We start from the raw sequence: 230,686 nt of genomic DNA on the forward strand, positions 1-230,686 counted from the left end.
CCTCCTGATCAGGCTCAGCGCTGGTACGCCAGCGCCGATGTTTCACTCGCATCGATTCGCCCGGGTGGTTATGACTATGCGTATCCCACCAAGATCCTTGTCTCTCTTGCTCAGGGAACACCTGTTGTCTATATCGGACAGGGACCTCCTGCCAACGATATTCGCAAATCCAATTTGGGGCGTACCGCAGGCTTCAGCCCGGACGAAGTAGCTGACGCGATGATTCAGGCAGGAAATATGGCAATGCACCGCGAGGCAGGCGAGCGCGAGAGGCTGCGCCAGTGGGTCATCTCGCATCGTTCGCTGCCAGCGACATCCAGGCGCGCTGCACAGGTCGTTGCGCAAGCCTTTTAGGTTCACGGTATTTATACAGAGCACCATGCCTTGTCAAAGGCAGAAAGAAGCGAGCACATGAGTCAGAAGCCACGTATTTTGTGTCTTTCGTTTTCTCCTCTTGCACGCGACGCACGCGTACTTCGCCAGCTGAGCGTACTTCAGGAATTCGGTGACGTCACAACCGTTGGATACGGGCCGACAACCCCGTATTCAACCGAGCACCTTGAGGTTCCTCAATCTGCTGCCTCTTTGCCTCAGACACCATCCGGTGTCGCCAAGCTTGCGCTTCACCGTCACTCTTCGGTCGACCTAGATGCTCCGGCCACGAAGGAAGCGTTGCGTCTTCTGGAAGGACATTCATTTGATGTTGTCGTGGCCAACGATGCACGGGCACTGCCTGCCGCGCTGACAGCGGCTCACGGCGCGCCGGTGTGGGCAGACTTGCATGAATGGGCACCGGAGGAACGCACTCAGATTCTCTCGTGGCGCCTGCTCGTTGCTCCCTGGATTGATCACATCTGCCGCACATGGCTTCCACAGGTGAGCGCAGCGACAACTGTCGGGGGGAGAATTGCCTCGTTGTACGAGCAGCACTATGGTATCCGGCCTCGTCTTATGAGGAATGCGGCGCCATGGGTCGATCTTTCCCCTAGCCCGGTTAACGACTCCGGTCCTATCAGACTGGTTCACTCAGGCGGCGCAGTTGCAGGCCGCGCGCTGGACACTGCAATTGACGCCGTGATTGAAGCCGGTGACAAATTCACGCTTGACCTGTATTTGGTGCCAGCGAATGATAAAGGTAAGTATTTACGGGAACTACAAGCCAAAGCCAGTGGATGCGATCGAATTACCTTTCATGACCCTGTTTCCCCTTCTGATTTGCCTTTTGTCTTGAACCAGTTCGATGTTGGTGTCTACTGGATCAAACCGATTACAACGAATGCCCGCCTAGCTTTGCCAAACAAATTCTTCGACTTCATTCAGGCGCGGCTTGCCTTGGCCGTCGGCCCTTCTGTAGAAATGACGGACGTAGTCAATAAATACGGTTTAGGAGTGTTATCTGGCGGCTTCGATATTCCGCAAATCGTAGAGTCTTTGCATTCACTTAATTCACAGCAGATACAAGCATTCAAACAGGCTAGCCACAAAGCTTCACATGCCTTGAGCTTTGAGAATGAAGCTGCGGTTGCTCGGACTATTATGGAAGAACTATTGGGCTCCTAGCTATCGGAGTCCCGAAGGAAAAGCTTTAGGCGGATATCCAATTTTCATATAGCGCACGCGCGCTCAGTTCACCATCGTGGACAAGCGCAAGATAGCGCTTATTTTCTTCGAGGATTGATTCACGCCTGTGCTTATCGCGAGCAAGAGTTGCAATGGTTTCTTCCAACGTGTCCGCTTGCGCCTCGACAATGGGGCATTTGATTCCGGTAGTTTTCTCGATATATGTGCGAAAGCGGGTATCAATATGCGCTATCGGAATGCATCCCGCTCCGATCGCTTCGAGCGACGTTGTTCCATAAATACCCATCGTGATTTGTTCAACCAGAAGATCTGCATTTCCCAAGGCTACGGGCATCTCATTCCGAGGCACTGATTCGAGAAATCTACTCTCCACGATTCCTTTCGCATCAAGGCGCTCGAGCACGGGAACTATTTGTTCAGAGCCCTTCAACCAAGAGCGACTTGGAATATGTGCTACCTGCAGGAGGCTTCGTCTTTCGCTCGACGTTTTGTCTCCCATTCCGCTACTCTTTGATCCCCACTCGTCAGGGTTAATCGCGAGTGGGCACCAATGAGCCTGCGGAACATCGTCAAGCAGATCTGGCGTCGAAACGAAAACTGGTACTCCTAAACGCTCGATCAGCTGCCGGTTACGATCTGAACGTCGTTGGAGTAGTTGCGTCTTAGGGTCGTTTTCATCGAAAGGAGAGGAGTGGATTCGCCGCGCATGCGCGCGAGGATTTCGCGTATCAGAACCATGGGACAACACGGCGACAGAAACTCCCCGCGACTGTAAAGCTCGCACTTCTTTTTCAACGCTGAAGTTAAATAGTGGCCCGAAAAGAGGCTCCTCCGCCTCGACCAGCACATGCGTAAACTGTGAGACCTGTTCGAAATACTTGCGTGCCCAATCCTTTGAGAGCGTGAAAACGCCGTAGGGAATAACTCGATCGGATCGGAATGGTAACGCTCCAGGAAAGTCGACCATCACATTTTGTGCATTTATGTTCGGATAAGAACGTTCTAGAGCATGTGCCCACTGCCACGCCTGTTCCGCAAAGTTTACGGGCGCAATCAGTACTCGAATAGGCGCGTCGGGAATCGCAAGCGGGGATGGAAGCGGGTAGGGCTTGTATCCTTGAGCTCTGCGAATTACCGGATATAGGGGGCTACCCGGCCCTGCAAGCTTCATGACAGTGTCAGCCACAGGCGCAGGTAGGGAAAATGCGGCGTCGTGGAGAAAATCAAGCAGGCGGGCACGAAATGATTGATTCATCTTTGTCACTTGCTTTCTGTCAAGACTTCGGCAACAGAGCGAGCACGGTCTCTCCACGTATTAGTCTGAGCCGCTATGCGAGCATTCCTCGCTTTCTGCTTAACGTCCTCAGGGTGAGCTTTCAAGAAAGTCAAGATCTGGGCAATATCAGCAATTCCGTAATTGACCTGCCAGCCTGCATCCAGTTTGTTGACGATCCGTGCGGCCTCGGTTCCAGCTGTCACGAGAACTGGTCGCCCTCGCGAAATATACTCGAACAGTTTCGCCGGCGCAGCAAACTTCCGGTAGTCACTCGGCTCAACAGCAAGAATGCCGATGTGAGTATCCGCATACAGCGGATCAAGTTCACTTGAATTCAAGTGATGCACATGAATCTGGTCGCTGCCCAATGAAGAGTCCTGAGCAAGGGCTGCCTTCCATTGTTCAGGCCTCGTCACTAGCTCCAGTTCAATACTTGGTTCTTGTTTAAGGGCTGCGAAGAGCGCATCAAGACGATAATGCCCGCCGAGCCCACCGACATAAAACAATCTCAGCGGACCTGTTGGAAGCGGCATTGTGCGTCCACTATCCCCTGCGGGTGGAAGAGCAGAAAACGTTGCGTCGTTCGGCAGGTTGAGATAGGTTGCCATGCCTTCAGAGGGCAGGAAAAAATGCACATTATTGCGGAGGTATCCACGCATATCGAGTCGGTGAAAAAAAGGCGACAGCTTGCCAATGACAGTTTTTGCTGGGGCATGTGCAAATTTCCAGTAGATATCCCGGTAGAAAACACCCGATGGGATGCCGTGCCTGCGCACAAGACTCAAGATCGCATTATCAAGCATCGGCGCAAATCCTGACTTCACGCTCGTAGCGAATACATTGGGTTGCGTGGAGTTTTCGCTGTAGAAAAACTCCGGCTTCATTCCTTGCCGCAGGTTCTTTTTGAGCGCAGCCATTTTTCTGCGACGTTCGGGCGTCGTCCCCGACATATCGATCACGTGATAGCCGATATCCGCGAAAGCCTGCCGCATCCGCAAAGGGCGCAAACGTGATGCTGCCGTCGGATTCTTCTCCATCGGATAGGGCGCGTGGAAAATCATTGTGGGTGTGGACTGCACGTAGGCCTCGCATTCGTCAACTGGACCATGCTCCAGTGTACTCGAGCTGTGCCCAATCCTCCTTGAGCCCGTATGCTCGTAGTATGAGTACCTCTTCTTTTCCGACGTCATCTGGTCTTCGGCACGTCCTCATGATACCGTCCTGGTACCCAAGTCCCCAATATCCTTTGAATGGATCGTTTTTCGCTGAACAGGTGCTCATGCTGCAAAATGCAGGATTCACGGTCGGAGTTCTTGCCCTCGATGCAACGAAGCCCTGGCAAAAAAAGGCGCCTGTGAGCATGAGCAAGGAAAATGGGATCTCAACGATTCGAGGTTCTATCGTCTCTGTCCCTCACGAGAAGCTTCCAGCTGAATACCCATTCATCCGCATGCAGGCGCGCCGCTTCTTTGAGTTGTATGAGGTCACATGCGGCAAACCTGATCTTGTGCATGCGCATTCTGTGTATCCGGGTGTGTTGATCGCCCAGGCGGCCTCAGCTTACTGGGATGTTCCCTACTGCCTGACTGAACACCGCCCATCGTCTTTGGAACGTCCTCCACGTTCCTTCCGCGGAAAGCAGATCATCTACGCTGTACGGTCGGCACAGGGGCGTGCGACAGTGTCATCTGTCTTTGCTGAAAAGCTCGAACGCTTTTACTCAACGACCCCGTGGACTGTGATCGCTCTGCCGGTTTCGAATGCGGCGGCGCAAGTTCGCTTGCCTTCCTACACCAAAGGTGACGATATCGTTTTCTGTCATGTCTCTCATTTGGGAGAAAATAAGCGTCCGCGCCTGACTCTGCGGGCGTTCGCAAGAATGAGAGCGACGGTCGGACATGCGCGCCTGCGCGTGATAGGCGGCGGCGTTTCAGGCGAAGTTGATTCGCTCAGGAACTATTGCGTTGAGCTCGGCATCTCAAATGACGTCGATTTTCTTGGAGCGCAACCTCGTGATCAGATTTTTGAGCTTCTGTCTGGGGCAAACGCTTTTGTCTTGGCAAGTGCAGTCGAAGCAGGTGGAACTGTCTTTGCCGAGGCGCAAATGGTGGGGCTGCCATGCGTCGGGACGGACACGTGGGCCGGCCAATTCATGATCGAACAGCAAAGTGGCATCGTTTCGCCAGTTGATGATGAGGACGCTCTGACAGAAGCTATGACACAGATTGCACGAGACTTGGTCAATGGTTCGCCACGTTTTTCTCCTCTTCGAATTCGTCAGAGAGCCATCGAGCGATTCAGCGAAACGACGTTTGCCACTTCATCAGGCAAATTCTACCGTGACAGTCTCGACTGCTTCCGCAGGCATATGTCTTAGACCTACGAGATAGAAGATTCACAAGCAGGCGGCTTCCTGTCAAAATCCACGGCGCATTTCCACGCTAGCAACAGCATCACACCCAGCATTAGTGCCATAAGCCCGCCAAGAGCAAATACGGTCGGGAGCAAAGCCAGCGGCGAGAACCACAACCACAATAAAGGAACAACACAGTACAAAACAGCAAAAATCAGCATTCGACGTTGATTTTCGGTAACGACAAATATGTTCGATATGGGAGAAGTCAGGACCGTCATATACAGCCATGGTGTAAGTGCTTGAGCAAAATAGCCAGCCTGATCCCACTGGGCGCCAAAAACGAATGGAAATAGCCATGGTGCCAGAACGAATAGCAAAGCAAATGGCCCAATTGCAGCAAACGCTGCTCGAATCAAAGTAAAACGTACAAGACCTGACATCTTCCCATGTTCAACAACTGCAAGCTTCTTGAGAAATACCTGCGAAACTGAGCCTGCGATAAGTCCAACGGGAACTTGCATAATGGCCCACGCTAGTTGAAATTGGCCAAGAGCGGCGACGGCCACTGAACCAATCAACAAATTAATCCCCATATTGCGAACCGAGTCTACAAGTACGTTTGGACCGTTTAACAAGGGCATCTTTCTATAGCGCCTCATTAGCGAAAGCATCGAAGGCGCATTATCCGGTATGGGTCCACGGAGCTCTGGAGTGCGGATCTTTATTGCGACAAACCCGACCAACTGACCCATGATCGTTCCCGTTATAAGACCGACCAGACCTCCCTTCCACAACAGTCCCATTATAAGTTGAAAGAAGACAATACTTGTCGACTGAAGAACCTGGTTGGAAGCAAGAGCTCCGAATCTCTCTTTTCGCGTCAACCAGTACTGAATATTCGTTATCTCTGCCACCAAGAAGACAGTCAAACCGGAAATCATTAGCCATTTCGATAATTCCTGGGATTGATGATACCTATCTTCAAGAAACTTCGAAAATATAATACAAAATAGTGAAGTCAAAAAAGAGGAGACCACTATCGAACGAGTTGCAATCTTTTTCAAAACACGAGCAACAGTATCTGATTTGGGCAACATCTGGGTAACATCAAATCTCAACGCTGCTACGGCGATAACGAAGGAGGTAATGGTTCCATATATTCCGAAAAGCCCTTTTTCGTAGTCAGTATAAATTCGATTGATAAAAATTTGAAATATAAAAATGACGATCTGGGAGATCATGGTTCCCGTCATCAGAGTCAAGATCGCAGATACCACTGGACTACGATTCTTCTCGCGCAGCAGCTTTTCATGTAGTCGATGCCAGATCCCCCGCAATTCTTTCACCTCCTCAGATAGAAGATTCTCTCGTTTTCACCGGCATTTCACCGTCCTAAGTTCTTCTAACGTGAGTGTCTTGAAACGTACCAACCGTACCCATAACAACTGAGATAGAATATTGGCCAATTGAGCCTCACTATTCTCTTGATATTAGACTCGGGTGTGAAGCCGAAAGAAAGAAGCTTCGGGTCTAGCTGCTGGAAGAGCGATTTATGGAGCTCCTTGCGGACGCGTTGCTTTCGCGGGATCTTGATCCATTCCAAGATAAGTTCTCGACAGTTTGACAGTGTAAGCATGTTCACACCACACATGCCATAGGTAATATCACTTTGAGTACCCCATCTACAGCAGTCCTGTTCCCAGGCTAAAACATCAAACACATCATTTCCACAATTTTGCCTCACGTCCCTAAGATAGAGTCCGAGTATCTGCAAGGCTGGTTTGCCGCTATTGTAAATACGGGAACGAACAAAGGATGGCGAAGCGAGTCTATCGGGAACGTTATTACCCGTAACACTTTTACCTATTTGGTCGATTATATTCCCGTTGAGAATCGCTCTATTACCGAATGTTTTTCTAATGGTAAGCGCTAGATTAAGCGAATAATCAGTTGCATCTCTACCGACGAGTCTTTTATAATAGCTCTTTTCAGATTCCTCCATACGGGAGTCCATAACTATAGAGTGCGGCACGCCATAATATTCAGATATTACATGAGAAATCTTCAAATCCGGCGTTTCATCCGTGAATGAAGGATGGCGGAAGGTGAATGTTGCCGGGTTATCACCCAGTTCCTTCATAAAGGCAAAATTAATCCTACTGTCATATCCAGCAGTTAACGGACACAGCAAGTCATAATACCTATTATATTCTCGATATATATTCTTCATAAGAAGAAGCGTTTTCACTACGACCTCATCGAGAGCTGTCCGTCTGACCAGACCCGGGGTCCTCCACACACGTTCGGCATATTGTTGACGAACATAAAGTATATGATTCGGGAGAAGAATTCTGACATGGTCAAAGCTGGTCACATTGTTCGGAAGGGGCTGACCATCAGGAGCATTCGTTGTAATCTTCACCATCTGAGAATCCGAACGGTTGCTCACATAAGCACCTACCAGATTCTCTGACACACCACAGGCCACCACGGGATCCTCGTGAGTATAGAAGACGGACATACTGCATGTCGCGTCCCCCCAGACTACCTCTACGCCATCAACACTTAAGTAGACGACGTATTTGCCTGCGAGACGGTTACACAGCTCATATGCGTACTTGATTCCCGACTCGGCTGCAGCCTCGAGAATCATCTGCGGTATTTCGTCACGGGATCGCTCACCATGCGCATCAACACAAAAACCAATAACAACAGCCTGTGAGGACCCTTCCGCATTTGTGAATTCTCTGCTCTCAGTCTTCTCGGTTGTATTGAGAAATAGAGAACCAGCGAGCTCTTCCGACTGGGCAAAAGCTTCATCAGGCTCCTGGGTAATTGAGTAAGCAAAAACTGCGTCGCCTGGTATCTCCAGCATGAACTGTCCTCCTGCATATCTCACTGGCAAGTCCGCGAGTCTAGCAAGACAATACTCTATATTGTCTAACCAGTTTAGGTCCCGTCACACAGAACTGAAGCAGTACTTGTGGTTCTCTTCTGTATGATGTTGACTGCGATTCCTGCTCTTCCACATTCGCTCGTCGAAGGGAGCGTTTAATGAAGTTTTTCGATCTCAAACTGACATCCCCCCGGTGGGTCACAGACTCTTCAGGCAGGCTCCACGTCTGGTCAATGTCCAGCGATACGCAGCTCATCATGCAGATGTTATCCAGTGGCGTAAATGAAGACATTTTGGCGAAACTTCCTGGCCACTGGACCATCGTCGATGAGCGAGAGGAAAACCCGATTATAGCCAGTGACCGGATTCGTTCCCATCCGCTTGCCTATGCATTTGTTAACGGAACGTGGTTAGTTACCGACGACTTCGAGGCTACTCGCACATTGAAATCACTTGAGCGGAATGACCAACAGGCTCGGATATTTGAGAGTACAGGCTTTTGTATCGGCCCTTACACTCTCGCAGAAAGCATTTGTTCAACTGAGGCCGCCCACTACGTCATCCTTAAGAAAGATGGGGAGAAAGAGTCTCGCCTTTACACGCGATATGCCTTCTCTCCAGACAGTGTTACCGATGCTGAAGAATTTAGTGACTTATTCAAGCATGCGCTCGATAGCAGCATAGGGCGCCTCCTCGACGTCGTCGGGGAAAGGCAACTTGTCATTCCTCTATCCGGAGGGCTCGACTCACGGCTTCTCGCATCCTACCTACGGTTGAAACATGTCGAAAATGTGATCGCATTTACGTACGGAAAAGATGACAGCGATGAAGTCAACATCTCGCATCTGGTTGCAAATGAATTAGGAATTGACTGGTTTGTGGTCCCCCTTGATACTTCAAAAGTCCACAAAGCTGTGACAGGATCTGATTTCGAGCACTTTCTCAGAAAAACCTGGAAAGGAACATCACTCCCACACATTCAAGATTGGTATCCACTTAGTGTTATTAAAGAAAACAAGCTCGTCGAGGACGATGCTGTTTTCCTGCCTGGCCATACGATTGTCGGCAATATGCACGACGAAAATCTTTGCGAAAAAGGGCATTCGTACAAAGAGATCTTGGCCGCAATAACTAAACACCACGCTAATCTTCAAGGCTGCTATCATGCCATTGGCCGCGATCCGGTTTGGCAAGCAGAACTTCAACGAGCAGCTTTAGAAATTGGTTCCAGAAATAATCCCCGAGCGACACAAGAGCTTATCGAATGGTTCAACCTCAGGGAAAGACAGGCTAAATATATCAATAATTCAATGTCGACGTACGAGTTCTTTGGCTATTCGTGGGCACTGCCGATGCTGGACCATGAATTTTGGATGCTATGGCTAAAGGGCGGATCGCACCTGACTCTTACCCGCGAATGGTATTCAAGATTTACCTCCCATCTTTATCAGGAAGCAACCGGCCGTGACGCACGGCTATTTCATCAGGCACCCATCCGACTGACACCCGCCATAAAGCGCCCCCTACAAGCCGTAGCAAAAGCTACGCGTGCCGACAACTTTATTGCCAAGTATCGTTCAGTCCGCATTATGATGAACCATCCTATGGCTTTCGAAGCTTATTCAAGTCTTTCACGCCTACAGCAGCTCCACGCATATCTGTGCGGGAAAAAGCAAGTCGGGCTATGGGCAAAGGAATTCGTGGAAAAAGGGTGGTGTGGGCATGAGAATCTACTTCCGCCAGCCGACCAATAGATCTCGCTTCCTATTCTCAGTCATAAGGAATTGCCGATGCATAAACGCCTTGATTCCCTGACCGGCTTACGATGGTGGGCAGCATTTGGCGTCTTCGCATACCATATGGCGAATCTGGCACCCCTTCGGCATCAGTCGCTCCTGAACGTGGGATATACGGGTGTTTCATTTTTCTTCGTTCTTTCCGGTTTCGTCCTCACTTGGTCAGCCACGCCGTCAACGGGCATTCGACAATTCTGGTGGAGAAGATTCGCCAGGATATGGCCGGCCCATCTCGTGGCACTGATACCCTGTCTTTTCGTTTTCTATTCTTTTTTCACACCGCCTGATGATCAGTCCTGGGTCAAGCAGTTCTCACTTCCAGTCATTGCACTGTCAATCATCTTGCTCCAGGGGTTTTCCACCCAGCCTGCGGTACTGTTTTCAGGAAATCCCGCGGCTTGGACTCTTTCGTGTGAAGCATTCTTCTATTTCCTTCACCCCTTGGTGAATCCGAGCAGAACGATGAAAAAGAAAGCTTCCTCTGCCCTGTTGACGAGTGCCGTTGGGGTAGGCGTTGTCATGTGCCTGCTTCGTGCTTCAGGAGTTATGATTTCTCCTCCGTTGGAAAGACTCTGGGAATTCTTTCTCGGGATGGCGCTCGCTCATCTTTTGCGCGCCGGCGTACGCTTTCATCTTCCTGCGTGGTCTACCTACGTCATGATTTCTGGCGTCATCGCCTTTTACTGGCTCCTGAATTCGCGATATCACGACCAATCAGGCCCTTTCATCAGCTCCTTAAGGACTTTCACTCCCGTCATCCTGGCACTCGCCTACACCGTAATGATTGGTATCTGCGCATCGGCGGACATCGAAGGGCACTATTCACCCCTGAGGCACCGGTTCCTCGTGACAGGCGGTGAATGGTCGTATGCTTTTTACCTCGTCCACGCTACTGTCCTCTATTCCTTCAAGAACTTCACTGGACTCATTCCGTGGGGAGTGTGGACTATCCCTGTGTGGTGCGTCGTATTCATCATCGCGCTTGCTGCGGCCGGCGGACTCCACTTATTGATCGAAAAACCTCTGGAAAGGAGGCTTCGTAGGTGGGGCGATTCTCACCTTTCACCTAAGGCATTCTGAGCCGAGGCCGTTTGAAAACGGAAGTGCTTTCAGCAACCGACCATTCAGTCAATGGGCTTTTCAAGAGCCCATTGGACTAGCGGCGCGCCCGATTCTTTTCCAAATGAAGGAATCGCTGTCATCAAATGGCCTCCGCTGAAGGGAACAGAAAATCCCTCGTTAGCGCCCAGGGCGGTAATACTATCGGTCATCAGGTCCCATCGATACATTTCAGAGCCGACATTTCCTGACCCATTGCCCCATACTGCGACTGAATCGTTCAACGATAACGCAATTCCATCGGACTTTTGATAGACCCACCCCGTGAAAGCATCCTTTTCACGATCGAAGCGCCCCAGCCAAGAACGCGCGGAGCATTGATCCTGGAAAACTATCACAATAAAGTGTTCGTCGCCCGCAAGCCACTGTACTTTGAAAAAGTCACCTGTCTGAATTTCAATATCGTGTCGGCTCGGCTTCGCCCAGTGAAGGGTGAATACGTCAGATTCTGACTCTGGTCCGTTCCCGGTCGTGTCACGAATCCATCCCACGTCTGTACCAATGGCAGCGGGCAAACGCCCCTGTTCGCGCGAGATGACAGTTCCAGGATTGTTCAAAGCGACCTGGAGGATTTGTTCCTCATATGCATTGTCCTGTCCATCGGCCGGGAGCACAGCTGGTACATACGCATATGTGCCATCGAAAGCAGGTGGAACCCATCCGGAGGCGACGGGAAGACTGCTCTGACCAGTCAGCGCCCATGATGAGAGCAATTCGGTCGCCATCTTCTGACCCGTCAGCGGCGCTCCCATCACACGCCACGCCATGGACCACGCGTTGGACGGCGTCCCGTCGAAAAGCTGTTCGGTCCATATCGCGTGGCCATGTGCGATTGTCCCTGCAAGAGGAGCCGGCGTGAGCGCGGTAGGCGGTTGCTCCGGCAGCAGTTTCGTCGACACAAATGGATAAAACTTCTTGCCTTCAATGATTCCTACATGAGTCGGACTGGAATGTTCAGCACGCGGCAGTTCCTGCGCAACCGCCAGAGCTTCGCCCCTTTCGCCCATGCCGATCATTTGCAGTGGAGATCCGCTGTCAATAGTCGACCCGACAGTCGTGCTTCGGAAGGGGGCAACTGCTTGCGAGGTCGTATCAATAATGACAGATTCCGTCGAGATCGGTTCGCCTAAGACAGCCAGCACTGCACGAGAAATATCAGCGGGTTCACGCGCCTGTCGTTCACACGTGCTGGGATCCCGCAGACCTCCTGCTGCGGGCAGGGATTGCGGCTCGCTTTGCTGAGCCACACCGGTATTCTCCTCAGGCGCGCCCGATTGGCCATGGTCGCTCTGGATACTCCCTGTAAAGGAACTTGTACATGCGCACAGCCCCGACATCGCAGCACACGTTAGTGCTCCAGCTACAAACTGCAGACGGGTACGGCGCATCAATACACCATTCCATGGCCGCCGCCGCCATAATTGCCGAGGAAATTCTCCGCAAAACGGTTAGCGTCAAAGTAATCAAAGTAACGCTGCGCGCTATATCCGGTAATGGCAGATCCAGGCCCTCCCGGATCAACAAACCCCACTGTCGCATTTGATTTGTGGTAGCGATACGCAACAATGATGTGCGAACTGGTCCCAGTGTGACCGTTATAGTGGGGGCCTCCATAACTCTCAATCGTGTCCACCAGAACCGGGCGCCCTGTCTGAAAACTGTCGAGAACCTTGCTTCTGAAATCCCACCCACTGGGGAATGTTGTCTGTCGGTAGGACTGAGTTCCCATCCATCGGTTCAGGCCGACAGATAACCGGTGGTGTTCCCACGATGTTCCACCTGAGGCACCACTTCCTACTGCCGCGTAGCTTGACGATGCGAGATTCCAAATCGATAAGCTGTGCGTCGCATAGCGAGATTGCTGGTAACCCAGGTAATTGAGAACCATGTACATCGACGTCGGCCCGCACGTTGATCCGTCAGGTTGTCCCTGCCACGAAATGGGATGCGTGAGCCACTGATCGGTTTCCTGTACCCGATGAGCATACGTCGGTTTCGGTAAGGGAATACTCCTGAAGGAGCGGTTAGTTCCTCTGTAGGTGAAAGAGTACAGGTGCAGGATCCCTCGCGTGTCCACAGCAACAAGCTCCTTGGAAGAATGCGAGGTATTTCCAACAAGAAGTGGCGACATACTCTGCCATCCCCACCCTATGAGTCGTGGTGGTTCGAAGCGCCCGCTCTGGCTCTGCTGAAGAACGTACAGGTGACCATTGTCATCACGGGAGATGAGATCTGAACGACCCGAGCTATTCCAGTCATCTGCAGAAAAAGCATGAGAGAGCAGGTCATCGACTTTTCCGAGGTTGCGTGGCGGCAGGAACGTTCCTTGGCCATTTGTCGAATAGAGCATGAGACTTTGATCAGAGTCCAATGCGTAGATAGCCGGGTGGTGATTCGGCCCATTGCGTAGCAACCAAACTTTCGCGAAGCTGCCCCACCCCTGACCAACGTAGTACGGCGCAAGGAATCCACCGCGTGCATCGCCAGGATACAGTCGCAGCCTTCCATCTGGCATGCGGGCTAATATATCGCTGCGATTGTCCCCATTAAAGTCAATTCCTGTGTAAATGTCTCGAACTGCATTCCACCCCTGACCAATAACGCGCGGACTGCCAAAGCGAGTAGATGAGTTCATGGGATAGAAAGTCAGCTGACCATTCGAATTAACCAAAGCGAAATCTGCATGGCCATTCCCATCAAAATCGCCCATCGAATACACCCTTGACTGCGGCCAGCCCACTCCGATCATTTCGTGGGTCGACAAGCTAATGTCGTACCACACGTCGTCAGGTCCAGGAGGTTCAGGTGCTGGATGCGACGGCTCCGAATCACTTGATCCACTCAAGCCTGCAACCTTCACAGAATAAAGAAGGCCGCGAGCATCGGCAATATCGATACTCCCCTCACCACCGCCCGCATAACCGTTGGACTGGGCGAAAACAGGTGCCTCGAAAGAGGTTTTCAACGAAGCGTACGACGAATAAGCCAGTCCATCGGTCGTCGCATGCAAATTAACATCACCATCTGATGACAGGCAAATAATCGATGAATGACCCGTGTCGAAAAGATCGCTCGCCGGGAATGGCGTGCAATGATGATTCGGGAAACTCCCGGGACGAGGCGCTTTCCACTTTCCTTTACCATCTGTTCCGTATACGCTCATCTGGTTATCTCTGAAAGCGAGAATTGCTGCATTGCCACCTGGACCACGCTGAATCGCAATCAACCGATCAAAAATAGCCCAACCCTGTCCAACCTGTCTGGATGCCTTGAAGGATCCTGATCCCGACCCCGGGTACAAAACAAGCGCCCCATTGGGGTGAACGCCCAGGACATCTGTGTGGCCATCACCGTCAAAGTCGATGCCAGCCATCACATGCGGCAGTGTTGCCCATCCTTGGCCGACACGTTGACGTGGTTGAAAGGTTGTGGGAGAGGAACGCGGATACAGCCACAGCGTTCCGTCACCCGTGACAAGAAACAGGTCGCCGCTTCCGCTGGCGTCAAAATTCCCGGCGTTGTATATGTCCCCGACAGTCCAGCCGTTGCCGATGACTTCTGTTGACTGGACGGACACGATGCCGCCGTCATGTGATCTCACAGAAGTCTGGGGCGAAAAGTCGTCAGGTGGATCTTGCGGTTGAGAGGAATCTTCTTCGCGAGCACTGGTCTCTTCTTCAAGCCCGCTGCCTTCAGGATCTTTCCACTCATCAGCTTGGCCAGTATTCCCAGCCTCCTCAGGAGCTCCTTCTACCGCACCAGTATGTGCTGGATCCTCAGAAGAAGATGTCGACCTGTCTTCTTCGGTCGATGTTCCTTGGCTTCCTGCCGTCTGGTCGTCTTCCACGTAGTCGCTATCCGTTGCGAGAGCGGCGACGGGCATACTCGCAGCCGCAAGAGAAAGGAAAACAGCGGCACTGAAATAACGAGCGATTTTTATCATTCCACCTCATATCATCAACGTGCTCATAGCATTCTAATATGCACATATTGGCGGTTCTTCAGGTCACTCAGGGCAAGTCCCCCACATAAAGGACAGCCAAATGTCACATCACTTTCGCGCTTTCCAAGCCGCATGACGATACGCTTTCTGATCTACCCCGTGATAGCTTCGATAATTGTCAATGTTGAAGCACACCCGCGTTCGACATTGAGCCGCGAGCGCCCACAAGGCCCTTCAACGCCTCCTCTTGTAGCCGCGCAGCCCATCAAAGCGTCTCCCCGTCGCTTCGATATCCAGGGTCTGCGGGCGATCTGCATGGTGCAGGTGCTTCTCTACCACGCATGGCGCATCGGCTCCCCATCGGTGTTGACGCATTCATCATGATTTCCGCTTACCTGATGACGTCGTCATTCGTGCGTCGTTCAGAAGCCGGACGCATGCCGTTTTTCCTGGAGCGCTGGGCCAACACATTCAAGCGCCTTCTTCCGCCCCTCGTCGTCACTGTCTTCGCCACCGTTATTGCCTCCTTCATCATTCTTCCGCGCTCACGGTGGGTCGAACAGACCATCCAGGGATTCGCGTCAGTGACCTACTGGCAGAACTGGCGCCTGGTGTCGGTTGCCGCCGACTACTACGCCAATGACTCCGGGCTTGCCAGCCCCCTGCAGCACCTGTGGTCCATGTCAATGCAGGGCCAGGTGTTCCTGCTCTGGCCATTCCTCATGACGTTGTGTGTTCTGCTGGCACGCAGGAAGCGGCACCTGATTCGCCCTGTCGTCTGCGCTGCATTCACGCTGCTGACCGTTGCGTCACTGATGTGGCTCCTGACAGCGGCCCCAGATGACGCGAGCATTTATTTCGATACACGTGCACGAATCTGGGAGTTCTCCCTCGGCTCAGCAATCGCAGCCGCAGCGCCATGGCTCCGTCACCTGCGCCCCTGGGGCCGCCTGATGTCATGGGTGGGTCTGGTCGTCCTGCTGATCTACAGCCTGGTGAGCATCGGCACCTATCCAGGTCCCATGGCCGCAGTCCCCATGCTCGCGGTTTCCACAATCCTTCTCTTCCCCAGCAAATCGCCTCGCTCAGCCGCAGCATTTCTGTCCACGCGGCCGCTGCCGAATCTGGGCGACATTTCCTACGCCGTATATCTGGTTCACTGGCCCATTTTCACGCTCACCCTGGCTGCCCTCGGCCAGCACCGACTCACGGTGGTCGAGGGACTGCTTGCCATCGCAGTGTCCATCGTTGTCGCAGTAGTTCTGACCCGTGCGGTCGATGATCCGGCGCGTAAGGGTCGCTGGGTCAATGCACGTACCCGCAACAAGGCGATCGTGGCGTTGGCAAGCGTTCTGGCTGGAGCTGTGCCTCTGGCCGCCACGTACTGGACTCTGCATGTCAAAGCTCAGGACGACCTGATGAACCTCACGGATCTGCAGAATAACGTGGTCTCCGAAACTCACCCCGGTGCCACGATTTTCGACACGAGCAGTGAGAGCACATACTCCGCATCTGACAGCGATGCGACCACTGACGGCAACATGCAGCCGGTTGTTTTTGACGAGGATCCGCTGCCCAGCCCGTTTGCCTTGGACAAGCAGTGGGCCTCGTATTCCAATCCGTGTGACGCGGATGGACAACGCCTGTTCAACACTGACGACGGGTCGTGCCGAACCTATGCGGCAGATGACCAGCACTCCGAAGGCCACATTCTGATTGCCGGAGATTCTCACGCTGAACAGATGATTCTGACGCAGGTCAGCATGTTCCTGGACGCGGCACAATGGAATGCGACTGCCGTCCTGCAGGGCGGGTGCTCGTGGGGAATGCCGGACAGCTACGAGGGGACCTGTCAGGAACGCAACCAGAATCTGCTGGACTACATGGACATGCACGACTTCGATGCGGTGATGCTGGTCAGTACGGCCGCTTCTCCTGATTCCCCTGATGAAAGCCTGGTCAGCGGTCTGGAAGACCTCGTCACCTACCTGAATGAGCGTGGGATCCCGGTGGTCGGTGTGCGCGACAATCTGCGCTCAGAGCAGAACCTGTTTGACTGCTCTGATTCCAATCCAACCGACGGGACGTACGGCGGATGCCTGTTGGAGCGCGCTGCGTATTTCCCTGACGCTGATCCGACCGACCAGCTCAGCTCCAGCCTTGACTTCACGCAGATTGACATGACGGATCAGGCTTTCTGTTTCGATCAGGTGTGCCCGACCCTCATTGGAAACATTTCCGTCTACCTTGACGACAATCACGTCACGCTCGACTATGCGAAGACAATGGCTCCCGCATTCAGCAGGAAAGTTGGTGAGGTTCTGGGCGCATGAACGCCCTCGCCAATCCGTATGGAATGAACGAGGGCGTCCGGCGGTCACCTTGATGAGGGGCGACCTGACAAGTGCGTCAGTATTCAGTTATCGAAGTGCACGACCTCATTGGATGAAGCGGACTTCAGGATTGCTTCGACTACGCGCAGCGCAGCAAGGCCGTCATTCATCGTGACGTGCTCATCGCCAACGCCCCAGATGGCGTCGCGGAAGTGCTCCTGCTCCACGGCGATCGGCTCACGCTTGGTCAAGGCGTAGCGCGTCATGGTGCCTTCGGACACTCCGCGGAATGCGGCGATCTGATCCCACTGGACAGGCATCTGGCCGTTTTCGAAGAAGGTCAGATCCCCCATCACGGTGTTGGCGACCAGCGCGCCATGCTCGCCGGTGACGATCGTGGTGCGGTCCTTGTACGGAGTGAGCCAGTTGACCAGGTGGTTGACCAGCACTCCGTTGGCGAAACGACCCGACACCGTGACCATGTCCTCGTGTTCACGCCCCGACCGGTACGCGGTCTGTGCGAATAGTTCGGCATAGGTGGAGCCGGCGACCCATGCGGCCAGATCCACGTCGTGAGTGGCCAGATCCTTGACCACGCCGACATCGGAAATACGAGCCGGGAATGGGGACTGACGACGCGTGACGATCTGGTAGACCTGACCGAGCTGCCCGTCCTGAACGCGGCGACGCATCTCCATAATCGCCGGGTTGCAGCGCTCCACGTAGCCAACAGCGCCGACAAGTCCTGCTGCGTTGAACGCATCAGCCAGACGCTGCCCGGCCTCAACACTTGCGGCAAGCGGTTTCTCAACCAGTGTGTGAACCCCAGCTTCAGCCAGTTTGAGAGCCGCTTCCTCGTGGAAAATGGTGGGGACAGCAACAATGGCGGCGTCAATCCCGGTTTCGATCAGAGCATCAACGTCTGGAAGAACAGGCATGTCACCGGCAACGCCGAAACGGTCACCACTGGGATCGGCAATGCCGACCAGATCGAACCCTTCGGTTGAGCGTGCGTTGCGCACGTGGTGACGTCCCATCGAACCGATGCCGAGGACACCCACGCGAATAGGCTGTCCTTTCTCAATGCGATGCTGCTCGGGTGCTGATGATGTCATGCGACTCACGCTCCAGCCTTGGCGCATGCGGACACGGCCTCAACGATGCGATCCAGGTCTTCAGCCGACAGGGAGGGGTGAACCGGCAGGGAGACAACCTCGCGGGCAGCCTTTTCCGTGTTCGGCAGTTCAAGACCCTCAGCGTAGGGTGCCAGGGACTGCAGGCGGTGATTCGGAATCGGGTAGTACACGCCGGAGCCGACCTGCCATTCGTCTTTCAGTGCGTCGCGGAACGCGTCGCGCTCTTCTCCGGTCGCACCTTCCAGACGGATTGTGTACTGGTGGTAGACGTGTGAGTAGCCTTCCGGCACGGTCGGGGTGACCACGCCGTCCACAGAGGCGAGACCCTCGCTGAGCTTTGCAGCGTTCTCCTTGCGGGTCTTCGTCCAGCCTGCGAGTTTCTTCAGCTGTGTGCGCCCAACAGCAGCAGCCACATCGGTCATACGGTTGTTCAGGCCGACCAGCTCATTGGCGTACTGCTTTTCCATGCCCTGGTTTCGGATCAGGCGGCAGCGGCGAGCAAGCTCATCGTCAGCGGTGGTGACCATGCCGCCCTCAAGGGACGTCATGTTCTTCGTCGGGTAGAAGGAGAAGGATCCCCAACTGCCGAACGTCCCCACCGGCTTGCCGTTGATCGACGCGGCGTGTGCCTGCGCGCAGTCTTCGAAGACCTGCAGATTGTGCTTCTTGGCGATCTCAAGGATGGCGGGCATGTTGGCCGGCAGGCCGTACAGGTGCACGACCTCGATGGCCACGGTCTTATCAGTGATTGCAGCTTCAACGCTGGCCGGATCCAAAGTGAACGTATTGACGTCAATATCAGCGAACACAGGGTTGGCTCCGGCGATGGCAACGGAGTTGCCGGTGGCAGCGAAGGTGAAGGACGGCACGATCACTTCAGCATCTTCAGGAAGCTGCGACGCCAGAGTGGCGACGTGCTGAGCTGATGTGCCGGAGTTGACGGCCACGCAGTTCACGCCTGCGACAACCTGCTCAGAGAATTCTTCTTCGAAAGCCTTGACCTGAGGGCCCTGAACAACCATTCCGGTTGCGAGCACGTCGTCAACAGCCTGACGCTCGTCGTCACCGATCAGTGGCTTTGCAGGCGGAATAAATGCACGTTCCATTAGTGAGAAACCTCTTTCAACGTTGTCTGTCCATCACTTGATTGTTCTTCGTAGTACACGTCACCGGTCAGGGGGCAGCGGTACAGTGTCTGCCCCTCGTTCACCGATTCGAGAGCGCTGCGGGCGCCTTCGTCAATGTCATGTCGATCCACTGGTTCAAGGCGTGCACCCGAGCGGCCGACCCACCCAATGCGCCTGGCTGGCACGCCGGCAACAAGGGCGAAATCAGGGACGTCCTTCGTGACGACTGCTCCGGCAGCGACTGTGGCCCATGCGCCGATCGTCACGGGCGCCACGCACACGCTGCGAGCGCCAATTGCGGCGCCTTCCTTGATGGTGACGCCAACCGGCTCCCAGTCAGATGCAGATTTGATGGTTCCATCCGGGTTGACGGCCCTGGGGAAGTGATCGTTGGTCAGGACTGCTGCCGGACCGATAAAGACACCATCGGCAAGGGATGCGGGCTCATAGACAAGGGCGTAGTTCTGCACTTTGCAGTTGTTCCCCATGTGAACGCCCTCGCCAATATAGGCACCACGGCCAACGATGCAGTTTTCACCGATGTGAGCATCTTCGCGTACCTGGGCGAGGTGCCAGATGCTCGAGCCCTCGCCTATCGACGCGCTCGATGCAACATCGGCAGTATCAACAATTCTGGGCATATACCCTCCTGACGTACTGTAGCCACTTAATCATACGCACTCACAGCCCAAGATCACAGGCACCACCCGCACACTTCGGCAATGCGCAGGCAGAGCGTGCGCACCGGTGTGGAATAATGCCAGCATGGAGCGATATGAGGACACGTGGCTGATTGTGCCTTTATATAACGAGGCCACAGTTGTCAGACAGGTGATCCAGCAGGCGCGGCGCACGTTCCCGAACATTGTGTGCGTGGACGACGGGTCAAAAGATGATTCCGCCAGACAGGCGCGTCTAGCCGGGGCACACGTGGTGACGCATCCCATTAACCTCGGTCAGGGCGCAGCGCTACAAACTGGATTCGAATACTTCCTCACCCGTACGAATGGCACGTACGCCGTCACCTTTGATGCCGATGGGCAACACCGCGTCGAAGACGCAGTGGCAATGCGCCGCACCTCAATCGATACCGACACGCCGATTATCTTCGGCTCCCGCTTCCTTGAAGGTCACGTCGATATTTCCAGTTTCAAGCGTGTGGTGCTGAAAACGGCAGCGCTGGTGACTCGCGTGCGCACCGGAATGAAACTGACCGATGCGCACAACGGTCTGCGAATGCTGCGCCGCGACGCTGTCGAACACGTGCATTTGACACAAAACCGTATGGCACATGCTTCTCAAATCGTTGCCCAACTGGCGCGTTCAAAGATGAAGTGGCTGGAATTTCCGGTCACGATCATTTACACCGACTACTCGCGCTCCAAGGGACAGTCACTGCTGAACTCCATTAATATCCTCGTCGAATTGCTGATGGGGTGAGCGACATGTTGACAAATTACTGGCTTATCAAGCTACTCCTGCTGGCGGGGCTGCTGCTGCTGGCATGGTTCGTCATGCGTCCCATACGCAATCCGAACCAACTGGCGCTCAAACGCCTCGGCATGCTGCTGATGATCGTCTTTGCAGCATTCGCGGTGCTCTTTCCCGGTCTGCTGAACCGTCTGGCCGCATGGCTGGGCGTGGAGCGAGGCATCAACCTCCTGCTCTACGCGTTGGTTTTGGCTTTCTTCATGCAAGTTGCCACGACGTATCGGCGCGATGCCGATACGGAAAAGCGCTTAACTCAGTTAGCTCGCGCTATCGCACTGTCAACACACCCGCCGCTTCCTCACTATCGTGATGACGATACATATTCTGGGACAACCTCTGACAGCGTTTTCCCTGCCGATACCACGGAATCAACGGAACCTGTGCCAGATGGCGATGAAACGAAAGATGCCGGCGCCCCCCTCGACAATGACGCTGACGACAAGTAGCATCGGCGGTCAATCTGGGCAACGACGGCGCTTTGACCTCGGGCTGCGTACGCTAGCACGCCAGGGGCCGTATACGCATGGGGAACGACACGACAAACCTTACAGTCTCAATAACGTTTGGATAACGATTTTCCGGTACAATCACACTCAATGAGTACAGCCAAACGATTTCTTGCGTTTCGCGCAATGCAACATAGCGCCACTGAATTTCGATACTTCAGCGCGATTCGCGCTGTCCTCGGCGTGCTGGTCTCGCTTGTATTGTTAGCAGGCTGTACAGGCTTCTTTGTGATTAAAGATTTTCGTGACCAACTCTCCGAAAACATCATCGATATCAGCGATTTCGACAAGGGTGGCACGACCGACGAAGAGAAACCACCAGGGGACCCTTTCGCCGGCAAAGCACTGAACATTCTGGTTTCCGGCATTGATTCGCGTCTCAACGCAGACTACGCGTATGGCGATCCCGACAAGATCGACACCATTCGCTCCGATACCACGATGATCGTGCACATCTCGCAGGATCGCTCGAGGGTACAGGTGGTGTCGATTCCGCGTGACCTGATGACGACGATCCCCTCATGCCAGTCAGCCGAAGGCTACGAGACCTACGAACACTATGGCCAGTTCAACTCTGCCTTTGCTGACGGAGCAGGCAAAGATGACATCGCCGGCGGGATCGCATGCACGAAAGCGACTGTCGAGTTATTGACAGGACTTGAGCTGGACGGGTTCGTCGTCGTCGATTTCGCTGGTTTTGCGCATATGGTGGACGCGCTCGGCGGAGTCTGGTTTGACGTGCCGTCAACCATTGAAAACGACGACTCGAACATCTACTTTGATCCAGGATGCCAGCATCTCGACGGGCGTCGTGCCCTCGACTACGCCCGCGTACGCTACGGAGTGGAAGATTCCGACGGGTCCGACCTTGAGCGCATCGGCCGCCAGCAAGCACTCGTGGGTGTCATATTCAACACACTACTGTCCAAGAACTTCATCACCGACATGCCGGCATTGCTGTCGTTCCTCAAGCAGACTCTGGCGGCGCTCAAGATGTCCAGTGAATTCGCCGACATCACTGATGACGCGGGACTGCTCATGTCACTGGCAAGTATCAGCCGTGAAAACATCCAATTTCTCATGATGCCGAACACGCCAGATGACTACGACCCCAACAGGGTCGTCGCAGTTGAGCCCGACGCCACTGAGGTGTGGAATGCTCTTGCCAACGATGAACCGTACCCACCTGGCAGCGAGTACCGCGATGGCAACGGCGTGATGCGCACAGTCCCCTACCCTGAGGGCGATGGGCAATCCAGTGATGACAGCTCCGGGGCATTCGACGACTCTGATAACACCGAGATTGACGGCGGTAATGCAACCAACGAGGCACCGGGCCCTGACCTGCTGTCAGAGGATCTCTCAGATGAGTCAGCTGAGAGCACCCCAAGTTGTCCTCCGACCGGCCACTAAACGTCGAGCCGATACGTTTCGCACGCGTCCTCGTCTTTTTTGTTGTGCCGAGTGGTCGCGTGCAAGCGACCACTCGGCGCCACACTGAGCGACAGGATTTGAGACACCGATCAGGCATACGAGCACCTTGAGCCCAATACAACGTAAATTAGACACCGGTACCCATTGGCGTGCCGCGAAGTCTCTCGCTTCTATGATGCTGTGCATTCTCGATTGCATGCGACGCACTGCCGAAGAACTCAACGAGTAAGGAATATTCGACGTGACAGACCATCCCCCGTCATTTGCACCTGACCCGGGTCGGTCTCGCCCTCGTGCCAATGATGCGCACAAAATCTCCGAGCATCGCCGCATGCCAGATGCGCAGCGCTCGCCAGGCCGCAGTGCAGCGAGCCACCTGCGCACAACATCCGATGCTCCCGCAGATCCGAACCCCGCGGCCACACCTCAGCGCCGTTCCTTCCGTGATCCGTATGCTCGCCGTGGTACTCCTGACCCATCATCCAACTCTTCTCGCGTCCAACAGTCCGGAGGAAGCAGCGCTACCCACGCTGATTCACATTCGCGTGCAGATCGTGGCGGCCCTGTCCACCTGGGCCGTGCGTCCTCACACAGCTCCGGCACCCATTCCTCACAGCAATCCTCCGCTCGCAATCAGCCGGCCGAGCCAACCAGGCGCATGCCATCACACACCACGCCGCGCAATCAGCGGCAACAGCCACCCTCGTTCCTGCCGGCCGACCAGGTGCGTCAGCTTCAATCTCAACGCGCTGCGCTCTCTGGCACCAACGATGACGGGACGCCCGCGACGCCGCGCCAGCAGGCTTTTCATCCGCCACGCCAATGGACGATTCCTGAGCGTTCGCATCCAGCGCAACAGTACGGCTCGTCCGGCCCATATGGCTCCTCAGAGCCCTCCAGCTCATCCGCGCGCGACCGCGCACGCCCGCGACGCCGGCGTCACAGGCGCTGGCCACTCGTCCTCGTCATCATTCTGGTGCTCATCATCGGATGGCCGGCATTCCTCGTCTGGGATGCGAACCAGCACCTCGGGCGAGTTGACGCACTCACCACGAACGCGGACACTCCTGGCACCACATACCTGCTCGTCGGTTCAGATTCCCGGGCCGATGGAGCCGTCGCTGACGGTACCGAGGGCGCTCGAGCCGACTCGATTCTGCTGATCAACGTCGCGCCCAACAGTCAGGCCACCGCAATTTCACTGCCTCGCGACACGTACGTGTCGGATCCGGACTACGGCGACATCAAGCTCAACGCAGCCTACTCCCTGGGAGGTCCCAACCAGCTGGTCGCAACGGTCGAATCGCTTACCGGACTCACCGTGGATCACTACGTCGAAATCGGAATGGGCGGCGTGGGAACAATCGTTGACGCGCTGGGGGGCATCAATTTGTGCCTCGACATGGACGTGAATGACGAGCTGTCCGAGCTGAACTGGCAGGCCGGATGCCACGACGCCGATGGTCGCACCGCGTTGGCATTTTCACGCATGCGTTATTCAGATCCGCTCGGTGACATCGGCAGAGCCGAGCGCCAACGCCAGGTCATCACCAAGACCATCGGGACGGCCCTGTCCCCCAGTGTCCTGCTCAACCCGATAGCCACCCTGAGAGTTGAACGCGCCGGAGCGAGTTCACTCACCGCCGACAAGTCCGCATATTCAACCGACCTTGCCCGATTGGTGTGGGCATTCAAGTCAGCCAGTGACGCCCAACTCATGGGTGCACCGCCCATCGAATCCATGGGCTTTGAAATCGGATCTGGCTCAGCCGTTTTGCTGCGCGATACAACTGCGCCCGAGTTCTTCGCCAAAGTCGCACGCGGCCAGATCACGCCAGAGGACCTCAACCAGCTTGACGGGTAGGTCGCTAGTGCGGTCCACCTTGTAGTCGGCCGACACTCAATGGTGCGCGCCACCTGCAGACTAAACGAGCGCCACCGCGTGCGCACGCTCCCCTATCCTTGGCGGCGACATGACAAAGCCGCCCTCGTCACTGTCGAAAACACCAATGACGAGGGCGACCCGTGAGCCTGTAAGGTCCGCCGGCTCCTACTTGCTGGCGGGAACCTCAAAGTGACGAGGGCCGGCCTGCCACGCTTCCCAGGCGGAGCTGAGGATGTCATGGACATCCAGTTCGGGCGTCCAGTTCAGGTCCTTGCGGATACGGGACGAATCGCCGATGAGCTGAGGCGGGTCGCCGGCGCGGCGATCCAGCTCCTCGACCGGGAAATCCCAGCCCGACACTTCGCGCAAACCGTCTATGATCTCGCGAACGGATGTGCCTTTCCCAGTGCCAACGTTGAACACGCGATGTTCCGGCTTTCCATCTTCAAGAGCATCAAGTGCAGCGATGTGTGCCTGAGCCAGGTCGCGCACGTGGATGTAGTCGCGGATGCAGGTGCCATCCGGCGTGGGGTAATCTGTGCCGAAGATCTTGGCGGACTCGCCCTTGGAAATGCGATCCAGCACCATTGGAATCAGGTTGAGGGTCGCGGGGTCTTCCAGGTCGTTCCACCCCGCACCCGCCACGTTGAAGTAGCGCAGGCCGATCCAGTTCAGGTCCCATGCGCGTTCACAGTCCGCCATCATCCACTCGGCGATGAGCTTGGTCTCGCCGTATGGGTTGATTGGTTTCTTGTCGATGTTTTCGGGGACAACCTCGACGGGCGGCATGCCATACACCGCGGCAGAGGAGGAAAAGATCATGCGGGTGACGCCTGCATCCTGCATCGCCAGAAGCATGTTGGCCAGGCCACCGATGTTCTGTTGGTAGTACCAGGCGGGGCGCTCCACCGATTCGCCAACCTGCTTGCGGGCGGCGAAGTGGATTACTGCGTCCACGTCCTCATCGACCATGGCGTTGGTCAGAACGCCGCGAGCTTCATCGGATGCGCAATCGATTTTGATGAGTTTCGCGTCGCCGATACGGTCAGCCGTTCCATACGACAAGTCGTCGACGACGATGACGCGTTCACCGCGCTGCTGGAGAAGCCGTACTACATGTGCGCCGATGTAGCCGGCGCCGCCACATACAAGAATACTCATGCCACTACTGTATTACGGATATGCATGCCAGGTCACGCGCGTGGTGCGTGACCGTCCGACGAACTCTCAGTGTGATTCGAAGGGCGGCGCGCATCGGTCCGAACGCTGGGCCAGATAGATGCAGGTACTGGTTGGTGGATCGACAACGGTAGTGAAAGGTGTTAGTGCTTCTGGCCACCCAGTTCATCGCGCAGGCGTGTTCCTTTGTTCATGGCAACTGCGCGCAGATCCTGCTGGAAAGCTCGCATGTGGGCGCGAAGATCGGCAGCAGCCTCGTCGGTACCGACGCTGAGGATACGTACCGCCAACAATCCAGCGTTTCGTGCACCGCCGATTGACACCGTGGCGACCGGGACGCCAGCAGGCATCTGCACAATCGACAGCATGGAGTCCACACCATCCAAGTGTTTCAGTGGTACCGGAACACCGATGACGGGCAGTTCGGTGAGCGCTGCGAGCATGCCAGGCAGATGCGCTGCACCACCGGCACCTGCGATGACGACACGCAGACCTCGTTCGGACGCTGACCTGCCGTAATTCACCATGTCTTCAGGCATGCGGTGCGCAGAAACGACACCGACCTCACAGGCGATGCCAAACTCTGCAAGGGCATCAACGGCAGGTTTCATCGTCGGCCAATCTGAATCCGACCCCATGACCACCCCGACCAGTGGATTCTGACCGGTTGGGGTCACGATAGGAAACGCGTCGCCACCCTCGCCGCGCCGAGTGGTCGCTTGCATGCGACCACTCGTGGATTCCTCTGATGGTTGTAGGTTCATGGTGCTCCGTGTCCTCTCGTGTTGTTCATTGGTGCTTTGCGCACTCACAGCGCGCCGCCACCTCATCATCAGGCAGACCCCTGTCTTAATCTCAACGTGCCACGCCGCAGAGCGTCGCCCTCGTCAATGCCGACCAGTGTGACGGGCCTAGCCGTCCTCCTCCTCCGGCTCGCCGAACAGCGCATCGACCGCCGCCTGAGCTGCGGCCTGAGCTTCTTCCACCGTAGTCGCAGATACGTTGACATGTCCGAGCTTCCGGCCGGGTCGCACCGACTTGCCGTACAGATGGATCTTTGCTTCCGGACTCGATGCCAAAGCCTGAGACAGGCCCTCGCTGGGATCGTGTCGATTCGACCCCAGTAGGTTCACCATGACCGTGGCAGGCGCCGTCATTCGCGTGCTCCCCAACGGCAGGTCGAGCACAGCGCGAAGATGCTGTTCAAACTGACTGGTCACAGACCCGTCGATCGTCCAGTGACCCGAATTGTGCGGTCGCATGGCAAGCTCGTTCACCAACACGCGCGCACCGTCAACCCCATCAGCAACAAAGAGTTCGACAGCCAAAACACCGGTGACTCCCAGCTCAACTGCAATACGCTCCCCAAGATCTTCCGCCTGCCGGGCAAGCTCGGCAGAAATACCTGGTGCAGGCACCCGCACAATGGAGCAGACTCCGTTGTGTTGGATCGTCTGAGCAACTGGCCATGAGCGCACCTGACCGGATGGATTTCGGGCGACGAGGGCGGCCAGCTCCACCGTGAATGACACCTTTTCTTCAGCAAGGAGCGGCGCTCCACGGTCGAACCAATCGTCAACACCATGAGCATCGCCGACAACCCGCACGCCATGACCATCATAGCCGCCAACCGGTGTCTTCACGATGACCGGCCATCCAACCGCGTCGCCAAATGCTGCCAGTTCCTCGGGTGTGGTGACCTTCGCCCAACGGGGGCACGGAATCCCGGCGTCAGTGAGGCGTTCACGCATAGCGAGCTTGTCCTGCGCGTACAGCAAAGCCGATGCAGGTGGATTGATTGCAATGTCGGATCCTACTTGCCTGAGGATGTCCTGCGGAACGTGTTCATGCTCGAACGTCAGCACATCCGCGCCGCTGATGATCGTGCGCACAGCATCGATGTCCGAGGGGTCCCCCACCACTGAATGCACAACAACTGAGCCCGTTGCACCATCCTCAGCTTCAACCAGCGCATGTAGGTCGATTCCCAGTGCAATGGCACTTTCCTGCATCATGCGCGCCAGCTGACCACCACCAATCACAGCGATGACAGGGCGAGGTGCAGAAGGCGCTGGCGCACCGCTAGGTGCCCCGGTGGTATGAGACGCCACGTGACCATTTGGCGCTTCGAGGTTGTCGACGGCTGCTGCCGTGTTTGCGGATTCTTCGACTGGTGACTGCGCAGTATTTGATGAGCTCACACATAGAATCTACCGCTCACCCGCGGCTTCGTCACATCCCAGCGCACTAGGGTTGTGTGTGCCGAGTGGTCGCTTGCACGCGACCACTCGGCACACACAATAAAAATCAGAAGCGCCGCGAGCGCCTTCCCATTGATACCAGGGGTCCCTGCGGCATGACTCGGTCGGGGTCAATCGACGCGGGAATGGCCGCGAGTGACACGGTGAATACCGGTGGCGCTGCCTGCGTCAGTTCCAGTCGCCCGCCCATCGCTTCGGTCAGGTCGTGCGCTAATCCCAGCCCAATTCCACTGGACCCGTGACCGGATACGCCGTAGTCAAAAATCTCGGGAGCCAGTTCCTCAGAGACACCCTCGCCCTCGTCACTCACATCGATCATCACACCGCGCTTCGTGGGTGACTTGCGGGAAACCACTCGCGTTTCGCCGGCACCGTAACGCAAGGAGTTTTCGATCAGTGTTGCCAGCACCTGCCCGAGCTTCGCTGCATCGGCCAGCACCGAAGCACCCGATTCATCGGTGAAAGTCAAAGTCCGACCGGCCTGCGTGAAAGCACTCTCCCACTCTTCGCGAGCCGTGTTGAATATTTCCACCACATGGATAGCCTCCGTGTGCCCGCTGGTGCGTTTGGACGTGTCGAGCAGGTCCGTCACCACGGTCGTCAAGCGCTCGACCTGTTCAAGACAGCTGGATGCTTCTTCACGCACTTCGTCTTGCTCAGCGATCATCTCGATCTCCTCGAGCCGCATCGACAGAGCCGTCAGAGGCGTGCGCAGCTGGTGAGAAGCATCAGCGGAAAAACGGCGTTCTGCCGCCAAGCGCCCCGCCATGCGCTCTGCTGTTCTGGCCAGTTCATCCTGGACCAAGTCAATTTCCTCAATGCCGGATGGCTTCACTCGCGCACGCACCATACCGGCGCCAATTTGCTCGGCCTGAGCAGCCAGATAAATCAGCGGAGCGGACAGTCGGCGTGACAGCCGCTTCGCCAAAGCCCAGCCAACTAGCATCGATAGTGCTGCACCACCGATGAACAGGACAATCACACCGATAACGCGACGTATCGCGGGCATCGCGGAAGTTTCCATCGTCACGATCGTCCCCAGCGAAGATGATTCCGACGACCTGAGTTTAGGGCCCGAGATGGTCTCACCCACCACGATTTCCTCCTGCCCGCGCGCCTTCACACGTGTCCACGCATCAGCCTCTTCCACGACCAGCGGTTTCGCCCAGGCTTCAACCAGATGCTCAGAAATCTGCGTGCCCTCCGAAATGCGGCGGTCAGATGCCCGCATGAGGGATTCGACGCGCGCGTCCAGAGCATTTTGCTCACTTTGCCACGCCATGATGGAGCCGATCGTCGCACCCGGAATACCCATCAGCAGGACAACGACTGCTACGGCAGCCAGGATCATTTTTGCTGCTCGGCGTCTCATCGTTCCCTCCAATCTTGGCGTCAGCCCATCGTTTTGTGCAAGCGCTGACCGGTTGCACCGCAACGTGTCGACACTGGCTGACTGCGAGCACGTGCATGCGCCGGCAGGGACTAACAGGCGTCAGCGTTGGCTCACTGCTAGGATGAGCATCCACCAGTAGGCCACGCCAATTCCAAACTCAGCGCAGCAAGGGGAGCGCAGCAAGGCTTCGAGCAGGAGCGGCCTAGTGACCGTTCTTTTCGAAACGGAAACCCATTCCACGCACGGTTGTGATATAGCGCGGCGACCCGGCATCGTCTCCGAGCTTGCGGCGCAGCCACGACACGTGCATATCCAGCGTCTTGGTCGACCCTGATGGGTCAGACCCCCACACTTCACGCATCAGCGCTTCACGCTCGACCACGTTGCCGGCTTCACGTACCAGCACTCGCAGCAGCTCGAATTCTTTGGCAGTCAGATGCAGTTCACGCGATCCGACGAACGCCCTGTGTGCAGAGACATCGATTGTCACGTCCTGAGCGCTGATCTCATCCTCTGACACGTCACCGACCGAGCGGCGCAACAAAGCGCGCACACGAGCCAGGAGCTCAGCCAGGCGGAACGGCTTGGTCACATAGTCATCGGCACCGGCATCCAGGCCTACGACCATGTCTACCTCGTCAGTGCGAGCGGTCAGAATCAGGATAGGTGTGGTGCGGCCTTGCGAGCGGATTTCACGCGCAACCTCAAGGCCGTCAATGTCAGGCAAGCCCAAATCGAGGACAACTAGATCGGCGCCATCAATCTCATTGAGAGCGCCTTTACCAGTGCCATGAGCTCGGACCTCGTAGCCTTCACGCCCAAGGGCGCGAGCCAGAGGCTCGGAAATCGCGGGATCGTCTTCGACGAGCAGTACTGTAGTCACGGCTTAATGGTACATCCTAGGAGCGCTCTTTCACATTACTTGACCTTTTTCATCTCAATTTGCACCGTTCTTTAACGAGGAGAACGCGGCCTTTGAGCGAGCGAGGTCACACCGTTGTCTCACGTGGCAGGTGTTTTGAGCAGGCCGGAGGCGAAGGCAACGAGATGGAATTTTATGCGCGCAGCTTAAAACAGACGCTGTAACTGACGCGGCGCTCTCCCCTCGTCCACCACCGTTATTCGTATTGACGCGAGAGCAGGTATGGAGAGACGAGGCCGAAGCCGCGAAGTTCTGTGCTGGGGAAGGTTTCGATCGCATAGCCTTTGCCGCCTTTACCCGCGGAAACTGCCGCGGCGGTAGTCGGGTCAGTCAGGATTCGCCCAACCGGCGCGATATCCACCAGACGAGACGCGAGGTTCACCGGCGGTCCAAATACATCACCTGAACGGGAGAACACGTCACCCCGTACGAAGGAAGCGCGAACCGGCAAAATGTCATCATCGGCGTTAAGGCGCTCAATCAAGGAGGTCACCACATTCAGTCCGGTGGGCAAATCGTCAGCAATGAAGAACACGGCGTCACCAATCATCTTGACGACTCTGCCGCCTGCTTGAGTCACAGCGATTCGGCTCGCGTCCTCAAAACGTTGGATCAGGCCAACTAGCTTGCCGCCCAGGATGGTCGAGGAGGCCGTGTATGAGACCATGTCGACAAAACCGAGGGATCGGTTCAGCGGGAATCGACGCTTGGCTGATTCGTGCCCGCGCTGCGAGACTTCATGGTCGACGCGATCCAGGAGCGAGTGCAGCTGTCGCTGCCAGGAGTAGACGAGGGTCTCGCCCAGCAGGTCGACGTACTGGCGCATCTGGTCGAGTGTGACGAGGCGGGCCGCTGTATCATCAAGCCTCAGGCGGCGGACAGAATCTTCCACGAACGCTTCCACCTGCCACAACGCCAGGCGGTCGGTGATGTGGGAGTGGGCTCGGAGCAAAGACTGTGCGGTGGATCGGTCGACACTTCCATCGGCGACGAGCTGAGTCCACTTGGCGTAAATTTCCTGGTCACGGTGGGTGAAGAGCGGCGATTCGGGGTCGGCGTCCGGGAAGCCCATCGTCGTCCAGAAATCATTCACGTCGTCAACGGTTCCGCCAACCGCGTTGGCAAGGTCTTCAACGGTCAGATGCGGGATTTCGCCTAGCAATTGTTCCTCGTACTCGCGTATCGTGGCTCCCGCCCCGCGGCTCACTCCCGCCTGCACGCTTCCCCGTTCTTCCCCCGCTTGCGCCGAGTGGTCGCGTGCAAGCGACTGCTCGTGATGCATAGAAGATGGCGAGCCCGGCTGCGCGGACGGTTGATCGTCTTCTGAGGGCACAACTGAACTGGCCGGACGTGAGGGCGGGTGCTCAGAAGTTCTGCTCGACGAAGCATCACTGTGACCGTCTCGCTGATCATTGTTCATGTCGCTAATGTCAGCTTCGCACTGTCCAGTCACGCATCATTCCTCCCTTCCGTACTCGCATCCTTCTGCATCAGTATTCTGCATCGCGCAGCGTAAGCCGTAGCGTTATCTCTTCGCCTGACACACTTGTGAAAGTAGCGTTCGTATCGCCCCAACGCGGAAATTTTCCGCGATTGGCATGCCACCTGCATGAATGCAACCTTCCATAGCATAGCGCCTTATGTGTCGATCGTCACGTTCCCCGTTATCCGCGAGTGGTCGCGTGCACGCGACCACTCGTCGAAGTGACACACTAGGCGGTATGCATCTAGTTTTGGCTTCCCGTTCGCCGGCGCGCCGCGCGACGCTCCTATCAGCAGGAATCACACCGATTGTCATGGTGTCAGATGTTGATGAGAACGAAGTTCTCCGACGGCTCAAAGAAGCCTTCTCTTCGTCAAGTGACCCTGCACACGAAGACCCATCGCCTGCCGACCAAGTTCTCGCTTTGGCTCAGGCAAAATGCCTCGCGGTGGCAGACAGGCTGGCCTGCGTTTCCCTCGACAATACGGCCGTCGACGAGGTTCGTGCCGAAGATCGCACACACGAAGACCTTATCGTCGTGGGCTGCGACTCCATGTTCGAACTGGATGGCGTCATGTATGGAAAGCCGCATAACCGCCTGACTGCCATCGAACGCATCAGGTCGATGCAAGGACGCAGCGGCACGTTGTGGACAGGGCACTGCGTCGCCCTCCTGACAGCGCAAAGCCACAATTCGATTGACGAAGAGAGTGCCTCTCCCCTTGCTGGCGTGAAGCCGTCCCGTGCCCCCGAACCCGCCGCTAACACGCCCAAGTCGACGGACGTGGCCTATCAAGTTGCGCGAACGGCCGGGCGTTCAGCTTCCACAACCGTATATTTCGGCTCAATGACCGACGAAGAAATCAAAGCGTACGTTGACTCGGGTGAGCCGCTTGAGGTGGCGGGCTCATTCACGATCGATGGTCTTGGAGGGGCATTCGTCCGGGGCGTCGAGGGGGATCCCCACTCCGTTGTTGGTATCTCGTTGCCGCTCCTTCGGTCGATGCTGGCTGAGCTGGACGTATTCTGGCCCGACTTATGGGATCAGCACAACAGGCCCAACGGGCACTGACACCCATTCAAACCATTCGACGATCTCACAATATGGGAAAACCTGATCGCGTTTCAATCCTCTTGTGTGCCGAGTGGTCGCTTGCAAGCGACCACTCGGCACATGCCTCGTCGACTATCGCACCCACCTGCGAGCCGCCTGCAGCCCTCCCCCTCGCCAAAGTCCTTCCGGGAAATGCCAAGCACCGTAAACTGAGACCATGACTGAGGACACAACTGAGACCCACAATATGAACGCATGGGGAATTGGGCTGGCAACAGTTGCCGACGATGGTCACACACTGGACGTGTGGTACCCGCACCCCCATTTGGGCGAACGTTCTAACTCGGCCCCAGACGCCGAGCTCTTCGATATGCTCTCCGAACTGGAACGACGCGATGAGGCTCGCGGAGTGCACACACAGGTTGTCACATGCACCGCCGACCTAGAGGATCGCCCTCAATCCACCGCCGATGCCTACCTTCGCCTGCATCTTTTGTCCCACCGGCTCGTCAAGCCCAACACGATCAACCTCGACGGCATTTTCTCGCGCCTCCCTTCAGTTGTGTGGACGTCGGCAGGCCCGTGTCCGATCGATGACTTCGAAGGAACTCGCCTTCGCCTGCGCCAACACCTCGGCCGTCCTGTCACCGTAACCGGCGTGGATAAGTTCCCCCCGATGGTGAACTACGTCGTGCCAGATGGAGTCAGGATCGCTGACGGTGCGAAAGTTCGCCTGGGTGCCTACCTGTCGAAGGGCACAACAGTCATGCATGCCGCGTTCGTGAACTTCAATGCGGGCACGCTGGGCCGCAGCCTGATCGAAGGCCGTATCTCGCGCGGCGTTGTCATCGGTGATGGATCCGACGTAGGCGGCGGAGCTTCGACCATTGGCGCTCTGAGCGGTAGCGGCGACGACCAGGTCCGCCTGGGCAAACGCTGTCTGCTGGGCGCAAACTCCGGCTTGGGCATTCCGCTGGGTGATGACTGCGTGATCGAAGCCGGACTGTTCCTGACAGCCGATACCCAGGTGGCGCTCATGCCTGGAGGCGGCGTCATTCCGGGCGCGAACGGTCTTTTCGCAGAACCGCGAACAGTGGAGGCTCGTGAACTTGCCGGAGCCTCGAATGTTCTCTTCAAGCGCTCCGTGTCCGGCAGAGTTGAAGCCCACGCGCGCGGAGGCCGCTCAATCGAGTGGAATGACCCGCAGCAGCATCATCGTGAAAACCACGAGGACGACTAGCCGAGCCGCATACTTGAGCTCTCCCCCACCGTTAGGTCTTTGAATGGAGGTCAGCCTCCTCGTGACGTGATCGTGATGCTGGGTGCAGCGACGCGTGGCGGCACGTCCGGGTGCTAATAAGCCGGAAGCCGCATCGCATTTGAGCGTCACGTGGAGATAGCGGGGTAACGTCATGTTCCTCGCTCCCAGCAAATAGGACCTCCGAGATCAGTCATTTCCTAGTGGGCCAGCCAGCTTCTAGGTGCCTGGCTATTGCAGGGGTGCTGGGCGCTGCTTATGCCCGTGGTTGATACTGCACGAGGGTGGCTCACGCTATCCACAATTTCGTCATTTTTCTCATATTTTCTGTGGATTACTGCACCTTTTCAGTAAGGTCACACCCTGTAGCGCACCCAAACTTAATTGTCAAATTGGCGTCTTTCCAACGATTTCCGGGACTGCGCCGACTGGTTCCACACAGTCCACAGTTTTATCCACAGTCCTCGCGTCCAGTCGCCCGCAACTAGGCCACACAGACCGAAACGCGGAAGGAGAAGTCCCCCAGCCCTCAACAAGATCTCGCGAGTGGTCGCGTGCAAGCGACCACTCGCGAAAAAACAAAAACTGCGCGGACTAGCTACGCTGGCGTAACGGCACGTAGTCGCGTTCAACCTCACCAATGTAGACCTGACGGGGCCGACCGATCTTCGTTGCCGGGTCCTCCGTCATCTCCTTGTACTGCGCAATCCAGCCGGGAAGACGCCCCAGTGCGAACAGCGGTGTGAACATCTTGGTTGGGAAGCCCATCGCCGAGTAAATCAGGCCAGTGTAGAAGTCAACATTGGGGTACAACTTGCGTTCCTTGAAGTAATCGTCATTCAAGGCAATATCCTCGAGCTCCATCGCGACATCCAGCATCTCATCGCGTTTGCCCAGACGAGACAGCACATCGTGAGCCGTTTCTTTTACGATGGCCGCCCTCGGATCGTAATTCTTGTACACACGATGGCCGAAGCCCATCAAGCGCACGCCCTCTTCCTTGTTTTTAACCTTCTCAACGTAGGACTGAACTGATTCGCCCGATTCGATGATCTGGTTGAGCATCTTCAGCACGGCTTCGTTGGCACCGCCGTGAAGCGGACCTGCCAGCGCGCCAATTCCCGCTGCCACTGATGCATACAGGTTGGCTTGCGAGGAGCCGACGAGGCGGACGGTGGACGCCGAGCAGTTCTGCTCATGATCGGCGTGCAAAATGAACAATGTGTCGAGAGCATGCACCAGCGCCGGATCAATGTCATAGGACTGGTACGGCATGCCGAACGTCATACGGATGAAATCCTCGGTGTAGGAACGTTGAGCATCTGGGTACAGCAGTGGCAGGCCGGCGGCTCGCTTCGCGATGTAGCTGATCATGGTGGGAAGCTTCGCCAGCAGCAATACGAGCGCCACGTTGAGTTGCTCGGGGTCGCGCGGATCCAGCGTGTCCTCGTAATAGGTGGCGAAACCGGCGACACCTGCCTGGAGGATCGCCATCGGGTGCCCGCGGTGCGGGAATGCTGTAAAGAACGCCTTGAAATTCTCGTGAAGCAGGCGGTGACGCTGGATACGACGGATGAACAGCTCAAGTGTCTGCGCGTCGGGAAGTTCACCATAAATCAGCAGGTAGGCAACCTCGAGGAAGGAGGAATGCTTCGCGAGCTGTTCAATGGGGTATCCACGATAACGCAGGATTCCTTTCGCGCCGTCAATAAACGTGATGGCAGACTCGCACGATCCGGTGTTGACGAAGCCGGGGTCCAACGTCACAACGTCAGTGTCTGAAAGCATTTTCGTGATGCGTACGCCATCAGAGCCGGCGGTCGCATGGACGCGTTCAAGCGGCAGCGTCTTGTCACCAATAGTCAGGCAGCCGTCCGGTTTAGCTTCGGCGTCATGTGGCTTTGACGAGGACGGGGCTGCTTTCGTTGACTGATCGGAAGCTTCAGTGCTCATCGGTATGTACTACCTCCTCAAACAGGCGCGACTACATCGACGCATGGGCTTATAGTCCTACTTTAATACCCCCGAGGTCAGCTCGCGCAGGGATCTCACATCCAGTAGCGCAGCCCCATCCTCGTCGCATTGGATCTTAGCGACTATTCGCGCTCGCAAACCCGTCAGGAATGAGGCGGCGGGCCGCAGATTGGATGCATTCGTCGGTTGCGGTCAGGGAGACTCGTACGAAGTTGGTTGAGCGTTCTCCGTAGAAGTCGCCTGGTGCCACGATCATTCCACGCTCGGCAAACCAATCGACAAGGTCCCAGCCGTTCATGCGTCCACTCGGATCGCTCACCCATAAGTAGAGACCTGCTGCCGAGTGCGGGTCGACGCACAGCCCCGCGTCCTCAAGGGCACGCTTCAAAATGGTGCGGCGAGCTCCATACAGGGCGTGCTGGTGCTCAACGTGGTCGGTGTCCGTGAGCGCGACAGCCATCGCGTGCTGTATGGGCGCGGGGAGGATCATTCCCGTATGGCGTCGCACGGTGAGAACTCGAGAGATCAGGTCGCGATCCCCCGCCATCAGTGCGGCTCTGTAGCCAGCCAAATTGGACTGTTTCGACAGGGAGTACAGGACTATGATTCCGGTTGGGTCACCGTCGCAAATGTCGCGATCAAGCAAGGATGGGACACCCTCGGAAGTAAAAGGAGCCTGCCAAGGCAAGGCGGCGTAGCACTCATCCGAGACCACTATCGCGCCCTTCTCTCTCGCCCATTGGACGCTTGCATGCGACTTCTCGCGAGTGAGGACGTGCCCAGTGGGGTTCGACGGCGAGTTCACCCAGACGAGGGATGCGTCAGGCCACGTGTCGACGCGCTCTGGATCCACGCGGATGCATCGCGCACGGATGAGGCGGGCGCTGATGTCATATGTAGGGTAGGAAACTTCCGGCACAAGGATGGTGTCATCGCTAGTCAACCCCAGTTCGAACGGCAGCCATGCGACCGCTTCCTTCGACCCGATCGTCGGAATGACGGCCGCCGATTGTGCAGTTGCCTCCCGTGGAGATTGGAGAGGAACCATACCTCGCTTCGATGCCCACAGAGCCATTGCCTCCTGGAGTTCCAGCGTGCCTTCAACCCGAGGATATCCAGCAGCATTAGTGGAATTGGCGAGGGCGTCCTGGATGATCGTGGGTGTGGGGTCGACCGGTGTGCCGATCGAAAGGTCACACACTCCACCGGGATGCTCCGCGGCGCGTGCGCGCGCCGGTTCCAGACTGTCCCAGGGAAAGTCAGGCAAATTCAAGGGACGGAGCAGAGCATTCATACAAGTCTCCAGCAAATAAGTGGCGAGTGGTCGCTTGCACGCGACCACTCGCCAATATAGTCATCACAGCGATGCACTGATGGGACTGCCTCAGTTTTGGGACAGGTACTCCTCGTTTTGAGGCGGAAGACCCTGAATCATCTCATCGTCGAATTCTTGTGCTCCGACACGCTGCGCGCCGCCTGGCGAGCCGAGATCTTTGAAGAAGTCGACATTCGCGCGGTAATAATCCGACCATTCTTCGGGAAGGTCATCCTCGTAAAAAATGGCCTCGGTCGGGCACACAGGTTCGCATGCCCCGCAATCAACACATTCATCGGGATGAATGTACAGCGATCGTTTCCCCTCGTAAATGCAGTCCACAGGGCATTCATCCACGCAAGCACGGTCTTTGACGTCCACGCAAGGTTGCGCGATGACATACGTCATGAGATCCCTCCCTCTTCTCAACGCGACGTGCACTCGAGGCCATCACATATCCCACGGGACTGCCGGCTCATCGCACAGCTCGACGCGTTGACTATATTAGTGCCACTATTATCACTCATATGCGACAGCATTCAGGCTGCGACCACCATTTGCGCGTGGACTCTCAGCGATTTCTCCTGTAAAGACGCCACTTAGTCGCAGTGGCGCCCAATCAATCAAAGAAAGCTCATGTTCTCAGAAAACACGTCACAACCTGCCAATAGGGCTCAACACGGCTTTCCTAAACAACCGCCTGAGCTTCCTTGGATGAGATGGGCAGTTGGCACTCGGGTCGTGGTGAGGTATCGCGAAGGCGAAGGCTTTCGCGATGCTCTGGGGACTTTACTGGAAGTTGCGCCCGACCACGTTACTATCGAGGCGCGGCGGGGAATCGTTCGTGTCGAAGCGGACACGATGGTGACCGGAAAAGTCGTCCCTCCTGCGCGCTGGTAGCAGGGCACGAAAAGGCAACCATCCCTGAAATTTCGTCGAGTGGTCGCTTGCACGCGTCTACTCGGCGAAAAAACCTAGACTACTTATCTTTACGACGTTGACGCGCTGCGATCTTAAAACGCTCCTGCGAATCCAACACGACCTTACGAATACGAATCGCCTCAGGCGTGACCTCAACACATTCATCATTAGACGCGAACTCCAGCGACTCTTCCAGCGTCAGTTTTCGCGACGGAGTCAACGTTTCATACACATCAGCGGTGGCCGAACGCGTATTCGTCTGCTTCTTCTCACGCGTGATATTGACGTCCATATCCTCGTTACGGGGATTCTCCCCTACAACCTGACCTTCATAAACCTCTGACCCCGGCTCAATAATGAACGATGCGCGCTCCTGCAGGTTGGTCATCGCGTAAGGCGTTGCCTGCCCTGCACGGTCAGCAACCAAGGAGCCGGTCAGCCGCTGCTCAATCGTCCCCTGCCACGGAGCGTATCCCTCCGAAATTGACGAGGCGATTCCCGTTCCACGAGTTTCAGTCAAGAAACGCGCACGGAAGCCAATCAGCCCGCGGGCAGGGATCGTGAACTGGAGGCGGATCCAACCACTCCCGTGATTAGCCATCGAGTTCATGCGGCCTTTACGCTGAGCCATCAGCTGGGTCACCGCGCCCAGATACTCCTCAGGAATGTCGATGGTCATCTGCTCCATCGGCTCGTGAACTTTACCGTCAATTTCCTTGGTCACAACCTGTGGTTTACCGACAGTAAGCTCAAACCCTTCACGCCTCATCTGTTCGACGAGGATTGCGAGCGCAAGCTCGCCTCGTCCCTGAACTTCCCACGCGTCGGGCCGAGAAGTCGACAAAACCCGCAACGACACGTTACCCACCAGTTCACGATCGAGACGGTCCTTAACCTGGCGAGCAGTCACTTTCGCACCCTTGACACGCCCAGCCAGCGGCGAGGTGTTGATTCCCACGGTCATGGAAATCGCGGGGTCATCCACCTTGATCAAGGGAAGTGGACGAGGATCGTCGAGGTCGACCAGCGACTCACCGATCGTAATATCGTCGACGCCGGCAATTGCAACGATCTCGCCGGGGCCAGCCTCTTCAGCAGGTACGCGCTCCAAACCTTCTGTGCGTAGTAGCTCCGTGACGCGAACAGACTTGATGGTGCCGTCATGACGGGCGAGCCCGACGTTCTGTCCCTTTTTCAGGGTGCCGTTGTGCATGCGCAGCAACGCCAGACGCCCTAGGAAAGGAGAGGCATCGAGGTTGGTGACATGGGCTTGTAGAGGAGCCCCCTCGTCGTAACTGGGACCGGGAATACGTTGCAAGATGGTTTCAAAGAGTGGCTCGAGGTCTTCTTCCGGAAGCTTGCCGTCGCCGGGATTCGTCAATGAGGAGACGCCTGCTTTAGCTGATGCGTAAATCACGGGCACGTCCAGCAATGCATCAACATCCGCTTCCACGCCTTCGTTCATGAGGTCTTCAGCCAAGGACAACAGAAGGTCAGTGGTTTCCGAGACGACCTCTTCAATGCGCGAATCGGGGCGGTCCACTTTGTTGACAACAATGACGACCCGCAGTTGAGCTTCGAGGGCTTTGCGCAGGACGAAGCGTGTTTGCGGCAGCGGACCTTCAGAGGCATCGACGAGGAGGACGACGCCGTCGACCATGGACAGCCCGCGTTCAACCTCGCCGCCAAAGTCGGCGTGACCTGGGGTGTCGATGACGTTGATGGTCACGCCTTCGGTCAGACCGAGTTTTTGCGCAGCGGGCCCGCGGTAGTGCACAGCGGTGTTCTTGGCGAGGATCGTGATGCCTTTTTCACGCTCAAGATCACCCGAGTCCATGACGCGTTCGCCGGTCTTTTCCACCGAATCATGTTCGGAGAAGGCTCCTGATTGCCAGAGCATTGCGTCGACAAGCGTGGTCTTCCCATGATCCACGTGGGCGACGATAGCGACGTTACGAATGTCCTGACGCACAGGCATTGCCTGCCTCCTTTATGGCGACGATCGAAGAAAATGCGCCGAGTGGACCCGTGCAAGCGACCACTCGGCAATAAACGTCTGGGGTTGCCAGTTGAGTGTAGGGGTCGATTCCTCTTCACGCAGCTGTGCACACGAAATACCAGATTAATCACTCATCGGCGTCTCCGATAGAGACGAGCATGCGAAATCGAACACTTTACGACACGCAATGTGTTCCGTTTCATCCTGGAACTGCGGCTCTTATCGACCACGACGTCTCATCGTGTACTTGTTCTCATCCCCTAAGGTCGAAGCGGCTTGGTCAGCATCGCGACGTTTCGGCCGCCGCTCGGTCTAGGGTCAGCACACCGCCGCCACTTGCCAGCTATGGCTCACCGACTCGTCCCGCGTCCACGCATTTCGACGCCGATCAAAAAGCGCCTTCTTCCACGAGCGCCGCATGGGAATGGAAGCCGAATGGCCTAACAGCTGGGCAATCCTTCTTTCGAGATACGGCGTCTCGCCGCGAAGATCTTTACGACGAACCACGAGGATAGTCCACCCAGCCTCTTCAAGAACCTGGATCCGCCAGCGGTCATGTTCGGCCTGTGGACCAGTTTCCGGATGGAACTCCTCGCCAAAATATTCGACACCTATCTTCACCGCTGCGTTTTTTAACCCGCTTGAGATCTCACCAGTAGCCCCTCCGGGCACATGGTGCGCGCCCGCGCTCCGCACCCCTGTCGAGTCCGCCCTCGACCGTCCGAGGCTGCATATTTGCAGCTTCGAGCGCCCACCATCTTGTGCAGGCAGGCACCATCCCAGATCGATTCGGAACGAGCCTTTACCGCTGGCATGCCCTCCACACAAGTTGGTGCTGTTCTGCGGGCAAACGAGGGACTCTTCGCTGTCCGTCACCGAGTCCCGCGCCTCACTCATGCTCCTACTTTTCGCGATTCGGCCTTGCTGTGTGGCGCTGACACGCACAGGGATTTGAAGAATTGGACGGGGAAGGCCTGCTTCACGTAAACGCAGACGAAGGGCAGTTTCCTGAACTGATTCGGATCTGATGTCGGCATTGTTAATCGCAGCACGTAAAATCCGTACACCTCGCCTGCCGGACCTCGCCTGCGCGGCCTCTACCAGCTCGTCCACTGTTACGAGTCCCTGGCGCAAAAAGCCTTCAATCCACGCTGTCGCGAGGTCAATCGTCGCTCCCATCGCAACATCGCACACTGTGCGCAAAGCGCTCGTGACGCGCATGCCCTCCATGCTCACGATTTCGCTTTCATCAACTTCCATAACTCTGCATGCAACACCAGGTCGACGTACTGCGCGAGTGCCGGCCGGGCGAAGCACACAGATCCGAAAGGCGTCATCAGCCTCATGGCTATCCCGCACACTAACCCCATACATTAAAGCGGCGGTTTCACCGGCAAAAACAGCATCATCAGGCAAAATCGCCGCGACCGCATGCATCATTTCGCCGTCGAATAGTCGGCGCGATACATACCATCCGCGCGCCAGGTGAACAATGTGTCCAGAGCGGCACGCGCTCTCAATTTGTGAGGTTTCCACTCCAGCCCGCCGCAGTTCATATGTCGAGGTCACGACGCGCGAGCCAACCATTTCACGATCGGCACACATGACCGAGGGAGGCTGCGTCACTCCGCCGAGTTCTTTAAGGTCTGTCTGCCACTGCTCGAGGGTGCGCGAGCGGAAACGCAAAACCGGTGAACCACGCGAGGCAGCAAAGCGCTCGCAGTGCGTCAAGGTTCGGATCCCCTCGCGAATGGGCCTCGTAGCAGATGAGCCCGGGTTCTCGCCGTGGGTATCGCCACGCGCCTCTTTCGACTCCGTGGGGATCGTGACTGTGCCATTGCGACGGAGTTCTGGCTCGCTGTTTATGCCTTTCCTAGTGGTCATGGCAGCCACTGTGCAGTACGACGCGGCCACCTGGCAGTGGCCGTCACCGAGTTGTGGACGTGGCCTCCGCGGGTGAAAGTAGTGTGGATAAGACCATAGCCAGCCACATGCCTGTGGATACTGCTCATCCACGCACACGGCACCTCCCCAGAATTACTGATTCACCAACTCCGCCCCCTCCCTCGCACCGCTTCGGGCTCCTGTAGTTCACGGTGAAGGCAACAGCGCATCAGCCTCCCTCGCCAATGCCCCACCGAATGGCGCACAGCCCGAATGATGTTGTTCCTTCTTGTGCAGCCCGCATGGCGAATGCGCCCATGAAAGCCTGTTTCGCTCTACTCTTAAACCATGACGGATTCATCAGCACTTCCCACTCCCCTTAACCTGGAAGGTTCATCCTCGCGGGCGTCGATCTCCCCGTTCGGCGCTCAGGTTCTCGAGTGGACGGTTGACTCTGATACACCCGTGATCTGGATGTCTCCGCTGGCAGCACACGATGGTGTCCGTACGCCACGAGGAGGGGTCCCAATATGTTTGCCGTGGTTCGGAGCTCATCTGAGTGATCCTGAAGCTCCCAAACACGGTTTCGCGCGCACCGCTATGTGGACTCAGATCAGCCCAGATCCTGCCGACAAGGACATTGCGCGCGGGGAAAGCGACTCCACGTATGCCGAATTCGCCCTGGCTCATTCTCCTTCACAGAATTCCAGCCAGTCGGACCAGCCAGTCCAGCCAGGCGCCGACGGCTATTTTCCTTTCAGTTTCGAGGCGAACCTTTCGATCGACGTAGCCGATTCCCTGATGATGAGGTTGACTGTGACGAACACAGACACTCGACCGTTTACCTTTCAGGAAGCTTTCCACACCTATGTGGCGGTTGGCGACATCAAAGACGTCACGATTGAGGGCCTCGACGGCGCTTTCTACGACGACAAGTCGCTTGCACGCGACCACTCGCGCAAGCAAATTGGTGAGGTGACGTTCGTACGGTACACGGACCGGATCTATCACTCTGATGCGAACGTGCAGATCCGCGATCCCCGTTTCCGGCGGATCGTCTCGATTGAAAAGTCCGGCTCGGCCAACACGATCGTGTGGAACCCCTGGTCAGACACGGTTGGCCAATTTGATGATCTTGAATCGCGCGCATGGCAAGAGTTTGTTTGTGTCGAGTCCGGCAACGTTGCAGACGAAGCGATCGAACTCGAACCCGACCAGTCTCACACCATGACTGTCTCGATTTACGTTGACTCGATGGAGTGAGCAGCGATCCCTCACCGAGGAGCTATGGCACAGCGCCTCACTCGCGAGGTCGCACCAGATCCTTGCTCACCAGTGTCACCTAAATCTCACTCTCCGAAGTGCCCTAGATCCTCACTCCCCAATACCGCCGCTGAGCCCCACTGAACAGCGCTGCCCCACCGCCTCAGTCGACCTCGTCAGGTTCTCCCGCGCTGGGTAGAAGCCACTCGGAGTCAGGACGAGCGACGAGGCGGGCATTCGAGTACGCCATCTCCAATGTCAACACGGTGTGTCCGCGGTATATGCGCTCATTAGCCTTGGACACTACCAGCGCCAGATCTGCTCGACCATCACTGTCAAGATCCAACGGCATCAGGAACTGTGCCGTATCTTCAGGCGCGGCCGGATACCACTGAGGCACGACCACTTTATAGTTGCGGCGAGTCTTGCGCAGCGCCCAGTTCACCGCAGAATCAAGCGCCTGTCGCGCGCGGACCGGGTTCGCCTGCAAATCCAGTGGAAAGCGGTCAATGTTATCGCCCAAGATGTGACTGTAAGCCAATTTGAGTTCGCAGCTGCAGTCGTATACGAGGTCGCCAGCTGTTCTCACGTACTGTGCCATCTGCGGCAAGGGGTCAAAATTAGCCAGAAGATCTCTGTTGGACTCGGTAACCCATCCCTTGAAAAACCAATCTTGCGCGTCATCGTTGCGGAAGTGGTTCCTCTCAAAAAGCGCAAAGAGCTCCTCTGAAAGTGCAGTCAGCAGTCCAGTATTAAATGCAGCGTATTGCCCATCAGCGCTCACATCAATCTTGTCTTCGGTGACGAGGCGCTTGTACGTGTAGTTGACATAGTTGTTGAGGATCGGATGGTCGAGTGACCGGGTCGCCTCGCCCCAGTCTTCGTCCTCGGCAAGCGCGGCAAGCTCGTTCAGTGTCTGGTTCCACGCCAAGAGCGGACTGTAACGAGGCGCAGCGCCGCGCTCATATTTCACACGAAACGGGAAGAAAGCAAACTCACGGAGCCGATCCGGATTTCCATTCGTCACGTAAGCCTCCTCAGCAGGTTCGAGGTTTTCCTGTCCTCGCATATAGTGCGTCACTCCTGATCTCTTACTCAGCGCCTGCGCCGACGCGCGCTCGCACCCAACTGTGCGGCTGGCTCGCGCCCAAGCTGGCGATTGCCACGCCTCTCTCTCGGTGAGAATCCGACGTGCGCAGAGACCACTCTATTCACACGTTGAACCGGAATTCGACCACGTCACCGTCCTGCATGACGTAGTCTTTGCCTTCCATACGCACCCGCCCGTGAGCGCGCGCCTCCGCCATCGAGCCCAGTTCAACCAGCTCGTCGTAGCTAACGACCTCGGCTTTAATGAAACCTTTCTGGAAGTCGGTGTGGATGACGCCGGCAGCTTCGGGGGCGGTATCTCCCTGGTGAATCGTCCATGCCCGTGATTCCTTGTCACCAGCGGTGAGGAATGTTTGCAGTCCGAGGGTGCTAAATCCCACGCGCGCCAGCTGATCCAAGCCAGATTCTGCTTGCCCTGACTCTTCGAGCATTTCGCGGGCGTCATCCTCGTCAAGTTCAATGAGTTCGGACTCGAATTGGGCGTCCAGGAAAATGGCGTCAGCGGGTGCGACGAGGGCGCGCAGTTCATCCTGCTTGGCGCGATCTGCCATCCCCTCGGAATCCATATTGAAGACATAGATAAACGGTTTCGCCGTCATCAGCTGGAACGATTTAAGGGCATCCTGGTCGAGCGCTGCTCCCTCGGGCCCGGATAGTACGGTGCCTTGTTCAAGAAGTTCGAGGGCGGCTTTCGCCGTCGCCAGAACTGCCGGATCTGTTTTCTTACCCTTGACCTCTTTGTCGAGGCGAGGGATTTGCTTTTCAAGGGTCTGAATATCAGCAAGGATCAGTTCTGTTGAGATGGTCTCAATGTCACTGGCCGGATCAACTTTGCCTTCGACGTGGACAACGTCGGGGTCGTCGAATGCGCGTGTGACCTGGCAGATTGCGTCTGCCTCGCGAATGTTGGCAAGAAACTGGTTGCCCAGGCCTTCGCCTTCAGAGGCGCCACGCACGATGCCCGCAATATCAACGAATGAGACGGTGGCGTGAATGATCTTTTCTGAGTTGAACATTTTTGCTAGAACGTCCAGACGAGGATCAGGCAGCGGTACCACTCCCACGTTTGGTTCGATCGTGGCGAAGGGGTAGTTCGCTGCGAGCGCTGATGCGCGCGTCAGGGCGTTAAAGAGGGTCGACTTGCCGACGTTGGGCAGTCCCGCAATTCCAATAGTCAAAGACACGTGCCCTATTGTAGGCATTCCTGTGCGCGTATGCGGAAAGCCGTGTCCTGCGCCTCATTCATGTGTGTGCCGAGTGGTCGCGTGCAAGCGACCACTCGGCACACAGCAGAAAATTCGCGCAGATATCTTGTGGTGAGTCAGCAGCGTCTCGCGCCTTCGTTGCACCGGGCGTCACCGTCAATGCGTGTGGTTCGCACCTGACTGCCGCGGCGCGTGCGGGCGCGCATCGATCAGCCCCGACTTCTTGAGCTCCATACGCAAATTACGCGGCAATGCAAACGTTGTCGTCTCGGTTTCGGTGCGCACTTGCTCAACGTGCGTCAAGCCGCGTTCTTTCAGCCACGCGATGACGTCTCGCACCAACACTTCCGGCACGGACGCACCCGATGTGACACCAACCGTCTGAGCACCTTCAAACCATTCTTCGCGCAGCTCACTTGCTCGGTCAACACGATGAGCTGAACCGGCACCGGCATCCAGCGCAACTTCCAGCAGCCGCACAGAATTCGACGAATTCGCCGATCCCACCACGATCATGACATCAACGTCAGGCGCAATCGACTTCACTGCAACTTGCCGGTTTTGCGTCGCATAGCAAATATCGTCACTGGGAGGATCCGTCAGCTCCGGGAATCGTTCACGCAGCCGGTCAACCGTCTGCCGCGTCTCGTCAACAGAGAGCGTGGTCTGCGAAATCCATACCACGCGCGAGGGGTCACGCACCGTCACCGAGTCAACCTCGTCAGGCGATCCAACGACCTGAATATGGTCGGGAGCCTCACCAAACGTCCCCTCGACTTCCTCGTGCCCCTGATGGCCCACCAGGATAATGTCATAGTCTTCGCGCGCAAAACGCACCGCTTCGCGATGCACTTTCGTCACGAGCGGGCACGTCGCATCGATAGTGGCGAGGTGACGCTCCTGCGCTGCGGCCACCACCTGCGGTGACACTCCGTGCGCGGAAAACACGACCCGAGCTCCCTCGGGAACTTCGTCGACTTCCTGCACGAAAATCGCGCCGCGCTCAGACAGAGTTTCCACCACGTATTTATTGTGAACGATCTCTTTGCGCACGTAGATAGGCGGCCCGTACAGTTCGAGCGCTTTCTCCACGACGTCGACCGCTCTGTCCACGCCCGCACAGTACCCACGCGGCGCAGCGACGAGCACGCGCCCGCCTTCAGGCGTCTGGTCCTGGCCTGATCCGGCCCCACCATCATCTTGCGGCGGCCGTGGGAACGAGGGCGACGGAAGCGACACGGGAGATGCGCGATGCGCAGCGGCGTCCTGATTCATACGTCCAATCTAACGTCTATGACACCTATTGACATCCTCAGCGTAATGAATCCCACGTCACGGCAGCGCTCCACCGTCCGCATCGTCGTGTGATGTGACATCCTTGGATCGTGTCATTTTCACAGCCTCCGCATATGCCAGATGGACGCCAGCCCGGAAGCGGCCGGCCACCCTCGTCAATGAACGCGGGCCAGCCCGGTGCGCGCACGCTCGCCCCCAAGGCAGCGATGACGACGAGGGAGAACCCATGGCCTCTGCGACTGCTTACTGAGAACATCAAGACCTATGTCGAAAAGATGTCGACACTGTGGGTTGAAGGCCAGATCGTGGAATACAAGCCGCGACCTGGCACTCGTATGGCGTTTTTCGTGCTGCGTGACGTGCAAGCGGATACATCCATGACTGTGACCGCGTTCCCTTCGGTACTGGACCGCACCGGCCCGGGCTTTGAAGAAGGGGCGCGCGTGGTGATTCGTGCGACTCCTGTGTTTTGGGAGAAGCGCGGGACGCTCAATCTGCGGGCTGAGGAGATCCATCTGCAGGGACTGGGCGATTTGCTCGCGCAGATTGAGATGCTGCGCCGCAAGCTTTCGGCCGAGGGCCTGTTTGCTCCCGAACGCAAAGTCCCGCTGCCGTTCGCCCCGAAGGTGATTGGTTTGGTGTGTGGCCGCAACGCCAAGGCAAAAGATGACGTCGTGGTCAACGCGAGCGCGCGCTGGCCTGCGATCGGCTTTGAGATTCGTGAAGTTGCTGTTCAGGGCGTGCACGCGGTGCGGGAGGTGTGCGCGGCGATGACTGAGCTGGACGGGCTGAGCCATGTTGATGTCATCGTAGTGGCCCGTGGTGGCGGCTCGGTCGAGGACCTTTTGCCGTTTTCTGATGAGACGATGGTGCGTACTGCGGCAACGATTCGTAAACCGCTTGTTTCAGCCATTGGGCACGAGGCCGACGCTCCTCTGCTGGATCTGGTTGCTGATTTTCGTGCGTCCACGCCGACGGATGCGGCCCGCCGTGTCGTGCCGGATTTGGCGCAGGAGACTGCTGGGCTGACTCAGGCCGCCTCGCGCATGCGTTCTGCGGTTGCGCGCGTGGTGGGCAGGGAGCGCGAGCGTCTCTCGTTGGTCACGTCGCGTCCAGTGATGGTCGAGCCAAGGGCGATTGTCGAGCGCCACGTGCAGGTTGTGGACGGTTTGCGCGGCCGTCTGTCAGTGGCGCTGTCGCGAATGCTGTCCCGCGAGCAAACGGGGTTGGCTCGAGCGATCGGCACGTTGAGGGCTCTGTCCCCTCAGGCAACGTTGGATCGCGGGTATGCCCTGTTGCGCACGCCGGGTGGAGATCTGATTCGCTCCACTGATCAGATAGCGAAAGGCGATTTACTTGAGGGCGTCTTAGCGTCGGGCCGACTGGTCGCTCAAGTGTTCGGCTTCACTCCTGCTACCTCGGATACCTCCGCATCAGAAGATGATCCCCTCGCCAATTAATGCGCAAAGCTTTGTTCATTGTGCCGAGTGGTCGCGTGCACGCGACCACTCGGCACACACAAGAAAACTGGGAAGGAAAAGTTTATGAGCCAGAATGGCACCTCACCTGTGGAGAACCGGCCGGATGCCTCCACTATGGGATACGAGCAGGCACGCGATGAACTCGTTGAGATCGTCGGTGTTCTTGAATCAGGCAAGGCTCCCCTCGAAGCAACCCTTCAGCTGTGGGAGCGAGGTGAAGCTCTCGCCACGCGCTGCCGCACGATCCTGGACCAGGCTCAATCCCGCCTTGAACAGGCAGACGCCTCAGACCAGCCACACGACGATGCGAGCGGCTCATCTGAACAAGCAGACGGCGCTTTCAGGTAGGCGACCACTCGCGGTCACGTCGCCTCTAGCACCGCCCGAGCGCACACCGTCCCTGGCACCGCTCGAGCGCACACCGCCCCTGGCGCCACATGACCGCACTCCGCCCCGTTCTCCTCGACAATGGAGTCTGCAGGCGTTGCCAATTTCCGCTGCATACCCACATTCGATAGGCTAAGCACAGAACGCACTCGTGCGCTCTTCCCCACCAGTTCGGGCGCACCCGCACAGAAGCGTGTACGTCACCAGTCAGGAAGTTTCAATGGATATCTTGTCTGCCCCGCATATCCTCGCCATCGGCGAGTCCCTCGTGGATATTCTGCACCGCCCCGACCGCCCCGATGATGTTGTGGAGACACCCGGCGGCTCTCCCGCAAACACGGCGATGACACTGGGTCGCCTGGGTCGTCCGATTGTGCTGGAAACGTGGCTGGGCCGCGATGAACGAGGGCGGACAGTGGCTGAACACTTCCGCGACTCCCACGTCTATATTCCACTGGAATCTTTCGGCGCAACACGCACAACGACGGCAACTGCCACGCTGAATGAGCGAGGTGCCGCGACCTACACCTTCGATATTGAGTGGGCTCCGCGCACGCCTATCCCTGTTTCTCCCCATGCCCAAATCGTGCATGCCGGGTCGATTTCCGCTGTTATTCAGCCAGGTGGCCCCGCCATTCTTGACGCGCTGCACCGCGCACACGATCAGGCCATCGTCACCTACGACCCGAATATCCGCCCCGACATTATGGGCTCACCGGAAGAATCGATCGACACGATCCTCGACTTCGTGCGTGCAGCCGACATCGTGAAGGTCTCAGATGAAGACATCGCATGGCTGACGAATGATGCACCACTGGACGAGGTCGTGTCTGATTGGCTCGGACTTGGCCCGTCGCTTGTCATCGTCACCCGCGGAAGCAAGGGTGCCATGGCTCGTTCAGTGAGTGGCATGCAGTGCGCGGCCACCCCTGCTGATATCCCAGTGGTTGATACTGTCGGCGCGGGTGATTCGTTCACCGGCGGCATTATTGACGCACTGTGGGGTCTTGGCCTCGTGGGGGCTGACGCGCGCGAAGCGTTGCGGACCCTTGACGAGGCGACCGCAATGAAGATTTTGACGCGAGCCTCACGAATTTCAGATATCACTGTTTCGCGTGCCGGCGCCAACCCACCGTGGCTGTCGGAGCTGAGCGAGTCGGAGCTGAACGACTAGCTCGCCTGCGCGCAATCAACGCCCCATACGCCGTTCACGTTGCGCATAGGAGCGTAGCGCGCGCAGAAAATCGACGCGTCGGAAGTCAGGCCAGTACGCCTCACAGAAGTACAACTCGGTGTGAACACTCTGCCAGATCATAAAGCCGGACAGCCGCTGCTCACCCGAGGTGCGAATCACAAGGTCCGGATCAGGCTGCCCCTTGGTGTACAGATGATTCGTGATGTCCTCGTCAGTGAGCGAATCAGCAACTTCTTCCAGCGTGCGCCCCTGAGCAGCCGCATCTCGCAGCAAAGAGCGCACCGCATCAGCAATCTCATGACGCCCGCCGTAGCCAACCGCGATGTTGACGCTCAGGCCATCCATATCTTTCGTCGCGTCCTGGGCGCTGCGCAACTCGTCGGCAAGATCCTCGCTGAGCAGTGACAAATCACCGACAACACCGATTTTCCAGCGACGCTGAGCGGCCAAGGCGCGCACGGCCTGCCCAATAATGTCAAAAAGCTCGTCGATCTCATGCTGATCGCGCTCCAGATTGTCGGTAGAGAGCATCCATAGCGTGACGATCTCAACTCCGACCTCTTCGGCCCACTCCAAAAATTCTGCAATTTTCCCGGCACCGGCGCGGTGACCGTGAGACGCTGTGGTTCCAATGGAACGCGCCCAGCGGCGGTTTCCATCCAAGATGACCCCGACGTGACGGGGAATCGACCCATGAGCGATTTCAGAGCGTACTCGCCGTTCATACAGGTCGTAGAGCAAATTCCATTGCGCCATCGGGACCTCCCATATGTTCTTGCACCAACTGTATACCTCACGCCTCGAACTCAGAGGGCGAAGGATTGCCCCGTGGATTTCGCCTATGGAGATTGTGGCGGTCCCACTACCTAACTTACGGTATCGTAGGGAAGAGGGCGGGGTGGTCATCACGGCCCCATCACAGCGCCACCGCGGCGCCCCGCGGCCCCCACCAACGCGTCACTGTCCCTGCGAGAATGCGAGTTCGGTAAGGAGAGATGTCAGACATGAAGATTGCATCTATTCACCCCACCCAGTGGGTTCCAGAACAGCTCATTAGCGTCAAGCCGCACTTTCGCGGATGGCTCCATCTGGTCGCCACTCCCCTGTCACTGGCCGCCTCGATCGTTCTCGTGTGCCTGGCACCTACCACAGCGACTACATGGGCCTCGGCTGTCTACCTTGCCGCATCGCTCATCCTGTTCGGCATCTCGGCGCTTTACCACCGTTTCTACTGGGCTCCCAAATGGGAGACGCTATGGCGCAGACTCGACCATTCAAACATTTTCCTGCTGATCGCCGGCACCTACACACCGCTGGCTGTCGCCCTCCTGTCCCCGCATGATCAGGTTGTTCTGCTCTCGATCGTGTGGACAGGTGCCATCGCAGGCATTCTCATTAACCTGTTGTGGCCGGCAGCGCCCCGCTGGCTGGCAACGCTGCTGTACGTTGTGTTGGGCTGGACCGCCATATGGTATCTGCCCGCTCTGTGGTCTGGTGGTGGCCCCGCCGTCGTGTGGCTCGTCATTGCAGGTGGTTTGCTGTATACACTGGGTGCCCTCGTCTATGCGACGAAATGGCCGAATCCCTCGCCCAAGTGGTTTGGTTTCCATGAGATCTTCCACTCGTTCACGATCCTGGCGTGGGCGTGTCAATGCGTCGCCGTGTACATCGCGGTCCTGACTGCTTAAGCGTGTGCCACCAGCGGCGTTGATTGTTTTGTCATCATTGACGAGGGTGGCCCATGCGCCGTTTCGTCCGGAGATGAAAACGAGACTTTCGCCGCTTTGGATATGGCTTTAGTCGCTCTTATTGTTACACTGACCCCAGTTCATCGTTTTGTCGCTCCGGCACCACACCACGGTGCCGGACTTTTTCATTGAAAGGAAGGAACCATGGCGGACACTCAGTGGCTGACACGAGCCCAATATGATGCCCTCAAGGCAGAGCTGACTGAGAGAATCGAGCAGCGTCGCCCGGAGATCGCCAAACTGATCGATGCGGCTCGCCAGGAAGGCGATTTGAGGGAGAACGGCGGCTACCATGCTGCCCGAAATGAGCAGTCCATGAACGAAACGCGTATCCTCGCACTTCAGGAGATGCTCGAGCATGCGGAGGTGGGAGAAACTCCCGCCAACGATGGCGTGGTGGAGCCTGGAATGGTCGTCACTGCAACGGTGGCTGGCCGTGAGCAGAAGTTCCTGCTCGGCTCACGCGATGCCGGCGGCGATCTGGGTATCCAGGTGTTCTCCGCTCGCGCACCGCTGGGTGCAGCGGTGATGGGACATAAGCCTGGCGACAAGCTGACCTATGAGGCGCCCAACGGTAAGACCATCGAGGTTGAAATTCTCGAGTGTGTGCCTTACGGACAAGAAGGATAATTACTCTCCAGACGGGTGCTCCCCGAAAGAGCGGCTGACTGTGTTCAACCGTCTCTTTCGGGGAGTTTGCTATATGAAGGGCCCACGCGCATGCACCTGCCAGCCTGCGAGTGAACGTTTAATTAGAGTTTTGGTTCACCGCGTCGATGCCGGCTCAGCGTGATCGCCGAGCGCATCAACGCTTGCTCGAGGCGTCAGCTCACCGCGTTGAGGAGGATGAGCCTGCTGGGTCGCCCTCGTCGCTGGATGATCCACCCCGGGCCGCAGCAATTTCGTTGCTGTCACCCTGCGCTCGATCATCGTCAGCGTGAGAATCGTGAGCGTCAGCGTGGCTGCCGCTATGGGAAGTATCCTCGTCTGAATCTGACTTGACGGCTTCGTTCTTGTTGTCCTTGATGCCGTCACCGTCTTCGTCATCATCAGAGGCATAGGACTGCGCGACCATCTCATCCAGCATTCCTGGCGGGCCTCCAGGTCTGTCCTCCTGATCGCGAAGGGCGGGTATGGGGTCATATCCGTGCAGGTAAAGGAACGTTGAGTTCAGGAATGCTGCGATCGGCACGCCGAAAAGAGCGCCGGGAATGCCGGCGACCGCGCCGGCACCTGCCACAACCAGCAGGACGGCGACTGGGTGCAGGGATACTGCAGAGGACATGAGCCAGGGCTGCAGAATATTACCTTCGATCTGCTGGACGGCGAGGATGATCAGCAGCATGAACAGTGCGCGCGCCACACCCTGATCCACCAGGGCAACGAGGACGGCAATGGTTCCAGACACCAGGGCGCCAACGATCGGGATGAACGAGCCGAAAAAGACAAGCACGGTGATGGGGATCGCCATCGGCACGCCCAGTGCCCACGCACCGATACCGATACCGATTGCATCAATTGCGGCAACTTTGATCTGCGTGCGCACGTATGCCGACAGGGTGACCCATCCGCGGATCGCTGATTCGTGGACCGGGCGGCGCGCTGGCGCCGGGAACAGGCGCACCACCCACAGCCAGATCCGCCTGCCTTCGCGCATGAAGAAGAACAGGCAGAACAACATAATGAGGGATCCGGTTAGAACTGACGCAAGAGAGCTCGTCAGGCTCAGTGCGCCTGTTGCGAGGGCCGAGGAGTGTGCGCTCAAGAACTGGGTGACTTCTGTGCGGATTGTCTCGATGCCCTGTTCAATGGTGGCCGTCTCAAGTCCGAACGGGCCGTTAGATACCCATTCGACCGCTTTATCGAGGCCTTGGGAGGCTTTGGAGACAAGGGATGGGACCTGCCGGATGAGTTGTCCGGCGGCTCCAGCGATGATTGTCACGACGACGAGGAGGGCGACGACCAATCCGGTGGCAGCTGCGGCTGTCTGCGGAAGGCGAACCTTGACGTGCAGGAAGCGCACCAGCGGCTCCAGCAGGACTGTCAGAAGGACGGCAATCGCAACCGGAAAGACAATCAGGGACAGTTGGACCGCTCCCCACGCCACGACGGCAACGGCAGCGATAATGATCAGGAGGCGCCACGACCATGCTGCAGCCACACGCACAGACCATGTCACGCCCTCGCTTGCGTCACGAGACCGAGGCGAGACATCAGGCTCATGGAAGCTCACGACTTCGTCGTGGTCGCGAGACGATGAATGGGAGCGGCGTCGTGGCCATTTGCCCATCCAGTTATTCAGCCGTTCGGTATACCGCGTGTCGTGGCTTTGCGCCATGGTGATCCTCACTTTCAGTGGAGCGTCAACAGTCAACCTGCATCTGGCTGGCGCAGTTCGCGTCGCGGGGCGAGCGTGGCCCACCTCGTCAAATATGCACGGTGCCCCTGATCCGAGGCGGCACGTGCCAGTTAGAGACGGTTCTCATCGCGAGATGTGTGCGAGGACAGCGTGAAGCGCAGGTTAAATGTCGCACGATAGTCTACGCGACATTCATGCTCTCAGCGCAATTAAGGGGAAGCGGGTGGGCATTTGCGTACGGCAATGAGACAATATCGGCACCAAGAGAAAGCGAGCCACAATGTTTGAGTTCCACAACGCCATCAATGTGCATGATGATCCGAACCGTCACGTTGTCCTGGGAACTCCGCTGGATATGGAACCTGGAGAGGGCCAGGAGCTGATCTATTTCGCTGCTGGCTGCTACTGGGGAGTCGAAAAGATTTTCTGGGAAACACCGGGGGTTGTGGCCACTGCCGTCGGCTTCATGGGCGGGCATGCTGATCATCCAACTTACAAGCAGGTGTGTGCCGGCGGAACCGGGCATCTCGAGACTGTGCGCGTCGTGTATGACACGTCGAAGATTTCCACCGGCCAGATCATTGCCACGTTTTTTGAAATTCACGATCCCACGCAGGGGGACCGTCAGGGCGGCGATATTGGCCATCAGTACCATTCGGCGATCTGGACGACCACTGATGAGCAGTACGACCTTGCCGTGCGCACGCGCGAGGCCTACCACGACACAATCAGTGAGCATGGCTTCGGAGCCATTACCACCCATATTGCGACGGCGGCCGATGGCGGGCAGTTCTGGTTCGCAGAGGATTCCCACCAGGGCTACCTGTTTAAGAACCCCGATGGTTATCAGTGCCATTCACGCACGGGCTATGCGTGCCCCGTTCTGAAGTCCCGTTCCTGAAGCTGGCGCTGCTGCTCGGGTCGCTCTGATCTCAGCCGAGGTCTCAGTCTTTTAAATCAAAAGGGTCCTTGCGGATGTGTCCGCAAGGACCCAGTGAATTGAGACGTATCGATGATGCCTCAAGGTGGTGCTAGTGCACTCCCAGAATGTCAGTCACGAAGACCAGGGTGTCTCCACCTTGGATACCTGCCTGCGGTACCCCGTGGTCGCCGTACCCGTATTCTGCCGGAATTGACAGCAAGACGCGTGAGCCAACACGCTGCCCGACCAGGCCATCATCCCATCCGCGGATCACCATTCCCACACCGATCTGGAAGCTCAGTGCCTGGCCTCGGTCATAGGAGTTGTCAAAAACCTGTCCGTTCCACACCTGGCCCAGGTAATGGCACTGAATCGTGTCGCCCGGCTCCACTTCCTGGCCATCACCCGCGCGCAGCACTTCAATCAGCAGCTCATCGGAGGGCTGTGCATCTGTGAATGCGACAGTCGGCTTGCGTCCAAACTCGCCTTCGACGTGAACGTTTTCCATAGTGCGTTGTCCTTACTGTGACGTGTAATGATGAAAGCGAGTCTACTCGCGGAAGTATGACAGGAGGCGCAGAATCTCCAGATACATCCACACGAGAGTCACCATCAGCCCGAATGCGCATGTCCAGGCAAACTTTGAAGGAGCCCCCTGCTCGACGGCCACCTTGGCCACCTCGAAATCACCAATCAGGCAAATCGCGCCGATGAAGACGCAGAAGACACCGATGAAGACCCCCAGCGGGATTCCCATAACCGTGATGGAGCGCAGTGACGAGTCGAGCACGCCGGTGATGTTGAGCAGGAACGACACGATCGAGAAGGTGATGATGCCGAACAGAGAAATCATGGCAAACCTGGCCATCTTCGATGAGTAGCGAACTTTGCCAGACGCATACAGAGCCAGTGTGACGCCAAAAACGCTCAGAGTACCCACAACCGCCTGAAGGACGATCCCGGGATACACGATTTCCATGACTGATGACACGCCGCCCAGCGCGAGGCCTTCAGCAGCTGCGTACACCATCGTCAGTCCCGGCTTCGGTGAACGTGAGAACGAAATAATCAAAGCCAGCACGAATCCGACGGCCAGGCCGCCAAACATCAAACCAAGCCCCATCGACGGGTTGGCACGCGTGACAGCCCATGCTCCGGCAGCTGCGACAAGCAGAATCCCAAAAAGGATTCCGGTCTTGACGATGACATCGTCGATTGTCAGTCGGCCACGATCCACCGCATCAGCAGACGGCTGGTTGTAACGCTGCTCAAATTCCTCAAACTGGTCCGCCTGCTGAGGGTAACGAGGGTACCCCTGCTGCGTTGCAGTGCCGGCCGAAGCGCCAGCGCCAGCCTGATGGGCGTAAGGATCAGCGTACTGCTGCGACTGGTAATTGGTATATCCGCTGTTGCCGGGGGCATACCCTGGCATTCCTGGATAGCCAGCTGGAGTGGTCTGCGCCGAGCGCGTCTCGTCTTTCACCAGCTTCTTCAACACGGGGTTGGACATTGTGCCTCCTTCTGGCCAGCGCGCCCCGGGAACAGGCGTTGCCGGAAACAGACTGACCCACTACTACCTGTCTTAAGGTTTTCACGTTTGCGGCCCGACCGCTAGCCCATCGGGGTCTTTCTTATTGAGCCGACAGCGAGATCTGGCGATCCCTTTCGGCGCGCCTCTCGCCCTTCACCAATCCAAGGCCAGCTCTCCACAGAAGAGTTTCCGAGTCAGAATTCGCATGGGACTCCCTCGTCAATGAACCTGCCGCGTCCGGCAAAGACCCGGCGAGCATCATTTCTGCCGCTTGCGTGCCCGACTCCGTACCCCCAGTCAGATTCGAACTGACAACACATCGATTTTAAGTCGATTGCCTCTGCCAATTGGGCCATGGGGGCATGCCAACCTCACAAGCCTGGCTCATGGCTCGTGACGGCAGCGTGCCTAGTTTACACGCACTTCCGGCCGTCATCCCACACGAGCCGCGCCCACGCCTCGACAACGCATTACCCACACATTGCCTGTGCCTTATGATCGAAGGTAGCCACATCTCCATCACAGCGGTTCCTCGTCGCGAAGGAAGGTTCGATACGAATGACTCTCGGCTCGTCTGAAGAAACTACCTCCACCGGTGGAGCCACACGCGAAAAGCGCAACACGCCTCGAATCCCGTATCGCAGTGATGGGATTGTGCATCGTTCGCGTCACAACTTCCCCGGTGCGCGACTTCAGCAGCGCCCGCCGATTTTGGTGTCAGCTCTGCCGCGCAAACGAGTTTATGCATCCTCGTCGAACGCGAGTGTGGGGCACCGTATTCGCAATGCTTTCCAAGCCATTCCGCGACTCCTCGCTGACGAGACGCGAACCGGTTTGCTGCTCATTGTCGTTGCACTCATCGCTCTCTTCCTGGCAAATTCCCCCTGGGAACCGATCTACAGCGCTATTTCGCACTATGAATTTGGCCCTGAATCGCTCGGGCTGCATCTGTCAGTGCACGAATGGGCGGCCGACGGACTGCTCACCATCTTCTTCTTCGTTGTCGGCCTGGAGTTGAAGTCAGATTTTGTGACCGGACCGCTGCGTGACATCCGGGAAGCGGCACTGCCCATGTTGGCGGCCGCTTTCGGCATGGTCGGACCTGCCACCATCTATGTGCTGATCCAAACCATCACTGGTTCCGATCACTTCCACGGGTGGGCCGTGCCAACTGCAACTGATATTGCCTTCGCGGTGGCACTCCTGGGGATCTTTGGACGAGGCCTCCCACCTGCCGCGAGAACCTTCCTGCTGACTTTGGCAGTCGTCGACGATCTGCTGGCCATCATCGTCATTGCAGTGTTCTATTCATCTGGCCTGAACTGGCTGGCGCTGGGCGGAGCACTGCTGACGATCGTGGTCTTTGGTTTCCTGGTGCAGCGCCAGATCACCAAGTGGTGGCTGCTCATACCTTTGGCTGTGGTGGCGTGGGCACTCATGCTAAACTCCGGCGTTCACGCGACGATCGCGGGTGTCTGCCTGGGCATGGTTGTGCCTGCCAAACGCATCAGGAACCGCCAGCTCACTCACGAGTTTGATGAGAAGCTCAGCCCGTGGTCAGCGGGCCTGGCTCTTCCCGTTTTCGCATTCTTCGCCGCTGGCGTACCCGTCATGGGTGGCGAGGGTGGCCTGAGCGCAGCGCTGACCGACCCAATCACTATTTCCGTCGCAGTCGCACTGCCGCTGGGCAAGCTGATCGGCATCTGGGGGTCGGTCGCTATTCTGACGCGCTACACCCGCCTGTGCTTGGGCAACGGAGTGGACCTGCCCGACATTGCCGCGATCGGCCTGCTGGCCGGCATCGGATTCACGGTCGCGATGCTGGTAGCCGGGCTTGCGTTCCCGGGCGAAACCGAAGTGTTCCACGCTCGCTTCGGCGTGATTCTCGGTACATTTGCTGCCGCGTTGTTGGGGGCTATTGCCCTGCACCAGCGTACAAGCGTGCGCGCCCGTGGAGCGCACGCATCAAATCAGCGCTGAACGTCCGAGCACGGCGATCCGACGCTGAGCGATCGCGGCACAGACCCAGACTTGGTCAGCACTGCGCGGTTTACGCCGCCGTCGAACTGAACACCTGCTGAGCGTCTACTCCTTCACCTGAGACATGGCGATCCCGTCCAAAATGTCGTGCTCGGACGTCACCCAGCGATCGATTGTGCCGAGTGGTCGCGTACACGCGACCACTCGCGCACAAATGCGGGACCAGATCAGTGCGCCGCCGGCGATCACGTCTTCGCGTCCTTTCGGCATGAAGCCGAGGGCGGCTTTCACGTCGACAGGCTGATCGATCATGAAGCGGATGGCGCGTTCCCCCTCGTCCATCGTGAACACGGCACCGTGGATGCGTTCAGGCATGTAGCGATCCAAGCCCAGCGCCTGCGCGGCAATAGTCGTCACCGTGCCGGCGACGCCCACCAATGTTCCCACTGCGCCAAAATCAATGACCGAGGCAGCACGATCCAGCTGCTCGTCGATCCACCGGGTGGCCTCGGCTTCGGCCTGCGGATCAATCCCCTGCTCAGAGTCACAGTGCGCGAAGAAACGTTCCGTCACTCGCACAGACCCCATGTTGAGCGAGATCGCCTGTTCGACGCCTGTTGTGCCGATGACCAGCTCAGTGGAGCCACCACCAATGTCCACCACCAGTGCCGGACGCCTCGCCTGAGAATCCAACGCGCTCATCGCTCCAGCAAAGGACAAAGCGGCCTCTTCCTCGCCGGGCACCACTTCAGGCTCCACGTTGAGCAGTTCACGCACCCCGTCGACAAAAACATCGCGGTTCTGCGCATCTCGGCTAGCCGAAGTCGCCACAAAACGCACGGAATCCACATTGTGACGCTTAATAAGCTCCGCGTATTCTCGCACCGCTTCCAGCGTGCGTTCAATTGCGTCGGGGTCGAGACGCCCTGTCTTATCAACGTTGTAGCCCAGACGAACGATCCGCATCAGGCGCGTGATGTCCCGCATCCGCACAGATCCCGTATCGTCTCGCTCAACGTCTGCGATCAGGAGCCTGATTGAGTTGGTCCCGCAGTCGATGGCTGCCACACGCCGAGGGTGGCGCAGCTGTTCTGGTTCAGTCATAGTCACGGCGCTCATTGTGTCACGTTTGAAGGCGGCGTGGATGCCTCGCTGCAGGCCATCGTATTGTCGCGACTCGTCTAGCACATGCAGCGGTCAGACTGCCACAGATTGCGCTCGGCAAGGATTTCGAGTGCTTTGTCGCCCACCGGGTTGCCTCCGGGGCCTGCGACGAGGGAGTGCGCGACAAGCGCGTGCAGACATTTCACGCGAGTTGGCATGCCACCGGCAGATACGCCGTCGATCTCCGGCACTTCACCCAGCGTCCGACGAAAAGCGATATAGGAGTTGTGAGCATCGCGGTAGTGCCTGGCTGCGTCCTCGTCAATCCTGATCCACTCATTGAGGTCTTCCATCACATGCTCTGCTTCCAGCGTGGAGCATCCACGCACGATCGGTGGGCACGTAAGGTAGAAAGTCGTCGGGAAAGGCGTACCGTCATCCAGGCGCGGGCGAGTCACGACAACGGTGGGCCGTCCGCACACACATCTGGCGCCGATAGAATCCACTCCACGCGGCAAGCGTCCGAGCTGCTCGCGCACCACTTCCAGGTCCTTTTCGGTGGCCGGCGACAGCTCCGGCAACTGCCTTGCGTCAGTGTCGCTGCCGTGGATGTTCATTTCTCGTCTCCTGATTGACTGAAGTTCAGTGGAGTCTGGTCTTTGGCGTCGTGGGTTGCTTCTTCAGGGTTGTCCGCATCGATGACCGATTGGGCAAGAATCTGAATCCACGGCTTATCCGGGCCTCGTTTGTCGTTTTCCTGCGAGGAGGCATCCTCGTATCCTGGCCCTGGGTCCTTGACCGTGTACTGGGTTTCTCCCGGCTGGACATATCCGAGGCGTGAGCGGGCCTGCGATGCCACGTACGTCGGGTCCTTCCATAAGTCGAGCTGTTCGTGAAGCTCGGCGTTGCGTTCCCTGGCCTGTTCGACACGCACCTGCATATCTTTCAGGTCCTGGCTCTGCCTGAACCATTGGTACGCGGAGGGAATGAGTAGGACAGCAAGCAGCGCAGCCATGATGCTGATTGCGAGGAATCGGACCGAAATTGTCAGTCCGCCGAAAGAGATGTTGCGCGACGAAGCGTCACTGCGTGCTGTCTTTGCGCCCCGTCCGCCACTACGTTCCTTCGTCTTCGTCGCCGCGTCCGGTTGACGGTTCCGGCGAAAACGTGATGCGACAGATGCTGAGCGTGAAGAGTCCGAGCTTCCTGTTTTCAGGCGGGGTCCCGCCAGGCCAATGCGGCGCAGGCGATCCGAATGGAAGCGGCCCTTCGGCGAATCCTGACTCGCTTCGGCGCCCGACTCACGCGATTCATCTGCCCTGTCGTTTACTGCGCCGAGAGAGGGCCGAGTAGATATCTGGCTGTCGCTATGTGAATCCGTTTGATCTCCATGGGATCGCCGGATTGGGCGAGAGCGACGCTGCTGGCTGGCTGGCGTCGACGAGGGGCGTGACGCACCAGAAGTGCGTCGACGAGGCGCGTGAGGGCGCCTCGGATCATGATGCGACGAATCAGCCATGTTCTCATCGTGCCTTAAAACACTTCGAGCCGGGCGATCTGCTTGCGGCATGTCACAGTCGTTCTGGTCATACTCCCGTGAAACAGCTGTGCGCCGAGTGGTCGCATGCAAGCGACCACTCGGCGCACATTAAAAAAACTAAGCCGTCAGGGCTTCAGTGTTCTCAGGCCTTGAAGCGTGGGAACGACGATGCACCTGCGTACACGGCTGCTTCAGCAAGCTCTTCTTCAATGCGCAGCAGCTGGTTGTACTTGGCGACACGCTCTGAACGTGCCGGAGCACCGGTCTTGATCTGACCGGAGTTGGTGGCAACAGCAAGATCCGCGATCGTCGTATCCTCGGTCTCGCCGGAGCGGTGCGAGGTCATCGTGCGGTATCCGTTGCGGTGTGCTTCCTCAACGGCATCCAGCGTCTCGGTCAGGGAGCCGATCTGGTTGACCTTGACCAGCAGTGCGTTAGCCACGTTCATCTCGATGCCCTTGCGCAGGCGATCGGGGTTGGTGACGAACAGGTCGTCGCCCACCAGCTGAACACGGTCACCGATCTGAGCGGTCAGTGACTTCCATGCGTCCCATTCGTCTTCTGACAACGGGTCTTCGATGGAGACCAGCGGGTAGTCAGAGATGAGCTTCTCGTAGTAGGACACCATGTAGTCAGTGGAGCGGCCTTCACCCTCGAACTGGTACATGCCATCAGCGAAGAACTCGGTGGAGGCAACATCCAGTGCCAGTGCCACGTCTGCGCCCGGCTTGTAACCGGCCTTTTCGATGGCTTCCACGATCAGGTCGAGTGCTGCCGAGTTGGACTCAAGGTTGGGGGCGAAGCCGCCCTCGTCACCCAGGCCGGTGGACAGGCCACGACTCTTGATGACGCCCTTGAGGGTGTGGTAGACCTCTGCACCCCAGCGCAGTGCTTCACGGAAGGTCGGAGCGCCGATTGGGGCAATCATGAATTCCTGAATATCCACGTTGGTGTCTGCGTGAGAGCCGCCGTTGAGGATGTTCATCATCGGGACAGGCAGAACGTGTGCGTTCGGGCCGCCCAGGTAACGGTACAGGGGCAGTCCGGCAGACTCTGCGGCAGCCTTGGCCACTGCGAGCGACACACCCAGGATGGCGTTTGCGCCCAGCTTGCCCTTGTTGTCGGTTCCGTCGAGGTCCAGCATGGCCTCGTCGATGACGCGCTGGTCGGTTGCGTCCTCATCGATCAGCTCAGCGCCGATCACCTCGGTCACTGCATCGACAGCGTCCTGTACGCCCTTGCCCATGTAACGATCCTTGTCGCCATCGCGACGTTCGACCGCCTCGAAGGCACCGGTTGATGCACCGGAGGGAACGGATGCGCGGGAAACGGTGCCGTCCTCCAACAGAACCTCGACCTCTACGGTCGGGTTGCCTCGAGAGTCGAGGATTTCGCGTGCCCCGATTGTCTCAATCCTTGCCACGTCATTCTCCTTCGTGATTGTGTGCGTGGAGCTGTCGCGTCTCACAGTAGTACGCAACGGTTGTAAAACACACCCCTGATGCTCGAAAAACGTGCTCGTGACCTTCACGTGTACGTGTTGACCTGCACTTGAGCGACATTGGTCCCTCATTCGGCGTGAGCCGCGCAGCGTGCATCGAGGTATGTCTCACGTTTTAAATTTTAGTGGGTATGGCCGCTTTGGCTGTCTGTGTCAGTCGATGCATCCCCGTCGCTCTTCGGCGCCTTGACATCTGCGGGTGTCACGATGTCGGCAAGCGTGCTGGCCTGCTTTGTGTTCGCCTGGGCGGTGTAGTACCGCGGGTTAATGTCGATTTTTTCCTTCGTGTAGTACTGTTCCAGTTCCTGCTGGATCGTCTGGAGATCATTGCCGTCGACCTGCAGCTGCTGCAGGACCATCTCTCCTCTGAAGACGTCGAGGACGCTGGCGGGTACATTTTCCGGGGCTTCAAGACCACGAGATGCAGCTACTTGCTTCATGAGGTCAAGAACCTGGTCGTCAGTAAACGTCACGTCTTTGTCGTGTCCCATGCGATTCTGGAAATAGCTGGTCGTCAGGAGCCTGAGCGCATCCACGCGACTGACTCGCTGTGCCACAACATCGGGAAGTGCAGTGGCAACTTCCGTGACGGTTTCTTCGCTGATGTTGTGGTCTCCGATTCGCGCCGCCGCGCCTGGGTGAGCTGAACATCCCGTAATGACGAGCGCCAGCCCGGCAAGAGTTGCAACGAAGCCAGCTATACCCCGTTTTTGTGCCACCGAGATCCTCCTTAGGTCTTGTGCGTGTCTATTCTACGTCACGTTGACCGATGTGCCGCACCAGGGGGTGAGAAGTCCCGCTCCCCTCGCTTATGAACGAGGACGACTCACCCAGGTACTTGCGCCGAGTGGTCGCATGCACGCGACCACTCGGCGTTTCAAGGTGTCGGGCTTCTATGTTCGCGGGGAGTGATCACCGGTCTTTAACGCCGGGGGCGCCGCCTTCTGATGAGGCGGCGAAAGGCACGATGATCGTGTCAACGACATTCAGCGTCCACTCGATGAGGGCGCTGTCTGCCAAGGGGTGCCCACCGATGTGGGCGGTCATTGGGATGGGAACCAGGATCTGACGCACCGCAGTCTTAATGACTGCGCCAGCGTGCAGCCGCTTCAGGCGCATCATCTGTGAATCAGCAAGTTCGACGGGTGCGAACTTGATGTACCGTCCCTGAGTGGCGACCTCTTCGACACCGACCTGGCGCAGGCGCTCACGCAGTCGCGCAATGTCGAACAGCAAATCCACCTGAGGAGGAATTGGGCCGTATCGGTCGGCCAGCTCATCGCGCACATCGCTTTCCTGTTCAGGCGTGCTCACGCCTGCAATCCTGGCGTATACCTCGAGCCGCAGGCGCTCGCTCGTCACATATTCGGCAGGAATATGCGCATCCACGGCCAGATCCACTCGCACGTCCACCTGTTCGGCGGGGCGCTCCCCTTTAAATGTTGCCACTGCGTCAGCCACCATACGCACGTACAGATCGAACCCCACGCCCTCGATATGACCTGATTGCGCGCCACCCAGCAGGTTGCCGGCACCGCGGATTTCGAGGTCTTTTTGCGCAACGTGCAGCCCGGCGCCCAGATCCGTGAACTGGGCGATTGTCCGCAACCGTTCATGGGCCGTTTCGGTAAGAGTGCGGTCAGCTGGGTAAAAGAAGTAAGCGTAAGCGCGTTCGCGCCCTCGTCCCACTCGGCCACGCAGCTGGTGCAGCTGTGACAGACCGAACGCGTCAGCCCTGTCCACAATCAGGGTGTTTGCATTGGAAATATCCAGGCCGGTTTCCACGATTGTCGTGCACACCAGCACGTCGAAGTCGTGGTTCCAGAAATCAACGATGACGCGTTCAAGTTCGTGTTCGGACAGTTTGCCGTGAGCGACACGGATGCGCGCTTCGGGTACCAGTTCGCTGAGGTGAGCAGCCACCGTGTTGATGGATTCGACACGGTTATGGACGTAGAACACCTGCCCGTCACGCAGCAGCTCGCGCCGGACTGCAGCGATAACCTGCGCATCCGTGTATGCGCCCACAAATGTCAGAACCGGCTGACGCTCTTCTGGCGGTGTCTGCAGGATCGACATTTCACGGATACCGGAAATCGCCATTTCCAGTGTTCGAGGGATAGGTGTTGCCGACATGGACAGCACGTCCACATCAGTGCGCAGCGCTTTGAGTGTCTCCTTATGCTCGACACCGAAACGCTGCTCCTCGTCAATGACGACTAGACCCAGATCCTTGAAGCGGACCGTGCCCGTCAGCAGGGCGTGTGTGCCGATCACCAGGTCAATACCACCGGACGCAAGTGCCTCCTTGACCTCTTCAGCTTCTTTCGGCGTGGAAAAACGTGACAGTGTCCCAATTGTGACGGGGAAACCGGCATAGCGAGCGCTGAAGGTGTCATAGTGCTGCTGGACCAGCAAGGTGGTGGGAACCAGCACAGCAACCTGCTTGCCGTCCTGGATGGCTTTGAACGCCGCGCGCACAGCGATCTCGGTTTTGCCGTATCCCACGTCTCCTGTCAGGAGCCGGTCCATCGGCATGGGCTTTTCCATATCAGCTTTGACTTCATCGATTGTCACGAGCTGATCAGGGGTTTCCACATATGGGAACGCATCTTCAAGTTCGCGCTGCCAGGGGGTGTCAGCGCTGAACGCGTGCCCTTTTGTTGCCTGGCGCGCGGCGTACAGGCGGATCAGCTCAGCGGCGATTTCCTTGACGGCTTTACGAGCTTTGGCTTTGGTCTTCGCCCAGTCAGCCCCACCCATCCGGGTCAGTGTCGGCTGATCCGATCCCGTGTATTTGGAGACCTGATCCAGCGAGTTCGTCGGCACGAACAGACGGTCCCCAGGTTGTCCCCTGCGCGAGGGAGCGTACTCAATGACAAGGTAGTCGCGCGTGACGGCGGACGCTCCCCTGCCCACAGTGCGTGAGACCAGTTCGAGGAAGCGTCCGATCCCGTGCTGTTCGTGAACAACCAGGTCGCCGGCGTGCAGTGTCAGCGGATCGACGCCCTTCCTGCGCCGCGACGGCATCTTCCTCATATCGCGAGTGGTCGCTCCCACGCGACCAGTCAGGTCCTGTTCAGTAAGGACTGCCAGGTGCTGATCGGCCATTACAAACCCGGCGCCGGCTTGCGCGGTCGTCACGTGCACGACACTTTCTTCAGGCGCGCGCGTCAACTCCTCTACCACTCGCGCCGGCACGTGCGCATCGTTCAGTATCGAGGCGATTCGTCGCCCGGGCCCAGGGCCTTGAGTGGTCACCACCATGTTCCACCCGGCGTGTGACAGCTCAGCCAAATCGGCGCACGCTCGATCAAAGTCACCGCGATATGGGCGTACTTCTCGAGCACCGACTGCCATCAGTGTCGGTGAGACCACCACGGCGTGCGCCTCGTGGGTCTGCAAAGCACCCGGCTCGTCGTCCGTATCCACACCTCGGTCATCCTCGACAGCGATCAGCGCATCGGCCAGTTCTGCCGGCGCCAGTGAGGAGACCTCCCACCGCGCAAGTCCGGAAGCCTGCCACACTTCGTCCAGGTCACGGAACGAAGCGTCGCGCGCTTCCAGTGGAACAGTGCCACCATCGGCCGCTGCGGTCCATGCTGCCTGGAGGAATTCCTCGGTGGTTGACACAAGGTCGGCTGCGCGGGCACGCACCCGCTCCGGCTCATCCATGATGAGCACGCTGCTCTCGGGAGCGATGTCAAGGACGGTGTCCATGCGCTCCACCAAAGCAGGGGCCAGAGACTCCAGGCCTGCGCTGTAGATCCCTTCACTGGCCAGTTCCAGAATCTGCGCCGCGCCCGGCAGGGTGTCAGCAGCATGGCGTGCCTTTTCACGGACCTCGTCGGTTAGCAAGAGTTCTCGACACGCCACCGCCCACAGGCCGTCGGTAGCTGCGCCGAGGGTGCGCTGGTCAGCCATGGAGAACCAGCGAATCTCGTCAACCTCATCGCCCCACAGTTCGACGCGTAAAGGGTGTGCTTCCTGAGGTGGGAAAACGTCGAGGATGCCGCCTCGGACGCTGACCTGTCCGCGTGCCTCCACCATATCCACGCGTTCGTATCCCAGTTGTGTCAGACGGTCAACCATGCTGGGCAGATCCACCATGTCCCCTACTTTGACGCGCACCGGCTCCAGGTCGGCCAGCCCGTGGATGACAGGTTGGAGGAATGCGCGGACCGGCATGACAACAATGGACAGTGGCGCGGTCGCCGGGTCGGTTGGATCCGGGTGTGTCAGCCGGCGCAAGATGGCGATACGTTGGGCCATCGTGTCCACCTGGGGTGACAGTCGCTCATGCGGCAGGGTTTCCCACGAGGGGAACATGCCCACATTCGGCACCCATGCAGACAATGCGTCAGTCAGCCTTTCGGCTTCTCGCCCCGATGCCGTGATGATGATCAGAGGTCCAACGGTGGACGGGTCCGCCTCGTCAATGAGCCTTTCGCGCGATGCGAGGGCGTACATGCCGGGTCGAATGCCTTGCGGGGCGACGATGGTGCCGCTCAGGGACCGTGACAGTGAAGTGGCGAATTGTTGAACTGCCTGGTCGGCTCCGATCAGGTCCATCAAGCCGTTCAATTTCATGACATCTTCCTCATGTTTCACTGGGATGGGTACATGTGGCGAGGGCGCTCAGTGGGCGGGCGGAATCACTGCGATGGCGCAAACACAAAGGATTTTACTGCGGCGAGCTATGCGAATGCAGGCGCTGTTGGGCCTCCGGGAAACCGTTTAGTGCCACGTCTTCAATCACGTCAGCGGCCTTTTCCACTGTCACGTCCCACTCAGTGCGGTCGCGCGCTGAAAGCTGTGCCAAAACGTAGTCTGCAGGGTCCTGCCTGCCCGGAGGCCTGCCGATTCCGACACGCAACCGGTGGTAAGCCCGCGTCCCCAGACACTGACTGAGCGATTTCAGGCCATTGTGGCCGCCTTCTCCCCCGTCAAATTTCAGACGCAGGTCGTGTTCGGGCAGGTCGAGGTCATCGTGAATGACGAGGATACGGTCGGGCGCTATGTGTGCGAAGCGAGCCAACGCACTGATCGAGCGACCCGACGTATTCATGTATGAATCGGATGTGGCCACGAGAACTTGCGGTCCTGGCGCGCCCCCTGGTCTGATGCCCAGGCGGATACTCGCCATGTGCGTCCCGCTCTTGTGTGCGGTCAGGGTCGCACTGCATCGTCCCGCCAGAGCATCGATCACCATGTGACCGACATTGTGACGGGTGCGCGAATACTGGGCGCCGGGATTTCCCAGCCCCACAATCAGCCATGGGGTTTCATCACTCATAGATCTGATTGTGCCATTGTGGGAGTTTTCAGCTGCCACGGCTGGTCGAATGTCACATCTGTCGACGATTCGCCACCACAAGGGCCGCCGCGGTATTTCAGCCACTGATCGAGGTACTGACGACCCCTGTGACGCGCCACGTTACTCAGCGACTTTTCCTGCAGGTTCTTCAGGCGTAGCGATCAGGAACTGCGGCGCTTCGAAGCCGTGCTCAGCAAAGGCATCAGCGACAGCCCGGGCCACGTCTCGCGCAGCAGACTCATCGACGAGGGCGATCGCCGAGCCGCCGAAACCGCCACCTGTCATGCGTGCGCCATGTGCTCCACTGGCTCGCGCCGCATCGACGGCCACATCCAGTTCCGGACAGGTCACCTCATAGTCATCACGCAGCGAGTCATGGGACGCGTCCAAGAGCGCGGCGCAGCGATCCAGCCGCTCACCGACGAGCGAGCCGGAAGCCAGCTCGTCAATGAACGTGCGTGTGCGATCAATCTCCGTCAGAACGTGACGCACGCGAGCGCGCATCACCTCGCCAGGCAGCTGATCCAATGCCGCTTGTTCATCGTCGATGTCGGCCAGCAGATCGACACCAAGGATGCCTGCGGCCTCTTCGCAGGCCTGTCGGCGCTGGGCGTATTCGCCGGTTACATGCGAATGCACGGCGCGCGTGTCGATCACCAGGAGTGCCAGGTGGTCGTGAGCCAGGTCAAATGGGATCGACCGCACGGACATATCGCGGCAGTCAAGCTCCAGTGCGTGTCCCTTCGTGCAGCGCATCGATGCAGACTGATCCAGCCCGCCTGTATTGGCGCCCGCAATGTCGTTTTCAGCGCGCCGTGCGGCATCCACCAGGAGTGCGCGGCCCGCATCATCATCGTCACCACCGAGCAGGTTGAGGTCTTCCATGTCGTTGATCGCCACGGCCATCGCGCATTCCAAAGCGGCAGAAGACGACAGTCCTGCACCCAGAGGCACACAGGAATGCAGCGCCGCATCGAAGCCGCGCAGCGGCCCAAAGCCGGCCTGCTCCAGGGCCCATGCCACGCCCACAAGGTACGCAGCCCAGCCGGATACTTCGCCGTCAGTCCCGCGCCGGTCAACGGTGTCGAGGTCGAACTCGTCGATATGGTCGCGCGTCTGCGGAGACACGAGGCGTACGTGGCGGTCAGATCGCGGTGTGGCAGCGATAAATGCACGGTGTGGCAGCGCGATCGGCAGACAGATGCCACCGTTGTAATCCACGTGCTCACCGATGATGTTGACACGGCCAGGTGCGTGCCACACGCCATCCGCATCTGCGTTGAATGTTTCGCGGAACAGGGTGCGCGCGGCGAGGGCCCCCTCGTCAAATGTCAAGGGGTCGTTGAACGTGAGGTCCTCTGTCTTGGCTGAGCCGCCCTCGTGCATGGAGTCAGCCTGCTCGGGTGTGTGTGGGGTGGTCATATCACCACACCTCCTTGAAACGGTCAGCGATCTTTTCGGGAGACGTGTCGGAAATCCACGCACCCATACCTGATTCCGAACCAGCCAGGTACTTCAGTTTGCCCGGCGCGCGCAGGAATGAGAAGAACTCCAGGTGCAGGCGCAGTTCGTCGCCTTCAGGTCCGATTGGCGCCTGATGCCAGGCCGCGATGTACGGCAGCTCGATGGCCGAACCGTCCGGGTTGACGAAGAAGCGATTACCTGCCTGTAGCAAATGCAGGTAGAGGTCAGCCAGTTCTTCACGTTCTTCCTCGGTCAGATGCGCAATGTCGCGTACGTGGCGACGTGGGACGAGGTGAGCTTCGACGGGCCAGCGCGCGGCTCCGGGGGTGAACAGCACCCAGTGTTCGCTTTGATCGAGGATACGGCGTGCACTGCGCAGCTCGGTGTCCACGATATCGTCGAACAGGTTGCGACCAGTCGCTTCGCGGTGGGCCTGAGCCTGAGTCAGCATTTGGCGGGTGCGGGGCGTCAGATAGGGGTAGGCGTAGATCTGGCCGTGTGGGTGCGAGAGTGTGACGCCAATTTCCTTGCCGTGGTTTTCAAAGCAGAAAACCTGTTTGATGCCGGGCATTGCTGACAGTTCGCGGGTACGGTCCGCCCACGCTTCGATCACGGTGCGCATGCGCTCATGGGAGACGGTGGCCAGTGAGTCTTCAAGGTTCGGGGTGAAGCAAATGACTTCGCATCGTCCCGCGGCTGGCGCCCTGCGGTACAGGTCATCACCGTCGAGACCGTTCACGGGGATCACACCGTCAGCTGCTGCGATTTCCTGCGCCTGTTCTGGGGTTGCCATGAGGGAGGGGAAGCGGTTTTCGAAGACGACGACGTCGTAGTCTGTGTCGGGTATCTCCCCGTCGGAGTATTCGGCGCCCGGTCGTGCCGGCGCCAGCGGGTTCGCGTCTGCTGGCGGAAGGAATGTACGGTTCATGCGGTGGGTCGCCATCGGGATCCAGTCCCCGGTCAGCGGGTCTTTGCGCATCTGAGGTCCGGTCACGGGATGAACGGTCCCGTCCTCCCCTTCAATCGGTGCGAAACGATCCGGCAAGGGCCGCGGGTCATCGAGGCGACGAGTGCGCTGTCCTGATACATATTCGGGGGAATCGTCGAAATAAAAGAGGTCTCGCCCATCGGCAAGTTTGGTGGCAGTTTTGCGCACCTGAGCACTCATCGCTGTGTGTCCTTCCACGTTGTCAACGAAGTTCTTGAGAGACGTTCATTTCTCGGTGCCCCGTCCGTGTCCCCACAGGCAGGCCACGTCATAAGTTTACGTTGCCATAGAGGTTTGTCACCACCACGGGGACGGCTCGTGACCTAGGTCATGGCATCTACCTGCGTTGCGACCTTCACCTCACAGCCGCACCACCTTCATCTCACAGCCGCGCCATCCCATGTACTCTTAAAAGGTCAGTCGCGCAGCGGCACCCTGGTCGCTTCGCCACGCAGCTACCTCATTGCAGAAATGGCGGTGATCCATGTTCCTGCCTCCGCGCCTTGACGGCCAGGAATGGATGGGAGCAGTCATCGCCATTCCGGAGCCTTGGGTCAGCGAACTGACAGAGTTGCGTCTCGGGCTGGGTGACGTCAACGGCTCTCGTGTCCCCGCCCACATCACCGTCATGCCACCGATTGCCGTGCCGGTGGAAGATCGCACCCGAATCATTCGCCACCTCCGCTCCGTCGCGCAACGCCGCCAGCCGTTCCGCATCACCATTAAAGGTACTGACACGTTCCGCCCTCTGTCCCAGGTGGCGTTCCTGACTGTGACGCAAGGCATGGATGAGTGCCGCAGCCTTGCAGACGATGTGCGCACCGGCCCACTTGACTACACCCTTCGATTCCCCTACCACCCTCACGTCACACTAGCTCAGGATGTTGATGACCCAGCCATTGACCTGGCTCTCGACGTCGCCGCAGATTTCGAGGCCTCTTGGATGGTTCCAGGATTTCGCCTGGACCGCGTGGACCCCACTGGCATGTATTCCTCGCTCGCCCTTTTCGATTTCGAAACGAAGTAGGAACGCGGATGCGGCAGCCTCCCTCGTCAATTTTCGTGATCGACGAGGGGAGACGGCCGTCCCCTGTTGAGCAAATTCTGCCTATGCATAGCGAGCGCGCGCCGCGTCAACACCGTAGATTATGAATATGACGGCAAGCACGAACGATACTCAACACGATTTGTCGGCTACCAACGTGGGATCCACCGTTGCGCCGCCGAGCCCGCGCTCAGTACCCGGAACGTTCACGGACACCGTGCGCGAATCGGATCTGACCTATCGTGATGAGCCATCTCCGAATGCTCCCGGTTATCATTCAGCCGAACTGGCCGGCACATATTCCGACGAAACCAAGCGCGCCTCGCATCTGCGCGGCCCGGGATTGCGCGAGACCCTCGCTACTCCGGGTCTGGTCGACAAGATCAAGGCACTGATTCAGTGGTGGAACCGGACGCGCCTGGCACGAGCATTGGCGCGATACAGTAAGCGTTCCGGTGGCTTGTTGTCAGGCGGTATGGCGCTGACAACGCTCCTGTCGCTGTCCGCAGCACTGGTCGTTGGCTGGACCATCTTCATGGCGGTGCTGGGAAATAACGCGGAGCTCAAAGAGGCTGTCATCAACGGTGTCAACAATGCGATGCCGGGCGTCATCGATGACGGCACGAACGGCGGGCTGGTCAACCCCGACAGTCTGCAGGTCTCCACCGCAATGTCAATCACGTCGATCGTTGCCTTCGTCGGCTTGGTGTGGTCCGCTCTGTCGGTTGTGGGGTCGCTGGGCATGGCGATTCGTTCGATGTTTGGGCTGGTGAGTGCCCCGGTTCCCATCTACAAGTCGATGCCGCGTAACCTGCTCGGCGCTCTCTGCCTGGGCGTGGGAGTGCTGGTGAGCGCCGTTTCCTCCGTAGCTCTGCGAGTGTTCGGCGATTGGATTTTCTCGACTCTGGGAATCGACGCCGGTTTCGGTAAAATTGCATTGAACATTGCGAGCCTGCTGGTCGGTTTTGCGGTTGATTTCGGCGTGTTCATTGTTCTGATTCGAATCGTGGCGCTCGTTCATCCACCTCGACGCGACCTCATGTGGGGTGCCGCATTGGCTGCCCTCGCCGCCGGGGTGCTGCGCTTCTTGGGAACGTCCGCTGTTGGCGCCGTGTCGGGCGCAGTGTTGACCACTGCGACGACGCTGGTCACGCTCATTTTGTGGATTAACCTGCAGATGCGTGTCATTTTGCAGATCAGTGCGTGGGTTGCGAATCCGCCTGCAATCCCGCCGACCGATAAGTCCTCTCTGATTCACTTCAATGAGACGCCGAACTATGTCACGCTGGGTGTCCCTCGTACTTTGGAGTGGCCACACCACGCTGTGACCGGAGAGGTCGAACCGACCCCCGATCCCCCCAAGCTTTCCGATGCTCCGCTAGCCATTGACGCCTCATACCACCCCTCATTCAGCGAGGGCGAATTGGCGGCTCTAGCCAGCATGTCGCCGGAAGAAATTTCTGAACACCGTAAGGAGAAGCAGGCTCGTATGAACTTCCATCAGGCAATGAAACGTGGAGAGAATCTGGCTGACGAACGTGAAGCTCGCGGTGAAAAAACTCCGTGGAACGTCGAGGACGCCAAGCGCGAAAAAGAGGAGAAGCGTCGTCAGGCCGATGCGCGCGAACAAGTTGACGCACTGAAAGACGATGCGGATAAGCGTCACGAGGATGAGAATCGGCGTGATGCTCTGGCTCTGGGCGAACGGCTGCTCCAGGAGCGCGAGGCTGCCGGCACTGCTCCTGACAATGCTGAGAGCACGTCAAGCAAGGATTCCGCTCAGAACACCGACATGTCAGGTACGTCCGAGGTTATCGACCGCGCCGACAAGTAGCAGTAGTTTCAAGCCCCGCGCGGGGATGTCCCTGCTGCACGTTGAGCTTGGAGCCTGAGCCGGTCGTTCAAGCCCCGCGCGTGGGGAATGCCCGCTCTCCTCGTGCCTTGTGTTGTCGTGGCTGAAGACTGGCCCTCGTGTCACCGTGCGTGGGGGGTAGGTGTCCTCCCCCTCTTGTAACGCCTTTCGCGGAGGCATGAGTGCCTCGCTCTTTGTCTCGAGTGCGAGATGAGAGATACGCCTTTCCTCTTTTCGTCCCCGAGGTTCGATTTGGCGTGGTGGTGGGTTCGTTGTATGGCTGTGGGTGGTGCGTGTGGTTGGGTGGGTGGGCTTGTGACCTGTGGGAATGCTTGGCCAGTGGGGTCAGTGCGGGTCCTTTGGGCTGTGGATGTGTGTCGAGTTCGAACCTGGGGGAACATGCCCGGGGCCTCGTGTGATCGTCGCTCGTGTGATTGTCGAGGGTAGACAGGGGTCGTGCTTTGCGGGGATGGCTCAAGCTTGCGCTTTCTTGTGGGCTGAAGGGTTTCGTGTGGGGGTGCGCGTGCGCATACAGCGTCTTCCCACATTGTGGGAATTCTTGTTCCCGCATGCTTGTCCTCCCCTCTTTCCCCGTCTGTCGATCTGAAGAGGGTTCTGCTGCTAACCGCTTACACGGACGAGGCGTTTGCACTGGTCAGGAGTAACCTCACGGGAGGTAGAGCCGTGATGAATCCAGTGAGAGGCTTCCAGATCGACAGGTGGGTGCAGAAAGAGTTTGGTCCACAATTATGAATTGGGGCTGTACGGGCAGCAGTACTGTTCCGTAGTGTGGTGCACATGACACGACGATCACGACGCGGCACGCTGCTGGTTCCAGTATTGGCTGGCTTGCTCACTCTGGCTGCATGCAACCACGGGGAAGGCGGGAACCAGAGTGGCAGCGCTCAAAGCCCTCAATCCCACAGCGGGTCACACGAAGCGGCGCAAAGCATACCCATGTCCGGTGAGTACCCGATTTTACCCAACGGGAAGCTCGGCAGGCCCGTGGACTGGGTGGAACCACACGAACCACAACTACCCAGTGCTGCCACCAACATGGACGCGTTCGGGGCACGCTACTTCGCCGAGTACTACCTCAACCTCCTCGCATACTCCATCAACACCGGCAACACCACCACCCTCAAAAAAGTCAGCAGCCCAGAATGCAAAGTCTGCCAATCATATGTCAGAAAGATCGAAAACTTAGATAGCAATACCGACTGGGTCGACAGTATGAGATTCAAAATCGATTCATTCAATTCAGTGGAGCTGTATCCAGAAGAGTCGGATCTATATCTCGTCGAATTTCTGGCAACTTCCGCTCCCTATGTCGTGTACTTAGATGGAGAACTGACTTCGTTTGAAGAGGAAAGAGTGCTCATCCAACTTGACCTCCGTCAGGCCAATTCTGAGTTCACTGTAAATAGGTTCTTTGCGAAAGAAAGAGAGGACTAAAAATATGCGTTTTGCGGCAATCTCTTTACTTTGTTTATCTCTCGCTTTGAGCCTCCCATCGGAATTCGCAGGCGACCCGGACGAAGGAAACTTCAGCACCGCCGCAACTAGTGCTTCAGAAGGCGAGCTACAAGTTGAGGTTTCCATCAAACAGACTGTCTCAACATCGGGATCCGAAGGCACTGCATACAACCTTGGAACTTCTAGTGTTAGCCAAGGTGGTGTGGTTGAGGTTGTTGAGGGGCCGGTTGGTGGGTTTCGTGTACCGGGCTGGCAGGTGCGCTGCAAGATCGGCACCGGCACAGCCGGCGCCACACCAGCAGACAAATGCACCCCACCACCAACAGAAAAACCTGAAGGAAAAGAACCAGACCAGCCCGCCACTCCGTCAACCGACACCATCGTGCGCACAGCCCTAAACACCATCACCCTACGCGGCGCAGGCCTGACCATCCAACCACACCAACACGCCTTCACCGAAGTGCCCTCCAACATCTACGCCGCCACCCCCACCCAAACCCACACCCTCACCGTCTTCAACCACACCGTCACCCTCACCCTTCACGCCTCCACCTACACATTCGACTTCAACGACCACACCCCACCACTGGTCACCACCACCCCAGGAAACCCCTACCCCAACATGGTGCACACACACTCATGGCAAAACGAATCACCCCACCAAACCGTCACACTGACCACCACGTGGGACGTCACACTAACCAACCCGTTCACCGGCACCACGCACACCATCCCTAGCATTACAAGCACAAGAGAAACCAGCGCCCCATTCCTGTTAACCAAACCCCACCAAGTCCTCACCGACCACGCCGAAAAAACCCACGGACACTAAACAGGAAGAACAGTCGCAAACGAACAGCACAAGCAACGCAACACTATTCAGCAAAACTAGCAACGCACCACACGTGAACGTTTGAAACTCAGCAGTATCGTGCGGGCGATCCAGGGTCATGAGGTAGAAGACTGGCGAGCGTCGTCAGATCGGAAAGAGCCTATTTTTTCAGGAGATCTGGCTCGCACACACTGCTGTTCTTCAACGGGTGTGATTGCAATTAATCGAACTCATACGACACGGTCAAAGCGGCATGGTCTGACATGCGCGCATCGTAAGAGGCGGCGCGATCAATCGAAAAGGACCGTGCCTTTTGCGCCAGATCCGGCGTCACAAACTGATAATCAATGCGCCACCCGGCGTCATTATCGAATGCTTTGCCTCGCCACGACCACCACGTGTATGGGCCTTGGACATCCCCCGCAAGCTCGCGGACGGTGTCGCACCAGCCACCCTCGGCCCATGACGACACAAAGGCAATTTCCTCGTCGAGCACTCCGGCACGCTTGTTGTGGTTCGGCTTCCAGTTCTTGATGTCCAATTCGGAGCGAACGATGTTGAAATCTCCCGCAACGAGAGCTTGACGCCCCTTCGCCGAATTCGCAGCTTTCAACAGTTCGCTCATGCGCGCTGACACCCTCGGCAGGTGCGCCATCTTGGCATCCTGCTTCGGTGTATCCTTCTCGCCCGAATGGAAATACGCCGACACAAGCGTCAGTGGAGTGGCAAATTCAAGGTCTACTTCCAGCCAGCGACCCGAATCCACATCACTTTCCTGGTCGTCCAGCGTTGTCCGCACGTCTCCGATCAGCGCCTCGTTCTCAATCGGGACAGCGACTGCTACGCCCGCACGCCCTTTCGCCCGCGATGGCACGGCCACAACATGCCACTGCGACCCCAGAATCTCACGCGTCACTTCTTCCGGCGCGCGCACCTCCTGCATCAGGAGGACGTCGGGGTGCTGGCGGTTCAACCAGTCGTTCAGTCCTCGTTTAGCGGCAGCGCGGATCCCGTTGAGGTTGACAGTCGTGACGTTCAGCATGCCTCTATTGTGCCCGAAACTTCACCGAGTGGTCGCTTGCAAGCGACCACTCGACATCACGGACTTGGCAAGGCAGCGAGAAATGGCTACTCTATAGCCAACCAAGGATACCCCCTTGGGGTATTGATTTTCGTTGTCACCTAGCGAAAGGACGCCATGTCGCCCGATGTCGAGCATCGCGATTGCTGCGAGGAGTCGGAGCAATCATCACCCCACAGCAGGCCCACATCCGCCGAGAAGTCGCTTGCAAGCGACCACTCGCATTCACATTCGCACTCGCATGCTGCTAGTTCCCGAGGGCGTCTGATTGCAGCCTTGTCCATTACGGCAACTGTCCTCCTCATCGAGACAATCGGCGGCGCACTTTCAGGATCACTCGCACTTTTTGCAGATGCCGGCCACATGGCGGTGGACTCCATCGGGCTGGTGATCGCGCTGATTGCGGCTCACCTGTCACTGCGCCCGCGCACCGACAGATTCACGTGGGGCCTGGCACGATCCGAAGTGGTCGCAGCGGCACTGCAGGCAGGTATGCTCGTCGTGATCTGCGTGATAATCGCATATGAAGCCATCGGACGCTTCATGAACCCCGAGCAACTCGACACCCGCATCATGCTGATCGTCGGTATCCTCGGCCTGGCTGCAAACGTCGCTTCCCTACTCGTGCTGATGGGGGGCCGCAGTGCCTCGCTGAACATGCGCGCAGCATTCCTCGAGGTTGCCACCGACGCGTTAGGGTCGGTCGCGGTCATCATCGGCGCGGTCGTCGCCCATTTCAGCGGATGGCTCCAAGCGGATGCCCTTGCTTCACTGCTCATCGCGTGCATGATGGCTCCGAGGGCGATCACGCTTTTACGCCGCTCGGTGGCGATCCTGATGGAGGAAACACCACCCGGCCTGGAACTGACAACGGTGCGTGAGCATATGCTCCATGTTCAAGGAGTCGAAGACGTGCATGACCTGCATGCCTCGACCATTGCGACAGGAGTGATAGCCCTGACGGCTCACGTCACCGTCCAACCCGAGTTGAACGAGCACGAGCGATCCGACATTTTGCACACACTCGCCAGCTGCGTACAGGAACACTTTCCCGTCACGATCACGCATTCCACGTTCCAGTTGGAAAGTCCCCAGCACCGCGAACATGAACAGTTAAGGCACTAAGCTCACACCTGCGCATTTACACCTGAGCGGAGAATCCCGCCTTTCGCTCAGCCATTTCGACCACGTTCGCCAACAGGAGGGCACGGGTCATCGGCCCGACGCCACCGGGATTCGGTGACAGCCATGCCGCAACACGATCAACTCCGTCGGCCACATCGCCATGCAGCCGCGCACGGCCATCAGCTTCCGTCACGCGCGAAACGCCCACATCCAGCACCGCCGCACCTTCACGCACCATGTCAGCGGTGATCAGTCCCGGCGAGCCAGCCGCAGCCACAACCACGTCAGCATTGCGTACCTGTTCAGCGAGGTTGAGCGTGCCCGTATGGCACAGCGTCACGGTCGCGTTGATGTTCTTACGCGTCAGCAGCAATCCGATCGAACGGCCGACGGTCACTCCCCTGCCAACTACGCACACATCCGCGCCGTTGAGTTCCACGCCGTAGCGTTCCAACAGCTCAATGACGGCGCGCGGCGTACACGGAAGGGGCGAGGTGATGTCACCCGCCGCGCGCAGTACCAGGCGGCCCAGGTTCATCGGATGCAGGCCGTCAGCGTCCTTATCCGGATCGATGCGCTCCAACACGGCCTGGGAATCGACCCCGGCGGGTAGCGGAAGCTGCACAATGAAACCCGTGCAGGCAGGATCAGCGTTGAGCTGGTCGACAGCCTGCTCGATATCAGCCTGAGAGGCCGACTCGGGCAAGTCAATGCGAATCGACTCGAGGCCAACCTCCGCACAGTCACGGTGTTTGCCGGCAACATAGGTCACTGACCCGGGATCTTCACCCACCAGGATTGTTCCCAGTCCTGCATGAACACCGGCTTCACGCAGACGTGAGATGCGCTCAGCAAGCTCGCCCTTTATAGCAGCAGCGGTGGCTTTCCCATCCAGTACCTGTGCGGCACCTTCCCACGGCGCTCTCACTGCTGCAGCCCGTCGTACAACGGGAAGGCATCAGTCAGTGCACGCACGCGCGCCTGCAGACCCTCCATATCCACTGTCTCCTTGGAGGCCGCCTGAACCAGTGCGGTCGCGATGATGTCGGCAACTTCGGTGAACTCCTCATCACCAAAACCGCGCGTAGCCAGCGCCGGCGTTCCGATACGCAGACCGGATGTGACTGCCGGTGGGCGCGGGTCAAACGGCACAGCATTGCGATTGACCGTGATGCCGACTTCGTGCAGCAGATCCTCAGCCTGCTTGCCGTCAAGAGTTGAATCAACCAGGTCAACGAGCACCAGGTGCACATCGGTGCCGCCGGTGACCAGCTTGATGCCGACCTTCTTCGCATCGTCGCGTCCCAGACGCTCTGCAAGTTTCTGCGCGCCAGCAAGAGTTCTGACCTGGCGGTCCTTGAACTCCGGGGTCTGAGCCACTTTCATTGCTACGGCCTTGGCAGCCACCACATGCATCAGCGGGCCACCCTGCTGACCTGGGAACACAGCAGAATTCAGCTTCTTGCCCCACTGCTCGCCGCGCGCGGACAGGATCATGCCGGAGCGGGGACCCCCCAGTGTCTTGTGGACCGTCGTGGTCACCACGTCGGCGTGGGGCAGTGGGCTTGGGTGCAGTCCGGCTGCAACGAGGCCGGCAAAGTGCGCCATGTCAACCCACAGCGCAGCGCCAACCTCGTCGGCAATGCTGCGGAAAGCAGCAAAGTCAAGGTGACGAGGATAGGCCGACCAGCCGGCAATGATCACACGGGGACGCTCACGCAGCGCCACTTCACGCACCTGGTCAGGCTCGATACGCATTGTTGTGCGGTCAACTTCGTATGCGGTGGCGTGGTACATCTTGCCGGAAAAGTTGATGCGCATTCCGTGTGTCAGGTGGCCGCCGTGAGCCAAGGACAGACCCAAAATCGTGTCCCCCGGTTTTGCCATCGCCATGAGCGCGGCGGCATTGGCCTGCGCGCCTGAGTGTGGCTGCACGTTGACGAAATCGGCACCGAACACTTTCTTGGCGCGTTCAATTGCGAGACTTTCAGCAACGTCCACTGCCTCGCACCCGCCGTAGTAGCGGCGTCCCGGGTATCCTTCGGCGTACTTGTTGGTCAGAACTGATCCCTGAGCCTGCAGGACTGCACGCGGGACAAAGTTTTCCGACGCGATCATTTCAAGGGTGGCGCGTTGACGGTTCAGCTCATCATCCAGCACCTTTGCGATGTCAGGATCGAGTTCGGCCAACGTATGGGAGTTGAGAGAATCACTCATTGCTGCTCCAGTTTTCAATTCGCTTGTCTGGCTTTCACTATTGGCGAGGATGGCCCCAGCCGTTCCTCGCTCGGTTGCGTGGCCCAGGCGGGCGACCGCGACAACCCTATTTCGCTCCCCGGTGGTCATCCCACCTGTTCGCCAGTTGCGACAGATTCATCTTATCAACTGTGTTCCGCTGCGGAAACCGCCAGTGCGGACACTAGCGGGAGAATACGACGGTTCGGTTGCCGTTCATCAGGACACGGCGTTCAGCATGCCAACGCACTGCCTGCGCGAGGACTCGGCGTTCAACATCCTGCCCCAGCTCCACCATGTCGCGGGTGGAATCGGCGTGCGTGACTCGCGTGACGTCCTGCTCGATGATCGGCCCTTCGTCCAGGTCGGCTGTAACGTAGTGCGCGGTTGCGCCGATGAGTTTGACGCCGCGTTCGTGAGCCTGGGCGTATGGGCGCGCGCCTTTGAACGAAGGCAGGAATGAGTGGTGAATATTGATGACGCGTCCGGCCATTTCACGGCATACCGAATCAGACAGGATCTGCATATAGCGGGCCAGGACGACCAATTCAACCTGCTCGGACTTGATGAGGTCAAGAAGTTCTGCCTCGGCGCGCACTTTTGAATCCTTGGTGACCGGAATACTGAGAAAGGGGACGCCGTAGAACTGTGCGACCGGCGCGAGGTCAGGGTGGTTACCGACAACTGCAACCACTTCGATAGGCAGACCTTGAGAGCGCTGCCGATAGAGCAGGTCCGTGAGACAGTGCCCTTCGCGCGAAACCATAATGACGGTGCGAAGCGGTCGCCCCAACTGGTCGACGCGCCAGGTGGCGTTGAACTTGTCGGCGATTCGTGTCAGGCCTTCTTCGACAGGACCTCGACCGACAGGTGATTCAGCTTCCATTCGCATGAAGAACAGGCCGGTATCCGGGTCACCGAATTGCTGCGACTGAATGATGTTGCCACCGATGTCGCTCATGATGCCGGAGGCCGCGTGAACAATTCCTGGCTGGTCCGGGCAGGAAAGAGTAATGACAAGCTTGTCGATTGTCGAGGGGGGCACTGTCGAATCATGTTCCATAGTCCTAAGGGTAATGATTCACAGGCACTCCGGCCTAATCCAGTCCACCGCTTCTGATACGTGGTGTGCGCCGAGTGGTCGCATGCATGCGACCACTCGGCGCCATAACGATGTGAACTCGGTCAGTGTGCGGCTGGCATTTCCGCGATGGCGGCTGCGCTGATGACGCGCACTCCTTTGGGCAGGACAGCTTCATCCACCGTGAACTCGACGGAGTGCAGGCCGCCCTTCGACGGAGTGAAGATCAGCAGCAATGAGGCCTTTCCGCCGTTGTCCTGGACTCGCTTCATCATGAATGCGTAGTCTTCGGAAGCGGTCATTTCCACCCACTTCGGGTCATTGGCGCGTACGCCCACCAACTCGCCAGCTTCAGCGATTCGGTCCATCAGGTCCGGATCGGAATCCAGGGAGATGGCCTCTCCCATGCGCACGATCTCGTAGTCGCACTCATACATCTGTGCAGCCGCTTCGATCACGGTGCGGGCTCGGTGCTCCATGTACTCGTTGATCTCGGTCGTTGAACCGCGAACTTCCATCTCAAAGTGTGTATGATCTGCGACAATATTGCGGGTATCGCCGGCAACGATCTTGCCGACACTCACGCGGGTCGCCCCTTCTGAGTGGCGCGAAATCGCATACAGGTTCAACACTGCGGTGCACGCGGCGAGAATGGTGTTCTTGCCTTTTTGCGGCGCGCCTGAAGCGTGAGCTGCCAGTCCTTTCAGATTCACGTCGTACTTCGTGGTGGCCAGAGCCCCGCCGGATCCGGGCGCGTAGTCGGATTCTTCGAAGTCGTGTGGCCACACGTGTTGCGCGAACATGACGTCGACGTCATCGACATGGCCGGCGGCCACCATCGATTTCGCTCCGCGAACGCCTTCTTCAGCGGGCTGGAACAAAATCTTCAGCGTTCCTGACCAGGAGTCCTTCATCTGTGCCATTGTGCGGGCAACACCCAGCCCCATCGTGATGTGAGCGTCGTGTCCACACGCATGCATGATGGAGGCGTGAATGGAGTTAAAACCCTCATCCGCCGGGTAGTACCCCTTTTCTGAAGATTCCTGCAGCGGCAGCGCGTCAATGTCGAAGCGCATGCCGACAGTGGGGCCGTCCCCATTGCGGAGAATTGCCACAGTACCCGTGTGTCCTCCGGCAATCGAGTGAACAAAGTCGGCGTCGGCACCCTCGTCAATCGCGCGGGCGATTGCGGCCTCATCTTCTTCGGAGCTGGGCAGTCCCATTCGCTCCTCAGACAGGCACGCGTCCTTTCCCTGCAGGACCTCATAGCCCCACTCGCGCAGATGCTGGACGATGATCGACGTGGTGCGGTACTCGAGGAATCCGAGTTCAGGATGTGCGTGGAAGTCGCGGCGCCACTGGACCAGGTCATCGGTCATGGCGTCGACATTCGATGTGAGTGTTTCAGCGATCTGCATTGGTAAAAGTGCCATGTTTCCTCCTTAAATGAGGGCTCGAAGCAGGTAATCCCACACGATCGACGAGGTGACCATGATCACGTAAGCGGGGATCATGACGGGGATTGTTCGTTTGACGAGGTCGACCGGGCTGACATCACCAAGTCCGGCAACTGCAATCACGACGCCTGCGATAGGCGACATGGAGCGACCGATGCCTGATGCCAGTTCCATTGGCTGAGCCAGGAACACGGTGTCAACGCCCAGGGGTTTGGCAATGTCGGGGATAAGTTCTGAGAACGCGAACCACGGTGCGTTGCCGGAGCCCATCAGGACCGCTGACAGGAAGATCACCAACGTCATGATGATGGTGATCGGAATTGCCCCCATATTGAATCGCTCGGCGCCATCAATAATGAACGAAATAAACCCGAGCTGGGTTAAACCGGCAGCAAACATCTGGCCGCCGACAATGAGTGTCACGATGTTGACGAATTGGCGACCCATGCCCTCGAAGAAAACGGAGAAAGCGTCCGCGCCGCGTTGGAATGAACGGTAGCGAATCATTTCGCAAATAACGGCGAGCATTCCGGAAATAATCATGGCAGTTGCCACGTTCATTTTGATGCTGGTAATCACGAAAGGCGAGAAAACAATGAGCAGGACCAGTGGCGTAAATGGAAGGAGCGCGTATGCCTTCGGGGTCGGCTTGTCGACACGTTCAGCTTCCTTGGTGTCCGCCTTGGTCTTGGCGGCGGTGTCGGACCCACCATTTGCAGCGCGTTGTGCCAGGGCCGACTTTCCGCCCGAGGACCTTTTAATACCTGCGAGCTCAGCCTTGATTTCATCCCAGTCTGCTTTGTCGGGAGTAGTTCCGGCCTTGCGGTCGAAGTACTGCTGGACGAAGTAATGGAGGATGAACACCGATGCGACGACCACCAGTGCGACGGGCAGCTGGTACTGAATAAAATATTCCTGGACGGTCATGCCGGACGTCTGGGCCGCCATATTGGCGTTTGAGGAAGCAGGGCCAAGGTCCAGACAGCTGCCGGTCGCGATAACGCCCGTGGCAGACAGTTTCGAGATTCCCAGGGATCGCAGGAGCGGATAGACGGTCACCATCAGCAGCATCGCCAGGCCAGCTGCCGATGGAATGATCAAGCACAGTGTCTGAGCCAGGATGTAGGTGGAGGCAAGAACAACGTAGGGCTTGTTGATCTTCTGGAGCGGTTTGGTTGCGATGGCGACCAGTGCTGATGATGCACCGACTCGGTCCATGACCAGCGAGAAACCGCCGACCGCCATGATGATCAGACCGAGCTTGGCACCTAGATTCCCGAACGTCTGAGTGATCTGGTCGAAGACATCCAGGAACGCCGAGCCAGTGGTCTGGTCTTCATCCATCAATGGTTTCATTGACAGTGGAATAGCGCAAAGCAGCATAAATAGACCGGAAAAAATCAGGACGGTCTGCGGATGATAACGGTGAAAAATCAGATACGCCACAACCACGGTCGTGGCAGTCGCTATGAGGAACCCAATCATTTGAATCCTTTCGATATTGTTTCCACACTGCATCGTTGAAGTGATAACAAACTCTATCTCTGAAAACAGGGATGGCGCACCCATATTCAAGTATGCCAGTCACAGCACAAAAAGAACGCTGGATGCGCCTCCTGATTATTGCTCGTGGAGCAAGTCAGGGAGGGCGTTCCAGCGTTCTTCTGGACTGTCCTGCTGGCGAGAACTACTTGATGAAGCCGAGGGCTTTCACTGCGTCGTATTCTTCCTGCAGAGCCTTGATGTTGTGGTCGATGCCGGCGCGGGTGGCTTCGGAGATTTCGAGGCCTTCAACGATCTGGTATTCGCCGTTCACTGCGCGCACCGGGAAGCCGAAGGAGAAGCCTTCAGGAACGTCGTAGTGCGAGCCATCTGAATGGACACCAGCGGTGACCCATTCACCTTCGGGCGTGCCGTGGATCCAGGTGTGCATGTGGTCGATTGCGGCGTTGGCTGCCGATGCCGCTGAGGACGCGCCACGTGCGGCGATGATGGCGGCGCCACGTTTGGCAACGACAGGGCGGAATTCCTCGTCGAGCCACTTTTCGTCAACCAGGTCGGTGGCCGGCTTTCCGTCAACGGTGGCGTAGGAGACATCCGGGTACTGGTCGGCCGAGTGGTTGCCCCACACAACAATGTTCTTGATGTCGCTGACAGCTGCACCGGTCTTGTGGGCCAGTTGGCTGATGGCGCGGTTGTGATCCAGACGCATCATGGAGGTGAAGCGGTCGGCTGGCACATCGGGCGCAGCGTTGGCTGCGATCACGGCGTTCGTGTTGGCGGGGTTGCCCACGACCAGGACGCGCACATCATCGGCTGCGCCAGCGTTGATTGCGGCACCCTGAGGTCCGAAGATTCCGGCATTGGCTTCAAGCAGGTCAGCGCGCTCCATGCCCTTCGAACGCGGGCGTGCACCCACGAGCAGGCCAACGCTGGTTCCCTCGAATGCCTTGGTGGCGTCATCGAAAATGTCGACGCCGGCCAGCAGCGGGAATGCGCAGTCGTCGAGCTCCATGGCTGTGCCTTCAGCTGCCTTGACAGCCTGAGGGATCTCCAGCAGATGAAGCTTGACTGGAACGTCGGGTCCGAAAATTGCGCCTGATGCGATGCGGAAAAGCAGCGCGTATCCAATGTTTCCAGCGGCACCGGTTACGGTGACGATTTTGGGTTGAGCCATGATGTGGAACTCCTTGATTGAATGATCGAGCGTTCCCGGTAGGGTTCGCGTTCCGGCCCGGATCCGTGCTCCGAGCTCTCATGACAAGCCTACGGCGCAATTTTGTCCTTTACTAGGGAAAGCAGTCCCAAGTTTGCGACGACTCTGTGCAAAACGGTCGATCTTTTCCGCGTTTACAGGCGTTTCTAAGGTGTAAAAGAGTCGCCCTCGTCACTAAAATGTCACCCATGGGTTCGAAGAAGAAAAAGAAGCGCGCCGACCGAGCAGATGCCGTGCCTACACGTGCCTCGACGATGGATTCTTCCCGGCAGCGAGGCTGGACAACTGATCCGCGCAAACTGCTTGCCGTTCACGGAGAGCTGGATTTGGCAACCATTTACCGTGACAAGACTCCCGGCTGGGACGAGGGTAAGAAGGACGGCCAGAAAGCTATGGAAGATCAGGCAACTGATCTGGCCGAGCTGCAGGAACGACTCTTTGCGCAGGCTCACAGCGATAACGGCAGCTCTGAAGCAGTGTTGATCGTCCTCCAAGGGCTTGATACCGCCGGTAAGGGCGGCATTGTGCGGCATGTGATGGGGTTGGTGGACCCGCAGGGCGTGTCTCTGGCGGCGTTCAAAGCCCCCACGAAAGAAGAACTCAAGCACCATTTTCTGTGGCGCATTCGCCGCGAGCTTCCCGAACCTGGAATGATTGGCGTGTTTGACCGCTCCCACTATGAGGATGTCTTGGTGCCGACGGCGCAAAAACTGGTGGGTCACGATGATGAGCATGGGCGCTCATGGGTCGTCGACGACAAGACCCTTCGAGATCGCTACCGCGCCATCAGGCGTTTCGAAAAGCGCACCCTGGAAAAGGGTATTCATATCATCAAGATTTTCCTTGCGATTTCTTTTGAAGAGCAGGGGGAGCGGCTGCGTGAGCGCCTCGACCGTCGTGACAAGCACTGGAAGTTCTCGACTGGCGACTTGGTGGTGCGCAATGAGTGGTCGCAATATCAGCAGGCGTATCAGGAAGTGATTTCGCGGACCTCCACTGATGACGCACCGTGGTATGTTGTCCCCGCTGATCGCAAGTGGTATGCGCGATTGGCGGTTTCAGAGATTCTGCGCCGCACGCTTATCGACATCAATCCGTCGTGGCCTCAGGCCGACTTCGATGTTGACCAGGCGCTTGTTGATTTGGAGAAGACGACGTCGCCGGAGGCTTTGGCTCGCTTTGCGTTCGAGTGTTCAGATTCGCATGAAGAGTTCCTCGACGCCCTCGCCGTAATGGACGAGGACGACGAGGGTGACTCTGATGACTCACAGTCTGCTGGTTCAGGTGATGATGCGGATGAGATTCGCCTGTCAACCGACGCGTTCCGATACAACTAACTGTCGGAGCACGTAGCTGCCGGAACACGGTGAGCGCGGTAGATGCACGGGCGTGCTCACGGTGATTCGTACAGCATGCCCGCGCCGCGGGGCTTGGGCCGTCAGGCGCTCCGCAGTTTGAGCCATCGGAGAAGGCATCCGCCCCTTCCGGGGCGGCCACACGTTTACTGGCGGGAAGTACCCTTCGCGTCGTTTACAGGCGGCGGATAAACTCCACTGCAACTTCAAGCGGGACAGGATCTTGCTTGATGAGGGCCCGCGTTGCCCTGATTTCGCCGCGTTTATCGGTGTCGCGGATGAGGCGCAGTGAGTCTTTATCAACGGGAGATTCTCTTAACATGCGGTCGATTGAACCGCCGTACTTGGCGGTGAAGTAGTCGGTCCGGTTGCTCGGCATTTTTCGCCGCGCAACCACCGCTGCGGCGGCGATCAGAAGGATTAGAACTACAGCCACAATAAACCCGACAATCATCACGGACTCCATCCCTCGACGTTTGCCTCCATTTCGGCTTTCTTGAGATTCCCCCTCTAGGATGTCAGAACTCGGGGAACATCCTTGGCCTACTGCCGTGTTGTTGAGATTTTATCTGCACCGACTTATGTGCCGGTGTGTATGTTTTTCTTACCATGTCGTCCACAGAGTTTCTACCTCTCTTATAAATGCCGACCGCGACCGAATGTCGGCACTTAGAATCTTCGTACTGAAGCGCCCGAGTCCTACCATGAGCTACACCGTCGTTAGCTCACCGCACACAAAAGTGGCTGCAGGAACTATCTCAGTTCCTGCAGCCACTGGCAAGCATTCAGATATACGGCGCTGAGTCACCCCGTCGGCTTACCCATCGGTTGCTTAGTCCCGCCGGTAGGCGCGGTAGTACTCGATCAGCGCGCGAGTCGAAGAGTCCACCGACGCCAAGACGTCCTCATCGCCGGTAATGGCAGGCATCAGGCCGCGGGCGAGCACTTTACCAAGCTCCACACCCCACTGATCGAAGGAGTCAATCCCCCAGATCGCGCCCTGGACAAAGGTGATGTGCTCGTACAGAGCTATCAACTGCCCCAGAACTGACGGTGTCAGGCTGGGTGCCATGATCGACGTGGTCGGACGGTTTCCACCGAAGATGCGTGCCGGCACGATTTCCTCGGGAGTGCCTTCCGCGCGTACCTCCTCAGCAGTCTTGCCAAACGCCAGTGCCTGAGTTTGAGCGAAGAAGTTCGACAGGAACAATTCATGCATATCGGCACCATTCTCACCGGCACATTCGTCGCGCAGATTCCACGTCGGGTTGGCGAATGCGATGAAGTCGCTCGGCACCATGCGGGTCCCCTGATGAATCAACTGGTAGAAAGCATGCTGACCATTCGTGCCAGGCTCACCCCAGAAGATTTCACCCGTGTCGTAGTCCACCCGAGCCCCGTCATAGCGCACTGATTTGCCGTTGGACTCCATCGTGAGCTGCTGCAGGTAAGCAGGGAAACGGTGCAGATACTGTGAATATGGCAAAACCGCGTGAGTGTCAGCACCCAGGAAGTTGCCGTACCACACGTTGAGCAGACCCATCAGCAGGGGTACGTTGTCTTCAGGTTTGGCGGTCGCGAAGTGCTGGTCAACCGTGCGCATACCGGTGAGGAATTCCTCGAAGCGTTCCGGACCAATTGCCACCACAAGGGACGTACCAACCGCGGAGTCCACCGAATAGCGCCCGCCGACCCAGTTCCAGAATCCAAACGCGTTGGCAGGATCGATGCCGAATTCTTCGACCTTGTCCAGAGCAGTCGACACCGCAACGAAGTGGCGCGAGATCGCTTCTCTTTCACTCACCGTTCCGGCGCTCAACTCACCAGCGGCGCCCGCCGATTCGGCAGAGCCACCCTCGGCAATGATGCCGCGTTCGCGCAACCCGGACAGCAGCCATTGACGCACGACCTTGGCGTTCGTGATTGTCTCAAGGGTTGTGAATGTCTTCGAGGCCACGATGATCAGCGTGGTCTCAGGGTCAAGGTCCTTCGTTGTTTCTCCCGCATCGGTCGGGTCGATGTTGGAGATGAAGCGGCATTCGATGCCATCCTGGACGTACGGCTTGAGCGCCTCGTATGCCATGACGGGACCGAGATCGGATCCGCCGATGCCGACGTTGACAATTGTCGTCAACGGTTTTCCGCTGGCGCCCAACCACTTTCCTGCACGAACCTTGTCCGCGAAGGCGTAGATCTTCTTGAGTTCTGCGCGCACATCCTTGACCACGTTGACACCGTCAACTTCCAAAACGTCATCGGGTGCGCGGCGCAGGGCGGTGTGCAGCACTGCGCGGTCCTCGGTGACGTTGATGTGCTCGCCGCGCAGCATGGCGTCGCGCCGCTCCCCCACGTTGCACTGCTGCGCCAGCTCAAGGAGGCGCTCCAGAACGTCGGAGGTGATGAGGTTCTTCGACAGATCCACGTGCAGGTCACCCACGCGTCGCGTCCACTGCTGGGCACGGTTCGGCTCGCTCTCGAACCATCCGCGCAAGTCAGGAACAAAGACTTCTGCCAACTCGTCGAGTTGTCCCCAAGCTGAGGTTGTTGTCGGATTAACGGGAGCTTCCATCCCCATTGCGTCCTCCTTCATAGAGCGTATGTCTGGGTCACAGTGCCGCAGCGCTCACTCGCCATCAGCTGGAACAGGCTCAGCCAGCGAGATCGACACGTCGGCCAGTGGTGTATCTGAATGCTCCAAGGATACGGCAGACAGCACGGGCAGCAGTTCGAGCCACCATTGTTCAATTGGCCTGCGGTTCTCAGAGTCCAAATCAGCTGACATTGATTCTACCGGCCGCGCCTCAATGTCGTTTTCAATCATCCCGATATAGACCGCGCGGTGGTCATCAGCATCAAACTGTTCAGCCAGGTGCTTCAATGCGTAATACACGAGCCTTGTGGCGAGCAGTCGGTCAAAGGGAGTCGGTGCTCCTCCCTGCTGCAGATGGCCGAGGGCGGAGTCACGCACGTCGAAAAGCCCTTGACCTTCAGCTTCGAACACTGAGGCGAGGAATTCTCGGTCATAATGCGCGGACACTTCTTCATTGACAACCACCAGGAACAGGCGCCGACCTTCTTCGAACGCTCTGCGCATGCGCTTGGCGTCCTTGTCCAGATCGGCCAAGTCGAAATTGCGCTCATGGATGTAGGCGTATTCGGCGCCGGTCGCCATCGCGGCCATGAGGGTGAGGTAGCCGCAACGCCTGCCCATCGTCTCGGCAACAAAGCAGCGCCTCGACGCGGCAGCCGATTCCTTGATACGGTCCAGCGCCCACACAGCATTGTTCAGCGCGGTGTCAGCACCAATAGACAGCTCCGCGCCGGGAAGATTGTTGTCAATTGAGGCCGGCACCAGGATCATCGGAATCTTGAACGCTGGGTATCGTACCCGCTCAGCAGTCATATGTTGGACTGCCAGGTACGCGTTCAGTCCTCCGATAATGACGAGGGCGTCGATGCGGTTGCGTTCGATTGCACGGCCAATCTCATAGAACTGTTCCACTGTCGGAATCGCGCGGCGAGTGCCCAGCTCCGCTCCACCGTGGAAGGCCCAGCCTTCTACGTCAGACCACGTGAGATCGCGGACTCTCCCATCCATCAGGCCTGACCATGATCCGTCAACGCCCAGCATCCGCCAGCCTCGTGCGATACCCAGACGAACCGCTGCGCGAGCTGCAGTGTTCATACCAGGTGCCAGTCCGCCGACATGCAGGATCGCGACTCGTTTCGCGTCGTCTGCAATCGTGATGTCAACCGGAGGCGCTGACAGTATCTCATTGACTTCCAGCATGGTTGAGAACGAGGAACCTCGCGCCTGCTGCGCTGCCGTGTAGTCGCCAGCCGCGATCATCGCTTTGACGGAGCGTGTGCGTTTAATTGCTCTGGTGAGCGGAATACGAGTGACGCGATTGTGGCGCACGCCCAGCACACATGGGGAAAAATCGTCGCCTGCTTTCACAAGTTCCTGGACGGCTGCGTATCCGAGCAGTGTCGACATCCAACGGTCGTATGCCGAGGGTGATCCGCCTCGCTGAGTGTGGCCCGGGATTGTGATGCGGGGGTCTTCGCCTGTTCCTTCACGTAACGCGTCGGCCACGTTTTGCGTGGTGATTGGTTCGCCGTCTTGGTCGGTGGCTCCTTCTGCGACGAGGATCATCGATTCGCGTCGTCCGGCTGCACGTCCTGCGAGGAGCTTGGAGCACATGTCTTCCTGCCAGCCGGGGCCTGCCGGGTTTTCCGGCGTGAATACATAATCCGCGCCGCCTGCCACTGCCGACATGAGCGGGAGGTACCCGCAATGCCTGCCCATTACTTCGATGATGAAGGTACGTTGGTGCGATGCCGCGGTGGAGGATATGTGATCGATGGCGTCGATGATGCGGTGCAGCGCGGTGTCCGCACCGATCGTCATATCTGTGCCGACCAGGTCGTTGTCGATGGATCCAACCAGGCCGACCACCCGAAGGTACTCATGGCGGCGGGCGTCCTCATCGCTGATTTCCCCCTCGTCGCGAAGCTCACGGATGTGTTGGGGCCACTCGTCCTGAAATTCTTCTGAGCCTGACAGGGAGCCGTCGCCGCCGATGGTGACGAGCCGGTCGATTCCGTTCCTGACAAGGTTCAGGACTGCGCGGTGGCGCCCCTCGTACTCGCGGAATTCGTCGCACCGTGCTGTGCCGATGATGGTTCCGCCTTCAGCGAGGATGCCTGACGCGTCTGACCATCCCATTTCCTTGATGGCGTCTCCGCCGCTGACAGCACCTGCCCACCCTTCCATAATGGCGTAGGGGTGCGCCCCGCGGGCCAGGCAGCTGCGAACAACGGCGCGCACGGCTCCGTTCATTCCTGGAGCGTCACCACCAGACGTGAGGACGCCGATTCGCGGAGCATCAGGATCTGTGTCGACCTGCGGCGTATTGGGATCATGCGTATTCGACGAATTATCGAGGGTCATTGCCTCGGTGCTGGTTGGCTCAGTCGACATGAAGTTCCTCCAAAATCGTACCGGTGCATCTGCGTTGCTGGCCTCGCAGGTCACGAAGTTCAGCATGCCCGTAACTAGACTACCGTCAATTGGCCCGATGGGGCATCTCGCAATTGCCCGCTCATCGTGTCAGTGACGGCCAACGCGGCGCCAGTGAATTCTCGCTTCACCATTGCGACACGCGTTCCTCCCTTCGCCCGTTTCTTTCCCCCTCACTTTCCCCCCCTCGCCCCTCTTCATTCCCCTGCCCCCTCACGCCGTTGCCCTTTTCACCCCTCTCCTTCTCTTTGCCCTCTTCGCCCCCTTCGCCCCCTTCGCCCCCTTCTGTCGATCAGGACGAGGTACGAGGGTGACCTGATCAGCTTTCATCACCATCGATGCAGTTCAGAGCGGTTCGCCTGAAAAAGAGTTACCAGTTCAGCCGCCCAGATCGACAGTTGTGTAAGTGGAGGGGATGGGTGGAATGGTCTCGCATCAGATCGACAGTTGTGTAAGTGACGGGGATGGGAGGAGTGGTCTCGCATCAGATCGACAGGTGAGTATATGGGAGGGCGCCAACAATGCGTAGTAGACGAGGACTGCGCGCGAGTGCACCGACTATGCACACCAGCACAGGACACCGACTATGCACACCAGCACAGGACACCGACTATGCACACCTACACGACAGGCCGCCGCTTACATCGACACACCGCATGAAAGAGCGGCGCAGCATCTGCCGTGGACACTGCGCCGCTCCTTCAGGTAACAGCTACGAGCTACTTCAATCGCGCCTGCAAGTTTTCGTCCAGAGCTGTCAGGAACTCTTCCGTTGTCAACCACTGCTGATCCGGTCCGATCAGTCGTGCCAGATCCTTCGTCATTTGGCCGCCCTCGACAGTCTTGATGACGACGTCTTCAAGGGTCTGCGCAAACTCGGTCACTTCCGGCGTTGAGTCCAGCTTGCCGCGGTGTGCCAGGCCTCGGGTCCACGCGAAAATCGAGGCAATCGGGTTGGTGGAAGTCGGCTTGCCAGCCTGATGCTGACGGTAGTGGCGCGTGACTGTTCCGTGAGCGGCCTCGGCCTCCATCGTCTTGCCATCTGGGGTGAGCAGAACTGACGTCATGAGGCCCAGGGAGCCGAATCCCTGTGCAACGGTGTCGGATTGGACGTCTCCGTCATAGTTCTTACACGCCCAGATGTATCCGCCTTCCCATTTCAGTGACGAGGCGACCATGTCGTCGATCAGACGGTGCTCGTACGTCAGTCCTGCTTTTTCAAACTCGGCCTTGAATTCGTGGTCGAAAATGTCCTGGAAGATGTCTTTGAATGCCCCATCGTAGGCCTTCAAAATGGTGTTCTTCGTTGACAGGTAGACGGGGTATCCGCGCTGCAGTCCGTATGCGAATGAGGCGCGCGCAAAGTCGGCAATCGATTCGTTGAAGTTGTACATGCCCATGGCAACGCCGCCACCCTCGGGCACCTTGACGACCTCATGTTCGATGGGCTCAGATCCGTCTTCAGGGGTAAAGGTAATCGTGACCGTGCCGGCCGAGGGGATCTTGAAGTCTGTTGCGCGGTACTGATCGCCAAATGCGTGACGTCCCACAACGATTGGCTTGGTCCATCCAGGAACAAGGCGCGGAACGTTCGAGATGATGATGGGTTCGCGGAAAATGACGCCACCGAGGATGTTGCGAATCGTGCCGTTGGGAGAACGCCACATCTTCTTCAAACCGAATTCTTCGACACGCGCCTCGTCAGGAGTGATGGTGGCGCATTTGACGCCGACACCGTGTTCCTGGATAGCGTGCGCTGCATCGATCGTCACCTGGTCGTCGGTGGCATCGCGGTTCTGGATCGACAGGTCGTAGTAGCGCAAGTCGACGTCCAAGTACGGGTGGATGAGGCGATCTTTGATGAATTGCCAGATGATCCGTGTCATTTCATCGCCGTCAAGTTCGACGATTGGTCCTTGTACCTTAATGGTTGACATTGTCGGACTGCTCCTTACGGTCTTCAGATCTTCGCAATCAGCACGCCATCTGCAGCGCGCGCGGTGATGTGGTTCACCTAAAAAGAAGATTACTCGATATCGAGATATCTTTCAGCACTCTGGCAGATTTTTGCTCTCGATGGCCGGCTTCGCGCGTGGCACCCGGGCTGGTGTGATTTCTGGCGAGGGATGCAGGGCTTTGACAAGCGAAGATTGTGACGATGAGTGCAGGGCCTGGGCAGGCAAAGATTTTGCCGAGGGATGCTGGGCCTGAGCTGGAGACAGTTGCAGAAGTGAGCCGACGGGGCACATCAAATCTAGCTGGCCAGGGCTGCAGAACCCGAGCTTTCAGTGGCGAAGGAATCCGACTGGCGGAGCTCGCCACACCTAGCTGGCGACGGTCGCAGTAAAGGGCGAGAGGAACCAGATGGCGCTCGCCAAACCGGCGTACAACGCGACGTCGAAGAAGCGGCGACGCGAGCCGAACCACACAGGAGTCGGCCATATCGCCCGCGTTACAGCAAAGGCATACAACATCACAATCAGCACAACCACCGCCCGATGCGGATGGTCGAACAGCGTGAAGACCACCATCGTCACCACGCCGAGGCACGTCAAAATAATCGTCGCGGTTCGCAGTATCGCGTTCGCGCGACGATCAAGCGGATGCGTCCGACCGTGCTCGGAGCCGGCTTCAGATGTATTCATTGCCTTTACTGTATCGGCTCTGCCTCGTCACACCTACTGCGCCACATCAAGTGACAGAGTCGGCACCGTGCACGCCACCTGAACAAGGCAGCACACACGAACAATCCATGCGTCGCGCACACATCCATCACAAAGACCTCAAAAGGAGACGCACACCACTGAAGTGCCCCAAACGTGGGCACATCCACAACGTTTTGCCCCAAGATTACGGCATGGGTCACGCTCGCGGCGATACCATGAAACCAGTGTCCCGTCGTCGCGAATCCGGTGAGGGACTTCCTCGTAGTAGAGCTAGGAGAGACAGTGACCGACCGCTACCTCGTCATTCAACCCGAACCTACCGTCAACGCTACACAGATATGCGATGACCTCGTATCTGCACTGGAAAAGGACCACTCAGTGACCCGTGCAGACACCCTCCTGGACACTTCCATCACAGAGGTTGCGCAGGACTCCGCTTCAGCTTTCGCTCACGTCATCAACGCCGTTCGCGCCGATTCATCCGACGTAACCCTGCTCGAACATGCAGACTTTTCCGCAGTGCCCACTTTCGATTCAATCGGATGGAGCCTTGACGTCGCAGCCTCCGTAGGTGCGCGCGTCATCCTCGTCCTCGATGCCGAGGGCGTCCCTGCTGACCTCGTGAGCGTGCAGGCCCAGGCGGCATGCGCTCGCGCCAGAGCCCACCACGCACAAGTCGTGGCACTGATCGTACCGGGTGTGCGCGCCGAATCCGTTTCATGCGAGCAGATCCCCGTCATTTCGGACCGCCTCGACCAGAACACCGTGGAGCAGATTACCTCGGCAAAACTGGCAGGTGTCGTGACCCCCGTGTCATTCCAGGCTGACCTCATTGATCGTGCCCGCGCGGATCGCCAGCGCATCGTCCTTCCTGAGCCTGATGACGATCGCGTCCTGCAGGCGGCTGCTGAGGTGCTCGAACTGGGCATTGCCGACATTATTCTGCTGGGCGATGAAGCTGCCATCCGCGAGCGCGCACAGCAGCTCAACCTTGATATCGCAGCCGCGCGAGTAGTGGCACTCGACGATGCTGAACTGGTGGAAAAGTACGCCGAAGAATTTGCTCGCCTGCGCGCTAAGAAGGGCATCACCATTGAGCAGGCCCGCGAGAAAATCCGCGACGTGTCCTACTTCGGCACGATGATGGTGCACATGGGCGATGCTGACGGCATGGTGTCCGGTGCAGCTCACACCACGGCTCACACAATTGTGCCCTCCTTCCAAATCATCAAGACGGCACCGGGCGTGTCGATCGTTTCCTCCGTGTTCCTCATGCTGATGAAGGATCGCGTGTGGGTCTTTGGCGACTGCGCTGTCAACCCGAACCCCACGCCAGAACAGATCGCTGACATCGCGATTTCATCGGCTAAGACTGCCGAGCAATTCGGCGTGGAACCGCGCGTCGCAATGCTGTCCTACTCGACGGGCACGTCCGGCTCCGGCCCCGATATCGACGCAACTGTGGAGGCCACGCGTCTTGCCCGAGAAAAGGCCCCCGAGCTGGCCATCGAAGGCCCGATTCAGTTCGATGCTGCGGTGGATCCGGCGGTTGCCGCCAAGAAGGCGCCCGATTCTGATGTTGCCGGCAAGGCGAACGTGTTCATCTTCCCGTCACTGAATGCCGGCAATATCGGCTACAAGGCCGTCCAGCGCTCGTCTGGCGCCGTGGCTGTCGGCCCGGTGCTGCAGGGCCTGAACAAGCCCGTCAACGATTTGTCTCGAGGAGCTTTGGTGGAAGACATCGTCAACACCATCGCTCTGACCGCTGTCCAGGCACAAGGCTGAGCAGTAGTCAGGTGGTGCGCCGCCACTCCAGGCGCACCACCAGATCCCATTTGTCACTATTTACGGAAACTTCCAACGAAAGGCCACCCGCGTGTCCACAGTTCTGGTCATCAACTCCGGATCGTCCTCCATTAAATATCAGCTGATCAACCCCGTGTCGGGAGACGTCCTCGCCAAAGGAATCGTCGAACGAATCGGTGAGCCGGTCGGCATCATCACGCACAAGCATGCGGGCGAGGAACTCGTTCGTAAAGAGCCGGTCCCCGATCACGGTGATGGGCTGCAGAAGGTTCTCGCCATTTTTGACGAGGTTGGCCCCACGCTTGCTGAAGCTGGGATTGTGGCCGTCGGCCACCGAATCGTGCAGGGCGGATCCTACTTCGATGGGCCCGCACTGGTGGACGATCATGTGCGCGCGTTGATTGAAAAGCTGTGCACACTGGCACCGTTGCACAACCCTGCACACCTCAAAGGCATCGATGTTGCGCGTGAGCTGATGCCCGACGTGCCGCACGTGGCAGTCTTTGACACCGCGTTCTTCCAGCATCTGCCCGAGGCGTCGGCAATGTATGCGATTGACCGCGATGTTGCCCGCCAGTACGGTATTCGCCGCTATGGTGCTCATGGCACGTCTCACCAGTTCGTCTCCGAAGAGGTTTCCAAGATGCTGGGCCGCGATGACCTCAAGCAGATTGTGCTGCACCTGGGCAACGGCGCGTCGGCCTCGGCCGTGGACAGCGGGCGCGCGATCGACACCTCGATGGGATTGACGCCTCTGGAGGGCCTGGTGATGGGCACTCGTTCAGGCGACATCGATCCAGCTGTTGTGTTCCACCTGCAGCGCGAAGCTGGCATGACAGTCGATCAGGTTGACGAATTCCTCAACAAGCGCTCCGGCATGAAGGGCATGACCGGCGAAGCTGACATGCGCACCAACTGGGAGCTCATTGAAAACGGTCCTGAGGAGATTTCCAAGCGCGCACGCGCGGGCATGGATGTGTACATTCATCGCCTGGTAAAGTATGTGGGCGCGTACTGGACGGAGCTGGGCGGACTGGACGCCTTGACGTTTACCGCTGGCATTGGCGAAAACGATCCGGGCGTGCGTGAAGAGCTATGTGATGCCCTCGCACCGTTCGGTGTGAAGATCAACCATGATCTGAACTGGGAAAACTGGCATGTCAAGGCTCCGATCGTCCTGTCACACCCTGATTCGTCAGTCACCGTTTTGTGCTACCCCACCAACGAGGAGCTGGCGATTGCACGTCAGGCTCTGAGCCTGGCTCAGCACGACTGAAAGAACAGGTTTCCGGAAGCGCTCCTGAGGAGACATGTCTGAGGTATTCCTCTCGGATCTGGCTCCTCGGGGCGTGACCGGATTCCCTTCCTCTGATATTCGGAGGAGGAACGATGAACCGATGGTGCTGCGCACAGATGTGATCGCTGCCCTGCGCATTGATACAGAAAGTACGGAGACATGGCTCTAGCTGTTTTCACCATCTTCGCGTGGGTCAGCGCGGCTATTTTGCTGGCTGCCGGCGGCTACCTTATCAACCAGGCCCGGCGTATTCGACGCCCTGGCCTCCCCATGGGATCATCGTGGGGTATCCCGATTGAAGAAGCGCGCGTCAGCGAAAGCGCATGGCGTGCCGCTCATCGTGCAGCGTGGCCACTGGTCGGTGCCGCCGGTATCATCTGTGCCGTCCACTCCATTGCAATCATCATGACGTTGTTGTTTATGGGCGACGATTTTTCTTCTTTTGTCCTGATCCTGATCTGCATGGGTCTGTTCACCGCTGCACTGGTGCAATGGTTGGCGCGTGCTGGAGCGAAGTCTGCGGCACGCGCAGCTGTGGCATCAGAATCTGACGTGGATTCTGACTCTAATTCTGACTCTGACTGAGCCGCGCCCAGCGCTGCTGCTCACTGAGAGGCACAGGCGCTTCGCTGGAAGTGCGGCGGCTTAGCTCAGTCGCCCTCGTCGATCGCGAGGGGCAATGATCCACGCCGTCGCCAATGTCAATGCGCCACTGACGGCAAGCACGGCCAGCACTGCCCGCAACGAAGTAGCTTCAACAATCATGCCCATGATCGGCGGCGACAGCAGAAACGCCAAGCGCATCAACCACGTCACGATTGTCAGTCCACTACCTGTTTTCATCCTGGGAATGTTGTCTGCCGCGTTCATGGCGATTGGCACAATTGCCGAGCATCCCGCACCGGCAAGAACCATCGCGAGGATCATCGTGGCCACATGCGGGTAGACGAAGGCAACAACACCGCCGACAAGCACCATGGCACCGCCTATGAAACTCGTCCCGCGCGCACCGATCGCGTCGATCACTTTGTCAGCAACGATTCGGCCGATGGCCTGCGAGAAGAGCAGCACGACAAACGCGAGTCCTGCAGCTCCACCGGGGATCCCCAGATAGTCGCGCATAATCAGAGCGGACCACGCGTTTCCGGCGTCTTCAACCAGCGTTCCTGAGATCGACAGGAATGTCAGCGTTGTGATGGCAACAAGAGTGCTGACGGCCACCGGACGTACCTGCTGCGTCTGAGTTGATTCCGCTTGGTCACTGGCGATATCGGGGCCTCCCGGTGTTGTGCGTCCCGACAATGTCATTGATTCGGCGTCGGTGATGCGTTCGATACGCTCCGGTACGTCATCGCTACCGGGAAGGGTGAAGCGGTACGCAGTGAATCCGACAATGATGAAGATCAGTGATGAGCCGGTCAGGTGCCAGCCCAGCGGAATGTGCAGCGAGGTGGCGAGGGAGCCCATGAGGCCGCCAGCCACTGCACCGATGGACCACGCCGCGTGGAAGGAATTAATGATGGAACGCCCATAGAGTTTCTGTACACGCAGGCCGTGGGCATTTTGTCCCACGTCGGTCACGGAGTCGAACGCGCCGCCAGAGAAAAACATGACGGCGTACAGTATGTAGACGGCAGTGGCCAGTGTTGTTCCGGTTGCCTGCGCGCCAAGGGAAGCGCGCCACGTGGCGATCAGTCCGACGATTGAGAGGAATACACCGATCCCCACGGTTCCCAGGCATGCTGTGCGAGCGGATGAAAAGCGGCGGATGAACGCTCCCGCCAGTGGTCCTGCGCAGATTGCTCCCAGTGGGAACAGTGCGATGGTCAGACCGTAAATTGAATCAGACAGCGCGAAGATGTCTTTGATTTCAGGGTACCTGGGTATCAGGTTCGAAAAAAGGGCACCGTTCGTGAAGAACAGCGCGGCGACAGCCAGGCGGGCTGCTCGTGCCTGCTGGAATGTCACTTTCTGATTCGGTGGGGGCACGTGTTCTCCTCAAGACCCGCACGGTAATTGACCTGTCGGTAGGACGCGTTCCATGCTAGTCCTTTCGCAGGGCAGGCGCGAGAAATCATGGCGCTTCGTCATGCTCATCGGACACAGTACCGTCTCCTGATGCTGCCGGGATAGTACCGGGATGACGCCAGATGATGCCGGGGGTTTTGCCGAGTGGTCGCTTGCATGCGACCACTCGGCGATTCAGCTGCCACGCAGACAACAAAACGAGGGCGACTCAGCAGAGCCGCCCTCGTTCCTGACTTCAGTCAGTGTGATTCACCAACGAATCAGAATGAACCGGTCATTGAGTGAACATCCAGAGCCTTGTCCAGCTGTTCTTCGGTCAGCTCACCACGCTCCACGAATCCCAGGTCAAGGGCTGCCTCACGCACTGTGATGCCCTTCTTGACGGAGTGCTTCGCGATCTTGGCAGCGTTTTCGTATCCGATCAGGCGGTTCAGCGGCGTCACGATTGACGGTGAGGACTGCGCCAGCGTCAGACAGCGCTCTTCGTCCGCCACGATGCCGTCAATGCAGCGTTCGGCCAGTACTGCCGTCACGTTGCCCACGATGTTGATCGACTGCAGCAGATTGGCGGCCATCACGGGCAGCATCACCAGCAGATCGAAGTTGCCCTGCGAACCGGCAAACGTGATCGCCGCATCGTTGCCAATGACCTGAGCGGCAACCTGCACAGTTGCTTCAGGCAGAACCGGATTGACCTTGCCGGGCATGATTGAGGAGCCTGGCTGCAAGTCGGGCAGGTGAATCTCACCAATACCGGCGCGCGGGCCGGAGCCCATCCACCGCAGATCGTTGGCGATCTTCACCAGCGACACAGCAACCGTGCGCAGCGCACCCGACAGTTCGACCAGCGAATCCTGAGCGGCCTGAGCCTCGAAGTGGTTGTCTGCTTCGCGCAATGGCAAACCGGTGTGCTCGGCGATCAGTTCGATCACTCGAGCCGAGAAGCCCTCCGGCGTGTTGATGCCGGTGCCTACGGCCGTACCGCCCAGCGGCAATTCAGCCAGGCGGGGCAGCGCTGCTTCAATGCGATCCAGGCCGTGCGAGATCTGTGCTGCATATCCGGAGAATTCCTGGCCCAGCATGATCGGTGTGGCATCCATCAGGTGGGTGCGGCCCGACTTGACGATATTGGCAAACTCTTTCGCCTTGGCGTCCAGCGAGGCGTGCAGTTTCTTCAGTCCTGGCTGCAGCACCTCAACGACCGCCTGATATGCGGCGATATGGATCGAAGAGGGGAACACGTCGTTGGAGGACTGCGAGGCGTTGACGTGGTCGTTCGGGTGAATCTCCTTACCGGAGGCACGGGTTGCCAGCGTGGCGATCACCTCGTTGGTGTTCATGTTTGACGACGTGCCCGAGCCGGTCTGGAAGATGTCGATCGGGAAGTTGTCGTCGTGCTGACCGGCGATGACCTCATCGGCGGCGGCAACGATGGCATCCGACGTTTCCTGGTCGATCACGCCGAGCTCCAGGTTGGCCAGCGCCGCTGCGCGCTTGATTTCGCCCAGAGCCGCAATGTGGTGGGAGTTCAGCCGCTCACCCGAGATCGGGAAGTTCTCCACTGCTCGCTGCGTCTGCGCGCGGTAGAGTGCGTCGGCGGGGACGCGAACCTCACCCATCGTGTCGTGCTCGATACGGTATTCAGTCATGAAAGCTCCTTGGGTGGAAAACTATGTCGTTCCTATTGTCCGTCATATTGCCCGCTTCGGCGAGGGACTTTCGTGGGACTGTCGGTGAAGCGCCTCGCACAGTCTGCCGTCGCGCGGATCGTACCTGCCCGAGCACGCTTGCTCCTCCGTCGCGCACAGGCTATTGACGAGGGCGGCCTTGTCCACCTGGCTCTGCCGTTGACTGGCGGACGATGAGGCGGGTTGGGACTGAACGCAGTGTCGGTGCGCCACCGTTGAGCATCTCAATAGCAAGGTCAACAGCATTGGCTCCCACTTTGTCCCAGTCTTGAATGACTGTGGTCAGCGGCGTCGGGAACTCCACTGCCTCGTCAATATTGTCAAAACCGATCAGCGAAACGTCCTCGGGAACGCGCAGACCGCGTTCTAGCAGGGCGCGAAATGCTCCCAGCGCCATCTGGTCGTTGGCCACGAAGATGGCGGTCGGCATGTCTGTGCGCTTCTCACACACCGCGTCAAGCAACGCGCTGCACGCCTGATAGCCCGATTGTGGACTCCAGTCACCGCGCCAGATGCGTCCTGCTGGAAGTTTAGATTCGGACAGTACCGCTTCATAGATGCGGCGTCGCGCCTGCGCGGAATAGGAGTCCGTCGGTCCGCTGATATGGTCAATGCGCCGGTGTCCCAGATCAATCAGGTGATGCATGGCGTCGCTTACGCCTGACGTTTGTTCGAAGTCAACGGCGCTTGCCTCGTCCCACAGGCGTGGCCCGAGGACGACCAGCGGGATGCCCTGCGGCAGGTGGAGAGCCGCGTCATCCTGGAATTGTGACGGGATAATGGCAATGGCAGCGTCCACAGTCATCTCACCGAGTTTGGTGAATGCGCCGTCAGTGGCGCGCCGAGTCGACGCCTGAAGCGGTATCAACGTGGTGGCGTATCCGCGCTCAGCTGCCGCCTCTGAAATGGCTTCAAGGGAACGGTAGTTCCCAACGTCGTGCAGGGAGTAGTACACCACTCCCAGGGTGTCGAACGAGCCGCGTTTCATGGCGCGTGCCGCACTGTTGGGTCTGTATCCCAGTTCTTTCATCGCTTCGAAGACTCGTTGGCGTTTGTCGTCGACAACGTAGGGTTCGCCGTTTGAGACGCGTGAAACGGTCTGCGGGGAAACACCCGCAAGTTTGGCGACATCAGCCATTGACGCGCGCTTGCGACGAACCGGCATCTCATGTCCTTTCAGTCATCTCACCCTTGACCGCGCGCACCGCATGTGATTGATCAATCATCGTCGACGGTCGAGGGGTCCAGACCGCCACGAACAGACGGCATCTGGACGCGTGACCAGCGTTCTTTCTTGAATGATAGCGTCATCAGATTCGTCAGGCGGCACTTGGTGACCTGCATAGTTTTGAAGTGTTTACCTTTCTGTTACACGGTGTCACCGAACTGTTGCGTTGGGCTGCTTTGCTACAGATAGTTCGTCGTTACGCTTCTGCCTTTCCTTGCGTGCGCAGCGAAGAACATCCAGTAACACCTCCAGATGAAGGCAGGAAGATGCATTCACGTCGTAATCGGCGCGTGGGTCTGGCGTGTGGAACCGGTGCTCTGGCTCTGGTTCTGACACCCCTGTGCATGGCGGCAGGTGTCGCCGACTCCCCCACGACGCATGAGACCAACAAACCAGAACAATGCACTGCATTCGACTCCAATGGCAACGTTGTTGCTCTGCAGCCGGGCGATTGCGCGCAATACGGTGTGGAGGGTCAGGGACGCACTGACGCTCACGCAAAGAACGTTATTCTCATCATCGGCGACGGCATGGGCCAGCAGGAAATCACCGCTGCTCGTAACTACCTCGTCGGCGCTGCCGGCCGTTTCGAAGGAATCGACGAGCTGACCAGTGAGGGACTGTACACTCACCACTCGGTCAACAAGGACGGCTCGTTCAACTACGTCACCGACTCAGCTGCATCGGGTACCGCATGGGCAACAGGCACGAAGACCTACAACAATGCGATCAGCGTTGACATCAAGGGTCAGCCCGTCGCCAACCTCATCGAAGTGGCGAAGAACAAGGGCATGCGCACCGGTAACATCACGACGTCAGAGATCCAGGACGCAACACCTGCCGTCATGGGCGCACACGTGGCGTCACGCTCGTGCTACGCCCCATCCGGCAAGAAGAAAGCGAAGTGCCCCGAAGATCAGCGCGTTAACGGCGGCCTGGGCTCCATTTCCGAGCAGCTCATCGATACCCGCGCCGACATCACCCTCGGCGGTGGCGCATCATTCTTCGACACAGAGGTCATGGCTGATTCCGGCAATACGAACCCGTTCCTGACCGGTAGCGCGAAGTACAACACTACCTGGACGAAGGGCGCAAGCGTCCTCGACAATGCCAAGAACAATGGCTACCAGGTGGTGACCACCGCTGACGAACTGAATCAGGTTACCGTAGCTAACCAAGATACCCCTGTTCTGGGCCTCTTCGCACCAAGCAACATGACGACCACCTTCGCGCCGTCACAGGCCACGATTGGCGGAGCGAAGGGCGAGGCCATCCAGTGCACGAAGCAGGACATCGGCACTGAGCCTGAACTGGAAGCCATGACCGACAAAGCTATCGAACTCCTGAACAAGGACAACGATAAGGGCTTCTTCCTCCAGATCGAGTCTGCCTCCATCGACAAGCGCGACCACGCGTCAGACGCATGCGGCCAGATTGGTGAAACTAAGCGTCTCGACGAAGCTACCAAGGTCGCTCTCGACTTTGCTAAGAAGGACGGCGAGACACTGGTTCTTGTCACTGCTGATCACTCTCACACCAGCCAGATCGTGGCTGATGGTTCCGACAACGTCTCCCCGGTGACGCGCCTGCTCACCGCTGACAATTCCACCATGAGCATCGCGTATGGTACGAATGCCAGCGGGTCGCAGCAGCACACGGGCGCTCAGTTGCGCGTCGCTGCTTTCGGTCCGGGTGAGGAAAACGTTCTGGGTCAGACCGACCAAACCGACCTGTTCTTCACCATCGCCAATGCTCTGAACATGAACCCATACCTGGACCGTGCAGGCAACGGATCCAGCGCCCGCGCAGCCGTGCCCACAGGCACGTTGACGAAGCCTGTTCCCGCTCAGGATGCATTCACCACCTGCAGGATTGTTGAAAAGGACGGCACGGTTCACGTGCCCGCAGCCGGCGAATGTTCACAGTACGGTGCAGACGGCCCGCAGCGTTCAGGTTCTGAAGGCGAAGCCAAGAACGTCATCTTGTTCATCGGAGACGGCATGGGCGATTCGGAAATCACCTCCGCGCGCAACTACCTGTACGGTGCAAACGGACGCCTGCCCGGAGTCGACAATCTCGACTACACAGGCTCCTACACGCACTTCGCACTCAATAAGGACGGCACAGTCAACTACGTGACCGACTCGGCTGCATCCGCAACCGGATGGTCGACCGGCACGAAGACCTACAACGGCGCGATCGGTGTGGACCTGCAGGGAAATGCTGTGTCAAACCTGATGGAGAAGGCGAAAGCGGCCGGGTACAAGACCGGTAACGTCACCACCTCTGAAATCCAGGACGCCACACCTGCCGGCGCTGCCGTTCACGCACTGAACCGCAAGTGCTACGGACCTGAATACGACAAGAACAGCAGCTCCTGCCAGGGTGATGAGTACCTGAAGCAGTTCCGTGAAAACGGCGGACTCGGATCGATCTCCGAGCAGCTCGTTGACGTGCGCGCTGACGTGACACTGGGCGGTGGCGCAAAAGCCTTCGACCAGACAGTTCAGGTTGACGGCACATGGGGCGACACCACGAAGTGGACTGCCGGCAAGTCCGTTGTCGACAACGCCAGGGACAACGGTTTCCAGGTGGTCACCACCGCCGATGAGCTTGATGCTGTCACCAAGGCCAACCAGGATGCACCTGTTCTGGGACTGTTCTCCCCCGGCAACATGCCCCGCATGTTCAACGAGACGGTTCCGACCACGGATGGCGCTTCGCTTACGGCTCAGTCCTGTGAGTTCAACCCGGAGCGCACCGCGGAGATCCCCACACTGGCAGCAATGACTAAGAAGGCCATCAACCTGCTGCAGAACGACAAGGGCTTCTTCCTGCAGGTGGAGGCAGCCTCGATCGACAAGGCCGATCATGCTGCTGACGCATGCGGCCAGATCGGCGAGCTCGACGACCTCGACCAGGCCATCCAGGTGGCGCAGAACTGGGTCGCCACCAGCGGCCAGCCGACCTTGATTGTGGTAACCGCTGATCACGCGCATACCAGCCAGATCACCAGCGGGGGCACCGAGACATTCGGCCGCACCACCAAGCTGCGCACAGCCGATGGCTCCGACATGGTGATCAACTACGCCAACGCTGGAAGCAACGACGATGACGTGGCTCTCGGCGGCCAGGGACACACCGGTGCACAGCTGCGCGTCGCAGCCTCCGGCTCGGGTGCTGAGAACGTTGTGGGTCGCACCGACCAGTCCGACCTGTACTACACGATGATCAATGCTCTTGGCTTTGATTCCGCGCCGCTGGCTGTCGATAATCAATTCGTCGCCACGTCAGAGACCCCTGACCAAGGCAAAGGAAAGGGCACCGATCCTGCCGGCGGTAAGGGTCAGGTCAAGCCCGACACCACTGGTAAGGGCCAAGGCACCGATGCTGGCGACAAGAAGTACGCTGCCAGCCGTCCGGGAATGGCACGCACCGGCTCAACCGCAGTTCCGCTCGCGGCCGCAGCTGCTGTGCTCGTCACGCTCGGCGCTGGCGCAGGTCTGTACACGCGTCGCCGCTCACACTAACCCCTAAGCTCCTTCACGGAGCGCTCGCCGTGCCTCAGGGGTCTCACATGCGAGTTTTCGCCCGGCGAGCTCACGCAGTCACCCTCGTCAATTACTGACGAGGGTGACTTGCTGTCTCGAAACGATACCTGTTGTCTGAAACAAGCAGCGGAGGGGTGTACGAGGCTATGCAAGGGTCGGCCTTCCGTGCGCAGGCCTTAATAACGACACGCAGGCGTTTACGAGGGGCGTAGGAGCTGGCCGCCCACTGCGCGGCGCGTGTATCTCTTAGCGGCCCGCGGGCGCTTACGAGGGCGTATAGGGGCTGACCACAACTTCGACACGCTGCAGATCCTTGACTTCCGAAAATCCGGTCGACGCCATCGTGCGCCGCAACGCGCCTACGAAGTTCAGTGAACCGTCCGCCCTGGTGGAAGGGCCGTAGAGGATCTGTTTCATCGAGCCGACTGTGCCGACGTAGGCGCGGTGGCCTCTGGGCATGTCCGGGTGGGTGGCCTCGGAGCCCCAATGCCATCCGCGGCCCGGAGCCTCCTCAGCGCGAGCCAAAGCGGCGCCCAGCATCACCGCATCTGCACCGCAGGCAATCGCCTTAGTCACGTCGCCTGAGCGCCCAATACCACCATCGGCGATGACATGCACATATCGGCCGCCCGACTCATCCATGTAGTCACGTCGCGCGGCCGCAACATCGGCGATCGCTGTTGCGGTGGGAGCATGAACACCCAGGGACTGGCGCGTCGAATGTGCCGCTCCCCCACCAAAGCCAACCAAAACCCCCGCTGCGCCGGTACGCATGAGGTGCAGGGCAGCGGTCGTGGTGCACACGCCGCCAACGATGACCGGCACATCCAGCTCGTAAATGAAGCGCTTGAGGTTGAGCGGCTCGTGGTGAGAGGACACGTGTTCTGCGGAAACGGTGGTTCCGCGAATGACAAAGAGATCCACGCCCGCTTCGACCACCGAGCGCCAGTAGCGCTGAGTGCGTTGGGGAGACAATTTGCCGGCGACTACCACTCCGGCCTGGCGGATTTCCTGCAGGCGCGCGGTGATGAGCTCAGGCTTGATCGGTTCGGAGTAAATCTGCTGCAGGCGTGCAATCGAGTGTTCTTCATCCAGCTGTTCAATTTCTTCCAGGACGGCGTCTGCGTCCTCGTACCGGGTCCACAGACCGTCGAGGTCGAGCACGCCAATTCCACCGAGTTTGCCGAACTCGATCGCGGTTTTCGGACTCATCACCGAGTCCATGGGCGCTGCCATGATCGGGATATCCACGTGGTACGCGTCAATTTGCCAGCCGACGTTGACGTCCTCAGGATCGCGGGTGCGTCTGGCTGGGATCAGTGCGATGTCATCGAGCGAATAGGCTCGCCGGCCGCGTTTTCCTCTGCCGATTTCAACTTCATAGCTCACACTTCGATCCTAGCTGTCCGGGTGGATGTAGTGTTCGATTCACATGAGCGCTGTCATGATAGTGCAGCTCAGCACGGGGATAGTTCACAAATGCCCACGCTTCAGTGCACACTGGACATCGACAGGCAGCACAACTAAGCGACTGACAGATCGACCTGTCAGCGGGTGGATCAGCTCGCCAAGGGCAGCACAACAAAAGGAGCAGAAAATGACGTGGACCGATGAGCCGTGGCTTGGCTTTGACCTCGAAACAACCGGCGTCAATGTCGATGAAGACCGACTTGTCACGGCCGCCCTCGTACGTCGCGAGCACGGTGTGATGGACGCTGGAAGAGACGAGGTGCGCACGTGGCTGGCCGATCCTGGCATCGAGATTCCCGCGAGGGCGTCGGAGGTTCACGGGATTTCGACCGCGTATGCGCGCGAGCATGGCCGCCCAATCGTCGAAGTGCTTGACGAGGTTGCCTCTGCGCTGGTCGATCACTGGTCGAACGGCTTCCCGGTTGTTGCGTTTAATGGTTCGTATGACGTGAGTTTGCTTGATGCTGAGCTGCGGCGTCATGGTGCGGGCTCGCTCGCGGAACGGTTAGGGGGCGAACCCGCGCCGTTGCTGGATCCGCTCGTGCTGGATCGGGCGCTCAATCGCTATCGAAGGGGCAAACGAACGTTGGCTATTCTCGCACCGGCATACGGGGTGCCGCTGGATGAAAACGCGCACACTGCGGAAGTTGATGTTGCCATGACCTTAGATCTGTTGGCAGCGATCGCTCGCGCGTATCCGCAGATCACCACCATGAGTGGCGCCGAGGTCCATGCCTTTGAGAAGCGTGCGCACCGTGAATGGGCGATCCATTTTGAAGAATTCCTGCGCTCGAAGGGGCGTGTGGAGCACATCAACACTGAGTGGCCGCTGTAGCCGACGGTTTACCCGCACTGTATTCGACGTTTTCACTGTCCGTCCGTGCTGGCGTGCCGCGGTGCTGTGGCCGGCCAAGTTGCAGTCTTGTCATGTTGGCATGCTGCCGACTTAGTTGTAGATGCAGCACTAGTGCCACCTGTCACTAAGCAGATGTGCAGACTCTCTAGTTCTCTAGTCCTCTCCTCCGCTCAGTCGCTGCTTTTCCCTGTTGGCTTGGCGTTCTCTTCTCGTGGGTTAGTGTCCGTGGGTTTTTTCGGCGTGGTCGGTGAGGACTTGGTGGGGTTTGGTTAACAGGAATGGGGCGCTGGTTTCTCTTGTGCTTGTAATGCTAGGGATGGTGTGCGTGGTGCCGGTGAACGGGTTGGTTAGTGTGACGTCCCACGTGGTGGTGAGTGTGACGGTTTGGTGGGGTGATTCGTTTTGCCATGAGTGTGTGTGCACCATGTTGGGGTAGGGGTTTCCTGGGGTGGTGGTGACCAGTGGTGGGGTGTGGTCGTTGAAGTCGAATGTGTAGGTGGAGGCGTGAAGGGTGAGGGTGACGGTGTGGTTGAAGACGGTGAGGGTGTGGGTTTGGGTGGGGGTGGCGGCGTAGATGTTGGAGGGCACTTCGGTGAAGGCGTGTTGGTGTGGTTGGATGGTCAGGCCTGCGCCGCGTAGGGTGATGGTGTTCAGGGCTGTGCGTGCGATGGTGTCGGTTGACGGAGTGGCGGGCTGGTCTGGTTCTTTTCCTTCAGGTTTTTCTGTTGGTGGTGGGGTGCATTTGTCTGCTGGTGTGGCGCCGGCTGTGCCGGTGCCGATCTTGCAGCGCACCTGCCAGCCCGGTACACGAAACCCACCAACCGGCCCCTCAACAACCTCAACCACACCACCAGCACCAGCGGCGTCAACATTCTCCACGCCAGCACCCTCCACACCAGGCACCGACACCGCCTCAGTAAACGAAGATTCAACAGTCACACTGCCAGCCACGTCGCTCCTCACGGTGTCATCGAAGCTTTCTAAATCGCCCGGAGGCGCAACCATTGAAGGTGATATGAGTGGAACGAACACTGCAACAATTCTGAGAGCCCTTTTTCTCATGATTGCGCTTTCTCACTCTCGTCTTCTGCAATGAAATCTTCGGCGTGATAGCTCTTAACCAGGAACGAAGAGTTCCGCTGTAGTATTTCTAATTCGATTATCTTCTGGCTTTCTAACGCCGGATGAAGCTCTCCCCCACGATATTCGACATAGGGAGCGTTCTTTGCGTGAATCTTTACGAAGTAGAGCCCTTTAGTCTGTGGGTGCGGAATCGGTTCGCCAATCCGCGTGATTGTATAGTTCTTGCCGTCAACCCATCCCCCATCCCCATACACCCTCCCAATTAGGTCGATGTATGATTGGCAGACTTTGCATTCGGGGCTGCTGACTTTTTTGAGGGTGGTGGTGTTGCCGGTGTTGATGGAATAGGCGAGGAGGTTGAGGTAGTACTCGGCGAAGTATCGCGCCCCGAACGCGTCCATGTTGGTGGCAGCACTGGGCAGTTGTGGTTCGTGTGGTTCCACCCAGTCCACGGGCCTGCCGAGCTTCCCGTCGGGCAAGACCGGGTACTCGCCCGACATGGGTATGCTGTGGGCTGCATCGCCTGACCCGCTTTGATTGGCAGAGGCTTCAATGTTGTTGCTTTGCCCGTCTTGTGCCTGGTTGCATGCAGCCAGCATGATCATTCCGGCCACTACTGGAACAAGGAGCCTGGCGTGCGTGCCGCGTCGTGATCGTCGTGTCATGTGCACCACACTACGGAACAGTACTGCTGCCCGTACAGCCCCAATTCATAATTGTGGACCAAACTCTTTCTGCACCCACCTGTCGATCTGGAAGCCTCTCACTGGATTCATCACGGCTCTACCTCCCGATAGGTAACTCCTGACCAGTGCAAACGCCTCGTCCGTGTAAGCGGTTAGCAGCAGAACCCTCTTCAGATCGACAGACGGGGAAAGAGGGGAGGACAAGCATGCGGGAACAAGAATTCCCACAATGTGGAAAGACGCTGTATGCGCACGCGCACCCCCACACGAAACCCTTCAGCCCACAAGAAAGCACAAGCTTGAGCCATCCCCACAAAGCACGACCCCTGTCTACCCTCGACAATCACACGAGGCCCCGGGCATGTTCCCCCAGGTTCGAACTCGACACACACCCACAGCCCAAAGGACCCGCACTGACCCCACTGGCCAAGCATTCCCACAGGTCACAAGCCCACCCACCCAACCACACGCACCACCCACAGCCTCACAACGAACCTACCGCCACGCCAAATCGAACCTCGGGGACGAAAAGAAAAAGGGGATGCGCATGAGATATCCGGCCGTGCAGGTATTGTTCGGCCCGCGCCTTTCCCGTGCAGGTATTGTCGCGCCTGCGTCCTTCCCGCGCCAGTCTTGCTCGGCCTGTGTCTATCCCGTGCCGGCCTTTTCCGGCCTGCAACGCGCCGGTCTAACCCGACCTTTATATTTCTCCCGCGCGTGCCTTACTCGTGGTCGTCGGTGAAAAGGATCAGTGCAATGAACACAAGCGGCTCATCACCGGTGTTCTCGATGCCATGTCGATGATGATCAGGCACAACAGTCAGATCGCCGGCCGCGACCTCAAACGTCTCATCATCAACCGCATACGTCCCGCGCCCAGCCAGAATGTAGTAGAACTCGGACTCACCCTGATGGTCATGCACTCCGATCGACTCACCCGGCTGCAGCGTGATCTCGGAGAACATCCGGCCACGCCCAAACATCTCCTCAGGCTTCAAAATGTGAGTCAGGTGCACCGTGCCTGCGCCGTCCCGCATGTGTTCGCGCGCCTCGCGCTGCATATCAGCATTACGTCGAAGAACGAAGGTGTCGTGCGTGGTCATCATGAGCTCCTTTGGCTGATCTCTACGCGGAAAAACGCCTCTCATAGGACGTTATACCGAGCTTACAGCCGCCCGCCCTTCTACGACCAGATATCAGCCAGCGCTGCCCATGAGCACGTACGATATAGACAAGCGAGAGCCACCCTCGTCGCTCATCTCATGACGAATGGACGAGGGTGGCCCAGGCACTGTCGCGTCGGTGCGCGGACAGGCACCCCTTCACGCGCGCAACGCAGCACGGTACGCAATAGCTGCGTCGGTGCGCGACCAGGTAAAACTACTTTCCGGCTCCGTGATAGTTCGGCGCCTCAGTGGTCATTTCCACGTCGTGCGGGTGAGATTCACGCAGGCCGGCGGAGGTGATACGCACGAAACGTCCGTTCTGCTTCAAGTCGTCCAACGTATGAGCACCCAGGTAGAACATGGTTTGGTGCAGGCCACCGATCAGCTGGTAGACGACCGCGGCGAGCGAACCGGTGTACGGCACCTGTCCCTCAATGCCTTCGGGCACAATCTGATCATCAGATGTCACATCGGCCTGGAAGTAGCGGTCCTTCGAGTAGGAACGTTTGCCGCGCGAACTCATTGCTCCAAGAGAGCCCATGCCGCGGTAACGCTTGTACTGCTTACCGTTTGTGAAGACCAGCTCACCGGGCGACTCCTCGCAACCGGCAAGCAGGGAACCAAGCATGACCGTGTCAGCTCCCGCTACCAGCGCCTTACCGATATCGCCTGAGTACTGAAGACCGCCATCGGCAATGAGCGGAACTCCAGCTGGGCGGCAGGCCTGTGCAGCGAGGTGGATCGCGGTGACCTGAGGAACGCCCACGCCTGCCACCACACGGGTAGTGCAGATCGAACCGGGGCCTACGCCCACCTTGACAGCGTCCACACCTGCGTCAATCAGAGCCTGAGCTCCTTCGGTGGTCGCAACGTTTCCGCCGATCACATCCACGCCGTCGAAACGAGAGTCTGACTTGATACGGTGCACCATCTCAAGTTCGAGTTCGGCTCCACCATTGGCGGTGTCAACAACCAGCACATCAACACCGGCTTCAGCCAGAGCCACCGCACGATCCCACGCGTCGCCCCAGAAACCAATCGCAGCGCCCACAACCAGCCGGCCACGATCGTCCTTCGTCGCATTCGGGTACTGCTCGGTCTTGACGAAGTCTTTCACCGTGATCAAGCCGGTCAGGTGGCCTTCGTCGTCAACGAGCGGAAGCTTCTCGATTCGATGATCAGCCAGCAGCTGCTTGGCGTCCTCACGCGAGATTCCAACCTTGCCGGTGATGAGGCGCTCACGCGGTGTCATGCAGTCGCGTACTGTCAACGTCGACCACTGATCCATCGGCACAAAACGCAGGTCACGGTTGGTGATAATGCCGACCACAACATTGTCGTCATCCACAACCGGCAGACCGGACACGCGGTAATGGCCGCACTTCTTGTCGAGCTCGTCAATCGTGGCGTCGGGCCCCACTGTCACGGGGTCTTCCACCATGCCCGATTCCGAGCGCTTGACTTGCCGCACTTGCGAGACTTGATCCTCGATCGTCAGGTTGCGATGCAGGATGCCGATGCCGCCTTGCCGAGCCATCGCGATCGCCATGCGCGCTTCGGTGACGGTATCCATCGCGGCCGAGATCAACGGAATATGGAGGGAGATCCTCTTCGTGAGCTGCGCTCGGGTTGTCACAGAGGATGGGACAACATTTGTCAGTTCGGGAAGAAGCAGGACATCGTCGTATGTAAGACCAACGAGTTCGAACGGGTTATGTGCGTTAAAGTCTGCCATATCCAAAGTGTAGGCAAATCGGGACGACGAATCGCCCTCGATGACAATGAAAATGGTCACGGATCAGCGCGGGTGTGTGCGGGTCAGCCGGGGCTGCTCTGTGCACACGTCGCAGCTCCCCGGGATCAGCTCGGGCATGCGCAGAGCAGACGCACAGGTACGAGGGGGCCGGTCGCGCCGCCAGGTCAGCAGCACAGACGAGGGAGCCGTTGCGCGTCTCCACCGCAGAACAATCAGCGATCCAGCGGTGCGAGCAACCCATCCTTGATAGCCGAAGCGAACGTCGGTGTGAGAGGCAGACGCGCAAAAATCAGCATCTGAGCCACGTGATATGCATCCGGCTTCCCGGGCCATGTGCGTGTTCCGGGAGCATTGTCCGGTGTCAGCTCGTGATACCAGCGGCCGGGAGCTTCTCGCAGGTATTCATCCACGTACGCCACCCACTGCGCATACAGTTCCTGAAGGCTGCGCGTGGTAATCGTCGGAGCCGACTCATCGCGCAGGTCACCCTCACCTCGTAAATCATTTTCACTGCGCGCACCACCCTTGTCGTTACCAGCATGCGACTTGCCGGCTGGATGCTCGGACAAGAAGGGGGCAATCGCGACAGCAGCGGAAATCGCTTCGCACATCACCCAGTGCATGCGCTCACGCACAACCGGCGTACCCTCGAAATCGGTGGTGTAGACGAAGCCGGGAGCGCCGTCTACGTCCCATCCATCAGCCACGGCGCGCTCAAACAGGCGTACTGCTCCCTCGGTCATCCACGCGATGTCGTCGCCTGGTTCGCCCTCCTGCGCCAGTGCAGCATGCGCCTGGACAAACAGGCGAGCCCACTCCAGGCCGTGACCAGGCGTCACGCCAAAGGGCCGGAAGGGGTGGGCCGGCTCATCACGGTTGTAATCCGGGATAATGCGCCAGTTCGCTGAGAAGTGCTCCGGGATTCGCCACTCGTGCTGGGAAGCCTGGTCGTAGACGAAGCGGATGATTCCGCGTGCGCGGTCAAGCCACTTGCGATCCCCTGTCGCATCCCATGCAGACAGGAAGCACTCGGTGGTATGCATATTGGCGTTGATGCCGCGGTAGTCCTCTTTTCGAGTGAACGCCAGGTCCCACGATTCGCATACGCGGCCAAATTCCGGTTCCCACCAGTAACGCTCTTCGACCCGCAGCGCCTCATCCAAAAGTTCGTTAGCCTGCGGGATCCCCGCTGCCAGCGCGGAGGTTGCCGCCAAAACGACGAAAGCGTGCGCATAAGCTTCTTTCTTGTCGAGGGCAACTTCGTGTGTGTCAGGCGTGATCGCTGAGTACCAGCCGCCGTGCTCATCATCGTGCAGGGGGCCAAGCAACGACGCGACACCGTGCTCGACAAATTCGCGCGCACTGTCATCACCTTTGAGCGCGGCCATGGCGAACACGTGTGTCATCCGGCACGTGATCCACAGTTCAATCGGCCGGGTCGGGTCAACAACTCCGTCCGCATCCAGATAGCCGAATCCGCCATCTACGCGGCTCGCGCGTGCAAAGTCGACAATCGCGTCAAATTCTTCATCGAAACCGACCATGAGATCGGTGTTGGACCAGGGCATTTCCATTGCGGTTCTTCTTCGAGTCGGGTGCGGTTGACTATCGGTTATGACGGTGCGGGCGTTCACCGCCCTCGGCCATAGCTACATGACAGCCTAATACGGTCGGCCGTCGAGCTCATGGCGTGCGGCACAATTCGCGCATCAAAGCCACCGTCTCGTCGACGCATGCGCTCAGTGTGCGCACGCGCTGAATGCGCGCATCAACAATGTGGGGGGCGCGTTCTCCCACCAGCACGATATGCAGATCGTCTATGCGCGTGAGCTGCTCTATTAGCTCCTGCGCCCCTGATCCTTTGCCCATGACGATCACGACAGAGCAGCCCAGTTCGCGCCGATGCCTCTCAAATTGCCGTACGGCGCTGGCTGCGTCCGACAATCCGGTGAGCAAAATAGAGGTTGGCAGGCCTCTCCATTGCACATCCACCCCAACCATATGCGCGGCAATGAAGTTCGCAGGATCAGCCATAATGACCAGACGGTGATGGCACCAGGCGCTCTTCGCGTTCAAAGCGGCGGATCGGGCGGAATCATGATCGCGTGCTACAGCATCATTCGCGGCGTCGTGCATGTGAGTCTTCCCATCACGGTCACGTGGGCCGCCCTCGTCACTGTGGCAGACTTTGCCAGCATGCGGAGCAAGGGCTCGTAGCACGCGCAGCACGATCGCTGTCAACATCAGTGAGGATGCGCCGCCGGGGGTTTCGCCGGCCGGGTCGTTACGAAGCGTTTCGGTGACTGGTTCGACGAAGTCAGTGTAGGTGTGGATCAGTCCGTGCGTCGCCACTGACGCTTCGACCAGCCGGGCAACCTCCGCGAAATCATCTCGTTGCACGGCATCAAGGAGCTGGTCAGGGGACGAGGGTGGCGCCGCGGGCGCCGCCGCTGCCAGGTCTCGGGCTGAAAGCTCACGCACCGTTGCCGCTGCGTTAGATGGAGCAACTCCTGAGCGGACCAGCTCGACCATTCGGGTCAGCCGCATGATGTCATCTGCAAAATAGCGACGGTGAGCACCTGCGCGTCGGCGTGGGCCCATTCCGTAGCGGCGTTCCCATGTTCGTACCGTCGACGGGGAGATTCCCAGACGCTCGGCGACAGCTGTCACGGTGAGCGGGACGGGGCCTATTTCGGGTGGCTGGCTCGTTGACAGTGGCAGTGCGGGTGTTGCCAGTGGGGCGTGTGAGAAGTCAAATTCGCCACCGTTCGAGACGCTCACAGTCCCTCCTTTGGTTCTCGAGGCGCTCAGCGCACTTCGCCTCGGCCCTCAGCTCTGATTCTCGCCCCTTCCTCACCTTCCTGCCACCGGAAACTTATTCACTACTTACGCACTTTCTATTCAACGAATGGCTACGAATAGGCGCGGGTCCCTCGGATCGTTCAGCTCTTAGCGTGAACAGCTGGGAATTCGCATGGAATTTTCCAGACGGTCTTGAATAAGAGCTGCACAAAAATATAGTCTTAACTCGTGGCGATAACGGGAACAGCTCAAGATCCGAACACTTCGCACGGACCCGACGCTATTGCCTTTCATCAAAGCCGCATCAGCGGACTCAGAAACACTCTTCCGTTTCCCCTGAGAACCTATGCGCTAAAAGTCAGTGAGGAGCTCTAATGACCGATGTGTCACGCCTACCAGGCCCAATGATGGACGTGTGGGAATGGCAGTACGACGGTGCGTGCCGAGACATGGACACCGAGATGTTCTTCCATCCCGAAGGTGAGCGTGGTGCTGCTAGGCGGCGTCGCGCAGCAAACGCGAAAGCAGTGTGCGCTACCTGTCCCGTCATCGAGCAGTGCCGACAGCACGCACTTGCTTCTCAGGAACCCTATGGTATTTGGGGTGGCATGACCGAAGAGGAACGTCGCGAGATCGTCCAGCGTAAACGTCGCCGCGTGTCCTGATCAGGTCGCTGGCATGCCGGTCTCTTGGAGGAAATCGGCTGCCTATCTCCCAGATAAGGTCGGTGCCTACCTGAAAGTCCCGCTTAGACACACGCCTTACAGGTCAATCTGATACATGCTTTAAAACAGTGGTGGGGTCCTGCAGCTCAGCTGCAGAACCCCACCACTTACTTGTCAGTTGGCTCAGTGCTCGACAATTGCCAGCACGTCACGAGCAGACAGGATCTGGTATTCCTCACCGTCGTACTTGACCTCGGTGCCACCATAGCGGCTGTAGATAACCGAGTCGCCAACCTTCACGTCCATCGGAACACGGTTGCCGTTGTCGTCAATGCGGCCCGGACCCACGGCGATCACTTCGCCTTCCTGCGGCTTTTCCTTGGCGGTGTCAGGAATAACCAGACCGGAAGCGGTGGTACGTTCCGCTTCGAGCTGACGGATCACGATACGATCCTCGAGCGGCTTAATGGAGATCGACACTTCGTTGACTCCCTTTCTCATTCGAACAGGTTCATGGTCGCCTCCTCACGCCTGCCGTCGCGGGGGCCAGGGTCTGGAGACATTCATTGTTGCGTGAAGCTGGATAGGGATCCGAACTTCACGTATGCATCTATTTTAAAGCTCAGTTGGCACTCTGACAATCCGAGTGCCAAAATACCGTGTCGCATGGCCTAGCGCGTGGCCTGGGGCGCGCAGATCTCAGTGGATTGCCTCCACACCGACCAGCTCTTGCCATCCCTCCTCCCGTTACCTTGTTGACAGGTCCTGATTGGCGGGTGTTGATTGGGATTGTCGGCCAGCCGCCCTGGCATGGTGTCTTGCCCCTGTCTATCCAATGATCCGGGGGGTGTTGCCACCAGGGTCGGTTGCCAGCATGTGATCGCTGATTAGGGGCTCGGCACCAAGGATGGATGCCTGTCGTAACGTGGATGTGAGGCGTGCTGTCTAGGCTCGGCCGACTTATGGTGCAAACCGAGAGGACAACTGCCATGAGAACTGACCGACCAGACATTTTTCTAGGACTGGACGTCGGCAAGACCGACCACTGGGCCTGCGCACTAACCGATTCCGGGCAGGTGTTATGGAATAAGACCCTGCCCAACAACGAACAAAAACTCACTGATATCTACACGAATCTGTCAGCGAAAGGCTCTGTGCTGGTGGTCGTGGATCAGCCGGCAACAATCGGCGCTCTCGCCATCGCGGTCGCCCAACATATGGGCATCGAGGTCGCCTACCTGCCGGGGCTGACCATGCGCCGGATCGCTGACCTATACCCGGGCGAGGCGAAGACTGATGAAAAGGATGCGTTCATTATCGCTGACGCAGCCCGCAGCCTTCCCCACATCCTGCGACAGCTCACCAAGACCGACCAGGACGAGGCAGGACTGGCGATGCTCACCGGTTTCGACCTTGACCTCTCACAGCAGGTCAATCAAGTCTCCAACCGGATCCGCGGGCTGTTCACCCAAATCCACCCTGAACTGGAAAGAGTTCTCGGACCACGCCTGGAACATGACGCAATCCTCGAAGTGCTCGCTACCTGGCCAACCCCGCAGGCTCTACGCAAAGCCGGGCGAGCGAGAATCGATGCGAAACTCAAAAAGCACGGAGCTCGCCGCCACACAGCATGGACCGAGGATATTCTTACCGCGCTAGCGAAGCAGTCGGTGACAGTCACCGGCACCGAAGCCGCGGGCCTTGTCATACCGCACCTGGCTCGCCAACTGTTGAGTCTGCACGCTCAACGCGCCGATGTTGCAACCGAGGTAGAGAAGATCGTGGCCACCCACCCTCTTTACCTGGTCCTGAGATCCATGCCCGGCATCGGTCTCAGGACCGCCGCCATGATCATCGCCGAGCTCTCCGGCAAGACATTTACCAGCTCCGCCGCCCTGGCCTCCTACGCTGGCCTGGCACCGACCACCCGACAGTCCGGGTCATCGATCAAGTCTGAACGAGTCAGCCACTCAGGCAACAAACGCCTCAAACGTGCCCTGTTCCTGTCAGCTTTCGCCGTGATCCGCACCGACCCGGTCAGCCGCACCTACTACGACCGCAAACGAGCACAAGGCAAACGACACAACCAAGCCATCATCGCCCTCGCCCACCGCAGACTCACAGTCCTGTACGCCATGCTCCGAGACGGCACCCTCTACGACGTCCCCGACACCGCCCTGGCAGCTTGACACACAACATAGGGGCACCCCCCAAAAAACCCATTTGTGGCGTCTAGCCTAGAGAGAGATCAAAGTGTTCAGTGACGCCTCGAGAGTTGCCTCAACCGCCTTCGCAACGATGTCGCGATCTGGTTCATAGGACGTCATTGTCTCGTCCTCATCCTTTAATGGGTTGCCATCGATGGCGAGCACCGCACCCGCACGAACCCTGTGGATCGAGGCGGTAATGAGCAGTGCGGCCACTTCCATCTCAACGCCCATGACTCCGGCATCGCGCCACATAGCTTGGTCATTTCCAAGGATCGGACTTGGATAAAAGTTGGCGCTTGTCAGAACGAGACCCGCGTGGGCCGTCAGCCCAGAATCCTTTGCTTTTTCCACGAGCTTGGAGGTCACTTCCAGATCCGACACGGCTGGATAATTCATAGGCACCACGAGCTCGGAGTAGCCGTCGCAACGTACCGCGCCTGTAGCAATTAAGAGGTCGCCGTCAACCACGTTTGGCTGAACACCACCTGCGGTGCCAGCGCGAACGATGAACTTCGCCCCACCCCGGCACAGCTCCTCGAAACAACACGCAGCGCCAGCCGCACCAACCCCGTGCGACACAACGGTGACTTTCTTTCCGTTGTACGTTCCAGAGTACGAATGGTACTCACGGTTCTTGGCAATCGGCATGGCGTCATTAAGCAGACCCGCAGCTTTCTCGGCGCGCTTCGGATCACCAACAACGAGCACCCGATCGCTAAGTTCCGCAACCGGAATCTGCGTTAGGGCGAGCGTCTCGTCATGGCCCTGACGAATAGGTGTGTATACCTTCTTTGACATGGAAACTCCTAAATCTAAATATCTGTCAATGCTTCGTGGCACTGGCAGGAATCATCAACTTCTAACATTTCAACGAGAGTCGCGAGTGCCTTCTTGATGCGTGGCTGGCCGTCAGCGGTAGTACGCCAGACGAGTCCCGCAGTTACGGGATCGTCCTGCATACCCTCGACGCCAGCGTCGAGGTCCGATACGAACGACAGGTTGCAGACGCACATGCCAAGCTCACGCGCGAGAGTTGTCTCTGGATGTTGTGTCATCGAGATCACAGAGAATCCCAGATTCTGGAAGACCTGCGACTCTGCACGCGTCGAGAAACGCGGCCCCTGAATAACCACCGCCGTTCCCCCGTCGTGGAACTTCTCATCAAGCGCTCCGAGAGCGGCGACGGCCGAGTCGTGCAACCGCGGGCAATACGGATCCGCAACCGATACGTGCACAACGTTTGGCCCCTCGAAGAAGGTTTGGTCACGCCCCCACGTCCTATCAAAATATTGGTCCGTGATGACGAAATCTCCGGGAGCATAGTCGGCTCTCAAGGAACCCACAACCGATGACGTTACGAGCGTCGTCACTCCGAGATTGTCCATTGCCTTGAGGTTTGCTCGATAGTTGATGAGGTGCGGGGGGACCCCGTGGTCTTTACCGTGGCGGGTCATGAAGGCGACCTCCTTGCCGCCGATCTCACCAATCGAGACCTCCGAGGAGGGACGACCATACTCAGTGTCAACCGTTACGTGCTCTGGATCTTCTAGGAGCTCGTACAGCCCCGACCCTCCAATAATACCTACCTTTGGCATGTCATTCACCATCCTGCTACAGCGGACATTCCTCCGTCTACTACGAGGTCATGTCCAGATATGAAACTGGCCGAGTCTGACGAGAGAAAGACGCAAGCTCGGCCAATGTCTTGCGGATTCGCAGTTCTTTGAAGTGGCACTCCAGCCATCCAGCTGTTGTAGCCGGCCGGCCAGCTTTCAGCGAGACTGCCGTCGCTGTCTATAAGTCCGGGTGAGACTGAGTTCGCGCGAATTCCGTATCGTCCAAGTTCGAGAGCCAGATTCCGAGTAAACATCTTGACGCCTGCCTTTGAAGCATCATAGTGCGCATGATTCATCGCCGGCACCGATGCCTCAACCGAGGCAATATTGATAACGCTCCCGGACACCTTCTTGTCGATCATGTGCGTTGTAACAGCCTTCGAAACGATGAAAGTTCCGTTGAGGTTAACATCAACCACTTTTCTCCACTGCTCGACTGTCAAGTCTGCAAAGGAGGTGACTGGCTGGATACCCGCATTGTTGACGAGAACGTCGATCTGCCCAAAATGCTGCGCAACATCGTCAACCATGGCCTTGGCATCCGCCTCCGAGCAAACGTCGCCTGTCACCTGCCCCACAGTGGCGCCAAGTTCGCGCAAGTTCTCGGCTAGCTTGTTGCCTTGGTCATTTTCAACAAGTGAATGGACTATGACAGTTGCGCCGGCCCTGGCAACCTCATAAGAAATCCCTGTGCCTAGCTTGCCGTCGGCACCAGTAATGAGGACGACCTTGTTCTGTAGTTCTTTCATGCGTGAATCAGCTCCACTCCTTCTGGGAATTTGGTTTTACTATCGCCAAGCAGCATCGCTTGGAAGGTATTCCTGGCTGCCTGTTCGAGCAATGACGCGCGGCGGAACGCCATCTCGGGGTCTTCGCCCACAGTGCAGCTTCCGTGGTGCGATAAGACCACACAGTTGTGTTCTGTCATCTGGCGAGCAGACTCATCGGCGAGCTCATCTGAGCCATTTGGGTAATACGGGACAACGCCTACTGACTTCACGTAAAGCGCGTCGTCCAGTGTAAAGAATCTAATCTTGTGTCCGAGTGCGCTCAGCAGGACGGTATTTTGCGGATGTAAATGAAATACCGAGTTCACGTCGTCGCGCGCTTCGTAGATCCTGTCGTGTAGCTTCCATTCACTCGAAGGTCGGGTCTCGAACGGGCCAGTGTCACCAACAGTCATTTTCGCAAATGAGTCCCGCGTCAGTTCACCGAGCCATGTACCCGACTTCGTAATGAAGTACTCGTTCGATCCAGGTAACCGGGCCGAGATATTTCCCCCCGAGCCCAGCACTAGTCCAGACGACACAGCAGAGCAGGCATGAATAATTAACCGATCTATCAGCCCCTCAGGTGTCTTATGTATCATTTCTCCCTCTTTTCATTGGTTCAATTCCGAACCCTCATCATCGAAAACTGGAACCTTCCCTCGCGAAAGAATGACCGCGCGTACAGGATAGGAAGGTGAGTTCTATCAAAATGCAACTGATGAAGCCCCAAGAAAGACTCATCACGGGCCTCCATCGAGAGTCCAAAGTCGCTTCCAACCACAGCGTGCACGTCCGTCGATGCGTATTTGATCGAATGACCCACGAGGTCGCAAAGGGTGAAAATCGACCCATGCATTTCCTCGACATCGAACTCTGCAGGAAAGATTCCGGCTCGAATAACCTCGAAAGAAACCGCGACCATTGCTCCGTCAGCTTCGACCTCACGTCGAGTCTCAATAACTCTTTCCCCGTCGCCAAGCCGGAGAACGTCTCTCTCATCTTCGGTGGGCGTCCGAACGCATTTGTCCGTGTAGCGTATTGTGGGATCCATCCCGGCGTTAGCGATTGTTTGCGACATCGATGTCAACTCCGACAGGTTTGAAGCCATAACAGCCTGGGCATCCGTCACGAATGTTCCCGAGCCGTGCCGACGGATCACGAGGCCCTGAGCCGCTAACTCCTGTAACGCCGACCGCAAGGTGTTCCGCGAGACGCCCAACTCAGAAGCTAGCGTCGGCTCGGACGCCAGTGCTTCCCCCGGCTCCCACTCACCCGCGTAAATGCGGTTCCTTAATTCTGCCGCGACATCTGCCGCAGCTCCGAGGTTCGGAGTTCTCATTGCCGGCGGAGTCAAAGCCGTACCCGTTTGCGAGTAAATGGGCCGCGAGTTCATGTCACTGTCCTTCGTGTAGTTTGGCGTGTAATGTTTCTATTCCATGCGCGGTCAACATCTCCTCACTTGCCAGTTCAAAACCGTCCCATGTGAAACCCGGTGCCATGGTTGTACCCAGTAGTGTCCATTCGCCCAACGACATCGAGCCCTGCCAGACGCCTGCCTCCACCACGTGCTGGGGCCTCTGGCCCGCCCTCAGATCCATGCCGAGAATTACCTCTGACCTGCGACCCAAGTCATCAATCTGGACCAGGAGTAGAGGCGCTCCCGCATACCAGTGGTAGACCTCTGAACCGCTGAGCCTGTGGAGTTCTGACCACTGGTCGCCACCAACGAGGTAGTAGATCGCGGTGGAGTTATCATCGATAAATGTCTGCCGGTGTAGGCCGCCTTCTTGGTCTAGCTCGGTAAGATCGAGTAGTTTGGCTACCTCGTCACGAGTCAACGGATTCATGGTCTGCTTCCTCTCTTGTCTTCCTAAAGTTGAAAGTGGTCAGCAAGAGTGCCAGTAGTGTCACAACATATGGAGCAGCATCTGTGACTTGGGTCGGAATCCCAACACCCTGCGCACGAAAACCGATCGCCTCGGCAGCACCGAATAGTGTTGCCGCGCCGAGGACACCAATCGGGTGTGAACGTGCAAGCATGACGGAAACGACCGCGATCCAGCCACGACCAGCTGACATCTCTTCAGAAAACTGCACCACATTACCCAACGAGAGCTGCGCGCCTCCTAGGCCACACAGGAGCCCCGACAGGATAACTGCCGCATACTTGTACGTAACTGGATTGACGCCGAGCGTTTGAGCGGCAAGTGGTTTCTCACCTACACCGCGGAGTCTGAGTCCTGCGGGCGTTCGGAAGATTACAATCCAGAAGACGAAAACGAGAATGAACGCCAGATATCCAAGAATTGTTTGATTGAACAGTGCGTTGCCAACCCACGGAATATCCGCGAGCAACGGGATGCGATAGGTCTCCAGTCCGACGATTCGCGGATCAACGAATGTTCCCGAGGTGTTGAAAAGGCCAACCAACAGGAACGATGTGATTCCTGTTGCGAGAATATTCATTGCGACGCCCACGACGATCGGCTCTGCCCCTCGATTGACGCTTCCGTACGCCAAAATAAGTGTGAAGATTCCCGATGCGGTCATCGCACCAAGCGCACCTAGGAGCGCACTCCCGGTGAAGTAGGACGTGGCAACCGCAAAGAACGCTCCTACCAAGAGCTGGCCCTCCAACGCGATATTGAAGATCCCCGCCTTGTCACAAATCAATCCACCGAGCGCGGCGAAAAGGATCGGAATTAACGCCCGAACGATTGAATCTATCAGCGCTGCATCAAACATTAATTCGCATTCCCTTCTGCAACGGCAACCGTTTCATCCGTAGGTTGCAATGCATCTGCATGATCGGACGCGTGCTCACGAGCGATACTTCTTCGACGCTTCTTGAAATTCGGCAAAGTGACCCTGAATACGATCAGGATAATTACGACACCTTGGATCACGGAGGCGATCTGCGGCGACATACCTAGTCCGCGACTCATCGCACTTGCGCCCGCCATGATCGCGCCGAAGAATGCTCCAGCAGCAAGGACGGCAAACGGACGATACATCGCAAGCAATGCGACCATGAGCCCTGTCCAGGCATAGCCCGAAGACAGCAAGGCTCCGTCAATCAATCGCGTCTCTGGCGCTCCGATCGTCAGAAGTACTCCAACAAGACCGGCGATGCCACCAGAGAGCGTCATGACCTGGAGTGTCAGTTTCCGTTCGTGACCGCCACCATATTCGATGAATCTGGGATTTATTCCATTGATCCCCGATTCGTAGCCGAAGATGGTGTTCCTATTAACGTAGGCCATCCCGACAACAACCAGCAGGATGATGACGAAAGACCAATTGATTGAACTACCGATCGTTGAAACCAAGTTGCCTCGACCCAGACCGTTAGATACCGATTGACCGAGCCCAGAGTTTAATGGCAACAACATCGGAATCTGCACGTCGAGCCGGATTTGTTCGGTCGCTACCATCTGTGACGTCTGATCCTTCAAGGGGTATCGGATCATCCAAGAGGAGAAGAATCTTGCCGGGTAGGACAGTAGGAGCGAGGTGATAAGAATTGGCACCCCAGGCCAGAACTGTAGTACCGCCGACACCAACGCCCACAGAGCGCCCCCCGCGATTCCTCCTAGAATTGCGCATATCATAACGATAATTCCGGGTCCCGGCATATATAGCGCAACTATGCCGCCGACCAAGCCACCCATGATCATCTGACCTTCGGTACCGATGTTCAAGATGCCGGATCGAAACGCGACAGCTGTTGCCATCGCCATACCGACAAGCGGGATCGCACGCTGGATTGTATTGGTAATTCCCGACGGAGAAAGAATTGATCCTTCAGCCATCGTTAAGTATGCCTCAACCGGGGAGTACCCAGCCAAGAGGATGAAGATAGCGCCAACGACAAAGGCCAACACGATTGACAGCGGAATTGGGCCGGTCAGCCAACGTACAAATGCATTACCGTTATTCCTCATCTGACACCGTCCCTCCGGCCATCAATAGGCCAAGCTTGCTCTCAGTCGCCTCACTGACAGGCATTTGGGCAACGATTTCACCCTCGTACATCACGGCTACGCGGGTCGACAATGAGAGAATTTCGCTCAGTTCGGCACTAATCAGAAGGATTCCGCCACCGGAATCGCGGTAATCGGTCAATGTAGAATGAATGAACTCAATTGCACCGATATCGACACCTCTGGTTGGTTGTTCCGCAACTAGTAGTGGAGATTCGTGCTCCATCTCACGCGCAATGAGAATCTTCTGTAAGTTTCCACCCGACAGAGTCCCTACAGCGACATTTTCATTGGCAATCTTCACCGAAAATTTGTCGATGAGTCTCCGCGCAAACGACTTTCGCGCGGGAAGATCGATGATCCCCTTCCGCTTTGTGAGCTCCTCGCCGTAGTGGTGTCCCATGGCGAGGTTTTCCTCTGCTGAGGCCGTCGTCGCCGCGCCCACTCCCTGTCGATCCTCGGGGATGTACGCCAAACCCGCCTCACGCCGCGTTCGAACAGATGCGTTTGTGACTTCTTTGTCCATGACGGAGATCGAGCCGTGCTCCACTGGCGTCAAACCTGCGATTGCACTTGCAAGTTCTGTCTGGCCATTGCCAGCGACACCCGCGATACCAAGAATTTCACCCTGACGCACTGTTAGCGACAAGTCCTTAACCTTCGCTTGTTTTTGAGAATCGCGAACGCTGAGATTTTCAACTTTCAGGACAGGCCGGCCAGGGTCAAACTGCGAAGGAGCTTGAGTCAGATCAACATCACGACCAGTCATCGCCTGAGTCACTGATTCGGGTGTCGCCTCAGACGTCTTCATCCGGGCAACCACACGTCCGTCACGCAAAACAGTCACGCGATCCGAAATATCCATCACCTCGCGCAGCTTATGCGTAATGAGAATGATTGTCTGTCCCTGTTGCTTAAGATGGCGTAGCACGCCAAAAAGCTGATCCGTCTCCTGTGGTGTCAATACCGCGGTTGGTTCGTCCAGAATTAGCACCTTCGCACCGCGGTAGAGAACCTTGATGATCTCTGCGCGTTGGAGCAGACCCACCGGCGCATTTGCAACGCGCACGCGCGGATCCACATCAAGCCCGAAGCGTGTCGCAAAATCTTCAACGATCTTGATCGCTTCCTCCCGGTCGATCAGCACACCCTTGGTCGGCTCCTTACGAAATACCACATTCTCGGCGACGGACATTGAGGGAAACATCTGGAATTCTTGGAACACCATTCCGATTCCAGCCCTGATCGCATCGAGCGGGCTCGAAAAGTGCACTTCCTTTCCTTCGAGGAAGATAGAGCCCTCATCGGGAGTGTAGAGGCCTGAAAGAATTGACATTAAGACTGACTTGCCGGCGCCATTTTCCCCCATGAGCGCATGGATCTCTCCCTTCTTGACTGAAAAAGTCACGTCATCATTCGCGAGGACCCCGGGGAACTGCTTTGTAATGCCCCTCATCTCAACATCTAACACTGCAACCCTCCTTTCTTTATAGACAAGGGAGGGGTCGAGAAGTGTTTCGACCCCTCCCGATGGATTTAGTTGAACTTGCCGGTAGCATCCGGCGGCGTGATTTCGCCGTCGATGATCTGCTGCTTTATCGTTGCAAGCTGCTCAACGACCTCCGGGTGCTCCATGACCGTGCATTGTGAATCCTCAGCACCAGGTGCGAGAGACACGATGTCCATGCCACCCTCTGCAAGCCCGAAGGAACTAAATTGGTCGGCGGTGCCGGCATCGATGTCGGCAATTAGTTGCGGAATAAGAGTATCCATCAACTTCAGAGTGCCGTCACCTACACCGCCAGGAGTGAGCGGACACTGGTTGACGTCAACGCCGTAGCCTGTCACACCGCCCTCGCCTGTAGCCTCAAAGACTCCACCGTTGGAGCCTGAAGCCACCGCGAAGATATGATCCACGTCTTGAGCCACAAGCGCAGCTGCCTGTTCCTTGGCACGCGCCGGATCTGAGAACGGGCTATCGCCTCCGATGAATAGTTGCTGATCGGCAACGTCCGGGTTTGCATCCTTTGCCCCCTGAGCGAACGCATCAGTGTAACGGTGGATGAATGGAATATCGACGGCACCGACAGACCCGATATTGTTGGTTTCCGTGAGCAGACCGGCCTCGTAACCGAGCAGGTAGGCCGCCTCGTGTTCGCGGAAGACCGCGCAATACATGTTTGGCGGGTACGGCTCGTCGGGGCAGTCATCAATATGGATGAACTTCTGATCGGGGTAACGCTCAGCGTACTCGAATGCCACGTCGGTGTACGAGAACGTAATCGTCACGATGTAATCAGGGCTCTCCGAAACAGCCTGATCCATGTTTTGACGGATCGAGGTCTGCTCAGAACTACCTTCATAAACCTTAGCTGTTCCGCCGTTCTGCTCCGCCGCTTGCTCAACGCCGATCTTGCCCGACTCTAGAAACTTGTTCACTCCAATAGGATCATTTGTCAGGTAGATGTAGGTCGGACCGCCCGATCCGCCTCCATCGCCTCCCGAACCAGCTTCACCTTCTTCGCTGCATGCTGCCAGTGACAGTGCAAGCGCCGCTGTGCCGACGAGTGCCGCCAGCTTGTACTTCGCCTTTGAAGTAACCACGATTTCCTCCTAATTAGTTTGATCGTGTGCGAATGGGGCCTAGGGGAACCGTCGAGGGAGACTCTCCTCGATCAACGCGTATCACTCTGCGATCAGTCACAATGGCCGTAATGTTCTCGTGCGGGGTGACGTCAAAAGCGGGATTAATCGCCTGAGTCTCCTCTGGAGCAGTGCGTACCCCGTGGAAGTTCACAACCTCCTCGGTCCCGCGATCTTCGATTTCAATATCAGCACCCGTCTTCGTCTCCATGTCAATGGTGGATTCAGGAGCCACCACGATCACAGGGAGGTTCATTGCCTTCGCCCCTAGAGACAGGGAGTAGGTTCCGATCTTGTTGGCGGTGTCGCCATTTGCCGTAATCCGGTCCGCGCCCGCGAAGAACGCCTGAGCGAAGCCTCTTCTGAGAAGAAACGGTCCCGCGGAATCGACAATAAGGCGATACGGAGCGCCCATCTGCTCGAGCTCCCACGCCGTCAGGCGCGAACCCTGAAGGAGCGGTCGCGTCTCAACAGGGAGTGCCTCCTTGAGCGTGCCACGCTCAAACATGGTTTGAATGACGCCGAGGGCCGTACCGCGCTCCACGCACGCCAACCCTCCCGTGTTACAAACGGTCATGATCGCGTGTTGACCTTCTCCAAGCAGCTCTTCTATAAGATCCGCGCCGTACTGCCCCATGGAATAACACGAGGCAATATCCTCATCGCGAATCGCGAGCGCTTCTTCAAGGATCCTGTCTTTACCCTCGTTCGCGTATTCCATCACGCGCCTCACCCCCCACGAGAGATTGACTGCGGTTGGGCGTGCGTTTGCGAGCCTACGGGAGGCGTCCTCAAGCTCCGCACCTTTCAATCCTTGCTGCGCGATAAGAGCGACTCCCATACCGCCAGCAACTCCAAGAGCCGGCGCGCCTCGCACAGCAAGTCGCTTGATGTCGTTGATCAAATCGTCGAGCTCCGTCACAGTACGAACTTCGAGTTCGCCTGGAAGTTTGGTCTGATCGATGAGCTCGATATGCCCATCAACCCAATCAATAGTCCTCATTGCCTACCTCCAATTTTCAAGTTGTTCTACAAGTATTGCCCACGTGTGCTATCTTGTCAACAAGTTGTTCCACATCTAACGCTGATGTGAACAAGTCCAAACATCGTCGTTAAAGGATTCTCGATGGATCAACAAACAATACTCGAAGCCTTCGGGTGGCTTGGCTCATTCCTTGTCGTCATGTCGCTCGTCCTGCCCAACCAGAAGAAGTTCCGATTCTGGAACCTAGTTGGAAGCGGCATCGCCGCCATCTATAATCTGCTCTTGGGCGTTTGGTCAATGGTCATCATGAACGCGGCCATCGTTATCATCGACGTCTATTGGCTCCATCGGCTCATCACCGAGGGCAGATCGACGCAACCCATTAGAATTGACAGCGAGCTCGATAGCAAGGCAACGCCAGAATCCTAGGGCGTCACCTCAGGTCTACTAAACTGCGGGATCCACGACTCCCGATGAGAATGTGTCCGGAACGGGTCACCATCCATCATGCGCATCCGCTCGGCCAACCTGCAGGAGCACGGACTCTGGGCCCGAGTACAGCCGATGCCGAGTAGCGTGGCAAACTGCCCTCTCCCCGAAATTTCGATGAGACATCGCAGCTCATTTCCCGCTCCCGCAGCGCTTGAATTTCGCGGCGTCTTAGACGCCGTATAGGCAACCTCGCCGGGCGTCGACGCAAGGCCTGCCTCGCAGTCATCAAACCCATGAGCCTCCTCCACCAGCTATACTTAGCAGAGAAGGCCTGAACGAGCAGGAGCGTCGAGCGAATACTGACCGCCCCATGTATTTCTAGCATGTTGGTGGTGAGGTGCCGGAGAGGGCCGTCTTCGCCAGAGCCGCGCGTAATCTCAGATCAACCTATCCACATGTTCGTGGCTTCGATAGCAAGGGCACGACCTGCTCCGGCACGTCGGGTAGCGCAATGTGGCAGCGTCAGAGACTCGCTAGTCTTCTTCGCGACGGGAGTCACGAATGCCCGTTACCTTGTTGACAGGTCCTGATTGGCGGGTGTTGATTGGGATTGTCGGCCAGCCGCCCTGGCATGGTGTCTTGCCCCTGTCTATCCAATGATCCGGGGGGGTGTTGCCACCAGGGTCGGTTGCCAGCATGTGATCGCTGATTAGGGGCTCGGCACCAAGGATGGATGCCTGTCGTAACGTGGATGTGAGGCGTGCTGTCTAGGCTCGGCCGACTTATGGTGCAAACCGAGAGGACAACTGCCATGAGAACTGACCGACCAGACATTTTTCTAGGACTGGACGTCGGCAAGACCGACCACTGGGCCTGCGCACTAACCGATTCCGGGCAGGTGTTATGGAATAAGACCCTGCCCAACAACGAACAAAAACTCACTGATATCTACACGAATCTGTCAGCGAAAGGCTCTGTGCTGGTGGTCGTGGATCAGCCGGCAACAATCGGCGCTCTCGCCATCGCGGTCGCCCAACATATGGGCATCGAGGTCGCCTACCTGCCGGGGCTGACCATGCGCCGGATCGCTGACCTATACCCGGGCGAGGCGAAGACTGATGAAAAGGATGCGTTCATTATCGCTGACGCAGCCCGCAGCCTTCCCCACATCCTGCGACAGCTCACCAAGACCGACCAGGACGAGGCAGGACTGGCGATGCTCACCGGTTTCGACCTTGACCTCTCACAGCAGGTCAATCAAGTCTCCAACCGGATCCGCGGGCTGTTCACCCAAATCCACCCTGAACTGGAAAGAGTTCTCGGACCACGCCTGGAACATGACGCAATCCTCGAAGTGCTCGCTACCTGGCCAACCCCGCAGGCTCTACGCAAAGCCGGGCGAGCGAGAATCGATGCGAAACTCAAAAAGCACGGAGCTCGCCGCCACACAGCATGGACCGAGGATATTCTTACCGCGCTAGCGAAGCAGTCGGTGACAGTCACCGGCACCGAAGCCGCGGGCCTTGTCATACCGCACCTGGCTCGCCAACTGTTGAGTCTGCACGCTCAACGCGCCGATGTTGCAACCGAGGTAGAGAAGATCGTGGCCACCCACCCTCTTTACCTGGTCCTGAGATCCATGCCCGGCATCGGTCTCAGGACCGCCGCCATGATCATCGCCGAGCTCTCCGGCAAGACATTTACCAGCTCCGCCGCCCTGGCCTCCTACGCTGGCCTGGCACCGACCACCCGACAGTCCGGGTCATCGATCAAGTCTGAACGAGTCAGCCACTCAGGCAACAAACGCCTCAAACGTGCCCTGTTCCTGTCAGCTTTCGCCGTGATCCGCACCGACCCGGTCAGCCGCACCTACTACGACCGCAAACGAGCACAAGGCAAACGACACAACCAAGCCATCATCGCCCTCGCCCACCGCAGACTCACAGTCCTGTACGCCATGCTCCGAGACGGCACCCTCTACGACGTCCCCGACACCGCCCTGGCAGCTTGACACACAACATAGGGGCACCCCCCAAAAAACCCATTTGTGGCGTCTAGCCTAGAGAGAGATCAAAGTGTTCAGTGACGCCTCGAGAGTTGCCTCAACCGCCTTCGCAACGATGTCGCGATCTGGTTCATAGGACGTCATTGTCTCGTCCTCATCCTTTAATGGGTTGCCATCGATGGCGAGCACCGCACCCGCACGAACCCTGTGGATCGAGGCGGTAATGAGCAGTGCGGCCACTTCCATCTCAACGCCCATGACTCCGGCATCGCGCCACATAGCTTGGTCATTTCCAAGGATCGGACTTGGATAAAAGTTGGCGCTTGTCAGAACGAGACCCGCGTGGGCCGTCAGCCCAGAATCCTTTGCTTTTTCCACGAGCTTGGAGGTCACTTCCAGATCCGACACGGCTGGATAATTCATAGGCACCACGAGCTCGGAGTAGCCGTCGCAACGTACCGCGCCTGTAGCAATTAAGAGGTCGCCGTCAACCACGTTTGGCTGAACACCACCTGCGGTGCCAGCGCGAACGATGAACTTCGCCCCACCCCGGCACAGCTCCTCGAAACAACACGCAGCGCCAGCCGCACCAACCCCGTGCGACACAACGGTGACTTTCTTTCCGTTGTACGTTCCAGAGTACGAATGGTACTCACGGTTCTTGGCAATCGGCATGGCGTCATTAAGCAGACCCGCAGCTTTCTCGGCGCGCTTCGGATCACCAACAACGAGCACCCGATCGCTAAGTTCCGCAACCGGAATCTGCGTTAGGGCGAGCGTCTCGTCATGGCCCTGACGAATAGGTGTGTATACCTTCTTTGACATGGAAACTCCTAAATCTAAATATCTGTCAATGCTTCGTGGCACTGGCAGGAATCATCAACTTCTAACATTTCAACGAGAGTCGCGAGTGCCTTCTTGATGCGTGGCTGGCCGTCAGCGGTAGTACGCCAGACGAGTCCCGCAGTTACGGGATCGTCCTGCATACCCTCGACGCCAGCGTCGAGGTCCGATACGAACGACAGGTTGCAGACGCACATGCCAAGCTCACGCGCGAGAGTTGTCTCTGGATGTTGTGTCATCGAGATCACAGAGAATCCCAGATTCTGGAAGACCTGCGACTCTGCACGCGTCGAGAAACGCGGCCCCTGAATAACCACCGCCGTTCCCCCGTCGTGGAACTTCTCATCAAGCGCTCCGAGAGCGGCGACGGCCGAGTCGTGCAACCGCGGGCAATACGGATCCGCAACCGATACGTGCACAACGTTTGGCCCCTCGAAGAAGGTTTGGTCACGCCCCCACGTCCTATCAAAATATTGGTCCGTGATGACGAAATCTCCGGGAGCATAGTCGGCTCTCAAGGAACCCACAACCGATGACGTTACGAGCGTCGTCACTCCGAGATTGTCCATTGCCTTGAGGTTTGCTCGATAGTTGATGAGGTGCGGGGGGACCCCGTGGTCTTTACCGTGGCGGGTCATGAAGGCGACCTCCTTGCCGCCGATCTCACCAATCGAGACCTCCGAGGAGGGACGACCATACTCAGTGTCAACCGTTACGTGCTCTGGATCTTCTAGGAGCTCGTACAGCCCCGACCCTCCAATAATACCTACCTTTGGCATGTCATTCACCATCCTGCTACAGCGGACATTCCTCCGTCTACTACGAGGTCATGTCCAGATATGAAACTGGCCGAGTCTGACGAGAGAAAGACGCAAGCTCGGCCAATGTCTTGCGGATTCGCAGTTCTTTGAAGTGGCACTCCAGCCATCCAGCTGTTGTAGCCGGCCGGCCAGCTTTCAGCGAGACTGCCGTCGCTGTCTATAAGTCCGGGTGAGACTGAGTTCGCGCGAATTCCGTATCGTCCAAGTTCGAGAGCCAGATTCCGAGTAAACATCTTGACGCCTGCCTTTGAAGCATCATAGTGCGCATGATTCATCGCCGGCACCGATGCCTCAACCGAGGCAATATTGATAACGCTCCCGGACACCTTCTTGTCGATCATGTGCGTTGTAACAGCCTTCGAAACGATGAAAGTTCCGTTGAGGTTAACATCAACCACTTTTCTCCACTGCTCGACTGTCAAGTCTGCAAAGGAGGTGACTGGCTGGATACCCGCATTGTTGACGAGAACGTCGATCTGCCCAAAATGCTGCGCAACATCGTCAACCATGGCCTTGGCATCCGCCTCCGAGCAAACGTCGCCTGTCACCTGCCCCACAGTGGCGCCAAGTTCGCGCAAGTTCTCGGCTAGCTTGTTGCCTTGGTCATTTTCAACAAGTGAATGGACTATGACAGTTGCGCCGGCCCTGGCAACCTCATAAGAAATCCCTGTGCCTAGCTTGCCGTCGGCACCAGTAATGAGGACGACCTTGTTCTGTAGTTCTTTCATGCGTGAATCAGCTCCACTCCTTCTGGGAATTTGGTTTTACTATCGCCAAGCAGCATCGCTTGGAAGGTATTCCTGGCTGCCTGTTCGAGCAATGACGCGCGGCGGAACGCCATCTCGGGGTCTTCGCCCACAGTGCAGCTTCCGTGGTGCGATAAGACCACACAGTTGTGTTCTGTCATCTGGCGAGCAGACTCATCGGCGAGCTCATCTGAGCCATTTGGGTAATACGGGACAACGCCTACTGACTTCACGTAAAGCGCGTCGTCCAGTGTAAAGAATCTAATCTTGTGTCCGAGTGCGCTCAGCAGGACGGTATTTTGCGGATGTAAATGAAATACCGAGTTCACGTCGTCGCGCGCTTCGTAGATCCTGTCGTGTAGCTTCCATTCACTCGAAGGTCGGGTCTCGAACGGGCCAGTGTCACCAACAGTCATTTTCGCAAATGAGTCCCGCGTCAGTTCACCGAGCCATGTACCCGACTTCGTAATGAAGTACTCGTTCGATCCAGGTAACCGGGCCGAGATATTTCCCCCCGAGCCCAGCACTAGTCCAGACGACACAGCAGAGCAGGCATGAATAATTAACCGATCTATCAGCCCCTCAGGTGTCTTATGTATCATTTCTCCCTCTTTTCATTGGTTCAATTCCGAACCCTCATCATCGAAAACTGGAACCTTCCCTCGCGAAAGAATGACCGCGCGTACAGGATAGGAAGGTGAGTTCTATCAAAATGCAACTGATGAAGCCCCAAGAAAGACTCATCACGGGCCTCCATCGAGAGTCCAAAGTCGCTTCCAACCACAGCGTGCACGTCCGTCGATGCGTATTTGATCGAATGACCCACGAGGTCGCAAAGGGTGAAAATCGACCCATGCATTTCCTCGACATCGAACTCTGCAGGAAAGATTCCGGCTCGAATAACCTCGAAAGAAACCGCGACCATTGCTCCGTCAGCTTCGACCTCACGTCGAGTCTCAATAACTCTTTCCCCGTCGCCAAGCCGGAGAACGTCTCTCTCATCTTCGGTGGGCGTCCGAACGCATTTGTCCGTGTAGCGTATTGTGGGATCCATCCCGGCGTTAGCGATTGTTTGCGACATCGATGTCAACTCCGACAGGTTTGAAGCCATAACAGCCTGGGCATCCGTCACGAATGTTCCCGAGCCGTGCCGACGGATCACGAGGCCCTGAGCCGCTAACTCCTGTAACGCCGACCGCAAGGTGTTCCGCGAGACGCCCAACTCAGAAGCTAGCGTCGGCTCGGACGCCAGTGCTTCCCCCGGCTCCCACTCACCCGCGTAAATGCGGTTCCTTAATTCTGCCGCGACATCTGCCGCAGCTCCGAGGTTCGGAGTTCTCATTGCCGGCGGAGTCAAAGCCGTACCCGTTTGCGAGTAAATGGGCCGCGAGTTCATGTCACTGTCCTTCGTGTAGTTTGGCGTGTAATGTTTCTATTCCATGCGCGGTCAACATCTCCTCACTTGCCAGTTCAAAACCGTCCCATGTGAAACCCGGTGCCATGGTTGTACCCAGTAGTGTCCATTCGCCCAACGACATCGAGCCCTGCCAGACGCCTGCCTCCACCACGTGCTGGGGCCTCTGGCCCGCCCTCAGATCCATGCCGAGAATTACCTCTGACCTGCGACCCAAGTCATCAATCTGGACCAGGAGTAGAGGCGCTCCCGCATACCAGTGGTAGACCTCTGAACCGCTGAGCCTGTGGAGTTCTGACCACTGGTCGCCACCAACGAGGTAGTAGATCGCGGTGGAGTTATCATCGATAAATGTCTGCCGGTGTAGGCCGCCTTCTTGGTCTAGCTCGGTAAGATCGAGTAGTTTGGCTACCTCGTCACGAGTCAACGGATTCATGGTCTGCTTCCTCTCTTGTCTTCCTAAAGTTGAAAGTGGTCAGCAAGAGTGCCAGTAGTGTCACAACATATGGAGCAGCATCTGTGACTTGGGTCGGAATCCCAACACCCTGCGCACGAAAACCGATCGCCTCGGCAGCACCGAATAGTGTTGCCGCGCCGAGGACACCAATCGGGTGTGAACGTGCAAGCATGACGGAAACGACCGCGATCCAGCCACGACCAGCTGACATCTCTTCAGAAAACTGCACCACATTACCCAACGAGAGCTGCGCGCCTCCTAGGCCACACAGGAGCCCCGACAGGATAACTGCCGCATACTTGTACGTAACTGGATTGACGCCGAGCGTTTGAGCGGCAAGTGGTTTCTCACCTACACCGCGGAGTCTGAGTCCTGCGGGCGTTCGGAAGATTACAATCCAGAAGACGAAAACGAGAATGAACGCCAGATATCCAAGAATTGTTTGATTGAACAGTGCGTTGCCAACCCACGGAATATCCGCGAGCAACGGGATGCGATAGGTCTCCAGTCCGACGATTCGCGGATCAACGAATGTTCCCGAGGTGTTGAAAAGGCCAACCAACAGGAACGATGTGATTCCTGTTGCGAGAATATTCATTGCGACGCCCACGACGATCGGCTCTGCCCCTCGATTGACGCTTCCGTACGCCAAAATAAGTGTGAAGATTCCCGATGCGGTCATCGCACCAAGCGCACCTAGGAGCGCACTCCCGGTGAAGTAGGACGTGGCAACCGCAAAGAACGCTCCTACCAAGAGCTGGCCCTCCAACGCGATATTGAAGATCCCCGCCTTGTCACAAATCAATCCACCGAGCGCGGCGAAAAGGATCGGAATTAACGCCCGAACGATTGAATCTATCAGCGCTGCATCAAACATTAATTCGCATTCCCTTCTGCAACGGCAACCGTTTCATCCGTAGGTTGCAATGCATCTGCATGATCGGACGCGTGCTCACGAGCGATACTTCTTCGACGCTTCTTGAAATTCGGCAAAGTGACCCTGAATACGATCAGGATAATTACGACACCTTGGATCACGGAGGCGATCTGCGGCGACATACCTAGTCCGCGACTCATCGCACTTGCGCCCGCCATGATCGCGCCGAAGAATGCTCCAGCAGCAAGGACGGCAAACGGACGATACATCGCAAGCAATGCGACCATGAGCCCTGTCCAGGCATAGCCCGAAGACAGCAAGGCTCCGTCAATCAATCGCGTCTCTGGCGCTCCGATCGTCAGAAGTACTCCAACAAGACCGGCGATGCCACCAGAGAGCGTCATGACCTGGAGTGTCAGTTTCCGTTCGTGACCGCCACCATATTCGATGAATCTGGGATTTATTCCATTGATCCCCGATTCGTAGCCGAAGATGGTGTTCCTATTAACGTAGGCCATCCCGACAACAACCAGCAGGATGATGACGAAAGACCAATTGATTGAACTACCGATCGTTGAAACCAAGTTGCCTCGACCCAGACCGTTAGATACCGATTGACCGAGCCCAGAGTTTAATGGCAACAACATCGGAATCTGCACGTCGAGCCGGATTTGTTCGGTCGCTACCATCTGTGACGTCTGATCCTTCAAGGGGTATCGGATCATCCAAGAGGAGAAGAATCTTGCCGGGTAGGACAGTAGGAGCGAGGTGATAAGAATTGGCACCCCAGGCCAGAACTGTAGTACCGCCGACACCAACGCCCACAGAGCGCCCCCCGCGATTCCTCCTAGAATTGCGCATATCATAACGATAATTCCGGGTCCCGGCATATATAGCGCAACTATGCCGCCGACCAAGCCACCCATGATCATCTGACCTTCGGTACCGATGTTCAAGATGCCGGATCGAAACGCGACAGCTGTTGCCATCGCCATACCGACAAGCGGGATCGCACGCTGGATTGTATTGGTAATTCCCGACGGAGAAAGAATTGATCCTTCAGCCATCGTTAAGTATGCCTCAACCGGGGAGTACCCAGCCAAGAGGATGAAGATAGCGCCAACGACAAAGGCCAACACGATTGACAGCGGAATTGGGCCGGTCAGCCAACGTACAAATGCATTACCGTTATTCCTCATCTGACACCGTCCCTCCGGCCATCAATAGGCCAAGCTTGCTCTCAGTCGCCTCACTGACAGGCATTTGGGCAACGATTTCACCCTCGTACATCACGGCTACGCGGGTCGACAATGAGAGAATTTCGCTCAGTTCGGCACTAATCAGAAGGATTCCGCCACCGGAATCGCGGTAATCGGTCAATGTAGAATGAATGAACTCAATTGCACCGATATCGACACCTCTGGTTGGTTGTTCCGCAACTAGTAGTGGAGATTCGTGCTCCATCTCACGCGCAATGAGAATCTTCTGTAAGTTTCCACCCGACAGAGTCCCTACAGCGACATTTTCATTGGCAATCTTCACCGAAAATTTGTCGATGAGTCTCCGCGCAAACGACTTTCGCGCGGGAAGATCGATGATCCCCTTCCGCTTTGTGAGCTCCTCGCCGTAGTGGTGTCCCATGGCGAGGTTTTCCTCTGCTGAGGCCGTCGTCGCCGCGCCCACTCCCTGTCGATCCTCGGGGATGTACGCCAAACCCGCCTCACGCCGCGTTCGAACAGATGCGTTTGTGACTTCTTTGTCCATGACGGAGATCGAGCCGTGCTCCACTGGCGTCAAACCTGCGATTGCACTTGCAAGTTCTGTCTGGCCATTGCCAGCGACACCCGCGATACCAAGAATTTCACCCTGACGCACTGTTAGCGACAAGTCCTTAACCTTCGCTTGTTTTTGAGAATCGCGAACGCTGAGATTTTCAACTTTCAGGACAGGCCGGCCAGGGTCAAACTGCGAAGGAGCTTGAGTCAGATCAACATCACGACCAGTCATCGCCTGAGTCACTGATTCGGGTGTCGCCTCAGACGTCTTCATCCGGGCAACCACACGTCCGTCACGCAAAACAGTCACGCGATCCGAAATATCCATCACCTCGCGCAGCTTATGCGTAATGAGAATGATTGTCTGTCCCTGTTGCTTAAGATGGCGTAGCACGCCAAAAAGCTGATCCGTCTCCTGTGGTGTCAATACCGCGGTTGGTTCGTCCAGAATTAGCACCTTCGCACCGCGGTAGAGAACCTTGATGATCTCTGCGCGTTGGAGCAGACCCACCGGCGCATTTGCAACGCGCACGCGCGGATCCACATCAAGCCCGAAGCGTGTCGCAAAATCTTCAACGATCTTGATCGCTTCCTCCCGGTCGATCAGCACACCCTTGGTCGGCTCCTTACGAAATACCACATTCTCGGCGACGGACATTGAGGGAAACATCTGGAATTCTTGGAACACCATTCCGATTCCAGCCCTGATCGCATCGAGCGGGCTCGAAAAGTGCACTTCCTTTCCTTCGAGGAAGATAGAGCCCTCATCGGGAGTGTAGAGGCCTGAAAGAATTGACATTAAGACTGACTTGCCGGCGCCATTTTCCCCCATGAGCGCATGGATCTCTCCCTTCTTGACTGAAAAAGTCACGTCATCATTCGCGAGGACCCCGGGGAACTGCTTTGTAATGCCCCTCATCTCAACATCTAACACTGCAACCCTCCTTTCTTTATAGACAAGGGAGGGGTCGAGAAGTGTTTCGACCCCTCCCGATGGATTTAGTTGAACTTGCCGGTAGCATCCGGCGGCGTGATTTCGCCGTCGATGATCTGCTGCTTTATCGTTGCAAGCTGCTCAACGACCTCCGGGTGCTCCATGACCGTGCATTGTGAATCCTCAGCACCAGGTGCGAGAGACACGATGTCCATGCCACCCTCTGCAAGCCCGAAGGAACTAAATTGGTCGGCGGTGCCGGCATCGATGTCGGCAATTAGTTGCGGAATAAGAGTATCCATCAACTTCAGAGTGCCGTCACCTACACCGCCAGGAGTGAGCGGACACTGGTTGACGTCAACGCCGTAGCCTGTCACACCGCCCTCGCCTGTAGCCTCAAAGACTCCACCGTTGGAGCCTGAAGCCACCGCGAAGATATGATCCACGTCTTGAGCCACAAGCGCAGCTGCCTGTTCCTTGGCACGCGCCGGATCTGAGAACGGGCTATCGCCTCCGATGAATAGTTGCTGATCGGCAACGTCCGGGTTTGCATCCTTTGCCCCCTGAGCGAACGCATCAGTGTAACGGTGGATGAATGGAATATCGACGGCACCGACAGACCCGATATTGTTGGTTTCCGTGAGCAGACCGGCCTCGTAACCGAGCAGGTAGGCCGCCTCGTGTTCGCGGAAGACCGCGCAATACATGTTTGGCGGGTACGGCTCGTCGGGGCAGTCATCAATATGGATGAACTTCTGATCGGGGTAACGCTCAGCGTACTCGAATGCCACGTCGGTGTACGAGAACGTAATCGTCACGATGTAATCAGGGCTCTCCGAAACAGCCTGATCCATGTTTTGACGGATCGAGGTCTGCTCAGAACTACCTTCATAAACCTTAGCTGTTCCGCCGTTCTGCTCCGCCGCTTGCTCAACGCCGATCTTGCCCGACTCTAGAAACTTGTTCACTCCAATAGGATCATTTGTCAGGTAGATGTAGGTCGGACCGCCCGATCCGCCTCCATCGCCTCCCGAACCAGCTTCACCTTCTTCGCTGCATGCTGCCAGTGACAGTGCAAGCGCCGCTGTGCCGACGAGTGCCGCCAGCTTGTACTTCGCCTTTGAAGTAACCACGATTTCCTCCTAATTAGTTTGATCGTGTGCGAATGGGGCCTAGGGGAACCGTCGAGGGAGACTCTCCTCGATCAACGCGTATCACTCTGCGATCAGTCACAATGGCCGTAATGTTCTCGTGCGGGGTGACGTCAAAAGCGGGATTAATCGCCTGAGTCTCCTCTGGAGCAGTGCGTACCCCGTGGAAGTTCACAACCTCCTCGGTCCCGCGATCTTCGATTTCAATATCAGCACCCGTCTTCGTCTCCATGTCAATGGTGGATTCAGGAGCCACCACGATCACAGGGAGGTTCATTGCCTTCGCCCCTAGAGACAGGGAGTAGGTTCCGATCTTGTTGGCGGTGTCGCCATTTGCCGTAATCCGGTCCGCGCCCGCGAAGAACGCCTGAGCGAAGCCTCTTCTGAGAAGAAACGGTCCCGCGGAATCGACAATAAGGCGATACGGAGCGCCCATCTGCTCGAGCTCCCACGCCGTCAGGCGCGAACCCTGAAGGAGCGGTCGCGTCTCAACAGGGAGTGCCTCCTTGAGCGTGCCACGCTCAAACATGGTTTGAATGACGCCGAGGGCCGTACCGCGCTCCACGCACGCCAACCCTCCCGTGTTACAAACGGTCATGATCGCGTGTTGACCTTCTCCAAGCAGCTCTTCTATAAGATCCGCGCCGTACTGCCCCATGGAATAACACGAGGCAATATCCTCATCGCGAATCGCGAGCGCTTCTTCAAGGATCCTGTCTTTACCCTCGTTCGCGTATTCCATCACGCGCCTCACCCCCCACGAGAGATTGACTGCGGTTGGGCGTGCGTTTGCGAGCCTACGGGAGGCGTCCTCAAGCTCCGCACCTTTCAATCCTTGCTGCGCGATAAGAGCGACTCCCATACCGCCAGCAACTCCAAGAGCCGGCGCGCCTCGCACAGCAAGTCGCTTGATGTCGTTGATCAAATCGTCGAGCTCCGTCACAGTACGAACTTCGAGTTCGCCTGGAAGTTTGGTCTGATCGATGAGCTCGATATGCCCATCAACCCAATCAATAGTCCTCATTGCCTACCTCCAATTTTCAAGTTGTTCTACAAGTATTGCCCACGTGTGCTATCTTGTCAACAAGTTGTTCCACATCTAACGCTGATGTGAACAAGTCCAAACATCGTCGTTAAAGGATTCTCGATGGATCAACAAACAATACTCGAAGCCTTCGGGTGGCTTGGCTCATTCCTTGTCGTCATGTCGCTCGTCCTGCCCAACCAGAAGAAGTTCCGATTCTGGAACCTAGTTGGAAGCGGCATCGCCGCCATCTATAATCTGCTCTTGGGCGTTTGGTCAATGGTCATCATGAACGCGGCCATCGTTATCATCGACGTCTATTGGCTCCATCGGCTCATCACCGAGGGCAGATCGACGCAACCCATTAGAATTGACAGCGAGCTCGATAGCAAGGCAACGCCAGAATCCTAGGGCGTCACCTCAGGTCTACTAAACTGCGGGATCCACGACTCCCGATGAGAATGTGTCCGGAACGGGTCACCATCCATCATGCGCATCCGCTCGGCCAACCTGCAGGAGCACGGACTCTGGGCCCGAGTACAGCCGATGCCGAGTAGCGTGGCAAACTGCCCTCTCCCCGAAATTTCGATGAGACATCGCAGCTCATTTCCCGCTCCCGCAGCGCTTGAATTTCGCGGCGTCTTAGACGCCGTATAGGCAACCTCGCCGGGCGTCGACGCAAGGCCTGCCTCGCAGTCATCAAACCCATGAGCCTCCTCCACCAGCTATACTTAGCAGAGAAGGCCTGAACGAGCAGGAGCGTCGAGCGAATACTGACCGCCCCATGTATTTCTAGCATGTTGGTGGTGAGGTGCCGGAGAGGGCCGTCTTCGCCAGAGCCGCGCGTAATCTCAGATCAACCTATCCACATGTTCGTGGCTTCGATAGCAAGGGCACGACCTGCTCCGGCACGTCGGGTAGCGCAATGTGGCAGCGTCAGAGACTCGCTAGTCTTCTTCGCGACGGGAGTCACGAATGCCCGTTACCTTGTTGACAGGTCCTGATTGGCGGGTGTTGATTGGGATTGTCGGCCAGCCGCCCTGGCATGGTGTCTTGCCCCTGTCTATCCAATGATCCGGGGGGGTGTTGCCACCAGGGTCGGTTGCCAGCATGTGATCGCTGATTAGGGGCTCGGCACCAAGGATGGATGCCTGTCGTAACGTGGATGTGAGGCGTGCTGTCTAGGCTCGGCCGACTTATGGTGCAAACCGAGAGGACAACTGCCATGAGAACTGACCGACCAGACATTTTTCTAGGACTGGACGTCGGCAAGACCGACCACTGGGCCTGCGCACTAACCGATTCCGGGCAGGTGTTATGGAATAAGACCCTGCCCAACAACGAACAAAAACTCACTGATATCTACACGAATCTGTCAGCGAAAGGCTCTGTGCTGGTGGTCGTGGATCAGCCGGCAACAATCGGCGCTCTCGCCATCGCGGTCGCCCAACATATGGGCATCGAGGTCGCCTACCTGCCGGGGCTGACCATGCGCCGGATCGCTGACCTATACCCGGGCGAGGCGAAGACTGATGAAAAGGATGCGTTCATTATCGCTGACGCAGCCCGCAGCCTTCCCCACATCCTGCGACAGCTCACCAAGACCGACCAGGACGAGGCAGGACTGGCGATGCTCACCGGTTTCGACCTTGACCTCTCACAGCAGGTCAATCAAGTCTCCAACCGGATCCGCGGGCTGTTCACCCAAATCCACCCTGAACTGGAAAGAGTTCTCGGACCACGCCTGGAACATGACGCAATCCTCGAAGTGCTCGCTACCTGGCCAACCCCGCAGGCTCTACGCAAAGCCGGGCGAGCGAGAATCGATGCGAAACTCAAAAAGCACGGAGCTCGCCGCCACACAGCATGGACCGAGGATATTCTTACCGCGCTAGCGAAGCAGTCGGTGACAGTCACCGGCACCGAAGCCGCGGGCCTTGTCATACCGCACCTGGCTCGCCAACTGTTGAGTCTGCACGCTCAACGCGCCGATGTTGCAACCGAGGTAGAGAAGATCGTGGCCACCCACCCTCTTTACCTGGTCCTGAGATCCATGCCCGGCATCGGTCTCAGGACCGCCGCCATGATCATCGCCGAGCTCTCCGGCAAGACATTTACCAGCTCCGCCGCCCTGGCCTCCTACGCTGGCCTGGCACCGACCACCCGACAGTCCGGGTCATCGATCAAGTCTGAACGAGTCAGCCACTCAGGCAACAAACGCCTCAAACGTGCCCTGTTCCTGTCAGCTTTCGCCGTGATCCGCACCGACCCGGTCAGCCGCACCTACTACGACCGCAAACGAGCACAAGGCAAACGACACAACCAAGCCATCATCGCCCTCGCCCACCGCAGACTCACAGTCCTGTACGCCATGCTCCGAGACGGCACCCTCTACGACGTCCCCGACACCGCCCTGGCAGCTTGACACACAACATAGGGGCACCCCCCTGTTCCCCAGGTTCGAACTCGGCACTGTTTCATCGGCACAACAGACACACGGCTTAACAAATCCGCTGGTCAGAGACTTGTCACGAAGCAGCGTCCCCCTCGTAGATCACCGAAATCGAACCTCGGGACTTAAGGGGGACGTCGGGCCACAGGGTGTGTCGTTGAGATCGAACCTCGGGATCGGGCGTCGGGGATGAAGAGCTGAGGGTATTCGCGAGTGCGCTACACCCAACCTAATACGGCATAAGTTGGCACGTCAGAGCCCAGGAAGACACGTATCTCGTCGCATTTGCCAGTGAAACTTACTCCTCAGCGCGCATTCGCACAGGCAACAACGTCTCGCGCTCCAGCATTGGTGAGCCACGCCAGTGAGGGCGGCACTCGTTCTGCCCTTTATACATGTCAGGATAGGAGCGTGGTTTATTCGGATGCATCGCAAGTTTTCGGCGAGTTGATCAGCGGGGACGGCAAGAAACTCCTCTCCGAGATCACAGGTTTCCTGCCTGAAGGCCTCACCGTGCGCACCGCTCAGCCGCACCTCAACACGCTCAATGCCAAGCTTCGATCCCGAGGATACGCGCCGGATCTGATCGCAGCGGCACTGACTTTGACGAGCCTACGAATCCAGGGCAAAGCGAAATTCGGTGAAGCAGCAGCCGATATGTTTTTTACTCGTGACGGGCTCGAACAGGCCACGCGCGGTGTCATTGCCGAACGCCACGCGGCGGCATTTGTACAGGCAGGGGCGCATGCAGTGGCGGACCTTGGGTGCGGGATCGGTTCGGATTCGCGAGCCTTCGCCCAAGCGGGATTAGGAGTTGAAGCCGTCGAACTGGACGCAACGACCGCAGCCATGGCCACCGCCAATCTCTCGAGTTACCCCACTGCACGCGTGCGGGTTGCTGACGTGACGGCGCTCGATATCGACACACTGCGCACAGACGGCGTGGATGCTCTCTTCGTTGACCCCTCCAGGAGGACCGGCGCTGCACGCGGTTCGCAACGCATTTACGATCCGGAACAGTGGTCTCCGCCCTTGTCACAGGCGATTTCCTGGGCCAAGACAATCGGTCGTGTCGCCATCAAAGTTGCTCCGGGAATCGAGCATGCCACGCTGCCGCCAACCTGGCATGCGCAGTGGACCAGCGTCGACGGGGAACTGGTCGAAGCACTGCTCTACTCCCCCGCGATGGGGCTGCCAGCGGGCCGCTCCGCTTGTGTCATGCGGAGCGCTGCTTCCGGCACAGTGTTTTCGACGCTGATTGACGAGGGAGCCCGCGGAAACTGCGCTGCACGCGTTGCGCAGGCACCTGTCGGTGTCCTTGGCTCGATGCTCACTGAGCCCGATCCTGCAGTGATCCGGTCCGGAGGAATCGCCACGTTGGCCGAGCAATTCGGTGCACACCTCATTTCCGGTTCGATTGCTTACCTCACCGCAGACTCGCTACCCGCTGCCGAATGGTGGACACGGTTTGAGGTGTGCTCGGTGGTTCCTCTGCGAATGAAAGCCATCAAGAAGGCGCTTCGCGAATTCGACCCCAGCTCGGTTGAAATCAAGAAGCGCGGTGCTTCAATCGATACCGGAGCAATGCAGCGCGCTTTAGCCTCGGCGCTTTCTTCCGACTCGGATGGCGGTGAGATGACCGTTTTCGCAACACGGCTTGGCGACACTCACCGTGCAATCCTCACCCGTCGACTCGATCATGCAGGAAACCGCACTTCTCATTAGGTTCTAACCGCGTCATTCCTTTAGCTTCTAACCGCGTCATTCCTCTAGGCTCTGACCGCGTCATTGCTCACCTGACGCCTGGGGCGTCCACCTCGTTTCACTGTCTCGTATAGCCGAGACCGTTGCTCCACAGCGGCCCATACTTTGCCGATTACATGGTCGGGGTGGAAGAGATCCGACCAGGTCACACGCACGACGATCCACCCTCGTTTTTCGAGGATGTGCTGGCGCCGCATTTGCTGAGCATAGGAATCTGATACTTCAAAGCGGTTGTCTCCGTACTTGGTATAGCCGTCGAACTCAATGGCGACTTTGGCTTTTTCGAGTGCCACGTCAATGTAGAAGCATCCGCCGAGTCGATCGGCAGGTGAGCGTACTTGGGTGGTCAGACCCGTACAGCCGCCAGATTTCAACACCCACATAAGGGCCGCTTCACCAGTTGATTCGCATCCGGCATCACTATGCCTGCATATCCACTCGGCCCAGCGTCTGCGGCGAAACCCTTTCGGAAGCTGTCGAATCGCTCGTAGCCACGTCTCACGCACACGGCCTTCCTGCTTGCGCGAACGGTGCTCGACGCTCCGCTTGAACCCCGACGTCCGATTCAGCGCACCGCACATCATCGCGAATGCGCACGGCAGAGGCGCCGTGAGAGCTGCCGTCAGGGCTGTTGCGTTCACCGATGTGCACCGCAAAATCACGCACCGAGGCGAGCGACGGTGGCCACTTGGCAGCGCACGCCCCATCTGAAGGTCCAGCTGACGCGGTCTTTCGCTCATGAAGGACCGCGAGGAGTGCCGTCGGATCCGCGCCATTTTCACATGGACCGTCTGCCGCTGCGAACCTTCGCGTGCCAGCGACGCTGTCACCGATTCGCCACTGCGCTGCTCCCACCAGTAGATCACCCCTCCCTGGGTCCTGCACGATTCCAATCGAATCGTTCGCATGGTCGGAACAGCTTTTCCAGGTCGTGTGGGCACCAGCAGATGGACATCGCCGCTGAGTTCATATGTATACAAGCCGTGCACCAGTGCAGCCGATTCTCCAATCACGACTGCATCTCGGTAGGTCATGGCTGCTGCAATGATCCGCGACAGCTCAATGATTCGCCGTATTTTCCACGGCTCTGCAATGCCATCGAAAACGGCGGTCGACAGGTAAATTCCGCGCACGATCTGAATCAGTAAGCGCCCAGTTTCTGCCGCTACCTGCTTCGGGCGCTGCCGTCTCGACGTCTTGGCCATGTACCGTGCAACCCACCGCAGCGTTGGTGGACCGTGGCCGCCGTTGGCTGACTCCATCGAGCCCTTCCTTTCACATTCGCGCATTCTGAGGCCGCCGCGTTGCCCGCTCCCCCCTCGTCGATTGAGCCAGTATGCGAGAGTACGGGCACGGATGTTCAGCGGTCGCAAGCATCTGTGGAATCCGACCATCGACGAGGCAGACCTGTGGACAAGCGGGCGCACTGCCGTCTTTCAACTGTCACTCCTGCCCTACTGACCTCTTCACTTCATCCCCGAGCTTCGAATTCGATGCAGTTATTCACGCATTCTCAGGTATTTCCGGACGAAACCGCAGGTCACAGCCATCCACCCTCTTCATTCACCTCGAAAATCCCGTCGAATTCGAACCTCGGGGATGGGGAGGAAGGTGGCGCAAGAAGAAACAAGCGTAGTATCAACGGATCGAGGAGTCGCCGAACGCGAGCAGCCCCTGCCTGAATGCAATTGCCGCAACCGCGCCAAGCAGCCAGCTGCTCAACATCGACCCGCCCACGCGCCCGATCGCGATTGACGAAATTCGCCGAGTTGTCGCGCGCGCAGCCTTTCAGACTGAGACAATGATCCAGTTACTAATTCGCATGAGCGCGAGCACAACAGCCGGTGCGCACGGACATCCCTTCAACCAAAACCAGCCGCACCAGCCACCACCCGCCCACGCGTTTCATCCACCGAAAGGCCGAGAACATGCACCTCACGTTCTCCTCGTCCGAACGATCCACCATTGGCGTTGAATGGGAACTCCAGCTCATTGACAAGGATTCCAACGATCTGCGCCAGGCTGCCAACGCCATTCTGGACGCACCCGAAGCTCAGGTCGACGGCAAACTTCACCCCCACATTCAACGCGAGATGCTGCTCAACACCATCGAGATCACATCCGGAGCCCGGCACACGGTCGGTGAATGCATGCGCGACATCACCGAGACGATCGAGCTTCTCCGACCGGTCACGGACCGCCTGCGCATCGAACTCGGCAGCGCCGGAACCCACCCGTTCGCCTCTCCAGCCTTCCAGCGCGTCACTGACTCAGAGCGCTACGCAGAGCTGGTTGAACGCACACAGTACTGGGGTCGTCAGATGCTCCTGTACGGCATCCACGTCCACGTCGGCGTCGAGTCGCGAGACAAAGTGCTCCCGCTTCAATCAGCCCTCGCCTCGCGCCTGGGACATATGCAGTCACTCGCAGCATCCTCGCCCTTCTGGTCAGGACGCGACACCGGGTACGCCTCGAACCGCGCGATGGTTTTCCAGCAACTTCCCACGGCCGGCATCCCTCAACAGTTCGAACAGTGGGACCAGCTGGAAAAGTACGCCGCAGACATGATTCGCACCGGCATCATCGATGGTTTTGATGAGGTGCGCTGGGACGTGCGCCCCTCCCCCAAGCTCGGCACCGTGGAGAACCGCGTCTTCGATGCCGCCACCAACGCGACGGAGGTCGCAGCCCTTGCAGCACTGACACACTGCCTGGTCGAATGGTATTCACGCAAACTCGACGCCGGGGAGCAGATCGAGCCTATGCCGGAGTGGTTTGTCGCTGAGAACAAGTGGCGTTCAGCGCGTTACGGGATGGAAGCGATCCTCATTTTGGATGCGCATGGCAACGAAGAATTGGTCACCGACACGGTCGTTCGCATGCTGAACGATCTGGAGCCTGTGGCGAAAGACCTCAAATGCGCTGACGAGTTGGCAAGTATTGAGAAGATCCTCAAACTCGGAGCGTCCTACCAGCGTCAACGCATCGTCGCTGAGAATGCACGGCACAACTCTCGCGAAGCGGTCACCGAGCTGCTGCTCGCCGAGATGCGTGCCGGCCGCCCGCTTAACCCGCTCGAGTTCCTCAACACCCGCTCCAAGGGTGCTCCGAGCACGGACCGAGACTCCAAGAAGTAGTGTTTTTCGCCTCTCGGCGTGCTGCTGTCAGCATTGCCGAGGGCGACCTTCTGCCTCGCATCACCGGTTAGGTGAACAACATTCGTACTCGGAGACCACTGCCATGTCGGCGTTTGTCGGCGCCATCCACGTCTGAGTCAACGGCATCGCAGAATCCGGTGAAAAGTCCCAGTCCGATGGCGCCGCACCACCGGCAACGAGACGAGCTCCCAGTGCCGCGATCTGCGCCCCGTTGTCAGTGCAAAAACGCATGGGAGGCATACGCACAGTCAGCCCCGCGCCCTCGGCGCGCTCCTGGATCAGCTGGCGAAGCCGCGAGTTGGCTGAGAAACCTCCGCCGATCACAATGGTGTCGCACCCCGTATCGAGGCATGCCCTCACCGTTTTGGCGGTCAGCGAGTCATTGACCGCTTCGGAAAAGCCGGCACAGATATCTTCTGCCCGAAGCTCAGCGCCGCGAGCCTTCTCTCCCTCGACGTATCGGGCGACTGCGGTCTTCAACCCTGAGAAACTGAAATCGTAGCGGTAACGGTCCTTGTCTTTAACGGCGTGGAGGCCTCGTGGAAAACGAATGGCGTCGCGGTCTCCTTGCTGAGACAGGCGATCCACGTGCGGCCCTCCAGGGTAGGGCAGCCCGAGCAGACGGCCAACCTTGTCAAAAGCCTCACCTGCAGCGTCGTCCAGTGTGCCTCCGAGTTCACGCACGCCATCGACCCAGTTCTCGACGAGCAGGATGTTGGAGTGTCCGCCCGAGACAACAAGACCGATAAAGCGCTCCGGCAGAGGACCTTCAGCCAGCCCGTCTACCGCCATATGCCCGATGACATGGTTGACTCCGTACAGTGGCTTATCGAGTGCCAATGCCAGCGATTTTGCCGCGCAGATTCCCACTGTCAGAGATCCAACCAGTCCTGGACCTGCACTGACGGCAATGGCATCTACATCGGATAGCGAGGCGCCTCCCTCGTGCAATGCACTGTCGAGGGTCGGAATGAAAGATTCCAGGTGTGCGCGTGACGCAATTTCGGGGATGATTCCGCCGTACCGAGCGTATTCGTCCATCGATGTGGCGGTGCGGTCGATCAGCAGCTCAGTTCCGCGTACCAGTGCCACACCGGTTTCGTCGCATGTCGATTCGATTCCAAGAATGAGGGGTTCAGATTCGCCAGTCACAGACGCGATTGTAGCCCCTGCGCGCCCTGATGACGATTTTGCACACCTCAACAGCGACGAGGGTGGCCGACGAAGCTCTATTTGTCGGTGATGAAAGTGTCAATGAGCAGCCTCGTATCCGCGTATCGGTCCTCATCCGTGGCTGACCCGTAGACGAAAAGAAGATACTCGTCGGAACTATCTGCTCGATAGGCGGTGACGATGTTGAACAGGTCCGGGATTGAGCCGGTTTTGACTCCGTACACATGCGGATCGTACTGCGGCTTGTCGGGGTCCAGGAAGTAGTTCGTGTTTTTCCATTGATACTCGCCCGTGGAGGTCTGAACTGACGCTGCGGGCATTGCGACAATATCGCGGAACCACTGTTTGGTCATGAGTGCGGTCACCACGCGCGAAACGTCCCGCACAGTCGATCGGTCAACGGTGTTCAGACCTGAGGGCTCGGAGATGTGCGTATCGTTGTAGCCGTGGTCCGCTAGGAATTGCGCCAGCCCCTCGACGTAGGAAGCGAGGGCGTCCTGTGGCGCAGCCTGTTCATTATTAAGCAGGTCGCGGCCGGTTCCCACGGCTATTGCATATGCCGCGTCATTGCCTGAGGGCAGCAGCAACCCCGTGAGCAGTTCGCGCAACGTGTACTCGCCCGGCACGATTCCAGCGAGTGAGGAGTTGTCGGGCGGCATCAAAAGTGTTTCCTCATCGACACTGAGAACATCGTCGAGGGAGAGCCTACTCACGGCGTATTCAACGGTGAAGAGCTTCTGAGTACTGGCAGCACTGACGGCGCGATCAATCTGTTCGGCCGCGATCAGGTCGCCGGTTTGGGCATCCATCACCTGCCAGCTCGCAGCAGTTGTAGCCACTGCAGGGTGGTCGAACGGGTCGTGCGCGATGGGCATGTTTTCAGCCGATTGCGACTGGTTGGCTGTCACGTCGACTGCTCGCGCCGGCTCGACGTTATCGTCACTGGCCGACTGGCTCGCGGCTGCTGGCGTGTTTTCCACCTGTGCACGCAGCGCACTGATGGTGGGACTGTCCCATGCCAACGCTACCGCGACAAGGATGCTGGCCAGCAGGCAAATTCCCACGCGTGTCGTCACCGTTGCGATGGTTGCACCTGCCGAATGGGAAGTGTGCGCCGGGAAGCGTTTGTGATCCGCGTACGCACTGTCACTGCCGGTCGAATCGCTTTCTTTAGGTGAGACAGGCCGAAGGGGAAATGGACCAGGCCGTTCACAGGTCGGGTCATCCCAAGGTTGCGGCGGATAGGAGGCCGGCATCTCGGAGTCTGTGCTACCTCGGAGTTGCTCACCTCCCTCGGCACTGTCCGCGCTTGTTGTGCTGGTAATGCTGGAAGAACCGTCAGGGTCGGCAGCGCTGGTCGTACCGGCGGCGGTCTTCGGATCGGTGCGAAGTGCAAGCGGATCAGGTAAAGGGCGCCGCGCTTTCCTGCCGATGCGTGTGTGTTGGCGCCCGCCCGCTGATAGGAATATCGGCATCGCCAACACCTCCGTTCGCATGCGTCACCGGCACTGCCAATGCGTCGATTGTATTATGCGTGTTCCCTGCGGCCGCGACACCACCCGGTGACGAACCGCATCCACCCGCGCCTCAAGCCCCAGACACAAGCCCCGAGCCCTGCCCCAGTCCAAGTCCTAGGGCCCCGAGCCCAATTACACGTCCCCCTGTTCTAGAGCCAGTCCAGTACAAATGCCAGCGTTCGTACCCATCCCGACCCAGTCGTATCTCACCCCAGTCCCGTCCCAGTCCCGTCCCAGTCCCGTCCCAGTCCCCCAGGTTCGAATTCGGCATCGACGAGGGCGACTCGACGAGGCTGATCACGATAAAAGCGCTGGTCACAAGCTTCCTGCTTCGATCACACCGATTCAAACCGCGCCGAATTCGAACCTCGGGGTACGGGAGGGTGCGGCACTGACGCAGCAGGGTTGAGTTCGGCAGCATGGTTGGACCCAGCAGCATAGTTGGGTCCGAGGTCACGCAGGCTTTGCGCGCACAGAAGGGAAAGCACAGACAGCAGCGTCAGCGTAGGTGACAGGATCGAGGGCGGCAGCATGAAGGGCGGGAGCCAAGTTTTCACTTGGCTCCCGCCCCCAACTGCAAGACTCTGGCACCTGTCGGGGCTACTGCCCCATGGGTGACAGGTCCTCGAAGTTTACAACCCCTTGAACAGTGCCTTTCCGAGCTGACGGTTCAGCGTGGAGATCACATCCAACGGGATCTGCTTCGGGCAGACAGCCGCGCACTCGCCGATGTTGGTGCAAGCGCCAAAGCCTTCAGCGTCCATCTGGTTAAGCATCGCGTTGACGCGCTTGAGGTTCTCCGGCTTACCTTGCGGCAGCAGGTTCAAGTGCGTGACCTTCGCGGAGGTGAACAACATGGCCGATGCATTCGGGCATGCAGCCACACACGCACCGCAGCCAATGCAGGCAGCAGCTTCGAACGCCTTGTCTGCATCCTGCTTCGGGATCGGCGTGGCGTGCGCATCCGGCGCAGCACCCGTGTTGACGGAAATGTAGCCGCCAGCCTGGATGATGCGGTCGAAAGCAGAACGGTTCACGACCAGGTCGCGAATAACCGGGAAACCGTTGGCACGCCACGGCTCGATGGTGATGGTGTCGCCATCGTTGAAGTGACGCATGTGCAGCTGACATGTGGTCGTCACCTCGGGTCCGTGAGCGATGCCGTTGATGACCAGGCCGCACTGACCGCAGATGCCTTCACGGCAGTCCGAGTCAAATGCAATCGGTTCTTCCCCGCGTTCGAAGAGTTCTTCGTTGAGAATGTCGAGCATTTCGAGGAATGAGGATTCCTCGGATACTCCGCGGACTTCGTACTCGTGCATGGCACCGGGGTCCTCGGGCCCGTTTTGGCGCCAGATTCTTAATGTCAGGTTCACTTGTAGCTCCGCTGTTTCAGCTCGATGTTGTTGTAGATCAGATCTTCCTTGTGCAGGATTGGGGGCTGCCCCTCACCGGTCCACTCCCAAGCGGCGACGTACAGGAACTTGTCGTCGTGACGAAGTGCCTCGCCCTCGGGTGTCTGGGACTCTGCGCGGAAGTGGCCGCCACACGATTCCTCGCGGTGCAACGCATCCACGCACATGAGCTCGCCCAGCTCCATGAAGTCAGCGACGCGACCGGCGCGCTCCAGGGACTGGTTGAGTTCTCCGACTGACCGTCCGGGCACACGCACGTTTGCCCAGAAGTCCTGGCGCAACTTACGGATCATATCGATCGCCTTGCGCAGGCCTTCCTCGGTACGCTCCATGCCGCAGTATTCCCACATGATGTGGCCGAGTTCCTTGTGGAAGGAGTCCACCGAGCGGTTGCCTCCCACTGCCATCAGGCGATCGATCTTGTCCTGTGCTTCCTTCATCGCTGCCACAACGTCCGGGCTGGCCTCGTCAAGCTTCGGCAGGCCGAAAGCGTGCGCCAGGTAGTCGTTGATGGTGTTGGGCAGAACGAAGTAGCCATCTGACAAGCCCTGCATCAGTGCCGATGCACCCAGTCGGTTAGCACCGTGGTCGGAGAAGTTCGCTTCACCTGCCACGTACAGACCATCGAGGTTCGACTCGAGGTCGTAGTCAACCCACAGGCCGCCCATGGTGTAGTGCACTGCCGGGTAAATACGCATCGGAACGTCGTACGGGTTGTCACCGGTGATGCGCTCGTACATGTCGAACAGGTTGCCGTACTTGGCGCTGACGGCTTCGCGCCCCATACGCTCGATGGCTTCTGAAAAGTCCAGGTACACGCCACGGGCCACGCCTTGAATCTCAGGTCCGACACCGCGACCTTCGTCGCACATGTTCTTCGCCTGGCGCGACGCGATATCGCGGGGAACGAGGTTACCGAATGAGGGGTAGATGCGTTCGAGGTAGTAGTCGCGATCTTCCTCCGGAATCTCGCGAGGATCCTTCTTGCAGTCTTCCTTCTTTTTCGGCACCCAGATGCGACCGTCGTTTCGCAGGGATTCACTCATCAGTGTCAGCTTGGATTGCTGATCGCCATGCTGAGGAATACAGGTCGGGTGGATCTGCGTGAAGCACGGGTTCGCGAAGTATGCGCCCTTACGGTGTGCACGCCAGATGGCGGTTGCATTGCAGCCCATTGCGTTGGTTGACAGGAAGAACACGTTGCCGTATCCGCCGGTCGCCAACACGACTGCGTCAGCCACGTACGGTTCCAGCTCGCCGGTGGTCATATCGCGAGCGACGATGCCACGAGCCTTGCCGTCAGAGACGATCAGTTCGACCATTTCATGACGTGAGTGCTCGATGACGGTTCCTGCCGCAACCTGACGCTCCAGCGCCTGGTAGGCACCGATCAGCAGCTGCTGACCTGTCTGGCCACGTGCGTAGAACGTACGGGATACCTGCACACCACCGAAGGAGCGGTTGTCCAGAAGACCGCCGTACTCGCGTGCGAACGGCACGCCCTGCGCGACACACTGGTCAATGATGTTGGCGCTGACTTCTGCCAGTCGATACACGTTTGTTTCACGGGCGCGGTAGTCACCACCCTTGACCGTGTCGTAGAACAGCCTGTAGACCGAGTCGTTGTCGTTGCGGTAGTTCTTTGCCGCGTTGATGCCACCTTGAGCAGCAATGGAGTGTGCTCGACGGGCGGAATCCTGATAGAAGAACACGTCGACGTGGTAGCCCATTTCGCCCAGCGACGCGGCAGCGGCGCCGCCCGCCAGACCGGTTCCCACGATGATGACGTGAAGTTTGCGTCGGTTTGCAGGGTTGACGAGGGCTGCGGAGAATTTCCGCTGCTCCCAGCATTGTGACAACGGCACGTCCAGAGGCGCTTTCGTGTCGGCAATGGCGTCGCCCTCGCGATACAAGCCTGCTATTAATGTCTCACTCATTTTGTATCTGTGCCTTACCTACTAGGAGATCATGCCAACCGCGATGGCAACCGGAGGAGCCATGAACATGACAAAGATGAGGCCGCCAATGAGCCCTGACAGAATCACCATGACTTTGCGGGTGTTGGAGCGCACCCACCCCAGGGTTTGAAATGCCGACCAGAAGCCGTGGCTGACGTGCAGGCAGGCAGCGCCTACGAACACGACATACACCAATACCATCAACGGATTCTGGAAGGTCGCAACCATTCGCTCATAAGGCGTGCTCTCGAGGGCGAAGCCGGTGCGCACCACACCCATCGTGAAATGCAGGATGTGGAAGACGATGCCGATCAGCAGCAATACTGCCGTCACGCGCATGGTGCGTGCCGCATACGCAACTGCCGCGTCTTTCTTGACGACGTAGCGTGTGGGGCGTGCTCGGCGTGAACGCAGCCAGACGTGAGCGGCGGATGCAACGTGAATGACCAGGAAGAGGATCATTGCAGCGCGGAATACCCAGATAAATCCGCCGTAAGGGAAGATTGGAACGAACGCTTCACCCTTCAGCCAGTGGGCGTAGTGATCGTACGCCTCTTGACCGAGGAACATTTTCAGGTTGCCGTACGAGTGGAACAGCAAGAATATTACGAAGACCAGACCGGAGACCGCCATCAGTTGTTTCATGAACACTGACGTGGTCCACGCATGTCGCTTCTTCGTCACAACAGTTTTCGTGGCCATGGCTTTAGCCTATCGACCTGACACGGCCATCACGCCCAAACCGCCACCCATTTTTCCGCCCTTCCTACCTTGAGGAGGACGTTTTTGGCTTATTTTCGCGCCTGCGTCGCCTCGCGCTACCGGCCGTTTCCGCGTTGTCACCACAGCAGCGACCGTGTGGCGCCCACTGCGAACCACGCAATTAGGCAACCCATAACTTTCAAATATGACGGAAGTCCCGGTTAGCGGCGAGTGCGCGCATCGTGATGGCATCTTCGAGCGGGTGATGGAAGTAGCGAGGGACTCGTCCCATTGCATCGAACCCTGCATTCTCATAAAGGCGCTGGGCAGCGACGTTCGACGAACGTACTTCCAGGAAAATTCGTTCAGCACCAGCCGACCAGGCGCCCTCCATGAGCCGATTGAGCAGTTCGCGCCCAATCCCTCGGCCGCGCCACGCGCGGGTCACACCGATCGTCATGATGTCGGCGTCAGGACCAATCCGCACTCCGCCGTATCCCACGGGTTCCGCCGCAGACTTCTCAGATCCGCCAGCCTGAGCGAGCAGGTACAACCGTCCGGGTGCACGCAGTTCCTGTTCGATCATGGTGCTGGTCCACGGGTCTTCGGCAAAAATGTCGCGTTCGAGGGTTTCCATGATGGCAGCGTCGCCCTCGCCCATGGGTCGAAAATTGACGAGGGGGATCTGCTCACTGGTGTCGTGCGCGGGCGCACTGTCAGGCGAATTGGCCATTTACATGCGTTCGGGACGCTGTCCGTGGATGTCGGGGCGGCGCAGGTACAGGGGCTGCGTGTCCAGTGTGTCCTCTAAGCCGCGTTCGAGGCGGGAGCGGACAATTCGGCTGGCCACGGACACATCGAAGGGAGTCACAGGCACTGTCTGGACGGCTGAAAGAGCTTCCTCAGCGAAAGACGGAAGTGTTCCGGTGGTCACCAGCATGGAGGCGCTGGCCTGCAGTTCGTTCGCCAACGTGCGCACTGGCCCCACCGTCGGCTCGGTGATGGTGGCTACATCGTCGGGACCTTGAGCTTCGTACTGTGCCCAGTACATTTCATGACGGCGAGCATCCGTCGCCACGATCACACGCTGATCTGGTGGCAAAAGGTCCAGGCCGGCTCGGGCAATCATGTCCAGGGAGCACACACCGTACAGCGGGATGCCGGCTGCGCGCGCAATGGTGCGTGCACTGACCAAGCCGGCTCGCAAACCTGTGAAGGGTGCCGGACCGGTTCCCACGATAGCGGCATCGATATCATCCGAGTTTAAAGGCCCTTCGATACCTGCTTCGGCTAGCACCTGGTGGATGAGTGGCGCAATGGATTCGGCATGGTGGCGAGCAGAGTCATTGGAGGCATACAGCGTTGGTTCACCCTCGCGGACAAGCGCGATGGTGGTAGCGCCGGAGGTGTCAATACAAAGGTCAGTCACGGTGGGATCCTACTTCGTCGTGTAAGTCAGTGGTGGGCGCGTCCAGTCCTGCGAGCGCCCGAGCCTTTTCATCCAGGTCATCGAGTACGCCAGCCCAGCGGGTTCCATGCAAAATGAAGGTCAGCGTGCGTTCGCCACTGTCGATATCTTCCAGATTGATCACGTCGTGATGCGTCTGAGCGTCGGCGTGGATATCTGCCTCACCGGCCTGACCGCCGGCGTGAGCGTCTGTGTGACGGCCTAAGTGAGCATCTGTGCCCTCATCGTCACCGCCGGCAGCGGTTCCTTCGGCGCGTTCGATCACGATTTCCAGCCGATCATCCGACAACTGCTCGGTCTTGCCTTCGCCCCACTCGATAACCGTGACCGTGTCGTGCGCAGTGGAGTCCAAGTCTACGGTTTCCAGATCATCCAGGTCGGTGATGCGGTAGGCATCAGCATGGACGAGGGCGAGCCCGCCCTCGTCCAACGGCGGGTGGATACGGCTGACGGTAAATGTCGGAGACGTGACGTGGCCACGCACATTCAGTCCCTGCCCAATCCCCTGCGTCAGCGTGGTTTTTCCCGCACCCAATGGGCCGTTGAGCATGATGACGTCGCCTGCGCGCAGTGTGCTGGCCAACGCTTTGCCAATGGCTCGCGTATGGTCGGCGCTGGTGACGTGAATTGTCGATTCCTGAATCTGAGTCATCTCCACGATCTTTCGTTACGGGCGTGCAGTGGCCGGGATATACACGCGGGGTACACGCGGCCCGATACGCGTCACGATTTCATAGTTGATGGTGTCTGCAACCTGAGCCCACTCGTCGGCAAGTGGAACGTCCGGCGTGTCGGGGTCATCCGGGTTTCCAAACAGAATGACTCGACTGCCAACCGGTGCGGGTGGCTCATGGTATTGGCCAAGATCGGGTCCTTGTTCGCCAGGCTGGGCGTTTTCAGCGTCGCTCACCGGTCCAAGGTCGATCATGAACTGGTCCATGCAGATCCGGCCGACCGCGTGGGTACGGATGGTGCCCGTCGGGGTGATCACGCTGACTGGCCCCGCATTCGAAGCTGCGCGAGGTACTCCATCGCCGTAGCCGATCGGCACTAAACCGAGCCATCGTGGCCCAGGTGTTGTCCATGTACCTCCATAGGAGACGGCCTGATCCCCCTCGACAATCTTGATCATCTCGAGGTTTGCTTCCAGGCGCATGGCAGGCCTGAAGTGGAGGTCGCGAGCGGTGCGCTGAGCGGGGTTGGGGCTCAGACCATACAGGCCGATACCGTCGCGCACCATGTCGAAGCATGCGCGTTCATGCCACAGGATCGCGGAGGTTGCACCGACGTGGCGGATACGTGGGTGGATCCCGGCGTCGGCCAGAATCTCCAGGCCGGCGTCGAAGCGGTCCAGCTGAGTGGCAGTGGCGCTCAGTCCTTCCGGGGAGTCTTCATCGGCGCGAGCCAGATGTGTCCAGGCTGCAACGACATCAACCGTCTGGTCCTGGACACTCATCGCCAATGCTGACGCCAGGGCCGGCAGCGTTGACAGGGTGGCTCCGGCTCGGGACATTCCGGTGTCGATCTTGACGTGGACGCGTGCAGTCTTGCCGGCCTCCCGGGCACTGGCTGCCAGACGGGCGAGTGTGGACACTACCGACACGGACACGTCAATGTCATCATCTATCGCGCCGCGCCACGTGGTGTCGCTGGGGCCGAGCCACGTCAGAATATGGACGTCGTCGCGCGAGTATCCTGCCCGGTCGAGGACGGCTCGCACGCGCCGCGCCTCTGCCAGCTGGGCTGCGCCAAACCAGGTGAATCCAACGCGGGCTGCTGCCAATGTGACCTGAGCGAGCCCGTGCCCGTAGGCATCTGCCTTCACGATCGCCATGTGTTGACACGTGGGACCATCCTGGCGCAAAACGGCAGCGTTATGCTCGATGGCACCCAGGTCGATGACAGCGCGGGAGGGGTACTCTTCCACTGCGATGGAGTCACATTCACCGACTGATTCGTTCAACAACACGCCTTTAGTATTGCACTGCTGGTCGCCGGTACATATTCACGCGACTGTGCGCTGCGTTATAAGAGCTGTTCACGAGGCCGTCGTCCGTTGCAGTACAGTGCCGACGAGGGGGCTGATTGCCGCAGCAATGTCGGCTGCACCGATTGGATGTCCCCCACCGAATGTGCTGATCACCCCATGGTGTGCGCGGTCCTGGCCGATCGGTCTGCTCGGGTTCTTGGCCTCGCGGAGTTTAGCGACGTCCTCGGCATCGCTGCGCGTGTCGGATGGACTGGTACGCGTGCTGCGCGCACCGCTTGCTTGGATCCCTGCCTGCGCGTGCAGCCACACCGCAGCGCCCACTGCTCCTACGCGGCGAGCCGCTGTATCGACCGCACACTGGGGATTAGCCAGCACTGCACCGATCACGCCAGCCAGAACATCTCCTGAGCCGGCCACACCGGTCCAGCCACACGATTCAGCGTTGACCGCAAGCAGCGGTAGACCGCCCTCGTCAATCGCACAGATTACCGTTGTTGCGCCTTTGAGAACGACGGTCGCCCCACTCGCGCGCGCCAGCTCAGCTGCCCAATGAGCAGGGCAGGAGTCGATGTCAGTACGGCTGGGCGAACGGTCAGTCAGCGCATCAAGCAATGTCGCTGCCTCCCCCGCATGGGGTGTGAGCACTGCTGAGGACATGTCACATGTCTCACTCAGCTCCACCACCAGAGGTAATGCTGACGCGTCAATGACCGTCGGCAGGTGCTGGTTCAGCGTGTCAATGATGACATCTCGGGCATGGCTCAAGCGCTCGTCATCGATTCCGCATCCGACAACTACTGACTGCGCGCATCCGGTGCCGCACACGATGTCGGGAAACCTCATCAGGGCAAGGGTACGCACCGAGGCGGTCGAATCAAGGCGAATCATCCCAACACCCACGCCATGTGCGCCGCTGACGGCGAGCACTCCGGCTCCCGGGTAGGTTTCGGATCCGCTGCAGATGCTCACAACACCGCGTGTGTACTTGTGATCGAGGCGGCCAGGGGCGCGCATGCATCTTCGAGCATCCGCGCATGTCAGCACACGCACCGTCGCGTGTGGTCGGGCATCGAATTCGCCTTGAGTGTACTCGTCAGGCCGAGCAGCCCTATCGGCTTGCGAAAGGTCCCCAGCAAGTCCCCTGCCGCCACTGCCAGCTTGTTCCAGATCAGCGGCAAGGCCCAGATCCACCACGTCAATACTTCCTGCGCGGTAGCACGCAGGAGGCAGTACCAGTGGAGTCTTCAGCGCACCCATCGTGACAGTTCGCGTCGCATGAACTGCATGGGTCGGACACGCTCCATCAGCGCTCCCCACCCCTGTTGGCACATCCACCGCCACGACGAGCGCACCAGTTTTCTGCACCTGTTCATTGACGGCGTCCACGAGTCGAGCGAGCGGTTCGCGCAACGCACCCTTCAGTCCCGTTCCGCACAACCCGTCGATCCAGATGTCGGTTGGCGGTAGATCCGCGCATAGGTCCCCCTCGTCCATCGATGCGGAAATTATGCGCGCACCGGCCTGGCGTGCTGTTTCAAGGGCACGAGGGTGTGGGTGGTCCGATATGACGAGGGCGACCGCCGCGCCAACGCTTTCTGGCAAGGCCACATAAGACAGGGCATACAGGGCATCTCCACCGTTGTCTCCGCCGCCAACCAACGCTGTGACCCGCACCGTTGCCCCGTCAGCCGGACACATCTCCAGCACTGCATCAGCCACGCCGCGAGCTGCCTTGCGCATGAGCCGGTCGGGGTCATCCTCGCGGCAGGCACGATCCACATGCACCGCTTCAGCTTCGCGCACAACCTCAGGTGTATAGGCTGTCACGTCATCAGCGTCATGCATCATTCAACGGTCACTGACTTGGCCAGGTTGCGCGGCTGATCGACATCCAGCCCCTTCGCGCCTGCGAGTTCACAGGCCAGAATCTGGAGTGGGATCACCGTCAGAAGTGGTGCGTACAACGTGGGAGCGGGCGGGATCCGGAAGATCACATCTGCACATTCGTCAGCCGAATGGTCATCTTGCTCGGCCACCACCAATGTCCGAGCGCCGCGAGCGCGCACCTCCTGAATATTGGAGACCACTTTGCGGTGCAGTTCGGGGCGGCGAGGCGTGGGCAGAACCACCACCACGATCTGCCCATCTTCAATCAGTGAAATCGGGCCATGCTTGAGCTCGCCGGCGGCGAACCCTTCGGCGTGGATGTAGCACAGTTCCTTCAGTTTCAGCGCACCTTCAAGGGCGGTGGGGAAACCGACGTGGCGGCCCAGATAGATCATCGATTCGACATCGGTCAACGAACGCGCAACGTCGCGAATCTGGTCCCAGCCGCTGATGATCGTGCTGATTTTCGAGGGAATCGCAAAGAGCTTGTCCATGTAATCTGCGATTTCATCGGGGTACTTGTTGCCGCGCACCTGCGCCAGATACAGCCCCAAAATATACGTCGCTGCGATCTGCGCGGTGTACGCCTTCGTGGAGGCAACCGCGATCTCCGGGCCGGCATGTGTCAGCAGCACAGCGTCTGATTCACGAGAAATCGTGGAGCCAGGCGTGTTGACCAGTGCGATCACGCGGGCGCCCTGCTCGCGGGCGTGACGAATCGCCATGATGGTATCCATCGTTTCCCCCGACTGAGAAATGGCGACAACAAGCGTCTTTTCGGACACAACCGGGTCGCGATAACGGAACTCGTGAGCCAGCTCGACTTCCACGGGGATGCGGCACCAATGTTCGATCGCATATCGCGCCACCTGCCCGGCGTGAGCGGCACTGCCACAGGCAACAATGATCATCTTGTCCACGCTGCGCAGTACGCTTTCCGGAATGCGCAGTTCGTCCAACGACAGTTTGCCTGAGGCATCCATCCGCCCGGCCAGTGTCTGCTCAACCGCTCCGGGTTCTTCATGGATTTCCTTTTCCATGAACGTGCCAAAGCCTTCTTTTGTCACCGGTCGACGCGAGTAGTCACCTTCCAGCTTCTTCGGCTCGGTAACAGCGCCATCCTGGTCAATAATCGTCACGTGCTGCGCGGTGACAAGGGCGAGCTGGTCCTGCCCCACTTCGATGACATCAGTAGTGAATTCGCTGAAAGCAAGCACGTCGGAGCCGAGGAAGTTCTCCCCTTCACCGAGTCCGATCACCAGAGGCGATGAGCGTCGTGCCGCCACGATCACGCCCGGTGCATCATCACAGATCGCCAGCAAAGTGAACGTGCCGCTGATCTGCTCAGTTGCCGCGCGCATGGCGCCCACGAGGCGTTGCGCACCATCGCGTTGTTCTGCCGGTACGCCTGTCAGATCTTCCGACCAGCGCGGCGCGGTGGATGTACTTGCCACGCGGTCAGCCGAGGTGCCGACACCTCCCTCGTCAATGGGCAATCCGGAGTACAGACGCCCGATGAGGTGCGCGACGACTTCGGTGTCGGTGTCGGATTCAAAGGTTTCGCCCGCTGCGGCAAGCTGCGTTCGTAATGCGTCGGCGTTTTCGATAATTCCGTTATGGACGAGGGCGACTTTCCCATCCGCGGATGTATGCGGGTGTGCGTTGGCAACGCTCGGCTGGCCATGTGTTGCCCAGCGGGTGTGGCCGATCGCCTCAATAGCATCGTCGGGACGCTGACTGTCAATCTGCGCACGCAACTGGGACAATTTTCCGACCGCGCGGATGACTGTGGGTTTGGGCCGGTCGGCCGATCCGAGTGCGACTCCAGCTGAGTCGTACCCGCGGTATTCCAGATTTGCCAGGCCCTTCATGACAACGTCAAGCGGGCGCTGGGAGGGGACTTCCCCCACGTATCCAACAATTCCACACATATTAGACATTTCAACACACGCAGGGGGCGATCGGGAGTTTTTGACGCCCGTGGCGTCGACTCGCGTGCCATGAGTGGGATGCATGGCAGTGGGGATCGGCCCGCGTCGTCTTGCTCCAGCTGGCCGTCAGGTATGTGGGTGCAAGACGGACGCAAGGGGACAGGCAGTTGTGAGCGCTCGCGGGGCATGACCATCGGGTCCTCGTGATCGGAGCCACGCGACCAGCGCATCCAAGATTGCTCACAGACCGCCACATTCACGTCAAATCCCTGCATTGGACCGCTGTATTAGGGGACAATGGCGCCGTGATCTTTAATGACGAGTCCGCCCGAGCACAAGGCCCATTTTCATCGTTTAGCCGTGAGCACTGGAAAAAACTGGCCGCGCGCACGCCCCTGCCGCTGACCGACGAGGACATCTCACAGCTGGCATCCTTGGGCGATCCCATCGACATGAACGAGGTTGACGCCATTTACCGGCCGTTGTGCGCGCTGTTGCAGGTCTACATACAAGGACGGTATCTGCGGGCACGCGCACGGGCCGACTTCCTCGAAGAGGATGCGCCTGTGACACCTTTCGTCATCGGTATCGCTGGGTCGGTTGCGGTTGGCAAATCCACTGTTGCTCGCCTGTTGCAGCTCCTGTTGTCGCGATCACCGCACACGCCTCGGGTCGACCTGGTGGCCACAGATGGCTTCCTTTTGCCCAACGCGGTCTTGGAAGAGCGAGGAATCCTGGCACGTAAGGGATTCCCTGAATCGTACGACCGCGGAGCGCTGCTGAACTTTGTCGCGTCGGTGAAGGCGGGCATTTCCCCTCTGCAGGTTCCTGTTTATTCGCATGTCACATACGATATTCGTCCCGATAAGTTCACCACGATCGAGCATCCGGAAGTCTTGATCGTTGAAGGGCTGAACGTGTTACAGCCGCCTCGTACCCATCCTGGCGGCCTCGGTTTAGCGGTATCAGACTACTTTGATTTCTCCATCTACGTGGACGCGCGTGAGGATGACATTGAGCAGTGGTACGTCGACCGATTCGCGCAGCTTCGTTCGACCTCCTTCCAACGTGAGGATTCCTTCTTCCGCACCTATGCGGGCTTGAGTGATTCTGAAGCAGAGGCCACTGCTCGGATGGTGTGGCACGCTATCAACTTGCCGAACCTGTACGAGAACATTTTGCCGACACGCGAACGCGCCACGCTGATTTTCACCAAGGGCGCCGATCACCGGGTCGAATCCCTTCATTTGCGCAAGGAATAGCACCCCCTCGCTCCGGTTAGGATCTGAGCCAGTCGAGCTCTACCATCCGTACCGTCCTCCCCCAGTTCCCCAGGTTCGAACTCGGCACGCATTTGGCCAGGCACGGACAGATACTGCAGCTATTGATGCAGCTCAGCGCCGAGGCAAGTCGCCCTCGGCAATAAGACGGACGCCGAATTCGAACCTGGGGGACGGGGCGGGCGAGGCAGACAGGGACAGCGGTAAGAAATGAGGCTGCGCCACTGACGGCACTCAGACGCGCCCCGATGCGCAGATGGCTAGCGCGTGATGCAGCGCCCGAAGTGGCAGCGCTACGAATCTGGCACGGCTACCCCCGCACCTTCAGTTCATTACGGTCGGACGACCACCGATTCTCCAGCGCAGTTAGTCCAGCTTAGTCAGCCTAAGGCAGCAGAACCAGTGCTCTCGCTCCAGCACCGCTCAACCAGCTGCTCCTCCAGGCCTGAAGACCGTTACATCTCAGGGCCGTCTACAGTGCGAGGCGATCACGCACCACATCGGCCAGGTGCTGCGCAATCCTGTCAGCCTCATCCTCACTGGCCGCTTCAACCATGACACGGACGAGCGGTTCGGTACCGGATGGGCGCATCACCACGCGACCCGTCTCCCCCAACGTCTTCTCAGCAGCGGCAACCTCGTCGGCCAACGCCTGATCGTCATGGAGGCGAGCCTTGTCCACGCCGGACACGTTGATCAAAGTCTGTGGCAAGCGTTCGATCGGCGCGGTCAGATCAGCCAGATCGCGACCGCTTTCATGCACGAGGCGAGCCAGCAACATTGACGTCAAAACACCATCCCCCGTCGTGGCATGATGGCGCGCGATGACATGTCCGGACTGCTCACCACCCAACGCGAACCCGCCCTCAATCATTGCTTCGAGGACATAGCGGTCACCCACTGCCGTCTGAACAGTGGTGATACCAGCTTTCTCCATTGCAAGTTTCAGGCCAAGGTTCGACATGATGGTGACGACCAGTGTGTCGTGGTCAAGTTCGCCCGCCTCGTGCATGGCGAGGGCAAGGGCGCCCATTATCTTGTCGCCGTCAATCAAATTGCCACGACGATCAATGGCTAGACATCTGTCAGCATCGCCATCATAGGCGACGCCGAAGTCCGCACCTGATGCAACGGTCACCGCCTGAATCTGCTCGGGATGCGTTGAACCGCAGTTATCGTTAATGTTGCGCCCGTCAGGTGATGAGTTCATGACCACGACGTCGGCGCCGGCCTCACGCAGGGCCTGTGGCCCGATGTCAGAGGCGCCGCCATTCGCGCAGTCCACTGCGATTCGCACGCCATGCAGATCAGAGCCGACAGAGGTGACGAGGTGCTCAATGTAGGAGTGCTTGGCCCAATCATCGTCGTAGTGGACCTCACCGACTGCCGCGCCTGTTGGGCGATCCCAGTCCGCGCCGAGAAGTTTCTCAATGCCGTCTTCGACCGAGTCAGCCAGTTTGAAGCCGCCCCGGGCAAAAAACTTAATGCCGTTATCCGGCATGGGATTGTGTGAGGCGGAAATCATGACGCCGAGGTCAACATTTTCTGCCGCTGTCAGATGTGCCACTGTCGGCGTGGACACCACGCCAATGCGCGTGACGTCCATACCTGATGCCGCCAAGCCAGCCGAAATTGCGTGATCGAGGAATTCGCCGGAAATACGCGTATCACGGCCAATTATCGCTCGAGGCTTGTCGCCATTTTTCTTCGGACCACCAGCAATATGCCGAGCCGCTGCTTCACCCAGTTCCAAAGCAAGCTGTGCGGTGAGCTCGCCGTTGGCCAGCCCGCGCACCCCATCAGTTCCAAATAGTCGCGGCATCACATTGCTCCTGTTTCGTTCTTTTCACGGGCGGCAGCTCACTTCTTGCTGGGTCACCGCACGAGCATTATCTGCACACAGCCTAATCCGTCGCGACGCGAACCTCTGGTTGATTCACGGTCCTGTTCGAGTTTGCCCGTGATATTCGAACTTTTTGCACAGTTGCTCACGAGTCATTCGGAACCAGCACGAAAGGGGTGAGACAGGCACTCTCGTGCCCACCTCACCCCTTCGGTGATGACTTTGTGCTCACTGGCTCAGCTCCGTGCCTTGCGCTACACGTTTCATCTTCAACGCTCGCACCATGCACGTGCACCGAACCAGCTCAGGTTCCTTCGGATCGCTTCACGCACCCGATTAAACGGCGACTCGCGCGGACCCCCTCGAACCCGATCAGCAGGAAAGAAAACCGATTAACGCTTCGAGTACTGAGGCGCCTTACGGGCCTTCTTCAAGCCGGCCTTCTTACGCTCCGTGGCGCGTGCGTCACGGGTCAGGAAGCCAGCCTTCTTCAAAGCCGGACGGTTTGCTTCGCGGTCGATCTCGTTGAGAGCACGCGCAATGCCCAGTCGCAGAGCGCCTGCCTGGCCGGAGATGCCACCGCCGTTGATGCGGGCGATGACGTCGAAACGGCCGTCAAGGTCGAGCAGTGTGAAAGGAGACTTCACGAGCTGCTGGTGCAGCTTATTCGGGAAGTAGTCCTCCAGTGTGCGTCCGTTGACCTTCCACTGGCCGGTGCCGGGAATCAGACGGACTCGAGCAACAGCTTCCTTGCGGCGACCAAGTCCCGCGCCAGGTGCGGTCACGGATTGGCCAGCGCCTTGAGGTGCTGTTGCGGTTTCAGTTGTGTATGAGCTGGGGACGGTTTCTTCGTCCAGCTCTTCGATCTGCGTGGTGTCAGCCACAGTTCTCCTCAGTGCAGTTCGTGGGCTCAGAAGCGCGACGCGCTCACTGGGCGACCTGGGTGATTTCGAATTTCTCTGGCGTCTGGCCGGCATGCGGATGCTCGCTGCCTGCGTACACATGCAGCTTGCGCAGTTGCTGACGGCCGAGTGAGTTGTGAGGAAGCATGCCTTTAACGGCAATTTCCACGACGCGCTCCGGATGTTCGGCAAGCATTTGGCGGTAGCTGGTAGCCCGCAGGCCACCCGGATAACCCGAGTGATGGTAGGCCATCTTCTGGTCCAGCTTGTTACCAGTCAGCACGACTTTGTCCGCGTTGATGACGACGACGTAATCGCCTTGATCCATATGCGGAGCGAACGTCGGCTTATGCTTCCCACGAAGGAGGGCGGCGACTTGAGACGCCAAACGACCAAGGACGACACCGGTAGCGTCAATGACGTACCACTTCTTCTCAGTGTCCCCCGGCTTGGGTGAATAGGTGCGCACGGGCGTAACCTTCAATTCTTTCGATCTAAGAGCAAACATCACCACCACTTATTGGTGGAACGCTTGCTCGCATTGCGATTCGGTTCGCGCGAGTCGTTGGCACATACCGGGCGAGTGGGAAAAGCCCCAAGTAGCGCTAACGCACAGCGTCGTTAAGTCTATCGACCTGGAGGCACCCTGGTCAAAGTTATTCCCTCACTGTGGGCAATTCCTCATTGCACGTGGCCCACCGCGTTGCCCGGCGCGCGCTTCGTTCAGATTTTCATGCCCGACGAGGGCGGCCGGCGGCGCACACTGCTGCCACACCAATGGTCTTGGCTGACGGTGGCGCACTGTCCATCGGGATTACCCACCACAACTGACACGTGTTAGTATTGTGGCCTACGTGACGAGCACAGTGGTTGTGACCGTTTGCGTAGTGATTTGTATCAGGTTCTGCGCTGAGCCTGATATGCGTTTTTATTCACCGATTTAAGGAAGACCGTTATGGCAAAGACGCATCGGATCGCCGCCCTTTTCACGGTGCCTGCCTTGTGCGCGGGAATCAGTGTGGTGGGATCAGTGCCGACATACGCTGCCCCGGACTCATCGCTGGCTCCGTATCATCCCACCATGTTGTGGGCAACGTCTGAAGAAACTCAGGGCGAAGTTGCTCCAAACGGGCCGATATCTGCACTGGTAGATGACGATTCAGGGAAAGCTGCCCAGGACGTGTCATTTTGGACATCCCAGTGGAAAGGCACCGAGGAAGACTTCCCGCACGCACTGGCCTTCGCCAATCCCAGACCTGACCAGGAGCTGTGCGGCGTTCAATACACTGCGCGCCCCACATATGGCGCAGTCGAAGGAGCCGGAAATGCGCCCGGTTCATTCCAGCTGTATTCATTCGAATCTGCCCCGACAAATCCGCGGCAAGGCGGTGACGAAGCCTTCAACGCCTGGAAACAGGGACTGGACAGTTCCACCATGGAGGCAGGCACACTCCTGTCACGCGGAGCACTCAAAGGAGTCAACGATCCCCAGACCATTTCATTTCCGCCCACGAAAGCACAGGCCTTTTCATTGGTGGGTCTGCGCGCAGTGGCAGAGGACAAGAAAGGCATGTCAGGATCCGATCTCAAGTTGATCCCCTGCCAGCCTCAGTTCACTGATCCGGGCGAAGGAAGCGGTGACAACCTTGCCGCCGATTTCTTCGTTGACCAGCTTCCCTTTGGGGAGCCAGGCGAACCTGTCACATTCGATCCGGCCACTCATACATACATCGCACACGCCTACTATCACACGGATCAGATTTCAATCCGCGTCCGTCCTGCTGATCCCACTGCTTCCGTCAGCGTTAACGGTTTACCGGCGGACAGCGACGGACGCGTATCCAACCTCGTGGTGCGCGAAGGCATGAACGCCTTCACGGCGACCATCACAGCAGGAGGGCAACGCGCTACCTACGTTGTCAACGTCACGAAACACAACACCGATTTCCGCGGGAATGTCCTGATCGATGCCGCCGCCACCATCAATGGAGGCAGTGAAGCGGAAATCAGTGCGCTGACCGATCAGAACATGGCCACCGGGTGGACAGTTTCCCCTCTGAAGAAGAGCGACGAGTGGAGCGACAACACCACTGGTTTCCAACTCGATCTTGACCAGCCGCGCTACGTGCACCGCGTGAGCGCATGGGGCTGGCCGCAGATGCCCGCCAATGCGCCCGGCTGGCACGGCGGCTCTTCCGTTGCGATTGCTGTTCAAGCCGATGACGGCGCCCCGTGGCAGACCATCATCACGCATGCCTCACTGACCCGTGATTCTGGCGGACTGTGGTACTGGGACTTCAACCAGTACCACCAGGCAAAACACATCCGCGTGTGGCTCAACACCGCTACTGAGCCGCAGCAGCAGCCAGGAAATCCCGGTAACCAGGCAACAGGCATGTCGGTGTACGAAGCCGAGGTGTGGGGTCTGCCCGCCGGTCATACGCCTCCCGAGATTGCACCCAACGAGCACTCTGACATTTATCGCGGTTTTGACCCCGGCGACGGAAAGTGGGGCGTGAACCGCGCTCAGACTCTGGCGCTGCAATACGGCGTGATGCTGCCAGCCTGGATTCCCTCCGAAGGCTACGGTCGCGGCGCATTCGACGCACGCGAATCACGTCTGACCGGCGGCGCATTCCCGATGTTCTATGACATGCCTTTGTTCAACACTCCCGTGATGGAACAGATTGGCGAGGGAACCCCCTGGGCATTCGCCAAGGCTCCAGCTGGCGGCAACGGCATTCAGGACGCCGGCGAGCCTCACATTTTCCTCACCGATGCGATGAAGCCCTACGCCGACACCCTGATCGACATTCAGTACGGTGACGAGGGCGGCTTCAGCCACGCCGAGTCTGACGCATTCGGCCGATGGTTCGAATGGTCAAAAGAGAACATCCCGGGAGCCGTCGTGCACTCCAACCAGTACAACGCAGCTGACTGGGGCCAGCCGGCAAACATGGAGTATTACGTGCAAAACGCTCAGCCTGATCTGCTGTCGTGGGATACCTATTACTACGGATCCAACTGGGGGTCGGCACCCTCGAGCGTTGTTCACGACATGCTGGGCAACAATATGTGGAAGACTCAGCGTCAGGCCGCCCTCGCCGGTCTTACTGGTGACGGTACAAGCCCGATCCTGTACGGCCAGTATCTGGACTACAACTGGGACGCCAACGTGTCCGAGTCTCAAAAAGCCGTCGTCCCTTCGCTCGGTCTTGCCACCGGTCAAAAGTGGTTTGGGCTGTTCCGTATGGAATACAACGGCTACGATCGCTCCTCGATCATCGATCAGGATGGCGCGCCTACCCGCTCCTTCTACGAATTCAGCAGAATTTTCAAGGACCTGACTGGGCTGGGCAAGTACGCAGTTGCTCTGAACTCAACATACGTTGGCATCAACGCCGGTGAATACGCGGACCGTCCTCAGGCACCCAACGTATCGGGTTACGCACTGGGAGCATTTGGCGAGGGCGACGGCAAGGCCGCCAATAAGGCGGTAGGCATCACCGGAATGGACGTCACCAATACCGGAACGGTCAATGACGGTAAACCGGGCGATGTTGTGGTCGGTTACTTTGAGAAGCTGCCCGGGCTTGATGCCGCGAAGACCGAGGAGATCTTTGGCAAGACCACTCAGGATCCGCGCGCTTTCATGGTGGTCAATGCTCTGACCGGCACAACGCGTTGGCCTTCTTACGGCTTGAGCACCCGAACCGATGACGGCTCATATGCGCAAACCGCTCAGGACGTCACACTGCATGTGGAGAAACCTTTTGACAACGCGAAACTCATGATGGTTGATCCGAACACTTTTGAAGCTCAGCCCGCGCCATTGACGCAGTCTCGCAGCGCAGATTCTGATTTAACGGTGACGCTGTCCAATATCGGTGGCGGTCAGGCTCGCCTGCTGTACTGGGTCGGCGAGTCTCCGACTGCCAACCAGGGCACGCAGACCGATCCTCAGTCTGCTGACACCCAGAGAGCCCAGTCATCACAAAGCGATGGCTCTGCGCAATCCCTTCCTGCGACCACCGGCGTGTCGCCCGATCAACAGCGCAAATCAAGCTCCAATTCAGGGAGCTTCCTGGCGCAATCGGGCGCATCAGCACAGGTGATTCCGTTTTCTCTGATGGTTCTCGGGGCAGGAGCGGTCAGCATCTACGCTGCACGCAGGCGTTCCTTTGCTGTCAGACCATAGGTTGGCCGCACATCGGAGCCGTCTTCGGCTTCGACTGTGAACGGTCAGGCCCCCGTTTAAGCAAGCACCTCTTCTTAAACGAGGGCCTTCTTCCGCCCCGTGTTTCGTCGTATCCATGCGCCGTGCGGCACCCATGGTTGCTTTTCCTCTCTCGCCTTTCTCCCCCATTTCTTTCATCCCCCCAGGTTCGAACTCGACGCGCCTTTAGCAGGGTAGGCACCGCCACCTACGCGCTGACCAGCGTCGATACGGGCCCCATGCTGTTGCAGCACAGCGTAGCGCCGCCGAATTCGAACCTGGGGAGCGGGAAGAAGCGTGCTGCAGATGCGACGCTGACCGCCCGCACCGTCCATGTGCCCCTCCTGTCGATCTCGAGGCGCGCTCGCCCGACAGTGGGAGACCCCTCGGAGCGTTCATGCAGGCCAGCCGATTGCGACCGTAGTCGCCCTCGTCCATGGTTCGTCGTAAACGACACATGGGGCGGGGCAGGAAAGTCCGTGCCCGCACACCCCGGGGAACACTCAACACGACGTATCGCAAAGGCTCGCACGAAGGGCCGCAGATGTCGTCGCCCACGCGCGGGCTGCCTCGATCGTGGCGGAAAGAAGAAGCTGCACGTGAACCTGTGATTCACGTGCAGCTTGAGTGCGAACCGGCCTGCTCAACGAGCCCGGCAGATCCGCGTCCGCCGCAGCATCCCTTCCGGGACGAACCGGGTCAGATGCAGTTCAGAACTTCAGGCCGCCTGCTTCAATGCCGCGGAAGAAGTACTTCTGAGAAAACATGAAGACCACAACGACCGGCACGAGGGCGACGACCGCTCCGGCCAGAACCAACTGGTAGCTCGTGCCCTGCGGGGAATTCTGAATGGCTGACAGGGTCACCATGAGTGTCTGATTCTTCGGGCTGGGCAGCATGATCAGTGGCAGCAGGAAGTCAGACCACGCGCCGATAAAGCTTGTCAGGCCGACAACCGTTAGGGTGCCGCGAACCTGGGGCAGAAAGATCGTCCAGAAACGACGCAACTCGCCTGCACCATCGATCAGTGCTGCGTCTTCGATCTCGTCTGGGATTCCCATGAAGGCCGCGCGCATCAGAAGGATCTGGAATGGGCCAATAAGAATTGGCAGCCACACTCCCAGCAGATGATCGTACAGTCCGACGTGCACCATCATTGAGAACAGCGACAGCATGATGGATTCAAGCGGAAAGATCATTGCCGACAACACCACGAAGTACATGATGTTTCGCCCTGTCCATCCGCGCCTGGACAACATGTAGCCGCCCAGGCATGAGAGCACCATGTTGGATGTCACCAGCAGCGCTGCCACAATTGCCGAGTTACGGATGGACAGCAAAATGTTGGTGCGCTCAAACAGGCGCGCAAAGGATTCCAGCGACCAGTCCTGCGGAAAGAGCGTTGCCCCCTGGCCGAAGACGGGCTCACCTGGGGCTTTGAATGCGACAAGCAGAGGCAGCAAGAGTGGGCCGACCAGCAGGCACGCCACAATGATGAGGACCGCGTAGCGTCCAACGAGGCGCCACCCGCGTATTTGCCGGGATGCGACCTGGCGGCCCTGGCGTTCAAGTTTGCGGCGGTGGCGGTACTCGCTGAGTTTGCTGGTGTGAGGCGCAGTCGCGACAGGTGTGTGCGTGGGTGAATGAGTCATTATGCTTCCGCCTTGTTCTGCAGCCTCTGTGAGGCAATGATGAATCCGAATGTGATCAGGAACAGGAACACCGAAGCGGCGTCGCCTTGTCCCAGTGATCCAAACGTTGGGTCCATGATTCGGTTACGGATATACATGGTCAGGGTCTGTGTGGGCGAGTTCGTTCCGCCCAGCAGATATACCTCGGTGAAGATTTTCAGTGATCCGATCGTCGACAGGACACCGACCAGGTACATCATGACCCGCACGCCCGGCACGGTGACCGTCAGGAAGCGGCGGACGCTGCCTGCACCGTCAATTTCGGCTGCTTCGTATAAGGACTGATCAACGTTGGTTAATGCAGCCAGATACAGGATCATGTAGTACGGCAACCCCTGCCACAAGGTGATGATCATTGCGCAGATGAGGATCAGCCACTCGTTGGACAGGAAGGGAATGGGCGACTGGATCAGCCCGATACCTTCGAAAAAGGAGTTCAGCGGGCCTTTCTGGTCCAGGATGTATCGCCACGCCAGTGAGATGACGACAAGCGAGCAGATCGCCGGCACGTAGTAGATGGCACGGAAGAAGCCGATTCCCGGCACGTGTTGGCGCACCAGCAGTGCCAGCAGCAGCGGCAGCAGCACCATCAGGGGAACAACGCACAGCGCGTAGATCACGGAGTTGCGTGTGGCTTCCCAGAACACCGGGTCGGAGAAAATGTGCGCGTAATTGTCAATTCCGTTGAAGCGTCCGAGCCTGCCAAGTGGTTTCGTCTTGGTGAAGGACGTCACGACCGTGTTGATGAATGGGTAGATATAGAAAGTGATAATACACAGCACGGGGATTGTGACCCACAGCCACGGCACCCACCATTTTCGGAACCGTGCTGCGCCATTGAGACTACGCGCGCTTGTCTTCTTCTGAGTCGCCATGAGTGCTATCCTCCATCACTCTGGGTACGCTTCGTTCGTAAAAGTGGACCGCGTCAGGCGGTGTGGGCTTATTCATGGTGGTCATGTATTGACCTGAATAAGCCCACACACGCTTCGCTGGTTCCGGATAATTAGGAGTTCAGATCGTCCAGCAGCTGGTTCATTTGTTCTTGAGCAGTCTTCAGTGCATCCTCTGGGCTGACTTCGCCGCGGATGGCCTGGTTGACGTTGTCGACCAGCGCTTTCTGAACTGAACCGGTGACGTAGAAGACGTCCAAGTATGCTTCTGCGTCTTTAGCGGCATTTGCGGCCTGTTCGTATGCAGCCTTGAAGACAGGATCCTGTGCAACCTCCGGCGGGTTTTCCATGATCTTGTCGAGTGCCTCGGTAGCAGCCGGGAAGACGATTGCTCCACCGTCATGTGCCCAGGCGTATTCGTTTTCGGCGTTCGTGATGAACTCGGCCCATTTCATCGCCAGCGGCGCGTTCTGGGTGGTCACGGAGATGCCGACGTACTGGCCTTCATAGACAGGTTTGATACCTTCGTTTGTTGGGAACGGGCCGACACCTGTTGCTTCGTAGACCTGCGGGTTGTTGTCTTTAATGGCTTTCAGGAACGAGGCGTTCGGAGTGCCGAATGCGAGGTTTCCATTGGAATAGGCCTTGGACGGGTCGGGCTCGCCGGTCAGGGAGTCTTTCGGGATGGCGTTGGTCTTGTACAGTTCCGCCATCTTGGTGACGTATCGGACTGCATCTGCATTATCTGCGAAGTCAAACTCAGTGTGGTCATCGTTGAGCAGTTGCACGCCCATTCCATGCAGCTGCGCAACCAGGTACCAGTCTGGTGATCCGTAGATGCCATAGTCGCCGTTTCCGGCTGCCCCCACCTTGGCTGCCGCGTCCAGCAGGTCGTCCATTGTCGAGGGCGCCTTTTCCGGATCCAGTCCGGAACGTTGGAAGACGTCCTTGTTGTATGTGGTGATGTAGGGGCCGAAGTACCAGGGCAGCGCGGTGTGATGATCCTGAGCGCCGAGGTTCGTTGAGTTCCAGATGGTTTCAACGAACTTGTCACCGATCTGGGGTGCTTTGACGTCAAAGTCCATCAGCAAATTGGCTTTGGACAGCGCCAGGATGGATGACGATGCCACGTTGACGACGTCTGCCATCTTGCAGTTTGTTGCCTGGGATGTGATGGCCTGGTCGAAGTCTGTACCTCCGCCCTGGTCGGTCCATTTGATGGTGGTCCCCGGGTTTGCCTCTTCGAATTCCTTGATCTTGGCTTGGAAGAAGTCGGCGAAATCGGTTTGCAGGCCCTGTGTCTGGAAGGTGATTTCGCCTTCCACTTTCGAAGTGTCAACAACGCTGCCGTCAACGTTGCCTTCTGGAATGTCGCAGGCAACGTCGGGCGTTGGGATGCCACTGGCTGATGATGTTCCGCTCTCTTCAGCTCCGCCTCCACACGCTGTTAATGACAGGCATGAAACGGCAAGCACCCCAAGGGCGCCGCGTGTTGCTCGTGTCAATCTCATTTAAAGACCTCCATTGGTCGAGAAGAAAGCCAGCCGGCTGCGTGCCGGTTGACGTCTCTCTAACTATCTCGTGTTAGGTGACAGTGAAAGAATAAGACATTTTTACGGTTTTCACTAACGCCAGAGGTCTCACTTTGATTACGACCGGCGACAAAACCGGTACGTCAGACTTTAACGCTCATCACGTTTCCGCACGTTTTCGATCGGAAATATCGTGCGCGGCACACCCCGCACCCACCCACCGTTTCTCACCGTCGATCACAAATGTAAGAAACCTCACACCACGCACTCTGGCACCTCAAAATCAGATGCAATTCCCGCGCGTTCGGCCAGCTGTACGCATCGACGCCCTGCATATCCAGACGATAGTCCACACTCCGGCCAGGCCACGTCAATCCAGCTTCATACAGCACATCCACGAAAGGGCCAATACCCAAATATCTTTTCCAGAACTAACACGATATAGTTACTGTGTTACCGCTCAGAGCTGCGTCGCTCTGGCTGACTTCGCGGTACTTTTTCTTGAAGGAATTCACCATGACACGGACAACTCGGGCTGATGTCGCTCGGAAAGCAGGCGTCGCACCATCCACCGTCTCTCTTATACTCAACGGCCACGGGCACGAAGTCAAGATTGCACCAGCTACGATCGAGCACGTCACGAACGTCGCCCGTGAAATGAACTACGTCCCCAACGCTGCGGCACGATCACTGAGGCGAGGATCCACCAACATCATCGCTTTGATCATGGCTGAACTGCCGGAAGACCCGTTCGTGCCGGTCGTCCACAAAGTACTGACCACAGCCATGATTGAGGTTCAACGTCGCGGCTACCTTCTTCTGCCGCTCTTCCAACCTGAGGGCGATGCCGCCAACCGCCGTTTCATTCAATCGGTGCTCTCCGATATTCAACTGGCAGGTGCAATCTGCGAGACCACCTCCACCCAGCAGTTCGTTGGTCCCCTGCTCAGCCAGCTCGACATTCCAGTGATGTGGATGTCGATGATTGAAACCTCGAACCATTTCGGCGGAGTGGGCCTCGTCAGCATTGATGAAGGAACAGGAGTCCGGGAAATCCTCAGCGACCTCGACGCCACGGACACGTCACGGGCCCTGTACCTTGCAGGCCCCAACATCAACCACTTCCGTCAGGTACCTGTCCTCGAGCATTTCCAGGACCGCGCAGAGTTTCTTTCCCTGCCCACCTGGAGTGCTCACGACTCGTACGAGGCCTGCATGCGCATGCTCACCGCCCACCCCGACATTGATTCAGTATGGTGCGCTGATGACACACAGGCACCGGGCGTCTTCTCCGCTGCACGCGACCTGGGTAAGCATGTCCCCAACGATCTGTCCATCATCGGCTTCGGCGATCACAATGCGCACGAAGACAATTCCATGGGCCTGACCACGGTGATGTGGCCACTGCAGGACATGACGGCAACCGCTGTCAGCCAGCTCATCGACTCGATTTCAACGCCCAAAGCTGAGCACACAGCTCGCGAGCCTCACCACACGCGCGTCAGTACCACACCCACGTGGCGCACCAGTGCCAAGCGCATTCACAAAAATTAGGCACCACCATCCTCCACTCCGACGGGCCCGACTCAGGAAGCCCGAGCCGCCCTCGTCCATCCTGAATCCCAACGAAGCCGGTCATCTGCAACACGGCAGCAAAACAGTCCACCTAGCAGCAGCCCAAAGAGCGGACCGCGCGGGTCTGCTGCGCGCGCTGTGCCCACTGATCGGCAGGCGGATAGTCCACGTGCGCCAAAGTCAAGCCATGCGCCGGAGCCAGCGGAGCGGCTGCCTCACGCGAACGCTCATCCAGCAGATGTCTCATCCACGCCGGCGAGCGGCGGCCTGTCCCCACGTCAATCAGTGCTCCCACCAGGGATCGCACCATTGAGTGGCAAAAAGCGTCAGCATGGACGCGCACCAGGATCGGCGACGTTTCCCCCGCTGCCACGACGTCCAGCTGGCGGAGCGTACGGATCGTGGTCGCGCCCTCACGCGGCTTGCAAAAGGACAGAAAATCATGCTCACCGATGACGCTGGAAGCAGCTTCAGCCATGGCTTCCAAATTAAGCGTCTGGCGTGCAGGAACCGTCCAGATGCGTCGCCCGGAAAAGGGGTCACTGTCCGCGCGCTGGTCAAGCAGCCGGTACACATAGTGACGCCCCACAGCGCTGAAACGCGCATCGAAGGTTTCCGGCACGCGATGAGAACTCAGAAGCGCAACGTCGCAGTACCCTCTCGGCGACACCAGCCCGTGCGCCTTCATGAAATCACCGTGCGCGCGGGTAAGCAGAGAGGCCAGACGGTCAACCAGCGCATCTTCGGGTGTGCGCGAGGACCTTCCCGGAAGGCTGTCCCACACCTGCGCCGGCAGGTCGACGTGAGCCACCTGATGATCTGCGTGCACTCCCGCATCGGTGCGTCCCGCCACAGTCACCGCCACTTCCTGGCGGGCGATCAGCGACAGGGCTCGAACCAGTTCACCTTCCACGGTGCGTAGTCCGGGCTGTGCGGCCCAGCCGTGGAAGAAGGTGCCGTCGTATGCCAGGTCAAGCCGCGCCCTCACAGTGTCCATGCGCGAACACCGCCGATGATGCCGGCGTCATTGGGAACGATCACCACGTCGTCACCGAGTTTGGCCCGGTTCATCGCCGTGACGCGTTTCGAGTTTCCACCACCCAGGTACAGGCGATCCCACACGTACATCGGGCGCAGGCCGTCGATCACTCGGCGCACTCGTCGAGACCAGTGCGCGTCTCCCAGCCGGAGGCGTTCATGCTCGCCAATGTAGTCGTCATAGGTCAGTCCCCATCGCACAAATCCCTGCGATACTTCCACGTGCGGCGCGAGCACACCTGAATCGAAAACCGCGTTTCCCAGCCCGGTCCCCAGGGTCACGATCATTTCGAGGCCCGTGCCCGTGATGACACCTGCGCCGGCCACTTCAGCGTCGTTGAGCACCAGTGTCGGCATGCCCAGAGCAGCTTCAAGTGCCCGTCCCATGTCGAAGTTGGCCCATTGCTCGACCAGTTCAGGCAGGATCCGTGATCGCGGGCCGTCACGCGTGATGTAGTGCGGAGTCGTGATGACCACTCCGTGGCGCAGCATGCCAGGCATTCCCATCGTGACGCGCGTGGCGGCAGGCAGTTGCGCGGCAAGGTCCTGTGTGGTCTTGACGAGCAGTTCGGGAGGGAGCGGGTAGGGCGTGGGCGTGCGCACCGGCGATGCGGTCAGCGTTCCGCGCGAGTCGAGCACTGAGGCTTTGATTCCGCCCCCGCCGCAGTCGACAGCGAGGGTCATCTCTTCAGACATGTTCTTAGCATAATGGCTTGCTCTCACCTCGGGTTTCCAACGAGCTGTCCGCCCCACGCCAGCTTCCTGTTCATTGACGAGGGCGACCCATCCGCGGCTCTACCCCTCCCCTGCATGTCCCCAACTGTCGAACTCGCGTGAACTCTGCGGGGTCACCGACTGGCCTGCAACACATCCGTGCTGGTCACAGCAATTTCGGGTCGGGTTCGTGCTGCGCGGCCCCAGTGAGATCGACAGTTGGGGAACGAGGGGCGAGTGCACACGGGCTCCACCTAAAGAGCATCCGACACGGCCGGCACACCAACCGCGCGAATACACGGAAGCTGGGTAAACCCACACGGGGTTTACCCAGCTTCCGATCAGCCATCCGCTGGACTGGTCACCGCTCAATCAGCGCAGTGCCAGTCAGATCAGCAGGTCACGACGGTGCATGACTACTTGGCAGCTTCCTCAGCTTCGGTTTCAGCTTTGTCGTCAGCTGACTCCTGTGAAGCGGCTTCGTCAGCAGCCGGCTCGGCTGTTTCTGCTGCTTCAGCTTCGGTCTCGGCCTTTTCGTCAGCCTTGCCGGTCGCCTTGGAATCCTTACCGGACTTTGCAGCAGCCTTCGAAGCGGTACGCTCAGCGTCGGCAACGACAGCCTTCTTCTCGACTTTCTCCATGACAAGCTCAATACGAGCCATCGGAGCATTGTCGCCGCGGCGCGGCCCCAGCTTGGTGATGCGGGTGTAGCCACCGTTGCGCTCTGGATCCATGGCCGGAACGACCTCGTCGAACAGCATGTACAGGACATCCTTGTTCGGGATCTTGCGGGCAACCGTACGGCGAGCGTGAATGTCGCCGCGCTTTGCCTTAGTGACCAGCTTTTCAACGTACGGCTGCAGCGCGCGGGCCTTGGCCTCGGTCGTGGTGATCGCACGGTGTTCGATCAGTTGAGCAGCAAGGTTAGCCAACAGCAGCTTCTGGTGCGCTGGGCTGCCACCCAAACGTGGGCCCTTCTTAGGGGTGGGCATGAGTTTCTCCTACACAGTTTGTTTGGGCGTCCTCGTCCATCGATGACGGCCGCTGGAGGCGGCACGGACGCAAAGTGGATTCGATCAGAAAGACTGGTCGTCACTGAACTGAACGTTTCCGGCGTCTTCTCCGCCGGCGCGTTCAGGCATGACTGCATCCTTGAGGGTCATACCCAAGGATGCCAAGGCTTCCTTGATCTCCTCGATGGACTTGGTTCCGAAGTTGCGGATATCCAGCAGGTCAGCCTCAGAGTGGGCAACGAGTTCACCCACGGTGAGGATGCCGCGTCGACGCAGCGCGTTGTACGAACGGGACTGCAGGTTCAGGCTTTCGATCGGCAAGGCCAGGTCTTGCGCAAGGGTCTCATCGGTAGTCGATGGGCCCACTTCGATGCCTTCTGCTTCCTCGTTCAGTTCACGCATGAGGCCGAAGAGCTCCACCAGGGTGCTTCCGGCTGACGCGAGAGCATCGCGCGGACTGATAGCTGGCTTGGTTTCCACATCGATGATCAGACGATCAAAGTCGGTGCGTTGCTCGACACGGGTGGCCTCCACCTTGTATGTCACTTTGAGCACCGGCGAGTAGATCGAATCGATCGGGATGCGGGAGATCTCAGCTTGCGGATCCTTGTTCTGAGCAGCGGAAACGTAGCCACGGCCACGCTCAACCGTCAGTTCAATCTCGAGCTTGCCCTTCTCATTGAGCGTTGCCAGATGAAGGTCAGGGTTGTGGATTTCCACGCCTGCAGGAGGAGTGATATCCCCTGCGACGACCTCACCGGGGCCAGCCTTGCGCAGGTACATCACGACAGGCTCATCCTCTTCAGAGGACAGAACGATGTCTTTGATGTTCAGGATGATCTCAGCGACGTCTTCCTTCACGCCTTCCACCGTGTGGAATTCGTGTGGCACACCGTCAATGCGGATCGAGGTGACCGCTGCGCCCGGAATGGACGACAGCAATGTACGGCGCAGGGAGTTACCCAGTGTGTATCCAAACCCAGGCTCGAGTGGCTCAAGAGTGAAACGGGAGCGGTAATCGCTCACCTTCTCCTCTGAGAGGATGGGGCGTTCTGCAATGAGCACGTCTTGGTCCTTTCTTTCCGACAACCGCTATATGATGTCGGATTTGTGGTCCCGTCACGCGAACAGTGACGGAAAAAACAGGGTGCAGATGGTTCCCACTTGTGTGGGAACATCGTGACGTGGGACGCGGACGGGTCGCCCTCGTCCCTCACACGGGTCTTTCAGACGCGGCGACGTTTCGGGGGACGTGCACCGTTGTGAGCCTGCGGAGTGACATCCTGAATGGATCCAACCTCAAGACCAGCGGCCTGCAGCGAACGAATCGCCGTTTCGCGGCCGGAGCCCGGGCCCTTGACGAAAACGTCAACCTTCTTCATGCCCTGTTCCTGCGCGCGACGTGCTGCAGCCTCAGCGGCAAGCTGAGCGGCGAACGGGGTGGACTTACGTGAGCCCTTGAAACCGACCTGACCGGACGATGACCATGACAGGACAGCGCCGGTGGGATCGGTGATGGAGACGATCGTGTTATTGAACGTCGACTTGATGAACGCCTTGCCGTGCGTGACGTTCTTGCGCTCTTTACGACGCGGCTTACGCGCCGAAGATGAGCGAGTAGACTTGACAGCCATTGATTTTCCTTTTGAAGTCGAGGGGGCCAGGTTTCATCACCCAGCTCTATGAGTTACTTGGTGGCTTTCTTCTTGCCAGCCACGGTGCGCTTGGGTCCTTTACGGGTACGCGCATTTGTCTTCGTCCGCTGACCATGAACAGGCAGGCCAAAACGGTGGCGCATGCCCTGGTAGCATCCGATCTCGATCTTGCGGCGGATATCGGCTTGGACCTCACGACGCAAGTCGCCTTCGACCTTAAAGTTGGCCTCGATGTAGTCGCGCAGCTTGACCATATCTTCTTCACTGGCGTCGCGTACGCGAAGGTCGGGGCTGACCCCGGTTGCTTCAAGTGTTTCCTTGGCGCGGGTGCGTCCCACACCGTAAATGTAAGTAAGCGCAATCTCCATCCGCTTTTCACGGGGGAGGTCAACGCCGGCAATACGTGCCATGACTTTTCTCCACATGGTTTTCGGAGGTCGTCACCCCGTCTCTGATCCATCAATCAGCCCCGGCCTCCGAACCAGGGGTCCCGCTTGCGCGGTCGACGGTGTGCTGTGGGCAAATCGCCCGCCAGTGGCTCACTGCCACTGAGCAGCTACGGCTTTCAGCCTTGACGCTGCTTGTGCCTGGGGTTGTCGCAAATAACCATGACGTTGCCGTGGCGACGAATCACCTTGCACTTGTCACAGATCTTCTTGACACTAGGCTTGACCTTCATGGTGCACCTCCACGTCGCCAGGCGACGCTTGTTGTGTCGGTTTACTTGTATCGGTAGACGATTCGACCCTTTTCAAGGTCATACGGGCTGAGCTCGACGACTACGCGGTCTTCAGGCAGGATACGAATGTAGTGCTGACGCATCTTTCCTGAGATGTATCCCAGAACTTCGTGACCGTTGGTGAGCTCAACACGAAACATCGCGTTCGGCAACGCCTCAATAACGGTGCCTTCGACCTCAATAACTCCGTCTTTCTTCGCCATGTCCTCCGTCTATCCTCTACGTTTGTCAGTAGGGCTCACGGCCGAAACCGTGGCGGGCGTTTCCCTCGCCAATCGGCAAGAAAGTCAGCCCGACTGTCCATTCTAGAGGAGGATGCAACGCCGGTGAAGCCCATTCAGTGGGATATCCCTCACGCGCCGGACTCGAGTTGCCTTCCATATTGAGGAGGGCGACGCCTGGAGCGCCGATCACACAGCAATCAGAAATACGCAGGCTGCGTGTATCAGTCCAGTGAAATGGGGGTTACTCGGTAAGGAGCCAGGCCCTCTACCCCACCGTCTGGCGCAGTCAGGACTGAAATGCCCTCGTCCATGATGGCAACGGAGTGCTCCCAGTGCGCGGCATCGCTGTGATCCAGTGTGTGCACGGTCCACCCGTCAGCTTCGGTGCGCGTCGCAGGATTGCCCGACACGAGGATGGGTTCGACCGCCAGCACCATACCTGGCTTCAGACGCGGGCTGATCCCGGTCGCACGGTAGTTCAACACGTCGGGCGGTTGATGCATCGCCGTTCCGATGCCGTGTCCGCCGAATTCTTCAACGATCTGTGCTTCCCACCCGAACGTGTCCCGGTAATCCTCGCAGGTGTCTTCAACAGCTTGTCCCACCGCGCTGACGCGGCGAGCTGAAGCCAACGATGCGATCGCACGCCACATAGCAGCGCGCGTCACTTCGTTGAGTTCACGCCGGCGCTGAGATGCGGCCTGTTCATCGCCCACAATCATGGAGAACGCGGCATCACCGTGCCAGCCGCGGCCGTGGTGCGTCACGTAGGCTCCGCAGTCGAAGGAGACGATGTCGCCGTTGCGCAGGACATCATCATTCGGAATGCCGTGCACAACAGTGTCATTGACGCTGATACAGACCGTCGCCGGGTAACCGAAGTAGTTCAGGAAATTCGAGGTCGCTCCCGCCTGGGAAATCACTTCGGCACTGATGCGGTCCAGTTCCGTCAATGTGACGCCTGGTTGAGCCGCGCGGCGCAGTGCTGCGTGGATATCCGCCACGATCAAACCTGCGCGACGCATCTGCAGAATCTGATCCCTGGTTTTCAGCTCAATACGCGCGTGACCCATCGTCCTCAGCGACCTTCTGAGACCGAAGCATCCGCATTTGCCGAGGCAGCAGCGCCGCCCTGGTCAGACGAGCTGGAGCTGGCAGGCTCCGAAGCCTCAGCTGGGTCATCTTCGGGGAATTCTTCCGCCCCGCAGCACTCTCCTTCACCGTTTTGGTGGGCTTCGAACCACGGATCACGAGGATCGTCGAGGGTGGCCTGGCCGCCCGTCACCTCATCCGCGCCGGCACCGTCCGCTGAGTCAGCACCGCTCCCGGAGCCGGCACCGTTCAGTGAATCGAGAATGGCAAAAATGCGTTCGCTGACTTCTTCGACCGACCCGTTCGCATCGACTGCTTCGAGCAGATCCTGATCGACATAGTACGTGGCGACCGGCTCAGTTTGCGTATGGTAAACCGCCAGGCGATGACGGATAACCGGCTCAGTGTCGTCTGAGCGGTGCTGTTCGGTTGCGCGCTTGAGCATGCGGTGCACAACCTGATCTTCATCCGCCTGAAGCTCGATCACCACGTCAAGTTCGGTTCCCAGGTCAGCGAGCGTGTCACGCAAAGCATGTGCCTGCTCAACAGTGCGCGGATAGCCATCGAGCAGGAAGCCCTCAGCGGCATCAGGCGCCTTCAGGCGAGCATGCACCATCGGGTTGATGACCGAGTCGGGAACAAGTTCGCCGCGATCCATGTAGGACTGTGCGAGGATGCCGAGTTCCGTCTGTTCGGCAATGTTGGCGCGGAAAATTTCCCCTGTTGAAATGGCCGGGATGCCGAGTTTGCATGCAATTATGCTTGCTTGAGTTCCTTTGCCCGCTCCAGGAGGACCGAGCAGGATAATAGCTGTCATCGAAGGAATCCCTCGTAATGATGCTGTTCGAGCTGAGTGTTGATTTCTTTCACGGTCTGCAGGCCGACGCCGACCATAATCAGCAGCGTGGTACCACCGAACGGCATCTGTCCATTCTGCAGACCGAGTGGGATCATCATCAGCGACGGTACAAGGGCGACAATCATCAGGTAGAACGCACCCGCCGTGGTAATGCGGTTCATGACGTAACGCAGGAATTCAGCGGTCGGGCGTCCAGCACGGTACCCCACGATGAAACCGCCGTAGCGTTTCATGTTGTCGGCAACCTCGTCCGGGTTGAAGGTGATGGAAGTGTAGAAGAATGCGAAGCCGAGGATCATCAGGGCGTACAGCACGAGGTAGAGCCATGACTGGTGGTTGAAGTTTGAACGCACCCACTGCACCCACGTCGATTCTGGTGAGCCAAAGTTCGCCATCATCACCGGCATAGCCAGGATCGATGACGCGAAGATGACGGGGATAACGCCCGACATATTGATCTTCAGCGGGATGTATGTCGAGGAACCGCCGTACATGCGGCGGCCGATCATGCGCTTGGCGTACTGAACGGGGATTCGGCGCTGTGATTGCTCGATGTAGACAATGGCAAGTGCGACTACGAGGATCATGCCGACAATTGCGGCAACTTTGCCCCAGCCGCCACCTTGTCCGATCGAGAACAACTGAGCAGGCATACGAGCGGTGATCGACGTGAAGATCAGCAGTGACATGCCATTGCCGATGCCACGCTCAGTGATCAATTCACCCAGCCACATGATGACGGCGGTACCCGCGGTCATAACAACGATCATCACGAGGTACATGGGGATGGACCGGTCAGCTATGATGTCGTGCTGGCAGCCGGGGAACATGTTGCCCGAGCGCGCCATGTACACCATGGTGGTCGACTGCAGTACGCCGAGGAAGATTGTGCCGTACCGCGTGTATTGCGTGAGCTTGGCCTGACCCGTCTGACCTTCCTTGTGCAGGTCATCGAATCGAGGAATGACAACTCGCAGAAGCTGGACGATGATCGACGCCGTAATGTACGGCATGATGCCGAGCGCGAAGATCGACAGCTGGAGCAACGCGCCGCCTGAGAACAGGTCGACGAGCCCGAGCAGGGATCCTTCTTCCTGAGTTGCCAGGCACTTCTGCACGTTGACAGTGTTGACGCCTGGGGTCGGGATAAATGCTCCGAGGCGGAATACCGCCATGATCATCAAGGAGAACAGCAACTTCCGACGCAGGTCAGGAGTGCGGAACGCCTGTGTGAAGGCACTTAACACGGCTTCCTCTTCCTAGGTTGATGGTGTGACAGCTTGACGCAATCACAACTTTACTCACCGTGCCTAGCCTACCCGAGTTAGCACGTCTCACGTCAATTGGATTGGCTACACCGCGGTTTTTCGTTAGTTCATTGCCGAGGGCGACCCGATGACGCGCCATCTGCGCCCATGTGATCGACCTGCGACACTATGGGGGTGGTTTGGCTAACAAACCACCCCCACCGTGTTTCAGACTTATCGCACCGTGACGGTGCCACCAGCCTGCGTGATCTTGTCCTGAGCCGATTGTGAGCATGCATCCACATCCAGGGTGAATGCGCTGGTCACTTCTCCGCCTCCGAGGACCTTGACCGGGTGTCCGTCACGAACAGCTCCCTTTTGAGCCAGGTCTTCCGATGAAACGGAGCCGCCCTCGGGGAACAGTTCCTGCAGCTTGCCGACGTTAACCACCTGGTATTCCACGCGGAACGGATTCTTGAATCCGCGCAGCTGAGGAAGACGCACGTGAATCGGCTTGGCGCCGCCCTCGAAGCCAGCTGGGACGGAACGGCGGGCCTTGGTGCCCTTCGTGCCGCGGCCGGCGGTTTTACCCTTGGAGCCTTCACCACGACCCACACGGATCTTGGCCTTATTGGCTCCCCTGGCGGGACGCAGGTCGTGCAGCTTGAGGATGCCTGCGGGGGCTTCCTCAGTCGTCTTGTTCGACGTTGATTTCGCCATGATCAGTCAGCCTCCTCCACTGTAATCAGGTGTCGCACTGTGTTGATCATTCCGCGAACTGACTCGGAATCCTCACGCACAACGCTTTGGCGGATCTTGCGCAGCCCAAGGGTACGCATGGTCTCTTTCATGTTCTGCTTGGCGCCGATCGTTGATCGAACCTGCGTGATCTTGAGTTTTGCCATTATTCACTCACCCCTGCGGAGGCTTTGGCGGCTTCCTTCTGCTCGGCCTGAGCTTTCTTTTCCGCTTCGCCTTCTGCCTGTGCGCGCAACATGCCGGACGGAGCAACACGCTCCACCGGAAGTCCGCGACGTGCGGCCACTGCTTCAGGTGTTTCCAGCTGCTTCAGAGCTGCCACCGTTGCTCGGACGATGTTAAGTGCATTGTCGGATCCGAGCGACTTGGTCAGCACGTCCTGTACGCCAGCTGCCTCGAGGACGGCGCGCACAGGGCCGCCGGCAATAACGCCGGTACCTGGTGTTGCGGGACGCAGCAGCACGATTCCGGCTGCATCTTCGCCCTGGACCAGGTGAGTGATCGTGCGGCGGATCATGGGCACGTGGAAGAAGGACTTCTTAGCTTCTTCAACGCCCTTGGAAATAGCCTGGGGAACTTCCTTGGCCTTTCCGTAGCCGACGCCGACGGTGCCTTCGCCATCGCCCACCACTACCAGAGCGGTGAAGCTGAAGCGACGTCCACCCTTGACCACCTTGGATACGCGGTTGATCGTGACGACACGCTCGATGTATTGGTTCTTGTCTTCGTTGCGACGGTTGTCGCGACGGTCAGTGTTACGCCCCTGGCGGCGATCGCGACGCTCGCTGTCACGTTCGTTGCGCCCGGAGGATTCCTGACCGTTTCTGCTTCGCTGCGCTGCAGCCATCAGTTGATCTCTCTTTCCCTCAGTCGCTTTCAGAGGTTCAATCCGCCCTCACGGGCGGCCTCTGCGACAGCCGCGACGCGGCCGTGATACTTGTATCCTGCGCGGTCGAAGACCACTGCGGAGATGCCAGCAGCTTTGGCGCGCTCTGCGATCAGTTCGCCTACACGGTGAGCCTTGTCCACCTTCGAGCCTTCTGCCGAAGCAAATTCGTCTTCCATCGTGGAAGCGGACACGAGGGTGTTGCCAACCGTATCGTCGATGACCTGTGCGACCATGTGGCGGTTCGAACGGGTCACGACCAAGCGCGGGCACTCGGCTGTGCCGCTGATCTTCTTGCGAAGACGCTGATGGCGACGCTTACGCGCAACAACTTTGCCTTTGCCTTTGACGGAGTAGCCCATCACTTACCAGCCTTTCCGACCTTGCGGCGGATCGTTTCACCCACGTAGTGAATACCCTTGCCCTTGTACGGTTCAGGCTTCTTGATCTTACGAATCCGCGCTGCAGTTTCACCGACGAGTTGCTTATCGATGCCTGAGACCGTGAACTTCGTTTGTGAGTCAACCGTGAAGTCAATGCCTTCAGGGGCCTTGAACGGAACGGTGTGGGAGAATCCCAGCGAGAATTCCAAGTCCTTGCCCTTGGCGACTACGCGGTAACCGGTGCCGGTGATCTCGAGCTGTTTGCTGAAGCCCTGGGTCACGCCCACAACCATGTTGTTGATCAGTGAACGGCTCAGTCCGTGCAGTGAACGGGCTTCGCGGCCGTCATCCGCACGCTCGACGATGATCTGGCCGTCCTCGACGCGTGCTGAGATCAGATGAGGAAGCTCATGGCTCAGTTCGCCCTTGGGGCCTTTCACCGTGACTGTGGCGCTCTTGATGTCGACGTCAACTCCCGACGGGATTGCGATTGGGCTCTTACCGATTCGTGACATTGTCGGTTCCCCCTCTCACCAGACGTAGGCGAGGACTTCCCCACCTACACCCTTGTCGGATGCCTGACGGTCGGTCAGCAGACCGGAAGATGTGGACAGAATAGCCACACCCAGTCCGCCGCGGACCTTCGGCAAGTTCGTCGACTTCGCATAAACGCGCAGGCCTGGCTTGGACACGCGTTGCAGACCTTCAATTGCACGCTCACGCTTGGAGCCGTACTTGAGATTGAGGATCAGTGTTTTGCCAACGCGAGCATCCTCGACGGAGGTCGAGGCAATGTAGCCCTCTTCCACCAGGATGTTCGCAATGGCGGCCTTCAGCTTGGAGTACGGCATGGAGACCGACTCGTGCTGAGCCGAGTTTGCGTTACGCAGACGCGTCAGCATGTCTGCGATGGGATCAGTCATTGTCATGGGGACTAATTCCCCTTCCTCGTCGCGGTTTCCACCGGGGTCCCCGGGACCTACGACGTAGTGCTTACCAGCTGCTCTTTGTCACGCCTGGGAGTTCGCCACGAAGGGCGAGCTCACGCAGGCAGACTCGACACAGTCCGAACTTGCGGTAGACCGAGCGCGGGCGTCCGCACCGGCTGCACCGGGTGTAGCCACGGACACCGAACTTCGGGGCGCGCGCGGCTTTGATCTTGAGAGACGTCTTAGCCATGGTCAGTCCTCCTTAAAGGGGAAGCCGAGGTGACGTAGCAGTGCACGGCCCTCCTCATCGGTGCGGGCTGAGGTCACGATTGTGATGTCCATGCCGCGCACGCGGTCGATGCTGTCCTGATCGATCTCGTGGAACATGGACTGTTCCGACAGACCGAAGGTGTAATTGCCGTTGCCGTCAAATTGCTTCGATGACAGTCCGCGGAAGTCGCGGATACGGGGCAGAGCGGTCGACAGAAGACGGTCAAGGAACTCCCACATGCGATCGCCACGCAAGGTGACGTGTGCGCCGATGGGCTGGCCTTCACGCAGTTTGAACTGTGCGATGGACTTCTTGGCCTTGGTCGTCACAGGCTTCTGGCCGGTGATTGCCGTCAAGTCGCGCAGTGCTCCTTCAAGTGCCTTCGAGTCACGAGCGGCTTCACCAACGCCCATGTTGACGACGATCTTGGTGAGACCGCCCACCTCCATGACGTTGCTGTGCTTGAACTCGTCACGCAGCGCTTGACGAATCTCTGAGTTGTACTTTTCTTTCAGACGCGGGGCCATGATCAGATCTCCTTGCCCTGCTCGATACCTGCTGCCACGCGACCACGGGTCACGCGAACACGCACGGTGCGGGTACGACCGTCACGCTCAACCTGGTCTTCCCTGAAGCCCACGCGAACGCGCTGCTTTGTGTCGGGATCAACCAGAGCGACCTTGGACAGTGAAATCGGTGCTTCCACTGTTTCAATGCCGCCACTTGAGTTCTGGGACTGTCCCTGGCGCACATGACGTGTCTTCAGGTTGACACCCTCGACCAGGACCTTCTGTTCCTTCGGGAACACCTTGATGACGCGACCCTGGCGGCCCTTGTCACCTGGCTTGAGGGGTTCAAGGCCCTCAGCTTCGCGGCGCTCGTTGCGCTTGGCGAGCTTGGCCTCGTCTGACGTGCGTCCACGGACAACCTCGACGAGGTCGCCTTTACGAATCTTCGCTGCCATCAGAGCACCTCCGGGGCAAGTGAAATGATGCGCATGAACTTCCTGTCGCGCAGCTCCCTGCCGACAGGTCCGAAAATACGCGTCCCGCGTGGCTCCCCATTGCTGTTGAGAATCACTGCGGCATTTTCATCGAATCGAATGTAGGAACCGTCGGAACGACGCGTTTCCTTACGCGTACGTACGACGACCGCCTTAACGACTTCGCCCTTCTTGACGTTGCCGCCTGGGATAGCGTCTTTGACGGTGGCGACAATCGTGTCGCCAATTCCGGCGTAGCGTCGACCCGAACCGCCGAGAACACGGATGGTCAGGATCTCCTTTGCACCTGTGTTATCAGCGACTTTCAGTCGCGACTCCTGCTGGATCATTGTGTGTGACTCCTGTCGTCGTGCCGGTTCTCATCGCAGCGCGGTTGCGCCACTAGAGCCTGACCGAACGGATGATGGTCTATGAGGACGAATTACTTCGCCTTTTCGATGATCTCCGCGACGCGCCAGCGCTTGGTGGCTGACAGCGGGCGGGTCTCCATGATGCGAACGAGGTCACCGACGTGGCACTCGTTGTTCTCGTCGTGGGCCTTAACCTTTTTCCTCTTACGCATGACTTTGCCGTAAAGTGCGTGCTTCATGCGGTCTTCGAGCTCAACGACGACGGTTTTATCCATCTTGTCGCTGGTCACGTAGCCACGACGAACCTTACGGAAATTACGTGCGACAGCCTCATTAGTGGTCTCGGACATGCGACTCACTCCTTCGTAGTGGGGGCTGTGCGGAAGCCGAGCTCCCGCTCACGGCTAATGGTGTAGATCCGGGCAATGTTGCGACGAACTACCTTCATGCGTCCATGGTCCTCGAGAGAACCGACGGCTTGGGAAAAGCGCAGGTTGAACAGTTCAGCCTTAGCTTTCTCGAGCTCCTTGGACAGCTGTGCTGCGTCCATTGCATCCAGGTCGGCGGTCGTCAGACCTTTGTCGGCCATCAGAGTTCACCACCCTCTCGGACCACAAATCGGGTCTTCATTGGAAGTTTGTGCTGGGCACGGCTCAGAGCTTCGCGAGCGAGCTCCTCGGAAACGCCGCCCAGTTCGAACATAATGCGGCCCGGCTTGACGGGGGCGACCCACCATTCAGGAGCGCCTTTACCGGAACCCATACGGGTTTCTGCGGGCTTCTTGGTCAGCGGGCGGTCAGGGAAGATGTTGATCCACACCTTGCCGCCACGCTTCACGTGACGGGTCACTGCAATACGAGCTGCCTCGATTTGACGGTTCGTGACATAGGCGCCTTCAAGAGCCTGGATGCCGTAGTCGCCGAAGGCCAGCTCGGTGCCGCCTTTAGCCACACCAGTGCGGTGTGGACGATGCTGCTTGCGGAACTTGGTCCGACGGGGAATGAGCATAAGACTCAGGCCTCCGTTCCTTGATCGGCAGCCGGCTGTTCGGCCTGGGGCTCAGTCTGAGCCTTTTCTGGCTGCGTGTTTTCGCTTGCGCGTTCCTGGTTGCGCTGACGTCCACCGCGTCCCTGGCCTCCACGGCCGCCGCGACGGGGTCCGCGACGATCACCGCGGCGTCCGCCGCGGTTCTGCTGCTCAGCCTGCTGGCGAGCAAATTCGCGCTCGGTCATGTCGCCCTTGTAGATCCACACCTTGACGCCAATGCGACCAAAGGTGGTACGAGCTTCAAAAAAGCCGTAGTCGATGTTCGCGCGCAGGGTGTGCAACGGCACACGGCCTTCACGGTAGAACTCGGAGCGAGACATTTCGGCTCCACCCAGACGGCCGGACACCTGGACACGAATGCCCTTGGCGCCTGCACGCTGTGCGGACTGGATGCCCTTACGCATGGCGCGACGGAACGAGACACGTGCTGCGAGTTGCTCGGCGATGCCCTGAGCAACCAGCTGTGCGTCCAGATCGGGGTTGCGAACCTCGAGGATGTTGAGCTGGACCTGCTTGCCAGTCAGCTTCTCGAGAGATTGACGCAGGCGATCTGCCTCGACGCCACGACGTCCGATCACAATGCCGGGACGCGCGGTATGCAGGTCGACGCGCACGCGGTCGCGGGTGCGCTCGATGTCAACTTTCGAAATGCCGGCGCGCTCAAGGCTTTCAGACAAAGCGCGACGAATAGCAACGTCTTCGGCTACGTAATCTGCGTAGCTCTGGCCTTTGGTGGTTGAGTCGGAGAACCAGCGGGACCGGTGATCGGTGGTGATTCCCAGACGGAACCCGGTTGGGTTAACCTTCTGCCCCATTACTGGTCTCCCTTCTGCTTATCGTCCTTGGTGCCCACCACAATGGTGATGTGGCTGGTGCGCTTGAGGATCCGTCCGGCGCGTCCTTGTGCGCGGGGGCGGAAACGCTTCATAGTCGGGCCTTCGTCCACAAAGGCTTCGAGGACCAGCAGGTCGGCTTCGTCAAAAGCCTCCCCTGCCAGCTCAGCCTTGAATTTGGAGTTGGCGACAGCGCTGTGAAGCACCTTCTGGACATCGGTTGCGACGGCCTGCGGAGCGAACCGCAGAATGTCGGCTGCCTCCAGGACACGCTTGTTGCGAACTTCGTTCACCACGCGGCGTGCCTTCTGGGGCGTGACGCGAACGTAACGCGCCTGCGCCTTGGCTTCCATGAAATCCTGCCTTTTCTTCCCTAGGGCCGGCTCAGCGCCGACGTCCTTTGCGATCGTCCTTGTCATGGCCTCGGAAGGTACGAGTGGGAGCGAATTCTCCCAGCTTGTGACCCACCATCGCCTCGGTGACGAACACCGGGACGTGCTTGCGGCCGTCATGCACCGCAAATGTGAGGCCCAGGAAGTCTGGGGTGATCACTGAGCGGCGTGACCATGTCTTGATGACGGCTTTTGAATTGGTTTCGTTGGCCTTGTCGACTTTCTTGAGCAGGTGGTCGTCGACGAAGGGGCCCTTCTTCAAACTACGCGGCATATTTTCAGCTCCTTATCAGCGCTTCTTGCCGGTCCGGCGACGGCGCACGATAAGCTTGTCGCTGGCCTTGTTCGGACGACGGGTACGGCCCTCGGGCTTGCCCCACGGTGACACCGGATGGCGACCACCAGAGGTACGGCCCTCACCACCACCATGCGGGTGGTCGACCGGGTTCATCACAACACCGCGAACGTGGGGGCGCTTGCCCTTCCAACGCATACGGCCTGCTTTACCCCAATTGATGTTGGAGTGATCGGAGTTGCCGACCTCGCCAACAGTTGCACGGCATGCAGCGTCAACGTTGCGGATTTCACCGGAAGGCATACGCAGTTGCGCGAAGCGGCCTTCTTTGGCAACGAGCTGCACAGACGCTCCAGCGGAACGCGCGATTTGCGCGCCGCCACCGGGCTGCAGCTCAACTGCGTGCACGACGGTACCGAGAGGGATGTTACGCAGCGGCAGGCAGTTACCTGGCTTGATATCAGCCTGTGGGCCTGCTTCCACGCGGTCACCCTGATACAGGTTGGCTGGTGCCAGGATGTAACGCTTGGCTCCGTCCTCGTAGTGCAGCAGTGCGATGCGCGAGGTGCGGTTCGGATCGTATTCGATGTGAGCCACAACGGCGGGGATGCCGTCCTTGTCATGGCGACGGAAGTCGATCACGCGGTAGGCGCGCTTGTGGCCACCACCGCGGTGACGCGAGGTCACGCGGCCGTGCGCGTTACGACCACCGGTCTTGCTCAGCGGACGCAGCAGCGACTTTTCTGGCGTAGAACGCGTGATTTCAGCAAAGTCCGACACACTTGAGCCGCGACGGCCCGGCGTTGTGGGCTTGTATTTGCGGATTCCCATAATGTTCCTCTACCTCTCCGGCTGCCTTCAGGCCTGATCGCCGAAGATGTCGATGGTGCCTTCGCGAACGGTCACGATTGCTCGCTTGACGTCCTTGCGCTTTCCGATTCCGTTGCGGGTCCGGTATTCCTTACCCTTACGGTTCTGGGTCGCGACAGAGGCAACCTTGACACCAAAGATTGCCTCGACAGCAATCTTGATCTCGGTCTTGTTGGCGCGAGGATCAACTTCAAATGTGTACTTGCCCTGATCCATCAGGATCGATGACTTCTCAGTCACGACAGGCTTCAAGATGATGTCGCGCGGGTTCTTGGTGGATTCGAGTGCGCTCACTTGGTCTCCTCCTTAGTACCGAGGAAAGTCTCGAGGGCGCCCTTGGTGAAGATGACATCGTCGTTGTCGAGGACGTCATAGGTGTTGAGCTGATCAACCCACAGAATGTGAGTTTCCTGCAGGTTGCGCAGGCTCAGTGCCGTCAGATCTTCACCGCGTTCAAGGACCACCAGGACGTTGTCGTTGCCAGCAACGATTGTCCGCAGAGCTTTCAGAGCTGTCTTGGTGGACGGCTTGTCGCCCTCGAACAATGAAGTCACAACGTGAATGCGATCGTTACGAGCGCGATCGGACAGTGCGCAGCGCAGAGCGCCGACCTTCATTTTCTTCGGGGTGCGTTGTGCGTAGTTACGCGGCTGAGGTCCGTGAACCACTCCGCCACCGGTGAACTGCGGTGCGCGGATGGAGCCCTGACGAGCGTTACCGGTTCCCTTCTGGCGGTACGGCTTCTTGCCGCCGCCGGAAACCATGCCACGGGTCTTGGTCGCGTGTGTTCCCTGTCGGGCCGCAGCAAGCTGCGCCACGACGACTTGATGCATCAGCGGAATGTTCGCCGGCACGTCAAAAATTTCACCGGGCAGGTCGATCGTGTCGACCTTCTTGCCCTCACGGTCGAGCACATCGATCGTGCGCGTGGTTTGGTTATCAGTCATGTCACGCACCCTTCACGGACGTGCGAACCAGGACGATACCGTTCTTCGGGCCGGGGATTGCGCCGGTAATGAGCAGGAGGCCCTTTTCGGCGTCCACAGCCTGGATCGTCAGATTCTGAATTGTGCGGCGCGCATTGCCCATACGGCCGGCCATGCGCTGTCCCTTAAAAATGCGACCAGGTGTTGCACAGGCACCAATGGAGCCTGGCTTGCGGTGATTGCGGTGGGCGCCGTGAGAGGCTCCCACACCTGCAAAGCCGTGACGCTTCATCACACCGGCAAATCCCTTGCCCTTGGTGTTTCCGGAAACGTCAACATGCTGTCCCGCTTCAAACACGGTTGCGTCGAGTTCCTGCCCCGCTGCGTAGTTATCGGCCTCGGTTGTGCGAACTTCGGCTAGGTGGCGACGTGGTTCCACGCCTGCCTTGGCAAAGTGTCCCGCGAGAGGCTTTGTCACCTTGCGGGGGTCAATCTTGCCGTAACCGATTTGAATCGCAGAGTAACCGTCAACCTCTTCGGTACGCACCTGTGTGACGACGTTGGTGCCGACCTGCACGACAGTGAGCGGGACAAGACGCCCTTCGGCGTCCCATACCTGGGTCATGCCGAGCTTGCGGCCCAACAGCGCCGTCATGGGCGTGCTGGCCTTCTGCTTGGTATCAGTTGTCATTGCAGATGTCCTCAGAGCTTGATCTCAATATTGACGTCCGCAGGCAAGTCAAGACGCATAAGCGAGTCGACGGCCTTCGGAGTCGGGTCGATGATGTCGATGAGCCGCTTGTGTGTGCGCATCTCAAAGTGCTCGCGGCTGTCCTTGTATTTGTGGGGCGACCGAATGACGACGAACACGTTCTTTTCGGTCGGCAGTGGCACCGGGCCCACGACCGTGGCGCCCGCGCGTTGCACGGTCTCCACAATCTTGCGCGCGGAGCTGTCGATGACCTCGTGGTCATAGGACTTAAGCCGGATGCGGATCTTCTGTCCCGCCATGCCGTCTACCTCTTCTCGTACAGCTTCGTCACCGGTCCCCGCATTCGGGCGTGTCGCAATTCGCGACACATTCGTACGCGGTTTCCCTCGGGTGAGGGACGGACCGTTGTCTTATCTAAAGAACTCGGGCTATAAAGCCCGGCCAGATGTTGGTCTGGATGAGCCCCACCCTCGCGGGGCAACCTGATTAGTTTGACAGAAAACCCCTCGTTGGTTCAAGTCCGCTCAGGCAAAAACCGATGTGAATCACCTGACAACTAGCCTGCTATCCAGCTTTTATGCCTTGCTACGGGCCCACGGAGGCACATTCTGTCACCCTGCTGCCAAGAATTGTCGCCAGTATCACTATCGCTGGTGCACCCCCTCACTTACCCCAGCCTGCCCATCCGCACTATGCCCGCGTGCCATCCTTCCACCTCACCCTGTCTCTCTGCAGCCTGTCACTCGGCAGTCTGCCCTTCCACAATGTGCTCGTCGGTTCATTTCTCAGCGCTCACTTGCTCCCATCTCCACCTCATGCCCCTTCCCCACTTGATCCCCTCACCCCCATAGCCCCTTCTTCCGCTCGGGCCCTCCCCACTTAGTCCTGTCCCTCACTTGCCCTATCCCCCAGTTCCCAACTGTCGATCTGAGGGTCGAATCGACGATTCTCCGCTGAGACTTCCTCGCATCACAGCTGGTCAAGGGGCTGCTAGGGAAGCAGGACCGGAACTTTCAGCCTTCAAATCGACACTCGGGTAGAGGGAGGGAAGTCTTAACGAAAAGATCTGCGGAGTATCCGTGTTCGAAGTTTTTTCGGAACTCCTTCGAGAAGCATTCGCAAACAATAGATGTTAGGTCTAGCACATAGGCATACCTACAAGATTGTTCGCGTAGCCGATCGGAGGAGTTCTTGCGGCGCCACCGCGCCTTCACTCCTAATCTCTGCAGAGACTTCTTTCCAGCACTGCCCTTTCCCCACCTCTACCCATCTGTCGATCTCAAGGACACCTATGGAAGGACATCCCTTGGCGCGACTGCATCGGTGCAGGTCACAGCCAATTCACCTTCGTTTACTCAAACGGAATGCTGCCGAGATCGACAGTTGGGTAAACAACCGGTGGGAAACAGGCAGATAGACAGCTAGGAGCAAAAAGCTCGAGGCGGAACAGTTCAAAGTAGAACGGCTCAGGCCGGAACAGTTCGGAACGCAAGAAGAGATGGGGCCGGAACAGTTCGGAGCGCGAAAAGGTGCCAGACCCGAATTCGTTGGAGCATACAGCGCCATCGCCGCGTAATAGCGACAGAAAGCATATACACGCCCCTTGGCTATTGATCTCACGGTCAGACAATGGGAAGCACGAATCACACTGGGCCGACAAAAGGGCGGAGAACGCTAAAGGCCGGAGCAGGCTAAGAGACGGACTACAGCTAGGAGCCGGAGCCGCCAAAAGACAGAGCACGAGAAAAGGGCGGCGCTACCAAAAGGCAGAACACGCTTCAGGCCAGAGGGCGCCAAAGGAATGGGCGCGCTTTGAAACAGAGCACGCAAAAAGACAGAAACGGCAAGAAGATACAGCAGCACAAAAAAGATGGGCTTGGAAGCATCTTTCGATGCCACCAAGCCCATCTCAGCTCATTCGGCTCACCGCCAGGCGCCCTCGTCAATACCGACTCAAACGGCCCAAACGGGGAACCTCGCGAGTGCCAGCGCCAGTTACAGTCGGCTCAATGCCAACTGCACCCAGCTACCGAATCACTTATCGATTTCGGTCACACGACCTGAACCAACGGTGTGGCCACCCTCGCGGATAGCGAAGCCCAGGCCGGGCTCCATTGCGATGGGGTGAATCAGTTCAACGGTGATTTCTGTGGTGTCGCCAGGCATAACCATCTCGGTGCCCTCGGGCAGCGTGATGACGCCGGTGACGTCCGTGGTACGGAAGTAGAACTGAGGACGGTAGTTGGAGAAGAACGGCTTGTGACGGCCGCCTTCGTCCTTCTTCAGGATGTAAACCTGGCCCTTGAAGTTCGTGTGAGGCGTGATGGAGCCGGGGACGGCCACAACCTGGCCGCGCTCGACATCTTCGCGCTTCGTGCCACGCAGCAACAGACCGCAGTTCTCGCCTGCCCATGCTTCATCCATGGACTTGTGGAACATTTCGATACCGGTGACGGTGGTCTTCTGGGTCGGGCGGATGCCGAGGATCTCGACTTCAGAGTTCAGAGCCAGCTTGCCGCGCTCGACACGGCCGGTCACAACGGTGCCACGGCCGGTGATGGTGAAGACGTCCTCGATCGGCATCAGGAACGGCTTGTCGAGATCGCGCTCAGGGGTCGGGACGTACTCGTCCACTGCATCCATGAGCTCTTCGATTGCCTTCGTCCACTTCTCGTCGCCCTCAAGAGCCTTGAGCGCCGAGACGCGGATGATCGGGGCGTTGTCGCCATCGAAGTCCTGAGAGTTGAGCAGGTCGCGGCATTCTTCCTCAACGAGCTCCAGCATTTCCTCATCATCCACGGCATCGCTCTTGTTCAGAGCAACAAGGATGGTGGGGACGCCGACCTGACGGGCAAGCAGAACGTGCTCGCGGGTCTGAGCCATCGGGCCGTCGGTTGCTGCGACCACCAGAATTGCGCCGTCCATCTGGGCTGCACCGGTGATCATGTTCTTGATGTAGTCAGCGTGACCGGGGGCGTCAACGTGTGCGTAGTGACGCTTCTCGGTCTGGTACTCCACGTGGGAGACGTTAATCGTGATGCCACGATCGCGCTCTTCAGGAGCGTTGTCGACGTTCTCGAACGGCGTGTACTCGTTCAGTTCCGGGTACTTGTCGTGCAGAACTTTGGTAATTGCTGCTGTCAGCGTCGTCTTGCCGTGGTCAACGTGTCCGATGGTACCGATGTTGACGTGCGGCTTGGTGCGCTCGAACTTGGCCTTCGCCACTTGTGTCCTCCTGGACTCGGGTAGATGTTCTCAGCCTATGGCTAGGTGTTAGCTTAACACCCACAGGGCGTGAGATCCTACAGGGTTTCTATTGAATTGGAGTGCGGATCTGCGCTGCAGCTTTCACACTGCCCCTTGACAGTGATCCCCGCCACCTCGCTCACCGGAATCCCGGCGCTATCCGTCTTGCGCTGCACTGACGCTCCGGTCTCGACCGATCGGTTCCGGCGCGGGACCCCGCTACTGCGAGGTCCCCCACCGCTGACCGATCTGACCAGTGCAATCACGCAGCGCAACAGGCAATAGCACTACGGTACACCGATCGGGGTTGATCCGACCCCGTGGGACTCACTCGCCCCGAGACTTTCCGACGATTTCCTCTGAAACGCTACGAGGAACCTCGGCGTAGCTGTCGAACTGCATCGAGTACACGGCGCGTCCCTGGGTCTTGGACCGCAGGTCGCCAACGTATCCGAACATTTCCGACAGCGGAACTTGCGCGCGAACAACACGCACACCATGCTGCTCATCCATTGACTGGATGGCACCACGACGAGAGTTCAGGTCGCCGATCACGTCGCCCAGATATTCATCAGGCGTACGCACCTCGACGGCCATAATCGGCTCAAGAAGAACCGGCTTCGCCTTCTTGGCGGCTTCACGCATGGCCATTGAACCTGCGATCTTGAACGCCATTTCAGACGAGTCAACTTCGTGGTATGCACCGTCAAGAAGCGTGGCTTTGACATCCACCATCGGGTATCCAGCCAGAACACCGGAGTGCATGGCTTCCTGAATACCAGCGTTTACAGAGGGGATGTACTCACGCGGAACGCGGCCACCGGTGACTTTGTCCTCGAAGACGTACTCTTCTTCGGAATCGCTCGGCAGCGGCTCCAGCATGATGATGACGCGGGCGAACTGACCCGAACCACCGGTCTGCTTCTTGTGAGTGTATTCAAACTTTTCGACGGTCTTACGGATCGTCTCGCGGTAGGCGACCATCGGCTTGCCGACGTTAGCCTCGACCTTGAATTCGCGACGCATACGGTCAACAATGATGTCGAGGTGAAGCTCGCCCATACCACCGATGATGGTCTGGCCACTTTCCTGGTCCAGCTCAACGGTGAAGGTCGGGTCCTCTTCAGCCAGCTTCTGGATGGCGACGCCCATCTTTTCCTGGTCAGCCTTCGACTTCGGCTCGACAGCCACGTGAATAACGGGCTTCGGGAAGGTCATCGACTCCAGAACAATCTGATCGTTCAGGTCACACAGCGTGTCGCCGGTGGTGGTGTCTTTCAGACCGATCACAGCGTAGATGTGACCAGCGTGCGCCAGATCAACCGGGTTCTCCTTGTTGGAGTGCATCTGGAAGATCTTGGAGATACGCTCACGCTTACCCTTGGTCGAATTCATGATCTGGGAGCCGGCTTCCATCTTGCCGGAGTAGACGCGGATGAAGGTCAGCTTGCCGTAGAACGGGTGCGCCGCAATCTTGAATGCCAGCGCTGAGAAAGGCTCGTTCTCATCGGGATGACGAACGAGGTTCTCTACCTCAGAGTCATCACCAGGTTCGAAACCGCTGACGGATTCGATATCCAGAGGTGAGGGCAGGAAGCTGATCACACCGTCCAGCACGGGCTGAACACCCATGTTGCGCAGTGCGGTACCGCAGTAGACCGGGAAGGCCTTGCCTGAAACGGTCAGCGCACGCACGCCTTCCTTGATCTGGTCAACGGTCAGTTCGCCGTTTTCCAGGTAAGCTTCCATGAGCTCGTCGTTGCCTTCAGCGGCGGCTTCCATCAGAGCCTCACGGTATTCCTCGGCCTTGTCCTGCAGGTCGGCGGGAATCTCGCCTTCCTCGACGATGGCACCAAGGGTGGGCTTACCGTCTGCGTCAGTTGCCGGGTAATGGAAAGCCTTCATTGACAGCAAGTCAACGTTGCCTTCGAAGGTATCCTCGGCGCCAATGGGCAGCTGCATGACGATCGGGTTCGCTTTGAGGCGATCCTTGATGGTCTGCACCGAGTAGTAGAAGTCGGCGCCCAGCTTGTCCATCTTGTTGATGAAGCAGATACGTGGGACGTTGTACTTGTCGGCCTGACGCCACACGGTTTCTGACTGAGGCTCCACACCTTCCTTACCATCGAAGACAGCCACGGCGCCGTCGAGCACACGCAGTGAGCGCTCAACTTCCACCGTGAAGTCCACGTGGCCAGGGGTATCGATGATGTTGATCTGGTTGCCTTTCCAGAAACAGGTCACAGCAGCCGAGGTAATCGTGATGCCACGTTCCTTTTCCTGGTCCATCCAGTCAGTGGTTGACGCACCGTCGTGCGTTTCACCGATCTTGTAGTTAATGCCCGTGTAGAACAGGATGCGTTCAGTCACGGTCGTCTTGCCGGCATCAATGTGAGCCATGATGCCAATATTGCGGACCTTCCTCAGGTCTGTTAGCACTTCTTGTGCCACGGAGTTGTCCTTCGCTTCGTCGTGCGTTCTTTCGGTGATCCCCATTAACGAGGGCGGAGCCCCGCTGGGGATTAAACAGCTGGCAAAAGTATTATTTCACGCAGCATGGTTGTCAGCGGCGTCAGAGGCCGCCCTCGGGAATGGAAAAATCACCAACGGTAATGGGCGAATGCGCGGTTCGATTCGGCCATCTTGTGCATGTCCTCGCGGCGCTTCACAGCGGCACCGAGGCCGTTGGACGCATCGAGAACTTCGTTAGCGAGACGCTCGGTCATGGTCTTCTCACGACGTTGACGCGAGAAGTCAACCAGCCAGCGCAGAGCCAGAGTGGTGGCGCGGGCCGGGCGAACCTCAACCGGAACCTGGTAGGTAGCGCCACCGACACGGCGGGAACGCACCTCAAGGGCTGGGCGGATGTTGTCCAGAGCGCGCTTGAGAACCACCACTGGATCCTGCTCGGTACGCTCACGCACTGTCTCGAGCGCGCCGTACACGATGCGTTCAGCCAACGACTTTTTGCCGTCGAGCAGAACACGGTTGACCAGTTGCGAGACGATCTTGGAACCGTAAACCGGATCGTCGACAAGCGGGCGCTTGGGAGCTGGGCCTTTACGAGGCATTACTTCTTCTCCTTCTTCGCACCGTAACGTGAACGAGCCTGCTGGCGGTTGCGCACGCCCTGCGTATCAAGTGATCCGCGGACAATACGGTAACGGACACCAGGGAGGTCCTTCACACGACCACCGCGGACGAGCACGATGGAGTGCTCCTGGAGGTTGTGTCCCTCACCTGGGATGTAAGCCGTCACTTCGATGCCTGACGAAAGGCGCACACGGGCAACCTTGCGCAGCGCAGAGTTCGGCTTCTTCGGGGTGGCGGTGTACACACGGGTGCACACGCCACGGCGCTGAGGCGAGCCCTTGAGCGCAGGCGTCTTCACTTTGCCGCGCTTGGAGCTGCGCCCTTTGCGGACGAGCTGCTGGATTGTAGGCACTGAAAAATTCTCCAGTCGTTGTGCACTCTGATGACTGTGTTTGCCTGTGTCAGCAGCTGCCCCGTTGTCGGGCCAGTGTCCGGTTGAATTTCGCTGCCGTGAGTTCGGCGGCGGATCGTTGCCGGTTGACGAGGGCAAGCCACGCATCGTCGTGCGTTTTCTTGTGTGGTGCCCGGCGTAGCGCAGGCACCCTGGCTTCAGTCAGCCCGATATTGTCAAGTCCCCTGACTGGGCAGCGTTGATCCATCAGGGGCCGGCGCGCCATGATGTCCGACGGTTAGCGTGCTGCTCAGCTTGTTCTGCTGTGCACCCAAGCTGTGGGGCCTGCTGCCCGTGCGGTCAGAGAATGACGCCCGGAGCTCCGATGGCACGAGGGCGAGGGGGCGATGTCCGTCCGCTCGGTATCCTCCTTGTGGAGCCCGATGCTTGTATCACCGGTTGTGGCGCTGCGTCTTGATCACTGGTGCGATCAGTGTCGCATCGCCGCCAGATCGTGTGATCAAGCGGTCAGGTGACCCGATGTACTCGGGTTACCGCATTTCAGCTTAGTTTGTGGGCGGCGGGCACGTCAATTGTGTACGGCGTGAGCTAAGGCGCATTCTGGACGGAGGCGCGGTCGGAGTGGATTGTTAGGAATGGAGTCACGGGAACTTCCGACGCCTCGCGGCAGGCCGCTTACGGCGACTGCCGGGCGACCTTCCAAGGAGGGCTTCCCATCGACCCCGTCCCTTCCTCCGCCCCTGCTCCTCTTACTCTTACTCTTACCCTTACCTTACCCTTACCCTTACCCTTACCCTTACCCAACTGTCGATTTCAGCACGATCTTCGGCACTACCTTTCATAAAAACTGTTCTTGACCTGCGGTTTTAAAAAACATCTTGTCGAATCGCGCCTCGAGATCGACAGTTGGGTGAAAGAAAGGAAGGGAGGGAGTAGTGGAAGGAAAGCGGAAAGATTGCCCGGCGACCTCCCTGCAGAAGTTGTCCCGATGGAATCGTGGAATATTCCAAGGCGAACCGACCAGAGGGAATCCTCACGGCCGAGGGTACCCGCCCGGCTCAAGCCGAGTTATCCACAAGTATCACCCCTACCACCACCGTATCCACAAGCTGCCGCTCTTATTGCCGCATACGCCGCTTCCCCATGTCATGCTCTTTCAGCCATGCAACTCGACATAACCGTCCGCACGCCCAACACAACCATCACGCATCCAGCTCTATCGCCACACAGTCAGTGCTCGACAACTGGGCACCCTTAGAAAGGAGGTATCCGAGTGACCACCTACATCGAGCACCTTCACCTCGCTACAACCTCGCGCCACCGCCGCCTCAGCGCCCTTAAGAAACAAACTGGTCAGTACTACGCGCGCGTTAAGCGAGGCGTCACGTGGCGCATCGATCCCAGCGCTACCCAGAGTGAAACGTGGAAGATCCGCAATGATGCCGCCTTGGCACGGATTGCGGCCACCTGTCTGACGCATCCGCACGCGACATTCATAGGCCCATCTGCAGCTTTGCTCCACGGCCTGTGGTGCTGGGACCGTTCGCCTGACGTTCACATCCTTACGCATGGCAGACCAGGAAACGAATCCCCGACCTTGCCTCGGATTGAGATTCGCTGCGGCCACCCTCGGCGATCCCCCATCGAAGCAAGCAGAATTTCTATCCCAGCTGCCCGAATAATGCGACACCAGGTACCAGCTGTCGGGCCGATACGCACGGTCAGAATCCGCGGATCCAGCATCGACCGCGGGCGTGAAAGCGACGTGTCGGGGTCGCGCCGTCGAATGCTGCTACGTGTGGCGACACTTGAGGACACGCTCATTTTGTGCGCTCTCACGATGCCGGCGAGCCACGCGTTCGTGACGCTATGCGACGGGATGCGTCGGCTGAGTCACTTCAACAAGCACCATCAGGACAGGTCTCGCAAGGCTGAAGAGCGTGTGCGAGCTGCTCTGGTCCGCCAGCTTAGTCGCTTTCCGAGGGAGCATCGCAATGTGGCTCGCGCGAGATGGCTCATACAGCATGCGGATGCGGGCTGCGAATCAATTGGCGAGGCGATGCTGCTGTGGATAGTTCGCAGTCGGAAGCTTCACGCTGTGCGCACACAGTTTGAAGTGCGCCAACGCCCAGCTGAGAGCCTTGCTGGAGCGCGCTCGGCGAGCGTGTACTTCATCGATATTGCTTTTCCGCGCGAGAAGGTCGCACTTGAATTTGACGGCCGCAGCAAACGAGGCGTGTCGCACTCACAGATCGCTCACTCTTACCAATCTGAGGGCAGGAGGCAGCGAGATTTGGAGGCGCGCGGCTGGGTTTTCGAACGCTTCATTTGGGACGATTTGCACCACCCTGAGCATTCGGCTGCGCGGATCGAAGCCCGGTTGCGTGGGACGCGCGTGGAAAGCGCTGATCGACGTATTGGTTCTCCGAATCGACGAGGGAGGCCGCGAGCGCCCGCGCGAGATCGGTGCCAACGAGTTGAATGCAGATGCCCTGAATGTGGTGCACTGTTGAATGTGCTTGCTTCGTGAAAGAACTGCCGAAAACTGCATGAAGGTGCCGAGCTCTACCTTGGTGGTACAGCTCGGCACCTAGAGACTAATCGGCGTGACTAAGCGTGCAAATTCGACAGGTCTTCGATCTGCGAATTAGTTGCTTACAGCGGCACACCAAGGTCTTTCAGGAAGTTGCGAGGGCCATCGTATTGGATCGCAATGAGGCCGGCGAACGCTGCGAGAGCGCCAAAAAGAACGAGCTTGAAGAGTTTTTTGATCACGGTGTCTCCTCCATTTGACTAGTGGATCAACGTAGTCAATTCTATGTGCTTCTCTGCGCCAATGCAGGGACTCGATACTGTTCTTCCGCCGTTAATAGTCTCCAATTCCCACCTCCTTCTCTCCCCTACTGTCGATTTCAAGGCCCATCCGACGGTTCTCTCCACGCATCTCGATCCACAAATGCCTGCTGGCCAGTGACGATGCGTGGGGCACCCTCGTCAATTGGGAGGATACGGCAGCCAAATCGACACTTGGGTGGACAGGGCGGCGGGGAGGGAAACAGCACCATTTTGCGACTGTGGCAACCAAGATCTGAAGAAACCTCGGACACAAAATCGCCAGAGGCCTCGGAAGCGTCACGACACTCGATGTCAGAGCCAAAAGGCCACATCACGGCGCTCTTAGTGCCCGTTATTTGCCCCTCCACTTTGGGCGTCGCCACTGTCAGTTTCCTCAGGCGCTGCGCCTTCGGCACCGATATCCTCTCCAGCCAACTCGGCCCTCCGGTAAAGGCGCTCCAGCGCGTGAGCTGCACCTTCAGCCTGCATGCCGTTCGTCCAGTAGAGCGAATGAGCCGAGCGCTGAATACCTGTGCGCCGGCTCCCCTGGCAAAATAGATCCTCCGCAACGCAAAAGTCACGAATCCGGGTGGCAAATTCAGCTAAAGCCTGCGAGTGTCGCGGCAACATCCCGTTAAAACGCGGATCGTAGTCGCCGCGGTTATACGGCATCGACCCAACAAAACCAGGATCACCGTATAGCTCGACGGCAGCAATCGCCTTCCGCGCAGGCTCACTCAGTCGCTCGACATCGCCCATGATCAGCCGGTCTTCAGGCTTGCTCAGCGTCTCAGCGACAACGATCGCGCCCTGCGAATAACCCACGAGCACGTATTTCTGATTCGGGCACCGAGCTGCGCCATCTTCAAGCATCGCGGTCAGAGCTAAAACCCCGTCTTCGACGGAAGCATTAACGTCAAAACTTGCGGGATATTCCAGCGCAATGGCACGCGCGTCTTTCGACCATTTCTCAACGATCTCGCCCGCTACGGCATCAGTGAGGCCACCGCCGCCGGTCTCCTCATTCGTTCCACGCGCATTAATCGCCACGACGTCCACGCATTCTCCGGTGGTCATGAAAGACTGCTCGGCTGGATGGCTGGATTGGGACTGGTCGGGGGCAGCTTCGATGGGGTTGTCGGTTTCGATTTCCGATTGGTTCGACAAGGTTGACTGATTCGAAAGGGCGGATTGAGCGAGAGACTGCTCCGGCTCGGCAGGGCTGTTACCGGCCACACACCCGGCTGCAGTGAGTGCCGTCACAGCAATCAGCGCAGGTAGTCCGAGCTTTCTCATCCGTCACTCCCTCTCGGTTCCACCCAAATTCTACCCATTAACGAGGGAGACTCCCATCTACTGCTACACGCAGTACGCTCCAGATCGGCATCAGTGAGTTTTCTCGATGTTTCGGGCCGACTTTGACGATCCATATTCTGGGAATCGTCGGCAGATCTGTACTTTCCTTCTCCCTCTCCTTCCCTCTTTCCCCGTCTGTCGATCTGAAGGGCAGGTCACCGGCAATCGCACCCACGGACGAGGCATTTGCACTGGTCAGGAGTAACCTCACGGGAGGTAGAGCCGTGATGAATCCAGTGAGAGGCTTCCAGGTCGACAGGTGGGTGCAGAAAGAGTTTGATCCACAATTATGAATTGGGTCTGTACGGGCAGCAGTACTGTTCCGTAGTGTGGTGCACATGACACGACGATCACGACGCGCCGCGCGCACTAGGCTGCTGGTTCCAGTAGTGGCCGGAATGATCATGCTGGCTGCATGTAGCCAGGCACAAGACGGGCAAAGCAACAACATTGAAGTCTCTGCCAATCAAAGTGGGTCAGGCGATGCAGCCCACAGCATACCCATGTCGGGCGAGTACCCGGTCTTGCCCGACGGGAAGCTCGGCAGGCCCGTGGACTGGGTGGAACCACACGAACCACAACTGCCCAGTGCTGCCACCAACATGGACGCGTTCGGGGCACGCTACTTCGCCGAGTACTACCTCAACCTCCTCGCATACTCCATCAACACCGGCAACACCACCACCCTCAAAAAAGTCAGCAGCCCAGACTGCAAACTCTGCCAAGTCAACTTAACGAAAATCGCTGATCAATACGAAAAAGGAGGATGGGCGGAAGGCATAGGGTATGAGGTCGCCGAGTTCAACGATGTTCTCACTCATCCAGATGATGAGAATCTCTACTTCGTAGAAATGCTTGTCCAAGCAGCGCCATACACAAACTACTCAAATGACTCCATTTCTAACTACCCTGACAAAGAACTGGTATTCCAGGTAGAAGTCCAAGCAAGAGAGCGGTCCTTCGTCACCAAGTCGTTATACGCCGAATCACCTGAAAGCCCCCAGTCATGAGTGCATTCCATCTCGTCGAGCCCGTTTTAGCAATGTCATTTCTTGTCATGAGTGCACCTGTAGGAGACACAAATGACAGCTGGGATCAAGACATTCTTAAGGCAGACAATAACGTGCTGACTGTCAAACACACCTTTACCCAGGTGGTGTCGGTGCCTGGTGTGGAGGGTGCTGGCGTGGAGAATGTTGACGCCGCTGGTGCTGGTGGTGTGGTTGAGGTTGTTGAGGGGCCGGTTGGTGGGTTTCGTGTACCGGGCTGGCAGGTGCGCTGCAAGATCGGCACCGGCACAGCCGGCGCCACACCAGCAGACAAATGCACCCCACCACCAACAGAAAAACCTGAAGGAAAAGAACCAGACCAGCCCGCCACTCCGTCAACCGACACCATCGCACGCACAGCCCTGAACACCATCACCCTACGCGGCGCAGGCCTGACCATCCAACCACACCAACACGCCTTCACCGAAGTGCCCTCCAACATCTACGCCGCCACCCCCACCCAAACCCACACCCTCACCGTCTTCAACCACACCGTCACCCTCACCCTTCACGCCTCCACCTACACATTCGACTTCAACGACCACACCCCGCCACTGGTCACCACCACCCCAGGAAACCCCTACCCCAACATGGTGCACACACACTCATGGCAAAACGAATCACCCCACCAAACCGTCACACTCACCACCACGTGGGACGTCACACTAACCAACCCGTTCACCGGCACCACGCACACAATCCCTAGCATTACAAGCACAAGAGAAACCAGCGCCCCATTCCTGTTAACCAAACCCCACCAAGTCCTCACCGACCACGCCGAAAAAACCCACGGACACTAACCGAACAGAGAAACCACAAAGAAAACCGAGAAAACACCAGCTCATTCAAGAAAGATAACCGCCTCGACATCGCAATCGGTACTTCCTTGAAAGAGACAGTGACTGAGCGGGGAGGGAGTCGCCAGACCACACAATGAATCTCTCTCGCGCACCTTAAGCTTTCCCTCACCGCACAGGCTCTCCTTCACCGCACAAGGAAACTCGCCACGCCACAACGAGGAGCCCCCACCACACCGCTTAAGGCAACTCGCCCAGTCGCGGAGGAAATACTCCCCTCAGCGCACAAAGAGCCTCACCACACCGTAACGAGGGACTTCATCACACCGTGCAAGGCACCACACCGCGCCATAAAAAGAAGCGGCTGGTGCAAGCCCGCCGCAATTCGCGGGCTTACACCAGCCACCTGAGGTTAACGGTCAGTTCTGGCCGTGGAACGGAATTCCGAAATCGATCGAGTCGAGCGAGGCCAGGAAGGACTCAGGAACTTCTCCATCCTGGAAATCCAGTTCGGAATAGTTCGCATCGGCCATTGCCTCAGCAGTGGGCTCCACGACAACCTGGTTGTAGCGAGCCAGGCCGGTGCCGGCCGGGATCAACTTTCCGAGGATGACGTTCTCCTTCAGACCCACCAGGTGATCAACCTTGCCGTTCATGGCGGCTTCGGTCAGGACCTTTGTGGTCTCCTGGAAAGACGCAGCCGACAGCCACGAATCCGTTGCCAACGACGCCTTGGTGATACCCATCAGCATCTGACGACCTGACGCGGGCTGACCGCCCTCGGCGGCAACTCGACGGTTGGCCGACAAGTACGCTGAACGATCCACCAGCTGACCCGGCATGAACGAGGTGTCGCCCGGCTCCAGAATAGTGATCTTGCGCAGCATCTGGCGCACGATGACCTCGATGTGCTTGGCGTGAATACCCACACCCTGATCGCGGTAGACCTTCTGCACCTCATCAACCAGCTGCTTCTGAGCCACATTGCGGCCCATAATACGCAGGACCTCCTTGGGATCCAACTGGCCTTCAGTCAACGGGGTTCCAGCTTCGATGTGGTCGCCCTCGTTCACCAGGAGTTTCTGGCGACGAGTCACCTCGATGACTGAATCCTCACGGCCATCATCGCGAGTGATCACGATCTTGCGTGAACCGGGATCTTCGTCGTCAATATGGACGCGACCGGCGGCCTCGTTCATCTTGGCTTCAATCTTCGGGCTGCGCGCCTCGAAGAGCTCCTGAACACGCGGCAGACCCTGGGTAATGTCAGCAGCCGACGCAGCACCACCGGTGTGGAACGTACGCATCGTCAGCTGGGTACCAGGCTCACCAATCGACTGAGCTGCGATAATACCGACAGCTTCACCGATCGAGACACGCTTACCGGTGGCCAGCGAACGGCCATAACAGCTGGCGCACACGCCCACCGCCGACTCACAGGTCAGCACGGAACGGGTCGTCACCTCGGTCACACCGGCGGCAACCATCTGAGCAATCAGGTCATCACCAATGTCGGTGCCAGCCTCCGCCACGACAGTGCCATCTTCACCCACCGCATCGCGAGCAAGCGTACGGGCGTACGCGGTAGTCTCAACCGCTTCAACGGCTTCCCACTCGTCAAACTCGTTCTTGCGGGCGATCGGCACGCGAATGCCGGCGCGGGTACCGCAGTTCTCTTCACGCACAATCACGTCCTGCGACACGTCGACCAGACGGCGGGTCAGGTAACCAGATTCGGCGGTACGAAGAGCGGTATCAGCCAGACCCTTACGAGCGCCGTGAGTTGCGATGAAGTACTCCAGAACCGTCAGGCCTTCACGGTAGTTTGCCTTAATCGGACGCTCAATGAGCTTCTGCTTCGGGTCAGACACCAGACCACGCATACCGGCGATCTGCTGGACCTGGCTCCAGTTACCACGAGCACCCGACGACACCATGCGGTAGACGGTGTTGCGAGCATCGAAGTTCTGACGCATGTCGTCAGCAACTTCCTCAGTGCACTTCAGCCACAGCTTGACCAGTTCCTCGTACCGGGTTTCTTCCAGGATGATACCGGTGTCGAACTGGTCCTGAATCTCCGCAGCCTTGGCTTCGTAACGCGCCAGGATTTCTTCCTTGCGGTCTGACGCCTGAATGTCAGAGAACGCGATTGTGATGCCAGACCAAGTTGACCAGTGGAAACCGGCAGCTTTCAGTGCGTCCAGAGATTCGGCGACGAGGACGTTCGGGTAACGCTCCGTCAATGTGTTAACGATCGTTCCCAGCTGCTTCTTACCCACAACGTAGTTGACGAACGGGTAGTCGACCGGCAGAGTCTCGTTGAAGATCGCGCGCCCCAGCGAGGTTTCCAGCAGGATCGGATCGCCTTCTTCCCAGTTCTCCGGGACTTCCCAGCCCTTGGGCGGCACAATGTCGGTGAAGCGGATCCGTGCACGGGCATTCAGATCCAGTTCGCCACGATCAAACGCCATACGTGCCTCAGCCACTGACGAATAGCACGGCACAACCGGCTCACCGTTTTCATCAGTCGCCACCTCAACAGCCGGATCAGGATCACTGGTCAGGTGGAACAGACCAATGATCATGTCCTGCGACGGCATTGCAACAGGGCGACCGTCGGAAGGCTTGAGGATGTTGTTCGTCGACAACATCAGGATGCGTGCCTCAGCCTGAGCCTCAGCACCCAGCGGGAGGTGGACTGCCATCTGGTCACCGTCAAAGTCAGCGTTGAACGCGCCACAGGCCAGCGGGTGCAGCTGAATAGCTTTACCTTCAATCAGCTGCGGTTCGAAGGCCTGAATGCCCAGGCGGTGCAGTGTAGGTGCGCGGTTCAGCAGTACCGGGTGCTCACGAATAACGTCGTCGAGGACGTCCCACACCTCGGGGCGCTGGCGCTCAACCTTACGCTTGGCTGCCTTGACGTTCTGCGCGAACGACTTCTCAACCAGGCGCTTCATCACGAATGGCTTGAACAGTTCCAGAGCCATCTGCTTGGGCAGACCGCACTGGTGCAGTTTCAGCTGCGGGCCCACCACGATGACCGAACGGCCCGAGTAGTCCACGCGCTTACCGAGCAGGTTTTGACGGAAACGACCCTGCTTGCCCTTGAGCATGTCAGAGATCGACTTCAGCGGGCGGTTACCAGGACCGGCCACGGGGCGGCCACGACGGCCGTTGTCGAACAGCGCGTCCACAGACTCCTGCAGCATGCGCTTTTCGTTGTTGACAATGATCTCGGGCGCACCCAGCTCCAGCAGCCTCTTCAGGCGCGTGTTGCGGTTGATGACGCGACGGTACAGATCGTTCAGGTCCGAGGTCGCAAAGCGGCCACCGTCCAGCTGAACCATCGGGCGCAGATCCGGCGGGATGACGGGGATAGCGGTCAGCACCATCGACTCCGGCTTGTTACCGGTTTGCACAAAGGCGTTGACGACCTTCAGGCGCTTGATCGCCCGGGTCTTGCGCGGGCCCGACTCGTTGGCGATCGTGTTGCGCAGGTTCTCCACTTCGGCATCCAGGTCGAAGGTCTGCAGACGCTTCTGAATGGCGGCTGCACCCATATCGCCCTTGAAGTACGTGCCGTAGCGCAGCTGCATGGCGCGGTACAGGCGCTCGTCACCTTCCAGGTCACCAACCTTGAGGTCGCGGAAACGCTCCCACACGGTCTCCAGCTGTTCCAGGTCGCGGTCGAAACGGCGGCGAATCTGCCCCATTTCGCGTTCCCCTGCCTTGCGTTCACGGTCGCGATCGGCAGCTTTGGCGCCATCGGCTTCCATCTGTGCCAGGGTCTGCTCCAGCTTTTCGGCGCGCTGGTTGATCGCGTCGTCACGCTGGGACTCCAGGTGGCCCTTTTCAACTTCGAGCTCGCTGCGCAGGTCGGCAAGGTCCTCGTCGCGACCCTTTTCGTCAACCTCGGTGATCATGTAGGCAGCGAAGTAGATAACCTTTTCGAGGTCCTTCGGAGCCAGGTCCAGGACGTATCCGAGGCGTGAGGGCACGCCTTTGAAGTACCAGATGTGCGTGACAGGCGCTGCCAGGTCGATATGACCCATGCGCTCGCGACGCACCTTCGAGCGTGTGACTTCGACGCCACACTTTTCACACACGATGCCCTTGTAGCGCACGCGCTTGTACTTGCCACACGCGCATTCCCAGTCGCGGGTCGGACCAAAAATCTGTTCACCGAACAAGCCGTCGCGCTCAGGCTTGAGGGTGCGGTAGTTAATCGTTTCGGGCTTTTTTACCTCGCCGTGGGACCATCCTGAGATGTCATCTGTCGTTGCCAGGGTGATCTTGAGGCTGTCGAACGTCTTAGCGTCGATCAAGGTCTCGCTCCTTGCATTAGTTCGTCGGTTCCAGCGTAAGTGGTCTGCTCAAGCCCGCCGCTGGAGGGGCTGAGGTTCCCCGCAAGCGCGTCGCCCTCGTTCGTCGTCTTGATTGACGAGGGCGACCTGTGCGCCGCGGAACCGACTGAGTTAAATGGCGTCAATGGTTGCTGCTGCGTTCGGACGGGCATCCAAGGTGATGCCCATATCCTCTTGCGCATCGTACGATTCGTCCTCGTCGCGCAGGTCAATCGGGTTGCCTGCCGCGTCGAGTGCTTCAACGTTCAAGCACAGCGAGCGCATTTCCTGGATGAGGACCCTGAAGGACTCTGGAATACCAGGTTCCGGGATGTCTTCACCCTTGACAATGGCTTCGTAGACCTTGACACGTCCAACGGTGTCGTCCGACTTGATGGTGAGCAGCTCCTGGAGGGCGTAGGCGGCACCGTAGGCCTCCAGTGCCCACACCTCCATCTCGCCGAAGCGCTGGCCACCGAACTGGGCTTTACCACCCAGCGGCTGCTGCGTAATCATCGAGTACGGGCCGGTTGAACGGGCATGAATCTTGTCGTCAACCAAGTGGTGCAGCTTGAGCATGTAGGCGTACCCCACTGCGATGGGGTACGGGAACGGTTCACCCGAACGGCCATCAAACAGCTGAGCTTTACCTTCATCGTTGGTCAAGCGCTCTCCATCACGGTTGGGACGAACTGAACGCAGCAGGCCTTGCAGCTCCTCTGCTTCCAGACCGTCGAACACGGGGGTTGCAACCAAGGAGCCGGGCTCGGCGCTGATGCCGTTCTCAGGCAGGAACTTCGTCCAGTCTTCGCCAGCTTCCTTCGCCTTCGTGGCATCCCAACCCTGGTGGGCCAGCCAGCCGAGGTGGTACTCGAGCACCTGACCGACGTTCATACGTCCAGGAACGCCCAGCGGGTTCAAGATGATGTCCACAGGTGTGCCATCTTCCAGGAACGGCATGTCTTCGACAGGCAGAATCTTGGAGACGACGCCCTTGTTTCCGTGACGGCCAGCCATCTTGTCACCAATGGTGATCTTGCGGCGCTGAGCCACGTACACGCGCACCGTCTGGCGCACGCCGGGGTTCAGATCGTCTTCTTCGTCATTGAACTCGCGCACGCCAATGACGATGCCCTCTTCACCGTGTGGGACACGCAGGCAGGTGTCGCGCACTTCGCGCGCCTTCTCACCGAAGATGGCGCGCAGCAGGCGCTCCTCACTGGTCAGTTCGGTTTCACCCTTCGGGGTGACCTTGCCGACCAGGATGTCGCCGGCCTGAACCTCAGCACCGATGCGGATGATGCCGCGTTCGTCAAGGTCAGCCAGTGATTCCTCGGACACGTTCGGAATGTCGCGCGTGATTTCCTCGTCGCCCAGCTTCGTTTCGCGGGCGTCAACCTCGTACTCCTCAATATGGATGGAGGTCAGGACGTCATCCTGCACGACGCGGCGTGACAGAATCACGGCATCCTCGTAGTTCAGGCCTTCCCACGACATGTAGGCAACCAGCAGGTTCTTTCCGAGGGCGACTTCACCGTTGTCGGTGGCCGGGCCATCAGCCAGAACGTCTGCTTCTTCAACGCGTTGGCCTTCCTCGACAATGACACGCTGGTTCGTGCAGTTGCCGGGGTTGGAGCGTTCAAACTTTTCGAGTCGGTAAGTGTCGCGGCCACCCTCGTCAGTTTCAACGACGATCAAGTCGGCGCTGACCTCGGTGACGACACCGGCGCGCTCAGCGATCACCATTTCGCCTGAGTCCTGAGCGGCGCGGCGTTCCATGCCGGTGCCGACCAGTGGAGCTTCGGTGCGCAGCAACGGGACAGCCTGGCGCTGCATGTTCGCGCCCATCAGGGCTCGGTTGGCGTCATCGTGCTCGAGGAACGGGATGAACGCGGTGGCAACAGAGACCATCTGACGTGCAGAAACGTCCATGTAGTCAACGTCATCGCGCGCAACGAGCAATGGGTCTTCGCCGGAGAGACGGCACAGAACCATCTCTTCGGCAAAAGTGTTGTCCTCCGTCAGCGGCGATGATGCCTGAGCGATGTAGTGGCCGTTCTCGTCATCAGCGGTCAGGTACTCGACCTCGTCGGTGACGTGGCCGCCACGCACCACGCGGTACGGCGTCTCGATGAAACCGAAGGGGTTGATGCGCGCGAACGTCGCCATCGTGCCGATCAGACCAATGTTTGGGCCTTCAGGGGTTTCAATCGGGCACATGCGTCCGTAGTGCGACGGGTGAACGTCACGGACCTCCATGCCGGCACGGTCACGCGACAGACCGCCAGGGCCCAGTGCCGACAGGCGGCGCTTGTGGGTCAAACCGGCCAGCGGGTTGTTCTGATCCATGAACTGTGACAGCTGGGATGTTCCGAAGAACTCCTTGATCGCTGCGACAACGGGGCGGATATTGATCAGCGACTGAGGCGTGATCGAATCGGCTTCCTGCGTTGTCATGCGTTCACGCACGGTGCGTTCCATGCGCGCCAGGCCGGTACGCACTTGCGACTGGATCAGTTCGCCCACCGCGCGGATACGACGGTTACCAAAGTGGTCAATATCGTCCGACTCAACGCTGACTTCCACGGCTTTGCCGCCACGCACGCCGGTGAACGTCTTGTCACCCTTATGCATCGAGAGCATGTATTTGATGGTCGTGACGATGTCTTCCAGCGTCAGAACGGAGGTACGAGGATCCGCATCCAGAGCCAGCTTCTTGTTGATCTTGTAGCGGCCAACCTTCGCCAGGTCGTAGCGCTTGGAATCGAAGTAGAAGTTATTCAGCAGTGTCTGAGCTGCGTCGACGACTGCGGGCTCACCGGGGCGAATCTTGCGGTAGATATCCAGGAGAGCTTCCTCCTGGGTGTCGACCGTGTCCTTCTCAAGGGTTTCCAGCAAAACCGGGTAGTCCGCGAACTGTTCACGGATCTCAGCTTCGGTCATGCCGATAGCCTTGAGGAAGTGAGTCACCGACTGCTTACGCTTGCGGTCGATACGCACACCCACTGCGTCGCGCTTGTCGATCTCGAATTCGAGCCAGGCACCGCGGCTGGGGATGACTTTGGCTCCGAAGATTTCCTTATCGGAGGAGCGGTCAGATGTGCGCTCGAAGTACACGCCAGGCGAACGGACCAGCTGGGAGACAACGACGCGCTCCGTGCCGTTAATGATGAAAGTGCCGCGCTTGGTCATCAGGGGGAAGTCACCCATGAAGACGGTCTGCGACTTGATTTCGCCGGTCATGTAATTCATGAACTCGGCGGTGACGTACATCGGTGCTGAGTACGTGTAATCCTTGGCCTTTGCCTCTTCGACCGAGTACTTCGGGCGTTCGAGTCGATGGTCGCGGAATGACAATGACATGGTTTGTGCGACGTCTTCGATCGGCGAGATCTCCTGGAAGATTTCTTCCAGCCCGGAAACGTCCGGCACGTCGAATCCGCCTGAAGCTTTCGCAGCCTCAACGCGTTGTTTCCAATTGTCGTTCCCCAGAAGCCAGTCGAAGCTCTGAATCTGCAGACCCAGCAGGTTCGGGGCCTGCAAAGGTTCGCGAAGCTTCGCAAATGAGATACGGTTCCTGGGCTGATGTGCAGTGGTGCTACTGGCAGCCAAAGGGTGTCCTTCCCTGCAGTCGGTGAGTGCGCGCTCCCGCCTGCCGCCCCTATCTGATACTGTGTCGCTAGCACACTTAGCGCTGGTCTCGCGTGCGGGCACAGCTCACCTCGGGCGTCATCAGGCGCAAATAGTTATGTTAGAATCCTTCGCCGCCGTCGGCAAGGGGTATGCGCGAAGCTGTGCCCAATCTCACGGACCCCACCGCCGTGTTGCTTGGGGCCTGACCGGCGCTTTCACTTTTCTCTGCCCCTCCCGTTCACTGTTCTTTGCCCCCGTTTACTGTTCTCTGTCCCTCCCCTTCACTGTTTTCCACCCTTTCCATTCGCTGTTTCTGCCCTTTCCGTCTGGCTGGTTGTTGCCGGCGGCTGGTCGCCGTCTTTTCCCAGCCCCGAGTGCCGCCTCTCCCTCTCCCCCTCTCCCTCTCTCCTCCTCTCCCTCCGCTTCCCTTCTGTCGATCTCGACCGGTTTTCTTCGCAATTGACGAGGGTACCCATCCGTTTATGCAGGTCGCAGGCGCGGACGTGCAATGACACCCGAACTGAGTGCGCTGAGATCGACAGATGGGTGAATCGAAGGGAGGAAGTCAAGATCGACGGTCGGGTAAATGAGGGGAGAAAGTCGAGATCGACAGACGGGAATAGTACGGAAGGGGGTGGTGAGAGAAAGCGAGCACGGGAACGAACGGCGAACCGAATTAGGAACCGCTCGCCAGGTGCTCAATACACGCGAGCCAGCAGACACCAGGCCCTACCGGCCGCCGCCAAGGATGTCGCGAATACAAGCAGACAGCAGCACTGACTTCGGGTCCAGTCCGCCAGGCTCGTTCATGCGGCGCACATTGTATCCGAATGCCAAGCCGTAGAACGGATCAGCAAAGCCCAACGCTCCGCCCGCACCGTCGTGCCCGATAGCCTGATAGGAGCCAAACGGGAACATACCATTGGGCTTTTGAAACACCCGAGCAAAACACATGACGTTTTGCAGCACTCGATCCATCCCGAACACCTGCTGCGTTCCCATTAGTTTCACCGTGTCAGGCGTTAAGAACGGCTCAGACAGATCATGGCGTGGGTTTCCCTCGTCAATTCGTGAAGCAGAACAGTCGTTGAGACCGGTGACAGCTGCTGCGTACAGGCGAGCCAGGCCGCGAGCGGAACCGACCCCACCTGTCGACGCAACGCCGGCGGCACGAATATGGCGGTGGTTCGGTGTGGGTGTGTTGTCTGGCTCAATGACGCCGCCACCGAGTGCGGACAGCGCGCCAAGCGAATCTCCGAGCTCGCACTGGCCTACCGCTGCCGCAAGCTCATCAGCGCTGACAGGCCCGGCGCCAGGATCGTCGGACAGAGCGGCCGTTCCCGGAACCCGTTCGCCACGCTTGTCACGTTCCGCCAGGGCTTTCTCGAAGGGAAGAGACGGCAGGATGGGTTCGTAGCGATCATCTTCCGATTCAGGAAAGCCGATATAGAAGTCAATGTCACGTGGGGCACGAACCTCACGCTCGTAATGGGTTTGCAGGTCCTCACCGGCGACTCGACGGAAAAGTTCCTCCATCAGCGGTCCGATCGTGCGGCCGTGGTAGCCAAACGCCGTGCCCGGGCGCCACAGCGGTGACATGGCTGCCAACTTTGCCGCCATCCCGCGCGAGTCATAGGGCACATCCATCAAACGCATCGATTCTTCGCCAAGCAGTCCCGCCTGATGGGACAGCATTTGACTGACTGTAATCTGGTCTTTGCCACAGGCGGCAAACTCCGGCCAGTAATACGCAACTCGCTGCTCAAGATCCAAGTCACCTGAGTCAACCAAGCGCGCCAAGGTCAGTGCGGAAGCACCTTTTGTTGCCGAGAAAAACCCTGTAACCGTCTGCCCATCCATGAGACCGCCGCCCCATAAGTCAACGATCTTGTCACCGTTGACGTAGGCGCACACCTGAGCAGAGTAGGTGGGATCGCGCTGGAGCATGCGTGCGAAAAGAGTCTTGACCGACTCGAATCGTTCGTCGACCCAGCCGTGCACCTCTCCGGCGCGGCGCGGCTCATCCGCGTCGATGTCACGTGCGGCTGCATCTGTCCGGCTGTTCATTTCCGTATTCATGGCACTCTCCTTTGCGCGCTTGCACTGTCAGTTTCCCGCAGGTTCACCGCCGCTGCCACCGCTACCGCCGCACGGGCCGATCCGCATACCGCCCTTCGCTCCCTCACACCCCTCGTCCCCCATCTGTCGATTTCAACGGGTCTGAGTGACCTATTGCCGAGCAGACTCCGCTCCTTTTGCAGGTCAGAAGCTCGCGAGCATATACGGCGTGTCTGCAAACGAAGTGAGATCGACAGTTGGGGAATGGAATGGAGGGCGGAGTTGAAGCTGCCGCCTTTGCCGAGAGCTTCGGGAGCACAGAAAACCCGCATACCTGCAATTACACGACGCACCAGTCGCGGCTTGGTGCCCCAGTACACATCCTGCCCCCACACAGCGAGGATGCAGACGGCGAGATCTTCAGTGCCCCCAGCGCGCGTACTGATCTTCAATGACATCCTTGCCGTCACGCCACCACGATTCATGTGAGCGATACCAGGCGATCACCTCAGCCAGCCCCGCTTCAAAATCCCTCTTTTCCGGCTCCCACCCAAGATCCCGGCGCAGTTTGCTCGCATCCAGCGCGTATCGGCGATCATGGCCGGGCCGATCCCCGACCCAGTCGAAGTCATCCTCGTCCCTGCCCATGAGGCGCAAGATCGAGCGTAAAACGTCACAGTTGGAACGCTCCCCTTCGGCGGAAATCAGGTATGTTTCTCCGGGTATGCCGCGACACAGGATCTGCCAAACGGCCGCCGAATGGTCGTCGACATGGATCCAGTCGCGAACGTTTCGTCCATCGCCGTACAGCTTGGCGCGCCGGCCGGTCAAAATGTTCGTGATCTGTCGAGGAATGAATTTCTCAATGTGTTGATATGGTCCGTAGTTGTTCGAGCTGTTCGAAATCGTCACCCGGACACCGAAGGTGCGAAACCACGCGCATGCCAGCAGGTCAGACGAGGCTTTGCTGGCGCTGTAAGGGCTTGACGGCTTCACAGGTGATTCTTCAGTGAATCGCATGGAATCATCGAGAGCCAGGTCGCCGTACACTTCGTCGGTGCTGACGTGATGAAAGCGCCGCTCATGGTGCCGGCATGCCTCCAGCAGTCTGTAGGTGCCTGAAATGTTAGTGTGGATGAAAGGCTCGGGGTCAGCAATCGATTTGTCATTGTGGCTTTCGGCGGCAAAGTTCACGACGGCCTCGTGGTCAGCGACCAGGGATTCAACCAGCTCCTCGTCACAGATATCCCCAACGACGAGGGCGACTCTGCCGGGCGGCAAACCATCAAGATTGTGCCGGTTCGCGGCATAGGTCAACTTGTCGAGCACCGTGATGCGAATATGAGGATCGCGTTCGAGTGCGAATCGCACAAAGTTACTGCCGACGAAACCGCAGCCACCGGTGACCAGCAGGGAGTTCATGGTGTCCGACATGGATCCTCCTTTCCCCTCGTCAATTGTCACACGGAAAGCACTCCCACTCGGAGCAGCGGGGCGCGGCATTCGCGTGCAGACATCGCGGCCGGGCGGCTAGCGTGCAGACATCACGGTTGCGGGGCTCGCGCGTCATCGCCTGCCCACACTTCGCACAGTGGCCACACCGCCCATATACAAGTGTCGCGGCCCAGCTGATGCTGAACCGCGACAACTTGATATGCGCTTAAGCTAGCGCGAGAGTTTCAAGTGAAATCACTTGAGGGTGACGGTGCCGCCAGCCTCTTCGATCTCTGCCTTGGCCTTCTCGGCGTCTTCCTTGGAAGCGTTCTCGAAGATGGCCGACGGTGCGCCGTCAACCAGGCCCTTGGCGTCCTTCAGGCCGAGGCCGGTGAGGGACTTGACAGCCTTGATAACGGCAACCTTCTTGTCGCCGGCTGCTTCGAGGACAACCTCGAACTCGGTCTTTTCCTCAGCTGCTGCTTCTTCACCGGCAGCGGCTGGTGCTGCAACAACGGCGGCGGCCGGTGCGGCAGCCTCAACGTCGAAGACCTCTTCGAACTGCTTGACGAAATCGGACAGCTCGATCAGGGTCATTTCCTTGAAAGCTTCGATGAGCTCATCTGCGGAGAGCTTAGCCATGAGTGGCATCCTTCCTTGTTTGGCCTGCTACGCGAGCAGATTACGTTGTGTAAATGAGTCCGGGTGCATGGCGGTGAGGCCAGTAACCCGGGGCCTGTCGCGTCAGGCCGCTTGCTCCTGCTTGTCGCGAAGAGCATCGATTGTGCGCACAGCCTTGGTGGGCAGTGCATTGAATGCGTACGCAGCCTGGGAGAGCTTCGCCTTGAGGGCACCTGCAGCCTTGGCCAGCAGGACCTCGCGGGATTCCAGATCAGCAAGCTTCTTGACGGCGTCAGCATCGAGTGCGACACCATCCATAGCGCCAGACTTCAAAACCAGCGCCGGGTTATCCTTGGCAAAATCACGCAGCGTCTTGGCGGCCTCAACCGGCTCACCGCTGACGAATGCAATAGCTGTCGGGCCCTTCAGGTCGTCCTCGAGGAAATCGAATCCGACTTCGCGGGCCGCCAGCCGTGCCAGCGTGTTCTTCACCACGGCGTAGCTCACGTCATTGCCCAAACCGCGACGCAGCTCCTTGAGCTGTGCAACGGTCAGACCGCGATACTCAGTCAGCAGCACGGCATCCGAGTTGCGGAACTTCTCCGTCAGCTCGGCGACAACTGCCTCCTTGTCAGACCTCGCCATGGTCCTCCTTCCGAAAAGTCAGCCGCCGTACCCACGAAAAAGCCCGACACGCAGGTTCGTGTCGGGCTTGCACCACGCTTGTCCAGGTTTCCGCAAGGGAGCTGTTCAAGTCACGTTTCCTGCGTCGGTCGCTCTTGCGCTTCGATCTACTGTCAGTAGATGTCCGACGGTCTTTGGCTGTTCCACTATACCAAGATCGATGTGCGGCCTCTACTGTGCGCTGTGTGCAACAAAGCACGTTTGTGTGCCGCTATTTATTCCCGCCCTTATGCCTCTGGCATCCTGCACATTCCCACGTGTTCTCCTCTCGCTTTTTCTCGCCGTTCTCCCGCTCGCTCTCTTAGCTCCCCTCGGCATCCCTCTTGGCCTGCTCTCGACCTGCTCCTCAGCCTTCCTCTCCGCCTTCCCTCATCTTCCCCCTCCCCCTCATCCTGTCCGCATTAATCCCCAACTGTCGATCTGGAGCTCCCGTTATCGTCCTAATTGACGAGGGAGGCCCACACCTTCCGCGAATAACACTCTCTGACCAGTGAAAACGTTCGTCAGTGTTGAAAGCCAGTAATCCAGCCCGCCTTCTTGGTCCATCGAGATCGACAGTTGGGATTGGTAGGGGTGGGTGGGCTTCGGGAAAAGGGGGCTGCCGAGAGTAAGACGAAATGCGGATGAGACCGGACGCGGAAAAGGTGGCACGCAACGAAGACGTTCCACTAGAGAGTCGCCATGTGCTGAAGTCGGCTCAGGTCAAAATGCCATGCGCTGGAGACGGCGTGCTAGAAAGGGGCCGCGCATTCAAGACAGGGCTCATCGATGACGGCACACAATGGGGGTGGGTTCGCACACGCGTGCGAACCCACCCCCATTTATCAAGATTGCGACGTGACGCGGGCGCTGCGGCACCCTCGTCGAGGATCGCTCAGGCATCAATCCGCCTGGTCATCAACCCAACCGGTCATCTCTGCAACCGATCGCCGAAGCACCGAGAATCAATGCCGTCAGGCATCGAACAATCAGTCGTCAGTGCCGAGCAGATCGCGCGTCTTGGTCGGATCCAACGGGATGCCAGGGCCCATCGTCGTTGAAACGGTGGCCTTCGTGATGTAGCGACCCTTGGAGGAGGACGGCTTCAGACGCAGGACTTCATCGAGGGCAGCGGCGTAGTTTTCCGTCAGCTGCTCAGCAGTGAAGGATGCCTTGCCGATGATGAACGCCAGGTTCGCGTGCTTGTCCACACGGAACTCGATACGGCCACCCTTGATCTCCTTGACAGCCTTGCCAACTTCCATCGTGACCGTTCCGGTCTTCGGGTTCGGCATGAGGCCACGAGGACCGAGGACGCGACCCAGACGGCCAACCTTGCCCATCATGTCAGGGGTTGCGACGGCCACATCAAAATCGGTGTAGCCCTTCTGGACCTTCTCAATCAGTTCGTCGCCGCCGACCTCGTCAGCTCCGGCGTCGATCGCTTCCTGCGCGCGCGGGCCCACAGCGAAGACCAAGACCCGTGAGGTCTTGCCAGTGCCGTGCGGCAGGGAAACGGTTCCGCGGACCATCTGGTCTGCTTTACGGGGATCGACACCCAGTCGGAACATCACCTCAACGGTGGCGTCAAACTTGGTGACAGTGGTTTCTTTTGCCAGTTTCATGGCTTCAAGAGGTTCGTATACCTCACCGGCGTGGATCTTCTCCGCGGCGGCCCGGTAGCTCTTCGAGCGCTTTGTCATTCTGCTATCTCCTTGCAGGTGTGGTGTGTTCGGGCAAGCGCTTGCCCTTCCACAAAGATTGGTTTGGTGACGTATCAGTCGCTGACGGTGATGCCCATGGAACGGGCGGTGCCGGCAATGATCTTGATCGCGGCTTCGATGTCGTTGGCGTTGAGGTCCTGCATCTTGGTCTCAGCGATCTCGCGAACCTGATCTTTGGTCAGGTTTGCCACCTTGGTGGTGTGAGGCGTCGGTGAGCCCTTGTCCACGCCAGCCGCCTTCTTGATCATCTGTGCAGCCGGAGGCGTCTTGAGAACGAACGTGAACGTACGGTCTTCATAGACGGTGATCTCAACAGGGACGATATTGCCGCGCTGAGATTCGGTTGCAGCGTTGTACGCCTTGGTGAACTCCACGATGTTCACGCCGTGCTGGCTCAGTGCCGGGCCAACTGGCGGAGCCGGAGTTGCAGCACCGGCAGGGATCTGCAGCTTGATCAGGCCGGTGACCTTCTTCTTTGGTGCCATATAAGTTACGGGTCTTTCATTGGTGATTCGAAGCGAACCGACGGTTGCCGATCCGCCTGCGCGTCCTACACGCAAATGCAGACGCACAAACAGCGATGATATCGCGTCAGATACCTTGATCCCAAGTTCTCGTGCGCGACATCACTCACTAAGCTGTGCGCAACACCTGGGCGGGCGTGTCCGCCCCTGCGCCGCGGCGACTAGTCGTCGATCTTTTGAACCTGATCGAAGTTGAGTTCCAGAGGCGTTTCGCGCTCGAAAATCGTGACCAGAACTTTCAGCTTCTGGGTCTCGGGCATGATCTCGGAGATTACGGCGTTCATCGTTTCGAACGGTCCGTCCACCACTGTGACAACTTCGCCCACCTCGTAGCTGACCTTGAGTTCCTGAACCGGAGCCGGGCCAGTCTTGTTTTCCTGAGCGGCCTCTTCCATGACGTTCGGGGTGAGCATCATGACAACCTCATCTTCAGACAGAGGCATCGGATTGTGCTGATCGCCAACGAAGCCGGTCACGGCTGGCGTTTCCTTGACAACTCGGTATGACGCGTCAGTGAAGTCCATGCACACCAGGACGTATCCGGGGATGCGCACACGACGCACACGCTTCTTCTGAGAGCCGCGGAATTCCATGACATATTCGTCGGGAACCTCAACGCGGTAGATGTAGTCCTCCATGTTCTGGCTGGTGATGCGCTGTTCAAGGTTAGCCTTGACCTTGCGCTCGTGGCCGGAATACGTGTGGATGACGTACCAGTCGCCTGGCAGAAGGCGCAGCTCGCCACGCAGAACTTCGATGGGGTCTTCGATTTCGTCAGCCGCGGATTCAGTGTCCGCATCGCCCGGCTGCTCGCTTGCTTCAGCGTCGCCAATCTCCGAGGGTGGCTGATCCTTAGCAGGCACCTCATCATGAGCGGGCGCCTCAGCTACAGCCGCATCAGCATCGGATCCACCGTGCTCGGTGGCAGCAACTGACTCAATCACAGCTGCAGTTTCTTCCTGCGCGAGGGTGGAGTCAGCTGTCTCGACGCCATCAGCTGTCTCGGCGTCATCAGCTTTCTGCGCGCCGCTGCCCTCCGATACAGATTCGGATGCAGAGACGAACTGAGGGGCAGAATCAGCGTCGACGTGCGTATCGTTTACAGCGGTAGTCTCATCCGCATCTGGTGCGTTTTCAATGTGGTCGCTCACGTGTCCTCCTTCAGAGCCAACGCGCGTGGGCTTGTCAGCAGTGGTTGACGAACCGTAGAAGAAACCCGCCTGCAGGTTCCTGCCGGCGGGTCAATCGGGTTCAGCCGAATATCAATGCGTTTAGCTTACCGAATATCAGGTCTAAAAGTCCTGTGTATGCCATCACAGCGGTGACGAAGACGATCACGACAACGAAGTACGTCCATGTTTCGTTGCGAGTCGGATACGTCACCTTCTTCATCTCAGCGATGACCTGGCTGATGAACAGGCGAATGCGGGAGAACAGTCCACGCTTTTCGCCTTCCTCATGCGTCGACTTCTCACGGCTCGGAGTCGGTGCACTCTTCGTGCGGTCACGACGCACAGGAGCGCTCGGCTTGTCCGGCACGTCGGGCAGACCGTCATTGTCGGGTCCGCCAAGTGCGCGACTGTCGCTCACAGAACCTCTCCTTGTCGTGTAGGCCGATATCTACAATGTAGCAGGGCAGGCGGGAATCGAACCCACAACCGCCGGTTTTGGAGACCGGTGCGCTACCTAATTGCGCCACTGCCCTTCACCGCTTGTCACAGGCTGACGCCCATGACCCGCCCCGCTAGTTTAGGGCGTTAACGCGCCAGTGTACAACTTCACGCCGCATGTAGAAAATCACAGATCTGTGTTTTTGGCTTCCACCGTCCGCACCAGCACCCCTGATCATAGCGCGTCCATTCCTAGGAATTTTCTTCCGCACGGCCTCCAATCGTGCAACGATAGAGACATGTCGAACCAAACTGCTCACCGCGCCTCAGCGCGTCTTCGTTCCATCACACCATCAGCGACTTTAGCCGTGGATGCCAAGGCGAAAGCTCTCAAGGCTCAGGGCGTCCCCGTCATTGGTTTCGGCGCCGGCGAACCTGACTTTCCGACCCCCAACCAGATCGTCGAAGCAGCCGCCAAAGCCTGCCACGATCCTCGGATGCATCGTTACAGCCCAGCCTCAGGTCTGCCGGAATTGCGCGAGGCAATCGCAGCCAAGACGCTGCGCGACTCGGGCTACGAGGTCGACCCCAGCCAGATTCTGGTCACCAACGGCGGCAAGCAGGCCGTGTTCGAGGCGTTCGCAGCTGTCCTCGATCCCGGTGATGAAGTTCTCCTGCCAACCCCCTACTGGACGACATACCCCGAGGCCATCAAACTTGCCGGAGGCACCACGGTTCCCGTTTTTGCCGGTGCTGACCAGGATTACAAAGTCACCGTTGACCAGCTCGAAGAGGCGCGCACCGATAAGACTGTCGCATTGCTGCACTGTTCCCCCTCGAACCCGACTGGCGCGGTGTACACACCCGAAGAAACTCGCCAAATCGGCCAGTGGGCACTGGAGCACGGTATCTGGGTCATCACTGATGAGATCTACGAGCACCTGCTGTACGACGGCGCCCAGACTGCTCACGTTGTCAAGCTGGTTCCCGAACTGGCTGACCAGACCCTCGTCCTTAACGGCGTCGCAAAGACATACGCGATGACCGGCTGGCGTGTGGGCTGGATGGTTGGCCCACAGGACATGGTCAAGGCGGCCACATCTTTCCAGTCTCACTTAACCTCCAACGTCAACAACGTTGCCCAGTGGGCTGCCAAAACCGCGCTCGAGGGTGGCCTGGAGGACGTGGAGCGTATGCGCCAGGCGTTTGACCGCCGCCGACGCACGATGATCGACATGCTCAGTGAAATCGAAGGATTGACCGTACCCACACCGAAGGGCGCCTTCTACGCGTACCCATCGGTGGAGGGACTCTTGAACACCTCCATTCGCGGCACCACGTGCACCACGTCCGCTGAACTCGCCGACTTCATCTTGAAGGAAGCTGAGGTCGCGGTAGTGCCGGGTGAGGCCTTTGGCCCCAGCGGCTTTATTCGCCTGTCGTACGCGCTTTCCGACGATGATCTGGCAGAAGGCGTTGGCCGTATTCAAAAGCTCCTGGCTGACCGCGACTAAGACTCACTTTCTGCCTGGGCGAGGCTGATCGCTGGTTCAGCATCGGCGAGCGTTGTTTCTGCTTCAGCATCGGCGAATTCCATCTCGGTTGCAGCATGCCCGCACCTGACCATTTGCTGTTGCGGTCGCACCACCAATTCTGCCCTTTTGGCGCTGATAAGCGCTCATCAGCGCCTTTTAACAGGCACAATAGTGGTATGCAGTTGTTCACCCATCACACATCCGATCCCCAGCCTCACGGCACCGTCTTGATCTGCCACGGATACGCCGAGCATCAAGGCCGCTACAGGCGCCTCGTCGATTCTCTCAATCACGATGGCTACGACGCAGTGACATTCGATCTGAGCGGACACGGAAGTGCAGATGGTCCACGTGCTCAAGTCGATGTCGGCCGTCTCATTACAGAGCACCGCGCAGCGCGCGCAGACGCCCTCGCCAATTCGCGCACGTCGCAGCTATTTGTGTTGGGTCATTCCATGGGCGGCATTATCACCGCTGCATCTGTCCTCATCGATCCGGATCATGTTGCCGGCATGGTGCTGACCGGTCCGGCATTTCGTCCCGCCGCGCCGATCACTGCCAAGGTAGCTCGCTCCATGCTGACACTGGCTCGCGTCGCCCCCGGATTGCCCACAGCGAAGCTTGATGCGGGCGGCGTCTCGCGCGACCCTGACGTGGTGGACGACTACGAAAACGATCCGCTCAATTTCCATGGACCCGTCCCGCTGATCACTGCACTGACGATGTGCGTTCAGGGCGACCACACGATCGCACGAGCCGATTCACTCAGCGTGCCCACCCTGGTCATCCACGGCTCACATGACCATCTTGCTCGCCCGAGTGGGTCAGAGGAATTCGTGCGCAATGCTCGACTGTCACTGGCATGGGGCACGCACACCCCCGACGCGCACCTACGCGTCATCGACGGCGCATACCACGAAGTACTGAACGAGCCTGAAGGTCCCGGCCTGATGCGGGATATCGCCTTGTGGATGGACGCGCGCCGGCCGGCTGCCGATAATGGTGCTGATGCCTGAACATTCTCACAGCATGCCCCCGCCGATGCCGCTGCGTCCGATTGCTTCACCCAGTCCCAGTGACCAGCCCATATTGACGAAGGCGGCGCCCACGCCCCCCGGCCGGCGGCCCCTGGCCACATTGCCCAAGGCACAGCTGCATCTGCACTTCACCGGCGCGATGCGACCGCGCACTCTGGTCGAACTCGCTGTGGAAAAAGGCGTCCGACTGCCGCCTCATTTGCTGGACATGGATCCGCTCACGGTCCCGGCAGATGCGCGCGGATGGTTCCGCTTCCAGCGCGCCTACGATGCAGCCCGCGTGTTAGTTCGCACCGAGGATGTTATGCGCCGCCTCGTGCGTGAGGCTGCCGAGGATGACGCGGCGGAAGGCTCTGTGCATCTGGAAATGCAGGTTGATCCCACGTCGTATGCACCGTGGGTTGGCGGCATCACTCCCGCCCTCGAAATCATTCTGGACGAGGCGCGCGCATCCAGCGAAGCAACTGGTGTGGATGTCAGCATCGTGGTCGCTGCCTCGCGTATCCGCCACCCCTTAGATGCACGCACCCTCGCCCGCCTGGCATCTCAGTACGCTGGCAGGGAGCCGGGCACCGTCGTGGGATTCGGTCTGTCCAACGACGAGCGGGTGGGCTCAACCGCGCAGTTCGGTGCTGCCTTCAACATTGCGCGTGACGCTGGTCTTGCGTCGGTTCCGCATGGAGGCGAGCTGCTGGGACCCTCATCGGTGCGTGAAGTCCTGGCAGCGCTCTCCCCGACCCGGCTGGGACACGGTGTCAGGAGCACGGAGGATCCGGACCTGCTCAAGCGCCTGGTCGATGACGGCATTGCGTTGGAAGTATGTCCCACGTCTAACGTGCACCTCGGGGTGTATCCAGACATTGCGCACGTCCCTTTGCCTGACTTGATGGCGGCCGGCGCCACAATCGCCTTGAGCGCCGACGACCCGTTGCTGTTCCACTCGCGCCTGTTGGCTCAATACGAGGCTGCTCGAGATGTTTTCGGTCTGAGCGACGAGCAGCTTGCGGAACTGGCCCGTCAGTCGATCCGCGCCTCCCTGGTGTCATTTGACCGCAGGCGCATCTGGAACGCGCAGATTGATCGGTGGTTGGCCAATGAGCCGTGAGATGAACGAACACGAGAATGCTGCTGAATCGGTTCGGCAGTGGCCGCTGTGGCACTGGTTCGCCCCTGCGGAGACGTTGCGCCAAGAGGTACCTTCGTGGGTCACGATACCGCCAATTCCGCAGCGCCTGGCCGTCGCTGCCAACGATTTAGTGGGCGCTGCGCGCCGTCGCCTCCAGCTCATGACATCTGTCGTATGCGACACGCTTTCGGCGGCCGGTGATTCGTCCGGCAGTCAGAACGGTTCGGATGATTCGGCAGCCTCACCATCGGCCGGCCCGCAGTCACCCTCGCCGATAACCGTAACAAGTAGCGCGCTCGCCCAGCCTGCCACAGACGCGGGTACGTCCACTCAGCCTGCCGCGAGCGCACACACACCTGCGACGCTCGCCGCGAGCACAGCAACACCTGACTGCGCGGCGCGGCCAGTCGCCATCGGGATTCCCGGCATCTGGGAGTCGCGCCACTATCTCGACCCGTGGGCGCGCGCGCTGGCCGACGCCGGGTGGGACGCACGAATCCTGGAAGGCGTGCGCGCTATGCGCCGCCCGATTGACACGATTGCTCAGATGGCCGAGCGCTACCTTGCGCGAGAAAACCTCACTCATGTGCTGCTCTATTCGCATTCCAAAGGCGGACTGGTGGCCAAAGCGATCATGGCCGGTCCCGAGGGATGGCGTATTCGGCACCTCATCACCTTTGCGACGCCCTTCGATGGAGCACCGATCGCACGCCTGTTGCCGATCCCGAGTTTGCGTGAACTCTCCCCCGGCTCCCCCGCCATTCGCCCCCTGGCCTCACGCACTGACCTGAACGCACGGATCACTCAGATTGAGGCGACGTGGGATGAGAACGTCCCTCCCACTACGCTTCCAGGCGCGCATCGCCGGGTCATTTTGCCCATCTACGGTCACGGTCAGATGCTTGAATCGCGCGGAGCAGCACGAACATTGGTCCAGCTGGCTGAGCCGTACCGCTGTTAAATTTGCTCTCCCAGGACAACGGGTTCTGGCACAAGCGTCACGCCAAAACTTCCCTTCACCCCTGCGCGCACCGCCCGCGCCAGATCACGGATATCCTGTGCGCAGGCTCCTCCTCGGTTAGTCAGCGCCAGGACGTGCTTAGTGGACAGTGAAGCGCGCGCCGAACTGTGGCCACCGCACGGTTCACACTCGTCAGACAGCGCAAACCCTTTTCCAAAACCCGCACGGTCGATCAGCCACGCTGCCGATGTCTTGACCAGGCCCCGCCCAGCGTCAAATCGCGGAGCCTCAGGTGGCAACAGCCGCTCCGCCTCATCGGCATCAAGAATCGGGTTCGTGAAGAACGATCCGGCCGACCACGTGTCATGGTCCCCCTCGTCAATCACCATGCCCTTGGAGGCACGCAGGCGCAGGACCTCGCTGCGTACGCGATTCGTCTCGACCTGCTGTCCAATTGGAACGTCCAATGCGCGCGCGAGCTGGGAATACGCGACGGGTGCAGACATGTGTGAGCGTGTGAGCTGCAGCGTGACATCTAGGACGACCCAGCGCCCGGTAGGCCCCCACTGCGAGCCGTCCATGCGAGGTGTCAGACGCGACTGCTTCAGAATGGATGAACGATAGCCGAGCTCAAGGTCATCGTGGGTCAACTCGACGCGGCGCTGCTCAAGGCGATCCCACGCGCCTATGTGGAGCAGTGTGTGGGCAACTTCGCCGCCGTACGCTCCGATGTTCTGCACAGGTGCCGCCCCAACCGTTCCGGGGATTCCTGACAGTGCTTCCAGGCCCGACAGCCCCCGCTTCACACTCTCATTGACGAGGGCGTCCCACGCCACGCCAGATGCAGCCGTCACGATGACAGGTGAGCTCTGCGGCGCGGATGGCTCCGAGGGGGTCCAGGTGACATCTGTTTCAAGGCTTGCGCGAGCGTCACGAATCACCGTTCCATCAAACGGTGCATCGTCAGCCAGGATGTTCGATCCGCCGCCCAAAATCAGGAGGCGGTCAGGGCTGTGTTCATCGTCGGCGCGGCGCACCGCATCAATGAAGGCGTCTTCAGTGGAAGGCTCAACGAGGGTGGCCACCGGACCGCCGACACGAAAGGTCGTCATGTCAGACAGGCGGGGGGCATGCGTACGGGCGCGCGGGCGCCTATGCTCCTCGGCGTTGATCGATGGTCGGTTCTTCCCCTGTTCGCTCACGTAGGACATCCTAGCTGTCTGACTCAGGGCGCAGGTAGCGTGTCAGCCACGCACCAACCGCAACCGGAACAATCAGACACGTCAGAGCACGGTGGTACCCGATATGCGAGGCGAGCAAGCCGAGCACAGGCGGACCGATCAGGAATGCGCCGTAATTGATGGTGGACAGCACCGACAGGCGCGCAGCTGTCATCGACGGGTCGTGGGACAGGGCAGAAGCACCGGTGGGATACACCAGGGCGGCGCCGAATGCCCACAACACCACGCCAATCATCGCA

At 58.4% G+C, this 230,686-nt stretch carries 199 protein-coding genes, 2 tRNA genes, 1 pseudogene and 1 riboswitch (2 of these 203 cut by a window edge); of the genes and pseudogenes, 51 read left to right on the forward strand and 151 right to left on the reverse strand.

Translation table 11 applies throughout. The annotated features are described in order from the left end of the window. Together BLT69_RS07110 and BLT69_RS07115 are read left to right on the forward strand one after the other, a co-directional pair. Nucleotides 1-354: the 3' end of a glycosyltransferase family 4 protein gene (locus BLT69_RS07110; RefSeq protein WP_257590288.1), read on the forward strand. 801 nt of this gene lie to the left of the window's left edge; only the last 354 of its 1,155 coding nucleotides appear in the window; its start codon lies off the left edge, out of view; it ends in the stop codon at nt 352-354. A gap of 57 nt (nt 355-411) precedes the next feature. Further along, nucleotides 412-1,560, forward strand: a complete 1,149-nt coding sequence (locus BLT69_RS07115; RefSeq protein WP_070726337.1) for a glycosyltransferase — start codon at nt 412-414, stop codon at nt 1,558-1,560. Nucleotides 1,561-1,585: 25 nt separating this feature from the next. Here BLT69_RS07115 and BLT69_RS10820 read toward each other — a convergent pair whose 3' ends face one another. Together BLT69_RS10820 and BLT69_RS07125 are read right to left on the reverse strand one after the other, a co-directional pair. After that, nucleotides 1,586-2,845, reverse strand: a complete 1,260-nt coding sequence (locus BLT69_RS10820; protein ID WP_141757300.1) for a glycosyltransferase — start codon at nt 2,843-2,845, stop codon at nt 1,586-1,588. After that, complete coding sequence (locus tag BLT69_RS07125; protein WP_092648724.1) at nt 2,842-3,918, reverse strand: glycosyltransferase family protein; 1,077 nt, start codon at nt 3,916-3,918, stop codon at nt 2,842-2,844. The genes BLT69_RS10820 and BLT69_RS07125 overlap by 4 nt, the downstream gene beginning before the upstream one ends. A 101-nt stretch (nt 3,919-4,019) precedes the next feature. Between BLT69_RS07125 and BLT69_RS07130 the strand changes: the two genes are divergently transcribed. After that, a complete protein-coding gene (locus tag BLT69_RS07130) occupies nt 4,020-5,234 on the forward strand; it encodes a glycosyltransferase (RefSeq protein ID WP_162272396.1) in 1,215 nt (404 codons plus the stop codon). 2 nt (nt 5,235-5,236) lie between these two features. On the opposite strand, the gene BLT69_RS07135 is transcribed toward BLT69_RS07130, so the two are convergent. After that, nucleotides 5,237-6,559 (reverse strand): lipopolysaccharide biosynthesis protein, encoded by a 1,323-nt coding sequence (locus tag BLT69_RS07135; protein WP_227469273.1) that lies wholly within the window; start codon nt 6,557-6,559, stop codon nt 5,237-5,239. Between the two features lie 56 nt (nt 6,560-6,615). Beyond that, nucleotides 6,616-8,088 carry a hypothetical protein gene (locus BLT69_RS07140; protein WP_070726329.1) on the reverse strand — a complete coding sequence of 491 codons (1,473 nt, stop codon included), beginning with the start codon at nt 8,086-8,088 and terminating at the stop codon, nt 6,616-6,618. Between the two features lie 179 nt (nt 8,089-8,267). On the opposite strand from BLT69_RS07140, the gene BLT69_RS07145 reads away from it, so the two are divergent. After that, nucleotides 8,268-9,863, forward strand: coding sequence for an asparagine synthase-related protein (locus tag BLT69_RS07145; RefSeq protein ID WP_092648726.1), 1,596 nt, complete (start codon nt 8,268-8,270; stop codon nt 9,861-9,863). 36 nt (nt 9,864-9,899) lie between these two features. After that, the gene (locus BLT69_RS07150; protein WP_070726327.1) at nt 9,900-10,985 is read left to right on the forward strand and encodes an acyltransferase family protein; all 1,086 of its coding nucleotides are present in this window, start codon (nt 9,900-9,902) and stop codon (nt 10,983-10,985) included. Between the two features lie 44 nt (nt 10,986-11,029). Here the strand turns inward: BLT69_RS07150 and BLT69_RS07155 are convergent, their stop codons facing one another. Beyond that, the gene (locus BLT69_RS07155; RefSeq protein WP_070726324.1) at nt 11,030-12,271 is read right to left on the reverse strand and encodes a hypothetical protein; all 1,242 of its coding nucleotides are present in this window, start codon (nt 12,269-12,271) and stop codon (nt 11,030-11,032) included. 140 nt (nt 12,272-12,411) lie between these two features. Beyond that, entirely contained in the window at nt 12,412-14,967 is a 2,556-nt protein-coding gene (locus BLT69_RS07160) for an FG-GAP-like repeat-containing protein (protein WP_092648727.1), read from the reverse strand. A 341-nt stretch (nt 14,968-15,308) separates the two neighbouring features. Here BLT69_RS07160 and BLT69_RS07165 point away from each other — a divergent pair, with 341 nt between their 5' ends. Then, nucleotides 15,309-17,300, forward strand: coding sequence for an acyltransferase family protein (locus BLT69_RS07165; RefSeq protein ID WP_070726318.1), 1,992 nt, complete (start codon nt 15,309-15,311; stop codon nt 17,298-17,300). 83 nt (nt 17,301-17,383) lie between these two features. Here BLT69_RS07165 and BLT69_RS07170 read toward each other — a convergent pair whose 3' ends face one another. From BLT69_RS07170 to BLT69_RS07180, 3 genes are read right to left on the reverse strand one after another with little or no spacing between them, the layout of a single operon-like run. After that, nucleotides 17,384-18,415: a Gfo/Idh/MocA family protein gene (locus BLT69_RS07170; protein ID WP_092648728.1), complete on the reverse strand. Its 1,032-nt coding sequence runs from the start codon at nt 18,413-18,415 to the stop codon at nt 17,384-17,386. A gap of 5 nt (nt 18,416-18,420) precedes the next feature. Further along, nucleotides 18,421-19,542: a DegT/DnrJ/EryC1/StrS family aminotransferase gene (locus tag BLT69_RS07175; protein WP_092648729.1), complete on the reverse strand. Its 1,122-nt coding sequence runs from the start codon at nt 19,540-19,542 to the stop codon at nt 18,421-18,423. Further along, nucleotides 19,542-20,204 carry an acyltransferase gene (locus BLT69_RS07180; protein ID WP_070726312.1) on the reverse strand — a complete coding sequence of 221 codons (663 nt, stop codon included), beginning with the start codon at nt 20,202-20,204 and terminating at the stop codon, nt 19,542-19,544. The genes BLT69_RS07175 and BLT69_RS07180 overlap by 1 nt, the downstream gene beginning before the upstream one ends. A gap of 124 nt (nt 20,205-20,328) precedes the next feature. Here BLT69_RS07180 and BLT69_RS07185 point away from each other — a divergent pair, with 124 nt between their 5' ends. The 4 genes from BLT69_RS07185 to BLT69_RS07200 all read left to right on the forward strand — a co-directional run bounded on the left by BLT69_RS07185 (nt 20,329) and on the right by BLT69_RS07200 (nt 24,858). After that, nucleotides 20,329-21,003: a glycosyltransferase family 2 protein gene (locus BLT69_RS07185; RefSeq protein WP_092648730.1), complete on the forward strand. Its 675-nt coding sequence runs from the start codon at nt 20,329-20,331 to the stop codon at nt 21,001-21,003. Nucleotides 21,004-21,008: 5 nt separating this feature from the next. Next, nucleotides 21,009-21,500, forward strand: a complete 492-nt coding sequence (locus BLT69_RS07190; RefSeq protein WP_070726307.1) for a DUF2304 domain-containing protein — start codon at nt 21,009-21,011, stop codon at nt 21,498-21,500. A gap of 288 nt (nt 21,501-21,788) precedes the next feature. Next, entirely contained in the window at nt 21,789-22,973 is a 1,185-nt protein-coding gene (locus BLT69_RS07195) for an LCP family protein (RefSeq protein ID WP_157886375.1), read from the forward strand. Nucleotides 22,974-23,235: 262 nt separating this feature from the next. Beyond that, a complete protein-coding gene (locus BLT69_RS07200; RefSeq protein WP_257590289.1) occupies nt 23,236-24,858 on the forward strand; it encodes an LCP family protein in 1,623 nt (540 codons plus the stop codon). Nucleotides 24,859-25,044: 186 nt separating this feature from the next. Here BLT69_RS07200 and galE read toward each other — a convergent pair whose 3' ends face one another. From galE to BLT69_RS07230, 6 genes are all read right to left on the reverse strand, one after another. Continuing rightward, nucleotides 25,045-26,040: a UDP-glucose 4-epimerase GalE gene (galE, locus tag BLT69_RS07205; RefSeq protein WP_092648732.1), complete on the reverse strand. Its 996-nt coding sequence runs from the start codon at nt 26,038-26,040 to the stop codon at nt 25,045-25,047. 161 nt (nt 26,041-26,201) lie between these two features. Further along, on the reverse strand, nt 26,202-26,783 hold the full coding sequence (purE, locus tag BLT69_RS07210) for a 5-(carboxyamino)imidazole ribonucleotide mutase (RefSeq protein WP_058237060.1): 582 nt from the start codon (nt 26,781-26,783) through the stop codon (nt 26,202-26,204). 186 nt (nt 26,784-26,969) lie between these two features. Beyond that, on the reverse strand, nt 26,970-28,169 hold the full coding sequence (locus tag BLT69_RS07215) for a 5-(carboxyamino)imidazole ribonucleotide synthase (protein ID WP_074026257.1): 1,200 nt from the start codon (nt 28,167-28,169) through the stop codon (nt 26,970-26,972). 196 nt (nt 28,170-28,365) lie between these two features. Beyond that, a complete protein-coding gene (locus BLT69_RS07220) occupies nt 28,366-29,691 on the reverse strand; it encodes a HAMP domain-containing sensor histidine kinase (RefSeq protein WP_058237061.1) in 1,326 nt (441 codons plus the stop codon). A 223-nt stretch (nt 29,692-29,914) separates the two neighbouring features. Next, nucleotides 29,915-30,595, reverse strand: coding sequence for a response regulator transcription factor (locus tag BLT69_RS07225; protein ID WP_058237062.1), 681 nt, complete (start codon nt 30,593-30,595; stop codon nt 29,915-29,917). Between the two features lie 235 nt (nt 30,596-30,830). Next, the gene (locus BLT69_RS07230) at nt 30,831-32,087 is read right to left on the reverse strand and encodes an adenylate/guanylate cyclase domain-containing protein (protein ID WP_092648733.1); all 1,257 of its coding nucleotides are present in this window, start codon (nt 32,085-32,087) and stop codon (nt 30,831-30,833) included. A gap of 268 nt (nt 32,088-32,355) precedes the next feature. On the opposite strand from BLT69_RS07230, the gene BLT69_RS07235 reads away from it, so the two are divergent. Together BLT69_RS07235 and dapD are read left to right on the forward strand one after the other, a co-directional pair. Next, nucleotides 32,356-33,189 (forward strand): Maf family protein, encoded by an 834-nt coding sequence (locus tag BLT69_RS07235; protein WP_058237063.1) that lies wholly within the window; start codon nt 32,356-32,358, stop codon nt 33,187-33,189. A gap of 199 nt (nt 33,190-33,388) precedes the next feature. Next, on the forward strand, nt 33,389-34,411 hold the full coding sequence (gene dapD, locus BLT69_RS07240; protein WP_257525482.1) for a 2,3,4,5-tetrahydropyridine-2,6-dicarboxylate N-succinyltransferase: 1,023 nt from the start codon (nt 33,389-33,391) through the stop codon (nt 34,409-34,411). Between the two features lie 612 nt (nt 34,412-35,023). On the opposite strand, the gene BLT69_RS07245 is transcribed toward dapD, so the two are convergent. The 3 genes from BLT69_RS07245 to fdxA form a co-directional block, all read right to left on the reverse strand. Then, a complete protein-coding gene (locus tag BLT69_RS07245) occupies nt 35,024-36,382 on the reverse strand; it encodes a citrate synthase (protein ID WP_074026197.1) in 1,359 nt (452 codons plus the stop codon). 136 nt (nt 36,383-36,518) lie between these two features. Beyond that, nucleotides 36,519-37,697, reverse strand: coding sequence for a succinyldiaminopimelate transaminase (gene dapC, locus BLT69_RS07250; protein WP_070726291.1), 1,179 nt, complete (start codon nt 37,695-37,697; stop codon nt 36,519-36,521). Nucleotides 37,698-37,787: 90 nt separating this feature from the next. Continuing rightward, the gene (gene fdxA / locus BLT69_RS07255; RefSeq protein WP_070726287.1) at nt 37,788-38,126 is read right to left on the reverse strand and encodes a ferredoxin; all 339 of its coding nucleotides are present in this window, start codon (nt 38,124-38,126) and stop codon (nt 37,788-37,790) included. 306 nt (nt 38,127-38,432) lie between these two features. On the opposite strand from fdxA, the gene BLT69_RS11310 reads away from it, so the two are divergent. Then, the gene (locus tag BLT69_RS11310; RefSeq protein WP_058237840.1) at nt 38,433-38,618 is read left to right on the forward strand and encodes a putative acetyltransferase; all 186 of its coding nucleotides are present in this window, start codon (nt 38,433-38,435) and stop codon (nt 38,616-38,618) included. Nucleotides 38,619-38,697: 79 nt separating this feature from the next. On the opposite strand, the gene typA is transcribed toward BLT69_RS11310, so the two are convergent. Next, nucleotides 38,698-40,617 (reverse strand): translational GTPase TypA, encoded by a 1,920-nt coding sequence (gene typA, locus BLT69_RS07265; RefSeq protein WP_070726284.1) that lies wholly within the window; start codon nt 40,615-40,617, stop codon nt 38,698-38,700. A gap of 339 nt (nt 40,618-40,956) precedes the next feature. Continuing rightward, nucleotides 40,957-42,522 carry a hypothetical protein gene (locus BLT69_RS07270; protein WP_092648734.1) on the reverse strand — a complete coding sequence of 522 codons (1,566 nt, stop codon included), beginning with the start codon at nt 42,520-42,522 and terminating at the stop codon, nt 40,957-40,959. Between the two features lie 348 nt (nt 42,523-42,870). Here BLT69_RS07270 and BLT69_RS07275 point away from each other — a divergent pair, with 348 nt between their 5' ends. After that, nucleotides 42,871-43,785 carry a D-hexose-6-phosphate mutarotase gene (locus BLT69_RS07275; RefSeq protein WP_058237068.1) on the forward strand — a complete coding sequence of 305 codons (915 nt, stop codon included), beginning with the start codon at nt 42,871-42,873 and terminating at the stop codon, nt 43,783-43,785. 163 nt (nt 43,786-43,948) lie between these two features. Here BLT69_RS07275 and BLT69_RS07280 read toward each other — a convergent pair whose 3' ends face one another. The 3 genes from BLT69_RS07280 to BLT69_RS07290 form a co-directional block, all read right to left on the reverse strand. Further along, a complete protein-coding gene (locus tag BLT69_RS07280) occupies nt 43,949-44,812 on the reverse strand; it encodes a DUF3825 domain-containing protein (protein ID WP_157886376.1) in 864 nt (287 codons plus the stop codon). A 184-nt stretch (nt 44,813-44,996) separates the two neighbouring features. Then, on the reverse strand, nt 44,997-46,079 hold the full coding sequence (gene ychF, locus BLT69_RS07285; RefSeq protein WP_092648735.1) for a redox-regulated ATPase YchF: 1,083 nt from the start codon (nt 46,077-46,079) through the stop codon (nt 44,997-44,999). Between the two features lie 177 nt (nt 46,080-46,256). After that, nucleotides 46,257-47,375: a 4-hydroxy-3-methylbut-2-enyl diphosphate reductase gene (locus tag BLT69_RS07290; protein ID WP_082628558.1), complete on the reverse strand. Its 1,119-nt coding sequence runs from the start codon at nt 47,373-47,375 to the stop codon at nt 46,257-46,259. A 179-nt stretch (nt 47,376-47,554) separates the two neighbouring features. On the opposite strand from BLT69_RS07290, the gene xseA reads away from it, so the two are divergent. From xseA to BLT69_RS07305, 3 genes are all read left to right on the forward strand, one after another. After that, nucleotides 47,555-48,856 (forward strand): exodeoxyribonuclease VII large subunit, encoded by a 1,302-nt coding sequence (xseA, locus tag BLT69_RS07295; protein ID WP_092648736.1) that lies wholly within the window; start codon nt 47,555-47,557, stop codon nt 48,854-48,856. Nucleotides 48,857-48,940: 84 nt separating this feature from the next. Further along, the gene (locus tag BLT69_RS07300) at nt 48,941-49,225 is read left to right on the forward strand and encodes an exodeoxyribonuclease VII small subunit (RefSeq protein WP_058237076.1); all 285 of its coding nucleotides are present in this window, start codon (nt 48,941-48,943) and stop codon (nt 49,223-49,225) included. A gap of 259 nt (nt 49,226-49,484) precedes the next feature. Then, nucleotides 49,485-50,438 (forward strand): PfkB family carbohydrate kinase, encoded by a 954-nt coding sequence (locus tag BLT69_RS07305; RefSeq protein ID WP_092648737.1) that lies wholly within the window; start codon nt 49,485-49,487, stop codon nt 50,436-50,438. Nucleotides 50,439-50,453: 15 nt separating this feature from the next. Here BLT69_RS07305 and BLT69_RS07310 read toward each other — a convergent pair whose 3' ends face one another. Further along, nucleotides 50,454-51,215, reverse strand: a complete 762-nt coding sequence (locus tag BLT69_RS07310; RefSeq protein WP_058237078.1) for an isoprenyl transferase — start codon at nt 51,213-51,215, stop codon at nt 50,454-50,456. A gap of 248 nt (nt 51,216-51,463) precedes the next feature. Between BLT69_RS07310 and trhA the strand changes: the two genes are divergently transcribed. Next, nucleotides 51,464-52,147 (forward strand): PAQR family membrane homeostasis protein TrhA, encoded by a 684-nt coding sequence (trhA, locus tag BLT69_RS07315; RefSeq protein WP_092649124.1) that lies wholly within the window; start codon nt 51,464-51,466, stop codon nt 52,145-52,147. A 204-nt stretch (nt 52,148-52,351) separates the two neighbouring features. Continuing rightward, on the forward strand, nt 52,352-52,837 hold the full coding sequence (gene greA / locus BLT69_RS07320) for a transcription elongation factor GreA (RefSeq protein ID WP_058237079.1): 486 nt from the start codon (nt 52,352-52,354) through the stop codon (nt 52,835-52,837). A gap of 199 nt (nt 52,838-53,036) precedes the next feature. Here the strand turns inward: greA and BLT69_RS07325 are convergent, their stop codons facing one another. Next, entirely contained in the window at nt 53,037-54,545 is a 1,509-nt protein-coding gene (locus BLT69_RS07325; protein WP_070725729.1) for an AI-2E family transporter, read from the reverse strand. 301 nt (nt 54,546-54,846) lie between these two features. Here BLT69_RS07325 and msrA point away from each other — a divergent pair, with 301 nt between their 5' ends. After that, nucleotides 54,847-55,467, forward strand: a complete 621-nt coding sequence (gene msrA, locus BLT69_RS07330) for a peptide-methionine (S)-S-oxide reductase MsrA (protein ID WP_092648738.1) — start codon at nt 54,847-54,849, stop codon at nt 55,465-55,467. Nucleotides 55,468-55,597: 130 nt separating this feature from the next. Here msrA and BLT69_RS07335 read toward each other — a convergent pair whose 3' ends face one another. The 3 genes from BLT69_RS07335 to BLT69_RS07345 all read right to left on the reverse strand — a co-directional run bounded on the left by BLT69_RS07335 (nt 55,598) and on the right by BLT69_RS07345 (nt 57,381). After that, the gene (locus BLT69_RS07335) at nt 55,598-55,996 is read right to left on the reverse strand and encodes an FKBP-type peptidyl-prolyl cis-trans isomerase (protein WP_058237082.1); all 399 of its coding nucleotides are present in this window, start codon (nt 55,994-55,996) and stop codon (nt 55,598-55,600) included. Nucleotides 55,997-56,038: 42 nt separating this feature from the next. Then, nucleotides 56,039-56,998, reverse strand: coding sequence for a Bax inhibitor-1/YccA family protein (locus BLT69_RS07340; RefSeq protein ID WP_092648739.1), 960 nt, complete (start codon nt 56,996-56,998; stop codon nt 56,039-56,041). A 309-nt stretch (nt 56,999-57,307) separates the two neighbouring features. Continuing rightward, nucleotides 57,308-57,381, reverse strand: a tRNA-Leu gene (locus BLT69_RS07345). Between the two features lie 196 nt (nt 57,382-57,577). Between BLT69_RS07345 and nhaA the strand changes: the two genes are divergently transcribed. Beyond that, the gene (gene nhaA / locus BLT69_RS07350) at nt 57,578-58,999 is read left to right on the forward strand and encodes a Na+/H+ antiporter NhaA (protein WP_092648740.1); all 1,422 of its coding nucleotides are present in this window, start codon (nt 57,578-57,580) and stop codon (nt 58,997-58,999) included. 105 nt (nt 59,000-59,104) lie between these two features. Here the strand turns inward: nhaA and BLT69_RS07355 are convergent, their stop codons facing one another. From BLT69_RS07355 to galT, 10 genes are all read right to left on the reverse strand, one after another. Then, a complete protein-coding gene (locus BLT69_RS07355; RefSeq protein ID WP_092648741.1) occupies nt 59,105-60,103 on the reverse strand; it encodes a Ppx/GppA phosphatase family protein in 999 nt (332 codons plus the stop codon). A 77-nt stretch (nt 60,104-60,180) separates the two neighbouring features. Then, a complete protein-coding gene (locus tag BLT69_RS07360; protein ID WP_092648742.1) occupies nt 60,181-60,720 on the reverse strand; it encodes a DUF501 domain-containing protein in 540 nt (179 codons plus the stop codon). Next, complete coding sequence (locus BLT69_RS10825; protein ID WP_157843514.1) at nt 60,717-61,118, reverse strand: FtsB family cell division protein; 402 nt, start codon at nt 61,116-61,118, stop codon at nt 60,717-60,719. Before BLT69_RS10825 ends, BLT69_RS07360 begins: the two co-directional genes overlap by 4 nt. Before the next feature lie 311 nt (nt 61,119-61,429). Beyond that, complete coding sequence (locus BLT69_RS10830) at nt 61,430-61,630, reverse strand: hypothetical protein (protein ID WP_157843515.1); 201 nt, start codon at nt 61,628-61,630, stop codon at nt 61,430-61,432. Between the two features lie 155 nt (nt 61,631-61,785). Then, nucleotides 61,786-63,066 (reverse strand): phosphopyruvate hydratase, encoded by a 1,281-nt coding sequence (eno, locus tag BLT69_RS07370; protein WP_058237087.1) that lies wholly within the window; start codon nt 63,064-63,066, stop codon nt 61,786-61,788. 200 nt (nt 63,067-63,266) lie between these two features. Next, on the reverse strand, nt 63,267-63,863 hold the full coding sequence (locus BLT69_RS07375) for a hypothetical protein (RefSeq protein ID WP_092648743.1): 597 nt from the start codon (nt 63,861-63,863) through the stop codon (nt 63,267-63,269). Nucleotides 63,864-64,056: 193 nt separating this feature from the next. Beyond that, entirely contained in the window at nt 64,057-67,734 is a 3,678-nt protein-coding gene (gene mfd, locus BLT69_RS07380; RefSeq protein WP_092648744.1) for a transcription-repair coupling factor, read from the reverse strand. Nucleotides 67,735-67,828: 94 nt separating this feature from the next. Continuing rightward, nucleotides 67,829-68,440, reverse strand: coding sequence for an aminoacyl-tRNA hydrolase (gene pth, locus BLT69_RS07385; RefSeq protein ID WP_092648745.1), 612 nt, complete (start codon nt 68,438-68,440; stop codon nt 67,829-67,831). A 141-nt stretch (nt 68,441-68,581) separates the two neighbouring features. Further along, entirely contained in the window at nt 68,582-69,883 is a 1,302-nt protein-coding gene (galK, locus tag BLT69_RS07390) for a galactokinase (RefSeq protein WP_371935792.1), read from the reverse strand. 1 nt (nt 69,884) lies between these two features. Further along, nucleotides 69,885-71,093, reverse strand: coding sequence for a galactose-1-phosphate uridylyltransferase (gene galT / locus BLT69_RS07395; RefSeq protein ID WP_058237845.1), 1,209 nt, complete (start codon nt 71,091-71,093; stop codon nt 69,885-69,887). A gap of 304 nt (nt 71,094-71,397) precedes the next feature. Here galT and BLT69_RS07400 point away from each other — a divergent pair, with 304 nt between their 5' ends. The 4 genes from BLT69_RS07400 to BLT69_RS07415 all read left to right on the forward strand — a co-directional run bounded on the left by BLT69_RS07400 (nt 71,398) and on the right by BLT69_RS07415 (nt 76,118). Then, nucleotides 71,398-71,940, forward strand: a complete 543-nt coding sequence (locus BLT69_RS07400; protein ID WP_070725743.1) for a 2'-5' RNA ligase family protein — start codon at nt 71,398-71,400, stop codon at nt 71,938-71,940. A gap of 127 nt (nt 71,941-72,067) precedes the next feature. Then, nucleotides 72,068-73,792: a YihY/virulence factor BrkB family protein gene (locus BLT69_RS07405; protein WP_157886377.1), complete on the forward strand. Its 1,725-nt coding sequence runs from the start codon at nt 72,068-72,070 to the stop codon at nt 73,790-73,792. Between the two features lie 816 nt (nt 73,793-74,608). Then, nucleotides 74,609-75,265 carry a DUF6318 family protein gene (locus BLT69_RS07410; RefSeq protein WP_157886378.1) on the forward strand — a complete coding sequence of 219 codons (657 nt, stop codon included), beginning with the start codon at nt 74,609-74,611 and terminating at the stop codon, nt 75,263-75,265. A gap of 223 nt (nt 75,266-75,488) precedes the next feature. After that, nucleotides 75,489-76,118, forward strand: coding sequence for a hypothetical protein (locus tag BLT69_RS07415; protein WP_092648748.1), 630 nt, complete (start codon nt 75,489-75,491; stop codon nt 76,116-76,118). A 220-nt stretch (nt 76,119-76,338) separates the two neighbouring features. On the opposite strand, the gene BLT69_RS07420 is transcribed toward BLT69_RS07415, so the two are convergent. Then, complete coding sequence (locus tag BLT69_RS07420) at nt 76,339-77,160, reverse strand: exodeoxyribonuclease III (protein WP_058237095.1); 822 nt, start codon at nt 77,158-77,160, stop codon at nt 76,339-76,341. A gap of 156 nt (nt 77,161-77,316) precedes the next feature. Between BLT69_RS07420 and BLT69_RS07425 the strand changes: the two genes are divergently transcribed. Further along, a complete protein-coding gene (locus tag BLT69_RS07425; protein WP_092648749.1) occupies nt 77,317-78,324 on the forward strand; it encodes a cation diffusion facilitator family transporter in 1,008 nt (335 codons plus the stop codon). 16 nt (nt 78,325-78,340) lie between these two features. Here the strand turns inward: BLT69_RS07425 and BLT69_RS07430 are convergent, their stop codons facing one another. From BLT69_RS07430 to BLT69_RS07455, 6 genes are all read right to left on the reverse strand, one after another. Next, nucleotides 78,341-79,252, reverse strand: coding sequence for a bifunctional methylenetetrahydrofolate dehydrogenase/methenyltetrahydrofolate cyclohydrolase (locus BLT69_RS07430; RefSeq protein WP_092648750.1), 912 nt, complete (start codon nt 79,250-79,252; stop codon nt 78,341-78,343). Further along, a complete protein-coding gene (gene glyA, locus BLT69_RS07435; RefSeq protein WP_058237098.1) occupies nt 79,249-80,541 on the reverse strand; it encodes a serine hydroxymethyltransferase in 1,293 nt (430 codons plus the stop codon). The genes BLT69_RS07430 and glyA overlap by 4 nt, the downstream gene beginning before the upstream one ends. A gap of 74 nt (nt 80,542-80,615) precedes the next feature. Beyond that, a riboswitch (ZMP/ZTP riboswitch) is annotated at nt 80,616-80,700 on the reverse strand. Between the two features lie 43 nt (nt 80,701-80,743). Beyond that, nucleotides 80,744-81,622, reverse strand: coding sequence for a formyltetrahydrofolate deformylase (gene purU, locus BLT69_RS07440; RefSeq protein WP_092648751.1), 879 nt, complete (start codon nt 81,620-81,622; stop codon nt 80,744-80,746). Between the two features lie 122 nt (nt 81,623-81,744). Next, nucleotides 81,745-83,073, reverse strand: coding sequence for an amidohydrolase (locus BLT69_RS07445; RefSeq protein ID WP_257590290.1), 1,329 nt, complete (start codon nt 83,071-83,073; stop codon nt 81,745-81,747). 9 nt (nt 83,074-83,082) lie between these two features. Continuing rightward, complete coding sequence (gene dcuC, locus BLT69_RS07450) at nt 83,083-84,666, reverse strand: C4-dicarboxylate transporter DcuC (RefSeq protein WP_092648753.1); 1,584 nt, start codon at nt 84,664-84,666, stop codon at nt 83,083-83,085. A 118-nt stretch (nt 84,667-84,784) separates the two neighbouring features. Continuing rightward, nucleotides 84,785-85,774 carry a malate dehydrogenase gene (locus BLT69_RS07455; protein WP_058237102.1) on the reverse strand — a complete coding sequence of 330 codons (990 nt, stop codon included), beginning with the start codon at nt 85,772-85,774 and terminating at the stop codon, nt 84,785-84,787. Nucleotides 85,775-86,001: 227 nt separating this feature from the next. Here BLT69_RS07455 and BLT69_RS07460 point away from each other — a divergent pair, with 227 nt between their 5' ends. Next, a complete protein-coding gene (locus BLT69_RS07460; RefSeq protein WP_257590291.1) occupies nt 86,002-87,150 on the forward strand; it encodes a PPK2 family polyphosphate kinase in 1,149 nt (382 codons plus the stop codon). A 193-nt stretch (nt 87,151-87,343) separates the two neighbouring features. On the opposite strand, the gene BLT69_RS07465 is transcribed toward BLT69_RS07460, so the two are convergent. From BLT69_RS07465 to BLT69_RS07485, 5 genes are all read right to left on the reverse strand, one after another. Beyond that, nucleotides 87,344-87,622 (reverse strand): hypothetical protein, encoded by a 279-nt coding sequence (locus BLT69_RS07465; RefSeq protein ID WP_154955707.1) that lies wholly within the window; start codon nt 87,620-87,622, stop codon nt 87,344-87,346. A 378-nt stretch (nt 87,623-88,000) separates the two neighbouring features. Continuing rightward, complete coding sequence (gene pgi / locus BLT69_RS07470; RefSeq protein WP_257590292.1) at nt 88,001-89,743, reverse strand: glucose-6-phosphate isomerase; 1,743 nt, start codon at nt 89,741-89,743, stop codon at nt 88,001-88,003. A 48-nt stretch (nt 89,744-89,791) separates the two neighbouring features. Continuing rightward, entirely contained in the window at nt 89,792-92,152 is a 2,361-nt protein-coding gene (locus BLT69_RS07475) for a 6-phosphofructokinase (RefSeq protein ID WP_257590293.1), read from the reverse strand. A 758-nt stretch (nt 92,153-92,910) separates the two neighbouring features. Next, the gene (locus BLT69_RS07480; RefSeq protein ID WP_070724904.1) at nt 92,911-94,128 is read right to left on the reverse strand and encodes an NADP-dependent isocitrate dehydrogenase; all 1,218 of its coding nucleotides are present in this window, start codon (nt 94,126-94,128) and stop codon (nt 92,911-92,913) included. Nucleotides 94,129-94,515: 387 nt separating this feature from the next. Next, nucleotides 94,516-94,836 carry a DUF3017 domain-containing protein gene (locus BLT69_RS07485; RefSeq protein ID WP_058237106.1) on the reverse strand — a complete coding sequence of 107 codons (321 nt, stop codon included), beginning with the start codon at nt 94,834-94,836 and terminating at the stop codon, nt 94,516-94,518. A 303-nt stretch (nt 94,837-95,139) separates the two neighbouring features. Between BLT69_RS07485 and pta the strand changes: the two genes are divergently transcribed. From pta to BLT69_RS07500, 4 genes are all read left to right on the forward strand, one after another. After that, nucleotides 95,140-96,642, forward strand: a complete 1,503-nt coding sequence (gene pta, locus BLT69_RS07490; protein WP_092648754.1) for a phosphate acetyltransferase — start codon at nt 95,140-95,142, stop codon at nt 96,640-96,642. A gap of 91 nt (nt 96,643-96,733) precedes the next feature. Continuing rightward, complete coding sequence (locus tag BLT69_RS07495; protein WP_058237108.1) at nt 96,734-97,939, forward strand: acetate/propionate family kinase; 1,206 nt, start codon at nt 96,734-96,736, stop codon at nt 97,937-97,939. A 34-nt stretch (nt 97,940-97,973) separates the two neighbouring features. Beyond that, nucleotides 97,974-98,129, forward strand: coding sequence for a hypothetical protein (locus tag BLT69_RS10835; RefSeq protein ID WP_157886380.1), 156 nt, complete (start codon nt 97,974-97,976; stop codon nt 98,127-98,129). Then, nucleotides 98,120-98,545 (forward strand): hypothetical protein, encoded by a 426-nt coding sequence (locus BLT69_RS07500; protein ID WP_092648755.1) that lies wholly within the window; start codon nt 98,120-98,122, stop codon nt 98,543-98,545. The genes BLT69_RS10835 and BLT69_RS07500 overlap by 10 nt, the downstream gene beginning before the upstream one ends. A gap of 60 nt (nt 98,546-98,605) precedes the next feature. Here the strand turns inward: BLT69_RS07500 and BLT69_RS07505 are convergent, their stop codons facing one another. From BLT69_RS07505 to BLT69_RS07515, 3 genes are all read right to left on the reverse strand, one after another. After that, the gene (locus BLT69_RS07505) at nt 98,606-99,949 is read right to left on the reverse strand and encodes an MFS transporter (RefSeq protein ID WP_092648756.1); all 1,344 of its coding nucleotides are present in this window, start codon (nt 99,947-99,949) and stop codon (nt 98,606-98,608) included. A gap of 299 nt (nt 99,950-100,248) precedes the next feature. After that, a complete protein-coding gene (locus BLT69_RS07510) occupies nt 100,249-101,637 on the reverse strand; it encodes a class II fumarate hydratase (RefSeq protein ID WP_058237111.1) in 1,389 nt (462 codons plus the stop codon). A 160-nt stretch (nt 101,638-101,797) separates the two neighbouring features. Next, on the reverse strand, nt 101,798-102,841 hold the full coding sequence (locus BLT69_RS07515) for a LacI family DNA-binding transcriptional regulator (protein WP_092648757.1): 1,044 nt from the start codon (nt 102,839-102,841) through the stop codon (nt 101,798-101,800). Between the two features lie 329 nt (nt 102,842-103,170). Between BLT69_RS07515 and phoA the strand changes: the two genes are divergently transcribed. Further along, nucleotides 103,171-106,434 carry an alkaline phosphatase gene (gene phoA, locus BLT69_RS07520; RefSeq protein ID WP_092648758.1) on the forward strand — a complete coding sequence of 1,088 codons (3,264 nt, stop codon included), beginning with the start codon at nt 103,171-103,173 and terminating at the stop codon, nt 106,432-106,434. Between the two features lie 285 nt (nt 106,435-106,719). On the opposite strand, the gene BLT69_RS07525 is transcribed toward phoA, so the two are convergent. Further along, complete coding sequence (locus BLT69_RS07525; RefSeq protein WP_092648759.1) at nt 106,720-107,844, reverse strand: GuaB3 family IMP dehydrogenase-related protein; 1,125 nt, start codon at nt 107,842-107,844, stop codon at nt 106,720-106,722. A gap of 208 nt (nt 107,845-108,052) precedes the next feature. Here BLT69_RS07525 and BLT69_RS07530 point away from each other — a divergent pair, with 208 nt between their 5' ends. Then, nucleotides 108,053-108,760, forward strand: coding sequence for an exonuclease domain-containing protein (locus tag BLT69_RS07530; protein WP_092648760.1), 708 nt, complete (start codon nt 108,053-108,055; stop codon nt 108,758-108,760). A gap of 237 nt (nt 108,761-108,997) precedes the next feature. On the opposite strand, the gene BLT69_RS07535 is transcribed toward BLT69_RS07530, so the two are convergent. The 6 genes from BLT69_RS07535 to BLT69_RS07560 all read right to left on the reverse strand — a co-directional run bounded on the left by BLT69_RS07535 (nt 108,998) and on the right by BLT69_RS07560 (nt 116,253). Next, nucleotides 108,998-109,732 (reverse strand): hypothetical protein, encoded by a 735-nt coding sequence (locus BLT69_RS07535; protein ID WP_092648761.1) that lies wholly within the window; start codon nt 109,730-109,732, stop codon nt 108,998-109,000. A 107-nt stretch (nt 109,733-109,839) separates the two neighbouring features. After that, nucleotides 109,840-110,529: a DUF6318 family protein gene (locus tag BLT69_RS07540; protein ID WP_157886381.1), complete on the reverse strand. Its 690-nt coding sequence runs from the start codon at nt 110,527-110,529 to the stop codon at nt 109,840-109,842. 743 nt (nt 110,530-111,272) lie between these two features. Continuing rightward, on the reverse strand, nt 111,273-111,656 hold the full coding sequence (locus tag BLT69_RS11185; RefSeq protein WP_307876266.1) for a cupin domain-containing protein: 384 nt from the start codon (nt 111,654-111,656) through the stop codon (nt 111,273-111,275). A gap of 274 nt (nt 111,657-111,930) precedes the next feature. Then, nucleotides 111,931-113,451 (reverse strand): IMP dehydrogenase, encoded by a 1,521-nt coding sequence (gene guaB, locus BLT69_RS07550; RefSeq protein WP_092649129.1) that lies wholly within the window; start codon nt 113,449-113,451, stop codon nt 111,931-111,933. Nucleotides 113,452-113,684: 233 nt separating this feature from the next. Further along, complete coding sequence (locus BLT69_RS07555; RefSeq protein WP_070726937.1) at nt 113,685-115,046, reverse strand: AGE family epimerase/isomerase; 1,362 nt, start codon at nt 115,044-115,046, stop codon at nt 113,685-113,687. Between the two features lie 109 nt (nt 115,047-115,155). Continuing rightward, entirely contained in the window at nt 115,156-116,253 is a 1,098-nt protein-coding gene (locus tag BLT69_RS07560) for a MerR family transcriptional regulator (RefSeq protein ID WP_257590294.1), read from the reverse strand. Nucleotides 116,254-116,648: 395 nt separating this feature from the next. Here BLT69_RS07560 and BLT69_RS07565 point away from each other — a divergent pair, with 395 nt between their 5' ends. Beyond that, nucleotides 116,649-116,939 carry a WhiB family transcriptional regulator gene (locus BLT69_RS07565; protein WP_058237120.1) on the forward strand — a complete coding sequence of 97 codons (291 nt, stop codon included), beginning with the start codon at nt 116,649-116,651 and terminating at the stop codon, nt 116,937-116,939. Between the two features lie 183 nt (nt 116,940-117,122). Here BLT69_RS07565 and groES read toward each other — a convergent pair whose 3' ends face one another. After that, nucleotides 117,123-117,419: a co-chaperone GroES gene (gene groES / locus BLT69_RS07570; protein WP_058237849.1), complete on the reverse strand. Its 297-nt coding sequence runs from the start codon at nt 117,417-117,419 to the stop codon at nt 117,123-117,125. Nucleotides 117,420-117,928: 509 nt separating this feature from the next. Between groES and BLT69_RS07575 the strand changes: the two genes are divergently transcribed. Further along, entirely contained in the window at nt 117,929-119,128 is a 1,200-nt protein-coding gene (locus BLT69_RS07575) for an IS110 family RNA-guided transposase (RefSeq protein ID WP_092648763.1), read from the forward strand. Between the two features lie 48 nt (nt 119,129-119,176). On the opposite strand, the gene BLT69_RS07580 is transcribed toward BLT69_RS07575, so the two are convergent. From BLT69_RS07580 to mtnA (BLT69_RS07630), 11 genes are all read right to left on the reverse strand, one after another. Further along, a complete protein-coding gene (locus BLT69_RS07580; RefSeq protein WP_092648764.1) occupies nt 119,177-119,947 on the reverse strand; it encodes a nucleoside phosphorylase in 771 nt (256 codons plus the stop codon). Nucleotides 119,948-119,961: 14 nt separating this feature from the next. After that, a complete protein-coding gene (locus tag BLT69_RS07585; RefSeq protein ID WP_092649131.1) occupies nt 119,962-120,744 on the reverse strand; it encodes an MTAP family purine nucleoside phosphorylase in 783 nt (260 codons plus the stop codon). A 5-nt stretch (nt 120,745-120,749) separates the two neighbouring features. Continuing rightward, nucleotides 120,750-121,514 (reverse strand): SDR family NAD(P)-dependent oxidoreductase, encoded by a 765-nt coding sequence (locus tag BLT69_RS07590; protein WP_092648765.1) that lies wholly within the window; start codon nt 121,512-121,514, stop codon nt 120,750-120,752. Next, the gene (locus BLT69_RS07595; protein ID WP_257590295.1) at nt 121,511-122,134 is read right to left on the reverse strand and encodes a class II aldolase/adducin family protein; all 624 of its coding nucleotides are present in this window, start codon (nt 122,132-122,134) and stop codon (nt 121,511-121,513) included. Before BLT69_RS07595 ends, BLT69_RS07590 begins: the two co-directional genes overlap by 4 nt. Nucleotides 122,135-122,154: 20 nt before the next feature. Beyond that, nucleotides 122,155-122,928 (reverse strand): GntR family transcriptional regulator, encoded by a 774-nt coding sequence (locus BLT69_RS07600; RefSeq protein ID WP_092648766.1) that lies wholly within the window; start codon nt 122,926-122,928, stop codon nt 122,155-122,157. Nucleotide 122,929: 1 nt separating this feature from the next. After that, a complete protein-coding gene (locus tag BLT69_RS07605) occupies nt 122,930-123,382 on the reverse strand; it encodes a cupin domain-containing protein (protein WP_092648767.1) in 453 nt (150 codons plus the stop codon). Then, on the reverse strand, nt 123,363-124,280 hold the full coding sequence (locus tag BLT69_RS07610) for an ABC transporter permease (RefSeq protein WP_092648768.1): 918 nt from the start codon (nt 124,278-124,280) through the stop codon (nt 123,363-123,365). The genes BLT69_RS07605 and BLT69_RS07610 overlap by 20 nt, the downstream gene beginning before the upstream one ends. Then, nucleotides 124,280-125,479, reverse strand: coding sequence for an ABC transporter permease (locus BLT69_RS07615; protein ID WP_092648769.1), 1,200 nt, complete (start codon nt 125,477-125,479; stop codon nt 124,280-124,282). Before BLT69_RS07615 ends, BLT69_RS07610 begins: the two co-directional genes overlap by 1 nt. Beyond that, nucleotides 125,469-126,989 (reverse strand): ABC transporter ATP-binding protein, encoded by a 1,521-nt coding sequence (locus tag BLT69_RS07620; protein ID WP_092648770.1) that lies wholly within the window; start codon nt 126,987-126,989, stop codon nt 125,469-125,471. The genes BLT69_RS07615 and BLT69_RS07620 overlap by 11 nt, the downstream gene beginning before the upstream one ends. Nucleotides 126,990-127,054: 65 nt before the next feature. Next, entirely contained in the window at nt 127,055-128,122 is a 1,068-nt protein-coding gene (locus BLT69_RS07625; RefSeq protein WP_092648771.1) for a BMP family ABC transporter substrate-binding protein, read from the reverse strand. A gap of 13 nt (nt 128,123-128,135) precedes the next feature. Beyond that, entirely contained in the window at nt 128,136-129,164 is a 1,029-nt protein-coding gene (mtnA, locus tag BLT69_RS07630; protein ID WP_092648772.1) for an S-methyl-5-thioribose-1-phosphate isomerase, read from the reverse strand. 123 nt (nt 129,165-129,287) lie between these two features. On the opposite strand from mtnA (BLT69_RS07630), the gene BLT69_RS07635 reads away from it, so the two are divergent. Together BLT69_RS07635 and BLT69_RS07640 are read left to right on the forward strand one after the other, a co-directional pair. After that, nucleotides 129,288-129,575, forward strand: coding sequence for a YgjV family protein (locus tag BLT69_RS07635; protein WP_092648773.1), 288 nt, complete (start codon nt 129,288-129,290; stop codon nt 129,573-129,575). Between the two features lie 814 nt (nt 129,576-130,389). Continuing rightward, on the forward strand, nt 130,390-131,589 hold the full coding sequence (locus tag BLT69_RS07640; protein ID WP_092648763.1) for an IS110 family RNA-guided transposase: 1,200 nt from the start codon (nt 130,390-130,392) through the stop codon (nt 131,587-131,589). A 48-nt stretch (nt 131,590-131,637) separates the two neighbouring features. On the opposite strand, the gene BLT69_RS07645 is transcribed toward BLT69_RS07640, so the two are convergent. The 11 genes from BLT69_RS07645 to mtnA (BLT69_RS07695) form a co-directional block, all read right to left on the reverse strand. Continuing rightward, on the reverse strand, nt 131,638-132,408 hold the full coding sequence (locus BLT69_RS07645; protein ID WP_092648764.1) for a nucleoside phosphorylase: 771 nt from the start codon (nt 132,406-132,408) through the stop codon (nt 131,638-131,640). A gap of 14 nt (nt 132,409-132,422) precedes the next feature. After that, complete coding sequence (locus BLT69_RS07650; RefSeq protein WP_092649131.1) at nt 132,423-133,205, reverse strand: MTAP family purine nucleoside phosphorylase; 783 nt, start codon at nt 133,203-133,205, stop codon at nt 132,423-132,425. Between the two features lie 5 nt (nt 133,206-133,210). Beyond that, the gene (locus BLT69_RS07655; RefSeq protein WP_092648765.1) at nt 133,211-133,975 is read right to left on the reverse strand and encodes an SDR family NAD(P)-dependent oxidoreductase; all 765 of its coding nucleotides are present in this window, start codon (nt 133,973-133,975) and stop codon (nt 133,211-133,213) included. Continuing rightward, entirely contained in the window at nt 133,972-134,595 is a 624-nt protein-coding gene (locus BLT69_RS07660) for a class II aldolase/adducin family protein (RefSeq protein ID WP_257590295.1), read from the reverse strand. The genes BLT69_RS07655 and BLT69_RS07660 overlap by 4 nt, the downstream gene beginning before the upstream one ends. Nucleotides 134,596-134,615: 20 nt before the next feature. Continuing rightward, nucleotides 134,616-135,389 carry a GntR family transcriptional regulator gene (locus BLT69_RS07665; RefSeq protein WP_092648766.1) on the reverse strand — a complete coding sequence of 258 codons (774 nt, stop codon included), beginning with the start codon at nt 135,387-135,389 and terminating at the stop codon, nt 134,616-134,618. 1 nt (nt 135,390) lies between these two features. Further along, entirely contained in the window at nt 135,391-135,843 is a 453-nt protein-coding gene (locus tag BLT69_RS07670) for a cupin domain-containing protein (RefSeq protein ID WP_092648767.1), read from the reverse strand. Continuing rightward, the gene (locus BLT69_RS07675; RefSeq protein ID WP_092648768.1) at nt 135,824-136,741 is read right to left on the reverse strand and encodes an ABC transporter permease; all 918 of its coding nucleotides are present in this window, start codon (nt 136,739-136,741) and stop codon (nt 135,824-135,826) included. Before BLT69_RS07675 ends, BLT69_RS07670 begins: the two co-directional genes overlap by 20 nt. Continuing rightward, nucleotides 136,741-137,940, reverse strand: coding sequence for an ABC transporter permease (locus BLT69_RS07680; protein WP_092648769.1), 1,200 nt, complete (start codon nt 137,938-137,940; stop codon nt 136,741-136,743). Before BLT69_RS07680 ends, BLT69_RS07675 begins: the two co-directional genes overlap by 1 nt. Next, nucleotides 137,930-139,450, reverse strand: a complete 1,521-nt coding sequence (locus BLT69_RS07685; RefSeq protein ID WP_092648770.1) for an ABC transporter ATP-binding protein — start codon at nt 139,448-139,450, stop codon at nt 137,930-137,932. The genes BLT69_RS07680 and BLT69_RS07685 overlap by 11 nt, the downstream gene beginning before the upstream one ends. Before the next feature lie 65 nt (nt 139,451-139,515). Further along, on the reverse strand, nt 139,516-140,583 hold the full coding sequence (locus BLT69_RS07690) for a BMP family ABC transporter substrate-binding protein (protein WP_092648771.1): 1,068 nt from the start codon (nt 140,581-140,583) through the stop codon (nt 139,516-139,518). Between the two features lie 13 nt (nt 140,584-140,596). Next, a complete protein-coding gene (gene mtnA, locus BLT69_RS07695) occupies nt 140,597-141,625 on the reverse strand; it encodes an S-methyl-5-thioribose-1-phosphate isomerase (RefSeq protein WP_092648772.1) in 1,029 nt (342 codons plus the stop codon). Nucleotides 141,626-141,748: 123 nt separating this feature from the next. Between mtnA (BLT69_RS07695) and BLT69_RS07700 the strand changes: the two genes are divergently transcribed. The 3 genes from BLT69_RS07700 (at nt 141,749) to BLT69_RS07710 (ending at nt 145,802) form a co-directional block, all read left to right on the forward strand. Further along, on the forward strand, nt 141,749-142,036 hold the full coding sequence (locus BLT69_RS07700; RefSeq protein WP_092648773.1) for a YgjV family protein: 288 nt from the start codon (nt 141,749-141,751) through the stop codon (nt 142,034-142,036). A gap of 814 nt (nt 142,037-142,850) precedes the next feature. Beyond that, on the forward strand, nt 142,851-144,050 hold the full coding sequence (locus tag BLT69_RS07705) for an IS110 family RNA-guided transposase (RefSeq protein ID WP_092648763.1): 1,200 nt from the start codon (nt 142,851-142,853) through the stop codon (nt 144,048-144,050). Between the two features lie 438 nt (nt 144,051-144,488). Further along, on the forward strand, nt 144,489-145,802 hold the full coding sequence (locus BLT69_RS07710; RefSeq protein ID WP_092648774.1) for a class I SAM-dependent methyltransferase: 1,314 nt from the start codon (nt 144,489-144,491) through the stop codon (nt 145,800-145,802). A gap of 44 nt (nt 145,803-145,846) precedes the next feature. On the opposite strand, the gene BLT69_RS07715 is transcribed toward BLT69_RS07710, so the two are convergent. Further along, nucleotides 145,847-147,103, reverse strand: a complete 1,257-nt coding sequence (locus tag BLT69_RS07715; RefSeq protein WP_092648775.1) for an endonuclease domain-containing protein — start codon at nt 147,101-147,103, stop codon at nt 145,847-145,849. A 666-nt stretch (nt 147,104-147,769) separates the two neighbouring features. Here BLT69_RS07715 and BLT69_RS07720 point away from each other — a divergent pair. After that, complete coding sequence (locus BLT69_RS07720; RefSeq protein ID WP_070726989.1) at nt 147,770-148,978, forward strand: glutamate--cysteine ligase; 1,209 nt, start codon at nt 147,770-147,772, stop codon at nt 148,976-148,978. Between the two features lie 60 nt (nt 148,979-149,038). Here the strand turns inward: BLT69_RS07720 and tsaD are convergent, their stop codons facing one another. The 11 genes from tsaD to glmS form a co-directional block, all read right to left on the reverse strand. Then, the gene (tsaD, locus tag BLT69_RS07725; RefSeq protein ID WP_227469331.1) at nt 149,039-150,151 is read right to left on the reverse strand and encodes a tRNA (adenosine(37)-N6)-threonylcarbamoyltransferase complex transferase subunit TsaD; all 1,113 of its coding nucleotides are present in this window, start codon (nt 150,149-150,151) and stop codon (nt 149,039-149,041) included. A gap of 77 nt (nt 150,152-150,228) precedes the next feature. Next, nucleotides 150,229-151,647 (reverse strand): serine hydrolase, encoded by a 1,419-nt coding sequence (locus BLT69_RS07730; RefSeq protein ID WP_157886382.1) that lies wholly within the window; start codon nt 151,645-151,647, stop codon nt 150,229-150,231. A 674-nt stretch (nt 151,648-152,321) separates the two neighbouring features. After that, a complete protein-coding gene (locus BLT69_RS07740) occupies nt 152,322-153,065 on the reverse strand; it encodes a succinate dehydrogenase/fumarate reductase iron-sulfur subunit (protein WP_058237125.1) in 744 nt (247 codons plus the stop codon). Then, a complete protein-coding gene (locus BLT69_RS07745; protein WP_058237126.1) occupies nt 153,062-155,041 on the reverse strand; it encodes a fumarate reductase/succinate dehydrogenase flavoprotein subunit in 1,980 nt (659 codons plus the stop codon). The genes BLT69_RS07740 and BLT69_RS07745 overlap by 4 nt, the downstream gene beginning before the upstream one ends. Nucleotides 155,042-155,062: 21 nt before the next feature. Then, the gene (locus BLT69_RS07750; RefSeq protein WP_058237127.1) at nt 155,063-155,764 is read right to left on the reverse strand and encodes a succinate dehydrogenase cytochrome b subunit; all 702 of its coding nucleotides are present in this window, start codon (nt 155,762-155,764) and stop codon (nt 155,063-155,065) included. A 199-nt stretch (nt 155,765-155,963) separates the two neighbouring features. Further along, entirely contained in the window at nt 155,964-156,497 is a 534-nt protein-coding gene (rimI, locus tag BLT69_RS07755) for a ribosomal protein S18-alanine N-acetyltransferase (RefSeq protein ID WP_257590296.1), read from the reverse strand. Further along, nucleotides 156,498-157,193: a tRNA (adenosine(37)-N6)-threonylcarbamoyltransferase complex dimerization subunit type 1 TsaB gene (gene tsaB, locus BLT69_RS07760; RefSeq protein ID WP_058237128.1), complete on the reverse strand. Its 696-nt coding sequence runs from the start codon at nt 157,191-157,193 to the stop codon at nt 156,498-156,500. It abuts the gene before it with no gap. Continuing rightward, nucleotides 157,186-157,884 carry a tRNA (adenosine(37)-N6)-threonylcarbamoyltransferase complex ATPase subunit type 1 TsaE gene (gene tsaE, locus BLT69_RS07765; RefSeq protein ID WP_092649133.1) on the reverse strand — a complete coding sequence of 233 codons (699 nt, stop codon included), beginning with the start codon at nt 157,882-157,884 and terminating at the stop codon, nt 157,186-157,188. The genes tsaB and tsaE overlap by 8 nt, the downstream gene beginning before the upstream one ends. A gap of 15 nt (nt 157,885-157,899) precedes the next feature. Beyond that, on the reverse strand, nt 157,900-159,201 hold the full coding sequence (gene alr, locus BLT69_RS07770; protein WP_257590297.1) for an alanine racemase: 1,302 nt from the start codon (nt 159,199-159,201) through the stop codon (nt 157,900-157,902). A 69-nt stretch (nt 159,202-159,270) separates the two neighbouring features. Next, nucleotides 159,271-161,067, reverse strand: a complete 1,797-nt coding sequence (locus BLT69_RS07775) for an NAD(P)H-hydrate epimerase (RefSeq protein ID WP_162272397.1) — start codon at nt 161,065-161,067, stop codon at nt 159,271-159,273. Beyond that, nucleotides 161,067-163,040: a glutamine--fructose-6-phosphate transaminase (isomerizing) gene (glmS, locus tag BLT69_RS07780; protein ID WP_092648778.1), complete on the reverse strand. Its 1,974-nt coding sequence runs from the start codon at nt 163,038-163,040 to the stop codon at nt 161,067-161,069. Before glmS ends, BLT69_RS07775 begins: the two co-directional genes overlap by 1 nt. 308 nt (nt 163,041-163,348) lie before the next feature. Between glmS and coaA the strand changes: the two genes are divergently transcribed. Then, nucleotides 163,349-164,302: a type I pantothenate kinase gene (gene coaA, locus BLT69_RS07785; RefSeq protein WP_070726995.1), complete on the forward strand. Its 954-nt coding sequence runs from the start codon at nt 163,349-163,351 to the stop codon at nt 164,300-164,302. A gap of 490 nt (nt 164,303-164,792) precedes the next feature. Here coaA and glmM read toward each other — a convergent pair whose 3' ends face one another. The 3 genes from glmM to rplM all read right to left on the reverse strand — a co-directional run bounded on the left by glmM (nt 164,793) and on the right by rplM (nt 167,534). Next, nucleotides 164,793-166,142 carry a phosphoglucosamine mutase gene (glmM, locus tag BLT69_RS07790; protein ID WP_070726958.1) on the reverse strand — a complete coding sequence of 450 codons (1,350 nt, stop codon included), beginning with the start codon at nt 166,140-166,142 and terminating at the stop codon, nt 164,793-164,795. A 413-nt stretch (nt 166,143-166,555) separates the two neighbouring features. Next, nucleotides 166,556-167,047: a 30S ribosomal protein S9 gene (gene rpsI / locus BLT69_RS07795; protein WP_058237132.1), complete on the reverse strand. Its 492-nt coding sequence runs from the start codon at nt 167,045-167,047 to the stop codon at nt 166,556-166,558. Nucleotides 167,048-167,090: 43 nt separating this feature from the next. Continuing rightward, nucleotides 167,091-167,534 (reverse strand): 50S ribosomal protein L13, encoded by a 444-nt coding sequence (gene rplM / locus BLT69_RS07800; protein WP_058237133.1) that lies wholly within the window; start codon nt 167,532-167,534, stop codon nt 167,091-167,093. A 486-nt stretch (nt 167,535-168,020) separates the two neighbouring features. Between rplM and BLT69_RS07805 the strand changes: the two genes are divergently transcribed. Beyond that, on the forward strand, nt 168,021-171,263 hold the full coding sequence (locus BLT69_RS07805) for a cadherin-like beta sandwich domain-containing protein (protein WP_092648779.1): 3,243 nt from the start codon (nt 168,021-168,023) through the stop codon (nt 171,261-171,263). 728 nt (nt 171,264-171,991) lie between these two features. Here the strand turns inward: BLT69_RS07805 and BLT69_RS07810 are convergent. From BLT69_RS07810 to BLT69_RS07820, 3 genes are all read right to left on the reverse strand, one after another. Continuing rightward, the gene (locus BLT69_RS07810; RefSeq protein ID WP_070726962.1) at nt 171,992-172,933 is read right to left on the reverse strand and encodes a carbohydrate ABC transporter permease; all 942 of its coding nucleotides are present in this window, start codon (nt 172,931-172,933) and stop codon (nt 171,992-171,994) included. Beyond that, a complete protein-coding gene (locus tag BLT69_RS07815) occupies nt 172,933-173,847 on the reverse strand; it encodes a carbohydrate ABC transporter permease (RefSeq protein ID WP_058237137.1) in 915 nt (304 codons plus the stop codon). Before BLT69_RS07815 ends, BLT69_RS07810 begins: the two co-directional genes overlap by 1 nt. 131 nt (nt 173,848-173,978) lie before the next feature. Continuing rightward, nucleotides 173,979-175,376 (reverse strand): extracellular solute-binding protein, encoded by a 1,398-nt coding sequence (locus BLT69_RS07820; protein ID WP_058237138.1) that lies wholly within the window; start codon nt 175,374-175,376, stop codon nt 173,979-173,981. Between the two features lie 537 nt (nt 175,377-175,913). Here BLT69_RS07820 and BLT69_RS07825 point away from each other — a divergent pair. Beyond that, on the forward strand, nt 175,914-176,951 hold the full coding sequence (locus BLT69_RS07825) for a LacI family DNA-binding transcriptional regulator (protein ID WP_092648780.1): 1,038 nt from the start codon (nt 175,914-175,916) through the stop codon (nt 176,949-176,951). 112 nt (nt 176,952-177,063) lie between these two features. Here the strand turns inward: BLT69_RS07825 and truA are convergent, their stop codons facing one another. From truA to rpsL, 36 genes and pseudogenes are all read right to left on the reverse strand, one after another. Further along, nucleotides 177,064-177,969: a tRNA pseudouridine(38-40) synthase TruA gene (gene truA, locus BLT69_RS07830; RefSeq protein ID WP_092648781.1), complete on the reverse strand. Its 906-nt coding sequence runs from the start codon at nt 177,967-177,969 to the stop codon at nt 177,064-177,066. Next, entirely contained in the window at nt 177,957-178,706 is a 750-nt protein-coding gene (locus BLT69_RS07835) for an ROK family protein (protein WP_058237141.1), read from the reverse strand. The genes truA and BLT69_RS07835 overlap by 13 nt, the downstream gene beginning before the upstream one ends. 434 nt (nt 178,707-179,140) lie before the next feature. Beyond that, a complete protein-coding gene (rplQ, locus tag BLT69_RS07840; protein ID WP_058237142.1) occupies nt 179,141-179,716 on the reverse strand; it encodes a 50S ribosomal protein L17 in 576 nt (191 codons plus the stop codon). A gap of 84 nt (nt 179,717-179,800) precedes the next feature. Beyond that, nucleotides 179,801-180,802, reverse strand: a complete 1,002-nt coding sequence (locus BLT69_RS07845) for a DNA-directed RNA polymerase subunit alpha (RefSeq protein ID WP_058237143.1) — start codon at nt 180,800-180,802, stop codon at nt 179,801-179,803. A gap of 161 nt (nt 180,803-180,963) precedes the next feature. Next, complete coding sequence (gene rpsK / locus BLT69_RS07850; protein WP_058237144.1) at nt 180,964-181,371, reverse strand: 30S ribosomal protein S11; 408 nt, start codon at nt 181,369-181,371, stop codon at nt 180,964-180,966. Nucleotides 181,372-181,424: 53 nt separating this feature from the next. Then, complete coding sequence (gene rpsM / locus BLT69_RS07855; RefSeq protein ID WP_058237145.1) at nt 181,425-181,802, reverse strand: 30S ribosomal protein S13; 378 nt, start codon at nt 181,800-181,802, stop codon at nt 181,425-181,427. 155 nt (nt 181,803-181,957) lie between these two features. Next, on the reverse strand, nt 181,958-182,071 hold the full coding sequence (gene rpmJ / locus BLT69_RS07860; protein WP_003790577.1) for a 50S ribosomal protein L36: 114 nt from the start codon (nt 182,069-182,071) through the stop codon (nt 181,958-181,960). A gap of 41 nt (nt 182,072-182,112) precedes the next feature. Further along, entirely contained in the window at nt 182,113-182,334 is a 222-nt protein-coding gene (gene infA / locus BLT69_RS07865; RefSeq protein WP_058237146.1) for a translation initiation factor IF-1, read from the reverse strand. Between the two features lie 242 nt (nt 182,335-182,576). Continuing rightward, entirely contained in the window at nt 182,577-183,428 is an 852-nt protein-coding gene (map, locus tag BLT69_RS07870; protein WP_070726971.1) for a type I methionyl aminopeptidase, read from the reverse strand. 269 nt (nt 183,429-183,697) lie between these two features. Continuing rightward, a pseudogene (locus BLT69_RS07875) lies at nt 183,698-184,264 on the reverse strand (adenylate kinase); the annotation flags it as partial. Next, entirely contained in the window at nt 184,261-185,553 is a 1,293-nt protein-coding gene (secY, locus tag BLT69_RS07880; RefSeq protein ID WP_070726973.1) for a preprotein translocase subunit SecY, read from the reverse strand. The pseudogene BLT69_RS07875 and the gene secY, both read right to left, overlap by 4 nt. Before the next feature lie 234 nt (nt 185,554-185,787). After that, the gene (gene rplO / locus BLT69_RS07885) at nt 185,788-186,273 is read right to left on the reverse strand and encodes a 50S ribosomal protein L15 (RefSeq protein ID WP_070726976.1); all 486 of its coding nucleotides are present in this window, start codon (nt 186,271-186,273) and stop codon (nt 185,788-185,790) included. Between the two features lie 2 nt (nt 186,274-186,275). Beyond that, nucleotides 186,276-186,458, reverse strand: a complete 183-nt coding sequence (gene rpmD, locus BLT69_RS07890) for a 50S ribosomal protein L30 (protein WP_058237150.1) — start codon at nt 186,456-186,458, stop codon at nt 186,276-186,278. Beyond that, nucleotides 186,458-187,159, reverse strand: coding sequence for a 30S ribosomal protein S5 (gene rpsE / locus BLT69_RS07895; RefSeq protein WP_058237151.1), 702 nt, complete (start codon nt 187,157-187,159; stop codon nt 186,458-186,460). The genes rpmD and rpsE overlap by 1 nt, the downstream gene beginning before the upstream one ends. Before the next feature lie 29 nt (nt 187,160-187,188). After that, nucleotides 187,189-187,560: a 50S ribosomal protein L18 gene (gene rplR, locus BLT69_RS07900; RefSeq protein ID WP_058237152.1), complete on the reverse strand. Its 372-nt coding sequence runs from the start codon at nt 187,558-187,560 to the stop codon at nt 187,189-187,191. Beyond that, nucleotides 187,560-188,096 carry a 50S ribosomal protein L6 gene (gene rplF / locus BLT69_RS07905; protein ID WP_058237153.1) on the reverse strand — a complete coding sequence of 179 codons (537 nt, stop codon included), beginning with the start codon at nt 188,094-188,096 and terminating at the stop codon, nt 187,560-187,562. Before rplF ends, rplR begins: the two co-directional genes overlap by 1 nt. Before the next feature lie 15 nt (nt 188,097-188,111). After that, nucleotides 188,112-188,510, reverse strand: a complete 399-nt coding sequence (gene rpsH, locus BLT69_RS07910) for a 30S ribosomal protein S8 (protein ID WP_058237154.1) — start codon at nt 188,508-188,510, stop codon at nt 188,112-188,114. A 64-nt stretch (nt 188,511-188,574) separates the two neighbouring features. Further along, on the reverse strand, nt 188,575-188,760 hold the full coding sequence (locus BLT69_RS07915) for a type Z 30S ribosomal protein S14 (RefSeq protein WP_058237155.1): 186 nt from the start codon (nt 188,758-188,760) through the stop codon (nt 188,575-188,577). Between the two features lie 2 nt (nt 188,761-188,762). Further along, entirely contained in the window at nt 188,763-189,308 is a 546-nt protein-coding gene (gene rplE, locus BLT69_RS07920; protein WP_070726977.1) for a 50S ribosomal protein L5, read from the reverse strand. Nucleotides 189,309-189,310: 2 nt separating this feature from the next. Beyond that, nucleotides 189,311-189,745 (reverse strand): 50S ribosomal protein L24, encoded by a 435-nt coding sequence (gene rplX, locus BLT69_RS07925; protein ID WP_058237157.1) that lies wholly within the window; start codon nt 189,743-189,745, stop codon nt 189,311-189,313. Next, a complete protein-coding gene (gene rplN / locus BLT69_RS07930) occupies nt 189,745-190,113 on the reverse strand; it encodes a 50S ribosomal protein L14 (protein WP_058237158.1) in 369 nt (122 codons plus the stop codon). The genes rplX and rplN overlap by 1 nt, the downstream gene beginning before the upstream one ends. Before the next feature lie 92 nt (nt 190,114-190,205). After that, entirely contained in the window at nt 190,206-190,484 is a 279-nt protein-coding gene (gene rpsQ, locus BLT69_RS07935) for a 30S ribosomal protein S17 (protein ID WP_058237159.1), read from the reverse strand. Nucleotides 190,485-190,489: 5 nt separating this feature from the next. After that, nucleotides 190,490-190,723, reverse strand: a complete 234-nt coding sequence (gene rpmC / locus BLT69_RS07940) for a 50S ribosomal protein L29 (RefSeq protein ID WP_058237160.1) — start codon at nt 190,721-190,723, stop codon at nt 190,490-190,492. Continuing rightward, the gene (rplP, locus tag BLT69_RS07945; RefSeq protein ID WP_058237161.1) at nt 190,723-191,142 is read right to left on the reverse strand and encodes a 50S ribosomal protein L16; all 420 of its coding nucleotides are present in this window, start codon (nt 191,140-191,142) and stop codon (nt 190,723-190,725) included. Before rplP ends, rpmC begins: the two co-directional genes overlap by 1 nt. A 5-nt stretch (nt 191,143-191,147) precedes the next feature. After that, a complete protein-coding gene (rpsC, locus tag BLT69_RS07950; protein ID WP_058237162.1) occupies nt 191,148-191,996 on the reverse strand; it encodes a 30S ribosomal protein S3 in 849 nt (282 codons plus the stop codon). After that, the gene (rplV, locus tag BLT69_RS07955; protein WP_058237163.1) at nt 191,996-192,367 is read right to left on the reverse strand and encodes a 50S ribosomal protein L22; all 372 of its coding nucleotides are present in this window, start codon (nt 192,365-192,367) and stop codon (nt 191,996-191,998) included. Before rplV ends, rpsC begins: the two co-directional genes overlap by 1 nt. Nucleotides 192,368-192,398: 31 nt before the next feature. Then, nucleotides 192,399-192,680, reverse strand: coding sequence for a 30S ribosomal protein S19 (rpsS, locus tag BLT69_RS07960; protein ID WP_058237164.1), 282 nt, complete (start codon nt 192,678-192,680; stop codon nt 192,399-192,401). A 15-nt stretch (nt 192,681-192,695) separates the two neighbouring features. Beyond that, nucleotides 192,696-193,532, reverse strand: coding sequence for a 50S ribosomal protein L2 (gene rplB, locus BLT69_RS07965; protein WP_058237165.1), 837 nt, complete (start codon nt 193,530-193,532; stop codon nt 192,696-192,698). A 27-nt stretch (nt 193,533-193,559) separates the two neighbouring features. Further along, nucleotides 193,560-193,865, reverse strand: a complete 306-nt coding sequence (gene rplW, locus BLT69_RS07970; protein WP_058237166.1) for a 50S ribosomal protein L23 — start codon at nt 193,863-193,865, stop codon at nt 193,560-193,562. Further along, nucleotides 193,862-194,518 (reverse strand): 50S ribosomal protein L4, encoded by a 657-nt coding sequence (gene rplD, locus BLT69_RS07975; protein WP_058237856.1) that lies wholly within the window; start codon nt 194,516-194,518, stop codon nt 193,862-193,864. The genes rplW and rplD overlap by 4 nt, the downstream gene beginning before the upstream one ends. A 1-nt stretch (nt 194,519) precedes the next feature. Next, entirely contained in the window at nt 194,520-195,188 is a 669-nt protein-coding gene (gene rplC / locus BLT69_RS07980) for a 50S ribosomal protein L3 (RefSeq protein ID WP_070726979.1), read from the reverse strand. Nucleotides 195,189-195,199: 11 nt separating this feature from the next. Then, entirely contained in the window at nt 195,200-195,508 is a 309-nt protein-coding gene (gene rpsJ, locus BLT69_RS07985) for a 30S ribosomal protein S10 (protein WP_058237857.1), read from the reverse strand. A 1,735-nt stretch (nt 195,509-197,243) separates the two neighbouring features. Continuing rightward, nucleotides 197,244-198,434, reverse strand: coding sequence for an elongation factor Tu (gene tuf, locus BLT69_RS07995; protein WP_058237169.1), 1,191 nt, complete (start codon nt 198,432-198,434; stop codon nt 197,244-197,246). A 348-nt stretch (nt 198,435-198,782) separates the two neighbouring features. Further along, on the reverse strand, nt 198,783-200,906 hold the full coding sequence (gene fusA, locus BLT69_RS08000; protein ID WP_058237170.1) for an elongation factor G: 2,124 nt from the start codon (nt 200,904-200,906) through the stop codon (nt 198,783-198,785). 149 nt (nt 200,907-201,055) lie between these two features. After that, nucleotides 201,056-201,526: a 30S ribosomal protein S7 gene (rpsG, locus tag BLT69_RS08005; protein WP_058237171.1), complete on the reverse strand. Its 471-nt coding sequence runs from the start codon at nt 201,524-201,526 to the stop codon at nt 201,056-201,058. Then, nucleotides 201,526-201,900, reverse strand: coding sequence for a 30S ribosomal protein S12 (rpsL, locus tag BLT69_RS08010; protein ID WP_058237858.1), 375 nt, complete (start codon nt 201,898-201,900; stop codon nt 201,526-201,528). Before rpsL ends, rpsG begins: the two co-directional genes overlap by 1 nt. A 40-nt stretch (nt 201,901-201,940) precedes the next feature. Here rpsL and BLT69_RS10840 point away from each other — a divergent pair, with 40 nt between their 5' ends. Next, nucleotides 201,941-202,081 carry a hypothetical protein gene (locus BLT69_RS10840; RefSeq protein ID WP_157886383.1) on the forward strand — a complete coding sequence of 47 codons (141 nt, stop codon included), beginning with the start codon at nt 201,941-201,943 and terminating at the stop codon, nt 202,079-202,081. Nucleotides 202,082-205,077: 2,996 nt separating this feature from the next. On the opposite strand, the gene BLT69_RS08020 is transcribed toward BLT69_RS10840, so the two are convergent. Further along, a complete protein-coding gene (locus BLT69_RS08020) occupies nt 205,078-206,031 on the reverse strand; it encodes a cutinase family protein (RefSeq protein WP_092648784.1) in 954 nt (317 codons plus the stop codon). Nucleotides 206,032-206,429: 398 nt separating this feature from the next. On the opposite strand from BLT69_RS08020, the gene BLT69_RS08025 reads away from it, so the two are divergent. After that, a complete protein-coding gene (locus BLT69_RS08025; RefSeq protein WP_157886384.1) occupies nt 206,430-207,101 on the forward strand; it encodes a DUF6318 family protein in 672 nt (223 codons plus the stop codon). A 47-nt stretch (nt 207,102-207,148) separates the two neighbouring features. Further along, nucleotides 207,149-207,940: a hypothetical protein gene (locus tag BLT69_RS08030; protein ID WP_157886385.1), complete on the forward strand. Its 792-nt coding sequence runs from the start codon at nt 207,149-207,151 to the stop codon at nt 207,938-207,940. Nucleotides 207,941-208,356: 416 nt separating this feature from the next. Here the strand turns inward: BLT69_RS08030 and BLT69_RS08035 are convergent, their stop codons facing one another. The 11 genes from BLT69_RS08035 to BLT69_RS08085 all read right to left on the reverse strand — a co-directional run bounded on the left by BLT69_RS08035 (nt 208,357) and on the right by BLT69_RS08085 (nt 224,642). Continuing rightward, nucleotides 208,357-212,262 (reverse strand): DNA-directed RNA polymerase subunit beta', encoded by a 3,906-nt coding sequence (locus tag BLT69_RS08035; protein WP_092648787.1) that lies wholly within the window; start codon nt 212,260-212,262, stop codon nt 208,357-208,359. Between the two features lie 150 nt (nt 212,263-212,412). Further along, a complete protein-coding gene (gene rpoB / locus BLT69_RS08040; RefSeq protein WP_058237177.1) occupies nt 212,413-215,892 on the reverse strand; it encodes a DNA-directed RNA polymerase subunit beta in 3,480 nt (1,159 codons plus the stop codon). A 750-nt stretch (nt 215,893-216,642) separates the two neighbouring features. Next, complete coding sequence (locus tag BLT69_RS08045) at nt 216,643-217,992, reverse strand: serine hydrolase domain-containing protein (protein WP_092648788.1); 1,350 nt, start codon at nt 217,990-217,992, stop codon at nt 216,643-216,645. Between the two features lie 399 nt (nt 217,993-218,391). Then, complete coding sequence (gene rfbB / locus BLT69_RS08050) at nt 218,392-219,405, reverse strand: dTDP-glucose 4,6-dehydratase (RefSeq protein WP_092648789.1); 1,014 nt, start codon at nt 219,403-219,405, stop codon at nt 218,392-218,394. A gap of 255 nt (nt 219,406-219,660) precedes the next feature. Then, a complete protein-coding gene (gene rplL, locus BLT69_RS08055) occupies nt 219,661-220,047 on the reverse strand; it encodes a 50S ribosomal protein L7/L12 (protein WP_092649134.1) in 387 nt (128 codons plus the stop codon). 102 nt (nt 220,048-220,149) lie between these two features. Beyond that, nucleotides 220,150-220,671 (reverse strand): 50S ribosomal protein L10, encoded by a 522-nt coding sequence (gene rplJ / locus BLT69_RS08060; RefSeq protein WP_058237180.1) that lies wholly within the window; start codon nt 220,669-220,671, stop codon nt 220,150-220,152. Nucleotides 220,672-221,678: 1,007 nt separating this feature from the next. Then, on the reverse strand, nt 221,679-222,392 hold the full coding sequence (gene rplA, locus BLT69_RS08065; protein ID WP_058237181.1) for a 50S ribosomal protein L1: 714 nt from the start codon (nt 222,390-222,392) through the stop codon (nt 221,679-221,681). Nucleotides 222,393-222,466: 74 nt separating this feature from the next. Next, entirely contained in the window at nt 222,467-222,898 is a 432-nt protein-coding gene (gene rplK, locus BLT69_RS08070) for a 50S ribosomal protein L11 (protein ID WP_058237182.1), read from the reverse strand. A gap of 200 nt (nt 222,899-223,098) precedes the next feature. Beyond that, nucleotides 223,099-224,088: a transcription termination/antitermination protein NusG gene (gene nusG / locus BLT69_RS08075; RefSeq protein ID WP_307876267.1), complete on the reverse strand. Its 990-nt coding sequence runs from the start codon at nt 224,086-224,088 to the stop codon at nt 223,099-223,101. Between the two features lie 100 nt (nt 224,089-224,188). After that, entirely contained in the window at nt 224,189-224,485 is a 297-nt protein-coding gene (gene secE / locus BLT69_RS08080) for a preprotein translocase subunit SecE (RefSeq protein ID WP_058237861.1), read from the reverse strand. A gap of 83 nt (nt 224,486-224,568) precedes the next feature. Then, nucleotides 224,569-224,642: transfer RNA gene (locus tag BLT69_RS08085), tRNA-Trp, on the reverse strand. A gap of 204 nt (nt 224,643-224,846) precedes the next feature. Between BLT69_RS08085 and BLT69_RS08090 the strand changes: the two genes are divergently transcribed. The 4 genes from BLT69_RS08090 (at nt 224,847) to BLT69_RS08105 (ending at nt 229,206) form a co-directional block, all read left to right on the forward strand. Continuing rightward, nucleotides 224,847-226,061 carry a pyridoxal phosphate-dependent aminotransferase gene (locus tag BLT69_RS08090; protein ID WP_092648790.1) on the forward strand — a complete coding sequence of 405 codons (1,215 nt, stop codon included), beginning with the start codon at nt 224,847-224,849 and terminating at the stop codon, nt 226,059-226,061. 197 nt (nt 226,062-226,258) lie between these two features. Beyond that, a complete protein-coding gene (locus tag BLT69_RS08095) occupies nt 226,259-227,098 on the forward strand; it encodes an alpha/beta hydrolase (RefSeq protein ID WP_058237184.1) in 840 nt (279 codons plus the stop codon). Between the two features lie 25 nt (nt 227,099-227,123). Next, entirely contained in the window at nt 227,124-228,224 is a 1,101-nt protein-coding gene (locus BLT69_RS08100; RefSeq protein WP_092649136.1) for an adenosine deaminase, read from the forward strand. 1 nt (nt 228,225) lies between these two features. Beyond that, nucleotides 228,226-229,206: an esterase/lipase family protein gene (locus tag BLT69_RS08105; RefSeq protein WP_058237185.1), complete on the forward strand. Its 981-nt coding sequence runs from the start codon at nt 228,226-228,228 to the stop codon at nt 229,204-229,206. Here the strand turns inward: BLT69_RS08105 and BLT69_RS08110 are convergent. Beyond that, nucleotides 229,203-230,417: a UDP-N-acetylmuramate dehydrogenase gene (locus BLT69_RS08110; RefSeq protein WP_092648791.1), complete on the reverse strand. Its 1,215-nt coding sequence runs from the start codon at nt 230,415-230,417 to the stop codon at nt 229,203-229,205. The genes BLT69_RS08105 and BLT69_RS08110 overlap by 4 nt on opposite strands. A gap of 1 nt (nt 230,418) precedes the next feature. Next, a protein-coding gene (locus tag BLT69_RS08115; protein ID WP_157886386.1) for an MFS transporter crosses the window boundary here: on the reverse strand, nt 230,419-230,686 show its final stretch. It continues 965 nt past the right edge of the window; only the last 268 of its 1,233 coding nucleotides appear in the window; its start codon lies off the right edge, out of view — the gene reads right to left on this strand; its stop codon occupies nt 230,419-230,421.

Source organism: Schaalia radingae, assembly GCF_900106055.1.
Taxonomy (GTDB): Bacteria; Actinomycetota; Actinomycetes; order Actinomycetales; family Actinomycetaceae; genus Pauljensenia; species Pauljensenia radingae_A.

Excerpts from the sequence above, each read along its gene's own strand:
- BLT69_RS07270 (WP_092648734.1), bottom strand. The coding sequence starts at position 42,522 with ATGACCACTAGGAAAGGCATAAACAGCGAGCCAGAACTCCGTCGCAAT.
- galK (WP_371935792.1), bottom strand. The coding sequence starts at position 69,883 with ATGACCACCCCACACACACCCGAGCAGGCTGACTCCATGCACGAGGGC.
- BLT69_RS07175 (WP_092648729.1), bottom strand. The coding sequence starts at position 19,542 with ATGGAACGTGCATTTATTCCGCCTGCAAAGCCACTGATCGGTGACGAC.
- BLT69_RS07730 (WP_157886382.1), bottom strand. The coding sequence starts at position 151,647 with ATGCCGATATTCCTATCAGCGGGCGGGCGCCAACACACACGCATCGGC.
- BLT69_RS07515 (WP_092648757.1), bottom strand. The coding sequence starts at position 102,841 with ATGCCGGTTCGTCGCAAGCGCGCGTCAATGGCTGATGTCGCCAAACTT.
- BLT69_RS07220 (WP_058237061.1), bottom strand. The coding sequence starts at position 29,691 with ATGAGACGCCGAGCAGCAAAAATGATCCTGGCTGCCGTAGCAGTCGTT.
- BLT69_RS07660 (WP_257590295.1), bottom strand. The coding sequence starts at position 134,595 with ATGATACATAAGACACCTGAGGGGCTGATAGATCGGTTAATTATTCAT.
- BLT69_RS08105 (WP_058237185.1), top strand. The coding sequence starts at position 228,226 with ATGAACGAACACGAGAATGCTGCTGAATCGGTTCGGCAGTGGCCGCTG.
- BLT69_RS07810 (WP_070726962.1), bottom strand. The coding sequence starts at position 172,933 with ATGACTCATTCACCCACGCACACACCTGTCGCGACTGCGCCTCACACC.
- BLT69_RS07150 (WP_070726327.1), top strand. The coding sequence starts at position 9,900 with ATGCATAAACGCCTTGATTCCCTGACCGGCTTACGATGGTGGGCAGCA.
- BLT69_RS07575 (WP_092648763.1), top strand. The coding sequence starts at position 117,929 with ATGAGAACTGACCGACCAGACATTTTTCTAGGACTGGACGTCGGCAAG.
- phoA (WP_092648758.1), top strand. The coding sequence starts at position 103,171 with ATGCATTCACGTCGTAATCGGCGCGTGGGTCTGGCGTGTGGAACCGGT.
- BLT69_RS07700 (WP_092648773.1), top strand. The coding sequence starts at position 141,749 with ATGGATCAACAAACAATACTCGAAGCCTTCGGGTGGCTTGGCTCATTC.
- greA (WP_058237079.1), top strand. The coding sequence starts at position 52,352 with ATGGCGGACACTCAGTGGCTGACACGAGCCCAATATGATGCCCTCAAG.
- tsaE (WP_092649133.1), bottom strand. The coding sequence starts at position 157,884 with ATGACTCAGATTCAGGAATCGACAATTCACGTCACCAGCGCCGACCAT.
- rplA (WP_058237181.1), bottom strand. The coding sequence starts at position 222,392 with ATGACAAAGCGCTCGAAGAGCTACCGGGCCGCCGCGGAGAAGATCCAC.
- BLT69_RS07275 (WP_058237068.1), top strand. The coding sequence starts at position 42,871 with ATGACGGATTCATCAGCACTTCCCACTCCCCTTAACCTGGAAGGTTCA.
- BLT69_RS10830 (WP_157843515.1), bottom strand. The coding sequence starts at position 61,630 with ATGAGAACATGGCTGATTCGTCGCATCATGATCCGAGGCGCCCTCACG.
- purE (WP_058237060.1), bottom strand. The coding sequence starts at position 26,783 with ATGCAAGCGACCACTCGGCGCGGCGAGGGTGGCGACGCGTTTCCTATC.
- BLT69_RS07590 (WP_092648765.1), bottom strand. The coding sequence starts at position 121,514 with ATGAAAGAACTACAGAACAAGGTCGTCCTCATTACTGGTGCCGACGGC.
- BLT69_RS07465 (WP_154955707.1), bottom strand. The coding sequence starts at position 87,622 with ATGATTGTCGGGTTTATTGTGGCTGTAGTTCTAATCCTTCTGATCGCC.
- typA (WP_070726284.1), bottom strand. The coding sequence starts at position 40,617 with ATGCCTGTGCGTCAGGACATTCGTAACGTCGCTATCGTCGCCCACGTG.
- BLT69_RS07305 (WP_092648737.1), top strand. The coding sequence starts at position 49,485 with ATGGATATCTTGTCTGCCCCGCATATCCTCGCCATCGGCGAGTCCCTC.
- truA (WP_092648781.1), bottom strand. The coding sequence starts at position 177,969 with ATGGACACTGTGAGGGCGCGGCTTGACCTGGCATACGACGGCACCTTC.
- BLT69_RS08095 (WP_058237184.1), top strand. The coding sequence starts at position 226,259 with ATGCAGTTGTTCACCCATCACACATCCGATCCCCAGCCTCACGGCACC.
- BLT69_RS10825 (WP_157843514.1), bottom strand. The coding sequence starts at position 61,118 with ATGGCTGCGCTGCTTGCTGTCCTACTCATTCCCTCCGCGTACCAATGG.
- BLT69_RS07655 (WP_092648765.1), bottom strand. The coding sequence starts at position 133,975 with ATGAAAGAACTACAGAACAAGGTCGTCCTCATTACTGGTGCCGACGGC.
- purU (WP_092648751.1), bottom strand. The coding sequence starts at position 81,622 with ATGGAACATGATTCGACAGTGCCCCCCTCGACAATCGACAAGCTTGTC.
- BLT69_RS07915 (WP_058237155.1), bottom strand. The coding sequence starts at position 188,760 with ATGGCTAAGACGTCTCTCAAGATCAAAGCCGCGCGCGCCCCGAAGTTC.
- BLT69_RS11310 (WP_058237840.1), top strand. The coding sequence starts at position 38,433 with ATGAGATGGGCAGTTGGCACTCGGGTCGTGGTGAGGTATCGCGAAGGC.
- rplX (WP_058237157.1), bottom strand. The coding sequence starts at position 189,745 with ATGGCAGCGAAGATTCGTAAAGGCGACCTCGTCGAGGTTGTCCGTGGA.
- BLT69_RS07745 (WP_058237126.1), bottom strand. The coding sequence starts at position 155,041 with ATGAGTGAGACATTAATAGCAGGCTTGTATCGCGAGGGCGACGCCATT.
- BLT69_RS07775 (WP_162272397.1), bottom strand. The coding sequence starts at position 161,067 with ATGCATGACGCTGATGACGTGACAGCCTATACACCTGAGGTTGTGCGC.
- rplP (WP_058237161.1), bottom strand. The coding sequence starts at position 191,142 with ATGCTCATTCCCCGTCGGACCAAGTTCCGCAAGCAGCATCGTCCACAC.
- BLT69_RS11185 (WP_307876266.1), bottom strand. The coding sequence starts at position 111,656 with ATGATGACCACGCACGACACCTTCGTTCTTCGACGTAATGCTGATATG.
- BLT69_RS07530 (WP_092648760.1), top strand. The coding sequence starts at position 108,053 with ATGACGTGGACCGATGAGCCGTGGCTTGGCTTTGACCTCGAAACAACC.
- rplR (WP_058237152.1), bottom strand. The coding sequence starts at position 187,560 with ATGGGCTACTCCGTCAAAGGCAAAGGCAAAGTTGTTGCGCGTAAGCGT.
- BLT69_RS07340 (WP_092648739.1), bottom strand. The coding sequence starts at position 56,998 with ATGTCCAACCCCGTGTTGAAGAAGCTGGTGAAAGACGAGACGCGCTCG.
- BLT69_RS07610 (WP_092648768.1), bottom strand. The coding sequence starts at position 124,280 with ATGTTTGATGCAGCGCTGATAGATTCAATCGTTCGGGCGTTAATTCCG.
- BLT69_RS08045 (WP_092648788.1), bottom strand. The coding sequence starts at position 217,992 with ATGAATACGGAAATGAACAGCCGGACAGATGCAGCCGCACGTGACATC.
- BLT69_RS07500 (WP_092648755.1), top strand. The coding sequence starts at position 98,120 with ATGGCTCTAGCTGTTTTCACCATCTTCGCGTGGGTCAGCGCGGCTATT.
- BLT69_RS07455 (WP_058237102.1), bottom strand. The coding sequence starts at position 85,774 with ATGGCTCAACCCAAAATCGTCACCGTAACCGGTGCCGCTGGAAACATT.
- rplF (WP_058237153.1), bottom strand. The coding sequence starts at position 188,096 with ATGTCACGAATCGGTAAGAGCCCAATCGCAATCCCGTCGGGAGTTGAC.
- mfd (WP_092648744.1), bottom strand. The coding sequence starts at position 67,734 with ATGAAATTGAACGGCTTGATGGACCTGATCGGAGCCGACCAGGCAGTT.
- glmS (WP_092648778.1), bottom strand. The coding sequence starts at position 163,040 with ATGTGTGGAATTGTTGGATACGTGGGGGAAGTCCCCTCCCAGCGCCCG.
- BLT69_RS07580 (WP_092648764.1), bottom strand. The coding sequence starts at position 119,947 with ATGTCAAAGAAGGTATACACACCTATTCGTCAGGGCCATGACGAGACG.
- BLT69_RS07805 (WP_092648779.1), top strand. The coding sequence starts at position 168,021 with ATGGCAAAGACGCATCGGATCGCCGCCCTTTTCACGGTGCCTGCCTTG.
- BLT69_RS07290 (WP_082628558.1), bottom strand. The coding sequence starts at position 47,375 with ATGAATCAGGACGCCGCTGCGCATCGCGCATCTCCCGTGTCGCTTCCG.
- rplB (WP_058237165.1), bottom strand. The coding sequence starts at position 193,532 with ATGGGAATCCGCAAATACAAGCCCACAACGCCGGGCCGTCGCGGCTCA.
- rpsM (WP_058237145.1), bottom strand. The coding sequence starts at position 181,802 with ATGGCACGTATTGCCGGCGTTGACCTCCCCCGTGAAAAGCGGATGGAG.
- BLT69_RS07680 (WP_092648769.1), bottom strand. The coding sequence starts at position 137,940 with ATGAGGAATAACGGTAATGCATTTGTACGTTGGCTGACCGGCCCAATT.
- BLT69_RS07705 (WP_092648763.1), top strand. The coding sequence starts at position 142,851 with ATGAGAACTGACCGACCAGACATTTTTCTAGGACTGGACGTCGGCAAG.
- rpsH (WP_058237154.1), bottom strand. The coding sequence starts at position 188,510 with ATGACAATGACTGATCCCATCGCAGACATGCTGACGCGTCTGCGTAAC.
- BLT69_RS07140 (WP_070726329.1), bottom strand. The coding sequence starts at position 8,088 with ATGCTGGAGATACCAGGCGACGCAGTTTTTGCTTACTCAATTACCCAG.
- dapC (WP_070726291.1), bottom strand. The coding sequence starts at position 37,697 with ATGAATGCTCTGCTCCGTCCCTTGAATTTGCCTGACTTTCCCTGGGAC.
- BLT69_RS07170 (WP_092648728.1), bottom strand. The coding sequence starts at position 18,415 with ATGACATCATCAGCACCCGAGCAGCATCGCATTGAGAAAGGACAGCCT.
- BLT69_RS07720 (WP_070726989.1), top strand. The coding sequence starts at position 147,770 with ATGCACCTCACGTTCTCCTCGTCCGAACGATCCACCATTGGCGTTGAA.
- rpmD (WP_058237150.1), bottom strand. The coding sequence starts at position 186,458 with ATGGCAAAACTCAAGATCACGCAGGTTCGATCAACGATCGGCGCCAAG.
- BLT69_RS07605 (WP_092648767.1), bottom strand. The coding sequence starts at position 123,382 with ATGAATCCGTTGACTCGTGACGAGGTAGCCAAACTACTCGATCTTACC.
- BLT69_RS07600 (WP_092648766.1), bottom strand. The coding sequence starts at position 122,928 with ATGAACTCGCGGCCCATTTACTCGCAAACGGGTACGGCTTTGACTCCG.
- BLT69_RS07835 (WP_058237141.1), bottom strand. The coding sequence starts at position 178,706 with ATGTCTGAAGAGATGACCCTCGCTGTCGACTGCGGCGGGGGCGGAATC.
- BLT69_RS07825 (WP_092648780.1), top strand. The coding sequence starts at position 175,914 with ATGACACGGACAACTCGGGCTGATGTCGCTCGGAAAGCAGGCGTCGCA.
- rimI (WP_257590296.1), bottom strand. The coding sequence starts at position 156,497 with ATGGCCAATTCGCCTGACAGTGCGCCCGCGCACGACACCAGTGAGCAG.
- rpsQ (WP_058237159.1), bottom strand. The coding sequence starts at position 190,484 with ATGTCCGAGACCACTAATGAGGCTGTCGCACGTAATTTCCGTAAGGTT.
- rpsG (WP_058237171.1), bottom strand. The coding sequence starts at position 201,526 with ATGCCTCGTAAAGGCCCAGCTCCCAAGCGCCCGCTTGTCGACGATCCG.
- rplO (WP_070726976.1), bottom strand. The coding sequence starts at position 186,273 with ATGGCGAAATCAACGTCGAACAAGACGACTGAGGAAGCCCCCGCAGGC.
- msrA (WP_092648738.1), top strand. The coding sequence starts at position 54,847 with ATGTTTGAGTTCCACAACGCCATCAATGTGCATGATGATCCGAACCGT.
- BLT69_RS07405 (WP_157886377.1), top strand. The coding sequence starts at position 72,068 with ATGACGGCAAGCACGAACGATACTCAACACGATTTGTCGGCTACCAAC.
- rplN (WP_058237158.1), bottom strand. The coding sequence starts at position 190,113 with ATGATCCAGCAGGAGTCGCGACTGAAAGTCGCTGATAACACAGGTGCA.
- rplV (WP_058237163.1), bottom strand. The coding sequence starts at position 192,367 with ATGGAAGCCAAGGCGCAGGCGCGTTACGTTCGCGTCACGCCCCAGAAG.
- BLT69_RS07645 (WP_092648764.1), bottom strand. The coding sequence starts at position 132,408 with ATGTCAAAGAAGGTATACACACCTATTCGTCAGGGCCATGACGAGACG.
- BLT69_RS07480 (WP_070724904.1), bottom strand. The coding sequence starts at position 94,128 with ATGTCAACCATTAAGGTACAAGGACCAATCGTCGAACTTGACGGCGAT.
- BLT69_RS07325 (WP_070725729.1), bottom strand. The coding sequence starts at position 54,545 with ATGGCGCAAAGCCACGACACGCGGTATACCGAACGGCTGAATAACTGG.
- BLT69_RS07615 (WP_092648769.1), bottom strand. The coding sequence starts at position 125,479 with ATGAGGAATAACGGTAATGCATTTGTACGTTGGCTGACCGGCCCAATT.
- mtnA (WP_092648772.1), bottom strand. The coding sequence starts at position 141,625 with ATGAGGACTATTGATTGGGTTGATGGGCATATCGAGCTCATCGATCAG.
- rplJ (WP_058237180.1), bottom strand. The coding sequence starts at position 220,671 with ATGGCGAGGTCTGACAAGGAGGCAGTTGTCGCCGAGCTGACGGAGAAG.
- BLT69_RS07245 (WP_074026197.1), bottom strand. The coding sequence starts at position 36,382 with ATGAGCACTGAAGCTTCCGATCAGTCAACGAAAGCAGCCCCGTCCTCG.
- galE (WP_092648732.1), bottom strand. The coding sequence starts at position 26,040 with ATGAGTATTCTTGTATGTGGCGGCGCCGGCTACATCGGCGCACATGTA.
- BLT69_RS07715 (WP_092648775.1), bottom strand. The coding sequence starts at position 147,103 with ATGGAGTCAGCCAACGGCGGCCACGGTCCACCAACGCTGCGGTGGGTT.
- BLT69_RS07820 (WP_058237138.1), bottom strand. The coding sequence starts at position 175,376 with ATGAGATTGACACGAGCAACACGCGGCGCCCTTGGGGTGCTTGCCGTT.
- BLT69_RS07555 (WP_070726937.1), bottom strand. The coding sequence starts at position 115,046 with ATGGAAATGCCCTGGTCCAACACCGATCTCATGGTCGGTTTCGATGAA.
- pgi (WP_257590292.1), bottom strand. The coding sequence starts at position 89,743 with ATGGGGATGGAAGCTCCCGTTAATCCGACAACAACCTCAGCTTGGGGA.
- rfbB (WP_092648789.1), bottom strand. The coding sequence starts at position 219,405 with ATGTCGGACACCATGAACTCCCTGCTGGTCACCGGTGGCTGCGGTTTC.
- BLT69_RS07190 (WP_070726307.1), top strand. The coding sequence starts at position 21,009 with ATGTTGACAAATTACTGGCTTATCAAGCTACTCCTGCTGGCGGGGCTG.
- BLT69_RS08025 (WP_157886384.1), top strand. The coding sequence starts at position 206,430 with ATGACACGACGATCACGACGCGCCGCGCGCACTAGGCTGCTGGTTCCA.
- mtnA (WP_092648772.1), bottom strand. The coding sequence starts at position 129,164 with ATGAGGACTATTGATTGGGTTGATGGGCATATCGAGCTCATCGATCAG.
- guaB (WP_092649129.1), bottom strand. The coding sequence starts at position 113,451 with ATGGCAGACTTTAACGCACATAACCCGTTCGAACTCGTTGGTCTTACA.
- glyA (WP_058237098.1), bottom strand. The coding sequence starts at position 80,541 with ATGAGTGATTCTCTCAACTCCCATACGTTGGCCGAACTCGATCCTGAC.
- BLT69_RS07400 (WP_070725743.1), top strand. The coding sequence starts at position 71,398 with ATGTTCCTGCCTCCGCGCCTTGACGGCCAGGAATGGATGGGAGCAGTC.
- rplE (WP_070726977.1), bottom strand. The coding sequence starts at position 189,308 with ATGGCCCCGCGTCTGAAAGAAAAGTACAACTCAGAGATTCGTCAAGCG.
- rpmC (WP_058237160.1), bottom strand. The coding sequence starts at position 190,723 with ATGGCCGACAAAGGTCTGACGACCGCCGACCTGGATGCAATGGACGCA.
- map (WP_070726971.1), bottom strand. The coding sequence starts at position 183,428 with ATGGGTCACGCGCGTATTGAGCTGAAAACCAGGGATCAGATTCTGCAG.
- trhA (WP_092649124.1), top strand. The coding sequence starts at position 51,464 with ATGAAGATTGCATCTATTCACCCCACCCAGTGGGTTCCAGAACAGCTC.
- BLT69_RS07665 (WP_092648766.1), bottom strand. The coding sequence starts at position 135,389 with ATGAACTCGCGGCCCATTTACTCGCAAACGGGTACGGCTTTGACTCCG.
- BLT69_RS07585 (WP_092649131.1), bottom strand. The coding sequence starts at position 120,744 with ATGCCAAAGGTAGGTATTATTGGAGGGTCGGGGCTGTACGAGCTCCTA.
- rpmJ (WP_003790577.1), bottom strand. The coding sequence starts at position 182,071 with ATGAAGGTCAAGCCTAGTGTCAAGAAGATCTGTGACAAGTGCAAGGTG.
- rpsS (WP_058237164.1), bottom strand. The coding sequence starts at position 192,680 with ATGCCGCGTAGTTTGAAGAAGGGCCCCTTCGTCGACGACCACCTGCTC.
- dcuC (WP_092648753.1), bottom strand. The coding sequence starts at position 84,666 with ATGGGTGCGCCATCCCTGTTTTCAGAGATAGAGTTTGTTATCACTTCA.
- BLT69_RS07360 (WP_092648742.1), bottom strand. The coding sequence starts at position 60,720 with ATGAACATCCACGGCAGCGACACTGACGCAAGGCAGTTGCCGGAGCTG.
- fdxA (WP_070726287.1), bottom strand. The coding sequence starts at position 38,126 with ATGACGTATGTCATCGCGCAACCTTGCGTGGACGTCAAAGACCGTGCT.
- BLT69_RS07410 (WP_157886378.1), top strand. The coding sequence starts at position 74,609 with ATGACACGACGATCACGACGCGGCACGCTGCTGGTTCCAGTATTGGCT.
- BLT69_RS07125 (WP_092648724.1), bottom strand. The coding sequence starts at position 3,918 with ATGATTTTCCACGCGCCCTATCCGATGGAGAAGAATCCGACGGCAGCA.
- BLT69_RS07650 (WP_092649131.1), bottom strand. The coding sequence starts at position 133,205 with ATGCCAAAGGTAGGTATTATTGGAGGGTCGGGGCTGTACGAGCTCCTA.
- BLT69_RS07565 (WP_058237120.1), top strand. The coding sequence starts at position 116,649 with ATGACCGATGTGTCACGCCTACCAGGCCCAATGATGGACGTGTGGGAA.
- BLT69_RS07815 (WP_058237137.1), bottom strand. The coding sequence starts at position 173,847 with ATGGCGACTCAGAAGAAGACAAGCGCGCGTAGTCTCAATGGCGCAGCA.
- BLT69_RS10835 (WP_157886380.1), top strand. The coding sequence starts at position 97,974 with ATGTCTGAGGTATTCCTCTCGGATCTGGCTCCTCGGGGCGTGACCGGA.
- BLT69_RS07185 (WP_092648730.1), top strand. The coding sequence starts at position 20,329 with ATGGAGCGATATGAGGACACGTGGCTGATTGTGCCTTTATATAACGAG.
- BLT69_RS07640 (WP_092648763.1), top strand. The coding sequence starts at position 130,390 with ATGAGAACTGACCGACCAGACATTTTTCTAGGACTGGACGTCGGCAAG.
- BLT69_RS08030 (WP_157886385.1), top strand. The coding sequence starts at position 207,149 with ATGAGTGCACCTGTAGGAGACACAAATGACAGCTGGGATCAAGACATT.
- BLT69_RS08020 (WP_092648784.1), bottom strand. The coding sequence starts at position 206,031 with ATGAGAAAGCTCGGACTACCTGCGCTGATTGCTGTGACGGCACTCACT.
- dapD (WP_257525482.1), top strand. The coding sequence starts at position 33,389 with ATGACTGAGGACACAACTGAGACCCACAATATGAACGCATGGGGAATT.
- pth (WP_092648745.1), bottom strand. The coding sequence starts at position 68,440 with ATGAGTGATGAAACCCCATGGCTGATTGTGGGGCTGGGAAATCCCGGC.
- BLT69_RS07425 (WP_092648749.1), top strand. The coding sequence starts at position 77,317 with ATGTCGCCCGATGTCGAGCATCGCGATTGCTGCGAGGAGTCGGAGCAA.
- rpsK (WP_058237144.1), bottom strand. The coding sequence starts at position 181,371 with ATGGCTGTCAAGTCTACTCGCTCATCTTCGGCGCGTAAGCCGCGTCGT.
- BLT69_RS07475 (WP_257590293.1), bottom strand. The coding sequence starts at position 92,152 with ATGTCGACTGAGCCAACCAGCACCGAGGCAATGACCCTCGATAATTCG.
- BLT69_RS07300 (WP_058237076.1), top strand. The coding sequence starts at position 48,941 with ATGAGCCAGAATGGCACCTCACCTGTGGAGAACCGGCCGGATGCCTCC.
- BLT69_RS07670 (WP_092648767.1), bottom strand. The coding sequence starts at position 135,843 with ATGAATCCGTTGACTCGTGACGAGGTAGCCAAACTACTCGATCTTACC.
- BLT69_RS07145 (WP_092648726.1), top strand. The coding sequence starts at position 8,268 with ATGAAGTTTTTCGATCTCAAACTGACATCCCCCCGGTGGGTCACAGAC.
- BLT69_RS07310 (WP_058237078.1), bottom strand. The coding sequence starts at position 51,215 with ATGGCGCAATGGAATTTGCTCTACGACCTGTATGAACGGCGAGTACGC.
- BLT69_RS07420 (WP_058237095.1), bottom strand. The coding sequence starts at position 77,160 with ATGCTGAACGTCACGACTGTCAACCTCAACGGGATCCGCGCTGCCGCT.
- rpsJ (WP_058237857.1), bottom strand. The coding sequence starts at position 195,508 with ATGGCGGGACAGAAGATCCGCATCCGGCTTAAGTCCTATGACCACGAG.
- BLT69_RS07445 (WP_257590290.1), bottom strand. The coding sequence starts at position 83,073 with ATGGCACTTTTACCAATGCAGATCGCTGAAACACTCACATCGAATGTC.
- rplD (WP_058237856.1), bottom strand. The coding sequence starts at position 194,518 with ATGACTGATAACCAAACCACGCGCACGATCGATGTGCTCGACCGTGAG.
- rplK (WP_058237182.1), bottom strand. The coding sequence starts at position 222,898 with ATGGCACCAAAGAAGAAGGTCACCGGCCTGATCAAGCTGCAGATCCCT.
- BLT69_RS07540 (WP_157886381.1), bottom strand. The coding sequence starts at position 110,529 with ATGACACGACGATCACGACGCGGCACGCACGCCAGGCTCCTTGTTCCA.
- BLT69_RS07485 (WP_058237106.1), bottom strand. The coding sequence starts at position 94,836 with ATGAATACATCTGAAGCCGGCTCCGAGCACGGTCGGACGCATCCGCTT.
- BLT69_RS07130 (WP_162272396.1), top strand. The coding sequence starts at position 4,020 with ATGAGTACCTCTTCTTTTCCGACGTCATCTGGTCTTCGGCACGTCCTC.
- rplQ (WP_058237142.1), bottom strand. The coding sequence starts at position 179,716 with ATGCCCACCCCTAAGAAGGGCCCACGTTTGGGTGGCAGCCCAGCGCAC.
- galT (WP_058237845.1), bottom strand. The coding sequence starts at position 71,093 with ATGAGTGCTCAGGTGCGCAAAACTGCCACCAAACTTGCCGATGGGCGA.
- BLT69_RS07355 (WP_092648741.1), bottom strand. The coding sequence starts at position 60,103 with ATGACTGAACCAGAACAGCTGCGCCACCCTCGGCGTGTGGCAGCCATC.
- BLT69_RS07750 (WP_058237127.1), bottom strand. The coding sequence starts at position 155,764 with ATGGCCACGAAAACTGTTGTGACGAAGAAGCGACATGCGTGGACCACG.
- BLT69_RS07675 (WP_092648768.1), bottom strand. The coding sequence starts at position 136,741 with ATGTTTGATGCAGCGCTGATAGATTCAATCGTTCGGGCGTTAATTCCG.
- rplL (WP_092649134.1), bottom strand. The coding sequence starts at position 220,047 with ATGGCTAAGCTCTCCGCAGATGAGCTCATCGAAGCTTTCAAGGAAATG.
- rpsE (WP_058237151.1), bottom strand. The coding sequence starts at position 187,159 with ATGGCTGCAGCGCAGCGAAGCAGAAACGGTCAGGAATCCTCCGGGCGC.
- glmM (WP_070726958.1), bottom strand. The coding sequence starts at position 166,142 with ATGCCGCGACTATTTGGAACTGATGGGGTGCGCGGGCTGGCCAACGGC.
- BLT69_RS07595 (WP_257590295.1), bottom strand. The coding sequence starts at position 122,134 with ATGATACATAAGACACCTGAGGGGCTGATAGATCGGTTAATTATTCAT.
- rplC (WP_070726979.1), bottom strand. The coding sequence starts at position 195,188 with ATGACAACTGATACCAAGCAGAAGGCCAGCACGCCCATGACGGCGCTG.
- BLT69_RS07180 (WP_070726312.1), bottom strand. The coding sequence starts at position 20,204 with ATGCCCAGAATTGTTGATACTGCCGATGTTGCATCGAGCGCGTCGATA.
- BLT69_RS07460 (WP_257590291.1), top strand. The coding sequence starts at position 86,002 with ATGGGTTCGAAGAAGAAAAAGAAGCGCGCCGACCGAGCAGATGCCGTG.
- BLT69_RS08110 (WP_092648791.1), bottom strand. The coding sequence starts at position 230,417 with ATGTCCTACGTGAGCGAACAGGGGAAGAACCGACCATCGATCAACGCC.
- rpsC (WP_058237162.1), bottom strand. The coding sequence starts at position 191,996 with ATGGGGCAGAAGGTTAACCCAACCGGGTTCCGTCTGGGAATCACCACC.
- xseA (WP_092648736.1), top strand. The coding sequence starts at position 47,555 with ATGAACGCGGGCCAGCCCGGTGCGCGCACGCTCGCCCCCAAGGCAGCG.
- BLT69_RS07510 (WP_058237111.1), bottom strand. The coding sequence starts at position 101,637 with ATGACTGAATACCGTATCGAGCACGACACGATGGGTGAGGTTCGCGTC.
- BLT69_RS07235 (WP_058237063.1), top strand. The coding sequence starts at position 32,356 with ATGCATCTAGTTTTGGCTTCCCGTTCGCCGGCGCGCCGCGCGACGCTC.
- BLT69_RS07635 (WP_092648773.1), top strand. The coding sequence starts at position 129,288 with ATGGATCAACAAACAATACTCGAAGCCTTCGGGTGGCTTGGCTCATTC.
- infA (WP_058237146.1), bottom strand. The coding sequence starts at position 182,334 with ATGGCGAAGAAAGACGGAGTTATTGAGGTCGAAGGCACCGTTATTGAG.
- BLT69_RS07160 (WP_092648727.1), bottom strand. The coding sequence starts at position 14,967 with ATGATAAAAATCGCTCGTTATTTCAGTGCCGCTGTTTTCCTTTCTCTT.
- BLT69_RS07335 (WP_058237082.1), bottom strand. The coding sequence starts at position 55,996 with ATGGAAAACGTTCACGTCGAAGGCGAGTTTGGACGCAAGCCGACTGTC.
- BLT69_RS07165 (WP_070726318.1), top strand. The coding sequence starts at position 15,309 with ATGGCGCATCGGCTCCCCATCGGTGTTGACGCATTCATCATGATTTCC.
- BLT69_RS08100 (WP_092649136.1), top strand. The coding sequence starts at position 227,124 with ATGCCGCTGCGTCCGATTGCTTCACCCAGTCCCAGTGACCAGCCCATA.
- BLT69_RS07115 (WP_070726337.1), top strand. The coding sequence starts at position 412 with ATGAGTCAGAAGCCACGTATTTTGTGTCTTTCGTTTTCTCCTCTTGCA.
- nhaA (WP_092648740.1), top strand. The coding sequence starts at position 57,578 with ATGACTCTCGGCTCGTCTGAAGAAACTACCTCCACCGGTGGAGCCACA.
- BLT69_RS08090 (WP_092648790.1), top strand. The coding sequence starts at position 224,847 with ATGTCGAACCAAACTGCTCACCGCGCCTCAGCGCGTCTTCGTTCCATC.